This is a genomic window from Pseudomonas kielensis (assembly GCF_014236655.1).
Classification (GTDB): Bacteria; Pseudomonadota; Gammaproteobacteria; order Pseudomonadales; family Pseudomonadaceae; genus Aquipseudomonas; species Aquipseudomonas kielensis.
Genome location: NZ_JACMYG010000005.1, coordinates 56300 through 286985 on the forward strand (window position 1 = coordinate 56300; position 230686 = coordinate 286985).

At 61.0% G+C, this 230686-nt stretch carries 185 protein-coding genes, 5 tRNA genes, 1 other RNA gene and 2 pseudogenes (1 of these 193 only partly in view); 105 read left to right on the forward strand and 88 right to left on the reverse strand.

Annotated features, from left to right (window positions below; genetic code table 11):
• Positions 1–138 precede the first annotated feature (138 nt).
• From H7995_RS06650 to nuoN, 15 genes are all read left to right on the forward strand, one after another.
• Positions 139–876: a secretin N-terminal domain-containing protein gene (locus H7995_RS06650; RefSeq protein ID WP_185818144.1), complete on the forward strand. Its 738-nt coding sequence runs from the start codon at positions 139–141 to the stop codon at positions 874–876.
• Between the two features lie 495 nt (positions 877–1371).
• Positions 1372–2697 carry an isocitrate lyase gene (aceA, locus tag H7995_RS06655; RefSeq protein WP_008032724.1) on the forward strand — a complete coding sequence of 442 codons (1326 nt, stop codon included), beginning with the start codon at positions 1372–1374 and terminating at the stop codon, positions 2695–2697.
• A gap of 684 nt (positions 2698–3381) precedes the next feature.
• The gene (locus tag H7995_RS06660; protein WP_007905050.1) at positions 3382–3795 is read left to right on the forward strand and encodes an NADH-quinone oxidoreductase subunit A; all 414 of its coding nucleotides are present in this window, start codon (positions 3382–3384) and stop codon (positions 3793–3795) included.
• Positions 3796–3805: 10 nt separating this feature from the next.
• Positions 3806–4480, forward strand: a complete 675-nt coding sequence (locus tag H7995_RS06665; RefSeq protein ID WP_074755324.1) for a NuoB/complex I 20 kDa subunit family protein — start codon at positions 3806–3808, stop codon at positions 4478–4480.
• Between the two features lie 72 nt (positions 4481–4552).
• Positions 4553–6337, forward strand: coding sequence for an NADH-quinone oxidoreductase subunit C/D (nuoC, locus tag H7995_RS06670; RefSeq protein WP_095165240.1), 1785 nt, complete (start codon positions 4553–4555; stop codon positions 6335–6337).
• Positions 6338–6339: 2 nt separating this feature from the next.
• Positions 6340–6837, forward strand: coding sequence for an NADH-quinone oxidoreductase subunit NuoE (gene nuoE / locus H7995_RS06675; protein ID WP_008020715.1), 498 nt, complete (start codon positions 6340–6342; stop codon positions 6835–6837).
• Positions 6834–8189: an NADH-quinone oxidoreductase subunit NuoF gene (gene nuoF / locus H7995_RS06680; protein ID WP_095165241.1), complete on the forward strand. Its 1356-nt coding sequence runs from the start codon at positions 6834–6836 to the stop codon at positions 8187–8189. Before nuoE ends, nuoF begins: the two co-directional genes overlap by 4 nt.
• A gap of 136 nt (positions 8190–8325) precedes the next feature.
• Entirely contained in the window at positions 8326–11040 is a 2715-nt protein-coding gene (nuoG, locus tag H7995_RS06685; RefSeq protein ID WP_185818145.1) for an NADH-quinone oxidoreductase subunit NuoG, read from the forward strand.
• Entirely contained in the window at positions 11037–12044 is a 1008-nt protein-coding gene (gene nuoH / locus H7995_RS06690) for an NADH-quinone oxidoreductase subunit NuoH (protein ID WP_166589929.1), read from the forward strand. The genes nuoG and nuoH overlap by 4 nt, the downstream gene beginning before the upstream one ends.
• Before the next feature lie 11 nt (positions 12045–12055).
• On the forward strand, positions 12056–12604 hold the full coding sequence (nuoI, locus tag H7995_RS06695; RefSeq protein WP_042559871.1) for an NADH-quinone oxidoreductase subunit NuoI: 549 nt from the start codon (positions 12056–12058) through the stop codon (positions 12602–12604).
• Between the two features lie 9 nt (positions 12605–12613).
• The gene (gene nuoJ / locus H7995_RS06700; RefSeq protein WP_182341109.1) at positions 12614–13114 is read left to right on the forward strand and encodes an NADH-quinone oxidoreductase subunit J; all 501 of its coding nucleotides are present in this window, start codon (positions 12614–12616) and stop codon (positions 13112–13114) included.
• Positions 13115–13117: 3 nt separating this feature from the next.
• Positions 13118–13426, forward strand: a complete 309-nt coding sequence (gene nuoK, locus H7995_RS06705) for an NADH-quinone oxidoreductase subunit NuoK (protein WP_093421177.1) — start codon at positions 13118–13120, stop codon at positions 13424–13426.
• Complete coding sequence (gene nuoL / locus H7995_RS06710; RefSeq protein WP_159996946.1) at positions 13423–15276, forward strand: NADH-quinone oxidoreductase subunit L; 1854 nt, start codon at positions 13423–13425, stop codon at positions 15274–15276. The genes nuoK and nuoL overlap by 4 nt, the downstream gene beginning before the upstream one ends.
• A gap of 39 nt (positions 15277–15315) precedes the next feature.
• Positions 15316–16848, forward strand: a complete 1533-nt coding sequence (gene nuoM, locus H7995_RS06715) for an NADH-quinone oxidoreductase subunit M (RefSeq protein ID WP_185818146.1) — start codon at positions 15316–15318, stop codon at positions 16846–16848.
• A gap of 7 nt (positions 16849–16855) precedes the next feature.
• Positions 16856–18319, forward strand: a complete 1464-nt coding sequence (nuoN, locus tag H7995_RS06720; protein WP_159996950.1) for an NADH-quinone oxidoreductase subunit NuoN — start codon at positions 16856–16858, stop codon at positions 18317–18319.
• A gap of 70 nt (positions 18320–18389) precedes the next feature.
• Here the strand turns inward: nuoN and H7995_RS06725 are convergent, their stop codons facing one another.
• From H7995_RS06725 to gltX, 8 genes are all read right to left on the reverse strand, one after another.
• The gene (locus H7995_RS06725) at positions 18390–18827 is read right to left on the reverse strand and encodes an acyl-CoA thioesterase (RefSeq protein ID WP_166589931.1); all 438 of its coding nucleotides are present in this window, start codon (positions 18825–18827) and stop codon (positions 18390–18392) included.
• Between the two features lie 48 nt (positions 18828–18875).
• Positions 18876–19709: an alpha/beta fold hydrolase gene (locus tag H7995_RS06730; RefSeq protein WP_185818147.1), complete on the reverse strand. Its 834-nt coding sequence runs from the start codon at positions 19707–19709 to the stop codon at positions 18876–18878.
• A 29-nt stretch (positions 19710–19738) separates the two neighbouring features.
• A complete protein-coding gene (locus H7995_RS06735) occupies positions 19739–20278 on the reverse strand; it encodes a TetR/AcrR family transcriptional regulator (RefSeq protein WP_166589933.1) in 540 nt (179 codons plus the stop codon).
• 180 nt (positions 20279–20458) lie between these two features.
• A tRNA-Glu gene (locus tag H7995_RS06740) sits at positions 20459–20534 on the reverse strand.
• Positions 20535–20613: 79 nt separating this feature from the next.
• A tRNA-Ala gene (locus tag H7995_RS06745) sits at positions 20614–20689 on the reverse strand.
• A 53-nt stretch (positions 20690–20742) separates the two neighbouring features.
• Positions 20743–20818: transfer RNA gene (locus tag H7995_RS06750), tRNA-Glu, on the reverse strand.
• A 78-nt stretch (positions 20819–20896) separates the two neighbouring features.
• Positions 20897–20972, reverse strand: a tRNA-Ala gene (locus H7995_RS06755).
• 180 nt (positions 20973–21152) lie between these two features.
• Complete coding sequence (gene gltX / locus H7995_RS06760; RefSeq protein WP_166589934.1) at positions 21153–22634, reverse strand: glutamate--tRNA ligase; 1482 nt, start codon at positions 22632–22634, stop codon at positions 21153–21155.
• Between the two features lie 231 nt (positions 22635–22865).
• Here gltX and H7995_RS06765 point away from each other — a divergent pair, with 231 nt between their 5' ends.
• A complete protein-coding gene (locus tag H7995_RS06765; RefSeq protein ID WP_182341114.1) occupies positions 22866–23912 on the forward strand; it encodes an HlyD family secretion protein in 1047 nt (348 codons plus the stop codon).
• Positions 23902–25452 carry an MDR family MFS transporter gene (locus tag H7995_RS06770; protein WP_185818148.1) on the forward strand — a complete coding sequence of 517 codons (1551 nt, stop codon included), beginning with the start codon at positions 23902–23904 and terminating at the stop codon, positions 25450–25452. The genes H7995_RS06765 and H7995_RS06770 overlap by 11 nt, the downstream gene beginning before the upstream one ends.
• A 201-nt stretch (positions 25453–25653) precedes the next feature.
• Here the strand turns inward: H7995_RS06770 and uvrB are convergent, their stop codons facing one another.
• The gene (gene uvrB / locus H7995_RS06775; RefSeq protein WP_166589937.1) at positions 25654–27669 is read right to left on the reverse strand and encodes an excinuclease ABC subunit UvrB; all 2016 of its coding nucleotides are present in this window, start codon (positions 27667–27669) and stop codon (positions 25654–25656) included.
• A 350-nt stretch (positions 27670–28019) separates the two neighbouring features.
• On the opposite strand from uvrB, the gene H7995_RS06780 reads away from it, so the two are divergent.
• Both H7995_RS06780 and H7995_RS06785 read left to right on the forward strand, forming a co-directional pair.
• Complete coding sequence (locus tag H7995_RS06780) at positions 28020–29216, forward strand: amino acid aminotransferase (protein WP_166589938.1); 1197 nt, start codon at positions 28020–28022, stop codon at positions 29214–29216.
• A gap of 194 nt (positions 29217–29410) precedes the next feature.
• Positions 29411–29614 (forward strand): hypothetical protein, encoded by a 204-nt coding sequence (locus H7995_RS06785; protein WP_166589939.1) that lies wholly within the window; start codon positions 29411–29413, stop codon positions 29612–29614.
• 4 nt (positions 29615–29618) lie between these two features.
• On the opposite strand, the gene H7995_RS06790 is transcribed toward H7995_RS06785, so the two are convergent.
• Positions 29619–29852 carry a hypothetical protein gene (locus tag H7995_RS06790; RefSeq protein ID WP_095165258.1) on the reverse strand — a complete coding sequence of 78 codons (234 nt, stop codon included), beginning with the start codon at positions 29850–29852 and terminating at the stop codon, positions 29619–29621.
• Between the two features lie 252 nt (positions 29853–30104).
• On the opposite strand from H7995_RS06790, the gene H7995_RS06795 reads away from it, so the two are divergent.
• A tRNA-Asn gene (locus tag H7995_RS06795) sits at positions 30105–30180 on the forward strand.
• An 81-nt stretch (positions 30181–30261) separates the two neighbouring features.
• Here the strand turns inward: H7995_RS06795 and H7995_RS06800 are convergent.
• From H7995_RS06800 to H7995_RS06820, 5 genes are all read right to left on the reverse strand, one after another.
• Positions 30262–31281, reverse strand: a complete 1020-nt coding sequence (locus H7995_RS06800; RefSeq protein WP_185818149.1) for an alpha-xenorhabdolysin family binary toxin subunit B — start codon at positions 31279–31281, stop codon at positions 30262–30264.
• Positions 31282–31295: 14 nt separating this feature from the next.
• The gene (locus H7995_RS06805; RefSeq protein WP_185818150.1) at positions 31296–32495 is read right to left on the reverse strand and encodes an alpha-xenorhabdolysin family binary toxin subunit A; all 1200 of its coding nucleotides are present in this window, start codon (positions 32493–32495) and stop codon (positions 31296–31298) included.
• 239 nt (positions 32496–32734) lie between these two features.
• Entirely contained in the window at positions 32735–34258 is a 1524-nt protein-coding gene (locus H7995_RS06810) for a nucleobase:cation symporter-2 family protein (protein WP_182341134.1), read from the reverse strand.
• Between the two features lie 209 nt (positions 34259–34467).
• On the reverse strand, positions 34468–35298 hold the full coding sequence (locus tag H7995_RS06815; protein WP_185818151.1) for an arylamine N-acetyltransferase family protein: 831 nt from the start codon (positions 35296–35298) through the stop codon (positions 34468–34470).
• Between the two features lie 195 nt (positions 35299–35493).
• Entirely contained in the window at positions 35494–37062 is a 1569-nt protein-coding gene (locus tag H7995_RS06820) for a GGDEF domain-containing protein (RefSeq protein WP_185818152.1), read from the reverse strand.
• Between the two features lie 204 nt (positions 37063–37266).
• Between H7995_RS06820 and H7995_RS06825 the strand changes: the two genes are divergently transcribed.
• Positions 37267–37899: an HAD family hydrolase gene (locus tag H7995_RS06825; RefSeq protein ID WP_178117376.1), complete on the forward strand. Its 633-nt coding sequence runs from the start codon at positions 37267–37269 to the stop codon at positions 37897–37899.
• A 93-nt stretch (positions 37900–37992) separates the two neighbouring features.
• Here the strand turns inward: H7995_RS06825 and H7995_RS06830 are convergent, their stop codons facing one another.
• On the reverse strand, positions 37993–38658 hold the full coding sequence (locus tag H7995_RS06830; RefSeq protein ID WP_185818153.1) for a ribonuclease T2 family protein: 666 nt from the start codon (positions 38656–38658) through the stop codon (positions 37993–37995).
• A gap of 174 nt (positions 38659–38832) precedes the next feature.
• Here H7995_RS06830 and H7995_RS06835 point away from each other — a divergent pair, with 174 nt between their 5' ends.
• The 14 genes and pseudogenes from H7995_RS06835 to kdsB all read left to right on the forward strand — a co-directional run bounded on the left by H7995_RS06835 (position 38833) and on the right by kdsB (position 54797).
• The gene (locus H7995_RS06835) at positions 38833–39321 is read left to right on the forward strand and encodes a hypothetical protein (RefSeq protein ID WP_166589946.1); all 489 of its coding nucleotides are present in this window, start codon (positions 38833–38835) and stop codon (positions 39319–39321) included.
• A 183-nt stretch (positions 39322–39504) separates the two neighbouring features.
• Positions 39505–39741: pseudogene (locus H7995_RS06840) on the forward strand (arsenical resistance protein ArsH); the annotation flags it as partial.
• Between the two features lie 913 nt (positions 39742–40654).
• Positions 40655–41446 (forward strand): ABC transporter permease, encoded by a 792-nt coding sequence (locus tag H7995_RS06845; RefSeq protein ID WP_244647650.1) that lies wholly within the window; start codon positions 40655–40657, stop codon positions 41444–41446.
• A 10-nt stretch (positions 41447–41456) separates the two neighbouring features.
• Positions 41457–42110 carry an ATP-binding cassette domain-containing protein gene (locus tag H7995_RS06850; protein WP_166589948.1) on the forward strand — a complete coding sequence of 218 codons (654 nt, stop codon included), beginning with the start codon at positions 41457–41459 and terminating at the stop codon, positions 42108–42110.
• A gap of 48 nt (positions 42111–42158) precedes the next feature.
• Complete coding sequence (locus tag H7995_RS06855) at positions 42159–43265, forward strand: KpsE/RkpR family capsule polysaccharide export protein (RefSeq protein WP_166589949.1); 1107 nt, start codon at positions 42159–42161, stop codon at positions 43263–43265.
• A complete protein-coding gene (locus H7995_RS06860; RefSeq protein WP_166589950.1) occupies positions 43258–44349 on the forward strand; it encodes a polysaccharide biosynthesis/export family protein in 1092 nt (363 codons plus the stop codon). Before H7995_RS06855 ends, H7995_RS06860 begins: the two co-directional genes overlap by 8 nt.
• A 33-nt stretch (positions 44350–44382) precedes the next feature.
• Positions 44383–45807: a mannose-1-phosphate guanylyltransferase/mannose-6-phosphate isomerase gene (locus H7995_RS06865; RefSeq protein WP_166589951.1), complete on the forward strand. Its 1425-nt coding sequence runs from the start codon at positions 44383–44385 to the stop codon at positions 45805–45807.
• A gap of 36 nt (positions 45808–45843) precedes the next feature.
• Entirely contained in the window at positions 45844–48732 is a 2889-nt protein-coding gene (locus tag H7995_RS06870; protein ID WP_166589952.1) for a glycosyltransferase, read from the forward strand.
• Between the two features lie 10 nt (positions 48733–48742).
• Positions 48743–49891, forward strand: a complete 1149-nt coding sequence (locus tag H7995_RS06875; RefSeq protein ID WP_166589953.1) for a glycosyltransferase family 61 protein — start codon at positions 48743–48745, stop codon at positions 49889–49891.
• A 28-nt stretch (positions 49892–49919) separates the two neighbouring features.
• Positions 49920–50639 (forward strand): glycosyltransferase family 2 protein, encoded by a 720-nt coding sequence (locus tag H7995_RS06880; protein WP_166589954.1) that lies wholly within the window; start codon positions 49920–49922, stop codon positions 50637–50639.
• Positions 50640–50662: 23 nt separating this feature from the next.
• The gene (locus tag H7995_RS06885; RefSeq protein ID WP_185818155.1) at positions 50663–51031 is read left to right on the forward strand and encodes an HAD family hydrolase; all 369 of its coding nucleotides are present in this window, start codon (positions 50663–50665) and stop codon (positions 51029–51031) included.
• A gap of 173 nt (positions 51032–51204) precedes the next feature.
• The gene (locus H7995_RS06890) at positions 51205–52605 is read left to right on the forward strand and encodes a phosphotransferase family protein (RefSeq protein WP_206684489.1); all 1401 of its coding nucleotides are present in this window, start codon (positions 51205–51207) and stop codon (positions 52603–52605) included.
• Positions 52606–52615: 10 nt separating this feature from the next.
• On the forward strand, positions 52616–53479 hold the full coding sequence (gene kdsA / locus H7995_RS06895) for a 3-deoxy-8-phosphooctulonate synthase (RefSeq protein ID WP_166589957.1): 864 nt from the start codon (positions 52616–52618) through the stop codon (positions 53477–53479).
• Between the two features lie 31 nt (positions 53480–53510).
• On the forward strand, positions 53511–54797 hold the full coding sequence (gene kdsB / locus H7995_RS06900) for a 3-deoxy-manno-octulosonate cytidylyltransferase (RefSeq protein WP_166589958.1): 1287 nt from the start codon (positions 53511–53513) through the stop codon (positions 54795–54797).
• A gap of 146 nt (positions 54798–54943) precedes the next feature.
• Here the strand turns inward: kdsB and H7995_RS06905 are convergent, their stop codons facing one another.
• Positions 54944–55876, reverse strand: coding sequence for a KpsF/GutQ family sugar-phosphate isomerase (locus H7995_RS06905; RefSeq protein WP_166589959.1), 933 nt, complete (start codon positions 55874–55876; stop codon positions 54944–54946).
• A 238-nt stretch (positions 55877–56114) separates the two neighbouring features.
• Between H7995_RS06905 and H7995_RS06910 the strand changes: the two genes are divergently transcribed.
• From H7995_RS06910 to H7995_RS06945, 8 genes are all read left to right on the forward strand, one after another.
• Complete coding sequence (locus H7995_RS06910) at positions 56115–57155, forward strand: phosphotransferase (protein ID WP_166589960.1); 1041 nt, start codon at positions 56115–56117, stop codon at positions 57153–57155.
• Positions 57156–57341: 186 nt separating this feature from the next.
• A complete protein-coding gene (locus H7995_RS06915; protein ID WP_166590022.1) occupies positions 57342–59363 on the forward strand; it encodes a capsular polysaccharide biosynthesis protein in 2022 nt (673 codons plus the stop codon).
• Complete coding sequence (locus H7995_RS06920) at positions 59303–60619, forward strand: capsule biosynthesis protein (protein WP_166589961.1); 1317 nt, start codon at positions 59303–59305, stop codon at positions 60617–60619. The genes H7995_RS06915 and H7995_RS06920 overlap by 61 nt, the downstream gene beginning before the upstream one ends.
• Entirely contained in the window at positions 60616–61392 is a 777-nt protein-coding gene (locus H7995_RS06925; RefSeq protein ID WP_166589962.1) for an SDR family NAD(P)-dependent oxidoreductase, read from the forward strand. The genes H7995_RS06920 and H7995_RS06925 overlap by 4 nt, the downstream gene beginning before the upstream one ends.
• Positions 61393–61399: 7 nt before the next feature.
• Positions 61400–62911: an LTA synthase family protein gene (locus H7995_RS06930; protein WP_178117378.1), complete on the forward strand. Its 1512-nt coding sequence runs from the start codon at positions 61400–61402 to the stop codon at positions 62909–62911.
• 4 nt (positions 62912–62915) lie between these two features.
• Positions 62916–63494 (forward strand): GNAT family N-acetyltransferase, encoded by a 579-nt coding sequence (locus H7995_RS06935; protein ID WP_166589964.1) that lies wholly within the window; start codon positions 62916–62918, stop codon positions 63492–63494.
• Positions 63491–65617: a capsular polysaccharide biosynthesis protein gene (locus tag H7995_RS06940; RefSeq protein ID WP_166589965.1), complete on the forward strand. Its 2127-nt coding sequence runs from the start codon at positions 63491–63493 to the stop codon at positions 65615–65617. The genes H7995_RS06935 and H7995_RS06940 overlap by 4 nt, the downstream gene beginning before the upstream one ends.
• Positions 65618–65620: 3 nt before the next feature.
• Complete coding sequence (locus H7995_RS06945) at positions 65621–66664, forward strand: phytanoyl-CoA dioxygenase family protein (RefSeq protein WP_166589966.1); 1044 nt, start codon at positions 65621–65623, stop codon at positions 66662–66664.
• Between the two features lie 105 nt (positions 66665–66769).
• Here the strand turns inward: H7995_RS06945 and H7995_RS06950 are convergent, their stop codons facing one another.
• Entirely contained in the window at positions 66770–68122 is a 1353-nt protein-coding gene (locus tag H7995_RS06950; RefSeq protein WP_166589967.1) for an aminotransferase class I/II-fold pyridoxal phosphate-dependent enzyme, read from the reverse strand.
• Between the two features lie 22 nt (positions 68123–68144).
• Positions 68145–75668, reverse strand: coding sequence for a type I polyketide synthase (locus H7995_RS06955; RefSeq protein ID WP_185818156.1), 7524 nt, complete (start codon positions 75666–75668; stop codon positions 68145–68147).
• Between the two features lie 472 nt (positions 75669–76140).
• On the opposite strand from H7995_RS06955, the gene H7995_RS06960 reads away from it, so the two are divergent.
• Entirely contained in the window at positions 76141–76629 is a 489-nt protein-coding gene (locus H7995_RS06960) for a hypothetical protein (protein ID WP_166589969.1), read from the forward strand.
• A gap of 31 nt (positions 76630–76660) precedes the next feature.
• Here the strand turns inward: H7995_RS06960 and H7995_RS06965 are convergent, their stop codons facing one another.
• The gene (locus H7995_RS06965; protein WP_166590023.1) at positions 76661–77152 is read right to left on the reverse strand and encodes a winged helix-turn-helix transcriptional regulator; all 492 of its coding nucleotides are present in this window, start codon (positions 77150–77152) and stop codon (positions 76661–76663) included.
• A 114-nt stretch (positions 77153–77266) separates the two neighbouring features.
• Between H7995_RS06965 and fabF the strand changes: the two genes are divergently transcribed.
• The 4 genes from fabF to tal all read left to right on the forward strand — a co-directional run bounded on the left by fabF (position 77267) and on the right by tal (position 81557).
• Entirely contained in the window at positions 77267–78535 is a 1269-nt protein-coding gene (gene fabF / locus H7995_RS06970) for a beta-ketoacyl-ACP synthase II (protein ID WP_185818157.1), read from the forward strand.
• Between the two features lie 502 nt (positions 78536–79037).
• Positions 79038–79343 carry a hypothetical protein gene (locus H7995_RS06975; RefSeq protein ID WP_185818158.1) on the forward strand — a complete coding sequence of 102 codons (306 nt, stop codon included), beginning with the start codon at positions 79038–79040 and terminating at the stop codon, positions 79341–79343.
• A 108-nt stretch (positions 79344–79451) separates the two neighbouring features.
• Entirely contained in the window at positions 79452–80453 is a 1002-nt protein-coding gene (gene dusA, locus H7995_RS06980) for a tRNA dihydrouridine(20/20a) synthase DusA (RefSeq protein ID WP_185818159.1), read from the forward strand.
• A gap of 177 nt (positions 80454–80630) precedes the next feature.
• Positions 80631–81557: a transaldolase gene (gene tal / locus H7995_RS06985; RefSeq protein WP_166590018.1), complete on the forward strand. Its 927-nt coding sequence runs from the start codon at positions 80631–80633 to the stop codon at positions 81555–81557.
• Between the two features lie 119 nt (positions 81558–81676).
• Here the strand turns inward: tal and rssC are convergent, their stop codons facing one another.
• The 3 genes from rssC to H7995_RS07000 form a co-directional block, all read right to left on the reverse strand.
• A complete protein-coding gene (rssC, locus tag H7995_RS06990; RefSeq protein WP_095082307.1) occupies positions 81677–82159 on the reverse strand; it encodes an anti-sigma factor antagonist RssC in 483 nt (160 codons plus the stop codon).
• Positions 82156–83340: a two-component system response regulator RssB gene (gene rssB / locus H7995_RS06995; RefSeq protein WP_166590027.1), complete on the reverse strand. Its 1185-nt coding sequence runs from the start codon at positions 83338–83340 to the stop codon at positions 82156–82158. Before rssB ends, rssC begins: the two co-directional genes overlap by 4 nt.
• A 334-nt stretch (positions 83341–83674) precedes the next feature.
• Positions 83675–84364, reverse strand: a complete 690-nt coding sequence (locus tag H7995_RS07000) for an MlaA family lipoprotein (RefSeq protein ID WP_166590019.1) — start codon at positions 84362–84364, stop codon at positions 83675–83677.
• A gap of 189 nt (positions 84365–84553) precedes the next feature.
• On the opposite strand from H7995_RS07000, the gene pcrP reads away from it, so the two are divergent.
• Both pcrP and H7995_RS07010 read left to right on the forward strand, forming a co-directional pair.
• A complete protein-coding gene (gene pcrP, locus H7995_RS07005) occupies positions 84554–85174 on the forward strand; it encodes an HAD superfamily inactivated hydrolase PcrP (protein ID WP_182341326.1) in 621 nt (206 codons plus the stop codon).
• 123 nt (positions 85175–85297) lie between these two features.
• Entirely contained in the window at positions 85298–85561 is a 264-nt protein-coding gene (locus H7995_RS07010; protein WP_166591904.1) for a DUF4404 family protein, read from the forward strand.
• A 126-nt stretch (positions 85562–85687) separates the two neighbouring features.
• Here the strand turns inward: H7995_RS07010 and queF are convergent, their stop codons facing one another.
• Together queF and copI are read right to left on the reverse strand one after the other, a co-directional pair.
• Entirely contained in the window at positions 85688–86518 is an 831-nt protein-coding gene (gene queF / locus H7995_RS07015; protein ID WP_166591903.1) for an NADPH-dependent 7-cyano-7-deazaguanine reductase QueF, read from the reverse strand.
• Positions 86519–86579: 61 nt separating this feature from the next.
• The gene (gene copI / locus H7995_RS07020) at positions 86580–87125 is read right to left on the reverse strand and encodes a copper-resistant cuproprotein CopI (RefSeq protein WP_166591902.1); all 546 of its coding nucleotides are present in this window, start codon (positions 87123–87125) and stop codon (positions 86580–86582) included.
• 155 nt (positions 87126–87280) lie between these two features.
• Here copI and H7995_RS07025 point away from each other — a divergent pair, with 155 nt between their 5' ends.
• Entirely contained in the window at positions 87281–87961 is a 681-nt protein-coding gene (locus H7995_RS07025; RefSeq protein WP_166591901.1) for a heavy metal response regulator transcription factor, read from the forward strand.
• Complete coding sequence (locus H7995_RS07030) at positions 87961–89322, forward strand: heavy metal sensor histidine kinase (RefSeq protein WP_185818160.1); 1362 nt, start codon at positions 87961–87963, stop codon at positions 89320–89322. The genes H7995_RS07025 and H7995_RS07030 overlap by 1 nt, the downstream gene beginning before the upstream one ends.
• 104 nt (positions 89323–89426) lie before the next feature.
• Here the strand turns inward: H7995_RS07030 and H7995_RS07035 are convergent, their stop codons facing one another.
• From H7995_RS07035 to H7995_RS07045, 3 genes are all read right to left on the reverse strand, one after another.
• Positions 89427–90671, reverse strand: a complete 1245-nt coding sequence (locus H7995_RS07035) for a lipoprotein-releasing ABC transporter permease subunit (protein ID WP_182341334.1) — start codon at positions 90669–90671, stop codon at positions 89427–89429.
• Between the two features lie 63 nt (positions 90672–90734).
• The gene (gene lolD / locus H7995_RS07040; RefSeq protein WP_166591898.1) at positions 90735–91418 is read right to left on the reverse strand and encodes a lipoprotein-releasing ABC transporter ATP-binding protein LolD; all 684 of its coding nucleotides are present in this window, start codon (positions 91416–91418) and stop codon (positions 90735–90737) included.
• A gap of 7 nt (positions 91419–91425) precedes the next feature.
• The gene (locus H7995_RS07045; protein WP_166591897.1) at positions 91426–92676 is read right to left on the reverse strand and encodes a lipoprotein-releasing ABC transporter permease subunit; all 1251 of its coding nucleotides are present in this window, start codon (positions 92674–92676) and stop codon (positions 91426–91428) included.
• A gap of 94 nt (positions 92677–92770) precedes the next feature.
• Here H7995_RS07045 and H7995_RS07050 point away from each other — a divergent pair, with 94 nt between their 5' ends.
• Complete coding sequence (locus H7995_RS07050) at positions 92771–93352, forward strand: PilZ domain-containing protein (protein ID WP_166591896.1); 582 nt, start codon at positions 92771–92773, stop codon at positions 93350–93352.
• A gap of 13 nt (positions 93353–93365) precedes the next feature.
• Positions 93366–94088 (forward strand): glycerophosphodiester phosphodiesterase, encoded by a 723-nt coding sequence (locus H7995_RS07055; RefSeq protein WP_166591895.1) that lies wholly within the window; start codon positions 93366–93368, stop codon positions 94086–94088.
• Between the two features lie 42 nt (positions 94089–94130).
• Here H7995_RS07055 and sthA read toward each other — a convergent pair whose 3' ends face one another.
• The 4 genes from sthA to H7995_RS07075 form a co-directional block, all read right to left on the reverse strand.
• Positions 94131–95525, reverse strand: coding sequence for a Si-specific NAD(P)(+) transhydrogenase (gene sthA / locus H7995_RS07060; RefSeq protein ID WP_166591894.1), 1395 nt, complete (start codon positions 95523–95525; stop codon positions 94131–94133).
• A gap of 210 nt (positions 95526–95735) precedes the next feature.
• On the reverse strand, positions 95736–96758 hold the full coding sequence (locus H7995_RS07065; protein ID WP_185818161.1) for an FAD:protein FMN transferase: 1023 nt from the start codon (positions 96756–96758) through the stop codon (positions 95736–95738).
• 25 nt (positions 96759–96783) lie between these two features.
• Entirely contained in the window at positions 96784–97947 is a 1164-nt protein-coding gene (gene ampC, locus H7995_RS07070; protein ID WP_185818162.1) for a class C beta-lactamase, read from the reverse strand.
• A gap of 117 nt (positions 97948–98064) precedes the next feature.
• Positions 98065–99528 (reverse strand): glyceraldehyde-3-phosphate dehydrogenase, encoded by a 1464-nt coding sequence (locus tag H7995_RS07075; protein ID WP_166591891.1) that lies wholly within the window; start codon positions 99526–99528, stop codon positions 98065–98067.
• 353 nt (positions 99529–99881) lie between these two features.
• Here H7995_RS07075 and mfd point away from each other — a divergent pair, with 353 nt between their 5' ends.
• The 3 genes from mfd to H7995_RS07090 are packed head-to-tail and all read left to right on the forward strand — an operon-like array spanning position 99882 to position 106610.
• Complete coding sequence (mfd, locus tag H7995_RS07080) at positions 99882–103331, forward strand: transcription-repair coupling factor (protein WP_166591890.1); 3450 nt, start codon at positions 99882–99884, stop codon at positions 103329–103331.
• 10 nt (positions 103332–103341) lie between these two features.
• Complete coding sequence (locus tag H7995_RS07085) at positions 103342–103908, forward strand: CsiV family protein (protein ID WP_166591889.1); 567 nt, start codon at positions 103342–103344, stop codon at positions 103906–103908.
• 11 nt (positions 103909–103919) lie between these two features.
• On the forward strand, positions 103920–106610 hold the full coding sequence (locus H7995_RS07090; protein WP_185818163.1) for a DEAD/DEAH box helicase: 2691 nt from the start codon (positions 103920–103922) through the stop codon (positions 106608–106610).
• Between the two features lie 138 nt (positions 106611–106748).
• Here the strand turns inward: H7995_RS07090 and nagZ are convergent, their stop codons facing one another.
• Positions 106749–107747: a beta-N-acetylhexosaminidase gene (nagZ, locus tag H7995_RS07095; RefSeq protein ID WP_182344752.1), complete on the reverse strand. Its 999-nt coding sequence runs from the start codon at positions 107745–107747 to the stop codon at positions 106749–106751.
• Between the two features lie 209 nt (positions 107748–107956).
• Positions 107957–108664, reverse strand: coding sequence for a TetR/AcrR family transcriptional regulator (locus H7995_RS07100; RefSeq protein ID WP_166591886.1), 708 nt, complete (start codon positions 108662–108664; stop codon positions 107957–107959).
• Between the two features lie 252 nt (positions 108665–108916).
• Between H7995_RS07100 and lexA the strand changes: the two genes are divergently transcribed.
• Together lexA and sulA are read left to right on the forward strand one after the other, a co-directional pair.
• Entirely contained in the window at positions 108917–109525 is a 609-nt protein-coding gene (lexA, locus tag H7995_RS07105; RefSeq protein WP_166591885.1) for a transcriptional repressor LexA, read from the forward strand.
• 10 nt (positions 109526–109535) lie between these two features.
• Positions 109536–110009, forward strand: coding sequence for an SOS-induced cell division inhibitor SulA (gene sulA, locus H7995_RS07110; protein ID WP_182341346.1), 474 nt, complete (start codon positions 109536–109538; stop codon positions 110007–110009).
• 108 nt (positions 110010–110117) lie between these two features.
• Here the strand turns inward: sulA and H7995_RS07115 are convergent, their stop codons facing one another.
• From H7995_RS07115 to H7995_RS07145, 7 genes are all read right to left on the reverse strand, one after another.
• Positions 110118–110351, reverse strand: a complete 234-nt coding sequence (locus H7995_RS07115) for a hypothetical protein (RefSeq protein ID WP_095165324.1) — start codon at positions 110349–110351, stop codon at positions 110118–110120.
• Between the two features lie 141 nt (positions 110352–110492).
• The gene (locus tag H7995_RS07120) at positions 110493–111014 is read right to left on the reverse strand and encodes a DUF6586 family protein (protein ID WP_159997041.1); all 522 of its coding nucleotides are present in this window, start codon (positions 111012–111014) and stop codon (positions 110493–110495) included.
• 143 nt (positions 111015–111157) lie between these two features.
• A complete protein-coding gene (gene topA, locus H7995_RS07125) occupies positions 111158–113779 on the reverse strand; it encodes a type I DNA topoisomerase (protein WP_166591883.1) in 2622 nt (873 codons plus the stop codon).
• Positions 113780–113893: 114 nt separating this feature from the next.
• Positions 113894–114130: a DUF1653 domain-containing protein gene (locus tag H7995_RS07130; RefSeq protein WP_095165329.1), complete on the reverse strand. Its 237-nt coding sequence runs from the start codon at positions 114128–114130 to the stop codon at positions 113894–113896.
• Between the two features lie 99 nt (positions 114131–114229).
• Positions 114230–115405, reverse strand: a complete 1176-nt coding sequence (fadA, locus tag H7995_RS07135) for an acetyl-CoA C-acyltransferase FadA (protein WP_166591882.1) — start codon at positions 115403–115405, stop codon at positions 114230–114232.
• A gap of 31 nt (positions 115406–115436) precedes the next feature.
• The gene (fadB, locus tag H7995_RS07140; protein WP_185818164.1) at positions 115437–117584 is read right to left on the reverse strand and encodes a fatty acid oxidation complex subunit alpha FadB; all 2148 of its coding nucleotides are present in this window, start codon (positions 117582–117584) and stop codon (positions 115437–115439) included.
• 516 nt (positions 117585–118100) lie between these two features.
• Positions 118101–118538, reverse strand: coding sequence for a hypothetical protein (locus H7995_RS07145; protein ID WP_182341349.1), 438 nt, complete (start codon positions 118536–118538; stop codon positions 118101–118103).
• Positions 118539–118642: 104 nt separating this feature from the next.
• Here H7995_RS07145 and H7995_RS07150 point away from each other — a divergent pair, with 104 nt between their 5' ends.
• Complete coding sequence (locus H7995_RS07150; protein WP_166591879.1) at positions 118643–119080, forward strand: universal stress protein; 438 nt, start codon at positions 118643–118645, stop codon at positions 119078–119080.
• Between the two features lie 93 nt (positions 119081–119173).
• Here H7995_RS07150 and H7995_RS07155 read toward each other — a convergent pair whose 3' ends face one another.
• Complete coding sequence (locus tag H7995_RS07155; protein WP_166591878.1) at positions 119174–121090, reverse strand: ATP-binding cassette domain-containing protein; 1917 nt, start codon at positions 121088–121090, stop codon at positions 119174–119176.
• Between the two features lie 213 nt (positions 121091–121303).
• Between H7995_RS07155 and H7995_RS07160 the strand changes: the two genes are divergently transcribed.
• Positions 121304–123232 carry a transglycosylase SLT domain-containing protein gene (locus H7995_RS07160; protein WP_166591877.1) on the forward strand — a complete coding sequence of 643 codons (1929 nt, stop codon included), beginning with the start codon at positions 121304–121306 and terminating at the stop codon, positions 123230–123232.
• Between the two features lie 195 nt (positions 123233–123427).
• On the opposite strand, the gene H7995_RS07165 is transcribed toward H7995_RS07160, so the two are convergent.
• Positions 123428–125203, reverse strand: a complete 1776-nt coding sequence (locus H7995_RS07165; protein WP_185818165.1) for an ABC transporter transmembrane domain-containing protein — start codon at positions 125201–125203, stop codon at positions 123428–123430.
• Positions 125204–125463: 260 nt separating this feature from the next.
• Between H7995_RS07165 and H7995_RS07170 the strand changes: the two genes are divergently transcribed.
• Positions 125464–125643, forward strand: coding sequence for a PA1571 family protein (locus H7995_RS07170; protein ID WP_166591875.1), 180 nt, complete (start codon positions 125464–125466; stop codon positions 125641–125643).
• A gap of 63 nt (positions 125644–125706) precedes the next feature.
• Here the strand turns inward: H7995_RS07170 and pdxB are convergent, their stop codons facing one another.
• Positions 125707–126837 (reverse strand): 4-phosphoerythronate dehydrogenase PdxB, encoded by a 1131-nt coding sequence (gene pdxB / locus H7995_RS07175; RefSeq protein WP_166591874.1) that lies wholly within the window; start codon positions 126835–126837, stop codon positions 125707–125709.
• A gap of 148 nt (positions 126838–126985) precedes the next feature.
• Here pdxB and H7995_RS07180 point away from each other — a divergent pair, with 148 nt between their 5' ends.
• The gene (locus H7995_RS07180) at positions 126986–128413 is read left to right on the forward strand and encodes an MATE family efflux transporter (protein ID WP_166591873.1); all 1428 of its coding nucleotides are present in this window, start codon (positions 126986–126988) and stop codon (positions 128411–128413) included.
• Here H7995_RS07180 and tusA read toward each other — a convergent pair.
• On the reverse strand, positions 128410–128661 hold the full coding sequence (tusA, locus tag H7995_RS07185; RefSeq protein WP_371927888.1) for a sulfurtransferase TusA: 252 nt from the start codon (positions 128659–128661) through the stop codon (positions 128410–128412). The two genes, H7995_RS07180 and tusA, sit on opposite strands and share 4 nt — an antisense overlap.
• Positions 128662–128768: 107 nt before the next feature.
• Complete coding sequence (rlmM, locus tag H7995_RS07190; RefSeq protein ID WP_166591872.1) at positions 128769–129842, reverse strand: 23S rRNA (cytidine(2498)-2'-O)-methyltransferase RlmM; 1074 nt, start codon at positions 129840–129842, stop codon at positions 128769–128771.
• Between the two features lie 198 nt (positions 129843–130040).
• Between rlmM and acnA the strand changes: the two genes are divergently transcribed.
• A complete protein-coding gene (gene acnA / locus H7995_RS07195) occupies positions 130041–132782 on the forward strand; it encodes an aconitate hydratase AcnA (RefSeq protein WP_185818166.1) in 2742 nt (913 codons plus the stop codon).
• Positions 132783–132863: 81 nt separating this feature from the next.
• Here the strand turns inward: acnA and H7995_RS07200 are convergent, their stop codons facing one another.
• Together H7995_RS07200 and H7995_RS07205 are read right to left on the reverse strand one after the other, a co-directional pair.
• Positions 132864–133484: a hypothetical protein gene (locus tag H7995_RS07200; RefSeq protein WP_185818167.1), complete on the reverse strand. Its 621-nt coding sequence runs from the start codon at positions 133482–133484 to the stop codon at positions 132864–132866.
• Positions 133481–134941: a PAAR domain-containing protein gene (locus tag H7995_RS07205; RefSeq protein ID WP_244647652.1), complete on the reverse strand. Its 1461-nt coding sequence runs from the start codon at positions 134939–134941 to the stop codon at positions 133481–133483. The genes H7995_RS07200 and H7995_RS07205 overlap by 4 nt, the downstream gene beginning before the upstream one ends.
• Before the next feature lie 212 nt (positions 134942–135153).
• Here H7995_RS07205 and H7995_RS07215 point away from each other — a divergent pair, with 212 nt between their 5' ends.
• On the forward strand, positions 135154–136719 hold the full coding sequence (locus H7995_RS07215; protein ID WP_166590115.1) for a methyl-accepting chemotaxis protein: 1566 nt from the start codon (positions 135154–135156) through the stop codon (positions 136717–136719).
• A gap of 93 nt (positions 136720–136812) precedes the next feature.
• Here H7995_RS07215 and H7995_RS07220 read toward each other — a convergent pair whose 3' ends face one another.
• The gene (locus H7995_RS07220) at positions 136813–137490 is read right to left on the reverse strand and encodes an alpha/beta family hydrolase (protein ID WP_185818168.1); all 678 of its coding nucleotides are present in this window, start codon (positions 137488–137490) and stop codon (positions 136813–136815) included.
• 98 nt (positions 137491–137588) lie between these two features.
• Here H7995_RS07220 and ccoN (H7995_RS07225) point away from each other — a divergent pair, with 98 nt between their 5' ends.
• The 8 genes from ccoN (H7995_RS07225) (at position 137589) to ccoP (H7995_RS07260) (ending at position 144498) form a co-directional block, all read left to right on the forward strand.
• A complete protein-coding gene (ccoN, locus tag H7995_RS07225) occupies positions 137589–139013 on the forward strand; it encodes a cytochrome-c oxidase, cbb3-type subunit I (RefSeq protein WP_166590113.1) in 1425 nt (474 codons plus the stop codon).
• Between the two features lie 10 nt (positions 139014–139023).
• Positions 139024–139632, forward strand: a complete 609-nt coding sequence (gene ccoO, locus H7995_RS07230; RefSeq protein WP_095165359.1) for a cytochrome-c oxidase, cbb3-type subunit II — start codon at positions 139024–139026, stop codon at positions 139630–139632.
• A gap of 3 nt (positions 139633–139635) precedes the next feature.
• Positions 139636–139851, forward strand: a complete 216-nt coding sequence (locus tag H7995_RS07235; RefSeq protein ID WP_095165361.1) for a cbb3-type cytochrome oxidase subunit 3 — start codon at positions 139636–139638, stop codon at positions 139849–139851.
• Entirely contained in the window at positions 139848–140801 is a 954-nt protein-coding gene (gene ccoP, locus H7995_RS07240) for a cytochrome-c oxidase, cbb3-type subunit III (protein ID WP_166590112.1), read from the forward strand. The genes H7995_RS07235 and ccoP (H7995_RS07240) overlap by 4 nt, the downstream gene beginning before the upstream one ends.
• 481 nt (positions 140802–141282) lie before the next feature.
• Entirely contained in the window at positions 141283–142725 is a 1443-nt protein-coding gene (ccoN, locus tag H7995_RS07245) for a cytochrome-c oxidase, cbb3-type subunit I (RefSeq protein WP_095165365.1), read from the forward strand.
• Entirely contained in the window at positions 142725–143333 is a 609-nt protein-coding gene (gene ccoO / locus H7995_RS07250; RefSeq protein ID WP_009042961.1) for a cytochrome-c oxidase, cbb3-type subunit II, read from the forward strand. Before ccoN (H7995_RS07245) ends, ccoO (H7995_RS07250) begins: the two co-directional genes overlap by 1 nt.
• Before the next feature lie 5 nt (positions 143334–143338).
• Positions 143339–143524, forward strand: coding sequence for a CcoQ/FixQ family Cbb3-type cytochrome c oxidase assembly chaperone (locus H7995_RS07255; RefSeq protein ID WP_003175465.1), 186 nt, complete (start codon positions 143339–143341; stop codon positions 143522–143524).
• A complete protein-coding gene (ccoP, locus tag H7995_RS07260; protein WP_166590111.1) occupies positions 143521–144498 on the forward strand; it encodes a cytochrome-c oxidase, cbb3-type subunit III in 978 nt (325 codons plus the stop codon). Before H7995_RS07255 ends, ccoP (H7995_RS07260) begins: the two co-directional genes overlap by 4 nt.
• A 78-nt stretch (positions 144499–144576) precedes the next feature.
• On the opposite strand, the gene H7995_RS07265 is transcribed toward ccoP (H7995_RS07260), so the two are convergent.
• Positions 144577–145512, reverse strand: coding sequence for a metallophosphoesterase family protein (locus tag H7995_RS07265; RefSeq protein ID WP_342345328.1), 936 nt, complete (start codon positions 145510–145512; stop codon positions 144577–144579).
• 455 nt (positions 145513–145967) lie between these two features.
• Between H7995_RS07265 and ccoG the strand changes: the two genes are divergently transcribed.
• The 8 genes from ccoG to H7995_RS07305 all read left to right on the forward strand — a co-directional run bounded on the left by ccoG (position 145968) and on the right by H7995_RS07305 (position 154411).
• Positions 145968–147383, forward strand: coding sequence for a cytochrome c oxidase accessory protein CcoG (gene ccoG / locus H7995_RS07270; RefSeq protein ID WP_166590109.1), 1416 nt, complete (start codon positions 145968–145970; stop codon positions 147381–147383).
• A gap of 11 nt (positions 147384–147394) precedes the next feature.
• The gene (locus H7995_RS07275; protein WP_166590108.1) at positions 147395–147934 is read left to right on the forward strand and encodes a FixH family protein; all 540 of its coding nucleotides are present in this window, start codon (positions 147395–147397) and stop codon (positions 147932–147934) included.
• Between the two features lie 147 nt (positions 147935–148081).
• On the forward strand, positions 148082–150532 hold the full coding sequence (locus H7995_RS07280) for a heavy metal translocating P-type ATPase (protein ID WP_166590107.1): 2451 nt from the start codon (positions 148082–148084) through the stop codon (positions 150530–150532).
• Positions 150533–150554: 22 nt separating this feature from the next.
• Positions 150555–150782 carry a cbb3-type cytochrome oxidase assembly protein CcoS gene (gene ccoS / locus H7995_RS07285; protein WP_095165375.1) on the forward strand — a complete coding sequence of 76 codons (228 nt, stop codon included), beginning with the start codon at positions 150555–150557 and terminating at the stop codon, positions 150780–150782.
• Positions 150775–151458, forward strand: coding sequence for a sulfite exporter TauE/SafE family protein (locus H7995_RS07290; protein WP_182341364.1), 684 nt, complete (start codon positions 150775–150777; stop codon positions 151456–151458). Before ccoS ends, H7995_RS07290 begins: the two co-directional genes overlap by 8 nt.
• A 98-nt stretch (positions 151459–151556) precedes the next feature.
• Positions 151557–152939: an oxygen-independent coproporphyrinogen III oxidase gene (gene hemN / locus H7995_RS07295; RefSeq protein WP_185818170.1), complete on the forward strand. Its 1383-nt coding sequence runs from the start codon at positions 151557–151559 to the stop codon at positions 152937–152939.
• 110 nt (positions 152940–153049) lie between these two features.
• Positions 153050–153784 carry a fumarate/nitrate reduction transcriptional regulator Fnr gene (fnr, locus tag H7995_RS07300; RefSeq protein WP_095165381.1) on the forward strand — a complete coding sequence of 245 codons (735 nt, stop codon included), beginning with the start codon at positions 153050–153052 and terminating at the stop codon, positions 153782–153784.
• Positions 153785–153862: 78 nt separating this feature from the next.
• Complete coding sequence (locus H7995_RS07305; RefSeq protein ID WP_166590104.1) at positions 153863–154411, forward strand: adenine phosphoribosyltransferase; 549 nt, start codon at positions 153863–153865, stop codon at positions 154409–154411.
• Between the two features lie 268 nt (positions 154412–154679).
• Here the strand turns inward: H7995_RS07305 and H7995_RS07310 are convergent, their stop codons facing one another.
• The 5 genes from H7995_RS07310 to dnaX all read right to left on the reverse strand — a co-directional run bounded on the left by H7995_RS07310 (position 154680) and on the right by dnaX (position 160270).
• Positions 154680–155828 carry an acyl-CoA dehydrogenase family protein gene (locus H7995_RS07310; RefSeq protein WP_166590103.1) on the reverse strand — a complete coding sequence of 383 codons (1149 nt, stop codon included), beginning with the start codon at positions 155826–155828 and terminating at the stop codon, positions 154680–154682.
• A 96-nt stretch (positions 155829–155924) separates the two neighbouring features.
• Positions 155925–156527: a recombination mediator RecR gene (gene recR / locus H7995_RS07315; RefSeq protein ID WP_185818171.1), complete on the reverse strand. Its 603-nt coding sequence runs from the start codon at positions 156525–156527 to the stop codon at positions 155925–155927.
• A 76-nt stretch (positions 156528–156603) separates the two neighbouring features.
• Positions 156604–157638: an NADP-dependent oxidoreductase gene (locus H7995_RS07320; RefSeq protein ID WP_166590101.1), complete on the reverse strand. Its 1035-nt coding sequence runs from the start codon at positions 157636–157638 to the stop codon at positions 156604–156606.
• A gap of 158 nt (positions 157639–157796) precedes the next feature.
• Positions 157797–158135: a YbaB/EbfC family nucleoid-associated protein gene (locus H7995_RS07325; RefSeq protein ID WP_008028561.1), complete on the reverse strand. Its 339-nt coding sequence runs from the start codon at positions 158133–158135 to the stop codon at positions 157797–157799.
• A 68-nt stretch (positions 158136–158203) separates the two neighbouring features.
• Complete coding sequence (dnaX, locus tag H7995_RS07330; RefSeq protein WP_185818172.1) at positions 158204–160270, reverse strand: DNA polymerase III subunit gamma/tau; 2067 nt, start codon at positions 160268–160270, stop codon at positions 158204–158206.
• Positions 160271–160415: 145 nt separating this feature from the next.
• Between dnaX and H7995_RS07335 the strand changes: the two genes are divergently transcribed.
• Positions 160416–161165 (forward strand): substrate-binding periplasmic protein, encoded by a 750-nt coding sequence (locus H7995_RS07335; RefSeq protein ID WP_185818173.1) that lies wholly within the window; start codon positions 160416–160418, stop codon positions 161163–161165.
• A 2-nt stretch (positions 161166–161167) separates the two neighbouring features.
• On the opposite strand, the gene H7995_RS07340 is transcribed toward H7995_RS07335, so the two are convergent.
• A complete protein-coding gene (locus H7995_RS07340; protein WP_185818174.1) occupies positions 161168–162868 on the reverse strand; it encodes a putative bifunctional diguanylate cyclase/phosphodiesterase in 1701 nt (566 codons plus the stop codon).
• 486 nt (positions 162869–163354) lie between these two features.
• Between H7995_RS07340 and H7995_RS07345 the strand changes: the two genes are divergently transcribed.
• On the forward strand, positions 163355–163669 hold the full coding sequence (locus H7995_RS07345) for a helix-turn-helix domain-containing protein (RefSeq protein ID WP_166590097.1): 315 nt from the start codon (positions 163355–163357) through the stop codon (positions 163667–163669).
• Positions 163670–164429: 760 nt separating this feature from the next.
• Here the strand turns inward: H7995_RS07345 and H7995_RS07350 are convergent.
• The 9 genes from H7995_RS07350 to H7995_RS07390 all read right to left on the reverse strand — a co-directional run bounded on the left by H7995_RS07350 (position 164430) and on the right by H7995_RS07390 (position 175427).
• Complete coding sequence (locus tag H7995_RS07350; RefSeq protein ID WP_185818175.1) at positions 164430–164768, reverse strand: hypothetical protein; 339 nt, start codon at positions 164766–164768, stop codon at positions 164430–164432.
• 67 nt (positions 164769–164835) lie between these two features.
• The gene (locus tag H7995_RS07355) at positions 164836–165084 is read right to left on the reverse strand and encodes a hypothetical protein (protein ID WP_185818176.1); all 249 of its coding nucleotides are present in this window, start codon (positions 165082–165084) and stop codon (positions 164836–164838) included.
• 225 nt (positions 165085–165309) lie between these two features.
• Positions 165310–165669, reverse strand: a complete 360-nt coding sequence (locus H7995_RS07360; RefSeq protein WP_185818177.1) for a hypothetical protein — start codon at positions 165667–165669, stop codon at positions 165310–165312.
• A gap of 347 nt (positions 165670–166016) precedes the next feature.
• Positions 166017–166113, reverse strand: an RNA gene (gene ffs / locus H7995_RS07365) — signal recognition particle sRNA small type.
• A 260-nt stretch (positions 166114–166373) separates the two neighbouring features.
• Positions 166374–167540 (reverse strand): zinc-binding metallopeptidase family protein, encoded by a 1167-nt coding sequence (locus H7995_RS07370; RefSeq protein ID WP_185818193.1) that lies wholly within the window; start codon positions 167538–167540, stop codon positions 166374–166376.
• Positions 167541–167675: 135 nt separating this feature from the next.
• Positions 167676–170033 (reverse strand): NAD-dependent DNA ligase LigA, encoded by a 2358-nt coding sequence (gene ligA / locus H7995_RS07375; RefSeq protein WP_185818178.1) that lies wholly within the window; start codon positions 170031–170033, stop codon positions 167676–167678.
• Positions 170034–170165: 132 nt separating this feature from the next.
• Positions 170166–171020, reverse strand: a complete 855-nt coding sequence (gene zipA / locus H7995_RS07380; protein WP_166590095.1) for a cell division protein ZipA — start codon at positions 171018–171020, stop codon at positions 170166–170168.
• A gap of 256 nt (positions 171021–171276) precedes the next feature.
• A complete protein-coding gene (gene smc, locus H7995_RS07385; protein ID WP_185818179.1) occupies positions 171277–174765 on the reverse strand; it encodes a chromosome segregation protein SMC in 3489 nt (1162 codons plus the stop codon).
• 2 nt (positions 174766–174767) lie between these two features.
• Positions 174768–175427, reverse strand: coding sequence for a GntR family transcriptional regulator (locus tag H7995_RS07390; RefSeq protein ID WP_166590093.1), 660 nt, complete (start codon positions 175425–175427; stop codon positions 174768–174770).
• Positions 175428–175693: 266 nt separating this feature from the next.
• On the opposite strand from H7995_RS07390, the gene xdhA reads away from it, so the two are divergent.
• The 4 genes from xdhA (at position 175694) to guaD (ending at position 181840) form a co-directional block, all read left to right on the forward strand.
• Entirely contained in the window at positions 175694–177148 is a 1455-nt protein-coding gene (xdhA, locus tag H7995_RS07395; RefSeq protein WP_166590092.1) for a xanthine dehydrogenase small subunit, read from the forward strand.
• Positions 177141–179540 carry a xanthine dehydrogenase molybdopterin binding subunit gene (gene xdhB, locus H7995_RS07400; protein WP_185818180.1) on the forward strand — a complete coding sequence of 800 codons (2400 nt, stop codon included), beginning with the start codon at positions 177141–177143 and terminating at the stop codon, positions 179538–179540. Before xdhA ends, xdhB begins: the two co-directional genes overlap by 8 nt.
• A gap of 143 nt (positions 179541–179683) precedes the next feature.
• Positions 179684–180526 carry a xanthine dehydrogenase accessory protein XdhC gene (xdhC, locus tag H7995_RS07405; RefSeq protein WP_166590090.1) on the forward strand — a complete coding sequence of 281 codons (843 nt, stop codon included), beginning with the start codon at positions 179684–179686 and terminating at the stop codon, positions 180524–180526.
• A gap of 9 nt (positions 180527–180535) precedes the next feature.
• A complete protein-coding gene (gene guaD, locus H7995_RS07410) occupies positions 180536–181840 on the forward strand; it encodes a guanine deaminase (RefSeq protein WP_182341412.1) in 1305 nt (434 codons plus the stop codon).
• A gap of 71 nt (positions 181841–181911) precedes the next feature.
• Here guaD and H7995_RS07415 read toward each other — a convergent pair whose 3' ends face one another.
• Positions 181912–182676 carry a GntR family transcriptional regulator gene (locus H7995_RS07415; RefSeq protein ID WP_182341415.1) on the reverse strand — a complete coding sequence of 255 codons (765 nt, stop codon included), beginning with the start codon at positions 182674–182676 and terminating at the stop codon, positions 181912–181914.
• 246 nt (positions 182677–182922) lie between these two features.
• On the opposite strand from H7995_RS07415, the gene H7995_RS07420 reads away from it, so the two are divergent.
• Positions 182923–184113, forward strand: a complete 1191-nt coding sequence (locus H7995_RS07420) for a benzoate/H(+) symporter BenE family transporter (RefSeq protein WP_095165439.1) — start codon at positions 182923–182925, stop codon at positions 184111–184113.
• A 43-nt stretch (positions 184114–184156) separates the two neighbouring features.
• On the opposite strand, the gene H7995_RS07425 is transcribed toward H7995_RS07420, so the two are convergent.
• Entirely contained in the window at positions 184157–184501 is a 345-nt protein-coding gene (locus H7995_RS07425; RefSeq protein WP_095165457.1) for a YggL family protein, read from the reverse strand.
• A 233-nt stretch (positions 184502–184734) separates the two neighbouring features.
• On the opposite strand from H7995_RS07425, the gene dacB reads away from it, so the two are divergent.
• On the forward strand, positions 184735–186195 hold the full coding sequence (gene dacB / locus H7995_RS07430; RefSeq protein WP_185818181.1) for a D-alanyl-D-alanine carboxypeptidase/D-alanyl-D-alanine endopeptidase: 1461 nt from the start codon (positions 184735–184737) through the stop codon (positions 186193–186195).
• A gap of 184 nt (positions 186196–186379) precedes the next feature.
• Here the strand turns inward: dacB and rlmKL are convergent, their stop codons facing one another.
• Positions 186380–188650: a bifunctional 23S rRNA (guanine(2069)-N(7))-methyltransferase RlmK/23S rRNA (guanine(2445)-N(2))-methyltransferase RlmL gene (rlmKL, locus tag H7995_RS07435; RefSeq protein ID WP_166590086.1), complete on the reverse strand. Its 2271-nt coding sequence runs from the start codon at positions 188648–188650 to the stop codon at positions 186380–186382.
• Positions 188651–189196: 546 nt separating this feature from the next.
• Here rlmKL and rmf point away from each other — a divergent pair.
• Positions 189197–189412 carry a ribosome modulation factor gene (gene rmf, locus H7995_RS07440; RefSeq protein ID WP_003223300.1) on the forward strand — a complete coding sequence of 72 codons (216 nt, stop codon included), beginning with the start codon at positions 189197–189199 and terminating at the stop codon, positions 189410–189412.
• 176 nt (positions 189413–189588) lie between these two features.
• On the opposite strand, the gene H7995_RS07445 is transcribed toward rmf, so the two are convergent.
• Positions 189589–190608 carry a quinone-dependent dihydroorotate dehydrogenase gene (locus tag H7995_RS07445; RefSeq protein ID WP_182341421.1) on the reverse strand — a complete coding sequence of 340 codons (1020 nt, stop codon included), beginning with the start codon at positions 190606–190608 and terminating at the stop codon, positions 189589–189591.
• Positions 190609–190839: 231 nt separating this feature from the next.
• On the opposite strand from H7995_RS07445, the gene H7995_RS07450 reads away from it, so the two are divergent.
• The 7 genes and pseudogenes from H7995_RS07450 (at position 190840) to cobA (ending at position 200916) form a co-directional block, all read left to right on the forward strand.
• Complete coding sequence (locus tag H7995_RS07450) at positions 190840–192051, forward strand: CmpA/NrtA family ABC transporter substrate-binding protein (protein WP_185818182.1); 1212 nt, start codon at positions 190840–190842, stop codon at positions 192049–192051.
• A 15-nt stretch (positions 192052–192066) separates the two neighbouring features.
• On the forward strand, positions 192067–192642 hold the full coding sequence (locus H7995_RS07455; RefSeq protein WP_166590083.1) for an ANTAR domain-containing response regulator: 576 nt from the start codon (positions 192067–192069) through the stop codon (positions 192640–192642).
• Between the two features lie 299 nt (positions 192643–192941).
• Positions 192942–194153 carry a nitrate/nitrite transporter gene (locus tag H7995_RS07460; protein ID WP_185818183.1) on the forward strand — a complete coding sequence of 404 codons (1212 nt, stop codon included), beginning with the start codon at positions 192942–192944 and terminating at the stop codon, positions 194151–194153.
• A 7-nt stretch (positions 194154–194160) separates the two neighbouring features.
• Positions 194161–195831: a bifunctional protein-serine/threonine kinase/phosphatase gene (locus H7995_RS07465; RefSeq protein WP_166590081.1), complete on the forward strand. Its 1671-nt coding sequence runs from the start codon at positions 194161–194163 to the stop codon at positions 195829–195831.
• Positions 195832–196161: 330 nt separating this feature from the next.
• Positions 196162–197388, forward strand: a pseudogene (locus H7995_RS07470) (NAD(P)/FAD-dependent oxidoreductase); the annotation flags it as partial.
• Positions 197389–197414: 26 nt separating this feature from the next.
• Positions 197415–200132, forward strand: a complete 2718-nt coding sequence (locus tag H7995_RS07475) for a nitrate reductase (RefSeq protein ID WP_185818184.1) — start codon at positions 197415–197417, stop codon at positions 200130–200132.
• 10 nt (positions 200133–200142) lie between these two features.
• The gene (gene cobA, locus H7995_RS07480) at positions 200143–200916 is read left to right on the forward strand and encodes a uroporphyrinogen-III C-methyltransferase (RefSeq protein ID WP_185818185.1); all 774 of its coding nucleotides are present in this window, start codon (positions 200143–200145) and stop codon (positions 200914–200916) included.
• 73 nt (positions 200917–200989) lie between these two features.
• Here the strand turns inward: cobA and H7995_RS07485 are convergent, their stop codons facing one another.
• The 8 genes from H7995_RS07485 to ppsA form a co-directional block, all read right to left on the reverse strand.
• Positions 200990–201964, reverse strand: coding sequence for an OmpA family protein (locus H7995_RS07485; protein ID WP_166590079.1), 975 nt, complete (start codon positions 201962–201964; stop codon positions 200990–200992).
• Between the two features lie 107 nt (positions 201965–202071).
• The gene (sigX, locus tag H7995_RS07490; RefSeq protein WP_095165477.1) at positions 202072–202662 is read right to left on the reverse strand and encodes an RNA polymerase sigma factor SigX; all 591 of its coding nucleotides are present in this window, start codon (positions 202660–202662) and stop codon (positions 202072–202074) included.
• 91 nt (positions 202663–202753) lie between these two features.
• Positions 202754–203578, reverse strand: coding sequence for a mechanosensitive ion channel family protein (locus H7995_RS07495; protein WP_007916401.1), 825 nt, complete (start codon positions 203576–203578; stop codon positions 202754–202756).
• 2 nt (positions 203579–203580) lie between these two features.
• Entirely contained in the window at positions 203581–203826 is a 246-nt protein-coding gene (locus H7995_RS07500; RefSeq protein ID WP_166590078.1) for a CrfX protein, read from the reverse strand.
• 63 nt (positions 203827–203889) lie between these two features.
• The gene (locus H7995_RS07505) at positions 203890–204885 is read right to left on the reverse strand and encodes a zinc transporter ZntB (protein ID WP_166590077.1); all 996 of its coding nucleotides are present in this window, start codon (positions 204883–204885) and stop codon (positions 203890–203892) included.
• A 23-nt stretch (positions 204886–204908) separates the two neighbouring features.
• Positions 204909–205400: a ribonuclease E activity regulator RraA gene (rraA, locus tag H7995_RS07510; RefSeq protein ID WP_166590076.1), complete on the reverse strand. Its 492-nt coding sequence runs from the start codon at positions 205398–205400 to the stop codon at positions 204909–204911.
• 195 nt (positions 205401–205595) lie between these two features.
• Complete coding sequence (locus H7995_RS07515) at positions 205596–206585, reverse strand: alpha/beta fold hydrolase (RefSeq protein ID WP_166590075.1); 990 nt, start codon at positions 206583–206585, stop codon at positions 205596–205598.
• A 109-nt stretch (positions 206586–206694) separates the two neighbouring features.
• Entirely contained in the window at positions 206695–209070 is a 2376-nt protein-coding gene (gene ppsA / locus H7995_RS07520) for a phosphoenolpyruvate synthase (RefSeq protein WP_166590074.1), read from the reverse strand.
• Positions 209071–209403: 333 nt separating this feature from the next.
• Here ppsA and ppsR point away from each other — a divergent pair, with 333 nt between their 5' ends.
• Positions 209404–210222: a posphoenolpyruvate synthetase regulatory kinase/phosphorylase PpsR gene (gene ppsR / locus H7995_RS07525; protein WP_166590073.1), complete on the forward strand. Its 819-nt coding sequence runs from the start codon at positions 209404–209406 to the stop codon at positions 210220–210222.
• Between the two features lie 37 nt (positions 210223–210259).
• Here the strand turns inward: ppsR and H7995_RS07530 are convergent, their stop codons facing one another.
• Positions 210260–211678 (reverse strand): aminotransferase-like domain-containing protein, encoded by a 1419-nt coding sequence (locus H7995_RS07530; protein ID WP_185818186.1) that lies wholly within the window; start codon positions 211676–211678, stop codon positions 210260–210262.
• 144 nt (positions 211679–211822) lie between these two features.
• On the opposite strand from H7995_RS07530, the gene H7995_RS07535 reads away from it, so the two are divergent.
• Positions 211823–212710, forward strand: coding sequence for a DMT family transporter (locus H7995_RS07535; protein WP_166590117.1), 888 nt, complete (start codon positions 211823–211825; stop codon positions 212708–212710).
• Positions 212711–212747: 37 nt separating this feature from the next.
• On the opposite strand, the gene prpD is transcribed toward H7995_RS07535, so the two are convergent.
• From prpD to H7995_RS07565, 6 genes are all read right to left on the reverse strand, one after another.
• Positions 212748–214232 (reverse strand): 2-methylcitrate dehydratase, encoded by a 1485-nt coding sequence (prpD, locus tag H7995_RS07540; RefSeq protein WP_185818187.1) that lies wholly within the window; start codon positions 214230–214232, stop codon positions 212748–212750.
• 154 nt (positions 214233–214386) lie between these two features.
• A complete protein-coding gene (gene prpF, locus H7995_RS07545; RefSeq protein WP_185818188.1) occupies positions 214387–215577 on the reverse strand; it encodes a 2-methylaconitate cis-trans isomerase PrpF in 1191 nt (396 codons plus the stop codon).
• A 52-nt stretch (positions 215578–215629) separates the two neighbouring features.
• Entirely contained in the window at positions 215630–218221 is a 2592-nt protein-coding gene (gene acnD, locus H7995_RS07550) for a Fe/S-dependent 2-methylisocitrate dehydratase AcnD (RefSeq protein WP_185818189.1), read from the reverse strand.
• A gap of 116 nt (positions 218222–218337) precedes the next feature.
• Complete coding sequence (gene prpC / locus H7995_RS07555; protein ID WP_182341447.1) at positions 218338–219465, reverse strand: bifunctional 2-methylcitrate synthase/citrate synthase; 1128 nt, start codon at positions 219463–219465, stop codon at positions 218338–218340.
• 134 nt (positions 219466–219599) lie between these two features.
• Positions 219600–220490, reverse strand: a complete 891-nt coding sequence (prpB, locus tag H7995_RS07560) for a methylisocitrate lyase (RefSeq protein ID WP_027618049.1) — start codon at positions 220488–220490, stop codon at positions 219600–219602.
• Complete coding sequence (locus H7995_RS07565) at positions 220487–221209, reverse strand: GntR family transcriptional regulator (RefSeq protein ID WP_166590067.1); 723 nt, start codon at positions 221207–221209, stop codon at positions 220487–220489. The genes prpB and H7995_RS07565 overlap by 4 nt, the downstream gene beginning before the upstream one ends.
• 269 nt (positions 221210–221478) lie before the next feature.
• On the opposite strand from H7995_RS07565, the gene rloA reads away from it, so the two are divergent.
• From rloA to pabB, 4 genes are all read left to right on the forward strand, one after another.
• Positions 221479–222015 (forward strand): retropepsin-like aspartic peptidase RloA, encoded by a 537-nt coding sequence (gene rloA, locus H7995_RS07570; RefSeq protein ID WP_166590066.1) that lies wholly within the window; start codon positions 221479–221481, stop codon positions 222013–222015.
• Positions 222016–222020: 5 nt separating this feature from the next.
• Positions 222021–223553, forward strand: a complete 1533-nt coding sequence (rloB, locus tag H7995_RS07575) for an osmotic stress tolerance membrane protein RloB (RefSeq protein ID WP_166590065.1) — start codon at positions 222021–222023, stop codon at positions 223551–223553.
• Positions 223553–224539 carry an alpha-L-glutamate ligase-like protein gene (locus H7995_RS07580; RefSeq protein ID WP_159997133.1) on the forward strand — a complete coding sequence of 329 codons (987 nt, stop codon included), beginning with the start codon at positions 223553–223555 and terminating at the stop codon, positions 224537–224539. The genes rloB and H7995_RS07580 overlap by 1 nt, the downstream gene beginning before the upstream one ends.
• Before the next feature lie 152 nt (positions 224540–224691).
• The gene (gene pabB / locus H7995_RS07585) at positions 224692–226035 is read left to right on the forward strand and encodes an aminodeoxychorismate synthase component I (RefSeq protein WP_166590064.1); all 1344 of its coding nucleotides are present in this window, start codon (positions 224692–224694) and stop codon (positions 226033–226035) included.
• Between the two features lie 86 nt (positions 226036–226121).
• On the opposite strand, the gene thrH is transcribed toward pabB, so the two are convergent.
• Complete coding sequence (gene thrH, locus H7995_RS07590) at positions 226122–226739, reverse strand: bifunctional phosphoserine phosphatase/homoserine phosphotransferase ThrH (protein ID WP_166590063.1); 618 nt, start codon at positions 226737–226739, stop codon at positions 226122–226124.
• Between the two features lie 174 nt (positions 226740–226913).
• Between thrH and H7995_RS07595 the strand changes: the two genes are divergently transcribed.
• Positions 226914–227648, forward strand: a complete 735-nt coding sequence (locus H7995_RS07595; protein ID WP_166590062.1) for a phosphoadenylyl-sulfate reductase — start codon at positions 226914–226916, stop codon at positions 227646–227648.
• Between the two features lie 40 nt (positions 227649–227688).
• Here H7995_RS07595 and H7995_RS07600 read toward each other — a convergent pair whose 3' ends face one another.
• Complete coding sequence (locus tag H7995_RS07600; protein WP_182341450.1) at positions 227689–228612, reverse strand: LysR family transcriptional regulator; 924 nt, start codon at positions 228610–228612, stop codon at positions 227689–227691.
• 125 nt (positions 228613–228737) lie between these two features.
• On the opposite strand from H7995_RS07600, the gene H7995_RS07605 reads away from it, so the two are divergent.
• On the forward strand, positions 228738–229484 hold the full coding sequence (locus H7995_RS07605) for a 3-oxoacyl-ACP reductase family protein (RefSeq protein ID WP_166590060.1): 747 nt from the start codon (positions 228738–228740) through the stop codon (positions 229482–229484).
• Positions 229485–229560: 76 nt separating this feature from the next.
• On the opposite strand, the gene H7995_RS07610 is transcribed toward H7995_RS07605, so the two are convergent.
• Both H7995_RS07610 and H7995_RS07615 read right to left on the reverse strand, forming a co-directional pair.
• Positions 229561–230253: an HAD-IA family hydrolase gene (locus tag H7995_RS07610; RefSeq protein ID WP_166590059.1), complete on the reverse strand. Its 693-nt coding sequence runs from the start codon at positions 230251–230253 to the stop codon at positions 229561–229563.
• A 269-nt stretch (positions 230254–230522) separates the two neighbouring features.
• Positions 230523–230686, reverse strand: the 3' portion of a protein-coding gene (locus H7995_RS07615) for a glycine zipper domain-containing protein (RefSeq protein WP_185818190.1). It continues 202 nt past the right edge of the window; only the last 164 of its 366 coding nucleotides appear in the window; its start codon lies off the right edge, out of view; the stop codon is at positions 230523–230525.

Genomic DNA, 230686 nt, shown 5'->3' on the forward strand with positions numbered 1-230686 from the left:
GCGATGGCACTATCAAACCACTCAAAACGCCCCGCCATCCACCGATGCCGGGGCGTTTTGCTGCCTACGATTCAACTTGCTCCACCGCAGGCCGACAAACTGGCACTATCAAGACACTTGAATGCGGAGATAACGGATATGTCCCTACGCACCCTGCTGACCACCCTGCTGCTCGGCTGCAGCTTTGCGGCCACGGCGGCGACCGAAGTGGTACCGCTCAACCACCGCACCAGTGCCGACCTGCTACCCGTGGCGCAGCATTTCATCGGCAAGGACGGCACCGTCAGCGCCTATGGCAATCAACTGATCGTCAACGCAGATCCCACCAGGATCGACGAACTTAGGACCCTGCTCAGCCAGCTCGACACTGCGCCAAAACGCCTGTTGATCACGGTCGACACCAACCAGAACCCCCCACAGGACAGCGGCGACCAGCAGACTCAGATCATTAGCTACGGCACCGCCAGCCGCGAGGGTGGCATCCAGCAGATCCAGGCCAGTGAAGGCGTGCCGGCGCTGATCCAGACCGGCCAGAGCGTCCCGCTCACCAGCACTGGGACCGACACCTACGGCCGCCTGCAAAGCCAGACCGAATACCGCAACGTCACCCAGGGTTTCTACGTGACTGCCAGCGTCACCGGCGAAACCGTGCACCTGGCCATCAGCACCAACCGTGACCGCATGAGCCAGGAACGTGCGGATGTAGTGAATGTGCAAAGCACCGACACAAGTGTCAGCGGTCGACTGGGCCAATGGATCACCCTGGCGGGGATCAGCCGCCAGACCCAGGCCGATAAACAGGGCATGACCCGTACCTATGGGACCCAGGGCCGGGATGACCTGACCTTGCGGGTGAAAGTCGATACCTTGGACTAACTCACCGAAAACTGACTGATTAGTCGTATTAGACCAAAGATGTAGTGCCTGAAAAAAAGCACTACAAAACGTTTGACGAGGCAAAAAAGCAAAGGCATGATGGCCTCGCTCCCGCTAATCAGAGGCCCTGGCAAGGGCCTTCGAAGCGTTGCTTGCAACTACCCTGCGAGCCGTTTCGTGTCTGTACCGCCCACAAGGTGTGTTTGACGAGGTTGCCGACTGGAACGAAGTTGTCCCGAGGGACGGAAGCGTAATTAGGTAACCCGGCACACCACTGATGTTCGCACCAGGCCCACGACGCCCGAATGCGCCCGACAGCTCGCCCTTACCTGCTCAGCCTCCACCCTCGAGCCCATCGTTCATCCCGTCGCCACCCCCGCCAAATCCGCCTTGACCGGCAAGCTTCTGGTCAGCGAGCAGCCTGTTACGCCTATTGACACGCGTACCCGGCAAACGGAATTTTCCACCAAGACCTATGCGACGAGGTTTATCTCCATGGCACTGACACGCGAACAGCAAATTGCAGCCCTCGAAAAAGACTGGGCTGAAAACCCACGCTGGAAAGGCGTGACACGCGCTTACTCCGCTGCTGACGTCGTCCGCCTGCGCGGCTCGGTTCAACCTGAGCACACCTTTGCAAAACTGGGCGCCGAGAAGCTGTGGAACCTGGTGACCCAGGGCGCCAAGCCGTCCTTCCGCCCTGAGAAAGATTTCGTCAACTGCATGGGTGCCCTGACCGGCGGCCAGGCTGTGCAACAAGTCAAAGCCGGCATCCAGGCGATCTACCTGTCGGGCTGGCAAGTGGCCGCGGACAACAACTCCGCCGAATCGATGTACCCGGACCAGTCGCTGTACCCGGTTGACTCGGTACCCACCGTCGTCAAGCGCATCAACAACTCGTTCCGTCGTGCTGACCAGATCCAGTGGAAAGCCGGCAAAGGCCCGGGCGATGAAGGCTACATCGACTACTTCGCTCCAATCGTGGCTGACGCCGAAGCCGGTTTCGGCGGCGTACTGAACGCCTACGAGCTGATGAAGAGCATGATCGAGGCAGGCGCTGCCGGCGTTCACTTCGAAGACCAACTGGCTTCCGTGAAGAAGTGCGGCCACATGGGCGGCAAGGTACTGGTTCCTACCCAGGAAGCGGTACAGAAGCTGACCGCTGCTCGTCTGGCAGCTGACGTTGCCGGTACACCGACCATCATCCTGGCCCGTACCGACGCCAACGCCGCTGACCTGCTGACTTCCGACTGCGACCCGTACGACCAGCCATTCGTGACTGGCGAACGTACCCAGGAAGGTTTCTACAAAGTGCGCGCCGGTCTGGACCAGGCCATCGCCCGCGGCCTGGCTTACGCGCCATACGCCGACCTGATCTGGTGCGAAACCGCCAAGCCGGACCTGGACGAAGCTCGTCGCTTCGCTGAAGCGATCAAGAAGGAATACCCGGACCAACTGCTGTCGTACAACTGCTCGCCTTCCTTCAACTGGAAGAAAAACCTGGACGACGCGACCATCGCCAAGTTCCAGCGCGAACTGTCCGCCATGGGTTACAAGCACCAGTTCATCACCCTGGCCGGCATTCACAACATGTGGCACAGCATGTTCAACCTGGCGCACGACTACGCCCGCAACGACATGACCGCCTACGTGAAGCTGCAGGAGCAGGAATTCGCTGACGCCGCCAAGGGTTACACCTTCGTGGCTCACCAGCAGGAAGTGGGCACCGGCTACTTCGACGACATGACCACCGTGATTCAGGGTGGCTCGTCTTCGGTTACCGCACTGACCGGCTCCACCGAAGAAGAACAGTTCCACTGATCGACTTCGCCTTGAGCACACGGCCATCGCAGACCTGGTAGAAAGCTAACTGCAATGCCGAAAATCTGACGCCCCGACTGGTTCGGGGCGTTTTTTTGCGTGGCATTTCTCAGTAACACAGCCCCCCTGTAGGAGCGAGCGCCCGCTTGCGGCTTGCTCGCGAAGGACTCCAACGATAATGCGCCCTGCTTGAACGACCGCGTTTTCCGAAGGCTTTTTTTTCCGAAGGCTTTTTCGCGAGCAAGCACACGCCTACAGGAGACCGTGGCGCATGAAGCAAAACATTGATCCAGAGCGGTATCGACAATGGCCAAAACGGTTAAAAACTGCGCCCTGGCAACTTGCTGTAGCACGCAAGTAACCGTAACTTAGCCGCTACCCGACCTTGGAATAGTTTAAAAACCACCCCAAATAATATTGATTATCATTTAGCTCGAACTATATTCATTGCAACCGCCACAAAACATAATTAACAAAACCCCGGCTAATGCCCGTACCGCACGGGCTGCAGGGCCTCGCAGGTGCGCTATGTCCTTATTCCTATAAATAATTTCGCTATAGGAATTTTACTTGCACGGTGTTTAGCCATAAAATCACCGCGATTGATTGCGCTGCGACATATCGTCACTGCTTTATTTCTTTATCAAGCTCAGAGACCCTTGCTCTCTGTTAAGGATTACCAGCATGCCCGAAGCGACAGGACTCATGGCCCACAACTGGGGCTTTGCCATTTTCCTTCTGGGTGTCGGCGGCCTTTGTGCCTTCATGCTCGGCGTCTCCAGCCTCCTCGGGTCAAAAGCCTGGGGCCGCAGCAAAAACGAACCGTTCGAGTCCGGCATGCTACCTACAGGTGGCGCCCGCTTGCGGCTCTCAGCCAAATTCTATCTGGTCGCGATGTTGTTCGTGATCTTCGATATCGAAGCCCTCTTTCTCTTTGCATGGTCTGTGTCCGTCCGCGAAAGCGGCTGGACCGGATTCGTCGAAGCTCTCGTTTTCATAGCAATTCTGTTGGCAGGTCTTGTCTACCTATTTCGAGTGGGCGCCCTTGACTGGGCTCCGGAAGCTCGTCGTAAGCGGCAGGCGAAGCTGAAACAATGAGGCTTTGGCAATGCAATACAATCTCACCAGGATCGACCCGGATGCTCCTAACGAGCAGTACCCGATCGGCGAGCGGGAAACCGTTTCCGATCCGTTAGAAGATCAAGTCCACAAAAACATCTTCATGGGCAAGCTCGAAGACGTGCTGAGCGGTGCAGTCAACTGGGGGCGTAAAAACTCCCTGTGGCCGTACAACTTCGGCCTTTCGTGCTGCTACGTGGAAATGACCACTGCCTTCACGGCGCCCCACGACATCGCGCGCTTTGGCGCCGAGGTTATCCGGGCATCGCCGCGCCAGGCGGATTTCATGGTTATCGCCGGTACCTGCTTCATCAAGATGGCGCCGATCATTCAGCGTCTCTACGAGCAAATGCTCGAGCCGAAGTGGGTCATCTCCATGGGCTCGTGCGCCAACTCCGGTGGCATGTACGACATCTACTCCGTGGTTCAGGGAGTGGACAAGTTCCTGCCCGTGGACGTCTACGTGCCTGGCTGCCCGCCCCGCCCTGAAGCTTTCCTGCAAGGCCTGATGCTGCTGCAGGAGTCGATTGGCCAGGAGCGTCGCCCGCTTTCCTGGGTCGTCGGCGATCAAGGCGTGTACCGCGCCGAGATGCCTTCGCAAAAGGAACAGCGCCGCGAACAGCGAATCGCAGTCACCAACCTGCGCAGCCCCGACGAAGTCTGATCCAGATCTGTTCCTGCAAAGAAACCGAAAGCTGGCTTCATTCTTTACGTTGACCGAAAGCGATAAATAACCATGACTACAGGCAGTGCTCTGTACATCCCGCCTTACAAGGCAGACGACCAGGATGTGGTCGTCGAACTGAACAACCGTTTTGGCCCCGAGGCATTCACTGCCCAGCCTACCCGCACCGGCATGCCGGTGCTTTGGGTTGCCCGTGCCAAACTCGTCGAAGTCCTGACCTTCCTGCGCAACCTGCCCAAGCCGTACGTCATGCTCTATGACCTGCATGGCGTGGACGAGCGTCTGCGCACCAAGCGTCAAGGGCTACCAGGCGGCGTCGACTTCACCGTGTTCTACCACCTGATGTCGATCGAACGTAATAGTGACGTAATGATCAAGGTCGCCTTGTCCGAGAGCGACCTCAGCGTGCCGTCCGTCACCAGCATCTGGCCCAACGCCAACTGGTACGAGCGTGAAGTCTGGGACATGTACGGCATCGACTTCAAAGGTCACCCGCACCTGTCGCGCATCATGATGCCGCCGACCTGGGAAGGTCACCCGCTGCGCAAGGACTTCCCGGCCCGCGCCACCGAGTTCGACCCGTTCAGCCTGACCCTGGCCAAGCAACAGCTCGAGGAAGAAGCCGCGCGCTTCAAGCCTGAAGACTGGGGCATGAAACGCTCCGGGGCGAACGAGGACTACATGTTCCTCAACCTGGGTCCCAACCACCCTTCGGCTCACGGTGCGTTCCGCATCATCCTGCAGCTGGACGGCGAAGAGATCGTCGACTGCGTACCGGACATCGGCTACCACCACCGTGGTGCCGAGAAAATGGCCGAGCGTCAGTCCTGGCACAGCTTCATCCCGTACACCGACCGTATCGACTACCTCGGCGGCGTGATGAACAACCTGCCGTACGTGCTCTCGGTCGAGAAGCTGGCCGGCATCAAGGTGCCCGAGAAGGTCGACGTCATCCGCATCATGATGGCCGAGTTCTTCCGGATCACCAGCCACCTGCTGTTCCTGGGTACCTACATCCAGGACGTCGGCGCCATGACCCCGGTGTTCTTCACCTTCACCGACCGCCAGAAGGCGTACACGGTGATCGAAGCCATTACGGGCTTTCGCCTGCACCCGGCCTGGTACCGCATCGGTGGTGTCGCCCACGACCTGCCACGCGGCTGGGAAAAACTGGTCAAGGACTTCGTTGAATGGCTGCCAAAGCGCCTCGACGAATACACCAAGGCCGCCCTGCAGAACAGCATCCTCAAGGGTCGGACCATCGGCGTCGCCGCCTACAACACCAAAGAGGCCCTGGAATGGGGCGTCACCGGTGCCGGCCTGCGTTCCACCGGTTGCGATTTCGACCTGCGCAAGGCGCGTCCGTACTCCGGCTACGAGAACTTCGAATTCGAAGTACCGCTGGCGGCCAATGGCGATGCCTACGACCGCTGCATGGTGCGCGTCGAAGAAATGCGCCAGAGCATCAAGATCATCGACCAGTGCATGCGCAACATGCCGGAAGGCCCGTACAAGGCGGATCACCCGCTGACCACGCCGCCGCCTAAAGAGCGCACGCTGCAGCACATCGAGACCCTGATCACGCACTTCCTGCAAGTTTCGTGGGGCCCGGTCATGCCGGCCAACGAATCCTTCCAGATGATCGAAGCGACCAAGGGCATCAACAGTTACTACCTGACGAGCGACGGCGGCACCATGAGCTACCGCACCCGGATCCGTACTCCAAGCTTCCCGCACCTGCAGCAGATCCCTTCGGTGATCAAAGGCAGCATGGTCGCGGACTTGATTGCGTACCTGGGTAGTATCGACTTCGTTATGGCCGACGTGGACCGCTAAGCATGAACAGCACGCTTATCCAGACAGACCGTTTCACCTTGAGTGAAACCGAGCGCTCGGCCATCGAGCACGAGTTGCATCACTACGAAGACCCGCGCGCGGCGTCGATCGAAGCCCTGAAGATCGTCCAGAAGGAACGTGGCTGGGTGCCCGATGGCGCCCTGTACGCCATCGGCGAAATCCTCGGCATCCCGGCCAGCGACGTTGAAGGCGTGGCGACGTTCTACAGCCAGATCTTCCGCCAGCCAGTGGGCCGCCACATCATTCGCGTCTGCGACAGCATGGTCTGCTACATCGGCGGCCACGAGTCGGTGGTCAGCGAAATCCAGAGCAAGCTGGGGATCGGCCTGGGCCAGACCACTGCCGACGGTCGCTTCACCCTGCTGCCAGTCTGCTGCCTCGGCAACTGCGACAAGGCGCCGGCGTTGATGATCGACGACGACACTTTCGGTGACGTACAGCCTGCTGGCGTTGCCAAACTGTTGGAGGGCTACGTATGACCCTGACTTCCTTCGGCCCGGCCAACCGCATCAAGCGCTCGGCAGAGACCCATCCGCTGACCTGGCGCCTGCGTGACGACGGCGAGGCTGTGTGGCTCGACGAGTACCAGGCCAAGAACGGTTACGCGGCCGCTCGCAAGGCCTTCGCCGACATGGCCCAGGACGACATCGTCCAGACCGTGAAAGACGCCGGCCTCAAGGGGCGCGGCGGTGCAGGCTTCCCCACGGGCGTGAAGTGGGGCCTGATGCCCAAAGACGAATCCATCAACATCCGCTACCTGCTGTGCAACGCGGATGAAATGGAGCCCAACACCTGGAAAGACCGCATGCTGATGGAGCAACTGCCCCATCTGCTGATCGAAGGCATGCTGATCAGCGCCCGCGCGCTGAAAACCTACCGTGGCTACATCTTCCTGCGTGGCGAGTACACCACCGCCGCCAAGCACCTCAACCGTGCCGTGGAAGAAGCCAAGGCCGCTGGCCTGCTGGGCAAGAACATCCTCGGCTCGGGCTTTGACTTCGAGCTGTTCGTGCACACCGGCGCCGGGCGTTACATCTGCGGTGAAGAAACCGCACTGATCAACTCCCTCGAAGGCCGCCGCGCCAACCCGCGCTCCAAGCCCCCCTTCCCTGCCGCCGTAGGCGTGTGGGGCAAGCCGACCTGCGTGAACAACGTCGAAACCCTGTGCAACGTGCCGGCGATCATTGCCGACGGCGTGGACTGGTACAAGTCGTTGGCCCGTGAAGGCAGCGAAGACATGGGCACCAAGCTCATGGGCTTCTCCGGCAAGGTCAAGAACCCGGGCCTGTGGGAGCTGCCGTTCGGCGTGACCGGCCGCGAGCTGTTCGAAGACTACGCTGGCGGCATGCGCGACGGCTTCAAGCTCAAGGCCTGGCAGCCAGGCGGCGCCGGTACCGGCTTCCTGTTGCCAGAACACCTGGACGCACAAATGTACGCCGGCGGCATCGCCAAAGTGGGCACCCGTATGGGTACCGGCCTGGCCATGGCGGTGGACGACAGCGTGAACATGGTGTCCCTGCTGCGCAACATGGAACAGTTCTTCGCCCGTGAGTCGTGCGGTTTCTGCACCCCTTGCCGCGATGGCCTGCCATGGAGCGTCAAGCTGCTGATGGCCATCGAGAAAGGCGAAGGCCAACCCGGTGACATCGAGACCCTGCTGGGTCTGGTCGGCTTCCTCGGCCCAGGCAAGACCTTCTGTGCTCACGCACCGGGTGCCGTGGAGCCATTGGGCAGCGCAATCAAATACTTCCGTCCAGAGTTCGAAGCCGGCATCGCGCCTATCAGCGCCGCTGTCCCGCCTCTGGCAAGGCCGATCGTAGTCGGCGCGTAACGCTTAACAAGGCGAAGGGTCCGTGCCCTTCGCCTTCTCGTGTGATGACGCCGCCCGCGGCTGTTTTGACTCACGCGAATGACAAGATTCCATTAGCCACGCCCGCTGACACCGGGCCAACGAAGAACTTTGAACCATGGCCACTATCCACGTAGACGGCAAAGCGCTCGAAGTCGACGGGGCAGACAACCTGTTACAGGCATGTCTGTCGCTAGGCCTCGATATTCCTTACTTCTGCTGGCACCCCGCCCTTGGCAGCGTTGGCGCTTGCCGCCAGTGCGCGGTCAAGCAGTACACCGACGAGAACGACACCCGTGGTCGTATCGTCATGTCCTGCATGACCCCTGCCACCGATGGCACCTGGATCTCCATCGACGATGAAGAGTCCAAGGCCTTTCGCGCCAGCGTTGTTGAATGGCTGATGACCAACCACCCTCACGACTGCCCGGTCTGTGAGGAAGGCGGTCACTGCCACCTGCAAGACATGACGGTAATGACCGGCCACAACGAGCGCCGTTACCGCTTCACCAAGCGTACTCACCAGAACCAGCAACTGGGCCCGTTCATCTCCCACGAGATGAACCGCTGCATCGCCTGCTACCGCTGCGTGCGCTTCTATAAAGACTACGCCGGCGGCACCGACCTCGGTGTGTTCGGCGCCCACGACAACGTGTACTTCGGTCGCGTTGAAGACGGCACCCTGGAAAGCGAGTTCTCCGGCAACCTCACCGAGGTCTGCCCGACCGGTGTGTTCACCGACAAGACTCACTCCGAGCGCTACAACCGCAAGTGGGACATGCAATTCTCGCCGAGCATCTGCCATGGCTGCTCCAGCGGTTGCAACATCTCCCCGGGTGAGCGCTACGGCGAACTGCGTCGCATCGAGAACCGTTTCAACGGTTCGGTGAACCAGTACTTCCTGTGCGACCGTGGCCGTTTCGGCTATGGCTACGTCAACCGCGAAGACCGCCCACGCCAGCCACTGCTGGCCAATGGCGCCAAACTGAGCCTCGACGAAGCACTGGATAAAGCCGCCGACCTGCTGCGCGGTCGCAACATCGTCGGTATCGGTTCGCCCCGCGCGAGCCTCGAAAGCAACCACGCGTTGCGCGAACTGGTCGGCGCCGAGCACTTCTACAGCGGTATCGAAGCCGCTGAACTGGAGCGTATCCGCCTGGTCCTGCAGGTGCTCAAAGACAGCCCGCTGCCAGTGCCGAACATGCGCGACATCGAAGACCACGACGCGATCTTCGTCCTCGGTGAAGACCTGACCCAGACTGCCGCCCGCATGGCCCTGTCCCTGCGCCAGTCGGTCAAGGGCAAGGCCGAAGACATGGCCGACGCCATGCGCGTCCAGCCTTGGCTCGACGCCGCGGTGAAGAACATCGGCCAGCACGCGCTGAACCCGCTGTTCATCGCAAGCATCGCTGAAACCAAGCTCGACGACATCGCCGAAGAGTGCGTACACGCCGCTCCCGACGACTTGGCCCGCATCGGTTTCGCCGTGGCTCACGCCCTCGACGCCAGCGCCCCAGCCGTTGCCGGCCTGGACAGCGAAGCCCTGGCACTGGCCCAGCGCATCGCCGACGCCCTGCTGGCAGCCAAGCGCCCACTGATCATCGCCGGCACTTCCCTGGGCTCCAAAGCCTTGATCGAAGCCGCCGCGAACATCGCCAAGGCGTTGAAGCTGCGCGAGAAGAACGGTTCCATCAGCCTGATCGTCCCAGAGGCCAACAGCCTTGGCCTGGCCATGCTCGGTGGCGAATCGGTTGACGCTGCCCTGCAAGCGGTCATCGACGGCCAGGCCGACGCCATCGTCGTACTGGAAAACGATCTGTACACCCGCACCGCCAAGGCCAAGGTCGATGCAGCCCTGAACGCCGCGAAAGTGCTGATCGTCGCTGACCATCAGAAGACTGCCACCAGCGATCGCGCGCACCTGGTCCTGCCAGCTGCCAGCTTCGCCGAAGGCGATGGCACCCTGGTCAGCCAGGAAGGTCGCGCCCAGCGCTTCTTCCAGGTGTTCGATCCGAAGTACATGGACGCCAGCATCCTGGTCCACGAAGGCTGGCGCTGGCTGCATGCCCTGCGCGCCACCCTGCTGAACCAGCCGATCGACTGGACCCAGCTCGACCACGTGACCGCTGCCGTCGCTTCCAGCACGCCGCAACTGGCGCGCATCGTCGATGCCGCCCCGTCCGCTGCGTTCCGCATCAAGGGCATGAAGCTGGCCCGTGAGCCGCTGCGTTACTCCGGCCGGACCGCCATGCGGGCCGACATCAGCGTGCATGAACCGCGTACCCCGCAAGACAACGACACCGCGTTCGCCTTCTCCATGGAAGGTTACTCGGGCTCGGTCGAGCCGCGTCAGCAAGTGCCATTCGCCTGGTCTCCGGGCTGGAACTCGCCGCAAGCCTGGAACAAGTTCCAGGACGAAGTCGGTGGTCACATCCGCGCTGGCGACCCGGGCACCCGCCTGATCGAAAGCACCGGTGATGCGCTGAACTGGTTCGCCAATGTGCCTCGCGCCTTCAACCCGGCCCAGGGCACCTGGCAGGTCGTGCCGTTCTTCCACCTGTTCGGCAGCGAAGAGAACTCTTCCAAGGCCGCGCCGGTACAAGAGCGCATTCCGGCCGCCTACGTGGCGCTGGCCAAGTCCGAAGCCGATCGCCTGGGAGTCAACGATGGCGCCCTGCTGAGCCTGAACGTGGCCGGCCAGACCCTGCGTCTGCCGCTGCGCATCAATGAACAGCTGGGTGCTGGCCTGGTGGCCCTGCCTGTCGGTCTGGCGGGCATTCCACCGGCGATCGCAGGCTTTTCCGTTGACGGTCTGCAGGAGGCAGCGCAATGACCTGGTTCACCCCTGAAGTGATCGACACCATCATCGCGGTCGTCAAGGCCCTGGTGGTGATGCTGGCCGTGGTGGTCGCAGGTGCCCTGCTCAGCTTCGTCGAACGTCGCCTGCTGGGCTGGTGGCAGGACCGTTATGGTCCGAACCGCGTTGGCCCGTTCGGCATGTTCCAGATCGCCGCCGACATGCTCAAGATGTTCTTCAAGGAAGACTGGACCCCGCCGTTTGCCGACAAGGTGATTTTCACCCTGGCACCGGTCGTGGCCATGAGCGCCTTGCTGATCGCCTTCGCGATCATCCCGATCACCCCGACCTGGGGTGTGGCGGACCTGAACATCGGCCTGCTGTTCTTCTTCGCCATGGCCGGCCTGTCGGTCTACGCGGTGCTGTTCGCCGGCTGGTCGAGTAACAACAAGTTCGCCCTGCTGGGCAGCTTGCGTGCCTCGGCCCAGACCGTGTCCTACGAAGTGTTCATGGGCCTGGCGCTCATGGGCATCGTGGTCCAGGTCGGCTCGTTCAACATGCGCGACATCGTCGAGTACCAGGCGCAGAACCTGTGGTTCATCATTCCGCAGTTCTTCGGTTTCTGTACCTTCTTCGTTGCTGGCGTCGCCGTGACTCACCGTCACCCGTTCGACCAGCCGGAAGCGGAGCAGGAACTGGCCGACGGTTACCACATTGAATATGCCGGCATGAAATGGGGCATGTTCTTCGTCGGCGAGTACATCGGCATCATCCTGATCTCGGCGCTGCTGGTCACCCTGTTCTTCGGTGGCTGGCACGGTCCGTTCGGCATCCTGCCGCAACTGGCTTTCTTCTGGTTCGCATTGAAGACCGCGTTCTTCATCATGCTGTTCATCCTGCTGCGCGCTTCGATTCCGCGCCCGCGTTATGACCAGGTGATGGATTTCAGCTGGAAATTCTGCCTGCCACTGACCCTGATCAATTTGCTGGTGACCGCTGCGGTTGTGTTGTTGAACACGCCTGCGGGCGCGGTTCAGTGAGGATTTGACCCATGTTCAAATATATTGGCGACATCGTTAAGGGTACTGGTACCCAGTTGCGCAGCCTGATCATGGTTTTCGGCCATGGCTTTCGCAAGCGCGACACCCTGCAATACCCGGAAGAGGCGGTGTACCTGCCGCCTCGCTACCGTGGCCGTATCGTCCTGACCCGCGACCCCGATGGTGAAGAGCGTTGTGTAGCCTGCAACCTGTGCGCCGTGGCCTGCCCGGTCGGCTGCATCTCGCTGCAGAAAGCTGAAACCGAAGACGGTCGCTGGTACCCGGACTTCTTCCGTATCAACTTCTCGCGCTGCATTTTCTGCGGCCTGTGCGAAGAAGCCTGCCCGACCACCGCAATCCAGCTCACGCCGGATTTCGAAATGGCCGAGTTCAAGCGTCAGGACCTGGTTTACGAGAAAGAAGATCTGCTGATCTCCGGTCCCGGTAAAAACCCTGACTACAACTTCTATCGTGTTGCAGGTATGGCCATTGCCGGTAAGCCAAAAGGCTCCGCGCAAAATGAAGCCGAGCCGATCAACGTGAAGAGCTTGCTGCCTTAAGGAAGAAAGATGGAATTCGCTTTCTATTTCGCATCGGGTATCGCGGTGGTGTCCACGCTTCGTGTGATCACCAACACCAACCCTGTGCACGCCCTGCTCTACCTGATTATTTCGCTGATCGCCGTGGCGATGACCTTCTTCAGCCTCGGTGCGCCATTTGCCGGGGTCCTGGAAGTGATCGCCTATGCCGGCGCCATCATGGTGCTGTTCGTGTTCGTGGTGATGATGCTGAACCTGGGCCCGGCCTCGGTTCAGCAGGAACGCGTCTGGCTCAAGCCCGGTATCTGGCTGGGCCCGGTCGTGCTCGCCGCGCTGCTGTTGGCTGAACTGCTGTACGTACTGTTCAGCCACTCCAGCGGCGCTGCCATTGGTCTTACCACCGTGGACGCCAAGGCCGTGGGCGTCAGCCTGTTCGGTCCTTACCTGCTGGTGGTCGAACTCGCCTCGATGCTGCTGCTCGCTGCAGCCGTCACGGCGTTCCACTTGGGCCGCAACGAGGCGAAGGAGTAATTCATGCCTGCTATCCCTTTAGAGCATGGACTGGCCGTCGCCGGCATCCTGTTCTGCCTCGGCCTGGTCGGCCTGATGGTCCGCCGCAACATTCTTTTCGTGTTGATGAGCCTGGAAGTGATGATGAACGCCGCTGCCCTGGCATTCATCGTTGCCGGTGCACGTTGGGGCCAGCCGGATGGACAAGTCATGTTCATCCTGGTGATCAGCCTGGCAGCCGCCGAGGCCAGTATTGGCCTGGCGATCCTGCTGCAACTGTATCGCCGCTTCCACACGCTCGATATCGACGCTGCCAGTGAGATGCGCGGATGAACCTACTCTTCCTGACTTTCGTATTCCCCCTGATCGGGTTCCTGCTGCTGTCGTTCTCCCGCGGACGCATCTCGGAAAACCTCGCGGCGCTGATCGGCGTCGGCTCCATCGGCCTCTCGGCGATCGTCACTGCCTACGTAATCTGGCAGTTCAACGTCGCACCGCCTGAAGGCGGCCACTACACCCAGGTGTTGTGGCAGTGGATGGCGGTGGAAGGTTTCACCCCCAACTTCGCCCTGTACCTGGATGGCCTGTCGGTCACCATGCTCGGCGTCGTGGTGGGTGTGGGCTTCCTGATCCACCTGTTCGCGTCCTGGTACATGCGCGGTGAAGCCGGTTACTCGCGCTTCTTCGCCTACACCAACCTGTTTATCGCCAGCATGCTGTTCCTGGTGCTGGGCGATAACCTGCTGTTCCTGTACTTCGGCTGGGAAGGCGTGGGCCTGTGCTCCTACCTGTTGATCGGTTTCTACTACAGCAACCGCAACAACGGTAACGCGGCACTCAAGGCGTTCATCGTCACCCGTATCGGCGACGTGTTCATGGCCATCGGCCTGTTCATCCTGTTCCAACAGGTGGGCACGCTGAACATCCAGGAACTGCTGGTGCTGGCACCGCAGAAATTCCAGGCCGGCGACTTCTGGATCGTGTTGGCGACCCTGATGCTGCTGGGTGGCGCGGTCGGTAAATCGGCCCAGCTGCCGCTGCAAACCTGGTTGGCGGACGCAATGGCCGGCCCGACCCCGGTTTCGGCACTGATCCACGCCGCGACCATGGTCACCGCCGGTGTCTACCTGATTGCCCGTACCCACGGTCTGTTTGCCCTGGCGCCGGACATTCTGCAACTGGTCGGCATCGTCGGCGGTGTGACCCTGGTGCTGGCGGGTTTCGCAGCCCTGGTCCAGACCGACATCAAGCGTATCCTCGCCTACTCGACCATGAGCCAGATCGGCTACATGTTCCTGGCCCTGGGCGTCGGTGCCTGGGACGGCGCGATCTTCCACCTGATGACCCACGCCTTCTTCAAGGCGCTGCTGTTCCTCGCGTCCGGTGCGGTGATCGTGGCCTGCCACCACGAGCAGAACATCTTCAAGATGGGCGGCCTGTGGAAAAAACTGCCACTGGCCTACGCCAGCTTCATCGTCGGCGGCGCGGCCCTGGCGGCCCTGCCACTGGTGACCGCAGGTTTCTACTCGAAAGACGAAATCCTCTGGGAAGCCTTTGCCAGCGGCAACCACGCCCTGCTGTACGCAGGTCTGGTGGGTGCATTCATGACCTCGCTGTACACCTTCCGCCTGATCTTCATCGCGTTCCACGGTGAAGCGAAGACCGAAGCCCACGCCGGCCACGGCATTGCCCACTGGCTGCCACTGTCGGTGCTGATCGTGCTGTCGACTGCCATTGGCGCGATGATCGTGCCGCCGCTGCACGGTGTCCTGCCGCAAAGCGTCGGGCATGCCGGTGGCGAAGCCAAGCACAGCCTGGAAATCGCCTCGGGCGCCATCGCTCTGTCCGGTATCCTGCTGGCCGCGCTGCTGTTCCTGGGCAAGCGTCGGTTTGTCACGGCCATCGCCAACAGCGGCATCGGCCGTCTGCTCTCGGCCTGGTGGTTCGCCGCCTGGGGCTTCGACTGGATCTACGACAAGCTGTTCGTCAAGCCGTACCTGGCGATCAGTCACCTGCTGCGCAAAGACCCGTTCGACCAAACCATCGGTTTGATCCCGCGTCTGGCCAAAGGGGGTCACAACTCCCTGAGCCGCACCGAGACGGGTCAACTGCGTTGGTACGCCGCCTCGATGGCTGCTGGTGCTGTGCTGGTTATCGGCGCCATCGTGCTGGTAGCGGTCTGATATGAACCTTGCGAATTTGCGAAAGGAAACGAGCCCGTCATGATTCTGCCTTGGCTAATCCTGATCCCCTTCATCGGCGGCCTGTTGTGCTGGATGGGTGAGCGCTTCGGCGCCACCCTCCCACGCTGGATTGCGCTGTTGACCATGACCCTGGAACTCGCCCTCGGCCTCTGGCTGTGGGCCCACGGTGACTATTCATTTGCTCCGGCACCTGGCGCCGATCCGACTTGGGCGCTTGAGTTCAAGCACGTCTGGATCGAGCGTTTTGGCATCAACGTGCACCTGGCCCTCGACGGCCTGTCGCTGTTGATGATCCTGCTGACCGGCCTGCTGGGTATCCTCTCGGTACTCTGCTCGTGGAAAGAGATTCAGCGTCACGTGGGTTTCTTCCACCTGAACCTGATGTGGATCCTGGGCGGCGTTGTCGGCGTGTTCCTCGCGCTGGACCTGTTCATGTTCTTCTTCCTCTGGGAAATGATGCTGGTGCCGATGTACTTCCTCATCGCGCTCTGGGGTCACAGTTCTTCGGACGGCAAGAAAACCCGGATCTACGCGGCGACCAAGTTCTTCATCTTCACTCAGGCGTCCGGCCTGATCATGCTGGTGGCGATCCTCGGTCTGGTACTGGTCAACTTCAACAGCACAGGCGTGATTACGTTCAACTACGCCGACCTGTTGAAAACCAAGATGTCGATGACCACCGAGTACATCCTGATGCTCGGCTTCTTCATCGCCTTCGCGGTCAAGCTGCCCGTGGTGCCGTTCCACTCCTGGTTGCCTGACGCTCACGCCCAGGCGCCGACCGCAGGCTCCGTCGACCTTGCCGGTATCTTGCTGAAAACCGCGGCCTACGGCCTGCTGCGTTTCGCCCTGCCGCTGTTCCCGAACGCCTCGGCCGAGTTCGCGCCGATCGCCATGGCCCTGGGCCTGGTCGGGATCTTCTACGGTGCGTTCCTGGCATTTGCCCAGACCGACATCAAGCGCCTGATCGCGTTCTCCAGCGTCTCGCACATGGGCTTCGTGCTGATCGGTATCTACTCCGGCAGCCAGCTGGCCCTGCAAGGCGCCGTGATCCAGATGCTTGCCCACGGCCTGTCCGCGGCGGCACTGTTTATCCTCAGCGGCCAACTGTACGAGCGCACCCACACCCGCGACATGCGTGAAATGGGTGGCCTGTGGTCGAAGATCGCCTACCTGCCGGCCATCAGCCTGTTCTTCGCAGCCGCTTCCCTGGGCCTGCCAGGTACCGGCAACTTCGTCGGTGAGTTCCTGATCCTGATCGGCACGTTCGCCAGTGCGCCATGGATCACCGCGATTGCCACCTCCGGCCTGGTGTTCGGTTCGGTCTACTCGCTGATCATGATCCACCGTGCCTACTTCGGCCCGTCCAAGTCGGACGCGGTGCTGCACGGTATGGATGCTCGCGAACTGATCATGGTGCTCGGCCTTGCGGTACTGCTGATCTACCTCGGCGTCTACCCGCAACCGTTCCTCGATACCTCTGCTGCGACGATGCATGGTGTGCAGCAATGGCTCGGTACCGCCTTCACTCAACTCGCTTCGGCCCGGTAAGAGCGCTATGGAATTCACGATTCAACACTTTATCGCGCTAGCGCCACTGTTGATCACCAGCCTCACCGTGATTGTGGTGATGCTGGCTATCGCATGGCGCCGCAACCACTCACAGACTTTCCTGCTCTCGGTGGCGGGTCTTAACCTGGCCTTGCTGTCTATCCTGCCGGCACTCAAGGTCGCGCCGCTGGTCGTCACCCCGCTGATGCTGGTCGACAACTTCGCGCTGCTGTACATCGCACTGATCCTTGTGGCGACCCTGGCCTGCGTCACCCTCGCCCACGCCTACCTCGGCGAAGGCGGCACTGGCTACCCGGGCAACCGCGAAGAGCTGTACCTGCTGATCCTGCTGGCTGCGGCCGGCGGTATCGTGCTGGTCAGCGCGCAACACCTGGCCGGCTTGTTCATCGGCCTGGAGCTGCTCTCGGTACCGGTCTACGGTCTGGTGGCCTACGCCTTCTTCAACAAGCGCTCCCTGGAAGCCGGCATCAAGTACATGGTGCTGTCGGCTGCCGGTTCCGCGTTCCTGTTGTTCGGCATGGCGCTGCTCTATGCCGATGCTGGCAGCCTGAGCTTCAGCGGTATCGGTCACGCCCTGGCCGCCAGCGGCGCGGCCAGCCCGCTGGCGCAACTGGGCATGGCGATGATGCTGGTGGGCCTGGCGTTCAAACTGTCCCTGGTGCCTTTCCACTTGTGGACGCCGGACGTGTACGAAGGTGCTCCGGCCCCTGTCGCCGCGTTCCTGGCGACTGCCTCGAAAGTTGCAGTGTTTGCGGTCATGGTGCGTCTGTTCCAGATATCCCCAGCCGCCAACACCGCCGTGCTGAGCAACGTCCTGACCGTGATCGCGATTGCCTCGATCCTGTTCGGTAACCTGTTGGCACTGACCCAGAGCAACCTCAAGCGTCTGCTGGGTTACTCCTCCATTGCCCACTTCGGCTACCTGCTGATTGCCCTGGTGGCGAGCAAGGGCCTGGCCCTGGAAGCCATCGGCGTGTACCTGGTCACCTACGTGATCACCAGCCTTGGCGCGTTCGGCGTGATCACCCTGATGTCCTCGCCATACAAAGGCCGTGACGCCGACGCCCTGTACGAGTACCGCGGCCTGTTCTGGCGCCGTCCGTACCTGACCGCCGTGCTGACCGTGATGATGCTGTCCCTGGCCGGCATTCCGCTGACCGCTGGCTTCATCGGCAAGTTCTACATCATTGCCACCGGTGTCGAAGCGCACCAATGGTGGCTGGTCGGTTCGCTGGTGCTGGGTAGCGCCATCGGCGTGTTCTACTACCTGCGCGTGATGGTTACCCTGTTCCTGATCGAGCCTAACCTGCGCCGCGTCGACGCACAGCTGCACTGGGAGCAAAAGGCAGGTGGCGTAATGCTGCTGGCCATCGCCGCCCTGGCGTTCTTCCTGGGCGTCTACCCGCAACCGCTGCTGACCCTGGTCCAGCAAGCCGGCCTGGCGGGCTGATCGCTCAAGCGAAACGCAGCAACAAAAAAACGGCACCCTCGGGTGCCGTTTTTGCATTCCATCAATCCGTTCAGGCGGGGACGTGCAACGCTGGACCGTAGCCTTCGATGAACTCGGCGGGCATGCGCTTGGGCCTGCCGCTGGACAGTTCGATACAGACAAAGGTGGTTTGCGCGCGCAGCAGGGTCGCGTTGTCGCTGGGGCGAACCAGCTGGAAATGCCGGGTCATTTTCAGGCGCTGGTCCCAGTCGACGATCCAGGTCGCCAACTGCAGCTCGTCACCCTCATAGGCCGCCGCCAGGTAATCGATCTCGTGGCGGACCACGGCCATGGCCCGGTCCAACCGTCGATACTCCACCAGGTCCAGCCCAAGGCGCTGTGAGTGGCGCCAGGCGCAACGTTCGAGCCAGGTGACGTACACCGCGTTGTTGGCGTGTCCCAGCCCGTCGATGTCCTCTGCGGCCACCTGCAGGTCAATCACAAAGGGTGTTGCCCGATCCCAGCCCATGCCTCGCTCCCGGTCCGATTATTCGACCGGGAGCAGTGTAACGGATGATCAGGCCGATTGCCGCGTCTGCAGGCTGCGACCCGCGAGCAAGCCCAGCACCCCGTCGATCACTCGCGAGTCGGCCAGCACCCGCTGATGTCCGCCCTGCTCCAGGCGCAACAGACGACTGTCGAACCAGGCCTCGTGGATCAGTTGCGACTCGCTCACCGGGACGAAGATATCGTCCTCGGCATGTACGATCAGCCCGGGCATATCCAGCTGATAGTGGGCGACATCGAGCCTTGAAGCCGAAAACCCCACATCCTTTTCAATTTGCCGGATAAACGCCGAGCGCGCCCTGGGCGGCATTCCGACGTAGCGGGCAAAACCACGCAGCACGCCCAGAATCCGCGCCGGTGCCGCGATACTCACCAGGGTTTCGGTGCGCAGCCCCAGTTGCACTGCCAGCATCGCACTGGCGCCGCCCATGGAGTGACCGATGACCCCTTGCAGGGGCGGCAACTCGGCCGCGGCTTCGAGCATGGCGCGGGCGAACATCACGACGTTGGCCTCGCGCCCCGGCGAACGGCCGTGGGCAGGACCGTCCAGGGCGACCACCGTATAACCGGCGTCCACCAGGGCGGTGATCAGGCTGGCGAACTGGGTCGGCCGCCCTTCCCAGCCGTGCATCAGTAACACCACCGGGCCCTGCCCCCAGCGCAAGGCCGAGAGCCCAAAGCGCAAGGTGATGCGCTCGGCGCTGGCCAGCAGCGGCATTTCCCAGTCACGGGGCGGCAATTCACGGGGCGTCATGAACACCTGCCGCATCTTGCTCGCAATCAACTTCGGCGCCACCCAGCCCAACGTGCCGTTAACGCCGCGAACCCAACTCAAGGTGCTCATCGCTCATCTCCAAAGGCCAACGCTTCAGGTCACAGCACCGCCGACTTGGCGGCACGCAGCAATCGATCAGACAACTCACCGGCTCCCAGCGCTCGCGCCAGAGCCAGACCTCCCACCATCAGCGCCAGGTCCGCCAGGACCTTGTCGGCGTCTTCCGGGCTGTTGGCCAACTGCGCGACCATCAGCTCGACGTGCTCGTTCAAGGCCACCCGGAAGTCATCCGGCAGGCGGCCCAGCTCCCCCACCGACGCCGGAATCGGGCAGGCGTTTTCGGTGGAGTCGCGGTGTTTGCGCGACAGGTAGAACGCCGCGACCAACGCCCGGCGCTCTTCCCCGGTCAGCTCGGCATCCATGTCGGCGATCAACGCCCGACGCTGGCCGAGCAACTGGGTGAAGGCTTCCAGCATCATCGCGTCCTTGCTTTCGAAGTGCGCATAGAAGCCGCCGACAGTCAGGCCGGCCGCACCCATCACTTCGCCCACGCTCGGTTCCGCCGGGCCACGTTGAATCAGCGCAGAGCTGGCGGCCTGGAGAATGCGTTCACGGGTTTGAGCTTTTTTGTCGTTCATCGTTACCTCCGAATATTACGATGGAAATATTATTCTCATAATAAATTTACGCAAGGGTTGGATTTGACCGTTGGTCAGAAGAGCAGAGGGGGAATTGGGGAATTGGCCAAACGCCAGACAAACAAAAGGGCCATTCAATAATTGAATGACCCTTATAAAATCCCGCAGAGCGGGTAATCGTGGCGTCCCCTAGGGGACTCGAACCCCTGTTACCGCCGTGAAAGGGCGGTGTCCTAGGCCACTAGACGAAGGGGACGCAAACCCTTCTATACACTGATCAGCGCTGAGTACTGATCGCTTCAAGGCCGGTGTGGCCAGACCTTGAAGTGTAAAATTGGTGGAGCTTAGCGGGATCGAACCGCTGACCTCCTGCATGCCATGCAGGCGCTCTCCCAGCTGAGCTAAAGCCCCAGATTTTTCGCCTCGCGGCGGAGTGACATCTTGCAACATCACTTCTGTAAAACTGGCGTCCCCTAGGGGACTCGAACCCCTGTTACCGCCGTGAAAGGGCGGTGTCCTAGGCCACTAGACGAAGGGGACACAAACCTTCTATACAACTGATCAACGCTGAGTGTTGATCGCTTCAAGGCCGGTGTGGCCAGACCTTGAAGTGTAAATTGGTGGAGCTAGACGGGATCGAACCGTCGACCTCTTGCATGCCATGCAAGCGCTCTCCCAGCTGAGCTATAGCCCCTCATCGTTGATGTCATCGCTGAGGACGGGGCGAATCTTAAGGGCGTATCGGATGCCTGTCAAACTTATTTTTCAAAAAATTTAAAATTTTTTGCCGACATTACAATCACTTACCGCCCTCCCCCCGGAAATCCGGGGGTTTGGCGCAGGCCAAAGGCCTGGCAGGAGCTGCTGCTGGGAATCAGGCGATCGCGGCCAACAGCTTTTCCCACTCCTTGTTTTCCTTCTTCGACACGCCACCGAGCAGGTCGATGGCCTGGCGCAGACGGAAACGGGTCAGGTCCGGGCCGAGGATTTCCATGGCGTCGAGCACCGACACCGAGCTCGCCTGACCGGTGATCGCGGCGAACATCAACGGCATGGCATCGCGCAGCTTCAGCTCAAGGGATTCGACGACCGCCTGAATCGTCGCGGTGATGTTGTCCTTCTGCCACTGGCGCAGGCTCTCCAGCTTCCACAGGATCAACTGCATCAACTGGCGCACCTGGTCGCCCGAGAGCTTCTTGGATTCGAACAGCTTGGCATCCGGGTTGACGCCACCGGCGAAGAAGAACCCGGCGAGCGGTGCTACCTGGCTGAAGGTTTCCACACGGCCCTGCACGTGGGGCGCGATCTTCATCATGTACTCAGGGTTCAGCGCCCAGGTCTGCAGGCGGCTGGCGAACTCTTCCACCGGCAGGTCACGCAGCCACTGGCCGTTGAGCCAGGACAGCTTCTCGATGTCGAAGATCGGCCCGCCCAGGGACACGCGCTTGAGGTCGAAGTTGTCGACCATCTCTTGCAGGGAGAACTTCTCGCGCTCGTCCGGCATCGACCAGCCCATGCGCCCCAGGTAGTTGAGCATCGCTTCCGGCATGAAGCCCATGCGCTCGTAGAAGGTCACCGAGGTCGGGTTCTTGCGCTTGGACAGCTTGCTCTTGTCCGGATTGCGCAGCAGCGGCATGTAGCACAGCTCCGGCTGCTCCCAGCCGAAGTATTCGTACAGCAGGATCAGTTTCGGCGCCGATGGCAGCCACTCTTCGCCGCGCAGGACGTGGGTGATGCCCATCAGGTGGTCATCGACCACGTTGGCCAGGAAGTAGGTCGGCAGGCCGTCGGTCTTCATCAGCACTTGCATGTCCATGCGATCCCACGGGATCTCGACGTCGCCACGCAGCATGTCCGGCACCACGCAGACACCTTCGGTCGGCACCTTCATGCGGATCACGTGGGGTTCGCCAGCGGCCAGGCGGCGCGCCACTTCTTCCTTGGACAGCAGCAGCGCCCGACCGTCGTAGCGCGGGGTCTCGCCGCGAGCCATTTGCTCGGCGCGCATCTGGTCCAGTTCCTCGGCAGTGCAGAAGCATGGGAACGCATGCCCCATGTCTACGAGCTGCTGGCAGTACTTCTGGTAGATCTCGCCCCGCTCGCTCTGCCGGTACGGGCCGTGCGGGCCGCCGACGTCCGGGCCTTCAGCCCAGTCGATGCCCAGCCAGCGCAAGGCATCAAAAATCTGCTGTTCGGACTCGCGGGTCGAGCGCAACTGATCGGTGTCTTCGATGCGCAGGATGAACTCACCGCCATGCTGCTTGGCAAAGCAGTAGTTGAACAAAGCGATGTAAGCGGTGCCGACATGGGGATCGCCGGTAGGCGATGGCGCGATGCGAGTGCGGACGGTGGTCATGGCGTGTCTCGAAAGATGATGAAAAGCGGAGATGAAACAAAGGGCGAATGGTAACAGGCGACACCCGCCCGGCTCCAGTGAGCAGGGCATATAAGCCAAGATTGAGGCCACAAAAGGCGCTAACAGCGGCAAATGCCTGAATATCAATGGGTGGCATTTACCACCTGTCGGCTATGTGCCAGATTCACCAGCTGTTAAATTTCCTTACACTTTATCGACTACAAGCTGCCCATGCCTGCCCAACTCAAGCGTCGCCTGTTTATCTTCCTGTTTATCGTCCTGCTGGTCGCCGGCGGCTTTTTTGCCGAGTGGTTTTTCAAGGGACGGTTTTACGAAAGCACCGATAACGCCTATGTGCAGGGTGAAATCACCCGCGTTTCCAGCCAGTTGAGCGCGCGCATCGACGAGGTGCTGGTGCAGGACAACCAGCACGTGGAAAAAGGCCAGTTGCTGATCCGCCTCGAAGGTGAGGACTTCCGCCTTGCCGTCGACCGCGCTGCCGCTGCCCTCGCCACCCGCCAGGCCGAGCGCCTGCAAGCCCAGAGCAAACTGACCCAGCAAGCCAGCCTGATCGCCTCCAGCGAAGCCCAGGTCGCCTCCAGCCAGGCCAGCCTGGGGCGTTCGCAAATTGATCTGTCCCGCGCCGAAACCCTGCGCAAGCCCGGCTACGTCTCGGAAGAGCGGGTCACCACCCTGTCGGCGGAAAACCATATCGCTCGCTCCCAGGTCACCAAGGCCCAGGCCGACGCCCAGGCACAGCGCCAACAGGTCAACGCCCTGAGCGCCGAGATCAAGCGCCTCGACGCGCAGATCGCCAATGCCCAGGCCGACCTGGCCCAGGCCGAGCTGAACCTGACCCGCAGCGAGATCCACTCGCCGATCAGCGGCCTGGTCGGCCAACGCGCAGCGCGCAACGGCCAGGTGGTGCAAGCCGGCGCGTACCTGCTGTCGATCGTCCCGGACCAGGACATCTGGATTCAGGCCAACTTCAAGGAAACCCAGATCGGCCACATGCAGCCTGGGCAAAAGGCCGAGTTGATTTTTGATGCCTACGGCGACACCCCGATCGACGCCCGGGTCGACAGCCTGTTCGCCGCCTCCGGCGCCCAGTTCAGCCTGCTGCCGCCAGACAATGCCACCGGCAACTTCACCAAGGTGGTGCAACGGATTCCGGTGAAGCTGACGTTTGCCGCGGATAACCCGCTGCACGGCAAGATCCGTCCGGGCATGTCGGTCACCGTCAAAGTGAACATCAAAGACCCCGTCGATGGCCGGTGATCAACTGATCCGCCCGGTCGGCGAACCGACCCGGCGGGACTGGATTGCAGTCATGAGCGTGATGCTCGGCGCCTTCATGGCGGTACTCGACATCCAGATTACCAACTCCTCGCTCAAAGACATCCAGGGCGCGCTGTCGGCGACGCTTGAGGAAGGCTCGTGGATTTCCACCTCCTACCTGGTGGCGGAAATCATCATGATCCCCCTCACCGCCTGGCTGGTGCAGTTGCTCTCGGCTCGCCGCCTGGCGGTCTGGGTCTCGGTCGGTTTCCTGTTCGCCTCCCTGCTCTGCTCCATGGCCTGGAGCCTGGAAAGCATGATCGTGTTCCGTGCCTTGCAGGGTTTTACCGGCGGCGCGCTGATCCCCCTGGCGTTCACCCTGACGCTGATCAAGCTGCCTGAACACCATCGCGCCAAAGGCATGGCCATGTTCGCCATGACCGCCACCTTCGCCCCCTCCATCGGCCCGACCCTGGGTGGCTGGCTCACGGAAAACTGGGGCTGGGAGTACATCTTCTACATCAACATCCCGCCCGGCCTGATCATGATTGCCGGCCTGATGTATGGCCTGGAGAAGAAAGAGGCGCACTGGGAACTGCTCAAGAGCACCGACTACACCGGCATCCTCACCCTGGGCGTCGGCCTGGGCTGCCTGCAGGTGTTCCTCGAGGAAGGCCATCGCAAGGACTGGCTGGAGTCGAGCCTGATCGTCACCCTGGGCAGCATTGCCCTGGTCAGCCTGATCACCTTTGTCATCGTCCAGGTGTCCAAGCCCAACCCGCTGATCAACCTGGGCATCCTGCGCAACCGCAACTTCGGCCTGTCGAGTATCTCCAGCCTGGGCATGGGGGTGGGGCTGTATGGCTCGATCTACCTGCTGCCGCTGTACCTGGCGCAGATCCAGAACTACAACGCCCTGCAGATCGGTGAAGTGATCATGTGGATGGGCGTGCCCCAGCTGTTCCTGATTCCGCTGGTGCCCAAGCTGATGAAGTACATCTCACCGAAGTGGCTGTGTACCCTGGGTTTTGGCCTGTTCGGCCTGGCGAGCTTTTCGTCGGGGGTGCTGAACCCGGACTTTGCCGGGCCGCAGTTCAACCAGATCCAGATCATCCGGGCACTGGGGCAGCCGCTGATCATGGTCACCATCTCGCTGATCGCCACCGCCTACATCCTGCCCGAGGATGCCGGCTCGGCGTCGAGCCTGTTCAACATCCTGCGCAACCTCGGTGGCGCCATCGGCATCGCCCTGCTCGCCACCCTGCTGGATGCCCGGACCAAGACCTACTTCGATTACTTGCGCGAAGCCATCGTGCCAACCAACCCGCAAGTGGCCGAGCGCCTGGCCAGCCTGACCGACCGCTTTGGCAGCGAGACGGCCGCGCTGGGCAAGCTCAGCGAGATCGCCCATCAGCAGGCATCGATCATGGCGTACAACGACGCCTTTCATTTTGTCGGGATTGCGCTGGGGGTGAGCATGCTGGCGATTCTGCTGACCAAGGCGTTGCCGGCGGGGATCAAGGTTGGAGAGGCGCACTAGTTGAATTTATAGCGCACTGGCGGGCTTGCCCACATGTAGGAACGGGCGCCCGCTTGCGGCCTGCTCGCGATGGACGTAAACGATGACACGTACTGTCTGGATAAACCCGTCGCGCTCAGGTTTTTCGCGAGCAGGCCGCAAGCGGGCGCCCGTTCCTACAAGTGGGCTTGCCCGCGATGAGGCCCTGTCAGGCGCCGAGGATCAGACCGCCAGCAACCGCTCGCGCATCTTGGCGATTTCGTCGCGGGTCTGGGCTGCGGCTTCGAACTCCAGGTCGCGGGCGAGCTGGTACATCTTCTCTTCCAACTGGCGAATGCGCTTGGTGATCTCGCTCGGCGAGCGCAGTTCGTTTTCGTACTTGGCGCTTTCCTCGGCCGCCTTGGCCATGCCCTTGCGCTTCTTGCTGCGCGAACCCGGCACGGTGGCGCCTTCCATGATGTCGGCAACATCCTTGAACACCCCTTTGGGGGTGATGCCGTTGGCCAGGTTGAACGCGATCTGCTTGTCACGACGACGTTCGGTCTCGCCGATCGCCCGCTCCATCGAACCCGTGATGCGGTCGGCATACAGAATCGCCCGGCCGTTGAGGTTACGCGCGGCGCGGCCGATGGTCTGGATCAGCGAGCGCTCGGAACGCAGGAAGCCTTCCTTGTCGGCATCGAGAATCGCCACCAGCGACACTTCCGGCATGTCCAGGCCTTCACGCAACAGGTTGATCCCCACCAGCACGTCGAAAGTGCCCAGGCGCAAGTCGCGGATGATCTCCACCCGCTCCACGGTGTCGATGTCCGAGTGCAGATAACGCACGCGCACACCGTGGTCGGCCAGGTAGTCGGTGAGGTCTTCGGACATGCGCTTGGTCAGCGTGGTGACCAGCACCCGCTCCTCCAGCGCTACCCGTTTGGTGATCTCCGACAGCAGGTCGTCGACCTGGGTCAGCGCCGGGCGGATTTCGATCTGCGGGTCCACCAGGCCGGTCGGACGCACCACTTGCTCGACCACGCGCCCGGCGTGTTCGGCTTCGTAGTTGCCCGGGGTGGCCGAGACAAAAATCGTCTGCGGGCTAATGCTTTCGAACTCATCGAAGCGCATCGGCCGGTTATCCAGCGCCGAGGGCAGGCGGAACCCGTACTCCACCAGGGTTTCCTTGCGTGAACGGTCGCCCTTATACATCGCACCCACCTGCGGCACGCTGACGTGGGACTCGTCGATCACCAGCAAGGCATCGGCCGGCAAGTAGTCGAACAAGGTCGGTGGCGCCTGGCCAGATTCCCGGCCGGACAGGTAGCGCGAGTAGTTTTCGATGCCGTTGCAATAGCCCAGCTCCAGGATCATCTCCAGGTCAAACCGGGTGCGCTGCTCCAGGCGCTGGGCTTCCACCAGCTTGTTGTTGGTGCGCAGGTAGTCGAGACGCTCCTGCAGCTCGACCTTGATCCCCTCGATGGCGCCGAGCAGGGTTTCACGGGGCGTCACGTAGTGGCTCTTGGGGTAGAAGGTAAAGCGCGGCAGCTTGCGGATCACCTCCCCGGTCAGCGGATCGAAGGCCGAAAGGCTTTCGACTTCGTCATCGAACAGCTCGATGCGGATCGCTTCCAGGTCCGATTCCGCCGGGTAGACATCGATCACGTCGCCGCGCACGCGGAAGGTGGCGCGGGCGAAATCCATGTCGTTGCGGGTGTATTGCAGGTCGGCCAGACGGCGGACCAGGGCACGCTGATCGAGTTTGTCGCCACGATCGATGTGCAAGACCATCTTCAGATAAGTTTCCGGGCTACCCAGGCCGTAGATGCATGACACCGTGGTGACGATGATCGCGTCCTTGCGCTCAAGCAACGCCTTGGTCGCCGAGAGGCGCATCTGTTCGATGTGGTCGTTGATCGAGGCATCCTTCTCAATGAAGGTGTCGGACGACGGCACGTAGGCTTCCGGCTGGTAGTAGTCGTAGTAGGAAACGAAGTACTCGACAGCGTTGTTGGGGAAAAACGCCTTGAATTCGCCATACAACTGCGCGGCCAGGGTCTTGTTCGGCGCCAGCACCAGGGTCGGACGCTGCACCTGAGCGATCACGTTGGCGATGCTGAAGGTCTTGCCGGAACCTGTCACACCGAGCAGCGTCTGGTGCGCGAGCCCGGCCTCGATGCCCTCGACCATCAGGCGGATGGCTTCCGGTTGATCGCCGGCAGGCTCGAAGCGGGTGACTAGCTGGAATTCGGACATACCTACCTCTGGTTTTGCGCGGCGCGCACGCCCGCCTGAGCGGGGGGGCCAGGCAGCCACGATGAACAGCGCTGACGACGGATGTCGCGGGGAAAAATCATGATAACCGTTGATGTGGTGGCGAATACCTGTAGTTTCAAGGTAATCGTCCTACATGCCCCGTAATAGACCGTCATGACAATAAGACTAACGGTTGGCAAATAAACCGAAAAACTTGCCGGAAAAGGTCAAACGCCTGTCGCCCTGCCCGGTGATGGCCTCTATACTAGCTCCCCGTTTGTGCACCGCTCTAGTGCATTCGGCTGGAGCGCCACACGTCCCTCCACATTCCATTCAGAGCCGCCGCAATAATGAGCCTGTTCTCCGCTGTCGAAATGGCACCACGCGATCCAATCCTGGGCCTCAACGAAGCATTCAACGCTGACACCCGAACCAACAAGGTCAACCTGGGGGTCGGTGTTTACTGCAACGAGGAGGGGCGAATTCCACTCCTGCGCGCCGTAGTCGAAGCCGAGACAACTCGCGCCGCTCAACACGCTTCCCGCGGCTACCTGCCGATCGACGGCATCGCTGCCTACGACCAGGCCGTGCAAAAGCTGCTGTTTGGCGCTGATTCGCCGCTGCTGGCCGCTGGACGCGTGGTCACCACCCAGTCCGTGGGCGGTACCGGCGCGCTGAAAATCGGTGCCGACTTCCTCAAGCAACTGCTGCCGGACGCCGTCGTGGCCATCAGCGACCCGAGCTGGGAAAACCACCGCGCGCTGTTCGAAACCGCCGGCTTCCCGGTGCAGAACTACCGCTACTACGACGCCGCCACCCATGACGTCAACCGCGTCGGCCTGCTGGAAGACCTCAACGCCCTGCCTGCCAACTCCATCGTGGTGCTGCACGCCTGCTGCCACAACCCGACCGGCGTCGACCTGAGCCCGGCGGACTGGAAAAACGTCCTGGAAGTGGTCAAGGCGAAAAACCTCGTGCCGTTCCTCGACATGGCCTACCAGGGCTTTGGCGACGGCATCGACGAAGACGCCGCTGCCGTGCGCCTGTTCGCCGAGTCGGGGCTGAACTTCTTCGTTTCCAGCTCGTTCTCCAAATCGTTCTCGCTGTACGGCGAGCGCGTCGGCGCACTGTCGATCGTCAGCGAATCGAAAGAAGAAAGCGCGCGCGTGCTGTCGCAAGTCAAACGCGTGATCCGCACCAACTACTCCAACCCGCCGACGCACGGCGCGGCAGTGGTTGCCGCCGTGCTCAACAGCCCGGAACTGCGCGCCCAGTGGGAGCAGGAACTGGCCGAGATGCGCCTGCGCATTCGTGGCATGCGTACCCAGATGGTGGACCTGCTGGCCCAGCACGCCCCAGATCATGACTTCAGCTTTGTCGGCCGCCAGTGCGGGATGTTCTCCTACTCCGGCCTGACCGTTGAACAAGTGACCCGCCTGCGCAACGAGTTCGGCATCTACGCCCTGGACACCGGCCGCATCTGCGTGGCCGCGCTGAACCAGAACAACATCGCAGCCGTGACCCAGGCCATCGTTCAGGTGATCTGAAGCTCAGCTCGATAAAAAAGGGGAAGCCGCTTGGCTTCCCCTTTTTGTTTGCGAGCAGATAATACCCAACGCCAAGGCTCCACACTCTAGACTCTAGAGCGCCTCACTGTGGAGGCGAGCCGGGCGGCGCTCCGTCTGCTCGCGAAGCGCTCTGCCACAGACACAGCAAAACTTCGAAACCCTTGAGAGCCGAGATGAAAAACGACAATTTACGCGCCGACCGCGATGACGACCTGGATCACTTCGCCCCTCGCCCTGCGACCAAGCGTGGCAACAGCCTGGTGCTGCAAGTGGCAAGCGGGGTGTTTCTCGGCGGCCTGGCCCTGTGGCTGGTGCAACTGGCCGCCACTTCGCTGTATGCCAAGCTCATGCTCGGCACCGTGACCTTCGGCGGTTGACGGTTCAGCCAGCCAGCTGGCTCGACCGCTGACTGGCGGCATCGTCATAGGCCACGTACAAGGCCTCGGCCACCTGGCTCTTGATCGCCTTGGCGCTTTCCAGCCCCAGCACAAACCCCTCGGCCTTGCCCCCGGCACGATTGAGCTCTTCAGCGGTGCCGGCCTGGGTGATCGCTTCGAACAGTTTTTCGGCGGGCGCACCCACGCCTTTGGGCAGGCTGATCTGGGCAATGCTCATGCGTGCACCCCGCACGCCAGGATTTGAGAGAACAGCGGTTGTTGAGTCATGACGCCTACCTTGTGGGCTAATGGCCGACAGCGCGTGAAACCACGCCCGGGGGCCCATGGTAGACCTCTACTGCGTTTCTGGTAACCGCCAATGACCGCCGACTGCCCACCCCGCAACGAATCGACACCACTCACCGGAAAAAACCCTGCAGATTCAATTTTTTGTTGACTTGTTCTTTTTAATCAGTAACATACGGCGCATTCCGCGATAGCTCAGTTGGTAGAGCAAGTGACTGTTAATCACTGGGTCCCTGGTTCGAGTCCAGGTCGTGGAGCCAGACAGCAAGATCAAAAAGCCCCTGAATCGAACGATCAGGGGCTTTTTTGTGGGCGAGAGAAAAGCCCGGCGGGCAGGCCTACTAAATACGCCACGCCGAAGCGATAGGCTCAAGGGTTTTGTGCAAGGCGACGCCTTGCGCTGTAATCGCACTCAAACTCTCAAGAGGGGTGTGCGGCGGCAGATCAAACGCGGTGACAAAACCACCGATCTGCCTAGCCAGCAACTGAGCCTCCCGCACGTAATCGAGCCGTACCGCATCAAGCCGAGTGACCCGACTCAAGGCTTGCGCCTGCTTGATCGAGTCCGTCAACAACCTGGTCAACTGGTCTTTTTGATCCAGGTAGTGCTGACGCTTTATCCTCAGGTCATTCCTGAGCTTCACCATGTCGACGTAGCGGATGTATTGCGACGCATGTTCGACCAATTTCCTGAACAGGCGTACACCACGTTTCACCATTTCAACTTGCGGGGCGCTTAAATCAAGCCCATCCAACTCTTCATCACTCGCGATCCAGGGCAATAGGTAATCGAACAGGTTCTTGTCATCGATCACCCTGATGCACTCGTCAATGTCCTTGCGCTGCTCATCCAATTCAAGCAGTCGCGTATCCAGATCCTGCAGAGCCAATCGAATGCCATTTTCCAGGTTGACCGAGTTCGTGCTGCCCGCCTCGTCAGTGGGCAATACCTCAATGTCGTCGACTTGATTGATCGCCGTAGTCATGCCAAGCCAGAAACCCCGGACACGCCGCATGTCGGCATTGACACTGCTTATATAGTCCTCTCTCAACTCTTCCTTGGCCCGCTGCCGCGCCTGCTCATCCAATTCCTGAGCGCTCTCCAGCCGATCGAGTTCAGCGTTCAAGCTTAAAAAATTGGCATTTCTCAACAACGGCATCATGGCGACCGTCGATTGCAAAATGCTTGAATGCGCGTCATTGAGCGCTGCATTGAGACGCCCAAGCCTGGCCTGCAGATACTCGGCAAACCCCAGGGAAATCTCCGAAACGGCCATGTTTATTGAGTATTTGCTTTGCTTCATCAGCGCGTAATCTGGCTGGCGCTGCTCTTGAGTGGACATCCTGTCTATCTCGTTCATACACCTTCCCTCGGTTAACTTGCGAACTGCTGTTTATTGAAGTCTTCAATGGCCTTGTTTAGAGACTGCAACAGTGACTCGGCCAGCGCTTTGACGTTCTCCCACGGCTCAATACCGCGGATAAAACTTTGCTTGAAACGTATCAAGCTCACGCCCTCCTTGATCAGCGAAAGCTCGCTCGCAGACTTATCTATTTCTGCCAATACCGAATCCCACACCATCACCAAGGCTTCTGCAGCTGCAGACGCCGCTCGCATGAAACCGTAAATATTGTCCAACGAGTTACTGTGAGACAGTATCAAACTAGGCAACTTTTCCTGACCGTCGATCATCGCGATAAGGCTGCGCCGCTTTTTCTCGAAAGTTCGCAACTTTTTCATCGCCTCAGCCCCACCCCGCCCCATGAGCGCTTCCTCCGGCCCGACCAGGATAAAGTCCAGCAGAACAGCAACAGGATTCAATCCCTTCAGCACACTGGGGATCGCCAGCGTTCTGACTTCTTTTTCTGCTTGAGCAATATCACGCTCGATCTCTGCAAGTGATTCGCGAAACCGGATCAGGTCCACCGCAAAGTCGATGGTATTGAGCTTGTTTCTTTTCAGCTTGACCGAGGGCACTAGCTGTTCGCTCAGCTCCCGGTGAAAACGCTCAATGGACTCTTTCAATTCGACCGTAGGCGCACGGCTCAGATTGACGCTCTCCTTCAGGTCCTGAAACATCCCTTCAAGCTCTCCGTACACAGCCCGGTCAAGCTGATCAAACGGAATGAAGGGCGTTTCATCCACTGCGATAGGACCGTAGTTCTTGACCCGTTCACTGATCGGCATGGCTTCGATTTGCTGCACAAGGTCTGCGGCAAATTTGCCCTGTGTTTTTGCAAACGCACCTAAATTACCTCCCACCAGCAACAACTTGCTTTCAATCGGCAGCCACGTTCCAGCATGGACCTTGATCTTTGTGTGCAGCTCCTGAATGTCCGTCCACTGGAAATCCGGATGATCAATAATCCCACCCAGTGCGAGTTCGATCCCCTCACGATCCGTCGGAAGAAACTTGCCCTGCTCCACATAAAGTTTTATTTGCAACAGCTGATCTGAAGTCACGATCAACCGTCGCCCCTCAACACCTCCAGCTGCCTTTAGCGCCTGCTCGCTCGTGTCGGAGCGATCAGCCCCGTTAAAACTGCCCACATCTTCCATAACGTTGACTTCCATTCGTTAAACAACTCGGCAATTCAAGAAAACGCATCAACAACCTTGCGATTATTAAACGTCGAGTGCCGATGGTAGCCGAACTTAAAAGACAACAAAGTCGCAACGTTCAGCTTATACCGTAGGAAGCCCCCATCACTTAATGTACGTCGCACCTACCCACAACACAGCCATCCAACACCACAAAAAAGGCCGAGCTGTTTATTCAACAGGTCGGCCTCTATTATCGCCAGCAACTGCGGTCAGACGTGCTCGCTACTCTTGATCTGCGCAGGTCGATGTTCCGGCGCGTCATGGCCATGGCTCTCCACCACCACGGGCACTTCATTGCCATCGCAGTCATGCAACTTGCCATCGCTGAAGTAGTCGCCTTCACGCAGCGCAGCCAGGTCCTGGAAGCGCAGGGTGCGCTCGGTACCGGCGGCAAATACCGACTGTTGGTCGGAGTTGCCGGTGGTGAAGTGGTTGAAGGTCAGGTTTAGCGCAATGGCCATGATTGCCGACGAACTGATACCAGAATGGAAGATCGTGGCGAACCAGCTTGGGAAGTGGTCGTAGAAGTTCGGCGCAGCGATGGGGATCATGCCGAAGCCGATCGAGGTGGCGACGATGATGAGGTTGACGTTGTTACGGTAGTCGACCTTGGACAAGGTACGAATGCCGCTGGCGGCCACGGTGCCGAACAGCACGATACCGGCCCCACCGAGTACCGACGTCGGCACCGCGGCAATCACCCGCCCCATGAAGGGCAGCAGCCCGAGGATCACCAGGAACAATCCACCCGTGGCCACCACATAGCGGCTCTTGATCCCGGTCACTGCCACCAGCCCGACGTTCTGGGCGAAGGCGCTCTGGGTGAAGGAGCCGAAGATCGGCGCGATCATGCTCGACAGCATGTCGGCCCGCAGGCCGTTGCCCAGGCGCTTGGAGTCGACCTTGGTGTCGATGATCTCACCCACCGCAAGGATGTCCGCCGAGGTCTCGACCAGGGTCACCATGACCACGATGCACATCGACAGAATGGCGGCGAAGTGAAAGGTCGGCATACCGAAGTGGAACGGCGTCGGGAAGCCGAACATCGGCCCTTCGCCGACGTTGGAAAAGTCCGCCATGCCGAGGAACACTGCAATCAGGGTCCCGATGACCATGGCCAACAGGATCGACAGACGAGAGATGGTGGCACTGCCGATCTTGCTCAGCAGCAGCACTAACACCAGGGTCACGGCCGCCAGGCCGATGTTGGCCATGCTGCCAAAGTCTTCGGCATGGCTGTTACCGCCCATGGCCCAGCGCGCGGCCACCGGCATCAGCGTCAGGCCGATGGTGGTGATGACAATCCCGGTCACCAGCGGCGGGAAGAACTTGGTGATCCGCGAGAACACCGGGGTGATCAACAAGCCGATCAACGAGGCGGCAATCACTGCCCCCAGGATCGACTGGAAGCCGCCCTCACCGCCACTGCTGACAATCGCCACCATGGTCGCGACACCGGAGAACGACACGCCCTGCACCAGCGGCAACTGACAACCAAAGAACGGTAGGCCCAGGGTTTGCAGCAGCGTTGCCAACCCGCCTGCAAACAACGATGCCGCGATCAACAGACCAATGTCTGCCGGAGAAAGCCCGGCCGCCTGGCCGATGATCAGTGGTACCGCAACGATACCGCCATACATGGTCAGAACGTGTTGCAGGCCGTAAGCCATATTCGCGCCGACCCCGAGGTTTTCATCCTCGGGCCGTTGGTGTGAAACAGAGGGCGTTTTCATCGTGGGGGGTTCCCTGGGTTTTTGTTATGCGCACACTGTATTCAACACCCAAGACAAATGTCCATAGAGTTGTATACAACTTATCAGTCACATAATGGACAAGCATCCACCCCAGCTCGCTTCCAACCGTCTAGCCCGCACGTTTCTGGCTTTACCGCCGGTCGAAAAATAGCTGATCGATCGATCAGCTTTTTTTCGCGTGTCGGTACTTATTGCTCAGCGGCGATCAATCTCGCCAGGGTCGCCAGCAGTGCCGGATGCTCGGGCACCTGGAGCGAGAATTCGCTGCGCAGCACGTCGATCAGCGCCTGCACATCGCTGATCTCGCGCCGCTCGCTGGGGCACCCCAGGCGATGCACAGCATAGCTGCCATTGTTCAGGGTGTGGCGCACGCCCTCCCCGGTCCGCGCCACCATCAGACGCTGCAGGAACGGCGATTGGGGATGAGTCGAGACATACCAGTTGCCGATCTCGTAATCGATATCGCCCTGCCGCTGCAGGTCAAAGACATACATTGCCCGCCACTCGTCCGCGACCTTGGCGCGCAAGGTGTAGCTCTCGTCTTCGCGGGTGATGCGATAGGGCTCATGGGGCGTTGCCTGCTCCTGCTCGGTGTCGAGCAGCAGCGGCGCCGTCGGTACCATGCCGCCAAACCCCACATCGGTGATGTAGCGCACGCCATTGAGGGTCACCAGCGTCAGGCGATGGGTACGCGCCGCCCAGGCGTCCTGCGGGGCGTTCATCACCACGCGCCCGGTGATACCACGGACCTGGTACCCCAGGTGCTCCAGCAGGGTCATGTATAGATTGTTGAGCTCGTAGCAATAGCCGCCACGGCCCTCATGCAGCACTTTGTGCTGGACCGAGGGCAGGTCGAGGGGCACCGGCAATCCGGCCAGGGGCGAGAGATTTTCGAAGACGAAAGTGCTGGTGTGCCTTAGCTGCAGTTCAGCCAGGGTTTCCAGGGTGGGTGCGGGCGGCGTGGCAAAACCAAGACGCTGAAGGTACAGGTCGATGTATTCGAGCGCAGTTGGGGTCATGAGCGATTCCTTGGACATGAAGGCGCACCGGAGCCAGCGCGGTCGAGTGCCGTGCCGATGGGCAAAAGTTATACGACAGCCACCAGTGGCCACGACAATTGATTTCCCTCATCGGCCCGCTGAAGAAAAAGGCGACGCCCGGCCTGACCATCAAGCAGACCATCAAGCAGACCATCGAACGGCAACGCCAGGCCTTCAGCCCCGACTATGGGTATCGCTTGAACGCCTCTCCCGAGAGGCCACCTGCGTGCGATTCCTGCCGAAGTTCTTGGCCTGGTACAACGCCGCATCCGCGCACTCGATGAGCCACTCAATGCTGTCGCCGTCCTTGGGCACGAAGGCATGGCAGCCGAGACTGACGGTCAACTGCCCCGAAGGTGCGCCGCTGTGGAGAATATTGGCGTCCCGGACGCTGTGCCGAATCCGCTCGGCAATGGCGACTGCACCCTCGATATCGGTATCCGGCAACAGCACCGCAAACTCTTCCCCACCGTAGCGCACCACCAGGTCAGACGGGCGCTGGCAGCAGCCTTTGACCACGCCGGCGACCCGCGCCAGGCACTGGTCACCGGCGACGTGGCCGTAGCTGTCATTGAAGCGCTTGAAGTAGTCGATATCGAGCATGATCAGGCTTAGCGGACTTTGCTGGCGCAGGCCCCGGGCAAACTCGACCTGCAACGCCCGCTCGAACAACCGCCGGTTCGCCAGACCGGTCAGGCTGTCATGGGTCGCGATCACTTCCGGGCGCTCCTGGGCCGCACGCAGGTCTGCCTCGATGCGCTCACCATTGCGCACCTGCAGCACAAACACCCAACCGAACAGACTGACGCCGAGCACCACCAGGGCCACGATGACACTGGACTGCACCGCGTTGGCGTACCAGCCACGCAGCACCACGGCCTCCGGGGTGGCCGACGCCACCACCAGCGGATAAGCGTCCAGTTGCTGGTAGCCGTACAGCCGCAGTTCACCGTCCACCCGCGAACGAATCATCGCGGTGCCCGAGGGCGCATTCGGCAAGTAATGCCGGAAGATCTCCCCTTGCGCCAGCGACTCCCCAATGCGCAACTCCGCACCCGGCCGCCGCGAAAGCAAGGTGCCGTCCGCCAGGGCCAGAAACATCAAGGCGCGGTCGTCCAGACTGAAGCTTGTGAAAAACCGGTCGAAATACTCCATGCGGATCCCTGCCATCAGTACGCCCTGGAACTGACCATTGCGGTCATTCACTCGCCGCGACAACGGGATGATCCACTCACCGTTCTGCCGACTGCGGATCGCCGGGCCGATATGGGCCTGCAACGAAGCGTTCTGTTGATGGAACTTGAAATACTCGCGATCGGCGACGCCCTGCCGGGTTGGCAACTCACCAAAGGACGTCACCACCCACTGCCCTTGGCGATCGAACAGAAACAGCCCATGCAACTGCTGCAGGGCCTGCACCCGACGGGCAAAGGTGCGCTGCAAACGCGGGGTCAACGCCACGCCGAAGCCGTCGGCCTGAATCCAGTCGGCCAGGCTGGTCACCACCAGGTCGGCAGCCACGAAGGTATCCTCAGCCTGTTGCGCCATCGCCCGCGTGAGGTTCACAGAAGCGATTTGCGCCTGGGACAAGTCGTGCTCTCGGGATTGCTCAAGCTGCAGGTACAACAGGCCGCACAGGCTCAGGCACACCGCCGCAATAAAGATCACCGCCGCCTTGCGCAGGGGTAAACGCTTCAGTGGGCCGCCGAGCGTATCGTGGGGGTCGTGAATGGGGGTTGGCAAATGCATCATCCTTGAAGGGTAAAGCGCGAGCAGATGCCCGGATCCCTCGATCGGCGAAGCTTAGCCTACGCCGGTGACGCGGGGCAAACCACGACAACGCGATAACACCTGGAAACACTTGCCGCGCAGCCAATGCCGGCAGTCCCTCCATGGGCTCTGCTAGGCTCAACCCTTCACTCTGATCGGTAGCCCATGGAGGAACGCATGAATCATCAGGACCTTGTGCCCAACATCAACACCGTGGTCTTCGACCTGGGCAATGTGCTGATTCGCTGGAACCCGAGAAACCTCTACCGCAAGTTGTTTGGCGATGACGAGCAGGCCATGGAGACCTTTCTGTCCGAGGTCTGCAGCACCGACTGGAACGAACGCCAGGACGCCGGGCGCTCATGGCAGGAAGCGATCGACGAAGCCATCGCCCGCCACCCGACGCAAGAGACACTGATTCGTGCCTACCGCGAACGCTGGGAAGAGATGCTCGATGGCGCACTGGAAGAAACCGTCGAGATCCTCGAGCAACTGCACGCCAAGAAAGTTCGCCTGCTGGCCCTGACTAACTGGTCGGCGGAAACCTTCCCCATTGCCCTTGAGCGCTTCGCCTTCCTGAACAAATTCGAAGGCATCCTGGTCTCGGGCGTCGAAGGTATCATCAAGCCCGCACCACAGATCTTCCAACTGCTCAAATCGCGCTACCAGTTCGAAGCTCACCACGCCGTGTTTATCGACGACCACGCCCCCAACATCGAAGGCGCCCGCCGCGAAGGTTTCCATGCGCTGCAGTTCAGCAACGCCGGACAACTGCGCAAAGACCTCGCCGCCCTGGGCCTGCCCCTATAAAAATGGTCGTGTCGAGCAACTGTGCACTGCCAAGCACCTGTAGCAGCCGCCTCGCTTCGCTCGACAGCGGCTACAAAAACCGCACCCAGACCCTCAACGCATCGGCGGCACTCGAATATCACCCGAGCGACACTGATTTTTCACCCCCTTGCCGCACGCCTGGAAGGACAGGTCCTTGGCCATGCACACACGCACCTCCGACAACTCAGGGCCTCGACAGATCACTGCAATACCGTCTGACGGTATCCCGGGGTTGCTGCGGCGAAACATCTGCGTGATGTCCTGGGCTGAGAAGTACACCTCTTTGCTCAACGGCTGCAGCGGCTCAGGAACTTTCACCGCGCCAAGCGCCTTGTCCGCAGCCGCCAGGTAGCCCATGGCACCCAACCCGCTGCAGGTACCGTGCTTGGCCCACTCATGCTTGAGCAAGGCCGGCGTGACAAACAACGTCAGCCCCCGCGCCCGCTCGGCCGCCGACAACCGCGCATTCGGCGCGCAGGACTGCGGCCAGCCACCCTTGGCGTATTGCGGCCAAAGCCCGTGCAACACAAACCCGTAGCCCTTGCCCGAACACTGGGCATTTTCCGGGCGCGTCAGGCAAAAGGTCGGCGACCAGGACAACGCCAGCAGGTAATAGTCTAACACCCCCGACGCCGACTCGTTCTGCGGTTTGTTGCGCGAGGATTGCGGCGTATTGTTCAGGACCACACTGCCAATCGCCAGCACACCAAACAGGACCCATACAGACAGTTTTTTCATTCACACACCTGAAAGCGGAACATCCAATGGGCCTATTGTGAGGGCTGGCAGCGCATGAGCAGAAGACATTCTTCTCCAACCCGCATCAAGGGAGTGCCGGCGACTGGCAATCACTCGGCCAAGTGCAGTACCTTGAAAACGCAGACCACTCTGAACACACGATAGGGAATCGAAATGAGCAAGGCAGACGAACTCGCCACGAAACTGAAGCAAAAACAAAAAACCCGTGTGGACGCCGAGGCCCGCGCCGACCTGGCCATTGAGCACTGGCCAAGCCAGGTCTATGACATGTACCACCAACTGGAAACCTGGTTGGAGCCGCTGACCCACGCCGGCCTCAACATCCGCCGAGTACCGACCCGCGTGTTCGAGCGCCTGCCATCCGGCGAGACCTTCAACTACGCCATCGACCAGTTGCAGATCGAGGGCAACCACAACACCATTACCCTCGACCCCATAGCCCGCTTCACCATCGGCGGTACGGGCCAGGTCGACATCCGTGGCAAAGGCCAGGCGCTGTACATCCGCCGCACCGAGAACGACATGGCCGAGCCCGTATGGCAAATCCAGCCCGTGCCCCGCACCGGACAACCACGCCCCACGCCGGTGGCGCTGGACGAACTGAACTTCCTCTCAGTGATCGAGCAAGGGCTGGAGCTCTGACGCCTCCCACCACTGCACAAGCGCGGGCGACCCACCAAGGTCGCCCTTTTCGTATCAGCCGACGGCGCACCATCGATAAAGATCCACCTCCGCGCTTTACCTTGTATTCGATAATCCATCTGTAGCGCCGGTCATGATCACGGCGTACGCACCATAGAGAAGATGCAATGGCCAGAAAGCCAGGCCGTGATGCAAGTCTCCGGTGGTTCCCTGCCCTCCGCGCCCAAAGCCTTCCTCGAATTCGACGAGCACAACCGCATGAAACCCTCGACGTTCTATGACCGAGTGGTGGATGTGATGGAAGAGTTGGTGAAGTTCATGTTGCTGCTGCGCGATCGAGCGGATCCGGTGGATCGGTATTCGGAGCGTTGGGAGACTGCGCGGGAGTTGAGTGGGCGGGTTAATCAGCGGGGGATTTAGGGACAAGATAGCAATTGGATTAAGCAAATCACCTGCTCGTAGTAGGAGTCAGTATATATAGAGGGCTATTGCTTGAGCGCCAATACGAGTGTCGCCCCTATATTCGGTCCATCACTGCACCCGTATTACTCGCCAAGACTGCGCAAGCACACTCCGCGCCTCTGAAAGCCCCAGGATAGAGAAACGACAACCGCAATGGTACAAGCGTCCCAACTTCACTTAAGACATATCAGCATTTCAATTGCACAGAGACTTGAATGCCCAGCCGGACTACAGCTGCAAATCGCCTCCCCCCTCCGATAAATCAATCCCTCCCGGACGCGGGCTGCCTGGGTGATCGAATCATCGAATCGACCCGATGACTGATCGAGCAGACTGCCAAAATGATGCAATGAACCAGGCTCCCACGATGGTCAGCGGGCACCATCACAGGCCAGGAATTCGGGAATTTTTCCGCTTGCACGACCATATGAATCAAGCTTGTTCGCGGTAGACGTATCCAATCCTCCACCGCAGCTGTAAACAATGCCTCTAATGAGTTGATGTATATAAAGCTCACTCACCCTTGTACAAGTTCCAAGCCCGGTACAAATAATTGCGAACAACAGCCAGGTAGTAGCCTAGTGATATCACCGAAGGGCCTAATATCAAACTGTCATTTGTCGGACCTATGCTGATTCAATACAGGCTACATCTGAGGCGGACGTAAGAATTATGCGCAGGGAATAGGACTGTGAATGTAGGAAATAGAGAAGGATTCTTACTTGACGCTAAGACCGCCCAGCGATTAATCTCCCGCCCTTAGAGCACGGAAGCCGCCCAAATCCCCATATCAGCGCGCGGGACCCGGGCATTTCCTGAAATGAATTCACCGGCGCGCCCAATCGCGCCGCTTTGCTGTGCGGTAAATATCTTGAAGCCTCGCTCCTCCTTCCAGATTCAAAAATCGGTCATCTTTGCCCTGGTGCTACGCGAAGCCCGAGCCCGTTTTGGTGAGCGGCGCATGGGGGCGGTTTGGACGCTGATCGAGCCGATCTGCCATCTACTAATTTTTACCCTTCTGTTCTCGCTGATTCGTGGCCGCACCGTGGCAGGCGTTGATTATCCGGTGTTTGTCCTCGTAGGCATGGCCCCCTTCCTGCTCTACCGCAACATTGCACTTCGCCTAATGGACAGCCTGCGAGAGAACCGGTCGTTATTTGCCTATAAACAGATCAAACCACTGGACACATACGTAGCGCGCGCGCTGGTGGAAGCCTGCATCAGCGCTACGGTCTATGCCATTCTACTGTTCGGCTTTGCCTGGTTTGGTTTTGACATGACGGTAAGCGATCCAATCCAGTGGGCGGCGACCCTGGGCTTGGGACTGTGCTTTGCCTTTGGTCTGGGCATGTTGCTCGCACTGATAACCCATGCCATGCCTAGCCTCAAGCTCGTCGTACGCATGGCATTTTTTCCACTGTACTTCATCTCAGGCGTACTGATGCCCGCGGCCTACCTGCCGCAAGCGATGATGCCATTGTTGCTGCTCAATCCGTTCCTACATTTGGTCGAATTGATTCGCGCCGAAGTTCTGCCCCACTACACCCCAGTTGATGGCGTCTCTGAAGCGTATGTAATTACGTTCACGGTGGTTTTGCTGTTCATTGCCTTGGGCAGTTACCGCGCCCGTCGTTTGCACCTGATTTCCACGAAGAACGGATGAGTACAGGCCCGTGTTCGAGCTTAAGAACGTCACCAAATCCTACCTAACCCCCAAAGGGCGTCGGTATGTGTTTCGCAACCTGTCGCTGTCCATTCCGCCAGATAAAAATATTGGTCTTATCGGCCGAAACGGTGCGGGCAAGTCAACACTGATGCGCCTGCTAGGCGGTGCCGACATCCCAGACTCAGGCTCCATCGTGACCGACAAAAGCATTTCCTGGCCTGTGGGTTTGTCGGGAGGTTTTCAAGGCAGCATGACCGGCCGAGACAACATAAAGTTCGTCTCGCGGATCTACGGAGCTGAAGGCGAAGCCATGCGCGAGAAGGTTCGTTACGTCCAGGAGTTTGCCGAAATTGGCGACTGGATCGATGAACCGATCAAGACTTACTCATCTGGGATGAGGTCTCGCGTGGCCTTTGGCCTGAGTATGGCTTTTGACTTCGATTACTACCTGATCGACGAAGTAATGTCGGTGGGTGACGCCCAGTTCAAGCGCAAATGCGCAGAAGTATTCCAGCAAAAACTGCAGCAATCGAAAGTCGTACTGGTTTCCCACACCATGCCGGAGATCGAAAAGCTTTGCGACATAGTCTTGCTGGTACGCGATGGCGGCATTCAGATCTACGAAGACGTCGCCGAAGGCATCAAGGCCTATAACACCTGATAACCCCCTTATATAGCAGCACCGTTCCACTTCAAGGATGCATCACATATGAGCAGTACGGGTAAACTCAAGGGCTGGCGCCTGGCAATCGGTCTGGTGATCCTGCCACTGGCCTTGGCAGCCATTTACTACGGCGTGTTCGCCACTGACCGCTACGTCAGCTCCGCCCAGGTAGTCGTCCGCCAGGACGGTGGCAATCAAGGCGCTGCAGTGCCGGGGCTGGCTACTCTACTCACCGGCACCAACCCGGCCTCCCGGGAGGAAACCCTCTACTTGCGTGAATACATTGTGTCGATGGACATGATGCTGCTGCTCGAAGAGCGCCTGCACTGGGTCGAACAGTACGCCGCCCAGCGCAGCGACATCTTCTTCTGGCTGAACAAGGACGCAGAGCGCGAAGACCTGCTCAAGTACTACCAGCGCATGGTTTCAGCTCACTACGACGAAACCACCGGCCTGCTGCGGGTTGAGGTGCAAGCTTTTACCCCGGAACTCTCGGAACAGATGCTGCGCACCATCCTCGAGGCCAGCGAGCACTTCGTCAACGAAGTCAGCCACAGCATTGCCCGTGAGCAAATGACCTTTGCCAAAGGCGAGCTGGAAACCGCGCGGATCAATTACGCCGAGCGCAAGACAGAACTGCTGGACTTCCAGAACGTAAACAAAGTACTGGACGGTGCCAACACCGCACAGAGCCGCGCCACCATCATTGCCGACCTGGAAAGCCAGTACACCAAAGAGCAGGCGATCCTCACCGAAATGCAGTTCAAGCTGCGCCCTGACTCGCCTCAAGTGAAACAGCAAAAGCAAAAGGTCAATGCCATCACCCAGCAACTGGCCAAGGAAAAACGCCTGCTGGTCTCGTCACCGGGCGGCTCACAACTGAACGTCGTTGCCTCGCGCTTCCAGCAATTGACACTGGACGCCGGCATTGCCGAAGAAAGCTACAAGACCGCGGTAGCCGCCCTCGACAATGCCCGCATCGAGGCCAGCAAGAAGATCCGCACCCTGGTCACCGTAGTCAGCCCGAACACGCCACAACTCGCCCTGTACCCAGAGCGCTTGTATAACCTGGCAACGATCTTGCTTGGCCTGCTCATGCTGTACGGCATTACCCGCTTCATCCTGGCTTCGATCGAGGATCATCGTGATTAAATCCCTTGCTGTCCCACCAAAATTCAAACTGAAGCTGGCGGCGCTGGCCCTGGCAAGCCTGGGCCTGGCCGGATGCGGCGGCACATTGTCGGGCGCAGGCCCGTACAAGGGTGATATCGAAACCAAGAATGAGTCTTACAACCTGGTCGAAATCAACGCCAACACCATCGGCCCGTACATGCGTGGCGCCGTGCGTCCGGTGCAAGCCTCCATCGCCAAGCCAGTTGCGCCCTCCGCGCGCCTGATGGCGGGAGACATCCTGAACGTACTGATCACCGACAACGCTCCAGAAGGTTCGGCATTGTTTGCCCCGCTCTCCAGCGGCGGCACCCAACTGAAGACCCGCATTGATGACCAGGGCATGATCTCCCTGCCTTACGTGGGTCGTCAGTTCGTCGCCGGCATGACCCTCAACCAGGTTGAGGAGATGATCCGCAAGCAACTCAAGGGCGTGACCACCGACGTGCAGACCCATGTCGAACTGGTGGGCGACCTGTCGGGTTCGGTACTGGTAGCCGGCGCCGTCAAATCCCCCGGTCGATTCAGCACCTTGCAGGGCCCCCTGACCTTGTTGGATGCGGTTAACCAAGCGGGTGGCCCGGTGATGGAGCCGCACCTGGTAAACGTCACCGTGCGCACCGGCAGCCAGGTACAGCAGTTCAACTACGAAGACGTACTGGCCGGCAACAACATGGTGCTGCGTCCAAACTCGGAAGTTGTCCTGGACCGTGCCCGCCAACGCTTCGTTGCCATGGGTGCTGTCGGCGAACCCGGCCTCAAGGACCTGCCAGCGCAAAACACCAGCTTGCTCGATGCACTGGGCAGCGTCGGCGGCCTGAGAGAAGCCAATGCCAACCCGGAAGGTGTGTTTGTTTTTCGCATGGGCGAAGGAACCAATCCGAAACCCACGGTCCTACGTCTGGACATGCGTGACCCGGCAGCCGTTTTCTACGCCCGCCAGATCATGATCAAACCAGACGACACCATTTACGTAACCAACGCAGCGATCTACGAATGGCAAAAGGTTATCTCGCCAGTCGTGCAGACCATGCTGTTGGGTCGCGCCACAGGCGCATACAAGTAACTCTTTCAACTTGATCAGCGATAGGGAAATTACATGATCCCGGTAATTCTTTCCGGCGGCTCCGGCTCCCGACTTTGGCCTCTTTCTCGTGCTATGCACCCGAAGCAGTTCCTCACACTCAGTGGCGACCAGTCACTGTTCCAGAGCACGCTTTCGCGTCTTGCTGGCATTCAGGATGGACCACTGACACCCATTGTGGTCAGCAATGAAGATCATCGCTTCCTGGTTGCCGAACAGTGCCGTGCGCTAAATATCAATCCACAGGCCATTTTGCTTGAGCCCATCGGTCGTAACACTGCGCCTGCTATCGCCGCCGCGGTTGTTAAGGCACTCGCTACCGGCAAGGATGAATTGCTGCTGGTACTGCCTGCCGACCACGTCTTTGATGATCTGGACGCGCTGCGCGAAGCTTTCGAAAAAGGCGCTCCGGCAGCCCGTGACGGCCGAATCGTGACCTTCGGGATCGTGCCAAACAAAGCAGAAACCGGTTACGGCTACATCCGTGTCGCTGATAAGTCCAACGAAATTCAGCCTGTTCAAGCGTTTGTCGAAAAGCCCGACCTCGCCACCGCGGAGCAGTATGTGGCCGACGGCCGCTATTACTGGAACAGCGGCATGTTCCTGTTCCAGGCGTCGAGCATGCTCGCCCAGTTGCGCGAGCACGCTCCTCAAGTGCTGGCAGCGGTAGAAGCTGCACTGAGCAATGCCAAAGAAGACATGGATTTCACCCGCCTCGACATGCTGAGTTTCGCGGCCGCTGAAAACATCTCGATCGACTATGCCGTGATGGAGCGCTCCGACCAAGTATCGGTGGTGCCTCTGGATGCTGGCTGGAACGACGTGGGCTCGTGGTCGGCGGTCTGGGAGATCGCAGACAAAGACGCGCAAGGTAATGCCTCTCGTGGCGACGTCATGCTTGAATCCACCAGCAATGCCTATGTTCACGCTGAACATCGTATGGTGACAGTCCTGGGACTCGATGACGTGATCGTGGTGGAAACCGCAGACGCCGTGATGGTCGCCGCCAAAGACAAGTCCCAAGACGTCAAGCTCCTGGTTGATCGCATCAAGCAGAGCGCTCGCACTGAGGCAACCAACCATCGCAAGGTATATCGTCCATGGGGTGCCTACGACTCCATCGATAACGGACCTCGCTACCAGGTGAAGCGCATCACTGTTTCCCCAGGACAGAAACTCTCGGTGCAGATGCACCATCACCGAGCAGAACATTGGATAGTCGTTACCGGCACAGCAAAAGTTTCTTTAGGGGATAAAGAACTACTACTGACTGAAAATCAATCGACCTACATTCCGGTGGGCATTGTGCATGCCCTTGAAAACCCGGGGAAAATACCACTCGAAATGATTGAAGTTCAATCAGGCACGTATCTCGGTGAAGATGACATTGTACGATTTGAAGATCGTTACGGCCGTCTAGTCGCCGAAAAAGCCTGCTGACCTGCCTGAAACTTAGCGACTAACGTTGACCAAAAAATGAAAACTCTGAAAAAAATCCTAGTCCTCGCCCCAGAAATTCCATTTCCAGTATTTAAAGGCAACCAAAGCAGAATTGATCAGACACTAAAAGTACTGATTGAAGCTGGACACGAAGTATCTATTGCCGTCCTAAATAGCAATCAGGAGAAGCGCGCTTCAGTTGATATCCAAAACGATCTGAAAAGCGCATATCCTCAACTCAAAGAAATCGGAATTAGGCGCCACCCTAAGTTCTCCCCATCAAAACCTAACCTTCTATCCAAAATCAATATCTTTCAGAAAAATAATCTAATTTCTGATGCCGAGTCGTGCCCTGACAACTTCAAAAAACTTGTCGGCGAGATGATAAGAAAAAACAAGCCCACTCACATTCTTACGAACTATGTAAAACTTGATCGCGCAATACCATCAAGCTATCGCGGCACTAAAATTGTCGACACTCACGATATTCAAACGAACATTTTGAGAGCAGCAATTAATGCTGGGACCAACAAACGAAAAGTCGACGTCGACACGTTTGAGATGCACGAGTTTGAACTTCTGAAAAAGTACGAGTACATCATATCCATCAACTCTAACGAAACAAAACAGATACGCCAGAAACTCCCAAATAACAAAGTTTTTACCATCCCAGCTTTCAACGACTTCCAGATCCGGCAAAATCATGGAAACAAAAAGTACGATATTTTGTTCGTAGGCTCTGCTTCGCCGTTTAACGCGGAGGGAATAAAACTATTCATTCAAAAATCTTTCCCCGCGATAAAGAAGGCCTATCCAAAAGTAACTTTAGCCATTGCCGGCGACGTAAGTAACGTAGGATCAGTTCGCTCTCTTAACGGACCGAATATCGTTTACCTTGGAAGAGTTCCAAACCTTTCTTCGACCTATGCTGATTCAAGTATTGTAGTATCACCCATTATCAGTGGCGCCGGAATGAAGGTGAAGAACATCGAGGCTTTGTCTCATGGCATGCCCATCGTTGCCACTTCTTTCTCAATGGATGGGATCGACGTCACTGATCGTAAAAACGCGCTAATCCAAGACGACTGGAGTGCATTTGCCCGCGCCGTTATTGAACTACTAAAAAATCAGCAACTCCGATCCACAATCGCTGAAGGCGCGTACAATCTTGCTCGCTCCAATTACAGCAAGGATACCGCAAGTAGAAACTATGACGCGATAATCGACAATAATTTCAACTTCACTAATGATGTCGTAGAGAGCTTCACACCCCAGACAAACAGAAATCTAAAAAGAACAAAAGCACTCATTTATAGTACCGATGCCGAGTATCTAATCGGCTACAACATCTCTATCGCAGAAGAACTGAGAAAGCTGGGCGTTTACTCCGAGTTTATCAAAATGGAGTGCACTCGCGAGAACCGTTTCTTAGCAAACGGCTTTTTGGTCCACACTGTAAGGCAAGACATTTCTAAAACCAGGCGACAAGAAATTAGAAAGGAACTGTCAGGTCAGCACAACGAAGACAGTCTAGGAAAAGTGGTAATTCAAGGCATAGATATTTCTGAGGATATCGATGTCTACAGAGAAATGTTTCCGGTACATTTTGCTGGAAAAAAATCAATCGACGTCGTGACTCAGGCACTATTGATACTAGAATCAATTCTTTCTAAAGTTGATAAATTTACGCCAGATTTCTTAATAGGCTGGAATGGGAATGGTCCGCACTTTATATTCCTTATGAAGGTCGCGGCAAAAATCAAAAATCTCCCAATTTTCCACATTGAGCGAGGGCTTCTTCCCGACACACTCGTATTTGACCCTCAAGGTGTTAATTATAAAAGCACTATCGCCGGAAGCTACTTGCCTCTGATCAATAGCGACGAGCGAATTATTGCCGCACAGTATATTAATGATTTCGCATCTCACGGAAAGACAATTGTAGCGACTCAGGCAAGCAACATTTCCAGCCGCAAAGAAATTCTGCAAGAAATCACACTTTCAGAAGATGATTGCTACGTATTTTTTCCTTTACAGATTGAAGGAGACTCTAACATAGTACTTAACTCCCCAATCTATAAAAAAATGCAGCATGTCATAGAAGACCTAATAGAAGTCACAAGAGACCTGAACGTTCATCTCGTTTGCAGACCGCATCCAGAAAACAACATCTCTATAGAAGAACTACGAAGTAGCTATCCGAGCGTAATATTCGATAACAAACTCCACTTGCACTCAGCACTAAAGAACTCTATTGCCAACGTGGTAATTAACTCTACAGTGGGTCTGGAATCGATAATCTTAGGAACTCCAACTATCGCGCTTGGTCACAGCACCTATAGTGGAAAGGGAATCACTTATGATGCATTCCACAAAGATCAAATCAAAGATCATCTTTCAGCAATACTGAAAGGTAGCCATGACTATGTACGCTGCAAACAAAAAACAGAATGTTTAGTCCATCTTTTATTCTCGAGCACGCTATTTAAACTAGCAGAGTCTAAGTCCAATGGTGCGATGCTCAAGTCTACCTTATTGAAGAACGGGGTAATCATCAACGCGGACATGCCTCCTCCGTTACCACCGAAATATGCTCGAAACTACATGAGCAAGAATACGGAGTTCCTCCGAAATCTGCGCAGTGCAGGAAAAATTAAAGTTATCAACAGCCTTGCCGACAACACTACACAATGGCTCAACGGCAGCAACAAACCGTTTGTGACAAACGATTTAATCGTTAAAAAGTTATCAGAACTTACTGATGCAAAAATAGAAATCAACAATGATGCAAGTATTAAACAACTCCAGACAGACAAAAATGATGGACTTGTTATTTACATTAAGAACTCTACCGATCTGAGTGAGCCAGGACGAGGCAGTTCGACGGATAGCTACACACTGGACGAATATTTTTACCTAGCTTAAGAAGGCACAAATGAACAAGCTCGAAGTTAAAAAATCAACAGAATTCGCTTTGGAGCACCACTGCATTTCCACCTTACTCGAAAGCAATGAAAATGGTTTTTTTAAGTACTTCTCAAGAAGTACCATAAGCTTCGATGTCGCAATTATCTCAAAGGGACGGAAGCACTACAAAAATGAAAAAATCGAGCTTCCCGACCTACATATTTGCAAAGTAAAAAATGCCGTCGTGACTGGCAAGTGTGGAGTACTACAAGGTAGCACTCTGATTAAAGATTCTCTTCCGCCATGGATGACTCAAGACAATATTTTTAAAAACAGAGAACTTCTTAAAAGGGCTTATCATTTGGAAGCACCAAATGATAAGGATGAACTATTTACTCATCCGGAAGCTGAATTCGATGAAATCTCTGAGCCCGTCGTTGTACTCGCATCTTGCACCGACAACGCTTTCTCACACTACCTATTCGAAAGCTTCGCGAAGCTTCACATAATGCTGAATGTAGATCTGAATAAATTTAAGTGGGTGGTTTCCTCATCAATAAGAAGCTATCAATTAAATCTTCTGTTGGACGCAGGAATTAAAGCTGAGAATATAATAAAAAAACCTCACAACACCTATCTAAAAGTTCCATTTGCAATCGTAATTGAATCGCCATCGCACAATAATTTGTGGGCAACTCCCGCAAGCTTACTTTTTATGCGCAGTTTTTTCAAAGGTTTGATAAATAAAAACCCAATGATGAAAGCAACAGCCAAACGCATTTATCTCGATCGTGCAGATGAGCGTGCCGCGATGCGCAAAATTGTCAATGAAGTAGAGATAGTTGACATTGCCAAGAAGAATGATTTTTCCAGCTATACACCTGGCGCATTGAGTTTTAGCGGTAAAATAGATGCCATTAGTAACGCGGAATACATTATCGGTCAGTATGGCGGTGGTTTACAGCTATGCTTTTCTGCGCGCCAGGGCTGCAGAATAGTGGTTCTTCAATCGCCTCATTTCTTTAGGGCATTTATTAGTTTCATGTCCGTTTTTTTTGGATTTGAAGTTATCAATATTATGGGACAGTCCACTGCCACCTCAGAACCAAAACATAATAATTCTGAGCTACTCATCGACCAAGCTGACTTCGAAGAGTCACTAACACAAATACTGTAAATTTAAACCGCCGTAAGGACTACTTCCAATGATCATTATTACCATGGCGGGCGCCAGTAGCCGATTCTTCAGAGCAGGCTATAACATCCCAAAATACCAACTCGAAATAAACGGAAAATCTGTTTTCAAGTACTCCGTAGAGTCATTTTCAAATTACTTCAAGACCGAAAACTTCATCTTCGTCATTCGCGACATTTACAACACACGCGAGTTCATTGAGCGCGAAGTACAAGAGCTTGGAATCTCCGAGTACAAGATCTTGACTTTAGAAGGTGAAACTCGGGGTCAGGCCGAAACAGCATACCTTGCTACAACTCAGTACACCGACGACTTCCCAATTTATATTTTTAATATCGATACCTTCCGCCACAACTATATAAAGCCAGAATTCATCGATGATTGCGATGGATACCTTGAAGTATTCCGAGCAGACGGTGAGCACTGGTCGTTTATACTAGCAGACAGTCACGGCAACGTATGCCGCACAACGGAAAAAGATAGAATCTCGGACCTATGCAGTGACGGACTATATTACTTCAAGAGCAAAAAAGATTTCGAAGCCGTTTTCAAAGATGCTCTCGAGCACGGAAAGTCGGTTAAGGGCGAGCTTTACATCGCCCCACTATATAACGAACTAATTTCACGCGGAAAAATCATTAAATACGCAGAAATATCTTTAGACCAAATTGATTTCTGTGGAACACCTGAAGAGTACGAGATTCTGCTAAATAAATTTGGCCAAAACTAATTAAAACCTGGCGGAAGTGTTATATGAAAAGAATTATTATGGACTTGGATGATACTATTTGCTCAACCAAAGACGGCGACTACGCAAAGTCCACGCCGAAGCCAGAAATCATCGCAAAACTCAGGGACTACAAAGCTCTAGGATTTGAGATCATCATTAGCACAAGTAGGAACATGAGGACATACTCCGGCAATGTGGGCAAAATCACCGCCAATACGCTGCCTATTATTCTCGAGTGGCTAAAACAGCATGATGTGCCATATGACGAAATCTATGTGGGTAAGCCGTGGTGCGGCAATGAAGGCTTTTACGTCGACGACAAAGCCATCCGCCCTGATGAGTTTGCTGCTATGAGTCATGAGCAAATTAAATCATTGACGGGCATAAAATAATGATAGTAATCAATTCGGCAGCCTACGTAATCCCAGAGTTCAGGACGGAGTTCGGAAGCATCCCTCCATGCTTACTTCCTATCGGAAATAGAAAACTAATAGAACTCCAAGTTCCATTGCTTCGAAACACTTATGATGAGCGTATAATTGTTTCACTGCCTGACGGCTACGAATTGACGATTGATGAGAAGGCGCTATTTTCTAACTTAGAAATAGAAGTTGCACATGCCCCCACCGGCTTCACGCTGGCGGAAGCACTACTATATGTACTTAATACCATCGGTGACATTTCCTCCCCCAACGAACCACTTCGACTCCTTCATGGGGACACGCTATTAGACTGCATACCTACTGGAAGCGACATTGTAGCAGTTTCTCAAACTGAGTATGACTACAACTGGGAGCATGAAGTTGGCGGGGACGGTTCTCGCGTTGCCTGGTGCGGCTACTTCTCTTTTTCCTCAACAAGAAACTTTATTCGCGCGCTTGCTCTTTCTCAGGGAGACTTTGTTAGAGCAGTAAGGAGCTATTCTGACGAAAACATAGTCACCTTCCCTAAAATTTCCGGGTGGCATGACTTAGGTCACGTGAATACATATTTTGCATCTCGTTCCCAGATAACTACTCAGCGAATATTTAATTCGCTTCGTATTCAAAACGGCACCGTTTGGAAGTCAGGAACTCCTGCAAACAAAATTATTGCCGAGAGTCAGTGGTTCAAAACCCTTCCAGTCTCATTGAAGCGTTACACCCCACAATTAATCGACAGCGGTGTAGATACTGAGACCGGGTCACCTTATTACATGTTGGAATATCTACCATGTAGTCCATTGAACGAAGTTTTCGTCCATGGACGAAACCCCGACTTTTTCTGGCAACGCATTTTTAAATTGATGGGTGAGTTCTTGACGGATGCCCGCCACTGCCTGACAATTTGTGAAAGCGATAATAGTTACAACGAAATACGATTAGACGCTAACGATCTTTACGAAAACAAAACCTATGCCCGCCTTGAAACATACTCCGCAGCCTCAGGAGTTGACTTAAACATTCCAACCGGCTATGGAAAAATCAAACTGCCGAGCTTACGAGATATAGCCGGCGACTGCATAAAAAGAACACTAAGCCTTTCTTTTGTGCCAACAATACTCCACGGGGATTTTTGCTTTAGCAACATTCTATTTGACTCTCGAGGCGGGGCCATAAAAGTTATTGACCCTCGTGGCTTGAATCAAAATCAGGAACTGACCTCACTTGGTGATCAAAAATATGATTTAGCCAAGGCATGTCACTCAGTTATTGGGCTATACGACTACATTATTGCTGGCCGCTATCAAATTGATCGCACCGATAGCTTCTTTCCAACAATCCGATTCCTTGCGGATGAAAGACTATTAAGCATTCAAAGAGCTTTCATGGATAGTGACCTATTGCCAAATATTAGTGTCAAAGAGACTATGCCTCTGACTGTTTTGTTGTTCCTCTCTATGTTGCCACTGCATTCAGATCGCTCCGACCGCCAAGATGCCATGCTGATCAATGCGTTACGGCTCTACACCGAGTATGTGATTTAGCACCGTTTTTATGCCAGTACATGAGGTTTACTCTTTGAAAATCACCCCAACCATCGAATGCTCCAACAACGCCCCCTTCGTCCTGTTCGGCGGCATCAACGTCCTGGAATCCCTGGACCTGGCCCTGACCGCTTGCGCCGAATACGTGCGCGTCACCGAGAAGCTGGGCATTCCTTACGTGTTCAAGGCCAGCTTCGACAAGGCCAACCGCTCTTCGATCCACTCCTACCGCGGTCCAGGCATGGAAGAAGGCCTGCGTATCTTCGAAAAGGTCAAAGCTGAATTCGGCGTGCCGGTGATCACCGACGTCCACGAGATCTATCAGTGCGCTCCGGTTGCCGAAGTCGCCGACGTGCTGCAACTGCCTGCGTTCCTGGCGCGCCAGACCGACCTGGTAGTGGCCCTGGCCAAGACCGGCAAGCCGGTGAACATTAAGAAGCCGCAGTTCCTGAGCCCGTCGCAGATGCAGAACATCGTGCACAAGTTCAAGGAAGCCGGTAACGACCAGTTGATCCTGTGCGACCGCGGCACCTGCCTGGGTTATGACAACCTGGTGGTGGACATGCTCGGTTTTGGCGTGATGAAGCGCACTTGCGAAGACTTGCCGATCATTTTCGACGTGACCCACGCCCTGCAGCAACGCGATCCATCGGGTGCTGCGTCCGGTGGTCGTCGTGAGCAAGTGGTCGAACTGGCGCGTGCTGGCATGGGCGTTGGCCTGGCCGGTCTGTTCCTGGAAGCTCACCCAAATCCGGACCAGGCCAAGTGCGATGGCCCAAGCGCCCTGCCGCTGGACCAACTGGAGCCGTTCCTGGCACAGATCAAGGCCCTGGATGACCTGATCAAATCGTTCGCACCGCTGAACATTGCCTGAAACAGCGGCTCTTGAAGCAAGGATTGTGAACATGGCAAGTACAGAACAACGGGTCGCGATCGTCATTCCGGCCCGCTATGGCTCTACCCGCCTGCCGGGCAAGCCGCTGGCCGACATTGCTGGCAAGCCGATGGTGCAGCACGTTTACGAACGCGCCCTGCAAGTGGCCAACGCCCAGGTTGTGGTGGTGGCCACCGACGATGAGCGGGTCGCGCAAGCGGTGCGTGCTTTCGGTGGTGAATGTGTGATGACCTCGCCGGACCATCCGTCCGGCACCGACCGCCTGGCCGAAGTCATGGCCCAGGTCGATGCGGACATCTACATCAATCTGCAGGGTGATGAACCGCTGGTACGTCCGGCCGACATCGAAGCCCTCGCCGCTGGCATGCTCGCCGATGCACACGTGAAGGTCGGCACCCTGTGCCACCCGATCGATGCGCACGAAGCCGGCAATCCGAACACCGTGAAGGTGGTGCTGGCCAATAACGGCAACGCCCTGTATTTCAGCCGCTCGCCGATCCCCTACCAACGGGATGGCGAAGTCGCGCACTACCTCAAGCACGTAGGTGTGTATGGCTATCGTCGCGAAGTGCTGGCCGACTACAGCGGCCTGCCACAACCGATGCTCGAGCACGCCGAGAAACTCGAACAACTGCGACTGATGGCGGCCGGTTATTGCATTCGTGCATATCTGGTTGAACCGACCGGCCCGGGTGTCGATACGCCGGAGTGCCTGGAGCAGGTGCGGGCAATCATGAGTGGCCAGGCGCCAGCGCCACAGCCTACCCTCAACGATGTGCGCCTGGTGATCACCGACGTCGATGGCGTGCTGACCGATGGCGGCATCTATTACGATGCCACCGGCGAATGCCTGAAGCGCTTCCATGTGCGCGACGGCATGGGCATGCGCCTGCTGGAAGAGAATGGTGTGCGCGTGGCGGTGCTGTCCGGCCGCGACTCGGCGACGCTGCGCAAGCGCGTGGCTGACCTGGGCATCACCCTCTGCCAGTTCGGCGTCAAGGACAAGCAGGCCGCCTGCAATCAACTGATGGCCGAAGCCGGCGTCAGCGCCGCGCACACCGCGTGCATCGGCGACGACTGCATCGACCTGCCTGCCTTTGCAGCCTGTGCCCTGTCCTTTGCGGTGGCGGATGCGCCGGTGTACGTGAAGGCTGCGGCCACCCACACCCTGAACGCAGCAGGCGGTGCTGGCGCGTTCCGTGAAGTCGCGGACGCCATTCTGTTTGCTCAGGGCAAGGATGCCGTGCTCGGCACTGCGGCAGGTTATGCGCAGGTGATGGCGAAGATGGCACAGTAGTGGATGAACGAGCGGAGTCGAGCAATAGCTCGATCAACTCGCTGAAACGAAAAAAACGGTAGGAGCTGGCTCCTACCGTTTTTTTTGGACGCCCGATAAGGCAGTTGGGGGCCGTGTCGACCCCGAACTTTGCACCGGCGACACGATCAGTCGAAGATTTCGACCACGCCAACTACTGCGTCTTCGTGATTGGTCACAGCCAGGGCACGGATCTTGTTATCAAGCATGTAGGCTTCGGCTTCGGCCAACTGCGAATCATCCTTGATGGTGTGCGGCTTGGCGGTCATGAAGTGACCTACGGTGGTGTGGATCACCCCTTCGTCTTCCAGCAGCGCACGACGCAAGTCGCCGTCGGTCACGATGCCGACCAGAACACCGTCGTCCATCACAACCGTCAGGCCCATGCGGCTTTGGGTCATGACCATCAGGCAGTCGTGAAAGCTGGTGGTCGGCGTCACGATCGGTGCCGGTGTGTGCATCACGTCGCTGACGCGGGTCAGCAGTTTACGGCCCAGGCTGCCGCCGGGGTGGTAGCGTGCGAAGTCCATCGGCTTGAATTGCAGGGCCTCAATCAAGGCAACTGCCAGGGCATCGCCCATGGCCATGGTTGCCAGGGTCGAGGTGGTCGGCGCCAGGTTGTTCGGGCACACTTCGCGCTCGACGGAGATATCCAGCCAGATGTCGGCATGCTTGGCCAGGCTCGATTTACCGTTACCGGTCATCGCAATGATTTTATTACCGAAAGACTTCAGGCTTGGAATCAGCTTGATCACTTCTTCGGTTTCGCCGCTGTAGCTGATCAGGATCACCACGTCGATCGGCTTGAGCATGCCCAGGTCGCCATGAAAGGCTTCGGCTGGGTGCAGGAAAAAACTCGGGGTGCCGGTGGAGGCGAAGGTGGCAACCATTTTCTGCCCGATCAGGCCGGATTTGCCCATACCACAGACCACGGTACGACCTTTACAACCTAAGATCAGCTCGACGGCATTCTGGAACTCACCATCCAGGCGAGCAGCCATCTGAGTGACAGCCTGCGCCTGGGCAATAAGGGCTTCTTTAGCGATAGCGAGGTGATTCATGTTTGACTTTCGTCCCTGAAAACTACGTAGTGTTAAGCGGCGAATTTTAAGGTCTTTGCAACATTTAGCAAAGTCCCAATCCTGCACAGCGTGGGATTTAACCAGTTTAATGCCGCCCCAAGCCACAGCGGCGGCGTTTTTAGTAAACTTTTCGTTGAATCAGTGATCTGTATCACGCAGCATATTGTTACCAAAACCGCTACAAATCGGACATATGGCACTTGCCTAAGTTGAAGTTATGAATCTGGATCTACACCCCCTGCAAGGCCGCAGAACCCTCTACCGTTGGCAACAAGGCACTCTGGAGCAACACTTACGCGCCTTACTGCCCCACTGGGGCAACGAGCCACTCTCCATCAGCAGTCAGGACCTGGACTCCAACGCCTCGTTCGTCAATTACGTGCGCCACCATCGACTGGTGGATCCAAGCAGTGGTCAGACCCTGAATCTGGTGGAAAAGTCCATTCGCAAAGTGGCTTTTATTGGCAGTCAGGAAGCGCGCTTCTATCGCACCGCAGATATGCTCCAAGGCAGCGAGCATTTTCAGTACCCGGCCTGCCTGGGGATAATCGAAACGCCGTGGGAAAGCCTGGTCTTCACCGACTTCGTGAGCGGTAAACCGCCGCGCATGCACGCTATCGCCCCCCAACTGGCCCGGGGCATTGCTGAACTGGAAAGCCTGAGTCACCGCTTTCTCGAATCCCGTCCGCTGCATCAAGCGCCCCTCTATTGGAGCATGGACTTCTACCGTCCCTGGTTCTTGCTGCGCCCGCGCTTCAACTTCGCCCGCTGCCTGCCCGAGCTCGAACGCCTGGCGCAGAGCGATGAGCGTTTCGCCGGCCTGGCCGATTCATTCAAGGCGTTCGAGCCGCTGCTGGCCCGTCTTGGCCGAGCCGCGCGCCGCAGCCCACGCTGCATGAGCCACATGGACTACCTACGCAAGAACCTGTTCGTCGATGGCGCAAAACTGCAGTTGATCGACTGGAGCGAAGTCAAGGTCGGACGTGTGGGTTTTGATGGCGGAGCCTATTTGGGGAGCCTGTTCCGGCGTAAGGACATGTCACTGTTTCTCGCTGCACAAAAGCAGTTCATCGAGACTTATAGCAACGCATTGCCAGCAGAGTTCGACGCCGACGAGGCGCTGCGTAATCTGCACTATATGTTCCTGCTCAATGCGCTATTCCATTGCCTGCGCCCGGAGACTATCGCCGAGTACCAGGACAAGGAACGCATGCCCCTGCTTCGGCAGAAATATGATTACTTGCTCAGCTTGCTCTAACGCCTTGGCGAAAATGGTGGCACACTGTCATCAATGATTTTATTGTTCTTGGCTATGTATTCGTCCGAAAGACCGCTCTCAAATTATTAAATTGTATTAACATCCTCGCGAAATTTGTTAACGGTGGGATCTTCCAGCGTTAACACCTCCACAGCACTCACTCGAATGGACCTGCGCTCCACGTTTATGGATGACGTTTCTTCCCGCCCGCGTTTGTTGGTCCTCTCCAAGGGTGCCCAACGCATCGTCACGCTGCCCTCCTTGCTGCCCGAGTACGCGCTGCATAACGGGAGCGTGGGCGACATTAACCAGGTCGACTGTGTGATGGCCTGGGGCCGTAAACCCAGTGCATTGAAAGCAATTTCCCACGCTGCACAAGCGAACTTGCCGATCCTGACATTGGAAGATGGATTCATTCGTTCGGTAGGCCTGGGTGCCGATGAGCCCCCGCTCTCCCTGATTGTCGACGACATGGGCGTCTACTACGATGCCTGCGTCCCTTCACGGCTAGAGCAATTGATCGCCGAACCACTGAGTGACGCCCAGACCGAACGCGCCGTTGCACTGCAACAACTGTGGCAGCAACAGCGGGTATCTAAGTACAACGACGCGCGTATCGAACACCCCGAACTGCCCGATGACTGCGTGCTGGTTGCCGACCAGACCTTTGCCGATGCGTCCCTGCAAGGAGCCACTGCCGCCGATTTCAGCGCCATGCTCGAAGCAGCCCTGGCGCGTTTCCCCGCCAGTACCATTGTGCTCAAGGTCCATCCGGATGTGGTCGCCGGACGCAAGCGCGGGCATTTCGACCTGGCAGCACTGGCCAACCATCCGCGAGTGCAAGTGCTGGCACAAAATGTCCACCCCGCCGAACTGCTGCCGCGTATGCGCGCCGTGTATGTGATGACGTCACAACTGGGCTTCGATGCCTTGCTGTGGAATGTCCCCGTGCACACCTGGGGCATGCCGTTCTACGCCGGCTGGGGGCTGACCGAGGATCGTCTGCCTGCACCATCACGGCGCCAGCCAGTCAGCCTTGCGCAATTGATACACGCCAGCCTGGTGCGCTATCCGCGTTATATCAGCCCTGAAACCGGCCAGCCTTGCACACCTGAAGTGCTGATGAACTGGCTCGGGCTACAGCGTCGCCATCGCAGTGCGTTGCCGGAGTCCATTCAAATGCTCGGGTTCAGTCGCTGGAAAGAACCCTTGGTAAAGCTTTTCTTTAACGGTTCGTCAATTCGCTTCGTAAAACCCAAGAGGATACCAGCCCCTCATTTGGTGGTAGTTTCCTGGGGTTGCAAGCATGACACCTACCTCACCACACACTCCCGGCCGGTGATTCGGGTCGAGGATGGATTCTTGCGCTCCGTGGGCCTCGGCGCCGGCAAGGCCCGACCGCTTTCCTGGGTCGTCGATGACTTGGGCATCTATTACGACGCCACGCGCACCTCGCGCCTGGAACGTATCTTGCTCGATGAAAGCTTTGATAGAACCCTGATGACTCGGGCGCGGATTCTGCGCGAAGCCATCTGCAGCGCCGGGCTGACCAAATACAACTTGCCCGGCAATGCCTGGCAGCGCCCCGCGGCAGCACAACGAGTGATCCTGGTAACCGGCCAGGTGGAGGGCGATGCGTCCATTCGCTTTGGCGCGAATCGCATCCGCAGCAACCTGCAATTATTGCAGGCGGTGCGCGAGCAGAACCCCGGCGCCTGGGTGCTGTACAAGCCGCACCCCGAAGTACTGGCCGGCACCCGTGCCCGTGGCGACGACGAAGCCCAGACCGTCAACTGGTGCGACGAAGTGATTGGCGATACACCGCTGCAACAACTGCTGGAGTTGGTCGACGAGGTTCACGTGCTGACCTCGCAATCGGGTTTCGAAGCCTTGCTGCGCGGGGTGCCGGTGACCACCTATGGCCAGCCGTTCTATGCCGGCTGGGGGTTGACCCGGGATCAGGACTTGCAACCCGAAGTACAGGCCAGGCGCATGCGCCGGCTGAACCTCGATGAACTGGTGGCCGGCACCTTGCTGCTCTACCCCACCTATGTCAGCCGCATCACCAACCGCTTTACCACCGCTGAACAGACTCTTTACGAATTACAGAATTGGCACGCTTTACCGCAGCCAGGAGCACCATCCAGATGGCAGGAATTGAAACAGCGCTTGAGCAGTTTATTAGGCATCAGTCGCCTGAGAAGCTGAAGGCGCAGGCGCCCCATCGCCCTCTTCCGCCTCAGCCGCACAACAGCTTCTTGTTCCTGCAGGGCGTCAGCTCGCCGTTCTTCGCGCGACTGGCGAAGGCCCTGCGGGCGATCGGCCAACGGGTGCACAGCATCAACTTCAACGTCGGTGATGTGCTGTACAGCGCCGGCTCGCGCCATGGGTTTTCGGCGCGCCCCGACGAACTCGAATCGTTCTACAGCCAACGCTTTCACGACCTCAACATCACCGACCTGGTGCTGTTCGGTGACTGCCGCCCGGTGCATCGCCCCGCCATCGCCCTGGCTCGGCGCCTGGGTATTCGTGTTCACGTGTTCGAAGAAGGCTACTTCCGCCCCTACTGGATCACCCTTGAGCGCGATGGGGTCAACAACAACTCCCTGCTGCCCCGCGACCCGGACTGGTACCGCGAGGTCGGCAAGAACGTCCCGCGCTATGACAATGGCAATCCGTTCAAGTTGTCGTTTGTCGCCCGTGCCGCGCATGACGTGCTTTACCACAGCGGCGGCGCGCTGAACAAACTGTGCTTCCCCCATTACCGCACCCACGCCCCGTTCAATGCGGCCAAGGAATACGCCGGCTTCATTCGCCAGGGCGTGCGCCTGCTGTTCGCCGGGCGGCGTGACGACGCGCTGGTGACCGAAGTCGCCCGTGAACGCCACCCGACCTTTTTGCTGCCGCTGCAACTGGACAGCGATGCGCAAATCAAGGATCACTCGGCGTTCGCCAACATGTTTGAAGTCATCGACCATGTCATTGCTTCGTTCGCCGCCTTTGCCCCCGGCGAGGCACGCTTGCTGGTGAAGAACCATCCACTGACCCCCGGCCTGGTCAACTATCACCGCATCACCCAGGCACTGGCCAAGCAGTACGGCGTGGCCGACCGGGTCGACTTCCTGCAAAGCGGCCACATGCCGACTCTGCTGTCGCACATCGCCGGGATGATCACGGTCAACAGCACCGCAGGCGCCTCGGCGCTGCTGCACAAGCGCCCGACCTACACACTCGCCAACCCGATCTACGCCATGCCGGGATTGACCCAACAGGGCAGCCTCGACGACTTCTGGCGCCATCACGAAGCGCCTGACATGGCGCTGTTCCGGGATTTTCGCAATACCGTGATCCACACCACCCAGATCAATGGCGGCTTCTACACCGGCTGCGGGATCGACATGGCGGTGAACAACTGCCTGGACGTGTTGCTGGCTAAAACTTCGAGAATCGAAAACTTCTTATGACGCACCCGTCTTCACCCCGCTGCATCCTCATCACCGGCGCCACGGGCGGCATCGGCGGCGCCCTGGCGCCCGCCTACGCGGCGCCGGGCGTGACCTTGATCCTGCAAGGCCGGCGCATGGACCGCCTTGAGGAGATGGCCAGCGAATGCCGCGCCCTCGGTGCCCGGGTACTGCTCGAAGCCCTCGACGTACGTGATCTGGACGCTTTGCGCGCCATGGTCCGGCGGGTCAGCGAGGCCGAGCAACCGGACCTGGTGCTGGTCGGTGCCGGCCTCAACACGGCTGTCGGCAGCAATGGCGAAGCCGAGTGCTGGGACGACAGCCGCGCCCTGCTGGAAGTCAACGTAATGGCCGCCCTGGCTACCGTGGAAGCGGCGTTGCCGGCCATGCGGGCGCGCGGTAACGGCCAGATCGCCCTGTTCAGCTCCCTGGCCGGCTGGCGCGGCTTGCCGGTCACCCCGACCTACAGCGCCAGCAAGGCAGCGATTCGGGTCTACGGCGAGGCCATCCGCGACTGGCTCGCGCCAGAGGGCGTGCGGATCAACGTGATCCTGCCGGGTTATGTCGAATCGAAAATGTGCTTTGAGATGCCCGGCCCCAAGCCGTTCCTGTGGACCGCCGAAAAAGCCGCACGACGCATCAAGCGCGGACTGGCCGCCAACCAGGGGCGCATCAGTTTCCCGTTCCCGCTGAACCTCGGCACCTGGTTGCTGGGGGTGATTCCCCAGCGCCTTTCTTCGTTCATCCTGCGTGGTCTGAATTACAGTGAGTGAATTGTCCATCCTTCAGGCTGCGGTAGTCGGCCTGCTCCTCACCGTGTTCATCGAACGCCTGCTGATCCCCCGCCCGAACCTGCGCCGACCGCTGGGCAACTGGTGGCTGCACGCCGGCCTGTGGTGCGTGAGCCTGGCCGTGCTCTACGCCCTGACCGCTCGCCCGCTGTTCAGCGCAATCAACGTCCTGCTGCTGTGGCTGTTGATCGTGATGGTCAGTAACGCCAAGTACCACTCCCTGCGCGAGCCGTTCGTGTGCGCCGACTTCGAGTACTTCAGCGATGCCGTGCGCTTCCCGCGGCTGTACCTGCCGTTCTTCGGTGTCGGCAAGGCCGCGTTGCTGGCAATCGGTTTCCTCGTATACCTGTGGGCCGGGCTGACGTTCGAGCCCGAAGTCGCGGGGGGGCGTAGCAGCGCGCTCTGGCTCGGATTAGCCGGGTTGCTCCTGCTGCACCTCGGCCACCGCCGCCGTAGCGCGCCGACTTTCGACGCCGAAGCCGACGTGCGACGGTGGGGCTTGGCAGGAAGCCTATGGGGCTACTACTGGGCCGCCCGCGCCACCGTCGATCCAGCCACCCTGGGTTCGCCATTCAGCAAAGCCCCTTCGCCCACACCCGCGACTGCCCTACCCGACCTGGTATCGGTGCAAAGCGAATCGTTTTTTGACGTGCGCGATTTGTGGCCCGGCGTGAAAACCCAGGTGCTCAGCGAGTACGACCGCCTCGCCGGCGAATCCCTGGCCCGCGGCAAACTGCAAGTCGCCGCCTGGGGCGCCAACACCGTGCGCACCGAATTTGCCTACCTGACCGGCATTCCCGGCGACCGCCTCGGCGTGCACCGCTTCAACCCGTACCGGGTGCTGGCCCGCCAGGGCCTGCCGAGTATTGCCGCCCACCTCCAGGCCCAGGGCTATCGCACTATCTGCGTGCACCCTTACGACGGCAGCTTCTATGGCCGCAACAAAGTGCTGCCGGCCCTGGGTTTCGACGAATTCATCGATGTCCGCGCCTTCAACGATTCGCAAAAGGCCGGACCGTTCATTGGCGATTGCGCAGTGGCCGACAAGATCCGCGAACTGCTCGATGACCCGGCGCGCACCCAACCCTTGTTCATCCACGCAGTGACCATGGAAAACCACGGACCGCTGCACCTGGAGACCGTCGAAGCCAGCGAACTGCCGAACTGGTTCGACCGTCCGCTGCTGGCCGGCATGGACGACCTGGCCCCCTACCTGCGGCACATCAGCAATGCCGACCGCATGCTCGGGCAACTGCGCACCACCTTGCTCGAGCAGCCGCGCGAGGCGTTGCTGTGTTTCTTTGGCGACCACGTGCCGATCCTGCCCCATGTGTACCAGGCCGTTGGCGCGCCAGCGGGCGACACCGACTACCTGATCTGGTCCAACCGTCACCAGAGCAGTGCCAGTCCCAGGACGATCCGTGTCGATGCGCTGTCCAGCCAACTGCTCGCTTGCGCCCATCAGGCCCGCACGCCGACGGTTGCGGCGCAGGTGCTCTGAGTCCGTGGCCAAGATCGTTCTAGGCAGCGACCTGACGCCTGAGGCGCTGGCGAATCCGCAACTGGCGCACCTGGTCACGGGTGGGCGCGGCTCCCTGGCATTCCTGATCGGCGACAATGCCTGCCGCGAGCGGCTGCTCGGCACCAGCATTCACTGGGACCGCGTGCTATTGGCCTTCGAAGACGGCGCCGCTGTGGGTTATGTCGCCTTCAAGCACCATCTGCGCGGCCCCTTCGCGCTGCGCCCGCAACCCTTTGTCCGTGAGTTCGGCTGGCCGATGGGCTGGCTGCGGTTTGCCGGATTCTGCCTCAGTGAACTGCGGGAGTGGCGCTATCCGTTCCTGCTGTATGGCTTGCGCGTGAGCAAGACGGCCCGCCACCACGGCATTGGCTCGGCGCTGGTCCAGGCCTGCTGCCAACAGGCCGCGGCCCGTGGCTTCAAGGAGGTGTTTCTGGAAGTGCCGCTGGACAACGATCGCGCCCGTGCGCTCTACCTGCATAACGGTTTCCGGTTGCTGCGCAAGCGCTGGGTGCCCTGGCCACCGGTGCGCAGCATGCAGCGGCGCCTGGAGGCGGTCCTTTGAACGGCCTCGAATCGCCACCGATCAAGCTGGCGCCGCTGGTAGAAGGCCCGGGCTGGGTCGGCATCATGCAGCAGTGGGTGGCGTGGAATGTCCTGCACTTACCGCAGTTCCTCGGTCCGGAAGGTTCGCCCTTCTGGTTGTGGCGCCGTGGGCGGCATGCACCCAAGGGCCTGAAGGCCATTGCCGGGATCGGCTACAAGGACTCCTCGGCCCAGGCGCGAGTGCTGTGCAAGCGCTGGGGCCTGCCCTACATCGCCATCGAAGACGGCTTCCTGCGCTCCTCATCGCTGGGCATCGAGGGCGACACACCCATGTCCCTGGTGGTCGATCCGGTGGGCATCCACTACCTGGCCGACCGACCTTCGCTGCTGGAAAACATCCTCCAGGATCCCGCCAGCCTGACCGCTGCGGAACTGGACAGCGCGCGACAACTGATCGCCCTGATGCGCAGCAGTGGCATCGGCAAGTACAACAACGCCCCGGACCTCGACCCGAATGACCCCTTGGGCCGCGAGCGTCCATTGGTCTTGGTGGTGGACCAGACGGCCGGCGACTACTCGATCCCCGGTGGCGGTTTGTGTGAGGCCGACTATGTGCGCATGCTCGACGCAGCCCTGGCGGAAAACCCCGATGCCGAGGTGCGCGTACGCATTCACCCGGACTGCGTCGGCGGCCAGAAACCCAGTTGCCTGCTGGCGGCGGCCACCGAGCGCGGCGTCACCCTGGAAGCGCGCCCGGTGTCCTGGGCCTCACTGGCCCGACGGGCCCGGCGGGTCTACATCGGCACCAGCCAGGCGGGACTGGAGGCCTTGATCCAGGGTGTGCCGGTGACCTGTTTTGGCCTGCCGTTCTATGCCGGCTGGGGCCTGACCGACGACCGCATGCCGATTGCCCGGCGCCAGGCGCGACCGGACCTGGTGCAACTGGTGGCAGCGGCCTACGTGCGCTACTGCCGCTACGTCGACCCGCTGACCAGCCAGCCCACCGACGCCCTGACCGTGGCCCATCAACTGGCACGCCAGAAGGCCCGGGATAGTGAGTTTGCCGGGCACTTCACGGTGCTGGGGGTCAAGCGTCACAAACAGCACAACGTCCGCCGCTTTTTCAGCAGCCGCTGGGGTCGCCTGGACTTCTGCGAAGACCGCCCGGCACTGGTCACGGACGTCGCGGCCAAAGGCGGCAAGCTGTTGGTGTGGGCGGCGCGTGAGCCGGCCGATCTCAAGGCTCGCGCCAGCCGTCATGGGGTCGCCGTGTGGCGAATTGAAGACGGCTTTCTGCGCTCCAACGGGCTCGGCGCACTGAATGCACCGGCCCTGTCGCTGGTGCTCGACCGCAGCGGCATGCACTTCGATGCCAGCGCCAGCAGCGACCTGGAGTCGCTGCTCCAGCACGAGGAGTTCGATGAGGCCACGCTGGCCGAGGCCGCGCGCCTGCGTGAGCGGATCGTGACCCTGGGGGCCAGCAAGTTCAATCTCAAGAGTGACCTGGCCGGCCAGGTCTGCGCCCGTCCCGGACAACGCCGGATCCTGGTGCCCGGCCAAGTGGAGGACGATGCCTCGGTGCGCTGCAGCGCCGGCCCCCTGCTCGACAATTTCGAGCTGCTGAAACAGGTACGACTCAACGCTCCCGATGCCTGGATCGTCTACAAACCGCACCCGGATGTCGAAGCCGGCAAGCGCCATGGCGCGGTGTCGAGCGATCGCCTGCTGGGCCTGGCGGACCAGGTGCTGCCAGGGATCGATATCGCCCGCCTGTATGGGCAGGTCGATGAAGTGCACACCCTCAGTTCCACTGCCGGTTTCGAAGCGTTACTGCGCGGCCTCACAGTGGTCACCTATGGCACCCCGTTTTATGCCGGCTGGGGCCTGACACGTGACCAGCAGCCTTTAGCGCGCCGCACCCGGCGCCTGACCCTGGACCAGTTGGTAGCCGGCGCCCTGTTGCGCTATGCGCGCTATGCCGACCTCCAGCAAGCTATGCCCTGCGATGCCTGGCATGCCCTGACATGCCTGTCGACCCCGAGGCCGCCGCGCCTGACGCTCCCTGCGCGTCTGCTGCCGCTGCGCAACTACACCCGGACCATGCTCGGCTGCGACCGTGCATCAGTCCCACTCAAGGATTAGACCATGCCTGCATCACTGAAGGACCTGGGCCGTTATGCGGCACTTCCCTGGCATTGCCTGCAATTGCTGACCCACGCCAAATCGTTCGAGAACAACCCGGTGCTGGGCAGCGCCCGGCTCAACGCCCTGGGCTTGCATGTACAGCGCCGCCAACTGGCCATGGGCATGGCCGCCATGCGCCGCCGGGCCCTGGCGCCACGGCTGGATGGCGCAGAGCTGGCGAGCTTCGAGGAACAGGGGTTTTTCGTGCGCGAGAACGCCCTGCCCGCCGAGCAGTTTGCCGCCTTGCGCGCTGAATTGGGCGACCTGCGCAGCACCGGCTGGGAGATGCGCCAGGGTAAGGCGGTGACTCGGCGAGTCAGCCTGGACCAGGACGTGCTGGCGAAAAACCCGGCCAGCGCCGCCTTTGTCGCTGACCGGAGCGTGCGCGACCTGATTGCGTATGCCTCGTCGAACACCGGCGGAATCACCTATCAACTGCAGTCGATCGTGATCGATGGGGTGAACGCCGAGCAGGACCCGCAAACCCGCCTGCACGCCGACACCTTCCACCCAACGGCCAAGGCCTGGCTGTTTCTCGATGATGTGGCCGACGACCAGGGGCCGTTCAGTTACGTACCCGGCTCCCATCGCCTGACGCCGGAGCGCCTGGCCTGGGAATATCGCCAAAGCCTCGGCGCGGCACGCTCCCACGAGCAGATGCACCGCGAAGGCTCGTTCCGCATTCATGAACACGAATTGGCCGAACTGGGCTTGCCGGCACCCCGACGCTTCTCGGTCCCGGCCAACACCCTGGTGGTGGCCGACACCTCGGGCTTCCACGCCCGCTGCCCGAGCCTGCGCCCCAGCCATCGCGTGGAAATCTACGCCAGCCTGCGCCGCAACCCATTCATCCCCTGGCGCGGCGCCCACCTGTTCGCCCTGCCCTGGATCGCCAACCACCACATGCGCTGGGACATCCGCCTCAAGCGCCTGATGGGCTTCGACAAACGCAGCCACTGGCGCTTCATCGAACAGCTCAACGCCTACGAAAAGCCGTACATCTGAGAGAGCGGTTTGCAGGCTTGCCCGCGGCGTTCTCCAGACCATCGCGAGCAAGCTCGCTCCTACAGTTTTATCGGGGGTGATTCTCGGTAGAGATGCCGCCTGGGCTCAACCGATCTTGGCCAGCTCTTCGGCGACGATGGCCACGGTCTGGATGATTTGCTCTTCAGTGTGCTCACACGAGACAAAGAAGCGCACTCGCGCGACGTGCTCGGGAACCGCCGGGTAAAGAATCGGCTGGGCGTTGATCCCGCGGTCGAACAAAGCGCTGGACAGTCGTCCGGCCTTGAACGAACTGCCGGTGATCACCGGGATCACGGCCAGGCCGGTGCTGGTGGCGGTGTTCAGGCCAGCGGCCTTGGCCAGGCGCAGGAACAGCTCACCTCGCGCCTGCACCGTCCGCACCCGATCACCGTCGTTGGCCAGGCAACGCAACGCTGCCAGTGCCGAAGCCGTCACCGAAGGTGGCATGCCGACGCTGTAGAGGAAGCCTGGAGCGAGAAACTTCAAGTGCTCGACCAGCGCCGTGCTGCCGGCAATGTAACCACCGCAACTGGCCAGGGCCTTGCTCAGCGTACCCATCCAGATATCGACGTCATCTCCGGCCAGGTCGAAGTGCTCGCGAATGCCTTTGCCGGTCGCCCCCATCACTCCCAGCGAATGCGCTTCATCGACCATCAGGAAGATTTTGTGCTTGTGCTTGAGTTCGACGAAACGCGGCAGGTCCGGGTAGTCGCCGTCCATGCTGTAGATGCCTTCGACCACCACCAGCACCCGCTCGAAGTGCTGGCGCTGCTCACCGAGAATCCGGTCCAGGGCCTGCCAATCGTTGTGGGCGAAGCTCAGGCGTCGCGCACCGGACAACTGGATGCCTTGCAGGACACTGTTGTGGATCAACTCGTCGTGCAACACCAGGTCTCGGGGGCCGAACAGATGGCCGATGGTGGTGACGTTGGTGGCATGGCCGCTGACGAACACGATCGCATCGTCGACCCCGTACAGATTGGCCAACTCTCGCTCCAGTTCGCGGTGCAGCGGACGATCGCCGGACACCAGCCGGCTGGCCGACACCGAGGTGCCGTAACGGTCGATGGCCGCCTTGGCCGCTTCGGCCACCGCCGGGTGACCGGAGTAGCCGAGGTAGTTGTAGCTGGCGAAGTTGACGTATTCCCGGGCACCGATAGAGGTCTCGGCGCCCGCCAGGCCTTCGTGCAAACGAAAGAACGGGCTGCTCAGGCCCAGGCGCGCCGCGCCTTGTTGCATCACGCGCAACTGCTGATAGCCAGGGTGCTGGTCGAAGCGATAAAACGCTTCCGGCACCTTCAGCGCCGCCTGTTGCGCTTGCTCCAGGGTGGCGCCAACGGCCGCGTCGCCCGCCTCGCTGCGACGGCGCTCCAGCGCTTGCTGGATCAACCGTTGCTTGATCCCGACACTCAGGCCGGTGGGCGTTTTTGCAGTCATCGCACTATCACTCAATCAAACATCACTCAATCAGACGGTTAGGTGCCGCAGCGCTGTCAGCCAGTTCGGCGTTCAGCTCGGCCATTTGCTCGCGGCTCAATTCACTGCCGTGGCGGGCCAATACGTTTTCCGCCAGGGCTGCAGGCGCCGCCGTGTCATTGGCCCCCGCTTCGCCACGCAGCAGCTCAAGGATGCGCACGCTGAGCTTATCGATGCTGGAACTCTCGCTGAGTTCCATCACCGGCAGGCGAATGCCGAAGCGTTCTTCCAGCGCCACCACCAACTCGACACTCATCAACGAGTCCAGGCCCAGTTCCTGCAGAGGACGCTGGGTGTCCAGGCGCGCGGCCGGCAAGCGCAGAATCTCGCAGACTTCGTGCTTGAGCAGTTCGACGAAACGCTCCAGCAGTTGCTCGTCATCAAGCTCGGCGAGCATGCGCTGGATGTCCTCGGCGTCATTCTCGTCGTCCTGGTCGCCGCCATGGGCGCGGACCAGTTCGAGGAAGCGCGGGGTCGCAGCGCTCGGCAGGAAGCGCGACAGGGCTTTCCACTCCAGCTCCAGCACGCCGATCCCGTCGTCACCCTTGAGCAGCATCTGCTCCAGGTGCGCCAACGCCACTTCGGCGCGCAACGCGGCGCCCCCCATGCGGCTTTGCAGCGCATCCTTGATCTGCTCGTTGCGCGCCAGGAAGCCAACGTCGTCGATCGCCCCCCAGAGCACGGCGGTGGCAGCCAGGCCGTGACCACGACGATGCCGAGCCAACGCTTCGAGCCAATAGTTGGCAGCCACGTAGTTGGCCTGGCCCGGGTTGCCGAACAGGGTGGTGGCCGAGGAGAACATCACGAAGAAGTCCAACGGCAACTCACGGGTCAGCTCATGCAGGTATTGCGCGCCCTTGGCTTTGGGCTCCAGCACGCGCTGCAGTTGTTCGGCATCAAGGTTGCGAATCAGACTGTCGTCGATCACTGTCGCCGCATGCACCAGGCCACGTAACGGATACGGGCTGGCGGCAATGCGCTCGAACACACCGCGCACCTGCATCACATCGGTGATGTCGCACGCCAGCGCTTGCACGTCGATACCCTGCGCCTGCCAGGCGGCCAGGCACGGCTGCGCCTCGACACTGGCCGGGCCACGACGACCGAGCAGCACCAGGTGCCGCGCGCCCTTGTCCACCAGCCACTGTGCCGTGCGCAGGCCGAAGCCGCCCAGGCCGCCCGTGACCAGGTAGGTCGCCTCGGCGCTGAGTTGCAACGACTGCACTGGCTGTTCGCGGGTTTCCACCAGGCGTTCGATCGGGTTGCCATAGGTCACCACGATCTTGCCGATCTGCCGCGCCTGCTGCATGTAGCGGAAGGCCTCGGTCACGTGGTTGGCGTCGAATTCGCGGAACGGCAACGGGTGCAGGATGCCCTGCTCGAACAGTTCCATCATTTGCCCGAACAGACGACGGGTCAGGTCCGGACGCTCGCTCATCAACTGGTCGGCGTCGATGCCGAAGTAGCTGATGTTGTTGCGGAACGGACGCAGGCCGATGCGGGTGTTCTGGTAGAAGTCACGCTTGCCCAGTTCCAGGAAGCGGCCGAACGGCTTGAGCACCTGGAAGTTGCGGTTGATCGCTTCGCCAGCCAGGGAGTTGAGCACCACGTCAACGCCACGCCCGTCGGTCAGGGCCAACACCTCATCGGCATAGGCCAGGGAACGCGAATCAAAGACCTTGTCGACCCCCAGCAGACGCAGGAAGTCGCGCTTCTCATCGTTGCCGGCGGTGGCATAGATCTCGGCACCACACCACTTGGCGATCTGGATCGCGGCAATCCCGACACCACCGGCGGCGCCGTGGATCAGCACCTTCTCGCCCGGCTCCAGACGCGCCAGATGATGCAGCGCGTAATACACGGTGAAGAAGGTACTTGGAATGGTCGCCGCCGCCTCGAAGGACATGCCCTCGGGGATGCGAGCCACGGCATTGGCGTTGGTCACCAGGCGGTTGGCGAAACTGCGCGGACCGAAGCCCACTACGCGGTCGCCCGGGGCGAAGTCGCCGAACACCGCAGACCCTTTGCCGTGCACCACACCGGAAAACTCAAAGCCCATGGTCGGCCCGGAGAAACCATTTTCGATGGCCTCATCGGACAGCAGGCCGAGGGCAAACATCACGTCACGGAAGTTCAGGCCAGTGGCGCGCACTTCAATGTCCAGTTCGTCCGCCGCCGGCGCGGTCAGCTCGCGGGCTTCCCAGCGCAGGTTACGCAGTTGCCCCGGCAGGTCGAAGCCCAGGCTGATGCGCGTGTTGCCGTCGGCACTGGCACCGTTTTGTTCGTGCAGGACACGCAAGCGCGGCACATAACGCTGGCCGTCGGCGCTGATCGCCACTTCGGTCTCGGCGTCGGCGTGCAACAGGGCCGCGACCAGGCTGGCGACAGGCGCAGCGAAGGCCAGGTCGAGCAGACGGATCCGGCAACTGGCAGATTCGTTCGCCAGAGTCCGGCCGAAGCCCCAGAACGCCGCATCGGCAATGGCATCGACAGCGCTGCTTTGATCGGCAGCGTACAGGTGACCCGCCGCGCCACGGGTCAGCAGCCAGCACTGTGGCGCGATCGCCAGCGACTCGCAGGCCTGGACCAGCGCCGCAGCCAGCATGCACCGCGCGCCCTGGCCATCGAGCCCTTGGCTGCTGTCAAAACCGGCCAGGTGCAACACGTGCTCTGGCGCTTGATCCAACGCCGCAAGTTGTTGCGCCAGGGACTGCGCATCGCCAGGCTGCAACAGGCTGACCTGCTGGCCTTGCTCACGCAGGGCCTGGGCCAGTTGCTCGGCAGCCGCCTGCCCGGATTCGGCCAGCAACGCCCAGCGTTGCACGGTGACCCCCGGCAAAGCGGCCGCTGCATTCACGCCATGGCCGGCCAACAGCAGGTAACTGCCGCAGGCATTGCCCGGCAATGCTTCCAGGGTGTGGCTGACGCTCAGGCCGTGACGCTGCAACTCATGCAGCCAGAACTGCGGCCGCTGTTGACGCGACAATGCTTGCTCCGGGCCGGCCAGCCACCAGTCGGCCTGGGCACCGAACACGAAGTCGGCCCAGCGCGTCGGGTGTTGCGCCAGCACGGCCAACTGCCCGTGCGGGTTGAGGTGGCTGGCTGCCTGGCGCAGCGCTTCGCCAATGTTGTCCAGGGCCGCCAGGTCGGTCGGCAACAGCACCCAGTCGTAACCTGCGGCGCCGCTCAGTTGTGCAAAATCGATGACCTGCAGTGCCGGGCAATCATCGCCGAGCATCTGTGCCAGCTCGGGTTCTGCGACGCAGTAGCTGTAGTCGACGCGATCAAAATCGATTCCCGCGTACAGCGATTCGGCAAAGGATGAACCGCCAAAACCAAACTCCAGCACCCGCAGGCGCTGCCCGGCCGGCAACGCGGCGAGGCGCTGGGCCAGGGTTTCGCGCAGGCCGGCGAGCAGCCGCTGCTGACCTGCGGCACCCAGCACCAGGCGCGACAGATTGGCACCGCTGGTTTCCCGTGGCAGCAACTGCTCCAGGGTCTGGCGAGCATCGAGCAGGGACAGCAGGTGGCGACCGATGCGGCCCACCGAATGGATGATCTGGAAGTGCTCCGGATAGCTCTGGAACAGCTCCTGCCAGATGGCTTCGGAAGCCGGACGCTCGTCCACCTCGGCGACGCACCAGTTGCCGTCGGCATCGCAATCCAGGCTGCCGTCTTCCAGGCCCTGGCGCAGCAAGGTCGCCAGGTAATCGCTCGGCACACCGTCCTGTTGCGACCACAACGCAACCTGTTCGGCGCTCAAGCGGCCACCGGCCTGCTCGATCAGGTTCTGCACGAAGCTCGCGCACAGGGCATCGAGCAACGGCTCGACTTCGTTGAGATAACGCTGCTGCACCGGCTCATCGGCCAGCCCCTGCAGGTGTTCAACCAGTGGCGTGGTGCTGCTGGCCGCACGCAGCACGGGCACCACCTGACCTGGCGCGGCGAGGCCAACGTGGGCCAGGCGCTTGATGTCATGGGAGCGGTCGCGTTGCAGGCGCACGCCACGGAAACGTGCGTCCTTGATGAACAACACCGCTGCGCCGCTCGCGTCGTACAGCGTGAAATCCACCAGCAACGAATGCTCGGTACGCTTGAGCTGACGCACTTGGGCCAGGCACGGCACGCCGCCGGCCTTGGCAAAGGCAACACGCCCCAGCTTGACCGGGATGAACGCCAGGCCCTTGTTGCTGCCCGGCTGACCGACCAGCAATTCGGTGATCAACTGGAACGCGCCGTCGAGCAAGGCGGGATGCAGGTGCAGGGTCGCCAGCTCTTGGCTGATGGCCTGGGGCACGCTCAATTGCGCCAGGATGTGCGCCGGTTCGACCCACACCGCCGCCACGGCCTGATAGGCCGGACCATAGTTCAGGCCCACCGCCCGGGTCAGCGCCAGATGCTGTTCGCCGGTGAAGTCGGCCGGGCGTTGCGGCAGGGCCGGAGCACGGGTGCCGAGCAATACGCCACGGGCTTCGCCGGGCAGGCGCGCGACCACGTGCTGGACCCACTCTTCACGTTGGGCCAGGCTGCGCGAGGTGATCCGCAGGGTGCCGTCGGCCTCCTCGATGTTGACCCGGATCTTCTTGCTGCCTTCGTTGCCGAGCAACAGCGGGTTGTGAATCTCCAGCTCTTCGATGTCGACGAACTCGCCCGGCTGATGCAGCAAGGCCACGGCCAGCGCCAACTCGGTGAAACCGGCGCCAGGGAACAACACCGCTTCACCGACCTTGTGGTCAGCCAGGGTCGGGAACAGTTGCGTGTCGAGACGGTTTTCCCAGGTCAGGGCACGGTCGGCCAGCGGGTAGCCCAGCAATGGGTGCACACGTTCGCGCGCCAGCACGCCGAACGACTCGGCGCTGACCGGCAGTTCAAAACGTTCGCGCTGCCAGGCGTAGTTGGGCAGGCGCAGGTTGCTGCCGGCCACCGGGAATTGTTGCTGCCAATCCGGCTCGGCACCGGCGATCAACAGCCGCGCCACGCAACGCTCAAGCAGTGCCGCACTGTCGTCCTTGCGCAGCAAGGTAGCGAGCACCTGACCGGCCAGCTCGCGCTGGGTCAAGGCATCGCTGACGTAGGAGCGCAGGATCGGGTGCGGACCGACCTCGACGAACAGGTTGAAACCCTGCCCGACCAACTCGTCCATCGCGCCCTGGAACAGCACCGGGAAGCGAATGTTCTGCCACCAGTAACGGCTGTCCAGACGTTGACCGTCCAGCTCGCCGCCGACCACTGTGGAATAAAACGGAATCTTCGCACTGCGCGGGCGGATGTGCGCCAGATCGGCAATCACTTGCTGCTCGATCGGGTTCATCGCCGGGGAGTGGAAGGCATAGTCCAGGTCCAGCAGACGAACAAATACCTGGCGTTCGGTCAGGGCCTGTTCGAGTTCGCTGAGGGCATCGACAGGGCCGGCCACCGTAGCGCCTCGCGCACTGTTTTCGCCGGCCAGAACCACCTGATCGTCCAGCCCCAGTTCCACCAGCAATATCGCCGTGGCCTCGCCACTGAGACCAACGGCAGCCATTTTCCCGGTGCCGCGGGTCGTGCCCTGCAAACGGCTGCGATGGAAAATAACCTGGGTCGCGTCTTCCAGACTCAGTGCACCACTGGCCCAGGCCGCGGCGACTTCGCCCACGCTGTGCCCGATCACTGCCGCCGGATGGAAGCCCTGGGCGGCCAGTACGCGAGTGACCGCCACCTGCAGGGCGAACAAGGCCGGCTGAGCGATCTCGGTGCGCGCATAACGCCCCTCGCCATTTTCACCCAACAGTTCAGCACGCAATGAATAGCCGGCCAGCGGCTGGAACAGCGCATCGACTTCGGCCACTGCAGCGTCGAACACCGGCTGGCCGAGCATCGCCCGGCCCATGCCTTGCCATTGCGAACCATTGCCGGAGTACACGAACACCGGGCCTTGGACTTTATCCAGGGCCTGGCCCACCTCAAGCACCGAGCTCAGCTCACTGAGGCTCGGGTCCTGGGCATAGTCGGCCAGTGCCTGCGCGGCCTCGGCCGGGTCGGCCGCGATCAACAGCAAACGATGGGGGTGGGCATCGCGGCGGAACATGGCCTGGTAGGCCACATCGTAATAATTGCCCTGCGGGTGGGCGGCCAGGTACTCGGCAAACCCCTCGGCCGTCGCACGCAGGCCTTCGGCATCCTTGGCGCTGAGCAGCAGCGGCACACGCCGGGTGTTGCCGGCAGTGGTGGACGCCGGCAGTGGCTCGGCACTTTGCAGGATCACGTGGGCGTTGGCGCCACCAAATCCGAAGGAGTTGATGCCGACGGTCAACTGCCCCTCAGCTTTCAGCGCGCGGCTTTCGGTGACCACCTGCAGGTTCAGGTCGGCAAACGGGATATTCGGGTTGAGTTCTTCAATGCCGATGGTCGCTGGCACTTCCCGTTCGATCAGGCAATTGAGGGCCTTCATCAGGCCGGCAACGCCGGAAGCTGCCTCGAGGTGACCGAGGTTGCTCTTGATCGAACCGATCGGCAACGGGTTGCCGGCCTTCCGGGCCTGGCCCAGGGCCTCACCGATGGCGCGGGTCTCGATCGGGTCGCCGACGGCCGTGCCCGTGCCGTGGGCTTCCAGGTAGTCGAGCTGCGACGGATCGATCCCGGCCTTGGCATAGGTGCGCTTGAGCAGCGCCGCCTGCGCATCGGCACTCGGCAGGGTCAGGCTCGACTTGCGTCCATCGGTGTTGACCGCACTGGCCGCAACCACCGCAAGAATCGGGTTGCCATCGGCCAGCGCCTGATCGTAATCCTTGAGCAGGAACAGACCACCGCCCTCGGAGCGCGCATAACCGTCGCCGCGCTCATCGAACGCCTGGCAGCGCCCGGTGCGCGAGAGCATCGAGGCCTTGGCGAAAATCATGAAGCCGAAGGGGTGCATGTGCAGGCTGATGCCGCCCGTCACGGCCTGGTCGATATCACCGCTGATGATCGCCTGGCAGGCCTGGTGGAAAGCCACCAGGGACGACGAGCACGCGGTATCGATGGCCATGCTCGGCCCGCGCAGGTCATAGAAAAAGGACAGACGGTTGGCGGCAATGCTCATGGTATTGCCGGTGGCGGTGGCCGCATCGATCGAGGCCAGGTCTTCGACCAGGCGATAGGCCTGCTCGACGCCAGCAATGCCCAGGTACACCCCGCAATTGCTGCCACGCAGGCTCGACGGCTTGACGCCGGCGTTCTCGAAGGTTTCCCAGCACATCTCCAGCAGGATGCGCTGCTGGGGGTCCATCACTGCCGCTTCACGGGGCGAAATATTGAAGAAGCCCGCGTCAAACGCACTGATGTCGCCCAGCGATCCGGCGGCGAAGGTGTAGCTGGTGGCAGGGTTGGCCTTGTCCGGGTGCAGGAACTCGGCATGGTCCCAGCGCGAGGCATCGACCTGGGTCACCAGGTCCTGCCCCGTCATCAGGTTCTGCCAGAAACTGCTGGTTGTGGAACCGGGGAAACGAAAAGAACAACCAACAATTGCTACCTGTCTACGCTTTGTCAAAACCCATTCCTTTAAAACGCTACCGGACACCGTCCCATCCTGCGGACAGCCGCATGCCTGGCCGATATATTTTTTGGCAAGTCGCTAAACGTCACCTGAGGATAATCTTTTTCATCTGGAGGTTGCCTTGCATAGCACGCCGGGGGGCGCAAGGCTGATGACCTGACGGTTACACGCAGGTAATCTTCAGACATATTTGTGGGAATAATACGCGGTCTCGACGGTCAGGGAAAACCCTAAGCGATGGTTGTTGGGTTAAATGTTCGAATTGGTTCACTGCGAAGAGAGACTCGGTTAGATGCTGTCTATAGGCCACTTCCTGAACAGCTCAACTGTCACTTCGCAGTATCCGCTCAGCTAGACTGGGTTCACGGGCAACTTGGTCGCCGCCCTTGCACAACATGATCGGGAGCAATACGTACTCACCTTGAGCGTGGCTACTATGACCTGAACAATCTGACGAGGAATCGATATGAACAAGGCAGACGAGCTGGCGGCAAAACTCAGGAACCGCCTGCAACGAACCGACGAGACCGAGATCTGCACCGACACGGCTATCGACCACTGGCCGACCCAAGTCAACGACCTCTACCACCAGGTCGAAACCTGGCTGGCCCCATTGATCGAGGCAGGCCTTGGCATCCGCCGCAACCCCACTCACGTGTTCGAGCGCCATCCGAGCGGCGCCACCTATAACTACGCGATTGACCAGTTAGTACTCGAAGCCCTGCACCGCACCATCACGTTCGACCCGATAGCGCGTTTTTCAACCAAAGCCGACGGCCTGGTCGAAATTCACCTGCCGGGGAAAAACCTTCGCGCACTGCGTAGCATCGATGAGCACGGAGAGTCGCAATGGACCCTGCAGAAAATCCCGCCTCTGGGACAGGTCGCTCAAGCCCCGGTAGCCTGGAATGAAGAAAATCTACTGTGGATCGTAGAGGAAGGCCTGGGACTGTGACCCGGTCGATTGCCGCGCCGGCGACCGAGCACTATGGACACTTCGGCACAGCCCCCATCCGCTGACGCATGCCGGCGCTCGCCGCCGGCCCCGCCTGCACCGTGCATTGCGCCAATGGCACCAGATGCCCGTCAGCCATATCCGCCGTCATCAACTGCACTGGTCTGCCGGTCTCTCGCTCGACAATCTGCACGCTCTCCCCTTCCGGCGCAAAGTGCCTGTTACCCCACGCCACAAAAGCCATGAGCACCACGCGAAAGTCCTCCCCACGAGCAGTTGGCACGTATTCATAACGCAAAGGCCGCTGACTGTAGGCGTGGCGCTCCAGCAACCCATCCTCAACCAATGAGTTAAGGCGGCGAGTGAGCATGTTCGGCGCAATGTCCAAGCTGCGGGAAAACTCGTCGAATCGGCGCAGCCCGTGCAAGGCATCACGCATGATCAAGATACTCCACCACTCACCGACCCTTTCCAGGCTGCGGGCGATCGGGCATTCGGCGTGGGCCAGGGTTTTGCGTTGCATGACGGCTCCTTGGGTGATGCGCTCGGACATTTGTCGTTCGAGCATGTTACTTTCATGATGATAGTTACGTCCACACATCACTATCCCCGACAAATCTGAAGGAGTTGGACCGTCATGAGCAAACGCATTGTTGTCACAGGCATGGGCGCACTGACCCCGCTGGGCTGCGGAGTCGAACCGGTTTGGCAACGCCTGCTGGCGGGACAATCCGGCATTCGCCGACTTCCAGAATCGCTGATTGGCGACCTGTCGATCAGCATCGGCGGCCAGGTTCCCGATCGGACGCAGGACCCTGAAGCCGGCTTCGATCCCGACCAACTGTTGGCGGCGAAAGAACAACGCAAAATGGATCGCTTCATTCTGTTTACCCTGGCCGCCGCCCATGAAGCCCTGACACAAGCGGGCTGGGCGCCGCAGACCGCGGAGGAGCAGGAGCGCACTGCGACCATTATCGCCTCGGGTGTGGGTGGCTTTCCGGCGATCGCCGAGGCCGTACGCACCACGGACAGCAAGGGGCCGCGTCGCCTGTCGCCCTTCACCATCCCGTCGTTCCTGAGCAACATGGCCGCTGGCCACGTTTCAATCCAGCATGGCCTCAAGGGACCGCTGGGCGCCCCAGTGACGGCGTGCGCCGCTGGGGTTCAAGCCATTGGCGACGCCGCGCGAATGATCCGCGCCGGGGAAGTGGACGTTGCCGTTTGTGGTGGGGCTGAAGCGGCCATTCACCGCGTCAGCCTGGCCGGCTTCGCGGCGGCACGAGCGCTATCCAGCGATCACAATGAAACACCCGAACAGGCCTCTCGCCCCTTCGATACAGCGCGCGACGGTTTTGTCATGGGCGAAGGCGCCGGCCTGCTGGTGATCGAAGAACTGGAACATGCCCTGGCCCGTGGCGCCAAACCGATCGCAGAACTGGTGGGCTATGGCACCAGTGCCGATGCCTACCACATGACCGCCGGCCCGGAAGACGGAGACGGCGCCCGCCGAGCCATGCAACAAGCCCTGCGCCAGGCCGGCGTGCAAGCATCCCAGGTCCAGCACTTGAACGCCCACGCCACCTCGACCCCGGTCGGCGACAAAGGGGAACTGGCGGCGATCAAGACCGTGTTCGGCACCCACAGCGGCCTGGCGATCAGCGCCACCAAGTCCGCCACTGGCCACCTGTTGGGCGCTGCCGGAGGCATCGAAGCGATCTTCGCCATCCTGGCCCTGCGTGACCAGGTCGCGCCGGCAACCCTAAACCTACAAGACGCGGACAGCGCAGCCGACGGCCTTGACTTGGTTCGCGGCGAGGCTCGGCACATGCCGATGGAATATGCACTGTCCAACGGCTTCGGGTTTGGCGGGGTGAATGCCAGCGTGCTGTTTCGGCGCTGGGTTTAAGCGCGCAAACTGGATTCATCGAGGGCGCCCCTGGCGGTCGCCCTCGGCCTTTCCCGCCAGGAACTTTTCGCCTGATTCCCCCCTAGAGACTGACCATCAATCCGGACGCCCCCACCCTCCGCCGCCCAGCGCTTGCACCGTACACCCTCAAAACAAGCTACAACCCCCATCCCAGAGCTTTCAAACAAAAATAATGAGTGTTTTTTCGAGCGCTAGTGGTTAGTGCGCCCACGAGAAGGAGGCAATATGCCATCACCCCTTCTACACAGAGTACGTCGGGAAACCCCGCTGAAAAACGCACGAACCCTGACCACCGCCGGCATGTAGGCGCAGCAGCAACGAGCAGCATCACATTATTGACTGAACACTTGGGTGCACAATGGCAGGAGCAATAAGAAACCGGTAATGGCGTCATCAGCAACGGCACTGTTACCGATTACGAGTACATCAAGATCGGCGGCAACGTATCAGGCACATCCGCTGCCAGAACTATCTGGACAGCATGATCAAACCAGGCAACACCGTGCGACTTTCCTGCGTCAAATCCCTTGGCAAGCACACTGTTTATGCCGCCCAGGAAAGCAACGGCGAAGTGTCCAAGAACCCACTTCGGCATGCCATGATCAACTCCGGCATAGTGGTGGTGTTCTGTGTGCTGGTGCTGTTCTTCCCGGCCATCGCCCTGTATGTATCGGGCTTGTTCACCTTCTTCGGGGTGACAGGCCTGCTCACCTGGCTTGGCTCCAAGAGCCACTACCAGGCCCGCAACGCACTGGATAATCTGCCGGCACCCGCAGTAGCCAGTTAAATAGTGTCAGACGCCACGAGCCTCGTCCGGGCGCCTCGACGCAACCCCAACCCACCCTCCATTCCTGATAAACTCCTCGCCCGCCTCACCGTCCTGATTCAGATACCCATGCCTCATTCAACCGCATCGACTACTCCCCCAGTTTTTTCTCGCCGGTTTTCCGTTGCGCCGATGATGGATTGGACCGACCGCCACTGCCGCTTCTTCCTGCGCCTGCTCTCCAAACACGCCTTGCTCTACACCGAAATGGTCACCACCGGTGCCTTGCTCAACGGTGATCACGAGCGTTTCCTGCGGCACAACGAGGCGGAGCATCCGCTGGCGTTGCAGTTGGGTGGCAGTGTTCCGCTGGATCTGGCGGCCTGTGCGCGGATGGCGCAGGAGCATGGGTATGACGAGGTGAACCTTAACGTCGGCTGCCCGAGTGATCGGGTGCAGAACAATATGATTGGTGCGTGCCTGATGGGGCATCCGCAGTTGGTGGCCGATTGTGTGAAGGCGATGCGCGATGCGGTGTCGATTCCGGTCACGGTCAAGCATCGGATCGGGATCAATGGACGTGACAGTTACGCGCAACTGCGTGATTTCGTCGGTACGGTGCGCGATGCCGGCTGCACCAGTTTTACCGTGCATGCGCGAATTGCGATTCTTGAGGGGTTGTCGCCCAAGGAGAACCGCGATATTCCACCGCTGCGCTATGACGTGGCGGCGCAGTTGAAGGCGGATTTCCCGGAGCTGGAGATCATCCTTAACGGCGGGATCAAGACCCTGGAGGCCTGCCATGAGCATTTGGCGACCTTTGACGGGGTGATGCTGGGGCGTGAGGCGTATCACAATCCTTATCTGCTGGCCGAGGTGGATCAGCAGCTGTTTGGCAGCACGGCGCCGGTGATCAGCCGGGCCGAGGCGCTGACGCAGTTGCGTCCGTACATCGCGGCACACCTTGAGGCCGGCGGCGCGATGCACCACATCACTCGGCATGTCCTGGGGCTCGGCACGGGCTTTCCGGGGGCGCGCAAGTTTCGGCAGTTGCTGTCGGTGGACATCCACAAGGCCAAGGACCCACTGGCCCTGCTCGATCAGGCGGCAGCGCTGCTGGAAGGCCGCTAGCCGTCGCCGCGATTGAACCTGTGGGCGGTTTTGCCATCGTAGTTAGCGGAGAGCGCCGGGCCTTTCAAACATCTGTTTTGCAGATGTTGCCGCCCAGGCCGTTGTTACGCATTTGCGCCCTTGAGTGGCTGTCAGCGCTCGGGTAATGTCAGCAGACCCACAGGATAGAGCACACCCATGACTTCCAAGCTGGAACAACTTAAACGATTCACCACCGTCGTGGCCGATACCGGCGATTTTGAAGCGATTGCCCGCGTCAAACCCGTGGACGCTACCACCAACCCCTCGTTGCTGCTCAAGGCTGCGGCCATTCCTGCCTATGCCGAACTGCTCAACGCCAGCGTTACCGACTGCAAGGGCGACGTGGGTCTGGCCAGTGACCGTTTTGGGGTCGCAGTGGGCCAGGAGATTCTCAAAGTGATTCCCGGGCGCATTTCCACTGAAGTGGATGCGCGCCTGTCGTTCGATACCGAGGCCATGCTCAAGCGTGCGCACCGCCTGATCGAGCTCTACGACAAGGCCGGCATCGGCCGTGAACGCGTGCTGATCAAGATCGCCTCCACCTGGGAAGGCATCCGCGCCGCTGAACAGCTGGAGCGCGAAGGCATCCAGACCAACCTGACCCTGCTGTTCTCCTTCGCCCAGGCAGTGGCCTGCGCCGAAGCCGGGGTGTTCCTGATTTCGCCGTTCGTGGGGCGCATCTACGACTGGTACAAGAAGGCCAACGGTACCGACTACAGTGGCGCCGATGATCCGGGCGTGCAGTCGGTGACGCGCATCTACAACTACTACAAGGCCAATGACTACAAGACCGTGGTCATGGGCGCGAGCTTCCGCAACCTCAATCAGATCGAGCAACTGGCGGGCTGCGATCGCCTGACCATCAGCCCTGATCTGATCGAGAAGCTGGCGGCCGACACCGGCAAGCTGGAGCGCCAACTGACGCCAGGCCATGCCGGCGAAGCACGCCAGAGCCTGAACGAGGCCCAATTCCGCTGGGCGTCCAACGAAGATGCAATGGCCACCGAGAAGCTGGCCGAAGGCATTCGTCAATTTGCCCGGGACCAGGAAAAGCTGGAGGCGCTGCTGCAGGCCAAATTGTGAGGTCGATCTAGCCATGCAAAAAGGGCGAACCCTGTTGGGTTCGCCCTTTTTTGTCTGCGCGGTTTGAGGCAGCGCTCGCCTTGGCTGGCCAGCCGCCAGCCGAGGGACTATGGAAGCTATCAGTGCCGCTCGAGGGCGTTTACCAGGTCATGGAACGCTTCCCGATTGGAGTCGTTGAGGCCCATGAGGATCTTGTGCGCTTCCAGCACCTTGATCCGCACCACTTCTTCGGACTGATCCTGGTCAGGCAGGTCGGTCAGACACTCCGGGCACGGCACCGGGCGGTCAACGATGTTGAACACCTGCTCGAAACCCATGGACTCCAACAGACGGGTGATGTCTTCGTGGGTGGTGACGACGGTCGGCAGCAGGCCGACCTTTTGCCGCGACATGATCGACAGCTTGGCCAACAGGCCCAGGGTGGTGCTGTCGATGCTGCGGGTTTCGGTCAGGTCGATCACGATCGCGTTGAAATTCAACGCAGTGAAGATCCGCTCGATAGTCGCATCCAACGCCGAACACAGGGTCAGGCGAACCTCACCGACGAACTTCAGGACAAAGGTGCCATCCTGCTCGGCGAACTGGATTCTACCGGTACTCATTGAAGATTCCTGCTCAACACTAACAGGGCGATATCATCCGGCATCTCCCCTAGCGTGGCCAATCCAAAAACCTGCCGCAGACCATCCAGGCTGCCGCCCGCCGATCTTACCCGTTGCGGTAAGGCGGCCTCTTTTTCTTTGAGTGTCGGTTCTGGCAAAAGGTCCAGAATGCCATCGGACATCAGCGTCAGGCTGAACACCGGTGGCAATTCGATGACGTGGTCTTCGTAGGTGGCTTCATTGAACAAGCCCACCGGCAGACCACGGCCTTCGAGGTATCCCACACTGTCTGGCGTGTACAACACTGGCAACGGCAGGTGTCCGCCGATGCTATAGGTCAACAAACCGGTCTCCTCGTCGATGACTCCACCGACCATCGTGACATGTTTGCCCAGCTTACAGCTGATCAGGCCCCGGTTGATATGGCCGAGTACCTCTGAAGGGGTGAATTCTGGCAAGGTGCCATTGCGCTTGGACTCGAACAGCAGGCGCGTGGTCATGAACTTCAGCAGCACGGTGACGAAGGCCGAAGACGCGCCATGCCCGGAAACGTCCGCCAGGTAGAACGCGACCCGGCGCTCGTCGACCCGAAAATAGTCGACAAAGTCACCCGACAGGTACAACGAGGGGATGATCTGGTGAGCGAACTTGAAGTCGTCGATGGTCCAGGGGCTCACCGGCAACATGTTCATCTGTACCTGGCGACCGGCGTTCTGGTCTTCCTGCAGCAGGTTCAGGCTGGCCTCGAGCTCACGGTTGGCGGTTTCGAGTTTGGTCCGGTAACGCTGATTCTCCAGGAGCAGGCGCGCGCGATCCAGGGCTCGGCGCACAGAGTGCTCGAGCACAGCCAGGTCTTCCAGCGGCTTGATCAGGTAGTCTGCCGCGCCCAAGCGCAAGGCTTCGACCGCGTCGTTCATGACGCCGGCACCGGACACCACGATCACCGGTGTTTGCGGCGACAGGTCGGTCACCTGGCGAATGAGCTCGAGCCCGCCCATCTGCGGCATGCGCAGATCGCAGATCACGAGATCGGGGTGGCTTTGCTCGAATACCGCTAGTCCTTGCAGTCCATTGCTGGCCTGCAGGACGCTGAACCCACTGTCTTCCAAATAGGCCGCGAGACTCGCGCGCACTACTTCGTCGTCATCGATTATCAGCAGCGTGGCACTGGTTTTTTGCATGTGGGCAAACGGCGCCAGAATTAGGTTGGCGTAGCTGGCGGGGTGATTGGCCCGGCACACACTACTGGATTCGCTTTCTAGCCTCTCTGCTGCACTGCTTTCGAGCATTTGCCCGACACACATGTTCATCAGAGGTGCCCTTCTAAGGCGCAGACGGTACTCCCATCCGCGAGGCGTTTCAAGCTCACGCCGATGGTCATCAGGCGTCTTTGCCCTGCAAATCACCGGGAGTTATAAGAACCGTAAAGTTCGCAACAAAATGTAAGGATGGAACGCCTGCCTTAAAACGAAAAAGGCGGCCCATGGGCCGCCCTCCTCTTATCAAAGCGCCGACTCAGAAGTCGTCTTCGACCTGGCCATCCTTGACCTTGAATTCGCGGTTCTGCAGGTAGGCGTTGCGGATAAAGACGTACTTGTCGCCACTGATCAGCTTCTCGGCCGACAACAGGCTGGCACGGGCATCGATCACTTCCATGCCGAGCGCCATGTTGCGCGCTGGAACGTCGTGCATGTAGCGGTAGGGTTGGGCATAGCTGTCGACGTACATGGACGGTGCGTCACGCAGGGTGCTAGGGCCGAGGAGCGGCAGCATCACGTAAGGACCGCTGGGCATGCCCCAGTAGCCGAGTGTCTGGCCGAAGTCTTCGTCATTGCGGTGCAGGCCCATCTTGGTGCCCACATCGAAGAACCCGGCCAGGCCCAGGGTGGTGTTCATCAGCAGGCGCGCCGTGTCGACGCCCGCCGCGTGGGGTTTGGCCTGCAGGATGTCGTTGGCCAGGTTGCCGACGTCACCGATGTTGCGGAACATGTTGTGAATGCCGTCTTCGAGGAACTGCGGCGTGACGAACTGGTAGCCTTGGGCCAGAGGCTTGAGCGCGTAGGTGTCCAGCACGTCGTTGAAGGTGTAGATCGGGCGGTTGATGCTTTCCCAAGGATCTTCTTCGGTGGCCGCCTGGGCGGCGAACGGAACGAACAGAACGCCGGCAAACAGACTTAGTCGAGCCAGGCAATTGCTCCAGCGCATAGCAGAAACTCCTTGGATTGTACTGGCGCGGATCGCAAAACCCGCACGGTAAGCTCGCTAGTATAAGTCGGATGCCGGCTTTCAGGGAAACGCCCTACGACACTGCCTGTTTCCCCGGCCGGTCAAGAGAATGTCATTTAACTGTCACGAGGCCGGCCTACCCTCTCTGATTATTTCAGGGATGTTGAAATGGCCCAACCTCAAGTACACCCCCAAGCCCTCCCCCAACCCACCGCCGTGCTTTTTGGCCTGAGTGGCTGCCTGGTGGATTTTGGCGCACAAACCCGGCTCTACGGCAGCGGCAGCGCACCACATGGCCAATTGACCCCTGGCGCCGAGCAGGCGTTGCTATCGCTGCGACTGCAAGGCATTCCCTGCACTTGGCTGGATGAATTACCCCACAGCCAGAGCCAGTCGCTGGCGGCCGAACTGCCTGACTGGATCACCGCCAGCCCACGCCCCCAGAGCATCGCCCCATGGCCGGCTCCCGCTGCCTGCTGGTCAGCATTGATGGCGCTGAACATCCATCGCCTGGACGGTTGTGTGCTGGTCAGCGGAGAGCCGCGCTTGCTGCAGTCGGGTCTCAACGCCGGGTTGTGGACCATTGGCCTCGCCTCCTGCGGCTCGCTCTGCGGCCTGGCGCCCAAGGAATGGCAAGCCCTGAGCCGACAGGAGCGCGAACTCATGCGCGGCAAGGCGACCTTGCAACTGTTCGGCCTGGGCGTGCATTCGGTGATCGATCACCTCGGCGATCTCGACACCTGCCTGTCGGATATCGGCCTGCGCCGGCGTAAGGGCGAGAAGCCCTGATCGATCATTCTTGATCAAGATCATGCACTTCGCTCGCCAGTGGATTAATCTACAGGTCAGACGTAGACCTTTGGATCACTGCTGCGGTCTATGCCAGTGCCTATCGATAAAAGGAAAGTAGCCATGCCTGCCCGCGAACTGCAAGAACAGCTCAATACTCTGCGCGAGCAACTGGAGCAGAACCCGCCGCTCTCGCAGGAAGAACGTGACCACCTGCTGGACCTGATGACGCAGATCGACGCGCAACTGCAACTGGAAACCGCCACCAACGACAGCAGCCTGGCGGATGGCGTCAACCTGGCCGTGGAGCGCTTCGAACTCGACCACCCCGCGCTGGCCGCAACCCTGCGCAACATTGTGCAGACCCTGGGCAACATCGGGATCTGATCCACACGAACAAAAAAAGCCCCGCTGGCGATAGCGGGGCTTTTTCGTTTCTTGACCGACACACAGTCCATGTAGCAGCTGCCGAGCTAGCGAGGCAGCTGCTATGAGGCTTCGCGTTGGCTGTGCTTACTGGCGAACCAGGCGATGGTTGGGCAATTGCACGTCTTCGGTACTGCGGTACGGGTTGATGTCCAGCCCGCCCCGGCGCACATAACGCGCATAGACGGTCAACTTCTCCGGCTTCAGCAGGCGCTGCAGGTCGAGGAAGATCCGCTCCACGCACTGTTCGTGGAAATCCGAGTGCTGGCGGAAGCTCACCAGGTACGCCAACAGACTGGCGTGATCCAATGCCGCACCACGGTACTGCACCGCCACGCTGCCCCAGTCCGGCTGGCTGGTGACCGGGCAGTTGGATTTGAGCAAATGGCTGTGCACGCTCTCCTCGACGATACGCGAGGCATCACAACGCAGCAGTTCCGGACGCGGGTGCTCGTAGTTGCTGACACTGATATCCAGGTCATCGATGCACACCCCCGGCAGGGCCACCACCCCTTCGGCCTGCACCTCGTTCAAGCTGCGAATGCGCACGCCCACCGGCTTGCCTGCAGCCGCAGACAGATCCTTGGCCAGGGTGGCTTGCAGGGTCTGGGTGTCGGCGAACGGCGTCTGGTTCAATGAGTTCAGGTACAGCTTGAACGACTTGGACTCAATGATGTTCGGCGAGTCAGCCGGGATGCTGAACTCACCGATGGCCACCACCGGCTTGCCCGACGGCAGCAGCCAGGACAGTTCGAAGCAGTTCCAGAAGTCCACGCCCTTGTACGGCAGGGTGTCGGCCGTCAGCCCCAGCTCGGCCCATTTTGCGGTGCGCGGGATCGGGAACAACAAAGATGGCGTGTACGTGGCGATGTATTCGCTGGATTTGCCCAGCGGCGAGTGTTCGGCTGCGGGATGCATGGCGGAAACCTGACTGAAGAATCAGCCGATTCTACCAGCCTTTGCTCCCGCCTTTGAGTGCTTACTGACTGACCGTCAGTTTGCCGACCATGCCCGCCTGGTAGTGACCCGGGATGTTGCAGGCGAATTCCAGGTTGCCGGCCTGCTTGAAGGTCCAGGTCAGCTCAGCCGTTTTACCCGGCTCGACGAGCACACTGTTGGGGTCATCGTGCTGCATCGCCCCATGGTCCATGCCCGCCATCGAACCGTGGCCCATGGCCGCGTGATCCATGGCCGGCGCTTTCATTGCGGTCGGGGTCAGTTGGCCGTTTTGCTGCATCTTGAGCATTTCAGCCTGGTGCTGGCTGTGCATCGCCACGTCACCCAGGTTGAATTCGTGCAGCAACTGGCCTTTGTTGATCAACACAAAACGCACGGTCTCACCGGCCTTGATCTGCAGGGCCTTGGGGTCAAAACTCATATCGCCCATGACAATTTCCACCGTGCGCGTCGCCTTGGCCGCTGGGGCAGGCTCACCGAAAGCGTAGGACTGCGCCGGCGCCGCCAGCAGCGGCGAACTCAATGCCAGCAAGCAGCCGGCCAACACCCAGGATTTACCGAAAAACATGATCACACTCCAACAAGATTAGGTTCAGCTTGTGGGAAACTCTAAGGGTGCGCCGCTGCCAAGTAGCTGACGAGTTGATTACAACTTTGTCAGGTTGAGCCGACTGCGTGCACGCCACGGTATAACGCTTGTGTCCCATCTACCCTGAGCTGCCCATGAAACTGCTGATCGTCGAAGACCAACCGAAAACCGGCCACTACCTGCGCCAGGGCCTGACCGAGGCCGGGTTCAACGTCGAACTGGTGGCCGACGGCACGACCGGCCAGCAACTGGCGTTGAGCGGGGAGTATGGGCTGCTGATTCTCGATGTGATGCTCCCTGGCCGCGACGGCTGGCAGATCCTGCAAGCAGTGCGCGGTGCCGGCCTCGACGTGCCAGTGTTATTCCTGACCGCCCGCGATGCGGTGCAGGACCGGGTCCATGGCCTGGAACTGGGCGCCGATGATTACCTGGTCAAGCCCTTCGCCTTTTCCGAACTGCTGGCTCGGGTGCGCAGCCTGTTGCGCCGTGGCAGCACGGCCCCGCAGGAAACCTGCCTGCAACTGGCGGATCTGCGCCTGGACCTGATCCGCCGTCGGGTCGAACGTAATGGCCAACGCCTGGACCTGACCGCCAAGGAATTTGCCCTGTTGGAAATGCTCCTGCGCCGCCAGGGCGAAGTGCTGCCCAAATCCTTGATCGCCTCCCAGGTCTGGGACATGAATTTCGACAGCGACACCAACGTCATCGAAGTGGCGATCCGCCGTTTGCGCCTGAAAATCGACGATGACTTCCCCAACAAGTTGATCCATACCGTACGCGGCATGGGTTATGTGCTTGAAGAGCGTCCAGCCTGATGCCCCGCCTGTCCCTGAGCAGTCGCCTGGCCCTGCTGTTTGCCGCGTGCACGGCGGTGGTCTCGCTGATTGCCGGCGTGCTGTTCAGTCGCGCCAGCGAAACCCACTTCATTGAACTCGACCAGCAACTGCTGGACGGCAAGCTGGTGGCCCTGCGCAGCGCCCTGCAAGGCGCGGACGACCCGGTGCTGTTCGCCCAGCGTAAAGCCCGTCTGCAGGAGGAAATGAGCCACCAGACCGACCTCTCCCTGCGGGTACGCGGTGCCGACGGCCACGTGTGGTTCGACAGCACAGCCAACCTGCCTGACGACCTGCCTACCCTGACCGGCTTGTCTAGCCTGCACAGCGCCGGCACCGCCTATCGGGTCTTCAACGCGCCACTGGAGCCGGGCAGAACCGACGGCGCGCAACTGACCCTGGCGCTCGACATCACCCACCACCAGCATTTCCTGCAGCGCATGCAGCATTTGATCTGGCTGACGGTCGGGCTCTCGGCCCTGGCCACGGCCTTGCTCGGGGCTTGGGCGGCGCGCAGTGGCTTGCGTCCGCTGCGGCGCATGAGTGACGTGGCGGCCGGGGTTTGCGCCAGCTCCCTGACCCAGCGCCTGCCCCACACGCAGATGCCCGCCGAGCTGGCCGAACTGGCCCAGGCGTTCAACGCCATGCTCGGGCGTCTCGACGATTCATTCCAGCGGTTGTCGGCATTTTCCGCCGACATCGCCCACGAACTGCGCACCCCGCTGTCGAACCTGCTGACCCACACCCAGGTCACCCTGACCCGCCCGCGGGACCTCGAAGACTACCGCGAAGCCTTGCACAGCAACCTCGAGGAACTGCAATGGATGGCACAACTGGTCAACGACATGCTGTACCTGGCCAAGGCTGACCACGGCCTGTTGATGCCCCGGCGTGAACCGCTGCAACTGGCGCAGGAGGCCGATGCGCTGTTGGAGTTTTATGCGCCCCTGGCCGAAGACGCGCAGGTCCGCCTGACCCGCCAGGGCGAAGCCACCATCAGCGGCGACCGCAGCATGCTGCGCCGGGCCCTGTCCAACCTGCTGGACAACGCCCTGCGCTTTACCCCACCCCAGGGCGAGGTTCAGGTGCAGATCGTGGACGGGGCGCAGGGTTTGCACCTGAGTATCGCCAACACTGGCGACGGTATTCCCCCGGCCTTGTTGCCGCGCCTGTTCGACCGCTTCTATCGGGCCGATCCGGCGCGCCGTGAAGGCAGCAGTGAACATGCGGGGTTGGGCCTGGCGATTACCCAGTCAATCATCCGCGCCCATGGCGGGACCATTCGTTGCGAATCGACCCAGGGCTGGACGCGTTTCGTGATCGAACTGCCAAAAGGCGATTGAGCCCACGCGCTAATGCCTGCACAACGCCCGTGGGAGCGAGCCGGCTCGCTCCCACGAAATCCTCGGTATGCCCCTGATTCATGGCACCCCGAGCAATGGCCGGATCAGGAATAACGCAACGCGTGCGCTGGTTCGATCTTCGCCGCGCGCCAGGCCGGGTAAACGGTGGCCAGGAAGCTCAGGATAAAACCGGCCGAGCAGATCAACAGCACATCACCACCCTGTAACTCCGAAGGCAGGTTGCTGACGAAGTAAACGTCGGAACTGAAGACGTGTTGACCGCTGACGCGCTCCACCCAGCCCACCAGCGCACTGACGTTCAGCGCCGCGACCACGCCGAGGACGCCGCCAATCAGGGTGCCGACGATACCGATCACCGTGCCCTGGACCATGAAGATCGCCATGATCTGCCGTGGCGTGGCACCAATGGTACGCAGGATCGCGATGTCGGCGCCCTTGTCGTTCACCACCATGATCAGGGTCGCGATGATGTTGAACGCCGCCACCGCGACGATCATCAGCAGCAACAGGCCGATCATGGTTTTTTCCATTTTCATGGCGCTGAACAGGCTGCCCTGGGTGTGGGTCCAGTCATCGGCCTTGTATCCAGCCCCCAGGCTGCCGGCAATCGCTGCCGACACCTGTGGCGCGGCGTACAGGTCCTTCACCGCCAGGCGCACGCTTTGCACCTGGTTGGGTGCCCAGCGCTGCATCTGCGCGGCATCGGCGACATGGATCAGGGCCATCGAACCATCCAGTTCGGCACCGACCTTGAACACCCCCACTACGTTCAGGCGCTGCATGCGCGGGGTGATGCCCCCCGGCGCGCTGCTGACTTCCGGCACGATCAGGGTGATCTTGTCGCCGACATTCAAACGAAAACGCCGTGCGGTGATTTCGCCCACCACCACCCCGAACTCACCCGGTTTCAGGTCATCCAGGCGCCCTTGCACGATGTGCTGGGCCACAATCGACACCTTGCCTTCCTGGGCCGGGTCGACGCCGCTGATCTGGATCGGCTGCATCGAGCCCTTGTAGGAGAGCATGCCTTCCATCTCGGTGAAGGGCACCGCGGCGGTCACCGCGGGATTTTTCAACGCAGCGGCAGCCACCGGCGCCCAATCGTCGATCGGCTTGACGCCAACGATGGTTGCGTGGGGCACCATGCCGAGGATGCGCGAGCTCATTTCGCGCTGGAAGCCGTTCATCACCGACAGCACCACGATCATCGCCAACACGCCCAGGGCGAGGCCGATCATCGAGGTCATCGAGATAAACGAAACAAAGCGATTGCGGCGCTTGGCGCGGGTATAGCGCATGCCGATAAAGATCGATAACGGTCTGAACATTCGCTGGGGCACCGTATAAAAATAAAAGACCCGGCGCCTGTTCAGGCACCGGGTTTCAAAGCATCAGATGGGCGTCAGGCGACCTTCCTGCAAGTGCAGTACGCGATCCATCTGCCGTGCCAGGTTCATGTCGTGGGTCACCACCAGGAACGCCGTGCGCATCGAGGTGCTGAGTTCCAGCATCAGGTCCTGGATACCTTGCGCGGTATGGGAGTCGAGGTTGCCGGTCGGCTCGTCGAGCATCACCAGCCCCGGGTTGTTCACCAGCGCACGGGCGATGGCCACGCGCTGGCGCTCGCCACCGGACAGTTCGGCCGGCTTGTGCTCCAGGCGATGCCCCAGGCCTACGCGCTCCAGCAAGGCGGTCGCGCGCTGGCGAGCCTGCGGGATCGCGGTCTTGCCGATCAACAGCGGCATGCAGACGTTTTCCAGGGCGGTGAACTCAGGCAACAGGTGATGGAACTGGTAGACGAAGCCCAACGAACGGTTGCGCAGCAAGCCACGGTTCTTTTCATTGAGTGCCGACAGTTCTTCACCGGCCAGCCAGACGCTGCCCTGGGTCGGCGTATCGAGCCCGCCCAGCAGATTGAGCAAGGTACTCTTGCCCGACCCCGAAGTCCCGACGATCGCGACGCGCTCGCCCGGGTGCAACTCCAGTTGCAGACCGGCCAGCACCTCCACCGATTCCGGACCTTCCTCGTAGGATTTGCCCAGGTTGCGGCAACTCAAGATTGCTTTTTCGCTCATGCCCAACTCACTCATAACGTAGCGCCTCCGCCGGCTGGGTGCGCGCGGCACGCCAGGCTGGATACAGGGTGGCGAGGAAACTCAGGACCAACGCCGCACCGCAGACCATCAACACATCCTGGGCCTGCAACTGCGACGGCAGGTAGTCGATGAAGTACACATCGGCGTTGAGAAACTTGTGCCCGATCAGGCCTTCAAGGGCAGAGATTGCCGCGCTGACATTCAGTGCGGCAAACATCCCCACCAGCGCGCCGATGGCCGTGCCGACCACGCCGATCACCGTGCCCTGGACCATGAAGATCGCCATGATGGTGCCCGGCGTAGCGCCCAGGGTACGCAGGATCGCGATGTCGCCCTTCTTGTCATTGACCACCATCACCAGGGTGGAAATGATGTTGAACGCCGCCACCGCGACGATCAGCAGCAACAACAGGCCGATCATGGCTTTTTCCATGCGGATGGCCTGGTACAGGTTGCCGTGGGTGCGGGTCCAGTCACGGGCGTAGAAACGGTCATCACCCAATTGTTGGGCGATGTTCCAGGCCGCGCGCGGGGCCTGGAACAGGTCGTCGAACTTCAGGCGCAGGCCCTGGATCTGGTCTGGCTTCCAGCGATGCAGCTTGGACAAATCCTGCTGGTTGGTGACCCCCAGGTAGCCGTCGATTTCACCGGCGCCGACATGAAAGATGCCGACCACGGTAAAGCGCTTCATGCGCGGGAACATCCCGGCCGGGGTCACGGTGACTTCCGGCGCGACGAAGGTCAGCTTGTCGCCGAGGCCCACCCCGAGCTTGGCCGCCGCCTTGTCGCCGATGACAATGCCGAAGCTGCCGGGCGCCAGGTCGTCGAGCTTGCCCTGCTGCATGAAGTTATCAATGATCGAGACTTGGCGCTCCAGCGCCGGGTCGATGCCATTGAGCAACACTTTGGAGACCTGGCCGTTGTGGGTCAGCAGCCCTTGCATCTGGGTAAACGGCGCGACGGCCAGCACCTGCGGGTTCTGCTTGACCTTGGCGGCCAGGCTCGGCCAGTCGCTGATTGGCTCACCGGACTCGATGGTCGCGTGGGGCACCATGCCCAGCACGCGGGTGCGCATCTCATGATCGAAGCCGTTCATCACCGACAACACCACAATCATCACGACCACGCCCAGGGCGAGTCCGATCATCGAAGTCAGGGAAATGAACGACACAAAATGATTGCGCCGCTTGGCACGGGTATAACGCGTACCGATAAATACGAAGAGAGGTCTGAACATGTCGGGGCTTGTTCGGAGGGAAAAGGAACGTCCTTGTGGCGGGGGTCGATAACCAGCTTTACACTCAGACCACCGCCGCTACCATGGGTTCGCCATGTCGACATTAGATGAAGAAGATCGCCGCGAATACTACCGTATCGAGGACAGGATCGCACTGGAAATTCAGCCCCTGACGGGCCCCGCCGCCACGGCCGAGGAAGTGTTGCAGGATGCTTCCCCGCTGTTCAATCTGCTCAGTGAACTGCACCTGAGCGAATTCGAATCCCAGCACCTGCTGCGCCAGATCAGCGAGCGCGATCGCAACACTGCGGCCTACCTGAAAGTGCTGAACAAACGCATCGACCTACTCAGTCAGGTCGTGGCGCTGACGGTCCTCGGCCAGATCGGCGAACCACAACCGGTGATCCTTTCCGAGGGCGGCATCGACTTCCAGCATCCCACCCCGCTCGCCCCCGGCAGTCATCTGTCGATCAAACTGGTGCTCATGCCCCAGGCCCTGGGCCTGCTGATGCGCGCCCGAGTCACCCATTGCGATGCCACGGACGGCGGTTTTGACGTCGGCACCCAATTCCAACACTTAAGCGACGCCCAGCGCCAACTGCTGGCACGCTATATCCTGCAAAGACAGGCCCAAGAACGCCGCCTGGCGCGCGAACACACCGAATCCGGCAATTAATTAAGGAACCACCGTGACCCTCATCTACGGCCACCGCGGCGCTAAAGGCGAAGCACCGGAAAACACCCTGACCAGCTTTCAGCAATGCCTCAAGCATGGCGTGCGTCGCTGCGAACTGGACCTGCACCTGTCCATGGACAACGAGTTGATGGTGATCCATGACTCGACGCTCAAGCGCACCACCGACCGCCGCGGCAAGGTGGTCGAGCACAAGGCAGCGGACCTGGTGACCTACGACGCGCGCAAGGGCGGACCGGGCTGGATCACGCCTTGCCCGATTCCGACCCTGGAGCAACTGTTCGAACAGTGCGACTTCGACCATTGGCAACTGGAAGTCAAAAGCGCTTCACGCACCCGCGCCGCCACCACCGTGCTGGCGATTCGCGAAATGGCCCAGCGTTTTGGCTTGCTGGACAAAGTCACCATCACCTCAAGCTCGCGGGAAGTGCTCAAGGCAGCGCTGGACCTGGTACCGGACGTGTCCCGGGGACTGGTGGCCGAATACGCCTGGCTCGACCCATTGAAGGTCGCGCAAAGCTATGGCTGCGAGATTCTGGCGCTGAACTGGACCCTGTGTACGCCGGAACGCCTGGAGAAGGCGCAGCGTCAGGGGTTGCATGTGTCGGTGTGGACTGTCAACGAGCCCGCGCTGATGCGCAGACTCGCTGACTTCGGCGTTGACAGCCTGATTACAGACTTTCCCGGTTTGGCCATTGCCACGCTCGAGAATTGCTGAAATCGGTCTCCCCGGCCGGCTCAGGCCACCGGCCGGAGCCGCTCAAAAAAGCCGGTTGAGGCCATCGTATGCCGCTACCCGATAGGCTTCTGCCATGGTCGGGTAGTTGAACGTGGTGTTGACGAAGTACTTCAGGGTATTGAGTTCGCCCGGCTGGTTCATGATCGCCTGGCCGATGTGCACGATCTCCGACGCCTGATAACCGAAGCAGTGTACGCCCAGCACTTCCAGGGTTTCCCGGTGGAACAGGATCTTCAGCATGCCTTGCGGTTCACCGGCGATCTGCGCCCGGGCCATGCTCTTGAAGAACGCCTTGCCGACTTCGTAGGGCACCTTGGCCTGGGTCAGCTCCTGCTCGTTCTTGCCGATCGAGCTGATCTCCGGAATGGTGTAGATCCCGGTCGGCACGTCGTTGACGAAACGCCAGCTGCCATTGTCGACAATGCTGCCAGCGGCCGAACGACCCTGGTCATGGGCGGCACTGGCCAGGCTCGGCCAGCCGATCACATCGCCGGCGCCATAGATGTTCTGGATGCAGGTGCGGTAGTTCTCATCGACTTCGATCTGGCCACGGCTGTTGACCTTGACCCCGATGTTTTCCAGACCCAGTTGATCGGTGTTGCCGGTCCGGCCGTTGCACCAGAGCAAGGCATCGGCCTTGATCTTCTTGCCGGACTTGAGGTGCAGGATCACCCCATTGTCCACGCCTTCAACGTGATCGTATTCTTCGTTGTGGCGCACGGTGATGTTGTTGTTGCTGAAGTGGTAGCTCAGGGCCTGGGAGATTTCCGAGTCAAGGAAGCTCAGCAGTTGCCCACGGTTATCCACCAGCTCCACCAGCACACCCAGGCCACTGAAGATCGAGGCGTACTCGCAACCGATCACGCCGGCGCCGTAGACGATCAGCTTACGCGGGGTGTGACCGAGACTGAGGATGGTGTCGCTATCGTAGATACGCGGGTGGTGGAAATCGATGTCGGCCGGACGATACGGGCGCGATCCGGTGGCAATGATAATGTGCTTGGCCACCAGTTTTTCGACCACGCCATTGGCGCAGACCACTTCGATGGTTTGCTCGTCAGCGAAGCTGCCGGTGCCAAAGAACACGTCAATCCGATTGCGTGCGTAGTAGCCGGTGCGCGAGGCGACCTGCTTGGAGATGACTTTCTCGGCGCTTTTCAGCACGTCCGGGAACGAGAACCAGCGCGGCTCACCAATGGCCCGGAACATCGGGTTGGTGTTGAACTGCATGATCTGCCGGACCGAGTGCCGCAACGCCTTGGACGGGATGGTGCCCAGGTGAGTGCAGTTGCCGCCGACCTGGCGACGACTATCGACCATCGCCACCTTGCGCCCTGCCTTGGCGGCATTCATTGCCGCGCCTTCTCCCGCTGGGCCGGAACCCAGCACCACCACGTCGTAGTTGTAGACAGCCATGCGTACTCCTCAGAACAGGCCGCGGCACCCCGTTGGCACCTGCGGCTAAATCATGCCAGCCATGCGGCATGAAGGAACAATTTGGGGTCAGTCGAAAACCCAGGAACAGTCTATAGAAGCGTCAACGCCGCGCACATTAACCCTTGGTCGCGTCGTAGGCTAGTTTTGCCTGCACTACAACGCCAGCCACACCCGGGATTGGGGCCCGGATCATGGGGCGTTTTCCCCGCTCAGACGGATAAAAGCCTGACTGCTGCGTGTGACGAAACCGCCATCGGTACGCATCACAAAAAAAGCCGCAATCGCGTGTTTTTCTGCGTACTCCATTCCACGTTCCGGCCCGAGGATCAGCAACAGGGTCGACCAGCCATCGGCCATCAGCGCCTGCGGAGCAACCACCGTCACCGCCGCCAGGTCATGCAGCACCGGCGCCCCGCTACGGGCATCGAATGTATGAGAGTAACGCCGCCCGCCCTGCTCGAAATAGTTGCGATAGTCGCCCGAAGTGGAGACGCCATAGCCATCCAGCGTCAACACCCGTTCCACCACCTGCTGGTCGTCACGAGGTTCTTCCAGGGCAATCTTCCAGGGATTGCCGTCGAGTTTTGTGCCGACCGCCTTGAGCTCACCAGTGACTTCGACCAGGAAGCTCGTGATGCCCATGCCGCCCAACGCGGCAGCTATCCGGTCGACGGTGTAGCCGGCAGCGATACTGTCGAAGTCAACCTCAACCGGCGCGTCCTTGCACAGTTGCTGTGCGTCGATCCGCAGGTGCTGGTAGCCGACCCGCTGCCGCACCTGCGCCAACGCTGGCTCACTGGGGACCTGCACGGTGCGCGCCTGCGGGCCGAAGCCCCAGAGGTTCATCAGCGGCCCGACCGTCAGGTCGTAGGCCCCCTCGCTTGCGCGCGACAACTGTTCACCGACCTCGACCAGTTGCAGGACTGGCGCCGGCATCGGCTGACAGCTATTGGCAGGCAACGCATTGAAGCGCTCGATATCGGAGTCGCTGCGGTAGGTCGACAGTTGTTGATCCACCTCGCTCAAGATGGCCTCGACCTGCTGGCGCACCTGCACCGGCCCGGGCAGGCCCGCATGGCGAACGTACTGGATCGAGTAGCGGCTGCCCATGGTCGGCCCGCCAAACTTTTCCTGGGAGTCGCCATTGCCACAGCCGGTCAGAGCCGCAACCAACAGCAGCCCGGCCGAACACCTCCACTCCCTACGTGCCATTTGGAAAGCTCCCGCCCATACCCCTTCAGCGCTCCAGCTCACCGAGAATCCGATACGCCAGGCGCACCCGCGCCTCATTGGGATAACTCTTGTTCGCCAACACCACAATGCCCTGCTTTTTCTCAGGCACAAACGCCACATAAGCCGAGAACCCGCCTGTCGATCCCGTCTTGTTGATCCAGGCAGCCGCCTTGGGTGGCTGCGGTGGGTCGATTGCGGTAACGGCATGACTGTCGTAGATCATCTTGTCGCCGTTACCCTCGATCAACGTGTCGAGCGCTACCGGATAGTCATACTGCTCCCAGATCAGGTCCTGGGTCATGGCGCCCACCTGGAAGTAACCCTTGTGGGTTTCCAGCAATGCACTGCGCCAGTTTGGCTCAACCTTGGCCACCCCCAGGTTGGCGTCGACAAACTTCAGCAGGTCACCCGCAGAGGTTTTCACCCCATAGGCTTCATCACCCAGCACCCCGGAATTCAACCGGACGGGGGCGTCCTGCTTGTTGTAGCCCTGGGCGTAGAGTGCCTGCTTGCTCGCCGGTACGTTGATGTAGCTGTTAGTCATGCCCAGCCCGGGAAACAGTTGCCCCTCCAGCGCCTGGGCGTAAGGCACTTTCATGCTGATGGCGGTGATCATGCCCAACGCGCCAATGCTCGGATTGGCGTAGGTGCGCTTGGCACCTGGCGCGTAGGACGGCTGCCAGGCCTTGAAGTACTCGAGCAACTGCTGGTTGTCCTGCACCTGATCCGGCACCTGCAACGGGAAGCCGCCCGCGGTATGGGTCGCCAGGTTCAGCAGCGACACCTGGTCGAACGGGCTGCCGGCCAGTTGTGGCAGGTACTTGCCAGGGTGGTCGGCGAGCGAGAGCCGACCATTGACTTGTGCGTAGCTCGCCAGGGTGGCGGTGAAGGTCTTGCTGATCGAGCCGACCTCAAACAACGTATCGCTGCTGACCTTGCGCTGCGTGTCCCTGGAAGCCACGCCAAAATTGTAGAAACGCTGCTGGCCGTCTACGGACAGTCCAATGGCCAGCCCGGGGATGTTGTACTGCTGCATCAGCGCTTGCGCAGCCTCTTGCACCACCTCGTCGAGAGCCGGGCGCGCAGTGCTCGCCACGGTGAGCGGCGCGAACGACGCGGCACAGGTCAGTGCAAGCAAAGCGGCACAGGGCAGTCGGATCAGGCGCATCAAAGTCGTCCTCAGTGTTCTGTCGCGAGCGAAAGCTGCCCAACCTAGCATTTTGTTTTCAACGCACAAACAAAAACGCCCCGACACTGTCGGGGCGTTTTCATCTGCAGCTAAGGCTTAGCGCGGGAAGGCTGGCGGGTTGACCCCGGCCATGTCTTCCATCACGCGAACCACCTGGCAGCTGTAACCGAATTCGTTGTCGTACCAAACGTACAGCACAACGCGGTTGTCTTGGGTGATGGTGGCTTCAGCGTCGACCACACCGGCGTGGCGCGAACCAACGAAGTCAGTGGACACCACTTCCTGCGAGTTGACGTAGTCGATTTGCTTGTGCAGATCGGAGTGCAGCGCCATGTAGCGCAGGTACTCGTTCATCTCTTCACGGGTAGCGGCTTTCTCAAGGTTCAGGTTGAGAATGGCCATCGACACGTTTGGCGTCGGTACACGGATCGCGTTGCCGGTCAGCTTGCCAGCCAGCTCAGGCAGGGCCTTGGCAGCGGCGGTAGCAGCACCGGTCTCGGTGATGACCATGTTCAACGCAGCGCTACGACCACGGCGATCGCCTTTGTGGAAGTTGTCGATCAGGTTCTGGTCGTTGGTGTACGAGTGAACGGTTTCAACGTGACCGTTGATGATGCCGAACTTGTCGTTCACTGCCTTGAGCACCGGCACGATGGCGTTGGTGGTGCAGGAAGCGGCGGACACGATCTTGTCGTCAGCGGTGATTTCAGCGTGGTTGATGCCGTGAACGATGTTCTTCAGCTTGCCTTTGCCAGGCGCGGTCAGGACCACGCGGTCGATACCCGGGCACGCCAGGTGCTGACCCAGGCCATCGGCGTCACGCCATACACCGGTGTTGTCCACCAGCAGCGCGTCTTTGATGCCGTACTGGGTGTAGTCCACCTCAGTCGGGTTCTTCGCGTAGATAACCTGGATCAGGTTGCCGTTGGCGGTGATGGTGTTGTTTTCTTCATCGATGGTAATGGTGCCGTTGAACGAACCATGGACCGAATCGCGGCGCAGCAGGCTGGCGCGTTTCACCAGGTCGTTTTCGGCGCCTTTGCGCACCACGATGGCGCGCAGACGCAGGCCGTCGCCACCACCGGTTTTTTCGATCAGGATGCGCGCCAGCAGACGGCCGATGCGACCGAAGCCGTACAGGACAACGTCGGTGCCTTTGCGGGCCGAAGCGTTTTGCTGGCCAACCACGTCAGCCATTTCTTCACGTACGAACTGCTCGGCGCTGCGGCCATTGCCTTCGTTACGGAATTTGAACGCCAACTTGCCCAGGTCTACCGAAGCCGCGCCGAGCTTGAGCTCGCTCATGGCTTTGAGCAGTGGGAATGTTTCGTGGACGGAGAGTTCGCTGTCGTCGGAAGAACGGTGGCGAGCAAAGCGGTGAGCTTTGAGAATCGCGATGACAGACTGGTTGATCAGGCTGCGGCCATAGATCGAGCTCACCACGTTGTTATTGCGGTAGAGCTGGCCGATCAGCGGAATCATCGCTTCTGCGAGTGCTTCACGGTCGATCCATTCACCAAGACACTGGTCGGGCTTCTGAGTCACGGTAACCTTCCACATGTAGGGGCAGAAAAAAGGGGCTACATTATGCCGCCGTGTCCCTCTCGTAGCAATGCGCGCTTGTCGTGCAGACAGTAACAATTTTCCCTTTGAAAAAAATAGACCCCGCTGAAGCCCAGTAAAACCGTGGCCTGCAGCGCACCCCATTTTTCATAGACAGCGCTGTCTTGTCTGTAACCCTCCGTAACACTCAGCACTTTTGCCACTACATATTCACCAAAAAAGCGCTGGTTTTTGTGATTACCACTACATTTCGCCCAACCTGCGTAATAGACACAGTCAGCAACTGACAGGCGGCACCCGGGACCGCTACAATTACCGACTTTGTCGCAACGCTTGGAGCTCAACCTTCCGTGCCCGTTCTGCGTCTACCGCTTCTCCCTGCCGCGGCAGGTAAACAGCACTGGGGCAACCTGCCCGGTGCCGCCCTGAGCCTGGCCATTGCCGAGGCTGCCAGCGCTGCCAAGCGCTTTACCCTGCTACTGACCGCCGACAGCCAAAGCGCTGAGAGGCTGGAACAGGAGCTGAGCTTCTTCGCCCCGGATTTACCGGTGCTGCATTTCCCTGACTGGGAAACCCTGCCCTACGATCTTTTTTCCCCGCACCAGGACATCATTTCCCAGCGTATCGCCAGCCTCTATCGCTTGCCCGAGCTGAGCCATGGCGTGCTGGTGGTGCCGATCACCACGGCCCTGCATCGCCTGGCGCCGACCAAGTTCCTGCTGGGCAGCAGCCTGGTGCTGGATATCGGCCAGAAGCTCGACGTCGAGCAAATGCGCACCCGCCTGGAAGCCACCGGCTATCGCTACGTCGATACCGTGTACGAGCATGGCGAATTCACCGTGCGCGGCTCGCTGATCGACCTGTTCCCGATGGGCAGCAAACTGCCCTACCGCATCGACCTGTTCGATGACGAAATCGAGACCCTGCGCACCTTCGATCCGGAAAACCAGCGCTCCATCGACAAGGTCGATTCGGTCAAGCTGCTGCCGGCCCGCGAGTTTCCGCTGCAAAAAGACGCTGTCACGCGTTTCAAGGCGCGCTTTCGCGAACGCTTCGATGTCGACTTCCGGCGCTGCCCGATCTTCCAGGACCTGAGCAGCGGGATTACCCCGGCCGGCATCGAGTACTACCTGCCGCTGTTCTTCGACGAAACCTCGACCCTGTTCGACTACCTGCCCCAGGACACCCAGGTGTTTTCCCTGCCGGGCATCGAACAGGCCGCGGAGAATTTCTGGAACGATGTGCGCAATCGCTACGAAGAACGCCGCGTCGACCCAGCGCGACCTTTATTGCCGCCTGCCGAACTGTTCCTGCCGGTGGAAGACTGTTTCGCCCGCCTGAAAAACTGGCCGCGCGTGGTGGCCAGCCAACAGGACGTCGAAACCGGGGTCGGCCGCGAGCGTTTCCCGGCCCAGGCGCTGCCTAACCTGGCGATCGAAGCCAAGGCCAACCAGCCAATGGAAGCCCTGGCCGGGTTCCTCGACCAGTTCCCCGGCCGCGTGCTATTCACCGCCGAATCGGCGGGGCGCCGCGAGGTGCTGCTGGAGCTGCTCGAACGCCTGAAGCTGCGGCCGAAAACCGTCGACAGCTGGCCGGACTTCGTCGCAGGCAAAGAACGCCTGGCGATCACCATCGCCCCGCTCGACGAAGGCCTGGTACTGGACGACCCGGCCCTGGCCCTGATTGCCGAAAGCCCGCTGTTCGGTCAGCGGGTGATGCAGCGTCGGCGCCGGGAGAAACGCGCCGACGGCAACAACGACGCGGTGATCAAGAACCTCACCGAACTGCGTGAAGGCGCGCCGGTGGTGCACATTGACCACGGGGTCGGCCGCTACCTGGGCCTCGCGACCCTGGAGATCGACAACCAGGCCGCCGAATTCCTCACCCTTGAATACGCCGAGGGCGCCAAGCTGTATGTGCCGGTGGCCAACCTGCACCTGATCGCCCGCTACACCGGCAGCGACGACGCCTTGGCACCGCTGCACCGCCTGGGCTCCGAAACCTGGCAGAAAGCCAAGCGCAAAGCCGCCGAACAGGTGCGAGACGTCGCCGCCGAGCTGCTCGACATCTATGCCCGCCGCGCAGCCCGCGAAGGTTATGCGTTCGCCGACCCGAAAGCCGACTACGCCACCTTCAGCGCCGGCTTCCCGTTCGAAGAAACCCCGGACCAGCAAACCACCATCGACGCCGTGCGCGCCGACATGCTCGCCCCCAAGCCCATGGATCGCCTGGTCTGCGGCGATGTGGGCTTTGGCAAGACCGAAGTGGCGATGCGCGCCGCCTTCATCGCCGTGCACGGCGGTCGCCAGGTGGCGATCCTGGTGCCGACCACCCTGCTCGCCCAACAGCACTACAACAGCTTTCGCGATCGCTTCGCCGACTGGCCGGTGACCGTGGAAGTGATGAGTCGCTTCAAGTCGGCCAAGGAAGTCAACGCAGCGGTGGCCGACCTGGCCGAGGGCAAGATCGACATCGTCATCGGCACCCACAAGCTGCTGCAGGATGACGTGAAGATCAAAAACCTCGGGTTGGTGATCATCGACGAAGAGCACCGCTTTGGCGTGCGGCAGAAAGAACAACTCAAGGCCCTGCGCAGCGAAGTCGACATCCTGACCCTGACCGCCACGCCGATTCCGCGCACGCTGAACATGGCCGTGTCGGGCATGCGCGACCTGTCGATCATCGCCACGCCCCCGGCGCGACGCCTGTCGGTGCGCACCTTCGTCATGGAGCAGAACAAGAGCACGGTCAAGGAAGCCTTGCTCCGTGAGCTGCTGCGGGGCGGCCAGGTCTACTACCTGCACAACGATGTGAAGACCATCGAGAAATGCGCCGCCGACCTCGCCGAACTGGTGCCAGAAGCACGGATCGGCATCGGTCACGGGCAGATGCGTGAACGCGAACTCGAACAGGTGATGAGCGACTTCTACCACAAGCGCTTCAACGTGCTGATTGCCTCGACCATCATCGAGACCGGCATCGACGTGCCGAGCGCCAACACCATCATCATCGAACGGGCCGACAAGTTCGGGCTGGCGCAGCTGCACCAATTGCGCGGCCGCGTCGGACGCAGTCACCACCAGGCTTACGCCTACCTGCTGACACCGCCGCGCCAGCAGATCACCACGGACGCGGAAAAACGCCTGGAAGCCATCGCCAATACCCAGGACCTTGGTGCCGGCTTCGTGCTGGCCACCAACGACCTGGAAATCCGTGGCGCTGGCGAACTCCTGGGCGACGGCCAGAGCGGGCAGATCCAGGCCGTCGGCTTTACGCTGTACATGGAAATGCTCGAGCGGGCCGTGAAGTCGATCCGCAAGGGCGAGCAACCGAACCTCGACCAGCCCCTGGGCGGCGGTCCGGAGGTCAACTTGCGGGTACCGGCGCTGATCCCCGAGGACTACCTGCCGGACGTGCATGCGCGCCTGATCCTGTACAAACGCATTGCCTCGGCCACCGACGAGGAAGGCCTCAAGGACCTGCAAGTGGAGATGATCGACCGCTTCGGCCTGCTCCCGGAGCCGACCAAGAACCTGGTGCGCATCACCGCGCTGAAACTGCAGGCCGAACAATTGGGGATCAAGAAGATCGATGGCGGCCCCCAGGGTGGCCGTATCGAATTCGACTCGCAAACGCCGGTCGACCCGCTGACCTTGATCAAGCTGATCCAGAGCCAGCCCAAACGCTACAAATTCGAAGGCGCCACGATGTTCAAGTTCCAGGTGCCGATGGAGCGCCCGGAAGAGCGCTTCAACACTGTAGAGGCGCTGCTTGAGCGCCTCATCCCGAAAACTGCTTGAAGGACGCCGCATGCGCCTGTTTCGCTCACTGACCCTGTTGCTCACGCTGGTCGCCCCAACGGCGTTTGCCGACAGCCTGTACCAGGTAGAAATGATCCTGGTTCGCCAGAACGCCGTACCCGCCGTCGCCAGCCGCCCTGCGCCGGAAGACTGGGCCGCCGGGGCACAGCCGATCAGCGCGGATAGCCAACGCACCCCCGCCCTCAATGCCGAAGTGGAAAAGCTGCGCGCCAGCGCCGACTACAGCGTGCTGCTGCACAAGACCTGGCAGCAGAACCTCGGCGAGACCTCGAGCAAAGTGGCGATCAGCGACGGCGAAGAGCACTACGGGCACTTCCCGATCGAGGGCACGCTGGATCTCAAGCTGGGTCGGTTTACCGACGTCAACGCCAGCTTCTGGGTCAATCAGTTCAGCAACGACGGGCTGGTCAGCGCCAGCGAGCGCCTGCAACAGCAAAGCCACACCAAAAATGGCCAGCTGAATTTTCTCGACAATGGCCACCTGGGCCTGCTGATCAAGATCACCTCGCTGACGGCACCTGCCCGGCAACAAGCCCCTGATGTCGTACCGGACTGATTGAAGTCCCTATGTCCCCGAGCCTGAGCAAACCCCTGGCCCCCTCCTGGGTCAGTCGATTCAAGGAACAGAGCCTGGAGCGCGGCCGCCGCTACGCCCTGGAGAACCGCGTCAGGATCGTCGAAGCCGGCGACAGCACCCTCACCGCCAGTTGCGAAGGCTCTGGCGGCAATGTCTACCGCCAGACCATCACCCTGCGCGAGTCAGCCAAAAACACCTTGCTGCTGGTGGAAGCGACCTGCAGTTGCCCGGTACGGGTCAACTGCAAGCATTGCGCCGCGGTGCTGCTCAAAGTCCAGGACACCCTGGAGTACCCGGCCGCGGCCAAGGACGCCCTGCTCCTGGAAAAACTCCAGGCCGTACTGGAGAACCGCTCGCCCGCGCCCTTGCCACAGCAAGTGCTGGACAATGTGCAACCACTGCCACGCCTGTGGCTGGCCAGCGTCGAGTTCAGCGCCTTTGAACCACGCAACGGCAAGATGCAGCGCTACATCCAGCACCGTGCGGCACTGTCGTTCAGCTACCTGGACGAATACGTCAGCGGGCAGAAAAACAGCGACGTGCTGATCCGCCAGGAACACCAGACCCTGCGCATCAAGCGCCAGCCGGAAGTGGAAAAGGCCTACCGCGAACAGCTGCGCATCCTCGGCTTCAAGGTCGCAACGCGGCAAAGCAAGGCCCTGCCGGAAAGTGCCGGCGAGCTCTATGAGATGGTCAATGACAGCGCCTGGCTGACCTTCACCCTCAATGAGCTGCCCAAGCTGCGCAGCCAGGGCTGGGAGCTGCAGATCGATGAGGACTTCGGCTTCGACCTGACCACCGTCGACGACTGGTACGCCACGGTCGATGAAGCGCCGGAGCGCGACTGGTTCGACCTCGAACTGGGCATCATCGTCAACGGCGAGCGCCTGAGCCTGCTGCCGATCCTGCTGAACCTGATGCGCTCGCACACCGAGATCCTCAACCCGGAACGCCTGGCCCGGCGGCGTGACGACGAGTTGATCCTGGTGAACATTCCCCACCGCCCCAATTCCGAGCAGGGACCGCTGCAGGTGGCACTGCCATTCGGCCGTTTGAAGCCGGTATTGGCGACCCTGGGCGAGTTCTACCTGCAGGAACCCGGCGAAACCAGCCTGCGCCTGAGCAGCGCCGATGCCACGCGCCTCAACCCACTGGAAGACCTGCCACTGCTGTGGGAAGGCGGCGAGCACATCCGCTCCTTCGCCCAGCGCCTGCGGGACATCAAGGACTACAGCGCCGAGCCCCCGGTCGGTCTCAACGCGACGCTGCGCCCCTACCAGCTGGAAGGCCTGAGCTGGATGCAATCGCTGCGGCAACTGGAAGTCGGCGGGATCCTGGCGGACGACATGGGACTGGGCAAGACCTTGCAGACCCTGGCCCACGTGCTGACCGAGAAGAACGCCGGGCGCCTCGACCGACCGTGCATGGTGGTGATGCCCACCAGCCTGATTCCCAACTGGCTCGACGAAGCCGCGCACTTCGCGCCCCAACTCAAGGTCCTGGCGCTATATGGCGCCGCGCGCAAAAAACACTTCGATCACCTGGCCGACTACGACCTGATCCTCACCACCTATGCGCTGCTGCCCAAGGATGTCGAGCGCCTGGCCCGACAACCCCTGCACATCCTGGTGCTCGACGAAGCGCAATACATCAAGAACCCCACCAGCAAGGCCGCGCAAGCGGCCCGCGATCTGAATGCCCGGCAGCGCCTGTGCCTCAGCGGTACCCCCCTGGAAAATCACCTGGGCGAGCTGTGGTCACTGTTCCACTTCTTGCTGCCCGGCTGGCTGGGAGACGTCAAAAGCTTTAACCGCGACTACCGCGTACCGATTGAAAAGCACGCCAGCGAGGTCCGCCTGCAACACCTCAACGGTCGGATAAAACCCTTCCTGCTGCGTCGTACCAAGGAACAGGTGGCCACCGAACTGCCGCCTAAAACCGAAATCATCCACTGGGTCGACCTCAATGAGGCCCAACGCGACGTGTACGAAACCATGCGCCTGGCCATGGACAAGAAGGTACGCGACGAAATTACCCGCAAAGGCGTGGCCCGCAGCCAGATCATCATTCTCGAAGCGCTGCTCAAGTTGCGCCAGGTGTGCTGCGATCTGCGCCTGGTCAATGAAGCCGCCCTGCCCACCCGCGGCAGCACCTCGGGCAAGCTCGACAGCCTGATGGAAATGCTCGAGGAACTGTTCGAGGAAGGCCGAAAGATCCTGCTGTTTTCCCAGTTCACCTCAATGCTCTCGCTGATCGAGCAGGAGCTGGAAAAACGCGGCATCGCTTATGCGCTGCTGACTGGGCAGACGCGGGATCGGCGCAGCCCGGTGAAGGACTTTCAGAGCGGCAAGCGTCAGATCTTTCTGATCAGCCTCAAGGCCGGTGGCGTGGGCCTGAACCTGACGGAAGCTGACACGGTGATTCACTACGACCCATGGTGGAACCCGGCCACCGAGAACCAGGCCACGGACCGCGCGTACCGGATCGGCCAGGAGAAACCGGTGTTCGTCTACAAGATGATCGCCCGCGGCACGGTCGAGGAGAAAATCCAGCATCTGCAAAAGGAAAAATCCGACCTCGCCGCCGGCGTGCTGGATGGCCGCACCACGGGCGACTGGAAGCTGCAGAGTGATGACATTGAGGCCCTGTTTGCACCGCTGCCGGACAAGTCGAAGCTCTAGCAGACGCCGCCCAGCTCTCTCCCACAGGCTTGGTGGGTGCATGCAAAACCTGCAAGCCCCCATCATCCGTTTGTGGGAGCGGGCGCCCGCTTGCGGCTTGCCCGCGATGGGTTCAACTCGGTAAGCGCAACCGAGCCCTCAATCGATCAACTGCGCCTCCCTGAGCGCACCCAAGGCCGCCAACCAGCGCGGGTCCTGGCGATAGTCGGTGCTGGCAGACGCCTGGCCGCGCATCCGCGCAATGCGCGCAGACGGCGTGACCTTCAAGCGTTGCGCCGCTGTCAGCGCCAGCTCTGCCGCTGCACGGTCGTTGCACACCAGGCCCATGTCACAACCGGCGGTCAGCGCCGCTTCGATGCGACTGGCGGCATCCCCCACCACGTGGGCACCGGCCATCGACAGGTCGTCACTGAAGATCACCCCGTCAAACTGCAATTCGCCACGCAGGATGTCCTGCAACCAGCGGCGCGAGAAGCCCGCCGGCTGCGAATCGACCTGCGGGTAGATCACGTGGGCCGGCATCACCGCCGCCAGTTGCTTGCTCAAGCGGGCGAACGGTACCAGGTCGTGGGCGCGGATCTGCTCCAGACTGCGCTCATCATTAGGGATCGCCACGTGGGAATCCGCCTCGGCCCAGCCATGCCCCGGGAAGTGCTTGCCGGTGGCGGCCATGCCAGCCTGGTTCATACCCCGGATGAACGCTCCGGCGAGCAAGGCGGCGCGCTCCGGATCCCCCTCGAAGGAACGCGTGCCGACCACCGCACTGCGCTGATAATCCAGGTCCAGCACCGGAGCAAAACTCAGGTCCAGGCCCACGGCCAGCACTTCGGTGGCCATGATCCAGCCACACTGCTCGGCCAGGAACTCGGCGTTCGGGTTATCGGCAATTGCCCGCATCGCTGGCAGCCGTACAAAGCCCTGGCGCAGGCGCTGCACCCGACCGCCCTCCTGGTCCACTGCCAGCAACAGATCGGGACGCACGGCGCGGATCGATGCGCTCAACTCGCGCACCTGGCGGGGATGCTCGATATTGCGGGCAAAAATGATCAGGCCACCCACCTCGGGCTGACGCAACAGTTGGCGATCTTCAGCCGTCAGCCAGGTACCGGCGACGTCCACCATCAACGAGCCTTGCAGGCCAGCAGTCATAAAAATTCCTTGATCTTGAAATGCGCGCGCGGCGCGTCTTGAAAGCCCCCATCCCGGCGCAGGCGCGCAACGTGGCCGCCACAGGCAATGCCCGAAAAAAGGAGCTCGGTTGGGGAAACTGGGGACAGGGTTGAAACGGCAGTCGGCATGGGCGGCTAGCTTAGCGGATGTCCGCTGCCGCGCCCAGCCATACGCGGCTAAACCTTGGCGGCGGCCGGTACCGACTTGCTGCGTGGGCGCAGTTGCGCGGCAGCCATATTGGCGTCGGTGACGCCGGTTTCGGCGCGCATGCCAGCGGCCAGGAACGGCACCATCAGGCGCATCACCTGTTCGATCGAGGTATTGACGCCGAAATCGGTCTCGGCAATCGCACGCAGCGCCTTGATCCCGGACATGCTGAATGCCGCGGCACCGAGCATGAAATGCACGCGCCAGAACAGTTCAATAGGTGGGATACGCGGGGCGGCTTCGTTGACCAGTGTCATGTAGCGGCGGAAAACCTTGCCGTACATGTCTTCCAGATAACGGCGCAAGTGCCCCTGGCTCTGGCTGAACGCCAGGCCGAGCAAGCGCATGAAGATCGACAGGTCATTGCCGCTGCGTGGCTGGACCACCAGGGCTTGTTCGACGAGGATTTCCAGCAGTTCTTCCAGGCTCGGCTTGTTGTCCGGCTTGGCGGAACGACGCTCCAGCTCACGATCGAGGCTGGTGCAGAACGGCCCGAGAAAACGCGAGAAGACTGCCTGGATCAAGGCCTTCTTGGAACCGAAATGATAGTTCACCGCCGCCAGGTTGACCCCGGCCTTGCTGGTGATCAGCCGTAATGAAGTTTCGGCAAAACCTTTTTCCGCGAACAACTGCTCGGCAGCATCGAGAATGCGTTCTACGGTTTCCGACTGGGCCATGGCTACTCCGCCTGACAAACACTTGTTTGAAACATACGTTTCAGCTTGTGGGTTGTCAAGTCTGCCCGTCCGTTTTGGGAACGGTCAGTCAGCTATTTAACCATACAAGCCGCCGGCTGTAGCCAGTCCTACAACCCAGGCAACGGCGAACTGTCGGCAGACCGTCCGGCGGTCGCCGCAAAAAGGAGGATTGCCAAGATCATTCCACTGTATATAATCCCAGTCACTGTATAAAAAGACAGAGCGATCGAGATGCTAAAACTGACGCCACGCCAAGCTGAGATTCTGGCTTTTATCAAACGTTGCCTCGAAGACAACGGTTATCCGCCCACCCGTGCGGAAATCGCCTTGGAGCTCGGTTTCAAATCGCCCAATGCGGCGGAAGAACACCTCAAGGCCCTGGCCCGCAAGGGCGCTATCGAAATGACCCCCGGCGCCTCACGCGGCATTCGCATCCCCGGCTTCGAGGCCAAGGCCGACGAATCCAGCCTGCCGATCATTGGCCGGGTCGCCGCCGGCGCGCCGATCCTCGCCCAGCAGCACATCGAAGAATCCTGCAACATCAACCCGACCTTCTTTCATCCACGCGCCGACTACCTGTTGCGCGTGCACGGCATGAGCATGAAGGACGTGGGGATATTCGACGGCGACCTGCTGGCCGTCCACACCACTCGCGAGGCCCGCAACGGCCAGATTGTCGTCGCGCGCATTGGCGACGAAGTCACCGTCAAGCGCTTCAAGCGTGATGGCAGCAAGGTCTGGCTGATTGCCGAAAACCCCGAGTTCGCCCCGATCGAAGTGAACCTGAAAGATCAGGATCTGGTGATCGAAGGCTTGAGTGTCGGCGTCATTCGCCGATAAAGGAGGCGTTATGCAGTTCCCACACACACCACAGCCCGCTCAACTGCCGTTGTTCGAAGCGTTCATGGCCCAGCCACTGGCGCCGATCCTCAAAGACGTGGTCGAGGCGCCCTGGAGCGCGGAACCCGAAGCGTTCAGCGAGCTGTCTCTACGTGGTGCGGCCGGGAACTGCCTGAACCTGCTGGCGCCTATCCTCAGGGAGCTGAGCCAGGACCAGGACGCCCGCTGGCTGACCCTTATCGCCCCTCCAGCCAGCCTGACCCAGGCCTGGCTGCGCGATGCAGGCCTGAACCGCGAGCGCATTCTCCTGCTCCACCCGCGCGGCACGCAAAGCGCTCAGCAACTGGCCTGTGAAGCCTTGCGCCTGGGCCGCAGCCACACCGTTGTCAGCTGGCTGAACCCGCTGAACAGCAGCGCGCGGCAACAGTTGATCGGCGCCGCACGTGTCGGCGATGCACAAAGTCTGAACATTCGATTGGGCTAAGTGACAGCCAGGGCGCACGAGCTAGACGCAGGGCTTCTCCAGGGCAGAGAAGCCAATCTGTAACGAAGATCTGTAAGGATGCTTACGGAAAAAAGCCGACAGGCGGAATCAATGCAGAATCCGCGGCCCCTCTTCCTTTTCAAAATCGCCTTCAACCAGGCGCCCGGCCATCTGCACACCCACGCTCAACATCGCCTTGGCGACTTCAACGTGCTGGCCTTGCAGGAACGCCTTGGCATCTTCGGAGAAGTCCAGCGTCACCAGGGAACCCTCGTCCTCAGCCCTGCGCAGTTCAATTCGGCCGTCTGGCAGTTCGACAATTTCTAGAAAGGACGTTGGCATAAAAGTCTGTTCTCCACGAAAGGCGGGGATTATATAGGCATCGGTGATGCTTCGCTCAGGATCTTGACCGACAGCATGTAACCGAAACCATTGTTTGAGATCATCCCTGATCCGTGGCCGCTCAGCTTCCTGCGGGATGCATCAGCACTCGTTCAAGCCTTCACGGAAGCGCAGTGCCAGGCTCTTGAGGTTCTGGCGCCAGCTTTCCAGCTCTTCCCTGCTCAACTCCTCTTCGGGCTCCTCATCGAGACTCACCGCCACGATCAGCGGCTGCGTCACGTCGCCCTTGGGCTTGTGCGGTGCACGAGGCGGCTGAAACAGCGCGGTATGGGCCGCCAGCAGCTTGGCCAGCCAGGTTTCACGGTTGCGGGCCAGCTCGACCATCTCCGCCAGCTCTGGAATCGCCAGGGTCTCGAGTACCTCAGGGGTCAGCAAGAGCTCCGCCCGAGGCGCATTGGCCTGTGGCAGGCGGTAGAACCCGGCGATCTCATGGCACAAACCCAGCAATGCACCGTACAGGTGAAACAACGCTGACTCGCGCCCGGCCTGGATCAGCGCCGGGGAGTTCATTGCCCGCCCGTCTTCCGCTCGGGCCAGGGCCTCTAGCGACAGGCCGGCGAAGTAGATTTTCTGATTGGTACGGGTATAGAGCTCAAAGGCCATGACGGCAGTCTCCACAACGAAATAGGACGCGTAATGCTGGCCTGACAGTGTCACGGATCAGACAAGGCATCCGCAAGCCCAAAACAAAGGCCGCATGCCCACCCGAGGGTAAGCATGCGGCCTGTTTGTAACGCGTTGCCGGCTTACTTGGCTACGCGCTTGTCTTCAACCACCCATTTGCCACCATCGTAGAAGGCCTTCCAACCGGTTGGCTTGCCCTCGACTTCGGTCTGCACGTACTGCTCCTTGGTCTTGCGGCTGTAGCGAATCACGGCTGGCAGGCCATCCGGATCCTTCTTCGGCGCTTCACAGAGGAAGTGGTACTTGGGATCGATCTCGTCCTTGTGGGGCACGATCTCGATCACCAGCGGCGCACGGGTCTCGCGGTTCTTCGGGAACTGGCTGGCCGCCAGGAACAGGCCGGAAGCCCCGTCGCGCAGGATGTAGGTGTCGTTGACCTTCTCGCACTTGAGTTCGGGCATCTTCACCGGGTCCATCTTCGGCGGCGCCGCATCACCGCTTTTCAGCAGTTTGCGGGTGTTCTTGCAGGTGGCGTTGGTGCAACCGAAGAACTTGCCGAAACGGCCGGTCTTGAGCTGCATTTCGCTGCCACACTTGTCGCACTCCAGGCTCGGGCCTTCGTAGCCCTTGATCCGGTAGCTGCCCTGTTCGATCTCGTAGCCATCGCAATCGGGGTTGTTACCGCAGATGTGCAGCTTGCGCTTTTCATCCAGCAGGTAAGCATCCATCGCGGTGCTGCAGATCGGGCAACGGTGCTTGCCGCGCAGCACCAGGGACTCCGATTCACCCTCGTCGTCCGCGGCGATTTCGTCGCCCGGCACCAGGTTGACGGTGGCCTTGCAGCGTTCTTTCGGCGGCAGGCTGTAGCCCGAGCAACCAAGGAACACGCCGGTCGACGCGGTACGGATCTGCATCGGGCGACCGCAGGTCACACACGGGATGTCGGTCATTACCGGCTGGTTGGCCCGCATGCCGTGTTCCGGACTCTCGGCCACTTCGAGCTTCTTCTTGAAGTCGCCGTAGAACTCGTCCAGCACGTTTTTCCAGTCACGTTCGCCCTGGGCGACGTCATCGAGGTTCTCTTCCATGCCGGCGGTAAAGCCGTAGTCCATGAGGTTGGAGAAGCTCTCGGACAGACGCTCGGTGACGATGTCACCCATTTTTTCCGAATAGAAACGACGGTTGTGCAGCGCGACGTAGCCACGGTCCTGGATGGTCGAAATGATTGCCGCATACGTCGATGGGCGACCAATACCGCGTTTTTCCATTTCCTTGACCAGGCTCGCTTCCGAGTAGCGCGCCGGCGGCTTGGTGAAGTGCTGGCTTGGATCAAGCTTGATCAGCTTGAGCACGTCGCCCTGGGCCATGTCCGGCAGCACGTCATCGTCGCCCGGCTTGGCCATTTGCGGCATTACGCGGGTGTAGCCGTCGAACTTCAGGATGCGGCCCTTGGCACGCAGCTCGAAGCCGCTGGCAGCGACGCTGACGGTGGTCGACAGGTATTTGGCCGGCAGCATCTGGCACGCGACGAATTGGCGCCAGATCAGCTCGTAGAGACGCTCAGCGTCCCGCTCCATGCCCGACAGCTTGCTTGGATCGGTATTCACGTCGGAAGGACGAATGGCTTCGTGAGCCTCCTGGGCGCCTTCCTTGCTGCTGTAGACATTCGGGGTTTCCGGCAGGTACTTGCCGCCGAACTCGCCTTCGATGTAAGTACGCGCCATCGCCACGGCATCAGCCGAGAGGTTGGTCGAGTCGGTACGCATATAAGTGATGTAGCCCGCTTCGTACAAACGCTGCGCCATCATCATGGTTTTCTTCACACCGAAGCCCAGGCGGTTACTGGCGGCCTGCTGCAGGGTGGAGGTGATGAACGGAGCCGACGGCTTGCTGCTGGTCGGTTTGTCTTCACGCTTGGCGATGGTGTAGCTGGACGACTTGAGCTTTTCCAGGGCCGCCATGGCCTGGGCTTCGTTGAGCGGCTTGAAGGCTTCGCCGTTTTCACGGGCCACTTCGAAACGCACATTGGCGCCCTTGGCGGTGCCGAGATCAGCGTGGACTTCCCAGTACTCTTCGGGGTTGAACGCACGAATCTCGCGCTCACGCTCTACCACCAGCTTCACGGCAACCGACTGTACACGGCCAGCCGACAGGCCACGGGCGATCTTCGACCACAGCAGCGGCGAGACCATGTAGCCCACGACGCGATCGAGGAAGCGCCGCGCCTGCTGGGCGTTGACCCGGTCGATATCCAGCTCGCCTGGCTGGGAGAAGGCTTCCTGGATCGCCTTCTTGGTGATTTCGTTGAACACCACGCGCTTGTAACGACTCTCATCCCCACCGATGGCTTCGCGCAGGTGCCAGGCAATGGCTTCCCCTTCGCGGTCCAAGTCCGTTGCGAGATAGATGGTGTCGGCGTCTTTGGCGAGCCGACGCAGTTCTTCGATGACCTTTTCCTTGCCCGGGAGGATCTCGTACTTGGCTTTCCAGCCGTGGTCCGGATCGACACCCATGCGCGCAACCAACTGCTTGCGCGCCTTTTCCTTAGGCGACAGCGCCGGCACTTCACCAGCAGCCGCCTTGCCGCGCTTGGCGGCAGGCTCTTTGCTGGCGCTAGCCGAACCGCTGGTGGGCAGGTCTCGGATATGGCCGATACTCGACTTCACCACGTATTGGTTGCCCAGATACTTGTTGATGGTCTTGGCCTTAGCCGGGGATTCCACAATGACCAGCGATTTGCCCATGGATCAGAAAATTCCTGAATTCGAGAAGTGAAAGGCGGTTGGCGCCTGACGCGGCACCGCTATATATAGTGGCAACAAGGTGAGGTCAAGCGCAGGGTTCTGCGCGACTTGCGCTTATGGCCGGGAAAAAAGGCTGGGTTCGGCCTGCACCAAAGCAAAGCGCGGGACCTGCTCGCCGTCAACTTCGACCGACTCCAGGAACATGCTCAAAGGGCGCACCCAAAAGCCGTAATCGCCATACAGGGCTTGGTAGAAGACCACTTCCTCTTCGGTTTCGGAGTGCCGTGCAACGTTGAAAACACGGTACTGCGGACCTTTGTAATGCTGGTAGAGCCCGGGTTGGATCGGCATGCTCTGGGCCTCGTTCAAATACGTCGAAATAAAAAACAAAAAAATCTTCAGAAAAACAAAAACCGGGGCACTTGGCCCCGGCTTCCGTCAACGCAACGCTTAAACGCGTTCGAAGACGGTGGCAATGCCCTGGCCGAGGCCAATGCACATGGTCGATACACCGAAGGTGCCGCCATTCTGCTTCATGACATTGAGCAGGGTGCCGGAGATACGTGCACCGGAGCAACCGAATGGGTGGCCCAGGGCGATCGCGCCGCCGTGCAGGTTAACCTTCTCGTTCATCTTGTCGAGCACTTTCAAATCTTTCAGCACCGGCAGGGCCTGTGCGGCGAAAGCTTCGTTGAGCTCGAAGAAGTCGATGTCGGAGATGCTCAGACCCGCGCGCTTCAATGCTTTTTGTGTCGCCGGTACTGGACCATAGCCCATGATCGCCGGATCCACACCCGCCACTGCCATCGAACGGATCACCGCCATTGGCTGGATACCCAGGTCCTGGGCACGCTGCGCCGACATCACGATCATGCACGAAGCACCATCGGTGATCTGCGACGAAGTACCGGCTGTCACGGTGCCGCCCTTTGGATTGAACGCTGGCTTCAATGCCGCCAGGCTTTCCAGGGTGGTTTCCGGACGAATGGTTTCGTCGTAGTCGAACAGCTTCAGGAAACCGTTCTCGTCGTAACCCTGCATCGGGATGATTTCGTCCTTGAACTTGCCTTCCACGGTCGCCTGGTGGGCGAGTTGGTGGGAGCGCACGCCGAAGGCATCTTGCTGCTCGCGGGTAATGCCGTGCATCTTGCCCAGCATTTCCGCGGTCAGGCCCATCATGCCCGAGGCTTTGGCCGCGTACAGCGACATGTGCGGGTTCGGATCGACACCGTGCATCATGCTCACGTGACCCATATGCTCGACGCCGCCGACGACAAATACGTCACCGTTGCCGGTCATGATCGCTTGCGCGGCAGTGTGCAGGGCACTCATGGACGAGCCACACAGGCGGCTGACGGTCTGGCCTGCAGCGGTGTGCGGGATCTGCGTCATCAGGGACGCCATGCGGGCGATGTTCCAGCCCTGCTCCAGGGTCTGGTTGACGCAGCCCCAGATCACGTCCTCGACTTCGTTCGGGTCGACCTTGACGTTGCGTTCCAGCAGTTTGCTGATCAGGTGCGCCGACATGTCTTCAGCACGGGTGTTGCGGTGCATGCCGCCCTTGGAGCGGCCCATCGGAGTACGACCAAAGTCGACAATCACGACGTCTCTAGGATTCAAGCTCATAAAATTTCACTCTCGCTCAAAAGTTGGACGCTTAACCGAAGAACCGCTGGCCGGTCTTGGCCATCTCACGCAGTTTTGCGGTCGGGTGGTACAGCGCGCCCAAATCAGCGTACTGGTCAGCCAGGGCAACGAACTCGGCAACACCGAGCGAATCGATGTAGCGCAGTGCACCGCCACGGAATGGAGGGAAACCAATACCGTAGACCAGGCCCATGTCGGCTTCGGCAGCCGTCTCGACAATGCCGTCTTCCAGGCAACGCACGGTTTCCAGGCACAGCGGGATCATCATCCAGTTGATGATGTCTTCGTCAGTGACTTCGCGCTGCTCGTAAACGATTGGCTTGAGCACTTCCAGCACCGACGGGTCGGCGACTTTCTTCTGCTTGCCGCGCTTGTCGGTCTCGTAGGCGTAGAAGCCCTTGCCGTTCTTCTGGCCCAGACGCTTGGCTTCGTAGAGCACGTCAACAGCCGAACGACGGTCGTCTTTCATGCGGTCCGGGAAGCCTTCAGCCATCACGTCACGACCGTGGTGACCGGTGTCGATGCCGACCACGTCCATCAGGTACGCCGGGCCCATCGGCCAGCCGAATTTTTCCATGATCTTGTCGATACGCACGAAGTCCACACCGGCGCTGACCAGCTTGGCGAAACCGCCGAAGTACGGGAACAGGACGCGGTTGACCAAGAAGCCCGGGCAGTCGTTGACCACGATCGGGTTCTTGCCCATTTTCTTGGCATAGGCAACGGTGGTGGCCACAGCCAGCTCGCTGGACTTCTCGCCACGGATCACTTCCACCAGCGGCATCATGTGCACCGGATTGAAGAAGTGCATGCCGACGAAGTTTTCCGGACGCTTGAGGGCCTTGGCCAGCAGGCTGATGGAAATGGTCGAGGTGTTGGACGCGAGGATGGTGTCCTCGTTGACCTGGTCTTCGACTTCAGCCAGCACAGCTTGCTTGACCTTCGGGTTCTCGACCACGGCTTCAACCACCAGGTCGACATGTCCGAAGTCGCCGTAGGACAGGGTAGGACGAATGCCGTTGAGCACTTCAGCCATTTTCGCGGCGGTCATGCGACCTTTATCCACGCGACCCACCAACAGCTTGGCAGCCTCTGCCAGGCCTTGCTCGATACCGTGCTCGTTGATGTCCTTCATCAGGATCGGCGTGCCTTTGGACGCCGACTGATAGGCGATACCGCCACCCATGATACCGGCGCCCAATACGGCAGCCTGTTTCACATCCTTGGCGATTTCGTCGTAGGCCTTGGCCTTTTTCTTCAGCTCCTGATCGTTCAGGAACAGACCGATCAAGCTCTGCGCAGCAGAGGTCTTGGCCAGTTTGACGAAACCGGCCGCTTCGATTTCCAGGGCCTTGTCGCGACCGAAGTTCGCGGCTTTCTGGATGGTCTTGATCGCTTCAACCGGCGCCGGGTAGTTCGGGCCAGCTTGACCGGCGACAAAACCCTTGGCGGTTTCGAACGCCATCATTTGCTCGATGGCGTTGAGCTTGAGCTTTTCCAGCTTCGGCTGACGCTTGGCCTTGTAGTCGAACTCGCCAGAAATGGCACGCTTGATCAGCTCCAGCGCAGCTTCCTGCAATTTGTCAGCTTCAACCACAGCATCCACCGCACCGACTTTCAGTGCGTCTTCAGCACGGTTTTCCTTGCCGGCGGCAATCCACTCGATGGCGTTGTCGGCACCGATGAGGCGCGGCAGGCGCACGGTACCGCCGAAGCCTGGGTAGATGCCCAGCTTGACTTCCGGCAGACCGATCTTGGCCGTGGTGGACATGACGCGGTAATCCGCGGCCAGGCACATTTCCAGGCCGCCACCCAACGCGATGCCGTTGATCGCGGCGACGGTTGGCACGTTGAGGTCTTCGAAATCGCTGAAAATCTTGTTGGCTTCGAGGTTGCCCGCAACCAGCTCGGCATCCGGCAGCTTGAAGTTGTCGACGAATTCGGTGATGTCGGCGCCGACGATGAACACGTCTTTACCGCTGCTGACGATCACGCCCTTGACCGACGCATCTGCCTTGATGGCGTCCACGGCCTGACGCAGTTCGTTCAGGGTTAGACGGTTGAACTTGTTGACGGACTCACCCTTGAGGTCGAACTTCAGTTCGACGATGCCACTTTCAAGAGCCTTAACCGTGATGGCTTTACCTTCGTAAATCATCAACTGATCTCCACGATATGGAAGCTGAACAGTACACGTCGGACGCTGATGTCCTGGCTGGGCATAGACGCTACGGTCGATGCTAACGCCATTCCACCAGGCACACCCGCCAACGCGATAGTCGGGATTCTGTAGGAGCGCTCTGAAATACAAACGCTCAATTCATACGCCCGTTTGATTTGGGTACGCCACCTTCACGGAATTTCCGACAATTGTCAATCGCCCAAAACGCTGGTTGAAACGCGACTTTGCGGTCATTTCCGTACCACGAAGACCAGCAACACGCGGCTGCATGTGCTGTCATTCATAGAATCAATATTTAGAATCGTCGCCCTAATCTGCAGCAAGCGCTGCTTTAACAGCTACGCTGGCAGGGGCGATAGAGGAAAAATCAGCGCGCTGGGAGGGATATCCAGCGTAGGATCAGTACGACAGAACGTTTCCGGCCTGCCTGGCCAACTCCAGCCCGATGCTGATTGTCGGGCTTTTTATTGCCCGTCATTAAACGCACCGCGCTCAGGCGAGCGCCTTGAGGGTGGCATCGATCTGCTGCAGCACCTGGGGCTCGCCCTTCTCGCCCCAATACAGGGTGATCATCTGCTTGTCCGCTTCGACCTTGTAGACGTTGCCTGGCAACTTTTCGAAATGAATCAGCAAGGCCGGATCCTCGCAGGGCTCCTGCCACTGATTGACCCACAGGCCCGGGGCTTTCTGCCAGTAGCTCCAACACGCCGGCCGGTTGCCACGGCGCGGCCGGTGGTACTGCGCACACGGGCTGGGGGGCTCCGGCTGCAGCCAGTGCGGCCACTCCTGCGGCGCCAACTGCATGGCCAGGCCGATGCGTCGCGCCTCCATGCGCAGGGCCATCCTGCCGCCCTGGCGACGCGACGGGGCGAGCCATGCCAGGGGGCTGAGCATTACCGCAAGGATTGACACCACTATCCAGACCGTCATATCTGTACTCCCGATTCTTGATGGGCGCATTGATCTCTGTCGAAACCAATACGCTTGAAACCAGCCATACTTACCCTTATCGCAATCCTCAGGAGGTGCACCCCATGCCCTACCACCATATTCTGGTCGCCGTCGATCTAACCGAAGAATGCGATCCCGTGATTCACCGCGCCCGCGAGCTGGCGGTGAGCAACAGCGCCAAACTGTCCCTGGTGCACATCGTCGAACCCATGGCCATGGCCTTTGGTGGTGACGTGCCGATGGACCTGTCGCAACTGCAACAACAGCAGTTCGACCAGGCCAAGGAACGCCTCGAGCGCCTGATCCTCAAATATCCGGAGCTGACCAAGGACTGCAGCCACCTGACCTACGGCCAGCCGCGCCAGGAAATCCACCATTTCGCCAAGGAACAGGCCTGCGACCTGATCGTGGTTGGCAGCCATGGCCGTCACGGCCTGGCATTGCTGCTGGGCTCCACCGCCAATGACGTGCTGCACGGCGCGCCGTGCGATGTGCTGGCGGTTCGCCTAGTCAAAAGCTGACACCCGCTCCTACAGGGGTTCGATTCGAGCCTGCTGCATACAAAAAGCCCGGCACTCATCACTGAGCGCCGGGCTTTTTTACTGCAAGATCACTCAGGCATCCAGCTCGGCCCAACGCTCGACCATCACCTCAAGCTCAGCCTGCAACTGCTCCAGCTGGGCAATCACGGCCGCCGTCTCGGCAGCGGGACGCTGATAGAAGCTGGCGTCGGCCATTTGCGCTTCGACGGCCGCGATCTGCTGCTCCATGGCTTCGATCTGACCCGGCAGGGCTTCGAGCTCACGCTGCAACTTGTAGCTGAGCTTCTTTTTGGCCGCGGGTGCTTCCACCGCTGGCGCAGGTGCAGGCGCCGCAGCGACCACAGCCGAGTTCAGGTCAGCCTTGCCCGATTTGCTCTCGGTCACGCCCAGCAGGCGTGGCGAGCCACCCTGGCGCAGCCAGTCCTGGTAGCCGCCGACGTATTCACGCACCTTGCCTTCACCTTCGAAGACCAGGGTGCTGGTCACCACGTTGTCGAGGAATGCCCGGTCGTGACTGACCATCAGCACGGTGCCGTTGAAGGTCAGCAGGACCTCTTCCAGCAACTCGAGGGTTTCCACATCCAGGTCGTTGGTCGGTTCGTCGAGCACCAGCAGGTTGGCTGGTTTGCTGAACAACTTGGCCAGCAACAGACGGGCACGCTCGCCCCCGGACAGCGCCTTGACCGGCGTGCGGGCACGCTGCGGGCTGAACAGGAAGTCACCGAGGTAGCTCAGCACGTGGCGGCTCTGGCCGTCGATGTCGATGAAATCGCGACCTTCGGCAACGTTGTCGATCACGGTTTTTTCCAGGTCCAACTGGTGGCGCAACTGGTCGAAGTAAGCCACGTCGATGCGCGTGCCCTCTTCCACTTTGCCGCTGGTCGGTTGCAGACCGTTGAGCATCAGCTTGAGCAAGGTGGTCTTGCCGGTACCGTTGGCGCCGAGCAGGCCGATACGGTCGCCGCGCGTCAGGACCATCGAGAAATCCTTGATCAGGAATGGACCACCCGGGTGAGCAAAACTCACGTTCTCGAGGACCATCACCTGCTTGCCGGATTTGTCAGCGGTGTCCAGCTGAATGTTCGCCTTGCCGGTGCGCTCGCGGCGCTCGCTACGCTCGACGCGCAGGGCCTTGAGGGCACGTACGCGGCCTTCGTTACGGGTGCGACGGGCCTTGATGCCCTGGCGGATCCAGACTTCTTCCTGGGCCAGCTTTTTGTCGAACAGCGCGTTGGCGGTCTCTTCGGCCGCCAGCGTGGCTTCCTTGTGCACCAGGAAGCTGGCGTAGTCGCCGTTCCAGTCGATCAGCCCGCCGCGATCCAGTTCGAGGATGCGGGTGGCAAGGTTCTGCAGGAATGAACGGTCGTGCGTGATGAACAGCACGGCGCCCTGGAAATCCTTCAGGGCTTCTTCCAACCAGGCAATCGCACCGATGTCCAGGTGGTTGGTTGGTTCGTCGAGCAGCAGCAGGTCCGGCTCGGAAACCAGCGCCTGCGCCAGCAGGACGCGACGACGCCAGCCACCGGACAATTCGGCGAGGGTCTTGTCGGCAGGCAATTGCAGACGGCTCAGGGTGCTGTCGACCAATTGCTGCAAGCGCCAGCCGTCACGGGCTTCGAGGTCGTGCTGGACGTGCATCAGCTTGTCCAGGTCGGCGTCGGTGACAATGTTCTGGCTCAGGTGGTGGTACTGCGCGAGCAGCTCGCCGACACCGTCCAGGCCTTCGGCCACCACGTCGAATACGGTCCGCTCGTCGGCCACCGGCAATTCTTGCGGCAATTCGCCAATCTTGAGGCCAGGTGCGCGCCAGACGGAGCCGTCATCGGGCTTCTGATCGCCCTTGACCAGCTTCATCATGCTGGACTTGCCTGTGCCGTTGCGGCCGATGATGCACACCCGCTCACCACGGGCGATCTGCCAGGACACCTTGTCCAACAACGGCATAGAGCCGAAAGCAAGGGACACATCGCTGAATTTGAGCAGGGTCATGAGCTTCTCCAAAAACTGGGCGCGCATTCTACCTGACTTGAGGCGTCAGAAGGCTGGCATTTTCACTGTAGGAGCACTCTGCACATTAATTGTTGCGAACTTGTGCCGGCGGGCCGGCAAAGCTTTCACCCGTTGCTGGCAAAAGGCTAAGCTACAGATAATCAGTGCTGGCACCTGCTGGCACTTGTCACGATTTCTCTGCCCGGATGTCTCATGCGCAGTCGCCTCTTCAGCTTTTTATCCTGTCTGCTCCTTTCCGCCACTGCCGCTCAATCCGCCCAGGCAGTGGACCTGTCTACCCAACGCCTGTATTACGACGAAGCCAAGCGCGCCCTGGCCAAGGGTGACACCGGTCCGTATTTTCGCTACAGCCAGGCTCTCGCGGACTACCCGCTGGAGCCCTACCTGGCGTATGACGAACTGACCGCCCGCCTGAAAAGCGCGAGCAACGCCGAAATCGAGAAATTCCTCGCCGAGCACGGCGACCTGCCCCAGGCCAACTGGATGAAGTTGCGCTGGTTGCGCTGGCTGGCCGATCGCGGGGACTGGGCGACCTTCCAGAAATACTACGATCCCAAGCTCAATTTCACCGAGCTGGACTGCCTCAACGCGCAGTACCAGATCAGCCACAACCTCAAGGCTGAAGGCTACGCCAACACCGAAAAACTCTGGCTGACCGGCAAATCCCAGCCGGCCGCGTGCGACACCCTGTTCGGCATGTGGGCGGCCCAAGGCCAACTCACCGAACAGAAACGCTGGGAACGCGCCAAGCTGGCCGCCCAGGCTCGCAACTACGCGCTGGCCAACAGCCTGGTCAGCAGCATGACCACCCTGGCACCCCGTGGCCGCCTGCTGGTGGACGTGGCGCAAAAACCCGAACTGCTGAACCAGCCATCGCGCTTCACCCCGGCGGATGAGCCCATGGCCGATGTGGTCAGCCTGGGCTTGCGCCGCCTGGCCCGCCAGGACCCGGAAAAGGCCATGGCCCTGCTCGACGGTTATGCCAGCAGCATGCATTTTTCCCGCGATGAAAAAGTCGCGATTGCCCGGGAGATCGGCCTGACCCTGGCCCGCCGCTTCGACAGCCGCGCCCTGGACGTAATGACCAAGTACGACCCGGAACTGCGTGACAACACCGTGTCCGAATGGCGCCTGCGCCTGCTGCTGCGCCTGGCCCGCTGGAACGACGCCTATCAGTTGACCCAGCGCCTGCCGCAAGACCTGGCCACCACCAATCGCTGGCGCTACTGGCAGGCCCGCAGCCTGGAACTGGCACAACCGCAGAACCCGCAAGCGCAGACCCTGTACCGCAGCCTCGCCCGTGAGCGGGACTTCTATGGCTTCCTCGCCGCCGACCGCTCGCAGTCTGCGTATTCGCTGAACAACAAGCCCCTGGTGATGAGCCAGGCCTTGATCAACAAAGTGCGCAATACTCCCGGGGTGCGCCGCGCCCTGGAATTCCATGCCCGTGGGCAGATCGTCGACGGCCGCCGCGAGTGGTACCACGTCAGTCGCCACTTCAACCGCGACGAAATGGTCGCCCAGGCCAAGCTGGCCTATGACCTGAAATGGTACTTCCCGGCCATCCGCACCATCAGCCAGGCGCAATACTGGGACGACCTGGACATCCGCTTCCCGATGGCCCACCGCAACACCCTGGTGCGCGAAGCCAAGGTGCGTGGCCTGCACTCCAGCTGGGTGTTTGCCATTACCCGCCAGGAAAGCGCCTTCATGGATGACGCCCGCTCTGGCGTCGGTGCCAGCGGCCTGATGCAACTGATGCCCGGCACCGCCAAGGAAACCGCGCGCAAGTTCAACATCCCCCTGGCCTCGCCCCAGCAAGTGCTGAACCCGGACACCAACATCCAGCTTGGCGCGGCCTACCTGAGCCAAGTCCACAGCCAGTTCAACGGCAACCGGGTACTCGCCTCCGCCGCCTACAACGCCGGCCCCGGTCGCGTGCGCCAATGGCTGCGCGGCGCCGACCACCTGAGCTTCGACGTCTGGGTGGAAAGCATCCCGTTCGACGAAACCCGCCAGTATGTGCAGAACGTGCTGTCTTATTCGGTGATCTACGGGCAGAAGCTCAACTCACCCCAACCGCTGGTGGATTGGCATGAGCGCTATTTTGATGATCAGTAACCTTCCTGACTGAAGAAAAGCCCGCATCATGGGATGCGGGCTTTTTTTTGGCAGGATTTAGCTGGCCTTGGGTGCGAATCCTACCGGCCCACGGATCCCCCACAACAGCTGGACTACTAGGTCGGTTACTGGGTCGGTTCAACACCCCTAAACAGCATCCTGCCGCCCTGAGAGCGGAAAACCCGGCCCCTTCCCTTATGACACCTCATGCCCATCACTGAACTGCAACGCCGCCAGCCGTGCATACAACGCATTGCTGTCAATCAGCTGCTGATGAGTGCCCACCGCCACCAGCTTGCCCTGGTCCATCACGGCGATCCGGTCGGCGTTTTTCACTGTGGCCAGGCGATGGGCGATGACCAGTGTGGTGCGGTTTTTCATCAGGCTCGGCAGGGCCTGCTGGATCAAGTACTCGCTCTGGGCATCGAGGGCGCTGGTGGCCTCGTCCAGTAGCAGGATCGGTGCATCCACCAGCAAGGCGCGGGCGATGGCCAGGCGCTGGCGCTGACCACCGGAAAGCCCCAGCCCGCCATCACCCAGGTGGGTCTGGTAGCCGGCGGGCATCTGCTCGATAAAGTCGTGGGCGTAGGCAATCCGCGCGGCCTCCTGGACCTGTGCCAGGGTTGCCTCGGGTTTGCCATAACGAATGTTCTCCTCAACGCTGCCAAAAAACAGCGCCGGGTTTTGTGAGACCAGGGCGAAGCAGCGACGCAGGTCCTGCGGGTCGAGTAGTGTCAGGTCTACGCCATCCAGCAGAATCTGCCCCTGCAGCGGGTCATAGAAGCGCAGCAGCAGGTCATACACCGTCGACTTGCCCGCTCCCGAAGGCCCGACCAGCGCCAGCGTTTCGCCAGCGTTGATCCGCAGGCTCAAACCGTCGACGGCAAAGCTTTGCGGGCGCGAAGGGTAGCTGAAGCGCACCTCCTGCAGTTGCAGTTCGCCGCGCACCCGCTCGGGCAAGGTTACCAGGCCAGTGGGCGGCGGCTGGATGATGTTTTCCGCACGCAGCAACTCGGCAATCCGCTCGGCCGCACCGGCAGCCCGCTGCAGCTCGCCAATCACCTCGCTCAGGGTGCCAAAGGCACTGCCGACGATCAGGCTGTAGAACACGAACGCCGCCAGCTCCCCGGCGCTGATGCGCCCGGCAATGACGTCCATGCCACCGACCCAGAGCATCACCCCGACTGCGCCGAGCACCAGGATGATGACCAGGGTGATCAGCCAGGCACGCTGCAGAATGCGTTTGCGCGCGGTGTCGAACGCCTGCTCCACCGTGGCCGCAAAACGCTGCTCGTCCTGGGCCTGATGGTTGTAGGCCTGAACCGTCTTGATCTGGCCCAGGGTCTCGGCCACATAGCTGCCGACATCGGCAATCCGGTCCTGGCTCAGGCGCGACAGGCTGCGTACCCGCCGGCCGAAAATCAGGATCGGCGCCAGCACCAACGGCAGCGCCACCACCACAATGCTGGTCAACTTCGGGTTGGTGATGAACAGCAGCACGATACCGCCGATCACCATCAAGGCATTGCGCAGGAACAGCGACAGCGACGAACCGATCACCGATTGCAGCAAGGTGGTATCGGCGGTCAGGCGCGACTGGATCTCGGAACTGCGGTTGTCCTCGTAAAACCCGGGATGCAGGTAGATCAGGTGATTGAACACCTGCCGACGGATGTCCGCCACGCAGCGCTCACCAATCCACGACACCAGGTAAAAGCGGGTGAAGGTCCCCATCGCCAGCCCCACCACCAGCAGCAGGAACAGGCCAATGCTCTGGTTGAGCAGGTGCGGCGATTGGGTCATGAAGCCTTGGTCCACCAGCAGGCGGATGCCCTGCCCCATGGACAGGGTAATGCCGGCGGTGACGATCAGCGCCAGCAAGGCACCCAAGGCCTGCCAGCGATACGGCGTAATAAATTGCAGGGACAAACGAATCGCGCGACGGTGGCGGGCTGACAGCATCAGGATCATCCAAAAGGGCCAACTGAAAGAATTAACGCGGGCCAGCGTACACCGGTCAATTCAAGGGAACTTGGGTAAATCGTAATCAGTCGGATTGAATATGACCTGTAACAATAGCGCCTAGATGCTATTGGTCTAATGTCCGGCTGGAAGTTAAAGAGTATTTCTGGTGGAGTGGAGATACCGCCTGATCGCCCTGCGTAGAGCTGTCACAGTGTGGTCACCTGGCGGATTTAGAGTAAGCGCACAACCTGATGAGGAGACAGGCCATGTCCTTGCAACACAGCAGCGATGACAAGATTCAAGTGATTCGCACGCAGCCGCACCAGTCTCTGGGGTGCGCCATTATTGACGCCCAAGGCCGCGAAGTACCGATCACTGAAGACATGATCCAGAGCGCATGCCGCGAACTGGAACAGCGATTGGTCAAGCCTGCCGAACATAAGTGACATATCGCCTGATATCTTCGAACCCGGCCCGCCTAGGCCGGGTTTTTTATGGCCGCGATTGCGCTAGAGCGCCTGCGCACCCAAGGCTGCCACGATCTGACGCAACTCCGGCGACTGGCCTTCGATCTGCACGCGCAGCCCGTCAATCTCGCGGCGCTCCGGGTAGTGCTTGCGCAACAGGTCAAACGCCGTGCGCTGCTCGGCTCCGCTGACCACCAGGCTGCGCCGAAAATCCGCATCGTCGCGGCGCGGGTCGTAGACCCCACGGCAGAGCATCGCCAGCGCCCAGGCTGGATCGCAACTGGCGCTCAGGCTGACCTGCGCCAGCCAGGGAGCGGGCAGCAGTTGATCCAGCGACACGCTCGCCGGCTGACCGAGGAACTGGCACAACGCCTGATAAATCTGGGCCGTGCCACGTTGCTTGCCATCGAGGCTGTAGCCAGCGATATGGGGGGTCGCGATCACGCACAATTCGGCGAGGGCAATATCGACACTCGGCTCGCCCTCCCAGACGTCCAGTACCGCCTGCAGGTCTTCGCGCTCCAGCAGCACTTCGCGTAGCGCCTGGTTATCCACCACCGGGCCGCGACTGGCATTGATCAACCAGGCACCCGGCTTGAGCTGCTCCAGGCGCTGGCGATCAAACAGGTGCCGGGTCGACGGGGTCAAGGGGGTGTGCAGGCTGATCACATCGCATTGCGCGATGACGTGCTCAAGGCTGGCGTAATCGCCCCCCTCGGCCGCCTGGCGCGGCGGGTCGCAGACCAGCACCTTCCAGCCCAGGCCTTGCAGCACCTTGACCAGCCGCCCACCCACCTGGCCAGCGCCGACCACCCCAAAGGTGCGCTCGGCCAGCGCCACGCCTTCGATCTCGGCCAGGGTCAACAAGCTGCCCAGCACATAGTCGACCACACCACGGGCGTTGCAACCCGGGGCGCTGGACCAACCGATATTGGCCTCGGCAAAGTACTCAAGGTCCAGGTGATCGGTGCCAATGGTGCAGGTGCCGACAAACCGCACCTTGCTGCCTTGCAGCAGGTCGCGACTGACGTGGGTCACCGAGCGCACCAGCAGCACATCGGCTTGCTCGACGGTGGCGCGATCGATGGACCGGCCCGGCACGCGGCGGATTTCGCCGAAACCTTCGAAGAAGGCGTCGAGCAGCGGAATATTTTCGTCAGCAACAATCAGCATGGCAGGCTCCTTTGGCGGACCGGCAGTGTAGCGCAGCTCCCACCAGAGGCGGCGATTACAAATCCACAACACTGGAGTTTTCCTGACTGCTGCGTCAGGGCGTAGAATGCGCCGCCTTGCGCATCAAAACCCTTTGGACGCTTCGCCTGTGAACGCCGTGACTGACAGCACCACCGCTACTGTTCCACCCCGCACCACCCCGGTTCGCCTGGAGCTCAAAGGCCTGCTCGGCCTGGCCTTGCCGATCATGGTCGCGCAACTGGCCACCACGGCCATGGGGTTTGTCGATGCGGTGATGGCCGGCCGGGTCAGCCCAAAGGACCTGGCGGCAGTGGCCCTGGGTAACTCGATCTGGATTCCGGTGTACCTGTTGATGACCGGCGTGCTGCTGGCCACCACCCCCAAGGTCGCCCAACGTTTTGGCGCCGGGCAATTCGAGCAGATCGGCCCTCTGACCCGCCAGGCCCTGTGGCTGGCGTTGTTCGTCGGTCTGCTGGGCAGCGGCCTGTTGCTCAGCGCCGAGCCGATCCTGCACTGGATGAAAGTCGACCCGCAGCTGATCGACCCGAGCATGGGCTATCTGCAGGGCATCGCATTCGGTTTTCCAGGTATCGCCTTCTACTACGTGCTGCGCTGCTACAGCGATGGCATGGGGCGTACCCGCCCGAGCATGGCCATCGGCCTGAGCGGCCTGCTGCTCAACATCCCGCTCAACTATGCGCTGATCTACGGCCACTTCGGCCTGCCGGCCATGGGCGGCGTTGGCTGCGGTTGGGCCAGTGGCATCGTGATGTGGTTCATGGCGCTGAGCATGGCTGGCTGGACCCGCTGGGCGCCCTTCTATGCCCGCACCCGGGTGCTGGTGCGGATCGATCGGCCGCAATGGGCGGTGATCAAGCGCCTGATCGGCATCGGCCTGCCGATCGGCATCGCGGTGTTCGCCGAATCGAGCATCTTCGCGGTCATTGCCCTGCTGATCGGCAGCCTCGGCTCGACCGTGGTGGCCGGGCACCAGATCGCTCTGAACATCAGCTCGCTGCTGTTCATGATTCCCTACTCGTTGGGCATGGCGGTCACCGTCCGGGTCGGCCAGGCACTGGGTGCCGGCAACCCCTACCAGGCACGTTTCGCGGCGAAGGTCGGGCTGGGTGCGGCCCTGGTGTTTGCGGCATTCTCGGCGGGCCTGATCCTGCTGTTGCGCGAACCCATCGCCTCGATCTACACCCCTGACCAGAGTGTGATCCAGATCGCCTCGATGCTGATCGTGTATGCCGCGCTGTACCAGTTCTCCGATGCGATCCAGGTGATCTGCGCCGGGGCGCTACGGGGCTATCAGGACACCCGGGTGACGATGATCCTGACCCTGTTCGCCTATTGGGGCATCGGCCTGCCGGTGGGCTACGTACTGGGACTGACCGACTGGTTCGGCCCGGCCAGCGGCCCGAGCGGCTTGTGGGAAGGCCTGATCGCCGGCCTGAGCTGCGCGGCGCTGATGCTGTCGATCCGCCTGGTGCGCAGTGCCCGCAAGCGGATTCGTATTCATCAGCGCACCACCGACCCTGTAACCGCCGGCTAAACGGACTTCTTGCGAATCCAGTACAGGTAGGTGCCGCTGTCTTCATGCTGGCCGACCAGTTCATGGTCGAGAAACACGCAGAACTTGGGAATGTCGCGACGGGTCGAAGGGTCCGTGGCAATCACCTTGAGCAGGCCGCCGGGGACCAGGTCGCGAATGTGTTGGTGCAGCATCATCACCGGTTCCGGACAGTTCAGGCCGGTGGCGTCGAGGGTGCCGTCAACCGGCGTATGGATCAATTCACTCATGTCTGACTCCTGAAACGTGCCGGCATTGTCGCGCAAAGCCGGGGGCTGCGTCAGCTATGGCGTAACACCATTACTGTGGCAGCGATCCCGCTCGCAATGGGCCCCGCTCAACGGGATTTGGTTTTTTTCACATCATGCCGGCGCAAATGGCAGGTCACTTCCTCGCGGTCGTGATACAGCTGCTTGCAGCCGATATCGACCCGAATCCCGCGGGCCTTGAAACCTTCCGCGATGCGCTCGAGCAAGCGCTTCACTTCGGCATAACGCTGCTTCATCGGCAGCTTCAGGTTGACCACCGCTTCGCGGCAATGCCCGTCACCGATCCACTCTTCCAGCATCGCCGCGTTGCGCGCCGGCTTCTCGACGATGTCGCAGACCATCCAGTCCACCGGCTGCTTGGGCTTGAAGGTGAAGCCGTCGGCCATCAAGTGCTGCACCAGCCCGGTGTCCATCAGGCTTTCAGCCATCGGCCCGTTGTCGATAGCCGTGACCAGCATGCCCCGATTGACCAGTTGCCAGGTCCAGCCACCCGGGGCGGCACCGAGGTCGACGCCGGTCATGTCACTGTGCAGGCGCTCATCCCACTGGTCACGCGGGATGAAGTGGTGCCAGGCCTCTTCCAGTTTCAGGGTGGAGCGGCTTGGCGCTTCACGGGGAAACTTCAGGCGTGGAATACCCATCGGCCACATGGCCGAGTTGTTGGCTTCCGCCAGGCCCATGAACACTTCGCGCCCACTTTTGAAGGTCAGCAGCAAACGTGGCTTGTGCGGGTCTTCAACCAGCTTGCCAGCCGCCATGAGCGCCTTGCGCAGGTGGCCTTCGAATTTCTTGCAGAAGTTCGACAGTTCCTTGCCGTCATTGGTATCGACCATTTCCAGCCACAGGCTGCCGCACACCGGGAAATCCGCCAGGTGGGCGAGGATCACGCTGATGCGATCGGTTTCCGGCAGGTCGATAAAGATTCCGCGCGCCCATTGCCGCGGGAAGATCAACTGGGCAAAACGCTGGCCGCGCATCAAGCGCTCGGCGCCGTCTTCCTCGGTGCAGACGAACTCGGCGCAGGCGCTGGCGGTTTTGGCCTTGGCGTAGCCGGCTACGTTCAAACGCGCAGCATGTTCGGCGATCTCCGAGCAGACTTCACCTTCGAAGCCCGGCCGGCAATGCATAAAGAGGATGTTCATTAAATCTCCTGGGCAAGTGCGCGCAAACTTGCCCTGTAGCAAAGCCTGTCACGAAAACCGGCGCATGATAACTGACTTCGGAACCCTGGACCCGCCCATAGAGTCCAGTAATTAGCCAGCTACTTAAAACAGAGCTAGGTTTAATGCTCTGTCCGTCCCGTCAGTCCGTAGCCGTGCGGACTCAAAGGAGTCATTTCAATGCCGTCCCTCGATAGCCTGAAAACCCTTAGCACCCTGCAAGTCGACGACAAGACCTATCACTACTTCAGCTTGCCGACGGCTGCCAAAGCCCTGGGCAACCTCGACCAGCTGCCGATGTCGCTCAAGGTACTGCTGGAAAACCTGCTGCGCTGGGAGGATGGGAAAACCGTCACCGGCGCCGATCTCAAGGCCCTCGCCGGCTGGCTCAAGGAGCGGCGCAGCGACCGGGAAATCCAGTACCGCCCGGCGCGGGTATTGATGCAAGACTTTACCGGAGTACCAGCGGTGGTCGACCTGGCCGCCATGCGTGCCGCCATGGCCAAGGCCGGCGGCGACCCGCAACGCATCAATCCGCTGTCGCCGGTGGACCTGGTGATCGACCACTCCGTAATGGTCGACAAATTCGCCAGCAGCAGTGCGTTCGAAGAGAACGTCGACATCGAAATGCAGCGCAATGGCGAACGCTACGCCTTCCTGCGCTGGGGCCAGAGCGCCTTCGACAACTTCAGCGTGGTCCCGCCGGGCACCGGCATCTGCCACCAGGTGAACCTTGAATACCTCGGGCGCACGGTGTGGACCAAAGACGAGGACGGCCGTACCTATGCCTTCCCCGACACCCTGGTGGGCACCGACTCCCACACCACCATGATCAACGGCCTCGGGGTGCTGGGCTGGGGTGTCGGCGGGATCGAGGCCGAAGCGGCGATGCTCGGCCAACCGGTGTCGATGCTGATTCCGGAAGTGATCGGCTTCAAGCTCACGGGCAAGCTCAAGGAGGGCATCACCGCCACCGACCTGGTGCTGACCGTGACCCAGATGCTGCGCAAGAAAGGCGTGGTGGGCAAATTTGTCGAGTTCTACGGCGACGGCCTGGCCGAACTGCCCCTGGCCGACCGCGCCACCATTGCCAACATGGCTCCGGAGTACGGCGCGACCTGCGGCTTCTTCCCGGTGGACCAGGTAACGCTGGACTACCTGAGCCTGTCCGGGCGTCCGACTGCGGTGGTCAAGCTGGTGGAGGCCTACAGCAAAGCCCAGGGCCTGTGGCGCCTGCCCGGCCAGGAGCCGGTGTTCAGCGACAGCCTGGCGCTGGACATGGCCAGCGTCGAAGCCAGCCTCGCCGGGCCAAAACGCCCGCAAGACCGGGTCTCGCTGCCCAACGTGGCCCAGGCCTTCAGCGATTTCCTCGGGCTGCAGGTCAAGCCCACCAGCAAGGAAGAAGGCCGCCTGGAAAGTGAAGGCGGTGGCGGTGTGGCCGTAGGCAATGCCGACCTGGTCGGCGAGGCGGATTACCAATACGAGGGTCAGACCTATCGCCTGAAAAACGGCGCCGTGGTCATTGCCGCCATCACCTCCTGCACCAACACCTCCAACCCCAGCGTGATGATGGCCGCCGGGCTGGTGGCGAAAAAAGCCGTGGAAAAAGGCCTGCGGCGCAAACCCTGGGTCAAGAGCTCCCTGGCGCCCGGCTCCAAAGTGGTGACCGACTACTACAAAGCCGCCGGCCTGACCCAATACCTCGATCAACTGGGCTTTGCCCTGGTGGGTTACGGCTGCACCACCTGCATCGGCAACTCCGGCCCCTTGCCGGAGCCAATCGAAAAAGCCATCCAAGGCTCGGACCTCACCGTCGCCTCGGTGCTGTCGGGCAACCGCAACTTTGAAGGCCGGGTCCATCCCCTCGTGAAAACCAACTGGCTCGCCTCGCCCCCGCTGGTGGTGGCCTATGCACTGGCCGGCACAGTGCGCATTGATATCAGCCGCGAATCACTGGGCGACGACAAGGACGGCAACCCGGTGTACCTGCGCGACATCTGGCCCAGCACCCAAGAGATCGCCGATGCGGTCAACCAGGTCAACACCGCCATGTTCCACAAGGAGTACGCCGAAGTATTCGCCGGCGACGAACAGTGGCAGGCCATCGAGGTGCCTCAAGCGGCCACCTACGTCTGGCAGCCAGACTCCACCTACATCCAGCACCCGCCGTTCTTCGACCACATCGACGGCCCGCCGCCAGTGGTCGAGGACGTCAATCACGCCCGGGTACTGGCGCTGCTCGGCGACTCGGTGACCACCGACCACATCTCCCCCGCCGGCAACATCAAGGCCGACAGCCCGGCCGGCCGCTACCTGCGCGAAAAAGGGGTCGAGCCACGGGACTTCAACTCCTACGGCTCACGGCGCGGCAACCATGAAGTGATGATGCGCGGCACCTTCGCCAACATTCGCATCCGCAATGAAATGCTCGGTGGCGAAGAAGGTGGCAACACCCTGTACATCCCCACTGGCGAGAAAATGGCGATCTATGACGCAGCCATGCGCTACCAGGCCGCCGGCACCCCGCTGGTGGTGATCGCCGGGCAGGAATACGGCACCGGCTCCAGCCGCGACTGGGCCGCCAAGGGCACCAACCTGCTGGGGATCAAGGCGGTGATCGCTGAGAGCTTCGAGCGAATTCACCGCTCCAACCTGGTGGGCATGGGCGTCCTGCCGCTGCAGTTCAAGCTCGACCAGAACCGCAAGAGCCTGAACCTCACCGGCAAGGAAACCCTGAGCATCCAGGGGCTCAGCGGCGTGGAACTGACGCCACGGATGAACCTGCCCCTGATCATCACCCGCGAGGACGGCAGCCGCGAGAAAGTCGAAGTGCTGTGCCGGATCGACACCCTCAATGAAGTGGAGTACTTCAAGGCCGGGGGGATCCTGCACTACGTGTTGCGCCAGTTGATTGCCTCGTAAGGGCACCCCGAACGCTTTTAGGTGGGTACTCGCGCTGCCTTTTCAGCAGCGCGAGTACAAGTCCCATAGCTGCAAACCGACTCATTTCACGCCTCGTGACTTGGAAAGCCCAAGCGTGATGAGGTAACGCTCCTCTGTGGGCCGCTTATAGTCGCGAAAGCGATTAACCATGAGCATGACCTGATACTTGTCACCCGCTAGCCAGTAAGCCGTACCGCCTTTATTGACTTCGCGCAGTTGGGCACGCCATTGGGGGGTATCGGCGAACGACGGAAAGTCCCCGGCCCGATTCGGCGTCCAGCCGCCCTTGCGCCACTGCTCCTGCAGATCCAGTACGACCTTGAGGGCGTCATCGAGTAACAGGGGCTCGATTTGCGGGGACATGCGGATGCTGTGAATCAACTCATCCCGGTATATCACCGTAAAAAAACGCGCCGATGGCGTCACAAACCCGTACTGAGGGTCTGTGAATCGCAGGCGCGCATCCGACATGGGAATATTGAATGACACTTCCCCGGGGATGGCCGGAGCAATCGCAGCACTGGAGCGTTGGCGCATCGCCTCATAGGGTTCGCCAATTACCAGCGCAATCTCTGGCTCGCCGGATTGGGCATACAGGCGAATCGCCGCCAGCGCCAAAAGAATAATGACCACCTGTGCAATCCGCTGGTATTGCCAACCCAGCGTTGCGAGCCAGGTCATCGTAAGGCCTGAGCTGAAGCGATATCCCGAATCGACTGGGTAATCAGGTAGCGATCATTTCCCTGTAGCAACTCATCAAATTTCGCGGCGGCCTTGAGCACAAAGCTCATACGCTGCTTGACGTCGGACAGGTCGGCAAAGGGATTACTGCCGAATCCGATTGTGCGTCCGTCATCGACCCGCTGACACTGGCTGGCCAGCGTCAGCTCGATGGCTTGTGCGGCGCCCGAGGGGAAATTAACAACGTGGGAAAGATGATTGCCACGCAGCAAGGCGACTAATTTCAGGTCGCTGTACATTGTCGGCTGCAAGATATTGACCTGTTCGTGCGTCGCGAGAAACTTAACACCCTCGGCGATACGACCGCCCTCGATGGCCTGAAAACTTTCCAGGATTTCATCGTGGTCTGCGCCGAATGCCAGCCTTTCCTGCGCCACAGGCCACAGCACCGGATTCTGAACATTTCCATAGATGTTTTTCCGCGAAGGTAAGCAGGCCTCCAGCGCCGACATCCCCCGCTCTTGATAAAAAACATGCAACGGATACACGTCCAGGAACAGCGTGGTATTACCCATGGACAACATCTTGTACACGTGTTGGTACAACTGCTGCGCGTAGGACAGTTCGCCCTCGGGCCTGAAATCGATGCCTGGCAGCGGGTTGTTGCGCAGCGCGTGCTCGTAGTCACGTTGTGCTTGCTGGAAGGTCTGGAGTCTGGCCTGTCGCTCGCGTTCGCTGGGCTCGAGCAAGCCATAGAAGCCTGACCTGGCACTCTGTTGCAGTTGCTGCTCGGCGTCATATTCAGCCTGGATCCGGTCGATCGAATCTGCGGCATGCAGCAAGCCACAACCCACCTGTTTTGATGCGAAGGCGGCGAGGCCGGCCCACTGGAAACGCGGGTCCTGCAGCCACAGTCGGGCGTAGGCGGCGTTGATCGCGCAGTTGCGGGCCTTGGGATCGGCGATCAACTGGCCGCCCGGTGCGACGATGGACTCGGCTAGTTGCTGGTAACTGATCCAGAGATTTTCGCAGGCCCTTCCAGGTCGTTCGGTGAAGGTGGGTGTGGGGCGGCTGGGTGTTGCAGTGAAATTGGAGGAGCGCGGCCCGGTTGCAGGCTGCTGGGATGTGGCCGAAGCGGACGGCGGCGTGAAGCGCGGATCTGGTGCGAGGTCCTTGAACTCCTGGCACTGCAGGGTCTGGTTGGCGATCAGGCGTGGTGGTGGGTCGCACTTGCAGTGACAGAGGTCACCGTCCAGGGCGGTGGGGCGTCCTTGCATAAGGTCCACCAGGTGCGGGCCGTCGCAGACGATGACGCCAGTGCTGTCGCAGGCTGGACAAGCCACTTCATCGCCTTCGCGGGCGATGGGCTGGCCATCGATGGTCCAGAATTCGTAGCCGGTCATTACGGTGCCGTCGGCAGTGGTCTTGGCCCCGACGGTGATGTGGTAGCGCTTCATGCCAGATTGTTCCCTGTCGATTTGACGAAAGGACGCACGCTAGATGAGGCGCTCGCGGGAAATAAATCAGACGTTTCCTTGAGTGCTGTAGGCCCACTCCGCTAATGACGCATCGGTCGTTTTGCGACGCAGCGCCGACTTCCTGAAAAATAATTTCAATAATTCACCGGACTGGCCGAAACCCTGTCAAAGCCTTGCGGATTGAAAAAGCCATGCGTAATAACCAGCCCATCACTCAACGCGAACGGACCTTCCCGGCACAGCAACGGTTGATTTCCACCACCGATGCCAAAGGCGTGATCAACTACTGCAACGACGCTTTCGTCGAAATCAGTGGGTTCTCCCGTGAAGAGCTGATCCGTGCGCCGCACAATGTGGTCCGTCACCCCGACGTCCCGTCGGCGGTCTTCGCGCATATGTGGGGCACATTAAAACAAGGCCTGCCATGGATGGGCATTGTCAAGAATCGCTGCCAGAACGGTGACCACTACTGGGTCAACGCCTACGTGACCCCGGTGTTCGAAGGCAACCAGGTGATCGGCTACGAGTCGGTGCGGGTCAAGCCCACCGCCGAGCAGATCCGCCGCGCCGAGACCCTGTACCAGCGCATCAACCAGGGCAAGTCCGCCGTTCCCCAGCGTGACAAATGGCTGCCGGTGCTGCAGGACTGGCTGCCGTTCATTCTGGTCAGCCAACTGAGCTTCATGATCGGCGCCACCCTCAACTCGCAATGGGGCTTTGCCCTCGCTGCCGGCCTTTCGGTGCCCCTGGGCCTGCTCGGGTTGAGCTGGCAACAACGCGGCCTCAAACGTCTGTTGCGCCTCGCCGAGCAGACCACCTCCGACCCGCTGATCGCCCAGATGTACACCGACAGCCGTGGCGCCCAGGCGCGCCTGGAGATGTCGATCCTCAGCCAGGAAGCCCGCTTGAAAACCTGCCTGACCCGCCTTCAGGACACTGCCGAGCACCTGACCGAGCAGGCGCGCCAGTCTGACCAACTGGCCCACAACAGCTCCACGGGCCTGGAGCGTCAGCGCGTGGAAACCGAGCAGGTGGCCACCGCCGTCAACCAGATGGCCGCCACCACCCAGGAAGTGGCCAGCCACGTCCAGCGCACCGCAGACGCGACCCAGGAGGCCAACCGCCTGACCGGACGCGGCCGCGATATCGCCGGGGAAACCCGCGACGCCATCCAGCGCCTGTCGGTGGTGGTCGGGGAAACCGGCCTGACCGTGACCCAACTGGCCAAGGACAGCGACGAAATCGGCGGTGTGGTCGATGTGATCAAAGGCATTGCCGACCAGACCAACCTGCTGGCCCTCAACGCCGCCATTGAAGCGGCCCGCGCCGGCGAGATGGGCCGGGGTTTTGCAGTGGTGGCCGACGAAGTCCGGCAACTGGCGCAACGCACCAGCGAGTCGACCGGGCAAATCCACAGCCTGATCGCCAAGCTCCAGCAAACCGCCAGCACCGCCGTGCAAACCATGGAAGCCGGCCATCGCCAGGCAGAAGAAGGCGTGGCACGGGTCCTGGAAGCAGATCAGGCCCTGGTGGGCATCAGCGAGGCGGTGGCCAACATCACCGACATGACCACTCAGATCGCCGCCGCCACCGAGGAGCAGAGCGCCGTGGCCGAAGAAATCAGCCGCAACATCAGCAACATTTCCCATCTGGCCGACCAGACCTCGGAACAGGCGCAGAACTCGGCACTCCTCAGCGAAGAGCTGACCCGGACCGCGAATACCCAGTACTCGCTGGTGGAGCGCTTCAACCGCTGATTGCGATTGATCGCTACGGGGGATCGAGGTTAAGACAGTTGCTCCTACAGCGAGCGTTAGCTCGCCTACAGCTCTTGATCTTGATCCACCCAACTACCGCAAAAACTCCGCAATCCCCTGCGCAGCCGCCGCCAAATGCTGCTCATGACTAACCCCAGAAGCCTTCAGCGGCTTCAAGTCATGATCCGCTGCCACCAGCCACATCAGCTCGATGCAAGGCGCCAAGTCATAACCCTCCACCGTATCCCGATTGCCCAACCCATCCCGCTCACCCTGGACAATCAAGGTTCGGGTTGTTAATCCAGCCAAATGCTCCACTCGCGGCTTCTCCGGCTTACCCACTGGGTAAAACGGATACCCCAGGCACACCAACGCATCCGCACCCAACTCGTCCGCCAGCAAACTGGCCATCCGCCCGCCCATGGACTTGCCGCCAATGGCCAGGCGCCCAGCGACATGACGTCGCACCAGGCGATACACCTCTCGCCAGCACTCGAGCAGCTTCGGCGCCGGATTGGGGGGGCGCCGACCGCCGTCCAGGCGTCGCTGGGCCATGTAGGGAAACTCGAAGCGCAACACATTGACCCCGCGGGCAGCAAGGCGTGCAGCCATGTCACTCATCCAGGCGCTGTCCATCGGCGCACCCGCGCCATGGGCAAGAATCAGGGTCGCCACGGCCGGCGTCGAGGCACCATTCCACAGCCATCCCTGTTCACGCACACACCGCGCCCATTGATCCCCGTCAATACTGGCCTTGTGCTCTTTGTCCATGCTTGCCTCGCTTTTAATCTGCCTATAACTCCAGGCGAAGGGAGCGTTCGTGCCTTGCGCAGACGCCTTCACTTCGGCTGAACCGTGGATGGGGAACCATGAACACTTCTATAAGTACCGCCTATAACTACAAGGTGGTCCGCCAATTCGCCATTATGACGGTGGTCTGGGGCATCGTCGGCATGGGCCTCGGGGTTTTTCTCGCGGCTCAATTGGTCTGGCCTGAACTGAACTTCAATTTGCCGTGGACCAGCTTCGGTCGCCTGCGCCCGTTGCACACCAACGCGGTGATCTTCGCCTTTGGTGGCTGCGCGCTGTTTGCCGCCTCGTTCTACTCGGTCCAGCGCACTTGCCAGACGCAATTGTTCGCGCCAAAAATCGCCGCGTTCACCTTCTGGGGCTGGCAACTGGTGATCCTGCTGGCAGCCATCACCCTGCCGCTGGGCTACACCAGCTCCAAGGAATACGCCGAACTGGAATGGCCGATCGACATCCTGATCACCATCGTCTGGGTCGCCTACGCCATCGTGTTCTTCGGCACGCTGATGAAGCGCAAGACCAAGCACATCTACGTCGGCAACTGGTTCTTCGGTGCATTCATCATCACCGTGGCCATCCTGCACATCGTCAACAACCTGGAACTGCCGGTCAGCCTGACCAAGTCCTACTCGGTATATGCCGGTGCGACCGATGCCATGGTCCAGTGGTGGTACGGCCATAACGCCGTAGGCTTCTTCCTCACCGCTGGCTTCCTCGGGATGATGTACTACTTCGTGCCGAAACAGGCCGAGCGCCCGGTGTACTCCTATCGCCTGTCGATCGTGCACTTCTGGGCCCTGATCACCCTGTACATCTGGGCCGGCCCGCACCACTTGCACTACACCGCGCTGCCGGACTGGGCTCAGTCGCTGGGCATGGTGATGTCACTGATTCTGCTGGCGCCGAGCTGGGGCGGCATGATCAACGGCATGATGACCCTCTCGGGGGCCTGGCATAAGTTGCGCAGCGACCCGATCCTGCGCTTCCTGGTGGTGTCCCTGGCGTTCTACGGCATGTCGACCTTCGAAGGGCCGATGATGGCCATCAAGACGGTCAACGCCCTCTCCCACTACACCGACTGGACCATCGGCCACGTACACGCCGGCGCACTCGGCTGGGTAGCGATGATCTCCATCGGCGCGCTGTACCACATGATCCCGAAAATCTTCGGCCGCGAGCAGATGCACAGCGTCGGCCTGATCAACGCGCACTTCTGGCTCGCCACCATCGGCACCGTGCTCTACATCGCCTCGATGTGGGTCAACGGCATCGCCCAGGGCCTGATGTGGCGCGCCGTCAACGAAGACGGGACCCTGACCTACTCCTTCGTGGAAACCCTGGTGGCCAGCCACCCAGGCTTCGTCGTACGCCTGGTCGGCGGGGCGATCTTCCTGAGCGGCATGTTCCTGATGGCCTACAACACCTGGCGCACCGTGCGTGAGGCCCAACCAGCCGAAGTCGCCGCCGCGGCGCAGATGGCCTGAGGAGTCCACCATGAAACACGAAACGATTGAAAAAAACGTCGGCCTGCTGCTGTTGCTGATGGTCTTTGCGGTGAGCATCGGCGGTCTGACGCAGATCGTCCCGCTGTTCTTCCAGGACGTCACCAACAAGCCGGTCGAAGGCATGAAGCCCTACACCGCGCTGCAACTGGAAGGCCGCGACATCTACATCCGCGAAGGCTGCGTGCAGTGCCACTCGCAGATGATCCGGCCGTTCCGCGCCGAGACCGAACGTTACGGCCACTACTCGGTAGCCGGAGAAAGCGTCTGGGACCACCCGTTCCTGTGGGGCTCCAAGCGTACCGGCCCGGACCTGGCCCGAGTCGGCGGTCGCTACTCCGATGACTGGCACCGTGCCCACCTGTACAACCCGCGCAACGTGGTACCGGAATCGAAAATGCCGGCCTATCCATGGCTGGTCACCCAGGCCGTGGACAGCAGCAACACCGAAACCAAGCTCAAGGTCATGCGCACCCTGGGCGTGCCCTACACCGACGAGGACATCGCCGGGTCAGTCGCCACGCTCAAGGGCAAGACCGAGATGGACGCCCTGGTCTCCTACCTGCAAGTGCTCGGCACTGCGATCAAGAGCAAGAGGTGAGCCATGCCCTATGAAATATTGAGCGTAATCAGCACTGGAATGATCCGCGGCCTGGGCACCGTCGTGGTGTTCGTGGCCTTTATCGGCCTGACCCTGTGGGTGTTCAACAGCAAGCGCAGCGCGCAATTCGCCGAAGCCCGCCTGCTGCCGTTTGCCGATGAACCCCTGGCCGAAGACGCCAGCACTCAAGAACCTGCAACAAGGAGTACCCGGCCATGACCACCTTCTGGAGTACGTGGATCTGCGTACTGACCATCGGCAGCCTGATCGGCCTGACCTGGCTGCTGGTCGGCACCCGCAAGGGTGAGACCAAGGGCAGTGTCGACCAGACCATGGGCCATGCCTTCGACGGCATCGAGGAATATGACAACCCGCTGCCCCAGTGGTGGTTCCTGCTGTTCGCCGGGACACTGGTGTTTGCCGTGGGCTACCTGATCCTCTACCCGGGCCTGGGCAACTGGAAAGGCGTCCTGCCGGGCTATCAGGACGGTTGGACCCAGACCAAGGAATGGGACAAGGAAATGGCCAAGGCCGATGCCAAGTTTGGGCCGATCTTCGCCAAATTTGCAGCCATGCCCGTGGAAGAAGTGGCCAAGGACCCACAAGCACTGAAGATGGGCGGACGCCTGTTCGCCTCCAACTGCTCGGTGTGCCACGGCTCGGATGCCAAGGGTGCCTTCGGCTTCCCCAACCTGGCGGACAGCGACTGGCGCTGGGGCGGCAGCGCGCAAGCGATCAAGACCACCATCATGGGTGGGCGGATGGCAGCGATGCCGGCCTGGGGTGAAGTCCTGGGGGATGCCGGGGTGAAAAACGTCGCGGCCTATGTGCGCCACGAACTCGCCGGCCTGCCATTGCCAGCGGACAGCGGTGCCGACCTGGCCGCTGGACAGCAAGCGTACAGCACCACGTGCGTAGCCTGTCACGGCGCCAATGGCCAGGGCATGGAGCTGATGGGCGCGCCAAACCTGACGCACCCGGCGGGGTTCATCTACGGCACCAGCCTGGCCCAGTTGCAACAGACCATTCGCCATGGTCGCCAGGGCCACATGCCGGCGCAGAACGAACTACTCGGCAATGACAAAGTGCAATTGCTGGCGGCGTACGTCTACAGCCTCTCCCACGGCACCAGCGCCCAGCCGCTGCAGGCCGATAGCAAAAGCGAATAACTCGCAACCGCATTACTGTCGCACCTTCCTGGTGCGACAGTTCCCTCCCTCTTTGCGACGCATTGTCGCACCCCCAAAAGGTCTGCCTTTGCGTCCGGCAGATTCGGGTCTAAGCTTGCTGCCAAGCGGACTGGCAAAGGCTGGTCACAGGTCAACCGTTGAGGATGGGTTCGACGTTTCGGTTCGATGAAAGGCCGCAAAGGCCGGTAGATACCGGCTGTCGTCCAAGTTGCCGTCTGTCACCTGCACGCCTCGTTTGAACACACCCAGTTACAACTGACCCGACCCCCTCGCCTCTTTCCTCTGCCGGGACATTTTCCCCCTGGGCAAATTTGTCCCTACGCGGCGCATGGAAAGGCCGCAGAATCAGCTTTTGAAAGCATTGACGCAGGTCATGGCGCGTTGCAATGACCCCCCGCTTTCTCCATACTTGCGGCCGATTTTTATCCCTAATAAAACACCCAAACCGTGGAACCTTAGAATGAGCACAGCAATCAGTCCGACTGCTTATAACTATAAGGTAGTCCGCCAGTTCGCCATCATGACGGTGGTCTGGGGGATCCTTGGCATGGGGCTCGGTGTCTTCATCGCCTCGCAACTGGTCTGGCCGGAGTTGAACTTCGGTCTGCCATGGACGAGCTTTGGACGCCTGCGCCCACTGCACACCAACCTGGTGATCTTTGCCTTCGGTGGTTGTGCATTGTTTGCCACTTCTTATTACGTCGTGCAGCGAACCTGCCAAACGCGACTGATTTCCGACAGCCTCGCGGCCTTCACCTTCTGGGGTTGGCAAGCGGTGATCGTCGGCGCGATTGTTACCTTGCCGCTGGGTTACACCACCACCAAGGAATACGCGGAACTGGAATGGCCTCTGGCTATCCTGCTGGCTATCGTCTGGGTTACCTACGGTCTGGTGTTCTTCGGCACCATCACCAAGCGTAAGACCAAGCACATCTACGTCGGTAACTGGTTCTACGGTGCCTTCATCGTCGTGACGGCGATGCTGCACATCGTCAACCACGCCTCCCTGCCGGTCAGCTTCTTCAAGTCCTACTCGGCCTATGCCGGTGCGACCGATGCCATGATCCAGTGGTGGTACGGCCACAACGCGGTAGGTTTCTTCCTGACCACCGGCTTCCTGGGGATGATGTACTACTTCGTGCCGAAACAGGCCGAGCGTCCGATCTACTCGTATCGCCTGTCGATCGTGCACTTCTGGGCCCTGATCACCCTGTACATCTGGGCAGGCCCGCACCACCTGCACTACACCGCACTGCCGGACTGGGCTCAGTCCCTGGGCATGGCGATGTCGATCATCCTGCTGGCCCCGAGCTGGGGCGGCATGATCAACGGCATGATGACCCTGTCGGGCGCCTGGCATAAGCTGCGCACCGACCCGATCCTGCGCTTCCTGGTGGTGTCCCTGGCGTTCTACGGCATGTCGACCTTCGAAGGCCCGATGATGGCCATCAAGACCGTCAACTCGCTGTCGCACTACACCGACTGGACCATCGGCCACGTACACGCCGGTGCCTTGGGCTGGGTAGCGATGATCTCGATCGGCGCGATCTACCACATGATCCCGAAACTGTTCGGTCGTGCGCAGATGCACAGCACCGGCCTGATCAACACGCACTTCTGGCTCGCGACCATCGGTACCGTGCTCTACATCGCTTCGATGTGGGTCAACGGCATCACCCAGGGTCTGATGTGGCGTGCAATCAACGACGACGGCACCCTGACCTACTCGTTCGTTGAAGCGCTGCAAGCCAGCCACCCGGGCTTTATCGTTCGCGCCCTGGGCGGTGCATTCTTCGCTAGCGGCATGCTGTTCATGGCCTACAACGTATTCCGTACCGTACGTGCCTCGAACCCGGCAGAAGCCAAAGCCGCCGAACAGATTGCTGTAGTTGGAGCTCACTGATGAAGCATGAAGCAGTCGAGAAGAATATTGGCCTGCTGGCCTTCTTCATGGTCATCGCCGTCAGCATCGGCGGCCTGACCCAGATCGTCCCGCTGTTTTTCCAGGATGTCACCAACAAGCCGGTCGAAGGCATGAAGCCACGTACCGCCCTTGAACTGGAAGGCCGCGACGTCTACATCGCCAACGGTTGTGTCGGCTGCCACTCGCAGATGATCCGTCCGTTCCGCGCTGAAACCGAACGTTATGGCCACTACTCGGTAGCCGGTGAAAGCGTCTGGGACCACCCATTCCTGTGGGGCTCCAAACGTACCGGTCCGGACCTGGCCCGAGTCGGCGGTCGTTACTCCGATGACTGGCAGCGTGCGCACTTGTACAACCCGCGCAACGTAGTGCCTGAGTCGAAAATGCCGGCCTACCCGTTCCTCGTGGAAAACAAGCTCGACGGCAAAGACACCGCGAAGAAAATGGAAGTCTTGCGCACGCTCGGCGTCCCTTACACCGACGAAGACATCGCCGGCGCCAAGGATGCTGTGAAGGGCAAAACCGAAATGGACGCGCTGGTGGCCTATCTGCAAGGCCTGGGCACCATCATCAAAAGCAAACGGTGATTTAGATGGATATCGGGATGATTCGTGGCCTGGGCACCGTTGTCGTGATGGTTGCCTTTATCGGTCTGGCCTTGTGGGTGTTCAGCCCCAAGCGCAAATCCGAGTTTGAAGACGCGACCTTGCTGCCTTTCGCGGATGATCCCGAAGCCATCAAGCACGTCGAGCAAGCTTCTAGGAGTAACAAAGAATGACTACGTTCTGGAGTCTGTACGTCACAGTCCTCAGTCTGGGTACCATCTTCGCCCTGACCTGGCTGCTGCTGTCGACCCGCAAGGGCCAGCGCAGCGAACAGACAGATGAGACGGTTGGCCACTCCTTCGACGGGATCGAGGAGTACGACAACCCGCTGCCGAAATGGTGGTTCATGCTGTTCGTCGGCACCATCGTCTTCGCCCTCGGCTACCTGGTTCTGTACCCGGGCCTGGGCAACTGGAAAGGCCTGCTGCCGGGTTACAGCTACCTCGATAACGAGAAGCAGACCCCGTTCGCCAACGGCCAGTCCGGCTGGACCGGCGTTCACGAGTGGGAAAAGGAAATGGCCAAGTCGGACGCCAAGTTCGGTCCGATCTTCGCCAAGTTCGCTGCCATGCCGATCGAAGAAGTCGCCAAGGACCCACAAGCCCTGAAGATGGGTGGCCGCCTGTTCGCCTCCAACTGCTCGGTTTGCCACGGCTCCGACGCCAAGGGCGCTTATGGCTTCCCGAACCTGACCGACGCCGACTGGCGCTGGGGCGGTTCGCCAGCGGAAATCAAGGCCACCATCCTGGGCGGTCGTCACGCCGTGATGCCAGCCTGGGCTGAAGTGATCGGTGAACAAGGTGTCAGCGACGTGGCTGCCTATGTCCTGACCAACCTCGATGGCCGCAAACTGCCAGAAGGCAGCAAAGCCGACCCGGTTGCCGGCCAGAAGCTGTTCGCCGCCAACTGCGTGGCCTGTCACGGCCCTGCGGGCAAAGGCACGCCAGCCATGGGCGCACCTGACCTGACTCACCCGGGCGCGTTCATCTACGGTTCGAGCTTCGCTCAACTGCAGCAGACCATCCGTTACGGCCGTCAGGGCCAGATGCCTGCGCAAGAGCAAATGCAGGGTAACGACAAGGTTCACCTGCTGGCCGCTTACGTCTACAGCCTGTCGCACAGCGAGAAGGCAGCGGACGCCGAGTAAGGCAAACGCTTGATGCAACAACAAACGGCCCCGTCAGTCACCTGACGGGGCCGTTTGTTTTGTGGGGGCCGCCGCCCCTCAATACCGCACGTCTATCACCGACTCGACCTGACGACTGGGCCAGTTGTTGCCTTTGACGCGATGAATCGTCAGCGATTGGCGATCCGCCGCAAAACTGGCGATCAGGTAGCTCTGCTGTGAAGCCGAACCACTGAGAAACACCGGCACCTGACCGAACTCACCGGTCGCATTCCAGTACCGCCCCGAGTAGTCGTGATAGTGCCCGGCAAACACCGCCGTGACCTTGTAGGTCTCGATCATGGTTCTGAACCGGGTAATCTGCTGTTCGCTGCCGGCCCATCCCCGCGGCTTGTGCAGGTTGAGAATAATGATTCGACCCTGCTCCCGAGCCTTCTTCAGGTCGCCTTCGAGCCAGTCCAGCGCATCGTTGATTTCGAACGCCTTGGGGCTGATGAGGGGCACTCCGGAGCTGAAGTTCGCCGAATAGGTCGGCTCGTTGTGCAACTGCACCAAGTGCACATCACCCAGATTGCGTGAATACGCCAGGCTGCCGTAATAGATCTCGGTGCGCCCCGCGACCCGCACGCCGAAGTCCAGGCTGTCGACCTTGCCCCAGTAACGCTGCTTGAACGCCTCGATACTGTCGGCCGCACAGCTGTTGAGAAAACAATCGTCCACGTTGTTTTCGTAGTCGTGATTGCCCAGCCCGTAGTCGTAGAGTCCCTCCAGCCTCGCGTCAAGGATGGGCATCAGTGCCGAGCGTTGCCAGCCATGACCAAAGGCGGTGAGATCGCCATTGATCATCACCGGCACCCGCTGGGCACCCCCAAAGTTCCTGCGGAAATCGGCAATGTCGGCGTATTGGCTATCGATCAACCATTTCGAGCGGCTGTCGCGCTGTGAGTCTGATTCAGGCGAGCCGTCATCGGAGCTTTCGGTCCAGGGATACTGGGGGTCGGAGGTAAAGACCAGGTGCCTAGGTGATTCAGTCACCTGCGCACTGAATGCGCCGGGCGCCCAACAGAAGAGCCCGAGCACGGTGGCTAACTTGTAACAATTAATGAGCTTCATAAAATTCCATTTTCATAAAGGGCTAAGGTGAGTGAGCCAGGTCGATCCTGGCTCGCCACCAACTTACTGCCCCTTGGGAAAATGAAACAAACCCCCGGCTGCACTTAATCAAGTGCCGATGTTTCAACGCTGATGGCAACGCTACTGGCCAGGCACGAGGATCGGGAGGGGAAAATCGTCCATACTGAACAAGTCAATTGACCTGCATCATGATTTGTTACATTTGCTACACCATCCACCCTCTTTTCCCAACGCGACCAAAGGTCGCACCCTTGCGCTAGAGCTTCAGGCGTATCATTGCGCCACTGCAACAGCCTTTTTGACCGCGGTCGGCATGTACTGACCGAGGCATTTTTCCACTGCCGTGGGATGCAATGATGAGCAATCAGATTCCGGTACACGACGTTACTCCGCCTGCCAAGAACGCGAACAACAGCGTCGACCTTTACGCCTCACGAGAAAAAATCTACACCCGCGCCTTCACCGGCCTGTTCCGCAATCTGCGGATGATGGGGGGTGCCGGCCTGTTCCTGCTGTATTTCGGTACGGTGTGGCTGAACTGGGGCGGCCACCAGGCGGTGTGGTGGAACCTGCCGGAGCGTAAGTTCTTCATTTTCGGCGCCACCTTCTGGCCGCAGGACTTCATCCTGCTCTCGGGCCTGCTGATCATTGCCGCCTTCGGCCTGTTCTTCATTACCGTGTACGCCGGACGTATCTGGTGCGGCTATACCTGCCCGCAGAGCGTCTGGACCTGGATCTTCATGTGGTGCGAGAAGGTCACCGAAGGCGACCGCAACCAACGCATCAAGCTGGACAAGGCGCCGATGAGCGCCAACAAGCTCCTGCGCAAGTTCAGCAAACACAGCCTGTGGCTGCTGATCGGCTTCGTCACTGGCATGACCTTCGTCGGCTATTTCTCGCCGATTCGCGAGCTGGTCATCGACTTTTTCACCGGCCAGGCCGATGGCTGGTCGTACTTCTGGGTCGGCTTCTTCACCCTCGCCACCTACGGCAACGCTGGCTGGCTGCGCGAGCAGGTGTGCATTTACATGTGCCCGTACGCACGCTTCCAGAGTGTGATGTTCGACAAGGACACGCTGATTGTTTCCTACGACCCGCGCCGTGGCGAAGCCCGTGGCCCGCGCAAGAAAGGCGTGGACTACAAGGCTCAGGGCCTGGGTGACTGCATCGACTGCACCATGTGCGTACAGGTGTGCCCGACCGGCATCGACATCCGCGACGGCCTGCAGATCGAGTGCATCGGCTGTGCGGCGTGCATCGACGCCTGCGACAGCATCATGGACAAGATGGACTACCCCCGCGGCCTGATCAGCTACACCACCGAGCACAACCTGTCCGGGCAGAAAACCCATAAACTGCGGCCGCGCCTGATCGGCTATGCGCTGGTGCTGCTGGCGATGATCAGCCTCCTGGTGACCGCGTTCTTCATGCGCCCACTGGTGGGTTTCGACGTCAGCAAGGACCGCGTGCTGTACCGCGAGAACGCCGAAGGGCGAATCGAGAACGTCTACAGCCTCAAAGTCATGAACAAGGACCAGCGCGACCATACTTACCTGCTGGAAGCCGCCGGCCTGCCGGACCTCAAGCTGCAAGGCAAGCGTGAGATCAAGGTCGCCGCAGGGGAGATTGTCAGCATGCCGGTCGAGTTATCGAGTGCACCGGAACAACTGCCGTCGAGCACCAACGAGGTGAAGTTCATCCTCAAGGATGCCGACGACGACAGCGTCCACGTTGAAGCCAAGAGCCGATTCATCGGCCCACAAATTCGTTGAGAGAAGTCATCATGCCTGCAGCAAATGCCACCAGCCCTTGGTACAAGCACCTCTGGCCCTGGATCATCATCGCGATCCTGGCCTGTTCGGTGACGCTGACCCTGTCGATGGTGACCATCGCGGTGAACAACCCGGACAACCTGGTCAATGACAATTACTACGAGGCCGGCAAAGGCATCAACCGCTCCCTGGACCGCGAACTGCTGGCCCAGACCCTGCTGCTGCGCGCCAGCGTGCACCTGGACGGGGTCACCGGCGAAGTCGACCTGCACCTGACCGGCAACAGCCAGCCCAAGACACTGGAGCTGAACCTGATCTCGCCGACCCAGCCAGAGAAAGACCGCAAGATCACCCTGACCCGCAGCGAAACCGAACAAGGCCGCTACATTGGCCAGTTGACCGACAAGGTCGAAGGCCGCCGGTTCGTGGAGTTGCTGGGCAGCCAGGACGATCACATCTGGCGCATGTTCGAGGAAGAACAAGTCAGCCACGACAAGGACATGCTGCTGGGTGACGAACCGCTGCAAGGCGCGGAAGACCTGAAGAACTAAACACTGCGCTTCGCGCATTCGCGGGCAAGCCCGCTCCCACAGTTGATCCGCGGTCGGGCAGCCCACCAACGATCCCTGTGGGAGCGGGCTTGCCCGCGAAGAGGCCCTATCCGACGATAGCGATCCAGCGGTACTAGTGATTACTCCATGACCACCATCCCAACCCCCTGCTACCACTGTGCCCTGCCCGTCCCGCCCGGCAGCCGGTTTACCGCCGTGATTCTCGGCGAAACCCGCGAGCTCTGCTGCCCGGGGTGCCAGGCGGTGGCCGAAGCGATCGTCGCCGGCGGCCTGGAGCATTACTACAGCCACCGCAGCGAAGCCTCGGCCAACCCCGAAGCCTTGCCGGTGCAGCTAGTGGACGAGTTGGCGCTGTATGACCGTGCCGACGTGCAAAAACCCTTCGTCCGCCACGACGGCGACCTGGCCGAGACCACCTTGCTGATGGAAGGCATCAGTTGCGCGGCCTGTGGCTGGCTGATCGAGAAGCACCTGCGTGGCCTGCCCGCCGTGGCCGAGGCGCGGCTGAACCTGTCGAACCATCGCCTGCACGTGCGCTGGGTCGATAGCCAGTTGCCGCTGAGTCAGTTGCTCAGCGAACTGCGCCACATCGGCTACGCCGCCCACCCCTACCAGGCCGACCGTGCCAGCGAGCAACTGGCCAGCGAAAACCGCCTGGCCCTGCGCCAACTGGGTGTGGCCGGCCTGCTGTGGTTCCAGGCGATGATGGCGACCATGGCCACCTGGCCGGAATTCAACATCGACCTGAGCCCCGAACTGCACACCATCCTGCGCTGGGTCGCGCTGTTCCTGACCACGCCGATTGTGTTCTACAGCTGCGCGCCGTTCTTCAAAGGGGCGATGCGCGACCTGCGCACCCGCCACCTGACCATGGACGTATCGGTCTCGCTGGCCATTGGCGGCGCCTACCTGGCGGGCATCTGGACCTCGATCACCGGCACTGGCGAACTGTATTTCGACGCGGTCGGCATGTTCGCCCTGTTCCTGCTGGCCGGGCGCTACCTGGAACGCCGGGCCCGGGAGCGTACAGCGGCGGCCACCGCGCAACTGGTGAACCTGTTGCCGGCTTCCTGCCTGCGCCTGAGTAGCGATGGCCAGAGCGAACGGATCCTGCTGAGCGAATTGCGCCTGGGCGACCGGGTACTGGTACATCCCGGCGCGATCCTGCCGGCCGACGGACGGATTCTCGACGGCCAGTCGAGCGTCGATGAGTCGCTACTGACCGGCGAATACCTGCCCCAGGCCCGGACCCGTGGCGATGCGGTCACCGCAGGCACCCTGAATGTCGAGGGCGCGCTGACCGTCGAAGTCCTGGCCCTGGGCCAGGACACGCGCCTGTCAGCCATCGTTCGCCTGCTGGAGCGGGCCCAGGCGGAAAAACCACGGCTGGCGGAGATCGCCGACAAAGCCGCGCAGTGGTTCCTCCTGTTGTCACTGGTGGCCGCCGTGGCGATCGGCCTGCTCTGGTGGCAACTGGACCCGTCCCGGGCGTTCTGGATCGTCCTGGCGATGCTGGTGGCCACCTGCCCGTGCGCGTTGTCGCTGGCCACGCCCACCGCCCTGACTGCCGCCACCGGCACCCTGCACAAGCTCGGCCTGTTGCTGACCCGCGGCCATGTGCTCGAGGGCCTGAACCAGATCGACACGGTGATTTTCGACAAGACCGGCACCCTCACCGAGGGACGCCTGGCATTGCGCGCGATCCGCCCCCTGGCCAGTCTCGACAGCGACCAGTGCCTGGCGCTTGCCGCCGCCCTGGAAAACCGCTCCGAACACCCGATTGCCCGCGCATTCGGCCGCGCGCCACTGGCCGCCGAAGAAGTACTCAGCAGCCCGGGCCTGGGCCTCGAGGGGCGAGTCGGCGAGCAACGCCTGCGCATCGGCCAGCCGGCTTTCGTCTGTGCACTGAGCGGTTGTGCCGTGCCGGCCATGCCTGAAGAAGCCGGGCAGTGGCTGCTACTGGGCGATGCCCATGGCGCGCTGGCCTGGCTGGTCCTCGATGACCGCCTGCGCAGTGACGCACCCGCCCTGCTCGCCGCCTGCAAGGCCCGGGGCTGGCGTACGCTGCTGCTGTCTGGCGACAGTTCGCCGATGGTCGCCAGCGTGGCCGCCGAACTGGGCATCGATGAAGCCCGGGGCGGCCTGCGCCCGGACGACAAGCTGCAGGTGCTCAAGCAATTGCAGGAGCAAGGCCACAAGGTGTTGATGCTCGGCGACGGAGTCAATGATGTACCGGTGCTGGCTGCCGCCGACATCAGCGTGGCCATGGGCTCGGCCACTGACCTGGCAAAAACCAGTGCCGATGCGGTGTTGCTGTCCAACCGCCTGGACGCCCTGGTGCAAGCCTTCAGCCTGGCCCGCCGGACCCGCCGGGTAATCATCGAGAACCTGCTGTGGGCTGGGCTGTACAATGGCCTCATGTTGCCCTTCGCGGCCCTCGGCTGGATCACTCCGGTGTGGGCCGCGGTCGGCATGTCCATCAGTTCATTGACCGTGGTGCTCAATGCCCTGCGCCTGACTCGCCTGCCGAGCGCGCCCGCAAGCACCCCGCCACACACCCGCGCGCTGCCGGCCTGAGCCGCGCGCGCATGGAGTCCCGATGCCAGCTCTCTACGTGATGATCCCGGCGGCACTGCTGATCGTCGCCATCGCTATCTACATCTTCTTCTGGGCGGTCGACAGCGGCCAGTACGACGACCTCGACGGCCCGGCCCACAGCATCCTGTTCGACGACCAGGATCCGAACCACCAGGCAGCCATCAACGAAGCCGACGGCCACCCGACGGATCCGGCCAAGCCGACCGACAAGACCCCTCCCCATGCTTGAGTTGGCCCCCCTGCTGGTTTCGGCACTGATCCTCGGGCTGCTCGGCGGCGGCCACTGCCTGGGCATGTGTGGCGGGCTGATGGGGGCGCTGACCCTGGCGATTCCCAAGGAACAACGCAGTCGGCGTTTTCGCCTGCTGCTGGCGTACAACCTCGGGCGGATTCTCAGCTACGCCACCGCCGGCCTGCTGATCGGCCTGGCGGGGTGGGCCGTGGCCAACAGTCCGGCGGCGATGTTCATGCGCATCCTCGCCGGCCTGCTGCTGATTGCCATGGGCCTGTACCTGGCGGGCTGGTGGAGCGGCCTGACCCGCATCGAAGGCCTGGGACGAGGCCTGTGGCGCCATATCCAGCCAGTGGCCAACCGTTTGCTGCCGGTATCAAGCCTGCCGCGCGCCTTGCTGCTGGGCGCCCTGTGGGGCTGGCTGCCCTGCGGGCTGGTGTACAGCACCCTGCTATGGTCCGCCAGCCAGGGCAATGCGCTGGACAGCGCGCTGCTGATGCTCGCCTTTGGCCTCGGCACCTGGCCGGTGCTGTTGGCCACCGGGCTGGCGGCCGAGCGGGTCACCGCCCTGTTGCGCAAGCGCAGCGTGCGCATGACCGGTGGCCTGCTGGTGATCCTGTTTGGCATCTGGACCCTGCCGGGGCCGCATCAGCACTGGCTAATGGGGCACTGAACAAGGCGCCTGCTGCGCCCGTTGATGCAAGTCAACATGCCCACATGGGCAACCCCCTAGACTCGCTGACATTGCTAGCCTATCCGGGGAATGCCCGCATGCTCGACGCCATTCGTTGGGACACAGATCTGATCCGCCGTTACGACCTGGCGGGACCTCGCTACACCTCCTACCCGACCGCGGTGCAATTCCACAGCCAGGTTGGCTCCTTCGACCTGTTCCACGCCCTGCGCGAGAGCCGCAAGGCCCAGCGGCCATTGTCGCTGTACGTGCATGTGCCGTTCTGCGCGAACATCTGCTACTACTGCGCCTGCAACAAGGTCATCACCAAGGACCGTGGTCGCGCGCTGCCGTACCTGCAACGCCTGGAGCAGGAAATCCAGCTGGTGGCCTGCCACCTGGACCCACAGCAGAAAGTCGAGCAACTGCACTTCGGTGGCGGCACCCCGACCTTCCTCAGCCACGACGAACTGCGCCAGTTGATGGCGCAACTGCGCAAGCACTTCAACCTGCTGGACGATGATTCCGGCGACTACGGGATCGAGATCGACCCACGCGAGGCCGACTGGTCGACAATGGGCCTGCTGCGCGAGCTGGGGTTCAACCGGGTCAGCATCGGCCTGCAGGACCTGGACCCGGCGGTGCAACGGGCGGTCAATCGCCTGCAGAGCCTGGAAGAGACCCGGGCGGTGATCGATGCGGCGCGCACCCTGCAATTCCGTTCGATCAACATCGACCTGATCTACGGCCTGCCCAAGCAGACCGCGGAAAACTTCGCCCGCACCGTCGAGGAAGTCATCAGCCTGCAGCCGGACCGGCTCTCGGTGTTCAACTACGCCCACTTGCCCGAGCGCTTCATGCCGCAGCGCCGGATCAACAGCAGCGACCTGCCCGCCCCGGCAGAAAAACTGCAGATGCTGCAGCGCACCATCGAGCAATTGACCGCCGCCGGTTATCGCTACATCGGCATGGACCACTTCGCCCTGCCCGACGATGAACTGGCCATCGCCCAGGAAGAAGCCACCCTGCAGCGCAACTTCCAGGGCTACACCACTCACGGCCATTGCGACCTGATTGGCCTGGGGGTCTCGGCCATCAGCCAGATCGGCGACCTGTATTGCCAGAACAGCAGCGATCTGAGCGAGTACCAGAATGCCCTCGCCAGCTCCCAACTGGGCACCAGCCGTGGCCTGGTCTGCACTCAGGATGACCGGATCCGGCGGGCGGTGATCCAGCAGCTGATTTGCAATTTCCATCTGCAGTTCTCCACCATCGAGCAGCAGTTCAACCTCGACTTTCGTGGTTACTTTGGTGAGCTCTGGCCGCAATTGCAGGCCATGGCCAGCGACGGCCTGATTGAGCTCGATAGCGAAAAAATCCTGGTGCTGCCGGCCGGGCGCCTGCTGGTGCGTTCGGTCTGCATGGTGTTCGACGCCTACCTGGAACAGCAGAACCGCCAGCGCTTTTCACGCGTCATTTGACGACGTTACGGACAAATAACCTGCACTAAGTTGCCGCAGTCTGGTCTCCAGGTCCTCCCGTGGGGTACCCTTACGTCTTATGTGTGTTTTTTCCCACAAGGATCTAAGAAATGTCCGAGCCAGTTAAACTGCGCGCTCACAGCCAGGCTCACTGCAAGGATTGCAGCCTGGCCCCCCTCTGCCTTCCGCTATCGCTGAATCTGGAAGACATGGATGCGCTGGACGACATCGTGAAACGGGGCCGCCCGCTGAAAAAAGGCGAGTTCCTGTTCCGTCAGGGCGACCGATTCGATTCGGTCTTTGCCGTGCGTTCCGGTGCCCTGAAGACCTTCAGCCTCAGCGACGGCGGTGAAGAGCAGATCACCGGCTTCCACTTGCCGAGTGAACTGGTCGGCCTGTCGGGCATGGACACCGAATCCCACCCGGTGTCCGCCCAGGCGCTGGAAACCACTTCGGTGTGCGAAATCCCTTTCGAGCGTCTCGATGAACTGGCCCTGCAACTGCCGCAGTTACGCCGTCAGTTGATGCGGGTGATGAGCCGCGAAATTCGCGACGACCAGCAAATGATGCTGTTGCTGTCGAAGAAGACCGCGGACGAGCGGATTGCCACCTTCCTGGTCAACCTCTCGGCGCGTTTCCGCGCACGCGGGTTCTCGGCCAACCAGTTCCGCCTGAGCATGTCGCGCAACGAAATCGGCAACTACCTGGGTCTGGCGGTGGAAACCGTGTCCCGGGTGTTCACCCGCTTTCAGCAGAACCAGTTGATCGCCGCCGAGGGCAAGGAAGTGCACATCCTCGACCCGATCCAGCTGTGCGCGCTGGCGGGCGGCTCCGTCGAAGGCTGACCCGGCACGGTCGGTCGAGCGCAGCTGCTCGGCCGCCGTTATACTGCTGCATTTGCAGCCTGCCAGGACCTCTCGACGATGCTCATCGACGCCTTCGACATCAAATCCCTGATCCGCCCCGTGATCGACTTTCCCAAGCCTGGCGTGATCTTTCGCGACATCACCCCGTTGTTCCAGTCACCCAAGGCCCTGCGCCTGGTGATGGACAGCTTTGCCCATCGTTATGTCGAAGCCGACTTCACCCACATCGGCGCGATGGATGCCCGTGGTTTCCTGATCGGCTCGGTGCTGGCCTATCAACTGAACAAACCCCTGGTGCTGTTTCGCAAGCAAGGCAAGCTGCCGGCCGACGTGCTGGCCGAGGGTTACCAGACCGAGTACGGCGAAGCCTTCCTCGAAGTCCACGCCGACAGCCTGTGCGAAGGCGACTCGGTGCTGATGTTCGATGACCTGATCGCCACTGGCGGCACCCTGATTGCCGCGGCCAACCTGGCCCGGCGCATGGGAGCGAAGATTTTCGAAGCGGCGGCGATCATCGACCTGCCAGAACTGGGCGGCTCCCAGCGCCTGGAAGACATGGGCATCCCGACGTTCTGCCTGACGCAGTTTGCCTTGTCCGAACAGTAGGCGGTGCCGGTCCTGGCGCTATCGCGAGCAGGCTCGCTCCACACAGATTTGGGGGTGACTGCGAAATCTGCGCCTGTGGAGAGAGAATCTGCTTGGGTGGTGACCTCTGGGCCGACCGGGATTTGGATTAGAGCGAGTACATATCCATTCTTGCTGTAACGGCTGATAGGGGTTCCGCCCGGCCCGCTCCCACAGGAGGCCTGTGGGTGGCCAGATCACACTGTGGCAGCTAGCCTGCTAGCGATGAGGCTAGCCGCCATAGCGCAATCTACAGCCCCATCTGCTTGCTGATGATCTCGTTCATCACCTCCCGCGTGCCGCCGCCAATGGACAGGATGCGGTTATCGCGGTACAGGCGCTCCACCAGGCTGTCACGCATATAGCCCAGGCCGCCGAGGATCTGCACCGCGTCGTGGGTGATGCGATCCGCGGTGTCGGTGGCGAAGTTCTTGGCCATGGAAATTTCCTTGATCACACTCTGCCCGGCGGCCATTTTTGCCGCCTGGCGATAGGTGAACTCCCGGGACACCTCCAGCGCCGTGGCCATTTCCGCCAGGCGATGCTTGAGCACCTGGAACTTGCCAATGGGCTTGCCGAACGCTTCGCGCTGGCGGGCCCACTTCAGACTCTCTTCAAGCGCCAGTTGCGCGGTCATGTTGGCCATCAGCGCCAACGCCAGGCGCTCACTCTGAAAGTTGCCCATGATGCAGGCAAAGCCCATGTTCTCGGCACCGATCAGGTGGTCCACCGGTACTTTGCAATCGTCGAAGAACAACTCGGCGGTGTCCGAGGCCCACCACCCCATTTTCTTCAATTGGCGCCCAACGCTGAACCCCGGGGTGTCGCGCTCGATCAGCAACAAGCTGATGCCGCCGAACCCTGTATCGCCGGTGCGCACCGCCACCGTATAAAAGTCCGCGCGCACGCCGCTGGTGATAAAGGTTTTGCTGCCATTGACCCGGTAGTGATCACCGTCGCGCACGGCGCGGGTCTGCAGGTTGGCCACGTCGGAGCCGCCACTGGGCTCGGTGACCGCCAGCGCGCTGATCTTTGCGCCGCTGAGTACCTGCGGCACCACCCGCTCGCGCACCTCGGGCCGCGCCCACTTGACGATCGGTGGCAGTCCGATGTCCAGCGAACCCAGCCCGGCCACCAGCCCACCGGAGCCACAGCGCATCAGCTCTTCACTGGCGGCGATCTTGGCAAACAGGTCACCCTCGTGACTGCCACCCAGCGCTTCGGGGTAACCGATGCCCAGGATGCCCGCCGCGCCGGCCTTGAGGTAGAGCTCGCGAGGAAACCCTTCGGCCTCCTCCCACTGGTCGATGTCCGGGATGATCTCGCGCTCGACGAAACGTCTTACGCTATCGCGGACCAACTCATGGCTGGGATCGAAGTATTCCTGGAAGGCAGGCATCGGCGAACTCCACTGAAGGTTCAGCGAAGTTAACCGAGCGCTTGCTTGGTTTTCAACAGATTTGTGGCGATGTGGACTGCCGCAGGCGGCGATGTTTTACAACGCGATCGGCTTACGCCCGGCAAACGAATGCGCCAACGTGCCGCCATCCACCAGTTCCAACTCGCCCCCTAACGGTACCCCGTGGGCGATACGCGAGGTGATCAGGCCCTTGTTGCTGAGCAACTGGGCGATGTAGTGAGCGGTCGCTTCGCCTTCCACGGTCGGGTTGGTGGCGAGGATGATTTCGCTGAAGGTGCCGGCCTCTTCGATCCGCGCCAGCAATTGCGGAATGCCAATGGCTTCCGGCCCCAGGCCATCGAGCGGCGACAAATGGCCCTTGAGTACGAAGTAGCGTCCGCGAAAGCCGGTCTGCTCCACGGCATACACGTCCATCGGCCCCTCGACCACGCACAGCAGGCTGTCGTCGCGGCGGGGGTCGGAGCACTGCGGGCACAGTTCTTCTTCGGTCAGGGTGCGGCACAGGCGGCAATGGGCGACCCCTTCCATTGCCTGGCTCAAGGCCAACGCCAGCCGCGAGCCACCGCTGCGGTCGCGTTCGAGCAGTTGCAACGCCATGCGCTGGGCAGTTTTCTGGCCGACCCCAGGCAAGGTGCGCAGGGCGTCGATCAGTTGGCGAATCAAAGGGCTGAAGCTCATGGGCAAAGGTCCGACAAAACAACGAGACGCGGTTTATACCCGCGCCTCTGGCCAGCGTCAAATGCTCATCGGTCGGTCAGTCATTGGCCACCCGCACCACCAGCTTGCCGAAGTTGCGCCCCTCCAGCAGGCCGATAAAGGCCTCGGGCGCCTGCTCCAGGCCTTCGACCACGTCCTCGCGGAACTTCACCTTGCCGTCACGCACCCAGGGCGCCATGGCCTTGGCAAACTCGGAGTGGCGATCGCCATAGTCGTCGAACACGATAAACCCCTGCATCCTCACCCGCTTGGTCAGCAAGGTGCGCTGCAGCAGCGGCATGCGGTCCGGGCCCGGCGGCGCCTCTTGCGCGTTGTATTGGGCAATCAGGCCGCACACCGGGATCCGCGCCTTGGGATTGAGCAATGGCAGGACCGCGTCGAACACCTTGCCACCAACGTTTTCAAAGTAAATGTCGACACCCGCACCGCACGCCTGCGCCAGTTGTTCGGCAAAATCCGCACGCTTGTGATCGATGCAGGCATCAAAACCCAGCTCATCGACCACGTAGCGGCATTTATCCGCGCCACCGGCGACGCCGACCACCTTCAGCCCCTTGATCCGCGCCACCTGACCCACCACCGAGCCCACGGCGCCGGAAGCAGCCGCCACGACCAAGGTCTCCCCTTCCTTGGGCTGGCCGATGTCCATCAACCCCATGTAGGCGGTCATGCCCGGCATGCCGAGTACGCCCAGGGCCATGGATGGGCTGGGCAAGCCGGACGGCACCGGGATCAGGGCCCGACCGTCGCTGATGCTGTGGCTCTGCCAGCCAGTGGCACCGACCACCAGGTCACCTTCGTGGAATTTCGGGTTCAGCGAGCGCTCGACCCGACTGACGGCACCACCGGTCATGACCTCGCCGATGGCCACCGGGGCGGCGTAGGACGGTGCGTCGCTCATGCGTCCGCGCATGTAGGGATCGAGCGACAGGTACAGGGTCTTGAGCAGCACCTGACCTTCGGCCAGGTCGGGCAAGGCTTCGCGCTCGAGCCGAAAGTTCTCCGGGGTCGGCGCGCCCACCGGGCGCGACACCAGCACGATGCGTTGGTTGAGGGTCAATGCGTCTGGCATGTGAGCGTCTCCTTGAGCGAAGGTTTAAGGGGCTATAGCAGCAGACCCTGGGAAACAGCCGGCGTTCGATGTTTTGCAGCGCACCCCGTGCACCAAAAACAAAAATGCCAGGCTAGGCGCCTGGCATTTTTGTAGTCCATCCGACGCGTCAACGCGAATCAGAATGGCAGCTTCATGCCCGGTGGCAGTTGCATGCCGGCGGTCATGCCGGACATCTTGTCCTGGCTGTTGGCCTCGATCTTGCGCACGGCGTCATTGACCGCAGCCGCGAACACGGCTTCGAGCATCTCTTTGTCGTCTTCGCTCAGGCCTTCCACCAGGCTTGGGTCGATGGTCACGCGCTTGACGTCGTGACGACCGGTCATGACCACGGTGACCATATCGCCACCCGCTTTACCGGTGACTTCGGCGTTGGCCAGCTCTTCCTGCATCTTGGCCATTTTTTCCTGCATCTGCTGCGCCTGCTTCATCAGGCCGGCCATGCCACCTTTCATCATGGGAATCACCTCAAAAGTACGTGGATCAAAACGGTGCCCGGCCCAGTGGACCGGGCACCTTCAGTTTGTTAGCCCTGGCTGACCAGGGCCTCGACAGGTTCAATAGTATCGTTACGGATCACTGCGCCGAACTGTTGCATCATCTGCTGGATGAACGGATCGCCGTGGATCGAGTCCTCAGCCTCGCGCTGACGGTTGGCGCGCCGCCGGGACGATGCCTGGGCCGGGGTTTCCTGCTCGGGCTTGATCAGCTCGATGCTCACCGTCAGGGTGCGCTCCAGCAGTTGGTTCAGGGCATCGTTGAGCCGCCGTTGCTGGGTGGCGTTGAACAGCGCGCTGTGGGCCGGGTCCAGGTGCAGCAACCACTGGTCGCCGTCCACCGCGATCAGCGTGCAGTTGGCGGCGATGCTGCCGGTCATGCCGGAAATCGGCAGTTTCGGGAACAGCTCCAGCCACTGCAGGGCCAGGCCGGTGGCCGGCATCGCTGCGGGCTCCGGTTCCGGCGCAGGCGCAGGCTCGGCGGTGTGCTCGCTGGCCAGTTCATCAAGGTAGCTGTACGCCGAATCCATGTCTGGCTCGATGTAATCCTCGTCCAGCGGCGGCTCATCATCCAGGTCCATGTCTGGCGTGGCGGCGTCCACCTCGGCCACCGAAGGCTCGGGAATCGGCGCGGCGGCCCATTCCGGCGCATCCGGCACCACACTGTCGGGCACCGGCACGGGCATCGGGGTCAGGTCTGGCTGTTCGGCGACGGTCTCGAGCACCGGCTCGACCGCCGGTTGCAGCTCGGCGGCCGGCTCTACCGGGTCGTTCCAGGGCAGGTCGACGACCTCCTCGACAACGGCTGCCGGCTCAGGTGCGACGTACACCTCAGGTTCAGGCTCGACCACCGGCGCCACAGGCGCAGGGGTGGGTGCAGGTGCCGCAACAATCGGCGCAGCGGCCACGACCGGCGCAACAGGCAACGCGCCAGCCACTGAGTGAGCGGAATCAACTGTGGCCTGGCTGATCCCCACTGGCTTTAGCGGCTGCCTCGGCGCATCGGCGGTGTCTGCCGGGCGGAAAGCCAGCATCCGCAGCAGGACCATTTCAAAGCCGCCCCGCGGATCAGGGGCCAGCGGCAGATCGCGCCGACCAATCAGCCCCATCTGGTAATAGAACTGCACATCCTCGGCCGGCAAGGCCTGGGCCAGCGCCAACACCCGGTCGCGGTCGCCCTGACCGTTGTCGACACCTTCGGGCAGTGCCTGGGCAATCGCTACGCGGTGCAACACGTTGAGTATTTCCGAGAGCACGCCGTTCCAGTCAGGGCCTTGCTCGGCCAGGTGGCGGACGCCTTCGAGCAACGCCTTGGCGTCGCCTTCGATCAGCGCGTGCAGGACGTCGTAGACCTGGCCATGGTCGAGGGTGCCGAGCATGGCCCGCACGTCCGCTGCCATGACCTTGCCTTCACCGAAGGCAATCGCCTGGTCGGTGAGGCTCATGGCATCGCGCATCGAACCGTCGGCGGCGCGCCCGAGCAACCACAGGGCGTCGTCTTCGAACGGCACGTTCTCCACGCCCAGGACGTGGGTCAAGTGTTCGACCACGCGCTCAGGCGTCATGTTTTTCAGGGAGAACTGCAGGCAGCGCGACAAAATCGTTGCCGGAAGTTTCTGCGGGTCAGTGGTGGCCAGGATGAACTTGACGTAGGGCGGCGGCTCTTCGAGGGTTTTCAACAGCGCATTGAAGGAATGGCTGGAGAGCATGTGCACTTCGTCGATCAGGTAGACCTTGAAGCGCCCACGGCTCGGCGCGTACTGCACGTTGTCCAGCAGTTCGCGGGTGTCCTCGACCTTGGTCCGGCTCGCGGCGTCGATCTCGATCAGGTCGACAAAGCGTCCCTCATCGATCTCACGGCACACCGAACAGGTGCCGCACGGCGTCGAAGTGATACCTGTTTCACAGTTCAGGCATTTGGCAATGATCCGCGCGATGGTGGTCTTGCCCACCCCGCGGGTGCCGGTAAACAAATAGGCGTGGTGCAGCCGCTGGCTGTCCAAGGCATTGATCAGAGCCTTGAGCACATGGGTCTGGCCGACCATTTCGCGGAACGAGCGCGGACGCCATTTACGTGCAAGAACCTGATAACTCATCGAAAACCGTCGCAACTGGGAAGCGGAAGCGGGTAATGCTAGCGGAGCAAGGGCAAAATTGCATCCGGTGTGCTCGGCTAATCTGGCTAAGATGGTGTCTGGGGGACGTTTTAATCGGCGTCGGGCGGTATTTGCTGGAGAGTTTATGCGGTCAGCCTTGGGGGCATTGTTACTGGTCAGCGCCAGCGCTCTTGCGGCGCCCAGCCCTTTGCGTTTCGCCATCACCGACAGCTGGGCCATGCCCATGGTGCAGATCGAGCACGGACGCCCGACCCAGGGCATTTTGCATGACGTGATGCTCAGCCTCGCCACCCAGGTCGGCTTGCCCGCCGAATTCCACGTCCTGGCCCGCGCGCGCGTGCAAAACGCCATGGAGCACGGGGAAATCGACGTCCGCTGCTACGCCGCGCAATCCTGGCTACCCAACCAGTCCGGCGACTATATCTGGAGCATTCCCCTGTGGTTCCAGCGCGACCTGTTGATCAGCACCCAGCACCGTCATGCGTCGGTAGTCCCGGCCAGCCAGGCCCCCCAATCCATCGGCACGGTGCTGAGCTACAACTACCCGACCCTGCAACCGCTGTTCGACAGCGGGCAACTCAAGCGCGACGACGCCCGCAACCAGGACCAGGTCCTGCAAAAGCTGCTGGCCGGGCGCAATGAGTACGGGGTGAGCAACCAGTGGACCCTGGACTGGTTCAATCAACGCTTGCTGCCGGAGCGGCAATTACGCGCCGTCGCCGTCCTGCAGGAGCTGCACGTCGGCTGCTACGTGCGCAACGATCCGGACCTGCCGGTGCAGCGCATCCTGCGGACCCTGCTGCGGATGAAAATGTCCGGTGAGATCGACGACATCATCCGCCTTTATACCGGCACTCAAGAGCCATCACCCTAGGTTCAGACAGCCTCATCCAGCGCCTGCCACTGCAGGGGCGCGACGAAATTCGCGACCCAGCCCGGCACCTCGCTGGCCGGCATCGGCCGGGCAATGAAGTAACCCTGGGCGACTTCGCAGCCCAGGGTTAGCAGCAGTTGGCCATGTTCGAGGCTCTGCACTCCCTCGGCGATCACCTCCCGACCAAACGCCCGCGCCAGGCCGATCACGGCAGTGGTCAGGGCCAGGTCGTCGCGATCATGCAGAATATCGCGGACAAAAGACTGATCGATCTTGATGGTTTGCGTGTTCAGGCGCTTGAGGTAACTGAGGGACGAGTGACCGGTACCGAAATCCCCCAGCGTGAACCTCACCCCCAGCGCCTGGCAGGCCTGCAGGCAGGCAGTGACATGCTGGATGTTTTCGATCGCCATGGACTCGACAATCTCCAGGTCCAGCAGATGGGGAGCGACCCGGGCGTGACGCTCCAGCACCTGTTTGAGCCGGTCGAAGAAGTCTGTGCGCTGGAAATGCCGGGCAGCAATGTTGACGCTGACCGGCCATTGCTGCCCACTCGCCTGCCAGCGGGACAACTGCGCCAGCACCTGGTCTATGACCCACTCGCCGATATCGACGATCAGGTCGGTTTCCTCCACCAGTGGCAAAAACTCCCGTGGCGGCACCGCGCCCTTCTGCGGATGCTCCCAGCGCAACGAGGCTTCGAAACCGACCACGACACCGCCGCGCATATTCACCTTGGGCTGGAAATGCAGGCGCAGTTCATTGCCCAGCAAGGCTTGGCGGACACGGGCGACGGTCTGGTGCGTCGCCTTGACCTCGCGATCGCGCATTACATCAAACAGGTGAAAGCGGTTTCGCCCGCTCTGCTTGGCCACGTACATGGCCTGGTCGGCATGGCGCAACAAGGTCTCGGCGTCATCGCTGTCCAGGGGAAACAGGGTCACGCCGATACTGGCGTAGACGTGAATGTCCTTGCCCTGGATTGAGTAGGCCGCCGAAATCGCCCCCAGCACCCGGTTCAACGCCGCGCGCAGCTCCGCCACATCACGCACATAGCGCAGGATCAGCACAAACTCGTCCCCGGCCAGGCGCGCCACCACATCCTCGCCACGCACAATACTGCGCAGGCGTTTGGCCACTTCCACCAGCAACAGGTCGCCACTGGCATGGCCATAGCCGTCATTGACCGCCTTGAAACCGTCCAGGTCGAGCATGCACACCGCCAGCGGCACCTCTTCGATGCGCGAGCAGTCCAGGGCCTGGTTCAGCAGGTCGGAGAGGAACGCCCGATTGGGCAAGCCGGTCAGCACGTCATGCCCGACCCGCCATTGCAGCGAATGCAGCAACTGGCGCTGCTCGCTGGTATCAAAGCCAATCGACACGTAGCGGTGCACCCGCCCCGTCGACTCGTCCAGCACCGGCAGCAGGGTACTGTCGACCCAATACAGGCTACCGTCCTTGGCCCGGTTGCACAGTTCACCCTTCCAGACATTGCCCAGGGCGATGGTGCGCCACAGCGTGGCAAAGAACTCGTCAGGGTGCAGCCCGGAATTGAGCAGCCGGTGATCGACGCCCAGCAGCTCTTCCCGGCGATATCCGGAGACCGCACAGAACCGGTCGTTGACGTAGGTGATTCGACCATCGAGGTCGGTTTCGGAAAATAGAGCGGCGGCATCCACCGCCCTGCGGTATTTCTCATCCATGAGTTTGGCCTGTGGTGGCTAGCGGTCGTACCGCTCAACCAGCGCGCAACGCTTGGAAGAGGTAGGGGGGGCGTAGTAGAACGGCTCGGCAGGTCGCAGCCCGGGGGGCAACGCAGGCAAAGTCCTTGTAATCGTGCGGGCTGGCATATTCAGATGCACATTAACACTCCATGAACAGCGGTGATGGCCCCCGAACGGGCGAAGACCAACTAGCCTTAAAGGCTTCTAATCAGTCAGACAAAAATCCGCATAGTCGACACTCAACCTGCCATCTGGTTCATTTCTTCCGCTTCCTGCACAGAAGAAACTTGCCCAATGATGGCTGTTTCACATCGCCTAAACTGCGGATTTTTAGCCACCCAATGCCCGTGTCGAGCGCCAATTCTACGAAATACATCACATATTTGAAAGCAAGGTGATGAATCATGCAGTTGTGCAATGCCAAAATCTGTCGTTAAGTTCTTGATTCTAAATGGGAATTGAGCGATGCACATTTCAAGTTTGGGTCCAGCCATCAAACGTTATCGCAAGGTAGCGGGGCTAACTCAGGCTGAACTCGGCGAAAGAACCGGTTTTGACCCCAAAACCATCAGCCGCTTCGAAACCGGCACCTATACCCCCAGTGTTGAAGCCCTGTTCATGCTTGCCAACGCAATGGGAGTGAAGCTCAAAGTGTTTTTCGCCGATTATGGCGACGAAGACGAACAGCGAGCGTATCTGTTTGGTGTCGTACACAAAGCCCCCCCAAAGGATCTGGGAAAGCTGATCGCAGCGGTTGATCACGCCTTGTCCAAGCCTTAGCGCCAGAAACAACCAACAGCAGAGGCAACGTTGATCGTTGCCTCTGCTGTGTCGTTCACGCGCCCATAGAAAAGCGCAACACGCGGGAGCGGCGCCGCCGGGGGCAGACAGCAGAAGACACCCTGGACCGAGAAACGCTCGGAGGGCAATAAACAGCAGGATTCAGGAGTAGATGCTGACAGCGCGGATGGGCTGGAAATGTCCAGCGAGGCTGTAGCACAGCGTTAAGGTGGTAACCCCACCAGCCACACCCCGGCACACAATGTTCCCGCTGTGGCTGCTTCCTTCCGGATCTGACCAGGTGGCATGCAAGCATGCTTCGCAGTTCGCTGAAAGACTCACTGCGTTTGGACTGGTGGGGTTTTGGATAGGGAATATCGCACATGAACTCAGGTGCGAATCAAGCCACTGACAAACGTCAAATCACGATGGAACGATGCTGGATCATTTTGTAGGCATCTAACGACGATTCTGGCCCCTTGCACGTTTTTGAGGTCGTCAGGGAAGTAGGCTTTCTCCTTGGGCAACATATATTCGTTCATATGTCACCATGGTATTCACCACGCCATTAATTACCCAAAAGCAGTAGCCCACCGACATATAGCTATCTGATTCGCCAGTTTCCATGCATCTGACTGCGCCTTGGCATTGCGTGAGTAACTCATTTCCGCCTGCCCATTGCTTCACCGCAACTCAGCGCTCCCCAAGTGCTGACGCCGCCATCCTTGTTTTCGTTCGCTGCTCCCTGACGGCGCCTGTATTAGATGCAGGAGAACTGGATATACCAGTAGTTGGACTGTGCCCAATAGGTACCATTCCCCGAAGTGAAGGCCGACCCGCCCTCAGGGTTACTCCCTTCGCCCTCAATCCTATATCGTCCCTTACAGGCAGCGTGCATCTGTTTGTAAGCATCTTCCCGACGCATTTTGCGAACGACATCCGCCCCATCGTTGAGGTACTTGATCACCCCCAACCGAGCGCCCTCGTTAACTGGTGCATATGCTGCTCCCGAGTCAGGTGAGGACACCATCTGAGCGCCAGTACAACCAGCGATGCTGGCCAGCATGATTCCACCCAATAGCATTTTCAGTTCACGCATCTAGGACAATCCCCTTTTTCTCTGTAGACGAGAATTTATCAATCCACCACCAGCGCCTTCACGCTACTCATCCGTCATCATCCGATGAGATAAACCCGCTGCCGCCCTGAACAAATGACTGACAACCCTCGTTGAATGATTGGGACGGCGTGTCGCACGAGTCCTCGTCATCAATGTCATTGTCTTCAGCCCAGTCATACCCAGCCTGATGCCCCGAGCAATCATCCGTACATTCGTACCCGTCGAATGTATCAGCGGAAGCGGATGTGCTACCCAGCACCGATACCAGCAGCGCCATTACAAATAACGTCTTCATGCTTAACCTCGCTGTGCATTGCCAAGTATGCGAAACGACTTCATACGACTTACCGCCAGCTTCTCAGGTGCTCAGTGCACCTCAAGAGCAGTCAATGCAGCCTCCTCTCGTCCATCAGGCGCGTGACCTTTGAATGCCATAAGACAGCCACCACGAGCCATGGCGACAGTGACGCTTACAACAAGGCTCAGCCTCATATGATCCTCCTTGGCGATTGACAGGAGTTCACGACAGGACAGGAGCAGGGCGCTCCTCCCATAGCAATGTCTCCACACCATCTTGCACTTCGACTCGAACATTACTCACCAGCCGAGCGAACAAGTGTGGGTTATTTCCGCAGAAGAGCCGACCACGCCACTGAACCCCACCAATGTCACCAAAAGACGCAGGATACGGATTCGATTTCATGTCTTTTGCGTAAGCTACCTTCTCGGAAACTGATGAAGTCTTTTCGATGTAAAGCTGCTCCATCAAGTCCTTTATGTAAGGAGCTGGACGACGGTAGTTGACGACCGCAACCACTTTATCCTCTACGGCAGCATGATCACCGAGCCATTCCCACGTGATAAGCCATGCAGTTTTCATTCACTGATCTCAACTCTTAACAATCCCAAGTTTGGAAGCTTAGCTCTCGCTTTCGCATTTCAGGCGAAAGTTTGCTCCTAAAAGCCGAAGGGAAGCCGGGATCGAACGGAGGTTTGCTGAAAGCAGATCAGAGGGACAAACAGAGGAGACCTGATGTACTAGTAATTTTCTCACACCAGCGATGCCGATCTTGCAGTGAAAAGATCAAGAGACGAGCCGACGCAGAGATAAACCTGGAGAGAAGTTAATAGCGACTTAGAATGAAAAGCACGTAAGCGCTCTCACACTTCGATATTTTTTTGACTGATAACGCGCTGATTTACAACGGTTTTCTAGATAGGTGGTAACCCCACCAGCCACACCCCGGCACACAATGTTCCCGCTGTGGCTGCTTCCTTCCGGATCTGACCAGGTTCACGGGTAATCGTTGCGGGGGGACCGATGGGGTCACCATAACGACACTCGCCAGTCGGCGAGCCGTGCCATTGTACCTATCTGAGACGAAGTTACAACCGTTCCCGCAGATTAAAAAAAATGAGCCACTTCAATGACATGCGATAGCCCTGCGAGAACAGCGCAGGTAGCAGCTGGCGCAGCCTGCGTTCGGCGGCGTCGCCGTCGTCGCCCCGACTCACTGGGTGGACCTGATTCAGCGCATGGCGGCCGCCGTGCCGCCGAACGCAGCCTCGCAGGCTCGACAGCTGCTACAGGGCCTGCACCGCCTGGTCGGCGCGGCCGCCTTCTTGCTGGATCACCAGGTGAATGAAGTGCAGCTTGCCGACGACCCCTGGCGGCAGGACGAAGGGGTAGAAGTCAGGCTGGCCCATGCTGCGCGACAGCTCGTTGAGCATGCCAGCCAATTCGATCCAGGCATTGACGAACGACAGGAACGCCGCGGCGCCCGGGTGCTGCGGGTCATAGAGCACGCTGGCAGGAAATGCCGGGTAGTCGAAATCCATCTGCCGAGCGCTCATGCCCAAGCCCAGCGCCGTGTCCACCGCATCCATCATGTGCAGGTAATGGGCCCAGGTTTCCGCCCAGTCTTCCCAGGGGTGCATGGTGGCGTAGGCACTGACGTGGCTTTGCTGCCAATCCACCGGGGCGCCTTGCTGATAATGCCGCTCCAGCGCCTCGGCATAGCTGGCGCGCTCATCGCCGAACACCTGGCGACAGCCGTCGAGCCAGGGACCGTTGGCAATCAGGCGATCCCAATAATAATGTCCGACCTCATGCCGCAAGTGTCCCAGCAGGGTGCGGTAGGGTTCGCCCATCTGCACCCGGACCCGTTCGCGGTGCGCGTCGTCGGCCTCACGGATATCCAGGGTGACCAGGCCGCTGGCGTGCCCCGTCATTGGCGGCTTGCCGTCGAGATCGATGCTGACAAAATCGAAGGCCAGCCCGTGCTCTTCGTCGATGGAGCGGTCGATAACCTGCAACCCCAGGTCGAGCAATTGCGCGACCAGTCGACGCTTGGCGATCTCCACCTTGCGCCAGTGCTCGTGGTTTTGCGCAATGGACAGATCGGGGATGGTCCGGTTCAGGCGACAGGCAATGCAGTGCGAGTGCGGATCGCCAGCAGGCAGCAGCCAGTTGCAGGCCGCTGGCGTATCGAGGTTGGCGCAGCGCCGAAACAGGCCACCTCCCAGGTCGGCGTCCAAGTGCCAGGTGTCCGGCTGTGGGCCGGGCTGCAGCGACGACAAGCGGCTTTGTTCAGGCTGATAGCCCAGGGCTGCGGTGCAGGCCAGGCACTGGCTGTTGCGAAAAAACAGCGACTGCCCACACCGGCACGGCCAGACCTTGCTGTTGCGTGAACTGTCGCCGATGAAGGGCGCGGCGATCCGCGCGCTGAGTTGCTCGAAGAAGCGGTACATGGCGATCTCTCCCTGGGGGCTGGCCAAGTCTAGATCCTGGCACCGCGTTGATCGTTCCCTCTGACTCTGAGTGTCCGGTTGTCGCCAAGGACGTCAGCGCGGGCAAGCGGAGCGCCGCCCGGCCAGCCCCCACCGTCACACGGTAATGCCGTGCCCGCCCAGGAACGCGACAAAAGCCTGTTCATCCAGCACCTTGAGCCCCAGCTCATTGGCCTTGACCAGTTTCGAGCCGGCGCCCGGCCCTGCCACCACACAATAGGTCTTGGCCGAGACTGAGCCGGCGACCTTGGCGCCCAGGCTTTCCAGCTTGTCCTTGGCGATGTCGCGGCTCATCAGTTCCAGGGAGCCGGTGAGCACCCAAGTCTGCCCGGCCAGCGGCAAGCCTTCGACGACTTTCTTTTCGCTCTGCCAATGCATGCCGAAGTCACGCAACTGCTGCTCAGCCGCCAGGGCTTGCTGGCGATTGTCCTCGTTCGCAAAAAACTCGCGCACCGCGTTGGCCTGTTTCTCCGGCAGAGCCTGGCGCATGTCCAGCCAGTCCGCCTCGATCACCGCTTGCAGCGAACCGAACTTGTCGGCCAGCTTCTGCGCCCCGCCGGGACCGACCGAAGGAATGTGCAACTTGTCGAGCAACCCCCCAAGGGTGGTGCTCGCGGCGAACTCGGCGCCCAGCTCACCCTGATCCTGAATCTCCAGGCCATGAGCCAACAGCTGCTTGATCACCTGCTGATTGTGGCTGTCGGTGAAGAAGCTGCGGATCTCGTGGGCGACCTCCAGGCCGACATCCGGCAAGTACGTCAGCACTTGCGGCAATGCCTGCTGTACGCGCTCCAGCGAGCCCAGCGAGCGCGCCAGGACCTTGGCCGTCTCCTCGCCGACATCCGGAATGCCCAGCGCATAGATAAACCGCGCCAGGCTCTGGCGCTTGCTGTCGGCAATGGCCGCCAGCAGGTTCTTGCTCGACAGTTCGGCAAAGCCTTCCAAGTCGACGATCTGCTCGAACGTCAGCCCATACAGGTCCGCCGGCGAGCTGACCAGGCCTTCATCGACCAACTGTTCGACGCTTTTTTCGCCCAGGCCCTCAATGTCCATGGCCCGCCGCGAAACGAAATGGATAATCGCCTGCTTGAGCTGCGCCCCACAGGCCAGGCGGCCGACGCAGCGGTACACCGCGCCTTCGCTGATGGTTTCGCGCCCCTTGCTGCGCTTGATCAACTGCGTGCGCTCGACATGGGAGCCACAGACCGGGCAGCTCTCGGGAATCTGCACCGGCCGGGCATCGGCCGGACGCCGCTCGGTGACCACCTGCACCACCTGCGGAATCACATCGCCGGCCCGGCGAATGATCACCGTGTCGCCGATCATCAGACCCAGGCGTGCCACTTCGTCCATGTTGTGCAGGGTCGCATTGGACACCGTCACACCCGCCACTTTCACCGGCTTGAGGCGTGCCACGGGCGTCACCGCACCGGTGCGGCCGACCTGGAATTCCACATCGAGCAATTCGGTGAGCTCTTCCATGGCCGGGAATTTATGGGCAATCGCCCAGCGCGGCTCACGGGCACGAAAGCCCAGCTCACGCTGCGCGGCAATGCTGTTGACCTTGAACACCACGCCATCGATCTCGTAAGGCAGCGCATTGCGCCGCTCACCGATATCGCGGTAATAGTCCAGGCATTCGCCGATGCCCTTGGCCAGTTTCAACTCACGACTGACCGGCACACCCCAGGTCTTGAGTTGCAGCAGGTTGCCGATGTGGGTGTCGGCAATGTCTGCCGATACCTGACCGATGCCGTAGCAGCAGAACTCCAGCGGCCGGCTGGCGGTGATTTTCGAATCCAGTTGGCGCAAGCTGCCGGCGGCGGCATTGCGCGGGTTGGCGAAGGTCTTGCCGCCCGCCTCCAACTGCGTGGCATTCAGGCGCTCGAAACCGGCCTTGGACATATAGACTTCGCCGCGCACTTCCAGGGTCGCCGGCCAGCCGCTGCCCTGCAGCTTGAGGGGAATATTGCGCACTGTGCGCACATTGACGCTGATGTCTTCACCGGTGGTGCCATCGCCGCGGGTAGCGCCGCGCACCAGCAGGCCATCCTGGTACAACAGGCTGACGGCCAGGCCATCGAGCTTGGGCTCGCAGCTGTATTCCACTTCGGCGCCGCCGCCAAACAGATCGCCGACCGGCAAGTCCAGGCCTTCGGTGACCCGGCGATCGAACTCGTGCATGTCGGTTTCTTCGAAGGCATTGCCCAGGCTCAGCATGGGCACTTCGTGGCGCACCTGGGTAAACGCCGAGAGCGCCGCGCCGCCCACGCGCTGAGTCGGCGAGTCGTGGCTGATCAGTTGCGGATTGGCCGCTTCCAGCGCCTTGAGCTCCTGGAACAACCGATCGTACTCGGCGTCCGGAATGCTCGGCTCATCCAGCACGTAGTATCGGTAGTTGTGCAGATCCAGTTCAGCGCGAAGCTCTAGAATGCGTTTTTCGGCGGCGTTCATGGGTGTTCTCTCATAAAGCAAAAGAGCAGCCGAGGCTGCTCAATCTGTTGATTCGATAAAAGCTTCGTCGGCAAACCGGCTTCTACGGGAAACCAACAATCCGTAGGAGCTGGCTTGCCAGCGAACAAGCGCTTAGCGCTTCTGGGTCAGGGCACGGCGCTCGAATTCGACGATGCGCTGGCGGTAGTGTTCGATGGTCTGTGCGGTCAGGACGCTGCGCTGATCGTCCTTGAGTTCGCCATTGAGTTCCTGGGACAACTTGCGAGCGGCGGCGACCATCACATCGAACGCCTGCTTCGGATGACGCGGACCCGGCAGGCCAAGGAAGAAGCTGACCGCAGGAGTGCTGAAGTGGTCGATGTCATCCAGGTCAAAAATACCCGGCTTGACCGCGTTGGCCATGGAGAACAGGACTTCGCCATTGCCTGCCATGCTTTCGTGGCGGTGGAAAATATCCATCTCGCCAAAACGCAGGCCGCTTTCCAGAATGTTCTGCAACAGCGCCGGGCCCTTGAAGCCACCGGCATCACGGCAGATCACGCTGATCACCAGCACTTCTTCGGCTTGCGGTTGGTCCTTGCTCGCCGCAGCGCTCGAGGCCTTGGTTTCGTCCGGGAAATCGTCGTCACGGCTGCTGAAGCTCGGGCCACCATCCAGGTCCAGGTTGAGGTTCAAGTCGCCCTGGGCCGGCTCGCTGTGACCGCGCTTGCCACGCTTGGAGCCCGACTCGCGGGGTTCACGGGCAGGCATGCTGACCGACGGCAGATCGTGCTCGTCCAGTTGCGGCTCTTTGTGGTTATCCAGCACGCGCGGCGGGCCCAGCAGTTCAGCACCGCTGTCCTCGTCCGGCAGATTGGACAGGCTGCGGTCCAGGCGAAACTTGAGTTTGCCCTTACCGCCGCGCATGCGCCGCCAGCCATCAAAAAGAATACCGGCAATGACTATGATGCCGATGACGATCAGCCACTCGCGCAGACCGATTTCCATGTAATCCCGTGCCTCTATAAAAAATGCTGAAAAATAAGGGGTTTACAAGCTGCAAACCGCTTTAAAACGTGGCGCCAACTCTATGTTCTGACAGGCGTTTTGCCCACGTACACAATAAATTGACATTAAACTAGCACGACCAAAGGTAACTTTACACCGTCTGTCACAATGGCTTCAGCGAATATGTCGATTGGCCAGCAATCCCTACCGGCGAAAATCCTTACTTCCCATAAACATATGGCTTAAACACAGGACGTCAGGCGTCCACCATCGCCATCGCCTCCTCGACATCCACGGCCACCAGACGCGAACAACCGGGCTCGTGCATCGTTACTCCCATCAATTGGTCAGCCATTTCCATGGCGATCTTATTGTGGGTGATATAGATGAACTGCACCGTCTGTGACATCTCTTTGACCAGTCTTGCGTAGCGTCCAACGTTAGCGTCATCCAGCGGGGCGTCAACTTCGTCGAGCATACAGAACGGCGCAGGATTGAGTTTGAAGATGGCAAATACCAGGGCCAATGCGGTCAGGGCTTTTTCGCCACCGGAGAGCAAATGGATGGTGCTGTTCTTCTTCCCAGGTGGACGCGCCATGATTGTCACCCCTGTATCGAGTAGATCTTCGCCCGTCAGTTCCAAATAAGCGCTGCCGCCACCGAAAACTTTTGGAAACAAGGCCTGCAAACCACCGTTGATCTGATCAAAGGTGTCCTTGAAGCGGTTGCGGGTTTCCTTGTCGATCTTGCGAATGACGTTTTCCAGGGTATCGAGGGCTTCCACCAGGTCGGCGTCCTGGGCGTCCAGATAACGTTTACGCTCGGACTGTTGCTGATATTCGTCGATGGCCGCCAGGTTGATCGCCCCCAGACGCTGAATCCGCGCGGCAATGCGCTCCAGTTCTTCTTCGGCGTCGTTCTCGTTCGCCTCGGCCACCAGGGTCGCGAGCACGCCGTGCAGGTCGTAGCCGTCTTCGAGCAGTTGCTCCTGCAGGGTTTTGCGACGCACGGTCAGGGCCTGCCATTCCATGCGCTGCTGCTCGAGCTGGCTGCGGATCAACTGCGACTGCTGCTCAGCCTGGGTGCGCCGCTTCTCGGCCTCGCGCAGCTCACGGTCGGCCTCTTCCAACGCGACCTGGGCGGTGCGCAGTTCTTCATCGACGCTCATGCGCTTGTCGAGCAACTCTTCGAGCTTGAGCCGCAATTCTTCCAGCGGCGCCTCACCCTCCTCCAGATTGAGGCTCAACTGTTCACGCTTTTCGGTCAGGCGCTCGGACTGCAGCTCCAAGCGCTCCAGGGCCTGACGCGTGGAGTCGTGTTGCGCCTTGAGCGAGCCCAGGCGCACCGCCAACTGGTGCGCATGGTCCTTGTGCTGCCGGGCTTCCTGGCGCACCCGGTCGAGGCGCTCGCGCAGGCTGTCACGCTGGGCCAGCAGCAACTCGCGCTGCTCGGTGTCCAGGGCCATGCTGTCGAGGGCGCCTTGCAATTGCAGGCGCGACTCGCCGATCTGTTCGTACTCCAGCTCGCGCTGCTCGCCCAGCTCCACCAACTCTTCATCGAGCCGGGTACGACGCAAGGTCAACTGCTCGGCCTTGGCCTTGCCCGCGGACAATTGCGCCTTCAGCTCGCCCTGTTGGCGCGCTTCGTCCTGCAGCAGGCGGCGCAAGTGTTCACGACCGTTCTCCTGTTGTCGCTGCTGGGCCCGCAGGTTCTGCAGGGTGGTCTCAAGGTGTTCGACCGTGGCTTCACGCTCCTCGCGCTCCAGGCCCAGGGCCTGGATTTCCTGGCCACGGGCCAAGACTCCACTTTCGGCTTCGCTGGCGCGGCGCACGCGCAAAAAGTGCCGGCCAATCCAGTAGCCGTCCCGGCTGATCAGGCTTTCGCCGGCCGCTAACTGGCCACGCAAGGTCAAGCCCTGCTCAAGGGTTTCCACCGGCTTGACCTGGCCCAGCCACGGCGACAGATCGATCTGCGCCTCGACCTTGTCCAGCAGGCTGCCTGCGACCCGCACACCGTCGGTACCCGGGCTGAGCAGGCGTAAATCGCCCTGGGCAAAGCCGGCCAGGTCGAAACCGGCGAAATCGTCCACCAGCACCGCTTGCAGGTCAGCCCCCAGCACGGTTTCCACCGCCAGCTCCCAGCCCGCCTGCACGCTCAAGCCCTCGGCCAGGCGCGGGCGCTCGGCCAGCTGCTGCTCACGCAACCATTGCGCCGTGCCGGTGCCCGGGTCGAGTGCGGCTTGCTGCAAGGCCTCCAGCGACGCCAGACGCCCATTGAGTCGTTGCAGGTCGCCCTGGGCCTGCTGCTGATTGTGCAGGGCCTGCTGCAACTCCTGGCGCAACTGTTCAAGGCGTTCGACCTGGGCCTGTTCGCTGGCCTGCAAGTCCTCTAGGGTCGCTTCGCTGGCGGCGAGCTGCTCGCTGAGCTCCATGATTGCCGCGTCTTCCGGGTCAGCGGCCAGCAGATCGCGCTCCTCGGCCAGGCGGCGTTGCCGCTCGGCCAAGCGTTCGACGCTGGTTTCCAACTGTTGAATGCGCGACTGCTGCACCTCGGCCTGGCGCCGGGGCTCGGCCGAACTGAGGTTGAAGGCGTCCCACTGCTCCTGCCAGCCATGCATGGTGGTTTCGGACTCTTCCAGCGCGGCGGCCGCTTCCTCGGCGGCGGCGCTGGTGATTTCCTGCTCCGGGGTCAGCATGTCCAGCTCTTCGCCCAGGGTCAGCAACAGCGTGCGGTCGTGGCCCAGGTGGGATTCGGTTTCCAGGCGCGCACGCTCGGCTTCCTTGAGATCGTCCTGCAGCTGGCGCAAGCGTTGCTGGCCATGCTGGATGCTCTGCTCGACCCGAGCGATGTCGCCGCCGACCGAATAAAAGCGCCCCTGCACCAGATTGAAGCGCTCGGACAGGTCGTGGTGACCGTCACGCAAGCGTTCGATGCTCGCATCGGCATTGCGCTGCTCGGCCACCAGGGCCTCGAAACTGATTTCCTGAGTGCCGATGATCGCTTCACGCTGGCCGACCTGCTCGTTCAGGTCCTGCCAGCGCAGGGCCGACAGCTGGGCCTTGAGCTGACGCTCCTCGGCCTTGTATTCCTGATACTTCTTGGCGGCCTCGGCCTGGCGGTGCAAACGCTCGAGCTGACGCGTCAGTTCTTCGCGCAGGTCGGTCAGGCGCTCAAGGTTTTCGTGGGTGCGACGGATCCGGTTTTCCGTCTCGCGCCGGCGCTCCTTGTACTTGGAGATCCCTGCCGCTTCCTCGATGAAGTTGCGCAGGTCTTCGGGCTTGGACTCGATCAGCTTGGAGATCATCCCCTGCTCGATGATCGAGTAACTGCGCGGGCCCAGGCCAGTGCCGAGGAAGATGTCGGTGATGTCACGGCGCCGGCACTTGGTGCCATTGAGGTAATAGGTGGTCTGGCTGTCGCGGGTGACTTTGCGGCGAATCGAAATCTCCGCATAGGCGGCGTATTCACCGAGCAAGGTGCCGTCGGAGTTGTCGAACACCAGTTCGATACTGGCCTGGCTCACCGGCTTGCGGCTGGTGGAGCCATTGAAGATGACGTCGGTCATCGACTCGCCGCGCAGGTTCTTCGCCGAACTCTCGCCCATCACCCAACGTACGGCGTCGATGATGTTCGACTTGCCGCAGCCATTGGGCCCGACCACCGCCGCCATGTTACTGGGGAAGTTCACCGTGGTCGGGTCGACGAAGGATTTGAACCCCGCCAGTTTGATGCACTTGAGCCGCACGCTCAGGCCGCCGGCAAGGCAGACAGCACCAGGTCGCAACTGCGCTGGGCGTAGGCCGAGAGCACGATGCGGATCTGTGGCAGGTCACGGGCCAGCACGGCGGCGAGCAGGCGATCGAACAGTTCGAGGAACTCGCTCATTTCCGCCTTGCGTTGTTCCAGGGCCAGGAAATACGCACGGCTCATGGCCGGCTGCAGGTTCTCGACGGTTTCCTGCAGGTAGGGGTTATCGGCGAACGGGTACGCGGCACGCATCACATTGAAGCTGTCGTCGACAAAGGTGCGGATGTCCTGGCGTTCGTAGCTGGCGTTCAGCCGCTGCTGGATCTGCACGAAGGGCGCCATGTCGGCCTGGACTTGCCAGCCATTGGCCACGGCGTTGCCCAGCAGGATGTACAGCTCGCTCATCAGGGTGCACAGGCTCTGCACCTTGTGCGCGGTGAGCTCGGTGACATGGGCGCCGCGTCGCGGCAGGATCGCGACCAGGTGGCGTCGTTCGAGGATCAGCAAGGCTTCACGGACCGAACCGCGGCTGACATTGAGCGCCAGCGTGACCTTCTGTTCCTGGATGCGCTCTCCTGGCTTCATTTCGCCGCGAATGATGCGTTCGGCGAGGTGTTGAGCAATTTGCTCGGCGAGGCTGTCCGGCGCCTTGAACGTCATGGTTTTCCTTCAAACTCTTCGATCTGTACAAGCGGCGCAGTGTAGCGCACTTGGTAGTGGATGATGCAGGGCCCGGCCAGTGGAAATTGGCACGATTCAAGCAAAAAGCGAGCTGGGCCCAGAGGGTCAATACTCAAAGCAGGGGTTGCTGATCGACAAAAGGTAATTTCCTGACCTTTAAGTCAGAAAACCATTGACCGAAAAGTCAGACCTGATAAATTCGGGTCATAACGGTTAACAACAATAATGAGTCTGCGAGGCCTTCCGTGATCCAGTTTTTACTAAACCAGGAACTCCGTAGCGAGCACGCCCTGGACCCCAACCTGACCGTGCTCAACTACCTGCGCGAGCACCTGGGCAAGTCCGGCACCAAAGAAGGTTGCGCCAGTGGTGACTGTGGCGCGTGCACTGTGGTGGTCGGTGAACTGCAACGTGACGACGACGGCCGCGAACATATTCGCTATCGCAGCCTCAACTCGTGCCTGACGTTTGTCTCCTCGTTGCATGGCAAACAGCTGATCAGCGTCGAAGACCTCAAGCATCAGGGCCAACTGCACAGCGTGCAGCAAGCCATGGTCGAATGCCACGGCTCGCAGTGCGGCTTCTGTACGCCGGGGTTCGTCATGTCGCTGTTTGCCCTGCAGAAAAACAGCGACCAGCCCGACGCCCACAAGGCCCATGAAGCCCTCGCCGGCAACCTCTGCCGCTGCACCGGCTACCGGCCGATTCTCGAAGCCGCCGAACAGTCCTGCTGCGCTAAACAACCCGACCAGTTCGATGCCCGTGAAGCCGAGACCATCGCCCGCCTGAAGGCCATTGCCCCCACCGACATCGGTGAACTCAACAGCGGCGACAAACGCTGCCTGGTGCCGTTGACCGTGGCTGACCTGGCCGACCTCTACGACGCCTACCCGCAAGCCCGGCTGTTGGCCGGCGGCACCGACCTGGCGCTGGAAGTCACTCAGTTCCACCGCACCCTGCCCGTGATGATCTACGTCGGCAACGTTGCCGAAATGAAGCGCATCGAGCATTTTGCCGATCGCCTGGAAATCGGTGCAGCCACCGCCCTCTCCGACTGCTACGAGGCCCTGAAGGCCGAGTACCCGGACTTCGGTGAACTGCTGCAACGCTTCGCCTCCTTGCAGATCCGCAACCAGGGCACCCTGGGCGGCAACATCGGCAATGCTTCGCCCATCGGCGACTCGCCACCGCTGCTGATCGCCCTGGGCGCACAGATCGTGCTGTGCAAAGGCAACACCCGCCGCACCCTGGCCCTGGAAGATTACTTCATCGATTACCGAGTCACCGCGCGCCAGGAAAGCGAATTCATCGAGAAGATCATTGTGCCGCGCGCCAGCGCCGCGCAGCAGTTCCGCGCCTACAAGGTGTCCAAGCGCCTGGACGATGATATTTCCGCAGTCTGCGCCGCCTTCAATCTGCGTATCGACAATGGCGTGATCGCCGACGCCCGCGTCGCCTTCGGCGGCATGGCCGCCACCCCGAAACGGGCCAAAAGCTGCGAAGCGGCGCTGCTCGGCGCGGCCTGGAACCATGCCACCGTCGAAGCCGCCTGCGCTGCCCTGGCAGAAGATTTCACCCCGCTCTCGGACTTCCGCGCCAGCAAGGAATACCGCCTGCTCAGCGCGCAGAACCTGCTGCGCAAATACTTCATCGAACTGCAAACACCGCACATCGAGACCCGGGTGACCGCTTATGTCTAATCATCACGCCGTAGAGAAGACCCAGGCCGAACTGGCTGAACTGTTCGCCAAGGACCTGACCACCGGGGTCGGCCGCAGCGTCAAGCACGACAGCGCCGCCAAGCACGTGTCCGGTGAAGCGCAGTACATCGATGACCGGCTGGAGTTTCCCAATCAGCTGCATGTCTATGCACGGTTGTCGGACCGCGCCCACGCGAAAATCATCAGCATCGACACCCAGCCCTGCTACGCCTTCGAAGGCGTGCGCATCGCCGTTACCCATAAAGACATACCAGGCCTGAAAGACATCGGACCGCTGTTGCCGGGCGACCCACTGCTGGCGATCGATGACGTGCAATTCGTCGGTCAACCCGTGCTCGCCGTGGCAGCGAAAGACCTGGAAACCGCACGCAAGGCGGCCATGGCCGCGATCATCGAATATGAAGACCTGGAGCCGGTACTGGACGTGGTCGAAGCCCTGCGCAAACGCCACTTCGTGCTCGACAGCCACACCCACCAGCGCGGCGACTCGGCCACTGCGCTCGCCACCGCCGAACATCGCATCCAGGGCACGCTGCACATCGGCGGCCAGGAGCACTTCTACCTGGAAACCCAGATTTCCTCGGTGATGCCAACTGAAGACGGCGGCATGATCGTCTACTGCTCGACCCAGAACCCCACCGAAGTGCAGAAACTGGTGGCCGAAGTCCTCGACGTGTCGATGAACAAGATCGTGGTCGACATGCGCCGCATGGGCGGCGGTTTCGGCGGCAAGGAAACCCAGGCTGCCAGCCCGGCGTGCCTGTGTGCGGTGATCGCCCACCTGACGGGCCAACCGACCAAGATGCGCCTGCCACGGGTCGAAGACATGCTGATGACCGGCAAGCGTCACCCGTTCTATGTCGAGTACGACGTCGGCTTCGACAGCAGCGGACGCCTGCATGGGATCGCCCTGGACCTGGCGGGCAATTGCGGGTGCTCGCCGGACCTGTCGGCTTCCATCGTCGACCGGGCGATGTTTCACTCCGACAACTCCTACTACCTGGGCGATGCGACCATCAACGGTCACCGCTGCAAGACCAACACCGCCTCCAACACCGCCTACCGTGGTTTCGGCGGCCCTCAGGGCATGGTTGCCATCGAAGAGGTGATGGACGCCATTGCCCGCCACCTGGGCCTCGACCCGCTGGCCGTGCGCAAGGCCAACTACTACGGCAAGACCGAGCGCAACGTCACCCACTACTACCAGACCGTCGAGCACAACATGCTCGAAGAAATGACCGCTGAACTGGAAGAGAGCAGCCAATACGCCGAGCGTCGCGAAGCGATCCGCCGCTACAACGCCAACAGCCCGATCCTGAAAAAGGGCCTGGCGCTGACCCCGGTGAAATTCGGCATTTCCTTCACCGCCAGCTTCCTCAACCAGGCGGGCGCGTTGATCCACGTCTACACCGACGGCAGTATCCACCTCAACCATGGCGGCACCGAGATGGGTCAAGGCCTGAACATCAAGGTCGCGCAGGTGGTGGCCGAAGTGTTCCAGGTGGAAATCGACCGCGTGCAGATCACCGCGACCAATACCGACAAGGTGCCGAACACCTCGCCGACCGCCGCCTCCAGCGGCGCCGATCTCAACGGCAAAGCGGCGCAGAACGCCGCAGAAATCATCAAGCAGCGCCTGGTGGAGTTCGCCGCACGCAAATATGAAGTCAGCGAAGCCGACGTGGTGTTCCACAACGGTCACGTGCGGGTCCGCGACCACATCCTGACCTTCGAGGCGCTGATCCAGCAGGCGTATTTCGCCCAAGTCTCGCTGTCCAGCACCGGCTTCTACAAGACCCCGAAAATCTTCTACGACCGTAGCCAGGCCCGTGGTCGGCCGTTCTATTACTTCGCCTTCGGCGCCGCCTGCTGCGAAGTGATCATCGACACCCTGACCGGCGAATACAAAATGCTGCGCACCGACATCCTGCATGATGTCGGCGCCTCGCTGAACCCGGCCATCGATATCGGCCAGGTCGAAGGCGGCTTCATCCAGGGCATGGGCTGGCTGACCATGGAAGAGCTGGTCTGGAACAACAAGGGCAAGCTGATGACCAACGGCCCGGCCAGCTACAAGATCCCGGCGGTGGCTGACATGCCGCTGGACCTGCGGGTCAAGCTGGTGGAAAACCGCAAGAACCCGGAAGACACCGTGTTCCACTCCAAGGCCGTGGGCGAGCCGCCGTTCATGCTCGGCATCGCCGCCTGGTGTGCGATCAAGGACGCCGTGGCGAGCCTGGGCGATTACAAACATCAGCCGAACATCGACGCACCGGCGACCCCGGAGCGGGTGTTGTGGGGCTGTGAACAGATGCGCCAGTTGAAGGCGGTGAAGCCAGTCGAAACTGAGCCTGAGCTGGCTCCGCTCTAGGACCGAAGTGCGGCCAATCGCTAGCAGGGCTAGCTCCCACAGAACTTGTGTTGAATTCAGATTCTGTGAACACCACAAAACACTGTGGGAGCTAGCCTGCTAGCGATGACGGCCGAACAGACAATGAAGATGTCGAGGTGAACATGTACAACTGGATCGACGCCCTCGCCGACCTGCAATCCCAGGGCGAAGCCTGCGTCCTGGTGACCATCATCGAAGAGCTCGGCTCGACGCCGCGCAACGCGGGCTCGAAAATGGTCATCAGCGCCACGCACACCTACGACACCATCGGTGGCGGGCATCTGGAATACAAGGCGATGCAGATCGCCCGCGAGATGCTGGCCAGCGGCAAGCAGGACACCCACCTGGAGCGCTTCAGCCTCGGAGCCAGCCTCGGCCAGTGCTGTGGCGGCGCCACCGTGCTGCTGTTCGAACCCATGGGCCAGGTGCAGGCACAGATCGCCGTGTTTGGCGCCGGCCACGTCGGCCGCGCCCTGGTTCCCCTGCTCGCCAGCCTGCCCTGCCGGGTGCGCTGGATCGACTCGCGGGACGCCGAGTTCCCGGAACACATTCCCCATGGCGTGCGTAAAATCGTCAGCGAAGAACCGGTGGACGAAATCGACGACCTGCCGGTGGGCAGCTACTGCATCGTCATGACCCACAATCACCAGCTCGACCTGGAGCTCACGGCCGCCATCCTCAAGCGCAACGACTTCGCCTACTTCGGCCTGATCGGCTCGAAGACCAAGCGCGTGAAGTTCGAACACCGCCTGCGCGATCGCGGATTCGACAACAGCACCGTGCAACGCATGCGCTGCCCGATGGGCATCGGCGAAGTCAAAGGCAAGTTGCCTGTGGAAATTGCCATCTCCATCGCCGGCGAAATCATCGCCACCTATAACGCGAATTTCGGCCAGGGCACCGCTCGCGCCGAACCCATTGCCAAACTGCTGCCCGCTTCACGCCGCAGTCAAGCCACGAACTGAGAACCACCCATGCCTTCGACTCGCAAAGCCTACCGCGCCGCCATCCTGCACAGCATCGCCGACCCTGCCGTGGTCGGGATCGAAGCTTCTTATCAGTACTTCGAAGACGGCTTGCTGGTCACCGAAAACGGCCGGATCAGTGCCCTCGGCCATGCCACCGAGCTGCTGGCCAGCCTGCCGGCGGACATTGAGGTCGTCCACCACAAAGACGCCTTGATTACCCCGGGCTTCATCGACACCCACATCCACCTGCCACAAACCGGCATGGTCGGTGCCTATGGCGAACAATTGCTGGACTGGCTCAACACCTACACCTTCCCTTGCGAAAGCCAGTTCGCCGACAAGGCCCACGCCGAGGAAGTCGCCGGAATCTTCATCAAGGAACTGCTGCGCAACGGCACCACCACCGCCCTGGTGTTCGGCAGCGTGCACCCGCAATCGGTGGACGCGTTCTTCGAGCAGGCGCAAAAGCTCGACCTGCGGATGATCGCCGGCAAGGTCATGATGGACCGCAACGCGCCGGACTACCTGACCGACACCGCCGAATCCAGCTACGAGCAAAGCAAGGCGCTGATCGAGCGCTGGCACGGCAAGGGCCGTCTGCACTACGCGGTGACCCCACGCTTTGCGCCGACCAGCACCCCGGAACAACTGACCCTCGCCGGCCAATTGCTCAGCGAGTACCCCGACCTCTACATGCAGACCCACATCAGTGAAAACCTGCAGGAGATCGAATGGGTCAAGGAACTGTTCCCCGAGCGCAAGGGCTACCTGGATGTCTACGACCATTACCAGTTGCTGGGTGAGCGTTCGGTGTTCGCCCACGGCGTACACCTGTGTGACGACGAATGTGCACGGCTGGCCGAGACCGGTTCGGCAGTAGCGTTCTGCCCGACGTCCAACTTCTTCCTCGGCAGCGGCCTGTTCAACCTACCGATGGCCGAGAAACACAACCTCAATGTCGGCCTCGGCACCGACGTGGGCGCCGGCACCAGCTTCTCGCTGCTGCACACCCTCAACGAAGCCTACAAAGTCATGCAACTGCAAGGCGCACGCCTGAGTCCGTTCAAGTCGCTGTACCTGGCAACCCTCGGCGGCGCCCGCGCACTGCGCCTGGAAGACCGTATCGGGACCCTGCAACCGGGCACCGACGCCGACTTCCTGGTGCTCGACTATCACGCCACCCCCCTGCTCAGCTACCGCCTGCAACAGGCGAACAACATCGCCGAAACGCTGTTTGTGCTGATGACCCTGGGGGATGACCGGACGGTGCTGCAGACGTATGCGGCGGGGAACCTGGTGCACCAGCGCTAAGTTTTTTTGCCTGGCAGAACGAAATCGCGGGCGATTCGACTCGCCCGCGATGGACCCGACTCGCGTCTGACTTAGAGCTTGGCGGGCGAGCGCCCTGGCTTCTTGGTCTGCAGCAGATGGGAAAACACCGCGTGTAGATCGTCCGAGGCGCTTTCTTCGTCGAGGTTGAGTTTGCTGTCGATGTGATCCATGTGATGCATCATCAGGTTCACCGCCAGGGTCGCATCGCGAGCTTCGATGGCGTCGATCAACTGAGTGTGCTCGTCGTAGGAACAGTGCGAGCGGTTGCCGCTTTCGTACTGGGCAATGATCAACGAGGTCTGCGACACCAGGCTGCGCTGGAAGCTGATCAGCGGCGCGTTTTTCGCCGCCTCGGCCAGCTTCAGGTGAAATTCCCCGGAAAGGCGGATGCCGGCACCCCGGTCGCCGCGGGAGAAGCTGTCGCGCTCGTCGTTGACCATCTGGCGCAACTCGCTCAGCTCTTCGGCGCTGGCGTGTTCGACCGCCAGTTCGGTAATCGCCCGCTCCACCAGACGCCGGGCCATGAACACCTGGCGCGCCTCCTCGACACTCGGGCTGGCAACCACGGCGCCACGGTTCGGGCGCAACAGCACCACGCCTTCGTGGGCCAGGCGCGACAGAGCGCGGCGAATGATGGTGCGGCTGACCCCGAAAATCTCTCCCAGCGCCTCTTCGCTCAATTTGGTACCGGGCGCCAGGCGCTGTTCGAGGATCGCCTCGAAGATATGCGCATAGACAATATCGTCCTGGGTTCCGCTGCGGCCGGCTTTGCCTGCTCGCGGTTGTTTCTTGAGGGGCTGCAACTGTTCGTTCATGGGCACTCGAGTCGGGAGAACTGCGACGAAGAGACCGTGACTGTAATACGTCACAGTGGATCGCTGGCAAGTATCGCGTAAAAAACACGGCACATTGTACACAACTGCAGGTGGCAACACGACTGTACGGCCATATACGCCCCCGGCTGTATTGCAACGATCAGTTACGTTTGAGTTTAGGCTTGAACCCGCAAAACGCCTTCCCGCTTCACTCGCGGCCTACAAGACTCAAGGAACAGCGCTGTCATGAACGACGCCACCCGCACCCAGCTCCGCCCGCTGGCCGACACTTCACCCTCGGCCATTGTCGCCGGGTTCATCGCAATGATGACCGGCTATACCAGCTCCCTGGTGCTGATGTTCCAGGCCGGACAGGCCGCCGGCCTGACCAGCGGGCAGATTTCCTCGTGGATCTGGGCCATCTCGATCGGCATGGCAGTGTGTTCCATCGGCCTGTCCCTGCGTTATCGCACCCCCATCACCATTGCCTGGTCGACGCCGGGCGCTGCGCTGCTGATCACCAGCCTGTCGGGGGTCAGCTACGGCGAGGCGATTGGTGCCTACATCACCTGCGCGGTGCTGGTAACCATCTGCGGCATGACCGGCAGCTTCGAACGCCTGGTCAAACGCATCCCGGCGTCGCTGGCCGCAGCCTTGCTGGCCGGGATCCTGTTCAAGATCGGCAGCGAGATCTTCGTCGCCGCCCAGCACCGTACCGGCCTGGTCCTGGGGATGTTTTTCACCTACCTGGTGGTCAAGCGCCTGTCGCCGCGCTACGCAGTGCTGGCGGCGCTGTTGATCGGCACGGCCTTGTCGGGGTTCATGGGCCTGCTGGACTTCAGCGGCTTCCACCTCGAAGTGGCGACGCCGGTCTGGACCACCCCACACTTTTCCCTCGCCGCGACCATCAGCATCGGCATCCCGCTATTCGTGGTGGCCATGACCTCGCAGAACATGCCCGGCATCGCCGTGTTGCGCGCCGACGGCTATGACGTGCCGGCCTCGCCCCTGATCACCGCCACCGGCGTTGCCTCGCTGCTGCTGGCGCCGTTCGGCTCCCACGGGATCAACCTGGCGGCGATCAGCGCGGCGATCTGCACCGGGCCGCACGCCCATGAAGATCGCAACAAGCGCTACACCGCGGCGGTCTGGTGCGGGATTTTCTACGGCATTGCCGGGGTCTTTGGAGCAACCTTGGCGGCGCTGTTCGCGGCCCTGCCCAAGGAATTAGTGTTGTCGATTGCCGCACTGGCGCTGTTCGGCTCCATCATCAATGGCCTGAGCATTGCCATGAGTGAAACCCGGGAGCGTGAAGCGGCATTGATCACCTTCATGGTCACGGCGTCGGGGCTGACGCTGTTTTCCATTGGCTCGGCATTCTGGGGGATTGTCGCGGGGGTGGTGACGCTGATGATTCTGAATTGGCGCAAAGCCTGAGCGAAAAAAAACGGCGACCCGAGGGTCGCCGTTTTTTTCAACATCAAGCTACCGGATTGATCGGCTTTTCCGGGTACCAGACGTCCAGCAACGGGCTGACGGTGACTTCGGTCAGTTCGCTGCGGCCTTTGAGCCAGGCTTCAACAGCAGCACGCTGCTCTTCGGAAACCGAGCCACGCTTCTGCAGGCAAACCAGACCGTAGTCGTCGCCGCCAACATAACCCAGACCGTTGGCTTCCATGGCTTCTTTGAGGAATGCATCGAGGAAAGCGTCAATGGCTTCATCAGCCAAATCTTCCTTGAAATCCAGGTTCAGTTCGAAACCCAGCTCTTGAAATTCATCGACGCACAGTTTTTTGCGCAGACGCTGGGAACGGTTAGTCGCCATTGGAACAATCCTCATAAGTAATATCGGGCGGCACTTTAGCATTTTAAGCCGCCAATTGCCCGACTCTCTGGACGCCGGCCTTACGACCGGTAAAAAAAATAGCCGAATAGCTCGCGTGCTTGCGGCACAAAGCGCTATACCTTGGGCATAATGCCGACAATTTCGTGACCACTGAGGGAATTTATCTTCATGCCCTCATCTTTTTTCCCCTCGGCTGTAGGGTTTTATTTCATATGATCAGATCTTTGCGTCCATTGTTGCTGGCCAGCCTGCTTGTCCCCCTGGCCTTTACGGTTTCTGCTGCGCCCGTCAATACCGCCCTGAGCCCCAGCGTCGAAAAAGCCCTGAAGGCCAGCAAGCTCCCCGACAGCGCGCTGTCGCTGGTGATGATTCCCCTGAACGGCCCGGGCACCCCGACCGTGTTCAATGCCGACGTGTCGGTCAACCCGGCGTCCACCATGAAGCTGGTGACCACCTACGCCGCCCTGGAAATGCTCGGCCCCAACCACCAGTGGAAAACCGAGTTCTACACCGACGGCACCCTCGGCGGCGGCATCCTGCGCGGCAACCTGTACCTCAAGGGTGGCGGCGATCCGAAACTGAACATGGAAAAACTCTGGCTGCTGATGCGCGACCTGCGGGCCAATGGCGTGCAGCAAGTCACCGGCGACCTGGTGCTGGACCGCGGCTTCTTCAATCAACCGCAATTGCCGCAGTTCAACGATGACGGCAATGACGACAACAAGCCGTTCCTGGTCAAGCCCGACGCGGCCATGGTCAACCTCAAGGCCCTGCGCTTCGTGGCCCGCAATGATTCGGGCCGGGTCCTGGTGTCGGTCGAACCGCCGATTGCCAGCATCCGCATCGAAAACCAGGTCAAGGCCGTCAACACCAAGCAGTGCACCGGCGGCGTGCGCTACAACCCGGTGACCCAGGCCGACGGCAGCGTCACCGTGACCGTAGCCGGCCAGTTGGGCGACGGCTGCAGCTCGCAGACCTACCTCTCGCTGCTCGACCACGCGACCTACACCGCCGGTGCCGTAAGGGCGATCTGGCAGGAACTGGGCGGCAGCATCCAGGGCGCGGATCGCCAGGGCGCGGTGCCGAAGAGCGCCAAGGTCCTGGCCCGGGCATTCTCCCCAGACCTGGCGGAAATCATCCGCGACATCAACAAATACAGTAACAACACCATGGCCCAGCAACTGTTCCTCAGCCTGGGCGCGAGATACCGCACCGACGCCGACAGCAACGACGCCATGGCCGCCCAGCGCGTCGTGCGCCAATGGCTGGCGAAAAAGGGCATCACTGCACCGCATTTGGTGATGGAAAACGGTTCCGGCCTGTCCCGTGCCGAGCGCGTCAGCGCCCGTGAGATGGCAAGCATGCTGCAGGCCGCCTGGAGAAGCCCGTACTCGGCCGAATTCGTCAGCTCGATGCCGATTGCCGGCATGGACGGCACCATGCGCAAACGCCTGAAAACCACGGCGATGCGTGGCGAAGCCCACGTCAAGACTGGCACCCTGAACACTGTCCGGGCGATTGCCGGCTTCAGCCGCGACAACAATGGCAACACCTGGGCCGTGGTGGCGATCCTCAACGACAAGGCACCCTTTGGTGCTTCGTCGGTGCTCGATCAAGTGCTGCTGGACCTGTATCGCCAGCCAAAACTGGCGACCGCCGCGTCAGTACTGTAACTCTCGAGTCAAGGCTGCGCGCAGCAGCACGGCATCGGCGCCCTCCCCGGGCGCCAGTTGACGATGCCAACACTGCCGGTGACAGCGCCCAGCACTGCGCGCGGTTCGCGGCAGGCCGCAGCTTTTCCAACCGAACACCCCATAGAGCCAGGCAGCATCAAGGCTCCATGGGGCCATTCGAACCTTAGCGCGCCATGATTTTCCAGGCACGGTGGATCTTGCCGTTACGGGCAAAGTCCGGGTCGATGGTTTGCGCGGTGATTTCCTCGACGGCGTAGCGCGTTGTGAGGTTGTCCTCGAGCTGGAACTTGCGGAAGTTGTTGGAGAAGTACAACACCCCACCCGGTGCCAGGCGCGCCATGGCCAGGTCGAGCAACTGCACGTGGTCACGCTGGACGTCGAAGATGCCTTCCATGCGCTTGGAGTTGGAGAAGGTCGGCGGATCGATGAAGATCATGTCGAACTCATCACGGTTGGCTTCCAGCCAGGCCATGACATCGCCCTGCTCCAGACGGTTCTTGTCGGAAAAACCGTTGAGCGACAGGTTGCGGCGCGCCCAATCCAGGTAAGTCTTGGACAGGTCGACGCTGGTGGTGCTGCGCGCGCCACCCTTGGCTGCGTGCACGCTGGCGGTCGCGGTGTAGCAGTACAGGTTGAGGAAGCGCTTGCCGGCCGCCTCTTTCTGAATGCGCATGCGCATCGGCCGGTGATCCAGGAACAGCCCGGTGTCGAGGTAGTCGGTCAGGTTGACCAGCAGCTTGACTCCGCCTTCATTGACCTCGACGAACTTGCCCTGGGCACTCTGGCGCTCGTACTGCTTGGTACCGCTCTGGCGCTCGCGACGCTTGACCACCACGCGGCTCTTGTCGATGTTCAGGGCCTGGGGAATGGCGGCCAGGGCATCGAACATCCGCGCCGAGGCTTTTTCCGGATCGATCGACTTCGGTGCCGCGTACTCCTGCACGTGGACCCAGTCGTGGTACAGGTCGATGGCCATCGAGTACTCAGGCATGTCGGCATCGTACACACGGTAGCAGTCGATCCCTTCGCGCTTGACCCACTTGCCCAGGGCCTTGAGGTTCTTCTGCAGACGGTTGGCAAACATCTGCCCACCCTCGCTCAGGCGCGCCTGTTCGACCACCGGTACCGGTGCCGGGGCGGGCTTGATCGGGTTGCCATTCTTGTTGTACTGGCGCTCTTGCGGTTCGACCGGTGCCTGATCGTAGATCGCCTGTTCACGCTCGGCCTGGCGCTGCTCCGGGGTCCGGCGCTCGCCTGTGACAAACTGGTCGGGCAGCACTTTGATCAGCAGCAGCTTGCACGGCAAGGCGCCGTTCCAGAAGGCATATTGCTTGTGGCTGCGAATACCCATGCGCTTGCCCAGGTCCGGTGCGCCGGTGAACACCGCCGCTTCCCAGTTCAGGCAGGCCTGACGCAGGCGCTCGCCGAGGTTCTGGTAGAGGTAGAGCAGGCTCGCCTCGTCGCCCAGGCGCTCGCCGTACGGAGGGTTGCAGATCACCAGGCCTTTCTGGTTCTGGTCCGGGCGCGGTTCGAAGGTGGCCACTTCGCCCTGGTAGATTTTGATCCACTCGCTCAGGCCGGCACGCTCGACGTTGTTACGGCCCGGCTGGATCAGGCGCGGATCAGCTTCGTAACCGCGGATCCACAGCGGTGGCTTGGCCAGGCCGGCAGCGGCACGGGCGCTGGCTTCTTCATGGAGTTTTTTCCACAGCGCCGGCACGTGGCCGAGCCAGGCGGTGAAGCCCCATTGCTCACGACGCAGGTTGGGAGCCATGTCCGCGGCAATCATCGCCGCTTCGACCAGGAAGGTACCCACACCGCACATTGGGTCAGCCAGGGCGCCGCCCTCGGCGGCGATGCGTGGCCAGCCGGAACGGATCAGGATCGCCGCCGCGAGGTTTTCCTTCAGCGGGGCGGCACCTTGCTGCAGGCGATAGCCGCGCTGGTGCAGGCTGTGCCCGGACAGATCCAGGGACAGGATCGCTTCGCCACGGTCCAGGCGCAGGTGAATGCGCAGGTCCGGATTGAGCTTGTCGATCGAAGGACGTTCGCCCGTTGGCGTGCGCAATTTATCGACAATCGCATCCTTGACCTTCAAGGCGCCGAAGTGGGTGTTGTCGATGCCCGAACCGTGACCGCTGAACTCCACCGCCAGGGTGCCGTCCGCCAGCATGTGGTCTTGCCACTCGATATCCAGCACGCCGTGGTAGAGGTCTTCGGCGTCCTTCATCGGGAAGCGCTTGAGGACAAACAGCACGCGGTTTGCCAGGCGCGACCACAGGCACAGGCGATAAGCGGTTTCCATGGTGGCCATGCCGCGCACAGCCGAGGTGTGCTCGCGCGCTTCCTCAAGGCCAAGCCCGACGGCTTCCTCGATGAGCAGGCCTTCAAGGCCTTTTGGGCAAGTGAGGAAGAGTTCGTAACGATCCGACATGGGAGTTCCAGGGCCTTTAGCAATGAGTGAACGGGCAACGCATTGACCGCTCGGTTTTCAATCAAGCGCTTTTCTAAAAGAGCGCTCGCGTGGCACGAAGGTGTGCCGTCCCACCCTGGCGGCTATGCCAGCCAACTGGCTGGAATGAGCTTAGATGCCCGGGCAGATAAAAAATTCGGTGCAACAAAATGTCATAACTCGACCCTTCGTCGAATAGTAACCGAGCGCATCGGTGGGTCATGACCTAGGAAGCATTAGCCTCATCATTCTTTGAGAGCCTGATCATAGCGGGGTTTGGCCAACCACCCGACAAAACCCTCGTTGTTTCTTATGGCCATAACACCTTTATCGTTACGTCCTTATGACAAAACGATCATTCCCTCGATGTGACGCATTGGTTAGAACTCAATACAGGTTGACGCCGCAACGACGTCAACACCTTGGCTCGCCACGCCGGCAGCGAGCCGCCATTGGCAGAGCGTTTTCTGCCTGACCTCGATAGAGGTCGACGCGATACATACAGTCAACAAGTGAGGGAAACACCCTATGAGAAGACTTAAGCGTGATCCGTTGGAAAGAGCATTTTTGCGCGGATATCAATATGGCGTTGGTGGCAAATCCCGTGAGCTTTGCCCATTTACTCTACCGTCGGTACGCCAAGCCTGGATTAACGGCTGGCGAGAAGGACGCGGCGACAACTGGGACGGTATGACCGGCACTGCGGGAATCCATAGACTCAACGAACTTCACGCCGTCGGCTAAACGGGGCACACATTCCGACACGACAACTTGATTACGTAACGACTTAACCATGCACGTCCTCTCCGGACGGCGGGCTTCGGCCCAGGGGCTCCCTTGAGGAGCCCTTTTTTATTCCTGTCTGTAGCCGCTGGCGCAGCCTGCGTTCGGCGGCGTAGCCGTCGTAAACAGGCGCGGTATCAGCGCAGGGCGGCGATGGCGTCGACCGATTCACGGATCAGCGCCGGGCCCTTGTAGATGAAGCCCGAGTAGATCTGCACCAGGCTGGCACCCGCGGCGATTTTCTCAGCCGCGTGCCGTCCTTCGGTGATCCCGCCCGCCGCGATGATCGGCAAGCGCCCTGCCAGTTCCGCCGCCAGCACCTTGACCGTGTGGGTGCTCTTCTCACGCACCGGGGCGCCCGACAGGCCACCCATCTCGTCCCCGTGCTCCATGCCTTCGACGCCCACCCGGCTCAGGGTGGTGTTGGTGGCGATGACCGCGTCCATACCGGTTTCGATCAGCGCCTGCGCCACCTGGGCGGTTTCTTCGTCCGTCATGTCCGGGGCAATCTTGATCGCCAGGGGCACATGCTTGCCATGTCGCAGGGCCAGTTCGGCGCGGCGCGTGGCCAGGTCGGCGAGCAGTTGCTTGAGCGAATCACCGAACTGCAGGCTGCGCAGGCCCGGGGTGTTCGGCGAGCTGACGTTGACCGTGACATAGCTGGCGTGGGCGTAGACCTTGTCCAGGCAGATCAGGTAGTCGTCCACCGCACGCTCGACCGGGGTGTCGAAGTTCTTGCCGATGTTGATCCCCAGCACGCCCTTGTACTTGGCCGCGGCAACCCGGGCCAGCAGATGATCGACGCCGAGGTTGTTGAACCCCATGCGATTGATGATCGCCTCGGCTTGCGGCAAGCGGAAAATCCGTGGTTTGGGGTTACCCGGTTGCGGGCGCGGGGTGACGGTGCCGATTTCGACAAACCCGAAACCAAGCTGGGCAAAACCGTCGATGGCCGCGCCATTCTTGTCCAGGCCTGCAGCCAGGCCAACCGGGTTGGGGAAGTCCAGGCCCATGACATTCACCGGCACATGGGCCGGGGCCTTGCACAGCAAGCCGTTCAGGCCCAGGCGTCCGCCCGCGCCGATCAAGTCCAGGGACAGATCGTGGGAGGTTTCCGGGGAGAGTTTGAACAGCAGTTGGCGGGCCAGGGTATACATGGGCGGGCTTGACTCGGTCGGCGGCAAAATAAGGCGGCGATTATAGCCGGGCATCGGGGTCGCAGGCGAGGCACATGTACAAATCCCTCGGCAATGGCATATGCCTTGCACCGTGAAGCCTATCCGTACTCATGCCAGCGCCGGGATGAGTCGAACGACCATGGCGTCGTCATCCGACCTGGCTTGCACAGGGGCCCGGGGCGACGCTTTTTTCTGCAAGGTGCACTCCCGATGAACGAACCATCAGTCGGCCCGCTGGCCTGGGTCAACGGCAGCGACGCGCCGGAAAAGACCTCGATCAACCTGGGCTTCATGGCCCTGAGCGATTGCGCCTCGGTGGTCGTAGCCGCCACCCAGGGCTTTGCCCAGCCTTATGGCCTGACCTTGAACCTCAAGCGCCAAACATCCTGGGCCAACCTGCGGGACAAGCTGACCAGCGGCGAACTGGACGCCGCCCATAGCCTCTATGGCCTGGTGTACGCGGTACACCTGGGCATCGGAGGCGTCGCCGCCACCGAGATGGCCGTGCTCATGGGCCTGAACCACAACGGGCAGAGCATCAACCTGTCCCACGACCTGCAACGCCTGGGCGTGACCAGTCCTGAGGCACTGGATCGGCACGTGCACCAAAGTCGCCCAAAACTCACCTTTGCCCAGACCTTCCCCACCGGCACCCACGCCATGTGGTTGTACTACTGGCTGGCCAGCCAGGGCATTCACCCGCTGCAGGATGTCACCAGCGTGGTGGTGCCACCGCCGCAAATGGTCGCGCACTTGCAGGCCGGGCGCATCGACGGGTTTTGCGTGGGCGAACCCTGGAGCGCCAGCGCGGTGCAGCAGAACCTCGGCTTTACCCTGGCAACGAGCCAGGCCATCTGGCCTGACCACCCGGAAAAAGTCCTCGGCTGCACGCGCGCCTTCGTCGAGCAATACCCCAATACCGCCCGGGCGCTGGTGATGGCGATCCTGGAAGCCAGCCGGTTCATCGAGCAAAGCCCGGAAAACCGCCGCAGCACCGCACAGTTGCTCAGCGCCGCCGACTACCTCGACACCCCCGTGGACACCATTGAGCCACGCTTGCTGGGCGATTACGCCGACGGGCTCGGCAATCGCTGGCAGGACCCGCACGCGCTGCGCTTTCACGGCCATGGCGAGGTGAACATGCCCTACTTGAGCGACGGCATGTGGTTCATGACCCAGTTCCGCCGCTGGGGCTTGCTGCGCGACGACCCGGATTACCTGGGCGTGGCACGCCAGGTCCAGCAACTGAGCCTGTACCGCGACGCGGCCGGGGCCCTGGGCATAACAGCGGACAGCCATGAGATGCGCAGCAGCCAATTGATCGACGGCAAGATCTGGGACGGTGCCGACCCGGCGGCCTACGCCCGCAGCTTCACCCTGCACGCCATGACCGATACCCCCGCCCTGCGCGCCCGGCCCTGACAGGAGAGCATGAGCATGTTGCGAATCCTGCTGATCAATGACACCGCTAAAAAAGTCGGACGCCTGAAGACCGCCCTGACCGAAGCCGGGTTTGAGGTGATCGACGAATCCGGCCTGACCATCGACCTGCCCGCGCGCGTCGAAACGGTGCGCCCGGACGTGATTCTGATCGATACCGAGTCACCCAGCCGCGATGTGCTGGAACAAGTGGTGCTGGTCAGCCGCGACCAGCCACGCCCCATCGTGATGTTCACCGATGAACACGACCCGGGCGTGATGCGCCAGGCCATCAAGTCCGGCGTCAGCGCCTACATCGTCGAAGGCATCCATGCCGCCCGCCTGCAGCCGATCCTCGACGTGGCCATGGCGCGCTTTGAAAGCGACCAGGCCCTGCGCGCCCAACTGTTTGCCCGCGACCAACAACTGGCCGAGCGCAAGCGCATCGAACTGGCCAAGGGCCTGCTGATGAAAATGAAAGCCTGCAACGAAGAACAGGCCTACACCCTGATGCGCCGCCAGGCCATGAGTCGCCAGCAGAAGCTGATCCAGGTGGCCGAGCAGATCATTGCCATGAGTGAGTTGCTGGAGTGAGCACCACGCCGAATCAGGCTTGGCGTGTCATCGGTGACGACCCTCGCGAGCCTGCTCGCGATCAGCCCGCCCTCGGCCGCACTGGTTGGCACAGATATCGCTAAGTAATCGGCACAGGTAACCAACGGCGGTTGCCCCACCAACGACAACGACGTCGCACACCCCTTTCGCGCAAGCGCAGCGGGTTGCGGCGTTTTTTCGTTTTGGCCCCACAGACCGGGGCCGGTGGTGCGGCCGTCAAGGCGCCCCACCGCCAAGCTCACGACTCCCTTCGAGACTCTTAACCGCTGAGGTGCGCGATGAATTCAAGCTTCTGGAAATCCGGTCATACCCCGACCCTGTTCTCGGCATTCCTGTATTTCGACCTGAGCTTCATGGTCTGGTACTTGCTGGGCCCCCTGGCGGTGCAAATTGCCGCCGACCTGCACCTGACCACTCAACAGCGCGGGCTGGTGGTGGCCACGCCGATCCTCGCCGGGGCCTTGCTGCGTTTTGTCATGGGCCTGCTCGCCGACCGCCTGTCACCCAAGACCGCTGGCCTGATTGGCCAGGTCATCGTCATCTGCGCGCTGTTCGGTGCCTGGAAGCTGGGCATCCACAGCTACGAGCAAGCCCTGCTGCTGGGGGTGTTCCTGGGGATGGCCGGGGCCTCGTTTGCCGTCGCCCTGCCCCTGGCCTCGCAGTGGTACCCGCCGCAACACCAGGGCAAGGCCATGGGCATCGCCGGCGCGGGCAACTCGGGCACTGTGCTCGCGGCGCTGATCGCGCCGGTGCTGGCAGCCGCGTTTGGCTGGAGCAACGTGTTCGGCTTCGCCCTGATCCCGCTGATCCTGACCCTGATCATCTTCGCCTGGCTGGCGAAAAACGCGCCGCAACGGCCCAAGGCCAAATCCATGAGCGACTACTTCAAGGCCCTGGGTGATCGCGACAGCTGGTGGTTCATGTTCTTCTACTGCGTGACCTTCGGCGGCTTCATCGGCCTGGCCAGTGCCCTGCCCGGCTACTTCAACGACCAGTACGGCCTGAGCCCGGTGACTGCCGGCTACTACACCGCCGCCTGTGTGTTTGGTGGCAGCCTGATGCGCCCACTGGGTGGCGCCCTGGCCGATCGCTTCGGCGGGATCCGCACCCTGCTGCTGATGTACGGTGTCGCGATCGTGTGCATTGCCGCCGTCGGCTTCAACCTGCCCAGCTCCTATGCGGCGCTCGCCCTGTTCGTCTGCACCATGCTTGGCCTTGGCGCCGGCAATGGCGCGGTGTTCCAGTTGGTGCCCCAGCGTTTTCGCCGCGAAATCGGCGTGATGACCGGGTTGATCGGCATGGCCGGTGGGATCGGCGGGTTTGCCCTCGCCGCCGGCATGGGGGCGATCAAACAGAGCACCGGCAGTTATCAACTGGCCTTGTGGCTGTTCGCCAGCCTCGGCATCCTGGCGTGGTTCGGCCTGCACGGGGTCAAGCGCCGCTGGAGAACCACCTGGGGCTCGGCCGCTGTGACCGCAGCGCGGGTCTGAGGCAGCGATGAGCCTGCAATTGAGTTTTGCCGAAGCCAGCGCCATCGGCCCCCGCGAGGAAAACCAGGACGCCCTGCGCCTGGTCACGCCCGCCGCAGAGCTGGCCGCGAGCAAAGGGTTTCTGTTCGCCATCGCCGATGGCGTCAGCCAATGCGCCGATGGCGGGCTGGCCGCGCGCACCACCTTGCAAGCACTGGCCCTGGACTACTACGCCACCCCGCAGACCTGGGGCGTGGCGCAGTCCCTGGACCGCCTGTTGCTGGCGCAGAACCGCTGGCTGCAGGCCAACGGTGGCGGCCTGCCGCTGCTCACCACCGTCAGCGCGCTGGTGCTGCGCGGACAACGTTTCACCCTGGCCCACGTCGGCGATTGCCGGGTGTATCGCTGGCACGCCGAGCAGTTGCAACGCATCAGCGAGGACCATGTCTGGGAACAACCGGGCATGCAACATGTGCTCAAGCGCGCCCTGGGCCTGGACCAACACCTGGTGCTGGATTTTCTCGATGGTGAGTTGCGCGCCGGCGAGTGCTTCGTGCTCCTCAGCGACGGGGTCTGGGCAACCTTGGGCGACACCACGATTGCCGGCATCCTGCGCGATCAGCCGGACCTGCACAGCGCGGCCCAGACCCTGGTCAATGCCGCGCACCTGGCCGGCAGCCAGGACAATGCCAGCGCGCTGCTGGTGCGGGTCGAGGCCCTCGGCGAGGCGAGCATCGGCGATGCCCTGATTCACCTGCAACAATGGCCCCTGCCGCCGCCCCTCAAGCCCGGCCAGCGCTTCGAAGGCTGGCACGTCGAGAAACTGCTGGGGCACAGCCAACAGTCACTGATCTATCGGGTCCACGACAGCCAGCAGCAGCCCTGGCTGTTGAAAACCCTGCCGGCGCAGTTGAGCGACGACAGCCAGGCCGCCCAGGCCCTGCTGTCAGAGGAATGGTTTCTCAAGCGCGTCGCCGGACGCAGTTTTCCCGAGGTCCATCCGGCGACCCAGCGTCAACACCTGTATTACCTGATGCGCGAGTACCCAGGGCAGACCCTTGCCCAAACCTTCACCCAGACCGGTCCGCTGCCCCTGGCGCAATGGCAAGCACTGGCCGAGCGCCTGTTGCGCGCGGTGGGCCTGTTGCACCGGCGGCAGATCCTGCATCGCGACATCAAGCCGGAAAACCTGCTGCTCAGTGACGACGGTGAGTTGCGCCTGCTGGATTTCGGCCTGGCGTACTGCCCGGGCTTGTCCGAAGACCAGGCCAACGCACTGCCCGGCACCCCGAGCTACATCGCCCCGGAAGCCTTCAGCGGTGAGGCGCCGTCTGCGCAACAAGACCTGTATGCCGTCGGCGTGACCCTGTATTACCTGGCCACCGGGCAGTATCCCTACGGCGAAATCGAAGCCTTCCAGCGCCCGCGCTTCGGTCAGCCGGTGAATGCCCAGCGCTATCGCCCGGACCTGCCGGACTGGCTGGGGCAGAGCCTGGAGCGCGGGGTCAACGCCGACCCGGCCCAGCGCTACGAAACCGCCGAGCAATGGCTGCTGATTCTCGAACACGGCGAGCGCGGCAGCTTGAGCGTGCGACCCAGACCGCTACTGGAGCGCGAGCCGGTGAAGGTTTGGCGCACCCTGGCGCTGGTGTTGCTGATGATTAACCTGGTGTTGCTGTTTTCCCTCATTCGCCACTGACCCCAGGCCCCGCAAACCCCGTCGGCGTCGCGCCATTGCTGTGCACCGCGCCTTCTATCGGTGCAAAAAGCCCGGTCGCTACCGCCCGAACACCCGGATGAGCCCGATAAAACCGTAGCCTCCACCACTTGGCACAACCACTGCATTAGCCCGTTCATCACACATAAAGCCCAGCCTTCAACGACGAAGGGTGCGCTGCCCGAGAGAACGGGACCAGGACAAAGGCGTCCTCGCTAGAGCACTAGCGGGACGCCTTTTTTTGTTTGCGCAAAATACACCGAGCCAGTCCCATCGACCCGATGACACCGGCCTGAGCTTGCGGAGAACCCGATGAAAAAATTGAAACTGGTGATGATCGGCAACGGGATGGCCGGGGTCCGCACGCTCGAGGAACTGCTCAAGCTGAGCAGCGAACTGTATGACATCACGGTTTTCGGTGCCGAACCCCACACCAACTACAACCGCATCCTGCTGTCCCCGGTGCTGGCAGGTGAACAGACCTTCGAAGAGATCGAGCTCAACGACCTCAATTGGTACCAGGAGCACAACATCACCTTGCTGCTCAACCGCACAGTGGTGGAGATCGACCGGGTCAAGCGCCGGGTCATCGCTGCCGACGGCAGCAGCGCCGAATACGACCGCCTGCTGATCGCCACCGGCTCGACGCCCTTCATGCTGCCGATCCCGGGCAACACCCTGCAGGGGGTGATTGGCTACCGTGACATCGCCGACACCCAGACCATGATCGACACCGCCCGGACCCACCGCCACGCCGTGGTCATCGGCGGCGGCCTGCTGGGCCTGGAAGCGGCCAACGGCCTGATGCTGCGCGGCATGCACGTGACCGTGGTGCACATCGGCGAATGGTTGTTGGAACGGCAACTGGACAAGACCAGCGGCCAATTGCTGCAAAGCGCCCTGGAACAACGCGGCCTGCACTTTCGCCTGGGTGAGCAAACCCAGGCCCTGCTCGACGCCGGCAACGGTCGGGTCGGCTCGGTGCAATTCAAGAACGGCGACATCATCCCGGCCGACCTGGTGGTGATGGCCGCCGGGATCCGCCCGGCCAGCGAGCTCGCGGAACAGGCCGGCCTGCCCTGCAACCGCGGCATCCTGGTCAACGACACCCTGCAGACCTATGATCCGCGCATCTATGCCATCGGTGAATGCGCCAGCCATCGTGGCATTGCCTACGGCCTGGTGGCGCCGCTGTTCGAGCAGGCCAAGGTCTGCGCCAACCACCTGGCACAGCTGGGGTTCGCCACCTACAAAGGCTCGGTGACCTCGACCAAGCTGAAAGTCACCGGCATCGACCTGTTCTCCGCTGGCGACTTCATGGGGGGCGAAGGCACCGAGACCATCACCCTGCGCGACCCGGTCGGCGGCATCTACAAAAAATTGGTGATCAAGGACGACGTGCTGGTAGGCGCCTGCCTGTACGGCGATACCGCCGATGGCGGCTGGTATTTCCGGCAGATTCGCGAACACCAGGGCATTGCCGCGATCCGTGATCACCTGATGTTTGGCGAACCGGCGTCGAGCGCGGCCGGCCACCAGGACCTGACACTGCAGGAAGCATCATGATGAAGCGTCAGACGACTGCCTCGACCTGCTGCTATTGCGGGGTGGGCTGCGGCGTCCTGATCGAGCACGACGGCGAGCAGATCCTCGGCGTCAGCGGCGACCCGACGCACCCGGCCAACTATGGCAAACTGTGCAGCAAAGGCTCAACCCTGCACCTGACCGGTGACCTGGCGGCCCGCGCGCTGTACCCACAGTTGCGCCTGGGCAAGGGCCTGGCTCGCACCCGCACCGACTGGGACAGTGCCCTTGACCACGCCGCCAGCGTATTTGCCCGGACCATCGCCGAGCACGGTCCGGACAGTGTGGCGTTCTACATCTCCGGGCAACTGCTGACCGAGGACTACTACGCCTTCAACAAACTGGCGCGGGCGCTGGTGGGCACCAACAACATCGACAGCAATTCGCGGCTGTGCATGTCGTCGGCGGTGGTCGGCTACAAGCGCAGCCTGGGCGCCGATGCACCGCCCTGCAGCTACGAAGACCTGGAGCTGAGCGATTGCGTGATGATCGTCGGCAGTAACATGGCCTACGCCCATCCGGTACTGTTTCGCCGCCTGGAGCAAGCCAGGGCCCGTCGGCCGCAGATGAAGGTGATTGTCATCGACCCTCGGCGCACCGACACCTGCGACCTGGCGGACCTGCACCTGGCGATTCTGCCGGGCACCGATGTCGCGCTGTTCCACGGCATCTTGCACCTGCTGCTGTGGGAAGACTGGATCGACCGCAGCTTTATCCAGGCCCATACCGAGGGGCTGGCCGAACTGAAGCAGCTGGTGCGCGACTACACGCCCCCCATGGTGGCGCAACTGTGTGGCATCAGCGTCACCCAGTTGCAGCAGTGCGCGGAATGGGTCGGCACCTCGCCGAGTTTTCTGTCGCTGTGGTGCATGGGCTTGAACCAGTCCACGGCCGGCAGCGCGAAAAACAGCGCACTGATCAACCTGCACCTGGCCACCGGACAAATCGGCCGCCCGGGCGCGGGCCCCTTCTCCCTTACCGGTCAGCCGAATGCCATGGGCGGGCGCGAAACCGGCAGCCTGGCCAATCTGCTGCCAGGCCATCGCGAAGCCAACAATGCCGGGCATCGCGCCGAGGTCGCCGCCTATTGGGGGGTGCCCACGCTGCCGGAAACGCCAGGGCTAAGCGCCATCGAACTGTTCGAGCAGGTCAACAGCGGAAAAATCAAGGCGCTGTGGATCGCCTGTACCAACCCGGCGCAGTCCCTGCCCGACCAACAGAATGTGCGCGCGGCCTTGCAGGCGTGCCCGTTCGTGGTCTTGCAGGAAGCCTTCAGCACCACCGAAACCGCGCCCTTCGCCGACCTGCTGCTGCCGGCCGCCAGTTGGGGGGAAAAGGAAGGCACGGTGACCAACTCCGAGCGGCGGATTTCCCACGTTCGCCGGGCCATTGCCGCACCCGGTGAAGCACGCCCGGATTGGGCGATCACCGTGGATTTCGCTCAACGCCTGGAGAAACACCTGCGCCCGGGTCAGCCCAGCCTGTTTGCCTTCGATCAACCTGGGCAATTGTTCGATGAATTCAAACAGCTGACCCGCGGACGCGACCTGGACCTGTCCGGTATCAGCCACGCCCTGCTCGACCGCCTGGGTCCACAGCAATGGCCTTTCCCCCAGGGCGCCACCTGCGGCACACCACGCCTCTACGTGGACGGGATATTTCCCACGGCCAGCGGGCGCGCGCAATTTATCGCCGAGCCATTTTGCGCCGCCAAGGAGCAACGGGACGCGCACTTTCCCCTGACCCTGATTACCGGGCGCCTGCGGGATCAATGGCACGGCATGAGCCGCACCGGCACCGCGGCGCAACTGTTCGGCCATGTCAGCGAAGCGCTGCTGAGCCTGCACCCGGATGAACTGCAGCGCCAACACTTGAATGCCGGCGACCTGGTCAGCCTCAAGAGCCGCCGCGGCAGTGTGATCGTCGCGCTCGCCAGCGATGACTCGGTACGCCCGGGGCAAGCCTTTCTCCCGATGCACTGGGGCGACCGCTTCCTCAAGGGCGGCGTGAACGTCCTGACCCAGCCGGCGTTCGACCCACTGTCCAAGCAGCCTGAGCTGAAACACAGCGGTGTGCGAATTGAAGCCGTTGAACTGCCGTGGGAGTTCTTCGCCCTGGTCGAGGGCAATGTTCAACAACATTTCGAGGCGCTGCGCCCGCTCTGCGAAGACTTTTCCTACGTCAGCCTCAGCCTTGCCGGGCGTGAGCGGCCGGCGCTGCTGATACGCGCCGCGTGCGCCCAGGCGCCGGACCCGCAACGGCTGCAGGAGATCGACCAGCACCTGGGGCTCGACCACGGCCCGGTACTGTCCTACGACGATCCGCGTCGCGCCATCGGCAAACGCGTGCGCATCGAACAGGGGCGCATCACCGCGATCCGCCTGGCCGGGGAAACACTGGCCCGGCACTGGTTGCAGAATCTTTGGCTGGAAGGTCGTGTCGATGAGCAATTGCGACCCTGGCTGCTGGCGCCCTTGAGCGCCCCGCCGGGCGCTGCCGGTGCCGCCTCTGGCGCGCAGAAAACCCTGTGCAACTGCAAGAACGTCAGCCACAGCGCCGTGTGCGCCGGCATTCGCAGCGGCCTGGATCTGCAAGGCCTGAAACAACAATTGGGTTGCGGCACGCAATGCGGCTCCTGCGTCCCGGAAATCAAGCGTCTGCTGGCCGCCCAGGTGCGGCCAAGCGCAATCACCTCGTGAGGAATGCAACATGAGCGCAAAAGTCTGGTTGGTGGGTGCAGGCCCGGGTGACCCTGAATTGCTGACCCTCAAGGCGGTACGGGCACTGAGGGAGGCAGACGTGGTAATGATCGATGATCTGGTCAATCCAGCCGTGCTGGAGCATTGCCCCCGGGCGCGGGTCATTGCCGTGGGCAAGCGCGGGGGCTGCCGTTCGACCCCACAAGCCTTCATCCATCGCCTGATGCTGCGTTATGCCCGCCAAGGCAAGTGTGTGGTGCGGCTCAAAGGGGGGGACCCGTGCATATTTGGCCGGGGGGGTGAAGAAGCACAGTGGTTGCGCGAGCGCCAGATCGAGGTCGAACTGGTCAATGGCATCACCGCCGGCCTGGCGGGCGCCACTCAGTGCGATATTTCCCTGACCCTGCGCGGCGTCGCCAGGGGCGTGACCCTGGTGACAGCCCATACCCAGGATGACAGCGAGCTCAATTGGCGCGCACTGTCCCAAGGCGGGACCACTCTGGTGATCTACATGGGAGTGGCAAAACTCGGGGAAATTCGCCAGCAGTTGCTGGACGGCGGGATGGCGCTGGATACGCCGGTGGCAATGATTGAAAACGCATCCATGCCGTGCCAGCGCGAATGCCGAAGCAACCTGACAGCGATGCAGGAAGATGCCTACAGCTTTCAGTTAAAAAGCCCAGCGATCCTTGTGATAGGGGCTGTAGCCGCCTCCGCAGCCCTGCAACAGGGACTGCCGGCGTCCGTGACACCGTTGCCATTGCCGTCCAGCGCAGCGCTGTAACGCCGGCCTGGCAGTAAATCGCAGACAAAGAAAAGCCCGGCCTAAGCCGGGCTTTTCGCGAGCTGCGAGCTAATTACTTAGCTTGAGCTTCAACCTGCGCTTCTACGCGACGGTTAACAGCACGGCCAGCTTCAGTTGCGTTGTCAGCAACTGGGCGGGATTCGCCATAACCAACGGAGCTAACGCGGCCAGCGTCGATGCCGTCTTTGACCAGAACTTGCTTAACAGCGTCAGCACGACGCTGGGACAGCTTCTGGTTGTAAGCGTCTGGACCTACGGAGTCAGTGTGACCTTCAACCACGGTGGTGGTCTGTGGGTACTGCTTCATGAAGTCAGCCAGGTTTTTCACGTCAGCGTAGCTGTTTGGCTTAACAACAGATTTGTCGAAGTCAAACTTGACGTCCAGCTCAACACGTACCACTTCAGCAACTGGAGCTTCTGGCTCTGGCTCTGGAGCCGGTGCCGGAACTGGAGCTGGAGCGACTGCGCCGGCGTTGCCGCCGAAGTTCACACCCAGACCAACCAGGGCGGAGTAGTCCCACTTGCCGTTGTCCATTGCGTAGTCAGCTTCAACGCCGGCACGAGCGAACAGGTTGTCGGTGAAGTAGTACTTAACACCGGTACCAACGATGGCCAGAGTCGACTGATCGCGACCGCTGTGACCGTCAGCTTTTACGCTGGTGCGGCTCTGGTGGCCGAAACCGCCGGAAACGTAAGGACGCAGGGAATCTACGCCAGCCTGACCGAAGTGGTAGGTACCCAGCAGGGAGCCGGTGTCACCTTTGATCTTCTGGTTGCCAGTACCGTCGTTCGAACGGGTGTGGTGAGTCTGATCGTAGTTCAGATCGATCGAAACGTCGTCGGTCAGGAAGTAACCGATGCGAGCGCCTGGATTGAAGCCGTCTTCGATGTGCTTGACGCTATCGTTGTACTGCTTCTTGTAGAACAGCTCGCCTTCAACTGCGCCTTGGCCTTGTGCCAGAACGCCGAAAGAAGTAGCGGCAATAAGAGAACCAATGGCCAAGCCCAAGGTGTTTTTCAGTTTCATCCGTTAAATCCCCATCTGGTGATTGTAAAGCAGTCCCACAAACCGGGGGACAACTCGGCGGCAAGTCTATCAGAACTTGCCTACACGTAAGAGATATTTGCGCCGAACTAAGTTTCAGCAATGCCTGCAAATTTCTCACGCAATTTATCTAGAGCGCGTTTGTACCGCATTTTTGTTGCACTCAAACCCATATGCATGATGTCTGCGATCTCCTGAAATTCCAGCTCTGCGACAAATCGTAGCACCAGAATTTCCCGGTCAATCGGGTTCACATGCACCAACCAGCGATCAAGTCCACCCTTTTCCTCAGGTTTCGGCGTCTTTTCTTCCGACGCTTCCTCGAGGGGGTCCAGACTCAAAGCGTCCATCAAGCGACGCTTACGCCGTTCCTTTCGATACTGTGTGATGCATTCGTTGTACGTGATGCTATATAGCCATGTCTTGAACTTGGATTTTCCTTCAAAGTTCTTCAGGCCGTACAGCACCTTCAACATCACTTCCTGACAGACATCGTCCGCGTCGCGATCGTTCCCAAGATATCGTGCACAGACGTTAAATAAAGTTCTCTGGTAACGCCGCATCAGCTCTTCATAAGCGCGCGTGACGTGAAACAGCTCGGTGTGCGAGCGCGCGACCAACTCCTCATCAGAGAGCTCGCGGGGGTCGTAGCGCGTGGATAGCGATTGGGGTTTATTCAAAACAAGTCGGGCCGACAGTCAGGTCAATGTCCGCCGCGGCCCAAGGGTATCGGGCATTTCGCGGCGGCATACATTAGCAGGGTTTGCCGGGTTAGCGGCTACTAACATGCTGTTCCAGGAGGATCCGATTGGAGAGTGATACTAGCTCACCCTCGTCGGTCAGCAATGTAGTTTTAACCGTGCCGATCTCTTCGATCTGACCTTCGACCTCACCAACACGCACTTGTTGCCCAACCTGATACAACTCACGCACATAGATTCCCGCAAGAATCTGACCGGCAATTTCCCGGCTACCCAATCCCATGGCCAAGGCAACTGCCAGACCAACGGTTATCAAAACGATCACGATCACATGGTTCAGCAGGTCGGTTTTGACTTCGAGCTGACTGATCGCCACCGAGATACTGATGATGATCACCAGGCCCTGGGCTATTCGCCCCAGGCCCGAAGCATAGTCCAGACCGACCCCTTCAGCGGCACCGCGCACCAGGCCATTGGCCAGCTGCGCCAGCAATACCCCTACCAGCAACACCAACGCGGCACCGAACACTTTCGGCAAATACAGTGCAAGCATATCGAGCGTAGCCGAAACTCGCTCCAAGCCAAGGGATTCTGCAGCAGAAACCAGAAAAATAAGCAAAACGAACCAGTAAACGATCTTTCCGATCAGGGTCGAGATCGGAACCTGCAGCCCTGCCCGAGACATCAACTTGGTCAAACCGGTACCGCCCATCAAGCGATCCAGGCCCAGTTTTGCCAACAATTTGGACAACAGGGTGTCCAGCAGCTTGGCCACGACAAACCCCAGCAGCAGCACGACGAGGGCGCCAAACAGATTGGGAATGAAGTTCGCTACCTTGGTCCACAACGCAGTCATTGCCGTGACGAGGCTCTGAGTCCAGAGATCAAGTTCCATATTCAATCAGCCTTATCAGCAGTGCTTGCGTTAGGTTTACGACGGGAAACCGGCGAGACATGGGCCGATCCGTTATTCAGGGCGATCATCAGTGCCGGCAGCCAGCGGCCCAGCAGACTGAACAGATCACCGGCACCCACCTGGCGGTTGGCGGTTTTCAGTACACGACCCAGGCACGCATCATCGTCACGGGTGGACGGGGATGCCTGGAGCATGTCACGTAAAGACTGTTCAAACGGATCGTGCATACGCACCTCTCGTGATATCTGTGAAAGACGCGATCAAAATTCCCCGGGTCACATGACGCCCCTTCATACCCAGCGCAAACGCCGGAACAACCACCACTGGCCCAGCGCCACCGAGACCATGATCAGGCAGGCAACCAGGAAGCCATAGGGACTCTCGGAGAACGGAATGCCACCGACATTGATGCCCAGCAAACCGGTCAGAAAACTCATCGGCAAAAAGATCCCGGTAATGATCCCGAAGCGGTACATGGTGCGGCTCATTTTCACGCTCAGACGCCGGTCTTCGGCCTCCAACACCAGCCCCACGCGCTCGCGGGTCAATTCCAGCTCTTCAAGATAGCGGGTCAGGCTGTTGTTCAATTCGTTCCAGTAGTCGCCGTCATCCTCGACAAACCAGGGCAGTTTGATTCGCGTCAGTTGTCCGAAAATATCCCGTTGCGGCGCCAGAAAACGCTTGAGTCCGGCGGCACGCCGACGGATCTGCAAAATGGAGCCGTGCTCGGGGGTATACCGTTCGTCGGCATCCAGCTTTTCCTCTTCGACATCGACCACTTCCGAGAGGTCGCCCACCAGGTCCTGGACCTTGTGAGTGAGGTACTGGGCCATGTACAGGATCAGTTCGGAAGCCGTCCGCGGCCCCTTGCCCTCGGCCAACTGCACCAACAATTCGTCGGTGGCGCGCAGTGGGCGCAGGCGCAGGGAAATGACCCGTTGGGCCGAGGCGAAAATACGCACCGAGACCATGTCTTCCGGTTCGGCACCAGGGTTGAGGTTGACCCCGCGCAAGAACAGCAGCAATTCGGAGTCCGGCAGCGCCAGCAGGCGCGGCCGGGTGTTCTCCTCCAGCAGCAGGTCACAACTGAATTCACTCAGACCGCTGGATTTACGCAGCCAGGTCTGGGTTTGCGGGTGACTGCGATCCCAGTGCAGCCAGAGGCTTTCGTGGGATTGCAGTTGCAGGTCATCCAGTTCAGTCCGGGCAATCGAACGCGCACCGCCTTTTCCATCCAGCACCAGGGCATGGACCAGCCCCCACTGCGCGTTTTCTTCCTCGAACATCCTCACCCCTGTCTGGTCGCCGTTTATTCAGGCATTTTCAACGCGGTGGGCGAAATGATCACGCCATTGTTGTCCGCATAAATGAACTCGCCCGGACGGAACGTCACACCGGCAAAGGTCACCGGCACGTTGATCTCGCCAAGACCGCGGCGGTCGGACTTCTTCGGATGGCTGGCGAGGGCCTGCACCCCCAGGTCGGTTTGTGCGATGACGTCGACGTCGCGGATGCAGCCGTAGATCACCAAGCCTTCCCAGCCATTCTTGGCCGCTTTCTCGGCAATCATGTCGCCCAGCAGCGCGCAGCGCAGCGAGCCTCCACCATCCACCACCAGCACCTTGCCGTTCCCCGGGAGTTCAGCGTGCTCCTTGACCCGCGAGTTGTCTTCGAAGCACTTGATGGTCACGATTTCACCGCCGAAGGAGTCACGGCCGCCAAAATTGCTGAACATCGGCTCCAAGACCTGTACCAGTTCCGGATAGGTATCGCACAGGTCGGGAGTGAGGTAATGATTCATCGAGAAACTCCTGTAATGAGGAAGACAATCGAGGATGTCACCTTAAAGGAAACGCGCGCTGAGGGTTGCGGTTTAAAGCCGATCTTGCGCGAACACCGCTACTGCATCGCCACGTAAAGTGACCAGAAAAGCCCAATGCGTCATATCTTAGCCGTAAGCGCACCGGAACGAAACGCCCTTGATAGAGCGATCACGTCAGTCTGCACCGACCGTGGCGAGCGCCTGCGCCTGCACGGGTGCCTGCGGATCCGTCAGCCAACGCTGGACCAATGGCCAGACTTCGATTTGCGCGGCTTTGCTCACCAGCATTTGCACATGCCCGAAGTCATCGGCAAAGCCGTGGGCGCGACCCAGGCAAATGTATTGCTTGTGCGTCGAGCCGATTTGCTCGAACAGCTTGCGGCAAGCCCAGTCAGGGTCCTGGTGATCGTTGCTGGCGCTGACGGCCAGAACCGGCACCTGCACCTCGGCCAAGCCCGCCCACCAGTCCTTGTCGGCATCACCAAAACGCCCGAACAGGCCGTACCAGCGCATGCTCTCCAGGGCCAGGCCGATCGGCTCGTCTTCCGGCCCACGCTTGAGACGAGATCCCGACAGTTGGGCAAAACGATTGAGGATGAAACGTCCGCTCCATTCCACCGGGGGAATTTTCAACGGCCAGTAGGTGCGACTCACCTGCGTGCCGAAAAATGCGGCGCTGGCGACATCGGCCTCTTCCAGGTAGTGACCACCCAATGCAGCGGCCAGGGTGATGCCACCCAGTGAATGGCCGATCCAGTGCGGTGCCTGCCCGCTCAGTTCGCGGACGAACGCGGCGATGGCCGGCAGGTCGTAGCGGGCATAGTCGGCCACCCGGTTCTTGCGGTAGTGCTGATTGCGCTGTGACAGGCCGTGCCCACGCATTTCCGCAATCCACACATCAAAACCAGCGCGTGCCAGGTACGCCCCCAGGCCCAGGCCCTTGGGGGAAAACCAGAAACGCCGGTTGGAAAAACTGCCGTGCAGCAAAATCACCGGAACCCCGCGCAGGGCGGGTTCATCGGCCATGCCCAGGCGGGTCACTGCCAGCTCAACGGTGCCGTCCGGGCTGTTGCCCGGTTTCAGGCGATAGACGTCCTCACTCAGATCGCCGCGACGCTCGGCGCTGATCAAGGCGACAGGAAACAGGTTACTGCTGCTTTGCATAATGCTCTTGCACAAAAAAGGGCGGCATCCGAAGGAGCCCGCCCTACTTGAATCTCAAAACAGATCCCTGGTTCCTGTCACTGCAGGAGCCAGGGGCCTGTTCACACCATCAAGCCGAAGCTTGACCCTCAGCCAGGAAGAACCAGGTTTCCAGTACGGAATCGGGGTTCAACGAAACGCTTTCGATGCCCTGCTCCATCAGCCACTTGGCCAGGTCCGGGTGATCGGACGGGCCCTGACCGCAGATGCCGATGTACTTGCCGGCCTTGTTGCAGGCGGCAATGGCATTGGCCAGCAGCTTCTTGACCGCCGGATTACGCTCATCGAACAAGTGCGCAATAATCCCGGAGTCACGGTCCAGGCCCAGGGTCAGCTGGGTCAGGTCGTTGGAGCCGATGGAGAAACCGTCGAAGAATTCCAGGAACTCTTCCGCCAGGATCGCGTTGGACGGCAGTTCGCACATCATGATCACGCGCAGACCGTTTTCGCCGCGGGCCAGGCCGTTCTCGGCCAACAGGTCGACGACCTGGCTGGCTTCGCCCAGGGTGCGCACGAACGGCACCATGATTTCAACGTTGGTCAGGCCCATCTCATTGCGCACACGCTTGAGGGCGCGGCACTCGAGCTCGAAGCAGTCACGGAAGGCTTCGCTGATGTAACGCGAGGCACCGCGGAAGCCCAGCATCGGGTTCTCTTCTTCCGGCTCGTACAGCTTGCCGCCGATCAGGTTGGCGTATTCGTTGGACTTGAAGTCCGACAGGCGCACGATGACCTTTTTCGGCCAGAACGCAGCGGCCAGGGTGCTGATGCCCTCGACCAGCTTCTCGACATAGAAACCGACCGGATCGTCGTAGCCGGCGATACGCTTGTCGACGCTTTCCTTGATGTCCGCAGGCAAGCCGTCGTAGTTCAGCAGCGCCTTGGGGTGCACGCCGATCATGCGGTTGATGATGAACTCCAGGCGGGCCAGGCCCACACCGGCGTTCGGCAACTGCGCGAAGTCGAAGGCGCGGTCCGGGTTGCCGACGTTCATCATGATCTTGAACGGCAGCTCCGGCATGGCGTCCACGGAGTTCTTCTTGACGTCGAAACCCAGTTCGCCTTCAAAGATGAAACCGGTGTCGCCTTCGGCGCAGGAAACAGTGACGCCCTGGCCGTCTTTCAGCAGTTGGGTCGCGTTACCGCAGCCCACTACCGCCGGGATCCCCAGCTCACGGGCGATGATCGCCGCGTGACAGGTACGGCCGCCACGGTTGGTGACAATGGCGCTGGCGCGCTTCATGACCGGTTCCCAATCCGGGTCGGTCATGTCGGAAACCAGCACGTCGCCCGGCTGGACCTTGTCCATCTCGGACACGTCCTTGATGATGCGGACCTTGCCGGCGCCAATGCGCTGGCCGATCGCACGGCCTTCCACCAGCACGGTGCCGGTTTCCTTGAGCAGGTAACGTTCCATGACGTTGGCCTGGGTACGGCTCTTCACGGTTTCCGGACGGGCCTGCACGATGTACAGCTTGCCGTCGTCACCGTCCTTGGCCCACTCGATGTCCATCGGGCACTTGTAGTGCTTCTCGATGATCATCGCTTGCTTGGCCAGCTCGCTGACTTCCGCGTCGGACAGGCAGAAGCGCGCGCGCTCGGCCTTGTCGACGTCCACGGTCTTGACCGAACGACCGGCCTTGGCCTCGTCGCCGTAAATCATCTTGATCGCTTTACTGCCCAGGTTGCGGCGCAGGATCGCCGGGCGACCCGCGGCCAGCGTGCCCTTGTGGACGTAGAATTCATCCGGGTTGACTGCGCCCTGGACCACGGTTTCACCCAGGCCGTAGGCGCCGGTGATGAACACCACGTCACGGAAGCCCGACTCGGTATCGAGGGTGAACATCACGCCGGCAGTGCCGGTTTCCGAACGCACCATGCGCTGCACACCGGCCGACAGGGCCACCAGCTTGTGGTCGAAGCCCTGGTGGACGCGGTAGGAAATGGCACGATCGTTGAACAGGGAAGCGAACACTTCCTTGGCTGCACGAATGACGTTCTCGACGCCACGAATGTTCAGGAAGGTTTCCTGTTGACCGGCGAACGAGGCGTCCGGCAAGTCTTCGGCGGTGGCCGAAGAGCGCACGGCCACGGCCATGTCCGGGTTACCGGCCGACAGGGTGGCGAACGCGGTGCGAATCTCGGCGTTGAGCTTCTCCGGGAACTCGGCTTCCATGATCCATTGACGAATTTGCGCGCCGGTACGGGCCAGCGCGTTCACGTCATCCACGTCCAGCGCATCCAGCGCGGCGTGGATCTGGTCGTTCAAACCACTTAATTCGAGAAAATCACGATAAGCCTGAGCTGTCGTGGCAAAGCCACCCGGGACCGATACACCGGCACCCGCAAGATTACTGATCATCTCGCCGAGGGATGCGTTCTTGCCCCCCACATGCTCTACATCATGGACGCCGAGCTTATCGAGGGAAACTACGTACTCTACCAAGGTGATCTCTCCACTAACTGTGTTGGAAAAGCTCAGGTTACTGGCCGCTCAAGGGAGCATTTGCCAGCTGTATGGCCTGGACCTGGAAAATAAGTGAGAATGCCGGCCAATCCGGGCCGCCAAATCGCGCCTATCATATCCAAGAATCGTCACTAGTGTCCTGTGTCGCAGATGCGTGTTTTTTGGGCGAGTGACTGTTGTTGCCAGACAAGGCGCCGCGACAAGTCATAGCTGGCTATGGCGAGGAGCGGCAACGTAGTATGGCAACAACAGGCGCCGCCTAAAAGGCACGCATTTGTGATACAGGACACTCACTTAAGGCCCAAGGCGCAAATGAAACGATCTGCTTTCTTTATCTCCGACGGCACGGGCATTACGGCCGAAACCCTGGGTCAAAGCCTGTTGGCGCAGTTCGAAAACATTACCTTCAGCAAATTCACCCGACCGTACATCGACAGCGTCGATAAAGCGCGGGCCATGGTACAACAAATCAACACGGCCGCCGAAAAGGACGGCTTTCGTCCGATCATCTTCGACACGATCGTCAACCAGGACATACGTGAGATTCTCGCCACGTCCAATGGTTTCATGATCGACATTTTCTCGACCTTCCTCGCCCCGCTGGAGCTGGAACTGAGCGAGCATTCGTCCTACTCGGTCGGCAAGTCGCACTCCATTGGCCACAACTCCAACTACATGGAGCGCATCGAGGCGGTGAACTTCGCCCTGGACAACGACGACGGTGCGCGCACTCACTACTACGACAAGGCCGACCTGATCCTGGTGGGCGTGTCGCGGTGCGGCAAGACACCGACCTGCCTGTACATGGCCATGCAATTCGGCATCCGCGCCGCCAACTACCCGCTGACCGAGGACGACATGGAGCGCCTGCAACTGCCAGCCGCCCTGCGCGCCCACCAGCACAAGCTGTTCGGCCTGACCATCGACCCGGACCGCCTCACCGCCATCCGCAACGAGCGCAAGCCCAACAGCCGGTATTCGAGCTATGCCCAGTGCGAGTTCGAGGTGCGCGAAGTGGAAAACCTGTTCCGCCGCGAAAACATCCCGAACATCAACTCCACGCATTTTTCCGTGGAAGAAATTTCCGCCAAGATCCTGGTGGAAAAAGGCGTCGAACGCCGATTCAAGTAAGGCGCAGTTGAACAGCAAGCCGCAAGCAGGAGCCTGCTCAGACCGCTCCTGCCTGCGGCGTGCAGCTTGCCGCGACCGCCGCAATCCCCTCCCGCAATAACCGATCATCCCCCACCGAATTGCACACGCTCACCCGAATAGCCTGCGGCACGGCCCCATGCCCCACCGCAAACGCTTCAGCGGTGGCAATCAGGTAGCCACTGCGCTTGAGCTCGGCTTCAACCTGGGACGCGCGCCACGGCTCGGGCACGTCGATCCAGAAATGCGGGCTGTGGTCGTGCGTGCGGTACTGCAAGCCCTGGAGCAGGTCCTCGACCAGGGCCTTGCGTCGGCGAATCTCAATGATTTGCTGCCCCAGCAATTGCTGGGCGACGCCGTTTTCAATCCACTGCGTGGCCAATTCCAGGGCCAGGGGCGTGGCCATCCAGCAGGAGGCGCGTACCGCTGCCGACAAGCGGCTGAGCAATGCCTGGGGCGCATACAGATAGCCGACCCGCAAGCCCGCCGACACCGCCTTGCTCAGGCTGGCGATCAGTACCGTACGCTCCGCAGCAAAATGGCTCAGCGGCAGTGGCCGCTCCTGGACCAGCACGGCGTGGGCCTGGTCCTCGATGATCAACAGATTGTGCCCACGACAGACCTGCGCCAGGGCCTCGCGGCGCGCCGTGGACATTACCGCGGCCGTGGGATTCTGCAGAGTCGGCGTGCAGTACAGCGCCGTCACCCGGTGTTGGCGACAGGCCTCGTCCAAGGCCGCTGGCAATAACCCTTCGGCGTCCATCGCCAGGCCGATCAGCTTGATCCCCAGATTACGCGCCACGCTGATCAAGCCGGGGTAAGTCAACTGCTCGGTGACCAGCGTATCGCCCGCCTTGAGCAGCGCCATCAGGGCACACAGCAAACCGTGCTGGCCGCCGTTGACGCAGATCACCTGCTCGGCATGGGCGACGAATTCGCCGTGCCCAAGCCACTGCGCACCCGCCGCCCGATACTCCGGCAGACCGGCGTCCGCGGTGTAACCACTGATGCGCTGCATGGCCCGGGAATCTCCCGCCAGGGCCTGCAGCCCCTGGCTCAGCCACTGCGCCTGACGCCCGGGAATTGGCTGATTGCGACTCATGTCCAGGCACGGCGGCGGTTGCTCACTGACATTGCGGAACCCGCCGTCGCGCGGGCGCTCCATGCCCTGCTCCCGGACATAGGTGCCGTCACCGACCCGGGCGACCACCTTGCCCAGACGCTCCAACTCGGCATAGGCGCGACTGACGGTGCCCACCGTGACCCCGAGGCTGTCCGCCAGCAGGCGATGGGGCGGCAATTTGCAGCCGGGCGCAAGCACGCCGTCTGCCATGCCCTGCTCAACCCCGTCGCTGAGGCGCTGGTACTTCATGCCGGTTCCATGGCGTAGGGCATCCCGCAGGATTGACACCATGGCAATACTTACTTTGACAGCCATTACCACCCCGAATAGCGTGCTGAAAACAGGTTCAATCAGGGATAGACCTTTTCCATGACCCGGTCAATTCCCCTCACACCCAGGTGCCCGAGCATGCCCACTGCCATCGCCGTCGATACCCCCCAAAGACACCCCCGCCGCTGGCTGGCGGGCTTGATCACCAGCGTGCTGTTCCTGATTGTCTGCCTGAGCTGGGGCACCACCTGGCTGGGGATCAAGATCGCCGTCGAAAGCGTGCCGCCGCTGACCGCTGCCGGCCTGCGTTTTCTGATCGCCTTCCCGCTGTTCCTGAGTTTTGCCGCCTGGCGCCGCGAACCCTTGCTGTTTCCCAAGGGCAGTCGCTGGTTCTTCCTGTTCGTCACCCTTTCGTATTTCAGCCTGCCGTATTACTTGCTCAACTATGGCGAGATGCACGTTTCGTCAGGGCTCACCGCCCTCCTGTTCAGCTGCATGCCGGTGTTTATCCTGCTGTTCTCGGCGCTGTTCCTGCGGGAAAAAATCTATGCCTCCCAGGTCCTGGGCATCGCCATCGGCTTTGCCAGCCTGTTCATGATCATCCGCAGCCAGGGCTTGCACCTGGACCATGCCGAACTGTTCGGCGTGCTGGCGATTCTCACGGCGGCGATCCTGCATGCGCTGTGTTACGTGGTGACCAAAAAACACGGGAGCGCCATCAGCGTCATCACCTACAACACCCTGCCGATCGGTATCGCCGGGCTGCTGTTGTTTGTGGCGGGACTGACGGTCGAGACCCCGGCCTTCGCGACCATCAGCGCGCGCTCGTGGGGTGCCCTGCTCTATCTGGGGCTGGTGGCGTCGGTGGGCGGGTTCATCGTGTACTTCGTCCTGCTCAAGCGCTTGAGTCCGATCATCCTGTCCTTCGTGTTCATCATTTTCCCGGTGTTCGCGGTGATGATCGGCGCCTGGTACGAGGGACAGGTGATTTCGCGGGAACTGATCGGGTACTCGGCGGTACTGCTGATGGGGTTTGCGATCACCAAGTTGCCCGTGGAGAAGTGGCTGGCCAAGTAACCGCCAGCCACGACATCCCCTGCGGCAGGGCTATCGGTCAGATCACGAACAGGTCCATGAAGCGGTTCACCGGTGTCGCTTCAAGGGCCGCCTGATCCTTGCACAGGGCAAAGATCTGCGCCGTGCGTTGGGCGGTGAAACGCGTGGCGAGGTTGGCCTTGAACTTGTCCTCGAGCAACGGAATACCCTCGGCGCGCCGCCGGCGATGGCCGATCGGGTACTCCACCAGCACTTTCTCGGTGCTCGAGCCGTCCTTGAAAAACACCTGCAGGGCATTGGCGATCGAACGTTTGTCGGCCTCCAGGTACTCGCGGGTGAAACGCGGCTCCTCGACGATGACCATCTTCTCGCGCAACACATCGATGATCGGGTGCGCGGCATGGAACTGATCTTCGTAGTGCTCGGCCACCAGGTTACCGAACGCCAGCGGCACGGCGGTCATGTACTGGATGCAGTGATCGCGGTCGGCGGCGTTGGCCAGTTGCCCGACCTTGGAGATGATGCGGATGGCCGATTCGTGGGTGGTGATGACAATCCGGTCGATCTCATGCAGGCGATTACGCACCTGCGGATGCAGGGTCACCGCCGCCTCGCAGGCGGTCTGCGCATGGAACTCGGCCGGGAAGCTGATCTTGAACAGCACGTTTTCCATCACGTAGCTGGCGTAGGGCTGGGAAAAACTGAACGCGCGCTGCTCCGCCGGCTTGAGCGCCAGGTCCTTGTTGGTATGGCTGAACAGTACGTCGTAGAAGCCCCATTGCGCGGCAGTCAGCGCGCCGGGAATGCCCATTTCACCGCGCAGGGCGATGTCCGCCAGGCGCACCCCGCGACTGGACGCGTCCCCCGCTGCCCAGGATTTGCGTGAGCCGGCGTTCGGCGCATGCCGGTAAGTGCGCAGGGCCTGGCCATCGACAAAGGCGTGGGACAGCGCCGCCAGCAATTGCTCGCGGCTGGCGCCGAGGAGTTTGGCGCTGACCGCGGTCGAGGCGACCTTGACCAGCAGCACGTGGTCCAGGCCGACCCGGTTGAAGGCGTTTTCCAGGGCAATCACCCCTTGAATCTCGTGGGCCATGATCATGGCGTCGAGCACCGCGCGCATGGTCAGCGGCGCGTCGCCATTGGCCAGGCGCTTCTGGGACAAGTGATCAGCCAGCGCCAGGATTGCTCCCAGGTTATCCGAGGGATGACCCCATTCCGCGGCCAGCCAGGTGTCGTTGTAGTCGAGCCAGCGGACGATGCAGCCAATGTCCCAGGCCGCCTTCACCGGGTCCAGGCGAAAATGGGTACCGGGCACCCGTGCGCCAAAGGGCACGATCGTGCCTTCGACCATCGGCCCAAGGTGTTTGGTGCATTCGGGAAAACGCAGGGCCAGCAGGCCGCAACCGAGGGTGTCGAGCAGGCAGTTGCGGGCAGTGTCCAGGGCCTCTTGGGACTCGATCCGGTAGTTCAGGACGTAGTCGGCAATGTCCTGCAGGACCAGGTCATAGTCGGGACGGTTGTTAAGGTCAACGTTGGCGCTCATGTTCGATTCACTCGGGCAGTGGTTCGTAAATGGGACCTCGGTTCAGGACTGATACGGCTGGGTAACCGATATTTTCTTGTAGGAATGGGCTCGACTGTGGGAGCGAGCGCCCGCTTGCGGCGTGCTCGCTCCCACAAGGGGCGATGTTTCAAGGTTAGAACGAATCCCCCGGGACCCGCACCCAGCCTTCCATCAGCACTCGCGCGCTGCGGCTCATGATGGCTTTGGTCACGGTCCATTCGCCGTCCACCAGGTTAGCCTCTGCGCCGACACGCAAGGTGCCGGACGGATGGCCGAAACGTACCGCGTTGCGCTCGATGCCGCCGGCCGCCAGGTTGACCAGGGTCCCGGTGATGGCCGCCGCTGTGCCGATGGCCACTGCTGCGGTGCCCATCATTGCGTGGTGCAACTTGCCCATGGACAGCGCCCGCACCAGCAGATCGACATCGCCGGCTGCCACGGGTTTGCCGCTGGACGACAGGTAATCGCCAGGCCGCGCGACGAACGCTACCTTGGGGGTGTGTTGGCGCTTGGCCGCTTCGTCGAGGTTGGCAATCAAGCCCATGCGCAAGGCGCCATGGGCGCGGATGGTCTCGAACATGGCCAATGCCTTGGGATCGCCGTTGATCTCGCCCTGCAATTCGCGGCCGGTGTAACCGATATCCTCGGCATTGACGAAAATCGTCGGGATGCCGGCATTGATCATGGTCACCTGCAAGGTGCCAACACCCGGCACGTGCAGCTCATCCACCAGGTTGCCGGTGGGGAACATCGAACCGCCGGCGCCCTCTTCCTCGGCCGCTGGGCTGATGAATTCCAACTGCACTTCAGCGGCCGGGAAGGTCACGCCGTCGAGTTCGAAATCACCGGTTTCCTGCACCGCGCCCTGGGTAATCGGCACGTGAGCGATGATGGTCTTGCCGATGTTGGCCTGCCAGATACGCACCACGGCCACGCCGTTGTCCGGCACACGGGCGGGATCGACCAGGCCGCTGCTGACGGCGAACGAACCGACCGCGGCCGACAGGTTGCCGCAGTTACCGCTCCAGTCGACAAACGGCTTGTCGATGGAAACTTGGCCAAACAGGTAATCCACATCGTGATCGGCCTTGATGCTCTTGGACAGGATCACCGTCTTGCTGGTGCTCGAGGTCGCGGCGCCCATGCCGTCGATCTGCTTTTCGTAAGGGTCGGGGCTGCCAATCACCCGCAGCAGCAGCGCATCGCGCGCCGGGCCAGGAACCTGCGCCGACTCGGGCAGATCCTGGAGGCTGAAGAACACGCCTTTGCTGGTGCCACCACGCATGTAGGTGGCGGGAATCTTGATCTGAGGTGCGTGAGCCATGATGGTCCTTAGTGGGCCGACGCGGGACTGACGCCCCGCGCGGCACGTCGTGTTAAACGGCGACAGCCGATTCGAGGAAGTCCTGGGCAAAGCGCTGCAACACGCCGCCCGCTTCGTAGATCGACACCTCTTCAGCGGTATCCAGGCGGCAGGTGACCGGCACCTGGACCTGCTCACCGTTCTTGCGGGTGATAACCAGGGTCAGGGTTGCACGCGGGGTGCGATCGCCCACCACATCGTAGGTTTCGGTACCGTCAATACCCAGGGTCTTGCGGTCGGTGCCCGGCTTGAACTCCAGCGGCAACACGCCCATCCCTACCAGGTTGGTGCGGTGGATACGCTCGAAGCCTTCGGCCGCGATCGCCTCCACACCCGCCAGGCGCACGCCCTTGGCCGCCCAGTCGCGGGACGAACCCTGGCCGTAGTCGGCACCGGCAATAATGATCAGCGGCTGCTTGCGTTCCATGTAGGTTTCGATGGCTTCCCACATGCGCATGACCTGGCCTTCCGGCTCGACCCGCGCCAGCGAACCCTGCTTGACCTTGCCGTTTTCCTGGACCATTTCGTTGAACAGTTTCGGGTTGGCAAAGGTCGCGCGCTGTGCGGTCAAGTGGTCGCCACGGTGGGTCGCGTAGGAGTTGAAGTCTTCCTCCGGCAGGCCCATTTTCGCCAGGTATTCGCCGGCGGCGCTGTCGAGCATGATCGCGTTGGACGGCGACAGGTGATCGGTGGTGATGTTGTCCGGCAGCACGGCCAGCGGGCGCATGCCCTTGAGCGGGCGGGCCCCGGCCAACGCGCCTTCCCAGTACGGCGGACGGCGGATGTAGGTGCTCTGCTCGCGCCACTCGTAGAGCGGCGCGACTTTCGGGCCGGTGTCTTCATGGATGGCGAACATCGGAATGTACACCTGGCGGAACTGCTCCGGCTTGACCGAGGCCTTGACCACGGCGTCGATTTCTTCGTCGCTTGGCCAGATGTCCTTGAGGCGGATTTCCTGACCGTCGACCACGCCCAGCACGTCTTTTTCGATGTCGAAGCGGATGGTCCCGGCAATGGCATAGGCCACGACCAGCGGCGGCGACGCGAGGAAGGCTTGCTTGGCGTACGGGTGAATCCGCCCGTCGAAGTTGCGGTTACCCGACAACACGGCGGTGGCGTACAGGTCGCGATCGATGATCTCTTGCTGGATCACCGGGTCCAGCGCACCGGACATGCCGTTGCACGTGGTGCAGGCAAACGCCACGACGCCAAAGCCCAATTGCTCCAGCTCGTCGGTCAGGCCGGCCTCGTCCAGGTACAGGGCCACAGTCTTGGAGCCCGGTGCCAGGGACGACTTGACCCATGGCTTGCGGGTCAGGCCCAGCTTGTTGGCGTTGCGCGCCAGCAGGCCGGCGGCAATCACGTTGCGCGGGTTGCTGGTGTTGGTGCAACTGGTGATGGCCGCGATGATCACCGCGCCGTCAGGCATTTGCCCAGGCACGTCATCCCATTGCCCGGAGATACCCTTGGCCGCCAGGTCCGAGGTCGCGACACGGGCGTGCGGGTTGCTCGGGCCGGCCATGTTGCGCACCACCGAAGACAGGTCGAAGCTCAGGTTGCGCTCATACTGCGCGCCCACCAGGCTGTCGGCCCACAGGCCCGTCTGCTTGGCATACTGCTCCACCAGACGCACCTGCTCGTCTTCGCGGCCGGTGAGTTTCAGGTAGTCGATGGTCTGCTGGTCGATGTAGAACATCGCCGCGGTGGCGCCGTATTCCGGGGCCATGTTGGAAATGGTCGCCCGGTCGCCCAGGGTCAGGCGCGATGCACCTTCGCCGAAGAACTCCAGCCAGGCACCGACGACCTTCTGCTGGCGCAGGTATTCGGTCAACGCCAGCACCATGTCGGTGGCGGTGATACCCGGTTGCAGCTTGCCGGTCAGTTCAACGCCGACGCTTTCCGGCAGGCGCATCCAGGAGGCACGGCCGAGCATCACGCTTTCAGCTTCCAGGCCACCGACCCCAATGGCGATCACGCCCAGGGCATCGACGTGCGGGGTATGGCTGTCAGTGCCCACGCACGTATCCGGGAACGCCACGCCGTCACGCACCTGGATCACCGGAGACATTTTCTCCAGGTTGATCTGGTGCATGATGCCGTTGCCCGGCGGGATCACGTCGACGTTCTTGAAGGCTTTTTTGGTCCAGTTGATGAAGTGGAAACGGTCTTCGTTGCGCCGGTCTTCGATGGCGCGGTTCTTCTCGAACGCCTCCGGATCAAAACCACCGCGCTCGACGGCCAGGGAGTGGTCGACGATCAACTGAGTCGGCACCACCGGGTTGACCTGTGCCGGATCGCCACCTTGCAGGGCAATCGCATCCCGCAGGCCGGCCAGGTCCACCAGGGCGGTCTGGCCGAGAATGTCGTGGCACACCACCCGCGCCGGGAACCACGGGAAGTCGAGGTCGCGCTTGCGTTCGATCAGTTGCTTGAGCGAGTCGGTCAGGGTCGCCGGATCACAGCGGCGCACCAGGTTTTCCGCCAGCACACGGGAGGTGTACGGCAGGGTGGCATAGGCGCCCGCCTGGATCGCATCGACCGCCGCGCGCACGTCGAAGTAATCCAGATGGCTGCCGGGAAGCGATTTGCGAAATTCAGTGTTCATCGTCAGGACTCGGTCACGGTAGTTTCAAAGGGTGGGGCCTGGCGCCAGTTTCGAAATCAACACAATCCACTGTGGGATCTGCGTTGAGCTCAGATCCCGGTACCGGCCCTCACCATTCAGCGTTGTTCGATTGGCACGAACTTGCGCTGTTCGACGCCGGTGTACTCGGCGCTCGGGCGGATGATGCGGTTGTTGGCGCGCTGTTCGAACACATGCGCCGCCCAGCCGGTCAGGCGCGAGCAGACGAAGATCGGGGTGAACAGCTTGGTCGGGATACCCATGAAGTGGTACGCCGAGGCATGGTAGAAGTCGGCATTGGGGAACAGTTTCTTCTGCTCCCACATGGTCTTGTCGATGGCTTCGGAGACCGGGAACAGCACCGTGTCACCGACTTCGTCCGCGAGTTTTTTCGACCAGCCCTTGATCACTTCATTGCGCGGATCGTTGTCTTTGTAGATCGCGTGGCCGAAGCCCATGATCTTGTCCTTGCGCTCAAGCATGCCCAGGGTGCCCTTGATCGCGTCTTCAGGCGACGAGAAGCGCTGGATCATTTCCATCGCCGCTTCGTTGGCGCCACCGTGCAGCGGGCCACGCAGCGAACCGATGGCCGCCGTGATGCAGGAGAACAGGTCCGACAGGGTCGAAGCGCAGACCCGCGCGGTGAAGGTCGACGCGTTGAACTCGTGCTCGGCGTAGAGGATCAGCGACACGTTCATCACCTTGACGTGCAACTCGCTTGGCTTCTCATCGTGCAGCAGGTGCAGGAAGTGACCACCGATGGACGGCTCGTCGGTGACGCAATTAATGCGCTTGCCATCGTGGCTGAAGCGGTACCAGTAGCACATGATCGCCGGGAAGGCGGCCAGCAGGCGGTCGGTCTTGTCGTGTTGTTCGCTGAAGCTGTGCTCCGCCTCCAGGTTCCCCAGGAACGAGCAACCGGTGCGCATCACATCCATCGGGTGGGCGTCGGCCGGAATGCGCTCAAGCACTTCCTTCAAGGCTTGCGGCAGGTCGCGCAGTTGGCTCAGCTTGGCGACGTAAGCGTCCAGTTGCGCCCGGCTCGGCAGCTCGCCGTACAGCAGCAGGTAGGCCACTTCCTCGAACTGCGCATCCGCCGCCAGTTCGCGCACGTCGTAGCCACGGTAAGTCAGGCCTGCACCTTCCTGCCCAACGGTGGACAGTGCGGTTTGCCCGGCAACCTGACCACGGAGCCCGGCGCCACTCAATACTTTTGCTTCGGCCATTGCTGTCTCCAATCTTGAATTTTTTAGGGAATCGGCAAGTTCTTTCTGATTAACAACGTATATGTGTAGCAGCTGGCGAGTCCTGCGGACTCGAACGCAGCCTCGCGAGCTCGACAGCGGCTACAGGGCTTGCCTTATTTCTTTGCCGCGAACAGCGCATCGAGCTTCTGCTCGAAGGTGTGGTAGTCGATGCGATCGTAGAGCTCCATGCGCGTTTGCATGGTGTCGATGACGTTCTGCTGCGTGCCATCGCGGCGGATCGCGGTGTAGACGTTCTCGGCGGCCTTGTTCATGGCACGGAACGCCGACAGCGGGTACAGCACCAGCGACACGTCGGCCGCCTTCAGTTGCTCGGTGGTGTACAGCGGCGTGGCGCCGAATTCGGTGATGTTGGCCAGGATCGGCGCTTTCACGCGGCTGGCGAACAGCTTGTACATTTCCAGCTCAGTGATGGCTTCCGGGAACACCATGTCGGCGCCGGCCTCGATGCAGGCAGCGGCACGATCCAGGGCCGACTCCAGGCCTTCGACAGCCAGGGCGTCGGTACGGGCCATGATCACGAAGCTGTCATCGGTGCGCGCATCCACGGCCGCCTTGATGCGGTCGACCATTTCCTGCTGGGTCACGATTTCCTTGTTCGGACGGTGGCCGCAGCGCTTGGCGCCCACCTGGTCCTCGATGTGGATCGCCGCCGCGCCGAACTTGATCATCGACTTGACGGTACGAGCCACGTTGAAGGCCGAGGAGCCAAAGCCGGTGTCGACATCCACCAGCAACGGCAGGTCGCAGACATCGGTGATCCGACGGACGTCGGTCAGCACGTCATCCAGCCCGGTAATGCCCAGGTCCGGCACGCCGAGGGAGCCGGCAGCCACCCCGCCACCGGACAGATAAATAGCCTTGAAACCGGCGCGCTTGGCCAGCAGCGCGTGGTTGGCGTTGATCGCGCCGACCACTTGCAACGGCTGCTCGCTGGCAACCGCATCACGGAAACGCTGGCCTGGTGTGCTCTTGTTGGAACTCATGACTCACCTCGTGGAGTGACTGTCTGATGGGCGCCGTCCTGATAGTGACGGGCGATGTTGCGTTTTGAGGCGCCGATGTGCCGACGCATCAACAACTCGGCCAATTCACCGTCACGGTCGGCGATGGCATCGAGAATTCGGTGGTGTTCGGCGAACGCCTGGCGCGGCCGATTGGGGGTGGCGGAAAACTGGATGCGGTACATGCGCACCAGTTGATACAGCTCGCCGCAGAGCATTTGGGTCAGCGTACGGTTGCCGCTGCCCTGGATGATCCGGTAGTGGAAGTCGAAATCGCCTTCCTGCTGGTAGTAGCCCACGCCAGCCTGGAATGCCTCGTCGCGCTCATGGGTTTCCAGGACCCGGCGCAGCTCGTCGATCTCTGCGCTGCTCATGCGCTCGGCGGCCAGGCGACAGGCCATGCCTTCCAGCGACTCGCGGATCTCATAGAGCTCGATCAATTCGGCATGGCTCAGCGATACCACTCGGGCCCCGACGTGCGGCACGCGCACCAGCAGGCGCTGACCCTCAAGGCGGTGAATGGCCTCGCGCAGCGGTCCACGGCTGATGCCGTAGGTGCGCGCCAGCTCTGGCTCGGAGATTTTGCTGCCCGGGGCGATGTCACCTTTGACGATGGCCGCCTGGATACGGCGAAAGACGTTCTCGGAAAGGGTTTCCGAATCGTCCGAGGCCAGCACCGGGGGATCGAGTTGATCCAGCATATTGTCGACACCTTGTGAGTCAATGCGCCATAAACTAGCCAATACCAGTCTTCCAGTCAAAGGAAATAGAGTGATTGTCGACAATCGTCTAATAAACCCTTTGGATAAATCGAAATCGAAGGACCACCTCGGCGCTGGCACCAGAAAACCACCGTGCTAGAATGCCGCCCGCATTTGCCTGTCATCTTTATATGGCAGGCATACGAGGCGCTTGTGCAGCAATGCCAGTCACCTTGAACTGAAGAATGGACAGCAACGCGCCAGGATTTATGAGACTCAAGCACCTCCCTTTATTGCTCTGCCTGTTCTGCCTGCCGGGCCTCGGTTACGCGGGCGAAAAGACCGTGTACGGTCTCAACGAATACGCCCAGCTGTCAGGCATCGACCTGGAAGTCGCGGCCAAACTCGACACCGGGGCCAAGACCGCCTCCCTCAGCGCCCGCGACATCAAGCGTTTCAAACGCAACGGCGAATCCTGGGTGCGCTTCTACCTGGCCATCGACACGGCTCATTCGCACCCCATCGAACGCCCGCTGGCCCGCGTCAGCAAGATCAAGCGGCGCGCCGGCGACTACGATCCCGAAGAGGGCAAGAAGTACACCGCGCGCCCGGTCATCGAGCTGGATATCTGCATGGGATCGGCTTTGCGCAGCATAGAAGTGAACTTGACCGACCGAAGTGCATTCCAATACCCGCTCCTGATCGGCTCCGAAGCCTTGAAACGCTTCGATGCACTGGTCGACCCCAGTCTTAAATACGCTGCTGGCAAACCCGCCTGCGCCACCGACGCTCACACCGCAGAGTAATACCCATGCGCTCTCTTACCCTCCATCTGAAACTGCTGATCGCCATCCTGGTGGTGCTGGGCATTTCAGTTACGGCCTATCAGATTTTCGTGCTGGGCATCCCGGTGACCGAAGACGCCACCGACGACCTGTGGAACATCGACGCCAAGGTCGAGTTTGTCGCCAGCGCCAAGGACCCGGTGAAGATCCAGATGTTCGTGCCGCCCTTGAGCCGCGACTACGTCAGCCTCAATGAAAGCTTCATCTCCAACAACTATGGGGTGGCGGTCAACCGCGTCGACGGCAACCGCAAAGTCACCTGGTCGGCCCGCCGCGCCAAGGGCAACCAGACCCTGTACTACCGCCTGGTGCTGACCAAGCGCTACACCGCCGAAAAACCCAAGATCAAGGGCCCGACCTTCCGCGACAGCATCGCCATCGAAGGCCCGGAGAAAATCGCCGCCGAAGCCCTGCTCGCGCCGATTCGCCAGCACTCGGCCGACGTCGAGACCTTCATCAGCGAAGCGATCAAGCGGGTCAACAACAGCAACGACGACAACGCCAAGATGCTCCTGGCGGGCGACCCGACGCCGGCGCACAAGGCCAAGATCGTCGAACTGCTGCTGTCCATCGCCCACGTGCCGGTGGAAAAGGTCCACACCATCCGCTTGGTGGCCGACCAACCCCAGTCCCCGGAACTCTGGCTGCGCAGCTTCAACGGTACCGACTGGCTGTACTTCAACCCCGAGACGGGCGAGCAGGGCCTGCCGAGCGACCGCCTGCTGTGGTGGACCGGCGATGACAACCTGATCACCGTGGACGGTGGCAAGAAAGCCACCGTGACCTTCAGCCTGAACAACAGCGAAATGAACGCCATTCGCCTGGCCAAGCTGACCGACGAAAATACCGATGCCAACTTCCTCGAGTACTCGTTGTACGGCTTGCCCCTGCAAACCCAGCAGACCTTCATGATCATGGTCATGATCCCGATTGGCGTGCTGGTGATCCTGGTCCTGCGTAACCTGATCGGCCTGCAGACCCTGGGTACCTTCACCCCGGTGCTGATCGCCCTGGCGTTTCGCGAAACCCAACTGGGCTTCGGTATCGTGCTGTTTACCGTGATTACCGCCCTGGGCCTGTCGCTGCGTTCCTACCTTGAGCACCTGAAACTGCAGATGCTGCCGCGATTGTCGGTGGTGCTGACGTTCGTGGTGGTGCTGATCGCCGCCATCAGCCTGTTCAGCCACAAGCTGGGCCTGGAACGCGGCCTGTCGGTGGCGCTGTTCCCGATGGTGATCCTGACCATGACCATCGAACGCCTGTCGATCACCTGGGAAGAGCGCGGCGGTGGCCATGCCATGAAAGTGGCGATCGGCACCCTGTTCGCGGCCTCCCTGGCGCACCTGATCATGAGCGTGCCTGAGCTGGTGTATTTCGTCTTCACCTTCCCGGCGATCCTGCTGATCCTGGTGGGCTTCATGCTGGCCATGGGGCGTTATCGCGGCTACCGTCTGACCGAGCTGGTGCGTTTCAAAGCCTTCCTCAAGGCTGATTCGTAATGTTCGGCTTCTGGAAGACCTGGAAGGCCCTGGAAGCGCGGGGCATCATGGGCATCAACCGGCGTAACGCCGACTACGTGCTCAAGTACAACAAGCGCAGCCTGTACCCGATCGTCGATGACAAGATCATCACCAAGGAACGGGCAATCAAGGCCGGCATCCACGTGCCGCAGATGTACGGGGTGATCTCCACCGAGAAGGAAATCGACAAGCTCGGCGAGATCATCGACGGGCACAGCGACTTCGTCATCAAGCCGGCACAGGGTGCCGGCGGCGATGGCATCCTGGTGATCGCCGACCGTTTCGAAGGGCGCTACCGCACCGTGTCCGGGAAGATCATCAGCCACGAGGAAATCGAGCACCAGATTTCCAGCATCCTCACCGGCCTGTACTCCCTGGGCGGCCACCGCGACCGCGCACTGATCGAATACCGGGTGATTCCCGACCAGATCTTCAAGAGCATCAGCTATGAGGGCGTGCCGGACATCCGCATCATCGTGCTGATGGGTTATCCGGTGATGGCCATGCTGCGCCTGCCGACGCGTCAGTCCGGCGGCAAGGCCAACCTGCACCAGGGCGCCATCGGCGTCGGTGTCGACCTGGCCACGGGGCTGACCTTGCGTGGCACCTGGCTGAACAACATCATCACCAAACACCCGGACACCACCAACGCGGTGGACGGTGTGCAACTGCCCTACTGGGACGGCTTCATGAAGCTTGCCGCCGGTTGTTATGAACTGTGCGGCCTGGGCTACATCGGCGTCGACATGGTGCTGGACCAGGAAAAAGGCCCGCTGATTCTCGAGCTCAACGCGCGCCCGGGGCTGAACATCCAGATCGCCAACGACTGCGGGCTGACCTTGCGCACCCACGCGGTGGAAGCGCGCCTGGAAGAACTCAAGGCCCAGGGCATCAGCGAAACCGTGGAGGAGCGCGTGCGGTTTGTCCAGGACAGGTTCGGGCATATTCCTGCGGTCGAGGGCTGATCGCCAAACGCTGCACCTATCGCCAGCAGGCTGGCGCCCACAGTGGGTCTGTGGGCAGGCCAGCCTGCTGGCGATAGCCAATCCCCTCTAGGAGCATTTCCTGCAGAGGACTACAATCGCCACCCCGCCTCGATGGCTGATCTACCCCGCTCATGTCGACCTGTTCCGTATACCCGCTGCCCTATCACGCCAATCCCGCCGAGTATTTCGCGGCGATCCGTCATGCCCCCGGCAGCGTGCTGCTCGACAGTGGCCGGCCCAGCGCCGAGCGCGGGCGCTATGACCTGCTCAGCGCCTGGCCGCTGGCGACGCTGGCGGTCGCGCCGGACGAAAGCGGCACCGCATTCCTGCAACGCTTGCGCGCCACCCTTGGCCAATTGGGCGAAGCGGCGATCCCGGCGCCCCTGGAGTTGCCGTTCGCCGGCGGCCTGATCGGCTACCTCAGCTACGATTTCGGCCGCCACCTTGAAGCCCTGCCCCACCAGGCGCAGGACGATCTGCAACTGCCCGATGCGCGCTTCGGCCTGTATGCCTGGGCGCTGATCAGCGACCACCTGCTGGGCACCAGCCAATTGGTGTTTCACCCCACGATCAGCGAAGCCGAGCGCCAGCGCCTGTGCGAGGTGTTCAGCCAACCGGTCGCCGCGAACAGCGCGTCCTTCAGCCTCAAGGGCCCCATGCAGCCCGACCTCAGCCCTGAAGACTATCGGCAGGCATTCGAGCGCATCCAGCACTACATCCAGGCCGGTGACTGCTATCAGGTCAACTTTGCCCAACGGTTCCGCGCCCAATGCCAGGGCGACGCCTGGACGGCCTATTGCGCACTGCGGGCGGCGTGCCCCACGCCGTTCTCGGGCTTCCAGAGCCTGCCCGACGGCGGCGCGGTACTGAGCCTGTCACCCGAACGCTTTGTCAAAGTCAGCCAGCGCCAGGTGGAGACCCGCCCGATCAAAGGCACCCGCCCACGGGGACGCGATGCCGCCGAAGACGCGGCCAACGCCGCCGAATTGCTGGCCAGCCCCAAGGACCGCGCGGAAAACCTGATGATCGTCGACCTGCTGCGCAACGACCTGGGCCGCACCTGCCGTATCGGCTCGGTGCGTGTGCCGCAATTGTTCAGCCTGGAAAGCTACCCCAACGTGCACCACCTGGTGAGCAGCGTCACCGGCGAGCTGGCAGCCGACAAGGACGCCCTCGACCTGATCGCCGGCAGCTTCCCCGGCGGCTCGATCACCGGCGCACCGAAAATCCGCGCGATGCAGATCATCGACGAACTGGAACCCACCCGTCGCGGCCTGTACTGCGGCTCATTGTTGTACCTGGACGTGCGCGGACAAATGGACAGCTCGATCGCCATCCGCAGCCTGCTGGTCAAGGACGCCCAGGTCTGCTGCTGGGGCGGCGGCGGAATCGTCGCCGACTCGCAGTGGCAGGCCGAGTATCAGGAGTCGATCACCAAGGTGAAGGTGCTGCTCGAAACCCTGCAGAACCTATAAAAACATCGCGAGCAGGCTCGCTCCCACAAGGGGGTCACATTCCATTGTGGGAGCGAGCCTGCTCGCGATGGCGTCCTCAAGGACGGTTACAGGCTCAACTCCCGGTTGGAAGCCTTGATGAACTCCTGCTTCAACTCGGCAAACGTATGCACCGCCGGGAACTGCGGGAACTCGCGGATCACGTTGTCGGGCGCATGGAACAGAATCCCGGCATCGGCTTCGCCCAGCATGGTGGTGTCGTTGTACGAATCACCGGCGGCAATCACCCGGTAGTACAGGCTCTTGAAGGACAGCACGGACTGGCGCTTGGGGTCTTTCTGGCGCAACTGATAACCGGTGACCCGACCCGTCTGGTCGGTGACCAGGCGATGGCAGAGCAAGGTCGGGAACCCCAGCTGACGCATCAGCGGCTGGGAAAATTCGTAGAAGGTGTCGGACAGGATCACCACCTGGAAGCGCTCACGCAGCCAGTTGACGAACTCGACGGCGCCCTCCAGCGGCTTGAGAGTGCCGATGACTTCCTGGATATCGGCCAGCTTCAGGCCGTGCTCGTCGAGGATGCGCAGGCGCTGCTGCATCAACACGTCGTAGTCGGGAATATCCCGGGTGGTTGCCCTGAGGGATTCAATCCCGGTTTTTTCGGCAAAGGCGATCCAGATTTCCGGGACCAGGACACCTTCCAGGTCGAGACAGGCAATTTCCACAACACACTCCCATTTGTACTGATTATTGAGTTGAGCGAGCAAAAGGACTGCCGAACTCTAGCGAGTCGTCACCGGCTGTGCAACGCAGACAAGCGCGCCAACGGGCCCGGGTTTTTGCTAACATCGCCTCCCTATAGAGCGCTTAGCGCCACCGACCTGTAGGAAACCGCCCTGATGAGCCCATCGTTCGACGTCACTGAACTCGCCGCGACCTATGCCAACAAATCCGCCCAGGACATTCTCAAACTGGCCTTTGCCGAGTTCGGGGATGACCTGTGGATCTCCTTCAGCGGCGCCGAGGATGTGGTGCTGGTGGACATGGCCTGGAAGCTCAACAAAAACGTCAAGGTCTTCAGCCTCGACACCGGTCGCCTGCACCCGGAGACCTATCGGTTCATCGACCAGGTGCGCGAGCACTACAACATCCCGATCGAACTGGTGTCGCCGGACCACAGCAAGCTGGAACCTTTCGTCAAGGAAAAGGGCCTGTTCAGTTTCTACAAGGACGGTCACGGCGAATGCTGCGGCATCCGCAAGATCGAACCGCTGCGCCGCAAGCTCTCCAGCGTGCGCGCCTGGGCCACCGGCCAACGCCGCGACCAGAGCCCGGGAACCCGCAGCCAGGTGGCCGTGCTGGAAATCGACGGCGCGTTCTCCACCGCCGAACGCCCCCTGTACAAGTTCAACCCGCTGGCGCAAATGAGCAGCGAAGAGATCTGGGGCTACATCCGCATGCTGGAGCTGCCCTACAACAGCCTGCACGAACGCGGCTTCATCAGCATCGGCTGCGAACCCTGCACCCGTCCGGTGCTGCCGAACCAGCACGAGCGCGAAGGTCGCTGGTGGTGGGAAGAAGCCACCCAGAAAGAATGTGGCCTGCACGCCGGCAACATCATCAAGAAAGCCTGATCCTGAAGGAGCGAGGGCCGGCACTGCCCTTGCTCGCGAATCAGACCGCGCTGAATCGCGCAGCCCACTGCTGCTGCGCGAACTGCTCAATGATGAAATCGACAAACGCCCGGGTCTTGCCCGGCAGCAGTTTGTGCTCGGCGTAATAGATGGAAATGTTGCCGTCATCGACATACCAGTCCGGCAACACCCGCTGCAACGTTCCCGCCTGCAGATAACCCAGCGCAAACGGCAGGCTCACCAGCGCGATGCCCAAGCCCTGGGTCGCCGTGGCACAGGCCGCCTCCGAGTCACTCAGGGTCATCCGCACCCTGAGATTCAGCGGGCTGTGTTGCTGCTGGCGACTGGTTAACTGCCAGGAGCGCACGCGGCCGGTCTGCGGCGAGCGAATCAGGATGCCGTCGTGGTGCCGCAGATCATCCGGTTCAATCACCGGCGGTTGGTGTGCCAGGTACTCCGGCGACGCCACCAGCACCCGATGGGCCGGGGTCAGTCGCCGGGCAACCACCCCCTGGGGCAACTCGAAGCCACCGCCAATCGCCGCGTCAAAGCCCTGGCCGATCAGGTCGACCTGGCGGTTATCGAAATGCCAGTCCGGGTTGATCGCCGGATAGCGCCCCAGGAACTCCCCCAGCAACGGCACGATGTACAGTCGGCCGAACACCGTGCCCATACTGACCTTGAGGGTCCCGGCCGGACGCCCTTCGGCACTGGCCAGGTTGGCCACCGCATTCTGGATCGTATGCAGGCTGGCGCTGACCTCGCCGAGAAACAACTGACCGGCCTCGGTCAGCGTCAGGCGTCGGGTGCTGCGCTGAAACAGCCGCACGCCCAGGCGCGCCTCCAGCTTAGCGACACTCTTGCCCACCGCCGCCGGGGTCAGGCTCAAGCGTCGCGCCGCCTCGGCAAAGCTGCCGACCTCGGCACTGCGGACAAAGCATTCGATACTGCTGAAGGTTTCCATGATCGCCACTATAAACTTCTGGTTTACACAGACTATCGCAATCAGGGTCTACTCAGGGAGTAATGGGAAATCGATACTAGGCTCCATCAACCGGGACACTTCGCCCCGGGACTTTGGAGATCGATATGACCACTCAACCTTTGAGCGGCAAAGTAGCGCTGATTCAGGGCGGTTCCCGTGGTATCGGCGCGGCCATCGTCCAGCGCCTGGCTGCTGAAGGCGCCGCCGTTGCCTTTACCTACGTCAGTTCCACCGCCAAGGCTCAGGCACTGCAGGACAGCATCATCGCCGCAGGCGGCAAGGCCCTGGCGATCCAGGCCGACAGCGCCGATGCCGCCGCCATCCGCCAGGCGGTCAATAGCACGGTGCAAACCTTCGGTCGGCTGGACATCCTGGTCAACAACGCAGGCGTGCTGGCCGTTGCTGCGCTGGAGGATTTCACACTCGAAGACTTCGACCAGACACTGGCCATCAACGTGCGCAGCGTATTCATCGCCAGCCAGGAAGCTGCACGGCACATGGGCGCAGGCGGTCGCATCATCAACATCGGCAGCACCAACGCCGACCGCATGCCCTTCGCTGGGGGTGGCCCGTATGCCATGAGCAAGGCGGCACTGGTCGGCCTGACCAAGGGCCTGGCCCGCGACCTGGGTCCACGGGGCATCACCATCAACAACGTGCAACCCGGCCCGGTCGACACCGACATGAACCCGGCCCACGGCGAGTTTGCCGAGAGCCTGATCCCATTGATGGCTGTGGGCCGTTATGGCACCGCTGGCGAAATCGCCAGCTTCGTCGCCTACCTGGCCGGTCCGGAAGCGGGATACATCACCGGCGCCAGCCTGACCATCGACGGTGGTTTTGGCGCCTGAGCCCTTTACAGGTACAAAAAAACGCCGGGCAACCCTGCACAGGTTACCCGGCGTTTTATTGTGCCTGGCTCAGCGCTCAAGCCGTTTCGAGCGCCGGCAAGCCATAGGATTGCAGGGAAAAAGCCTTCAGCGAACGCAAGATGCTGTCGGCATGGGCATACTTTTCGTCAGCCATGGCGGCGTCCGGCACCGCCACCGCGGTCATCCCCGCCGCTTTCGCCGCGGTGACACCAAACGGCGAATCCTCGAACACCAGGCAATCCTCAGGCGCTACGCCCAGGCGGCGCGCGGCGGTGAGGAAGATGTCCGGGGCCGGCTTGGCGGCGCCGACTTCAGGGTCGTCGGCGGTGACGATGGTGTCGAACAGCGCGAACCAGTCACGGTGCAACGTGGTTTTCTGCGCGAAGGACTGACTCGAAGAACTGGTACCCACGGCAATCGGGATGTTGTTGGCCTGCAAATGCTCAACCAGCTCCCGCGCCCCTGGCATCGCCAGCGCAAGGGGGAACCGCTCCTGCATCAAGGGTTCGCGAACCCGCAGGAATTCCTCGGCACTGATGGGCAACTCCAGCGCCTGCACCACGTAGCGCGCCAGGTCGGCGGCGCCACGGCCAATGATGTTCTGCTTGATGCTCCAGTCGAACGTACGGCCATAACGTTGCGCGATGATCTGCGTGACCTCGGTGTAAATGCCCTCGGTATCCAGCAACAGACCATCCATATCAAAAATCACGGCCTTGATCGGGCCCAACTCCAGCTGTGCACTCATCGCATCTGTCCGTTATCAACACAACATTCCAGGAACGGCTCAGGGGCGGCCATGGCCCTCATCGACCGCGCAACGGTCGATGAAAGGGTTCAGCAGCATAACGAGCCTGGATTACATGGGGCAACCATTTGCCCGTCGCGACATCGGCAGCAGGGCCTTCGGCATCCGCGCCGATCATCTGGAGCTGTAAACCCTGATGGTGTGCGACCAGCACAAACAAAGAAGCCCGACCATAGGGCCGGGCTTCTCTGGTGCATCGCCGCGAAGGATCAGTGACCCTTCTTGCCCATGCTGTTACCCACCGCGCCACCGGCGGCACCGCCCAGGCCGGCGCCGATGGTCGCACCATTCTTGCCGCCCAGTGAACGCCCGATGACCGAACCACCGGCCGCGCCGCCCCCCCCACCAATGGCGGCCTTGGTGCGATTACCCT

Bases quoted from the DNA above. Each gene is read 5' to 3' on its own strand.
- ccoO (WP_095165359.1), top strand. From the start codon at position 139,024: ATGAAACACGAAACGATTGAAAAAAACGTCGGCCTGCTGCTGTTGCTG.
- nuoC (WP_095165240.1), top strand. From the start codon at position 4,553: ATGACTACAGGCAGTGCTCTGTACATCCCGCCTTACAAGGCAGACGAC.
- rssB (WP_166590027.1), bottom strand. From the start codon at position 83,340: ATGCAAAAAACCAGTGCCACGCTGCTGATAATCGATGACGACGAAGTA.
- prpB (WP_027618049.1), bottom strand. From the start codon at position 220,490: ATGAGTTCCAACAAGAGCACACCAGGCCAGCGTTTCCGTGATGCGGTT.
- H7995_RS06855 (WP_166589949.1), top strand. From the start codon at position 42,159: ATGAGCAGTACGGGTAAACTCAAGGGCTGGCGCCTGGCAATCGGTCTG.
- rloB (WP_166590065.1), top strand. From the start codon at position 222,021: ATGCGCTCTCTTACCCTCCATCTGAAACTGCTGATCGCCATCCTGGTG.
- H7995_RS06925 (WP_166589962.1), top strand. From the start codon at position 60,616: ATGACGCACCCGTCTTCACCCCGCTGCATCCTCATCACCGGCGCCACG.
- rloA (WP_166590066.1), top strand. From the start codon at position 221,479: ATGAGACTCAAGCACCTCCCTTTATTGCTCTGCCTGTTCTGCCTGCCG.
- H7995_RS07320 (WP_166590101.1), bottom strand. From the start codon at position 157,638: ATGCCAGACGCATTGACCCTCAACCAACGCATCGTGCTGGTGTCGCGC.
- pdxB (WP_166591874.1), bottom strand. From the start codon at position 126,837: ATGCTGATTGTTGCTGACGAAAATATTCCGCTGCTCGACGCCTTCTTC.
- aceA (WP_008032724.1), top strand. From the start codon at position 1,372: ATGGCACTGACACGCGAACAGCAAATTGCAGCCCTCGAAAAAGACTGG.
- uvrB (WP_166589937.1), bottom strand. From the start codon at position 27,669: ATGTCCGAATTCCAGCTAGTCACCCGCTTCGAGCCTGCCGGCGATCAA.
- copI (WP_166591902.1), bottom strand. From the start codon at position 87,125: ATGTTTTTCGGTAAATCCTGGGTGTTGGCCGGCTGCTTGCTGGCATTG.
- xdhC (WP_166590090.1), top strand. From the start codon at position 179,684: ATGTACAACTGGATCGACGCCCTCGCCGACCTGCAATCCCAGGGCGAA.
- H7995_RS07280 (WP_166590107.1), top strand. From the start codon at position 148,082: ATGACCACCATCCCAACCCCCTGCTACCACTGTGCCCTGCCCGTCCCG.
- dusA (WP_185818159.1), top strand. From the start codon at position 79,452: ATGCCTCATTCAACCGCATCGACTACTCCCCCAGTTTTTTCTCGCCGG.
- H7995_RS07010 (WP_166591904.1), top strand. From the start codon at position 85,298: ATGCCTGCCCGCGAACTGCAAGAACAGCTCAATACTCTGCGCGAGCAA.
- prpD (WP_185818187.1), bottom strand. From the start codon at position 214,232: ATGAGCGCCAACGTTGACCTTAACAACCGTCCCGACTATGACCTGGTC.
- H7995_RS07215 (WP_166590115.1), top strand. From the start codon at position 135,154: ATGCGTAATAACCAGCCCATCACTCAACGCGAACGGACCTTCCCGGCA.
- H7995_RS07485 (WP_166590079.1), bottom strand. From the start codon at position 201,964: ATGAAACTGAAAAACACCTTGGGCTTGGCCATTGGTTCTCTTATTGCC.
- H7995_RS07025 (WP_166591901.1), top strand. From the start codon at position 87,281: ATGAAACTGCTGATCGTCGAAGACCAACCGAAAACCGGCCACTACCTG.
- H7995_RS06660 (WP_007905050.1), top strand. From the start codon at position 3,382: ATGCCCGAAGCGACAGGACTCATGGCCCACAACTGGGGCTTTGCCATT.
- H7995_RS07150 (WP_166591879.1), top strand. From the start codon at position 118,643: ATGCCCTACCACCATATTCTGGTCGCCGTCGATCTAACCGAAGAATGC.
- H7995_RS07065 (WP_185818161.1), bottom strand. From the start codon at position 96,758: ATGGCACGTAGGGAGTGGAGGTGTTCGGCCGGGCTGCTGTTGGTTGCG.
- H7995_RS07420 (WP_095165439.1), top strand. From the start codon at position 182,923: ATGAACGACGCCACCCGCACCCAGCTCCGCCCGCTGGCCGACACTTCA.
- dnaX (WP_185818172.1), bottom strand. From the start codon at position 160,270: ATGAGTTATCAGGTTCTTGCACGTAAATGGCGTCCGCGCTCGTTCCGC.
- H7995_RS07600 (WP_182341450.1), bottom strand. From the start codon at position 228,612: ATGGAAACCTTCAGCAGTATCGAATGCTTTGTCCGCAGTGCCGAGGTC.
- H7995_RS06945 (WP_166589966.1), top strand. From the start codon at position 65,621: ATGCCTGCATCACTGAAGGACCTGGGCCGTTATGCGGCACTTCCCTGG.
- H7995_RS07465 (WP_166590081.1), top strand. From the start codon at position 194,161: ATGAGCCTGCAATTGAGTTTTGCCGAAGCCAGCGCCATCGGCCCCCGC.
- H7995_RS06830 (WP_185818153.1), bottom strand. From the start codon at position 38,658: ATGAAAAAACTGTCTGTATGGGTCCTGTTTGGTGTGCTGGCGATTGGC.
- prpF (WP_185818188.1), bottom strand. From the start codon at position 215,577: ATGGCTCACGCACCTCAGATCAAGATTCCCGCCACCTACATGCGTGGT.
- H7995_RS06920 (WP_166589961.1), top strand. From the start codon at position 59,303: ATGGCAGGAATTGAAACAGCGCTTGAGCAGTTTATTAGGCATCAGTCG.
- H7995_RS07565 (WP_166590067.1), bottom strand. From the start codon at position 221,209: ATGCTGGATCAACTCGATCCCCCGGTGCTGGCCTCGGACGATTCGGAA.
- fnr (WP_095165381.1), top strand. From the start codon at position 153,050: ATGTCCGAGCCAGTTAAACTGCGCGCTCACAGCCAGGCTCACTGCAAG.
- prpC (WP_182341447.1), bottom strand. From the start codon at position 219,465: ATGGCCGAAGCAAAAGTATTGAGTGGCGCCGGGCTCCGTGGTCAGGTT.
- H7995_RS07030 (WP_185818160.1), top strand. From the start codon at position 87,961: ATGCCCCGCCTGTCCCTGAGCAGTCGCCTGGCCCTGCTGTTTGCCGCG.
- lexA (WP_166591885.1), top strand. From the start codon at position 108,917: ATGCTAAAACTGACGCCACGCCAAGCTGAGATTCTGGCTTTTATCAAA.
- ligA (WP_185818178.1), bottom strand. From the start codon at position 170,033: ATGAACGCCGCCGAAAAACGCATTCTAGAGCTTCGCGCTGAACTGGAT.
- nuoN (WP_159996950.1), top strand. From the start codon at position 16,856: ATGGAATTCACGATTCAACACTTTATCGCGCTAGCGCCACTGTTGATC.
- rlmKL (WP_166590086.1), bottom strand. From the start codon at position 188,650: ATGTCGGATCGTTACGAACTCTTCCTCACTTGCCCAAAAGGCCTTGAA.
- H7995_RS06950 (WP_166589967.1), bottom strand. From the start codon at position 68,122: ATGACTGCAAAAACGCCCACCGGCCTGAGTGTCGGGATCAAGCAACGG.
- rmf (WP_003223300.1), top strand. From the start codon at position 189,197: ATGAGAAGACTTAAGCGTGATCCGTTGGAAAGAGCATTTTTGCGCGGA.
- nuoI (WP_042559871.1), top strand. From the start codon at position 12,056: ATGTTCAAATATATTGGCGACATCGTTAAGGGTACTGGTACCCAGTTG.
- pcrP (WP_182341326.1), top strand. From the start codon at position 84,554: ATGGCCCAACCTCAAGTACACCCCCAAGCCCTCCCCCAACCCACCGCC.
- H7995_RS07035 (WP_182341334.1), bottom strand. From the start codon at position 90,671: ATGTTCAGACCGTTATCGATCTTTATCGGCATGCGCTATACCCGCGCC.
- nuoH (WP_166589929.1), top strand. From the start codon at position 11,037: ATGACCTGGTTCACCCCTGAAGTGATCGACACCATCATCGCGGTCGTC.
- H7995_RS07530 (WP_185818186.1), bottom strand. From the start codon at position 211,678: ATGGCTGTCAAAGTAAGTATTGCCATGGTGTCAATCCTGCGGGATGCC.
- H7995_RS06805 (WP_185818150.1), bottom strand. From the start codon at position 32,495: ATGGAAGTCAACGTTATGGAAGATGTGGGCAGTTTTAACGGGGCTGAT.
- H7995_RS06725 (WP_166589931.1), bottom strand. From the start codon at position 18,827: ATGGGCTGGGATCGGGCAACACCCTTTGTGATTGACCTGCAGGTGGCC.
- H7995_RS07340 (WP_185818174.1), bottom strand. From the start codon at position 162,868: ATGGATGAGAAATACCGCAGGGCGGTGGATGCCGCCGCTCTATTTTCC.
- H7995_RS07305 (WP_166590104.1), top strand. From the start codon at position 153,863: ATGCTCATCGACGCCTTCGACATCAAATCCCTGATCCGCCCCGTGATC.
- ccoP (WP_166590111.1), top strand. From the start codon at position 143,521: ATGACTACGTTCTGGAGTCTGTACGTCACAGTCCTCAGTCTGGGTACC.
- H7995_RS07255 (WP_003175465.1), top strand. From the start codon at position 143,339: ATGGATATCGGGATGATTCGTGGCCTGGGCACCGTTGTCGTGATGGTT.
- H7995_RS07205 (WP_244647652.1), bottom strand. From the start codon at position 134,941: ATGAAGCGCTACCACATCACCGTCGGGGCCAAGACCACTGCCGACGGC.
- H7995_RS06800 (WP_185818149.1), bottom strand. From the start codon at position 31,281: ATGAACGAGATAGACAGGATGTCCACTCAAGAGCAGCGCCAGCCAGAT.
- H7995_RS06735 (WP_166589933.1), bottom strand. From the start codon at position 20,278: ATGAACGACAAAAAAGCTCAAACCCGTGAACGCATTCTCCAGGCCGCC.
- acnA (WP_185818166.1), top strand. From the start codon at position 130,041: ATGCCGTCCCTCGATAGCCTGAAAACCCTTAGCACCCTGCAAGTCGAC.
- H7995_RS06815 (WP_185818151.1), bottom strand. From the start codon at position 35,298: ATGACCCCAACTGCGCTCGAATACATCGACCTGTACCTTCAGCGTCTT.
- H7995_RS07460 (WP_185818183.1), top strand. From the start codon at position 192,942: ATGAATTCAAGCTTCTGGAAATCCGGTCATACCCCGACCCTGTTCTCG.
- H7995_RS07500 (WP_166590078.1), bottom strand. From the start codon at position 203,826: ATGCACGATCCGTTTGAACAGTCTTTACGTGACATGCTCCAGGCATCC.
- tal (WP_166590018.1), top strand. From the start codon at position 80,631: ATGACTTCCAAGCTGGAACAACTTAAACGATTCACCACCGTCGTGGCC.
- fadA (WP_166591882.1), bottom strand. From the start codon at position 115,405: ATGAGCTTGAATCCTAGAGACGTCGTGATTGTCGACTTTGGTCGTACT.
- zipA (WP_166590095.1), bottom strand. From the start codon at position 171,020: ATGGAAATCGGTCTGCGCGAGTGGCTGATCGTCATCGGCATCATAGTC.
- H7995_RS07290 (WP_182341364.1), top strand. From the start codon at position 150,775: ATGCTTGAGTTGGCCCCCCTGCTGGTTTCGGCACTGATCCTCGGGCTG.
- H7995_RS07165 (WP_185818165.1), bottom strand. From the start codon at position 125,203: ATGATCCTGATGCTGTCAGCCCGCCACCGTCGCGCGATTCGTTTGTCC.
- guaD (WP_182341412.1), top strand. From the start codon at position 180,536: ATGCCTTCGACTCGCAAAGCCTACCGCGCCGCCATCCTGCACAGCATC.
- H7995_RS07050 (WP_166591896.1), top strand. From the start codon at position 92,771: ATGTCGACATTAGATGAAGAAGATCGCCGCGAATACTACCGTATCGAG.
- nuoF (WP_095165241.1), top strand. From the start codon at position 6,834: ATGACCCTGACTTCCTTCGGCCCGGCCAACCGCATCAAGCGCTCGGCA.
- H7995_RS06665 (WP_074755324.1), top strand. From the start codon at position 3,806: ATGCAATACAATCTCACCAGGATCGACCCGGATGCTCCTAACGAGCAG.
- ppsR (WP_166590073.1), top strand. From the start codon at position 209,404: ATGAAACGATCTGCTTTCTTTATCTCCGACGGCACGGGCATTACGGCC.
- H7995_RS07155 (WP_166591878.1), bottom strand. From the start codon at position 121,090: ATGACCCTGCTCAAATTCAGCGATGTGTCCCTTGCTTTCGGCTCTATG.
- H7995_RS07605 (WP_166590060.1), top strand. From the start codon at position 228,738: ATGACCACTCAACCTTTGAGCGGCAAAGTAGCGCTGATTCAGGGCGGT.
- ccoO (WP_009042961.1), top strand. From the start codon at position 142,725: ATGAAGCATGAAGCAGTCGAGAAGAATATTGGCCTGCTGGCCTTCTTC.
- H7995_RS06905 (WP_166589959.1), bottom strand. From the start codon at position 55,876: ATGAATCACCTCGCTATCGCTAAAGAAGCCCTTATTGCCCAGGCGCAG.
- ccoG (WP_166590109.1), top strand. From the start codon at position 145,968: ATGAGCAATCAGATTCCGGTACACGACGTTACTCCGCCTGCCAAGAAC.
- ccoN (WP_166590113.1), top strand. From the start codon at position 137,589: ATGAACACTTCTATAAGTACCGCCTATAACTACAAGGTGGTCCGCCAA.
- H7995_RS06765 (WP_182341114.1), top strand. From the start codon at position 22,866: ATGCCTGCCCAACTCAAGCGTCGCCTGTTTATCTTCCTGTTTATCGTC.
- H7995_RS07145 (WP_182341349.1), bottom strand. From the start codon at position 118,538: ATGACGGTCTGGATAGTGGTGTCAATCCTTGCGGTAATGCTCAGCCCC.
- H7995_RS07505 (WP_166590077.1), bottom strand. From the start codon at position 204,885: ATGTTCGAGGAAGAAAACGCGCAGTGGGGGCTGGTCCATGCCCTGGTG.
- hemN (WP_185818170.1), top strand. From the start codon at position 151,557: ATGCTCGACGCCATTCGTTGGGACACAGATCTGATCCGCCGTTACGAC.
- pabB (WP_166590064.1), top strand. From the start codon at position 224,692: ATGTCGACCTGTTCCGTATACCCGCTGCCCTATCACGCCAATCCCGCC.
- nuoM (WP_185818146.1), top strand. From the start codon at position 15,316: ATGATTCTGCCTTGGCTAATCCTGATCCCCTTCATCGGCGGCCTGTTG.
- xdhB (WP_185818180.1), top strand. From the start codon at position 177,141: ATGTCTAATCATCACGCCGTAGAGAAGACCCAGGCCGAACTGGCTGAA.
- H7995_RS06885 (WP_185818155.1), top strand. From the start codon at position 50,663: ATGAAAAGAATTATTATGGACTTGGATGATACTATTTGCTCAACCAAA.
- rraA (WP_166590076.1), bottom strand. From the start codon at position 205,400: ATGAATCATTACCTCACTCCCGACCTGTGCGATACCTATCCGGAACTG.
- H7995_RS07390 (WP_166590093.1), bottom strand. From the start codon at position 175,427: ATGACGTTCAAGGCGCCGGACAGCCTCGCCGAGCAAATTGCTCAACAC.
- H7995_RS07130 (WP_095165329.1), bottom strand. From the start codon at position 114,130: ATGCCGATCCAACCCGGGCTCTACCAGCATTACAAAGGTCCGCAGTAC.
- H7995_RS07220 (WP_185818168.1), bottom strand. From the start codon at position 137,490: ATGGACAAAGAGCACAAGGCCAGTATTGACGGGGATCAATGGGCGCGG.
- nuoK (WP_093421177.1), top strand. From the start codon at position 13,118: ATGCCTGCTATCCCTTTAGAGCATGGACTGGCCGTCGCCGGCATCCTG.
- H7995_RS06960 (WP_166589969.1), top strand. From the start codon at position 76,141: ATGAACAAGGCAGACGAGCTGGCGGCAAAACTCAGGAACCGCCTGCAA.
- H7995_RS07355 (WP_185818176.1), bottom strand. From the start codon at position 165,084: ATGAAGACGTTATTTGTAATGGCGCTGCTGGTATCGGTGCTGGGTAGC.
- H7995_RS07235 (WP_095165361.1), top strand. From the start codon at position 139,636: ATGCCCTATGAAATATTGAGCGTAATCAGCACTGGAATGATCCGCGGC.
- H7995_RS07515 (WP_166590075.1), bottom strand. From the start codon at position 206,585: ATGCAAAGCAGCAGTAACCTGTTTCCTGTCGCCTTGATCAGCGCCGAG.
- H7995_RS07075 (WP_166591891.1), bottom strand. From the start codon at position 99,528: ATGTGGAAGGTTACCGTGACTCAGAAGCCCGACCAGTGTCTTGGTGAA.
- nuoL (WP_159996946.1), top strand. From the start codon at position 13,423: ATGAACCTACTCTTCCTGACTTTCGTATTCCCCCTGATCGGGTTCCTG.
- H7995_RS07610 (WP_166590059.1), bottom strand. From the start codon at position 230,253: ATGAGTGCACAGCTGGAGTTGGGCCCGATCAAGGCCGTGATTTTTGAT.
- cobA (WP_185818185.1), top strand. From the start codon at position 200,143: ATGAGCGCAAAAGTCTGGTTGGTGGGTGCAGGCCCGGGTGACCCTGAA.
- queF (WP_166591903.1), bottom strand. From the start codon at position 86,518: ATGCATCCCGCAGCCGAACACTCGCCGCTGGGCAAATCCAGCGAATAC.
- H7995_RS06770 (WP_185818148.1), top strand. From the start codon at position 23,902: ATGGCCGGTGATCAACTGATCCGCCCGGTCGGCGAACCGACCCGGCGG.
- fadB (WP_185818164.1), bottom strand. From the start codon at position 117,584: ATGATTTACGAAGGTAAAGCCATCACGGTTAAGGCTCTTGAAAGTGGC.
- H7995_RS07045 (WP_166591897.1), bottom strand. From the start codon at position 92,676: ATGTTCAGACCTCTCTTCGTATTTATCGGTACGCGTTATACCCGTGCC.
- H7995_RS06790 (WP_095165258.1), bottom strand. From the start codon at position 29,852: ATGAGCATTGCCCAGATCAGCCTGCCCAAAGGCGTGGGTGCGCCCGCC.
- H7995_RS06825 (WP_178117376.1), top strand. From the start codon at position 37,267: ATGAATCATCAGGACCTTGTGCCCAACATCAACACCGTGGTCTTCGAC.
- lolD (WP_166591898.1), bottom strand. From the start codon at position 91,418: ATGAGCGAAAAAGCAATCTTGAGTTGCCGCAACCTGGGCAAATCCTAC.
- H7995_RS07275 (WP_166590108.1), top strand. From the start codon at position 147,395: ATGCCTGCAGCAAATGCCACCAGCCCTTGGTACAAGCACCTCTGGCCC.
- H7995_RS07580 (WP_159997133.1), top strand. From the start codon at position 223,553: ATGTTCGGCTTCTGGAAGACCTGGAAGGCCCTGGAAGCGCGGGGCATC.
- H7995_RS07350 (WP_185818175.1), bottom strand. From the start codon at position 164,768: ATGCGTGAACTGAAAATGCTATTGGGTGGAATCATGCTGGCCAGCATC.
- acnD (WP_185818189.1), bottom strand. From the start codon at position 218,221: ATGAACACTGAATTTCGCAAATCGCTTCCCGGCAGCCATCTGGATTAC.
- kdsA (WP_166589957.1), top strand. From the start codon at position 52,616: ATGCCAGTACATGAGGTTTACTCTTTGAAAATCACCCCAACCATCGAA.
- H7995_RS06915 (WP_166590022.1), top strand. From the start codon at position 57,342: ATGGATGACGTTTCTTCCCGCCCGCGTTTGTTGGTCCTCTCCAAGGGT.
- gltX (WP_166589934.1), bottom strand. From the start codon at position 22,634: ATGACCACCGTCCGCACTCGCATCGCGCCATCGCCTACCGGCGATCCC.
- H7995_RS07450 (WP_185818182.1), top strand. From the start codon at position 190,840: ATGAACGAACCATCAGTCGGCCCGCTGGCCTGGGTCAACGGCAGCGAC.
- H7995_RS07090 (WP_185818163.1), top strand. From the start codon at position 103,920: ATGTCCCCGAGCCTGAGCAAACCCCTGGCCCCCTCCTGGGTCAGTCGA.
- tusA (WP_371927888.1), bottom strand. From the start codon at position 128,661: ATGAGTGAATTGATCCATACGCCGGTTGACGGCACCCTCGACGCCACC.
- H7995_RS07310 (WP_166590103.1), bottom strand. From the start codon at position 155,828: ATGCCTGCCTTCCAGGAATACTTCGATCCCAGCCATGAGTTGGTCCGC.
- H7995_RS06965 (WP_166590023.1), bottom strand. From the start codon at position 77,152: ATGCAACGCAAAACCCTGGCCCACGCCGAATGCCCGATCGCCCGCAGC.
- H7995_RS06870 (WP_166589952.1), top strand. From the start codon at position 45,844: ATGAAAACTCTGAAAAAAATCCTAGTCCTCGCCCCAGAAATTCCATTT.
- H7995_RS07120 (WP_159997041.1), bottom strand. From the start codon at position 111,014: ATGGCCTTTGAGCTCTATACCCGTACCAATCAGAAAATCTACTTCGCC.
- H7995_RS07335 (WP_185818173.1), top strand. From the start codon at position 160,416: ATGCGGTCAGCCTTGGGGGCATTGTTACTGGTCAGCGCCAGCGCTCTT.
- H7995_RS07160 (WP_166591877.1), top strand. From the start codon at position 121,304: ATGCGCAGTCGCCTCTTCAGCTTTTTATCCTGTCTGCTCCTTTCCGCC.
- sulA (WP_182341346.1), top strand. From the start codon at position 109,536: ATGCAGTTCCCACACACACCACAGCCCGCTCAACTGCCGTTGTTCGAA.
- nuoJ (WP_182341109.1), top strand. From the start codon at position 12,614: ATGGAATTCGCTTTCTATTTCGCATCGGGTATCGCGGTGGTGTCCACG.
- H7995_RS06910 (WP_166589960.1), top strand. From the start codon at position 56,115: ATGAATCTGGATCTACACCCCCTGCAAGGCCGCAGAACCCTCTACCGT.
- H7995_RS07360 (WP_185818177.1), bottom strand. From the start codon at position 165,669: ATGAAAACTGCATGGCTTATCACGTGGGAATGGCTCGGTGATCATGCT.
- ccoP (WP_166590112.1), top strand. From the start codon at position 139,848: ATGACCACCTTCTGGAGTACGTGGATCTGCGTACTGACCATCGGCAGC.
- H7995_RS06875 (WP_166589953.1), top strand. From the start codon at position 48,743: ATGAACAAGCTCGAAGTTAAAAAATCAACAGAATTCGCTTTGGAGCAC.
- sthA (WP_166591894.1), bottom strand. From the start codon at position 95,525: ATGGCTGTCTACAACTACGACGTGGTGGTGCTGGGTTCCGGCCCAGCG.
- H7995_RS06975 (WP_185818158.1), top strand. From the start codon at position 79,038: ATGATCAAACCAGGCAACACCGTGCGACTTTCCTGCGTCAAATCCCTT.
- H7995_RS06780 (WP_166589938.1), top strand. From the start codon at position 28,020: ATGAGCCTGTTCTCCGCTGTCGAAATGGCACCACGCGATCCAATCCTG.
- H7995_RS07475 (WP_185818184.1), top strand. From the start codon at position 197,415: ATGAAGCGTCAGACGACTGCCTCGACCTGCTGCTATTGCGGGGTGGGC.
- H7995_RS07345 (WP_166590097.1), top strand. From the start codon at position 163,355: ATGCACATTTCAAGTTTGGGTCCAGCCATCAAACGTTATCGCAAGGTA.
- H7995_RS07455 (WP_166590083.1), top strand. From the start codon at position 192,067: ATGTTGCGAATCCTGCTGATCAATGACACCGCTAAAAAAGTCGGACGC.
- H7995_RS07415 (WP_182341415.1), bottom strand. From the start codon at position 182,676: ATGAACGAACAGTTGCAGCCCCTCAAGAAACAACCGCGAGCAGGCAAA.
- H7995_RS06730 (WP_185818147.1), bottom strand. From the start codon at position 19,709: ATGAGCACCTTGAGTTGGGTTCGCGGCGTTAACGGCACGTTGGGCTGG.
- H7995_RS06865 (WP_166589951.1), top strand. From the start codon at position 44,383: ATGATCCCGGTAATTCTTTCCGGCGGCTCCGGCTCCCGACTTTGGCCT.
- rlmM (WP_166591872.1), bottom strand. From the start codon at position 129,842: ATGAACATCCTCTTTATGCATTGCCGGCCGGGCTTCGAAGGTGAAGTC.
- rssC (WP_095082307.1), bottom strand. From the start codon at position 82,159: ATGAGTACCGGTAGAATCCAGTTCGCCGAGCAGGATGGCACCTTTGTC.
- H7995_RS07495 (WP_007916401.1), bottom strand. From the start codon at position 203,578: ATGGAACTTGATCTCTGGACTCAGAGCCTCGTCACGGCAATGACTGCG.
- H7995_RS07370 (WP_185818193.1), bottom strand. From the start codon at position 167,540: ATGTACCGCTTCTTCGAGCAACTCAGCGCGCGGATCGCCGCGCCCTTC.
- nuoG (WP_185818145.1), top strand. From the start codon at position 8,326: ATGGCCACTATCCACGTAGACGGCAAAGCGCTCGAAGTCGACGGGGCA.
- H7995_RS06810 (WP_182341134.1), bottom strand. From the start codon at position 34,258: ATGAAAACGCCCTCTGTTTCACACCAACGGCCCGAGGATGAAAACCTC.
- H7995_RS07000 (WP_166590019.1), bottom strand. From the start codon at position 84,364: ATGCGCTGGAGCAATTGCCTGGCTCGACTAAGTCTGTTTGCCGGCGTT.
- nuoE (WP_008020715.1), top strand. From the start codon at position 6,340: ATGAACAGCACGCTTATCCAGACAGACCGTTTCACCTTGAGTGAAACC.
- topA (WP_166591883.1), bottom strand. From the start codon at position 113,779: ATGGGCAAATCGCTGGTCATTGTGGAATCCCCGGCTAAGGCCAAGACC.
- fabF (WP_185818157.1), top strand. From the start codon at position 77,267: ATGAGCAAACGCATTGTTGTCACAGGCATGGGCGCACTGACCCCGCTG.
- H7995_RS07325 (WP_008028561.1), bottom strand. From the start codon at position 158,135: ATGATGAAAGGTGGCATGGCCGGCCTGATGAAGCAGGCGCAGCAGATG.
- H7995_RS06835 (WP_166589946.1), top strand. From the start codon at position 38,833: ATGAGCAAGGCAGACGAACTCGCCACGAAACTGAAGCAAAAACAAAAA.
- H7995_RS07085 (WP_166591889.1), top strand. From the start codon at position 103,342: ATGCGCCTGTTTCGCTCACTGACCCTGTTGCTCACGCTGGTCGCCCCA.
- H7995_RS06880 (WP_166589954.1), top strand. From the start codon at position 49,920: ATGATCATTATTACCATGGCGGGCGCCAGTAGCCGATTCTTCAGAGCA.
- H7995_RS07425 (WP_095165457.1), bottom strand. From the start codon at position 184,501: ATGGCGACTAACCGTTCCCAGCGTCTGCGCAAAAAACTGTGCGTCGAT.
- dacB (WP_185818181.1), top strand. From the start codon at position 184,735: ATGATCAGATCTTTGCGTCCATTGTTGCTGGCCAGCCTGCTTGTCCCC.
- H7995_RS07115 (WP_095165324.1), bottom strand. From the start codon at position 110,351: ATGCCAACGTCCTTTCTAGAAATTGTCGAACTGCCAGACGGCCGAATT.
- H7995_RS07100 (WP_166591886.1), bottom strand. From the start codon at position 108,664: ATGGCCCAGTCGGAAACCGTAGAACGCATTCTCGATGCTGCCGAGCAG.
- H7995_RS07200 (WP_185818167.1), bottom strand. From the start codon at position 133,484: ATGACCTGGCTCGCAACGCTGGGTTGGCAATACCAGCGGATTGCACAG.
- ampC (WP_185818162.1), bottom strand. From the start codon at position 97,947: ATGCGCCTGATCCGACTGCCCTGTGCCGCTTTGCTTGCACTGACCTGT.
- H7995_RS06650 (WP_185818144.1), top strand. From the start codon at position 139: ATGTCCCTACGCACCCTGCTGACCACCCTGCTGCTCGGCTGCAGCTTT.
- kdsB (WP_166589958.1), top strand. From the start codon at position 53,511: ATGGCAAGTACAGAACAACGGGTCGCGATCGTCATTCCGGCCCGCTAT.
- recR (WP_185818171.1), bottom strand. From the start codon at position 156,527: ATGAGCTTCAGCCCTTTGATTCGCCAACTGATCGACGCCCTGCGCACC.
- H7995_RS07595 (WP_166590062.1), top strand. From the start codon at position 226,914: ATGAGCCCATCGTTCGACGTCACTGAACTCGCCGCGACCTATGCCAAC.
- ccoN (WP_095165365.1), top strand. From the start codon at position 141,283: ATGAGCACAGCAATCAGTCCGACTGCTTATAACTATAAGGTAGTCCGC.
- H7995_RS06785 (WP_166589939.1), top strand. From the start codon at position 29,411: ATGAAAAACGACAATTTACGCGCCGACCGCGATGACGACCTGGATCAC.
- H7995_RS07170 (WP_166591875.1), top strand. From the start codon at position 125,464: ATGTCCTTGCAACACAGCAGCGATGACAAGATTCAAGTGATTCGCACG.
- H7995_RS07445 (WP_182341421.1), bottom strand. From the start codon at position 190,608: ATGTATACCCTGGCCCGCCAACTGCTGTTCAAACTCTCCCCGGAAACC.
- ccoS (WP_095165375.1), top strand. From the start codon at position 150,555: ATGCCAGCTCTCTACGTGATGATCCCGGCGGCACTGCTGATCGTCGCC.